Annotated in this window: 148 protein-coding genes, 4 tRNA genes and 1 other RNA gene; 47 read left to right on the top strand and 106 right to left on the bottom strand. The window is 55.2% G+C overall.

The features are described 5' to 3' along the window. Window positions 1-456: 456 nt before the first annotated feature. From VN577_05125 to VN577_05095, 7 genes are all read right to left on the bottom strand, one after another. On the bottom strand, window positions 457-1,488 hold the full coding sequence (locus tag VN577_05125) for a glycosyltransferase (GenBank protein ID HWR14185.1): 1,032 nt from the start codon (window positions 1,486-1,488) through the stop codon (window positions 457-459). 56 nt (window positions 1,489-1,544) lie between these two features. Continuing rightward, window positions 1,545-2,654, bottom strand: coding sequence for a glycosyltransferase family 4 protein (locus VN577_05120; GenBank protein ID HWR14184.1), 1,110 nt, complete (start codon window positions 2,652-2,654; stop codon window positions 1,545-1,547). A 16-nt stretch (window positions 2,655-2,670) separates the two neighbouring features. Continuing rightward, window positions 2,671-3,855, bottom strand: coding sequence for an O-antigen polymerase (locus VN577_05115; GenBank protein HWR14183.1), 1,185 nt, complete (start codon window positions 3,853-3,855; stop codon window positions 2,671-2,673). Window positions 3,856-4,069: 214 nt separating this feature from the next. Continuing rightward, complete coding sequence (locus VN577_05110; GenBank protein HWR14182.1) at window positions 4,070-5,353, bottom strand: MATE family efflux transporter; 1,284 nt, start codon at window positions 5,351-5,353, stop codon at window positions 4,070-4,072. Between the two features lie 63 nt (window positions 5,354-5,416). Further along, the gene (locus VN577_05105) at window positions 5,417-6,607 is read right to left on the bottom strand and encodes a Wzz/FepE/Etk N-terminal domain-containing protein (GenBank protein ID HWR14181.1); all 1,191 of its coding nucleotides are present in this window, start codon (window positions 6,605-6,607) and stop codon (window positions 5,417-5,419) included. A 130-nt stretch (window positions 6,608-6,737) separates the two neighbouring features. After that, on the bottom strand, window positions 6,738-8,786 hold the full coding sequence (locus tag VN577_05100; GenBank protein ID HWR14180.1) for an SLBB domain-containing protein: 2,049 nt from the start codon (window positions 8,784-8,786) through the stop codon (window positions 6,738-6,740). A 518-nt stretch (window positions 8,787-9,304) separates the two neighbouring features. Beyond that, window positions 9,305-11,470 carry a capsule assembly Wzi family protein gene (locus tag VN577_05095; protein ID HWR14179.1) on the bottom strand — a complete coding sequence of 722 codons (2,166 nt, stop codon included), beginning with the start codon at window positions 11,468-11,470 and terminating at the stop codon, window positions 9,305-9,307. A gap of 589 nt (window positions 11,471-12,059) precedes the next feature. On the opposite strand from VN577_05095, the gene VN577_05090 reads away from it, so the two are divergent. Beyond that, window positions 12,060-13,367 (top strand): hypothetical protein, encoded by a 1,308-nt coding sequence (locus VN577_05090; protein HWR14178.1) that lies wholly within the window; start codon window positions 12,060-12,062, stop codon window positions 13,365-13,367. Between the two features lie 14 nt (window positions 13,368-13,381). On the opposite strand, the gene VN577_05085 is transcribed toward VN577_05090, so the two are convergent. The 12 genes from VN577_05085 to VN577_05030 all read right to left on the bottom strand — a co-directional run bounded on the left by VN577_05085 (window position 13,382) and on the right by VN577_05030 (window position 26,432). Continuing rightward, window positions 13,382-14,143, bottom strand: coding sequence for a hypothetical protein (locus VN577_05085; protein ID HWR14177.1), 762 nt, complete (start codon window positions 14,141-14,143; stop codon window positions 13,382-13,384). Window positions 14,144-14,239: 96 nt separating this feature from the next. Then, entirely contained in the window at window positions 14,240-15,394 is a 1,155-nt protein-coding gene (locus tag VN577_05080; GenBank protein ID HWR14176.1) for a DegT/DnrJ/EryC1/StrS family aminotransferase, read from the bottom strand. A gap of 60 nt (window positions 15,395-15,454) precedes the next feature. Further along, window positions 15,455-15,838, bottom strand: a complete 384-nt coding sequence (locus VN577_05075; GenBank protein ID HWR14175.1) for an acyltransferase — start codon at window positions 15,836-15,838, stop codon at window positions 15,455-15,457. Window positions 15,839-15,951: 113 nt separating this feature from the next. Then, window positions 15,952-16,953: a Gfo/Idh/MocA family oxidoreductase gene (locus VN577_05070; protein ID HWR14174.1), complete on the bottom strand. Its 1,002-nt coding sequence runs from the start codon at window positions 16,951-16,953 to the stop codon at window positions 15,952-15,954. Window positions 16,954-17,149: 196 nt separating this feature from the next. Further along, window positions 17,150-17,929 carry a class I SAM-dependent methyltransferase gene (locus tag VN577_05065; GenBank protein HWR14173.1) on the bottom strand — a complete coding sequence of 260 codons (780 nt, stop codon included), beginning with the start codon at window positions 17,927-17,929 and terminating at the stop codon, window positions 17,150-17,152. A 25-nt stretch (window positions 17,930-17,954) separates the two neighbouring features. Further along, on the bottom strand, window positions 17,955-19,724 hold the full coding sequence (locus tag VN577_05060) for a nucleoside-diphosphate sugar epimerase/dehydratase (GenBank protein HWR14172.1): 1,770 nt from the start codon (window positions 19,722-19,724) through the stop codon (window positions 17,955-17,957). 289 nt (window positions 19,725-20,013) lie between these two features. Next, window positions 20,014-20,685 carry a sugar transferase gene (locus tag VN577_05055; protein HWR14171.1) on the bottom strand — a complete coding sequence of 224 codons (672 nt, stop codon included), beginning with the start codon at window positions 20,683-20,685 and terminating at the stop codon, window positions 20,014-20,016. Further along, window positions 20,682-21,854 (bottom strand): DegT/DnrJ/EryC1/StrS family aminotransferase, encoded by a 1,173-nt coding sequence (locus VN577_05050; protein HWR14170.1) that lies wholly within the window; start codon window positions 21,852-21,854, stop codon window positions 20,682-20,684. Before VN577_05050 ends, VN577_05055 begins: the two co-directional genes overlap by 4 nt. A 1,980-nt stretch (window positions 21,855-23,834) precedes the next feature. Next, window positions 23,835-24,038 carry a hypothetical protein gene (locus VN577_05045; GenBank protein HWR14169.1) on the bottom strand — a complete coding sequence of 68 codons (204 nt, stop codon included), beginning with the start codon at window positions 24,036-24,038 and terminating at the stop codon, window positions 23,835-23,837. Between the two features lie 149 nt (window positions 24,039-24,187). Then, complete coding sequence (locus VN577_05040) at window positions 24,188-25,255, bottom strand: XRE family transcriptional regulator (protein HWR14168.1); 1,068 nt, start codon at window positions 25,253-25,255, stop codon at window positions 24,188-24,190. A 24-nt stretch (window positions 25,256-25,279) separates the two neighbouring features. Continuing rightward, entirely contained in the window at window positions 25,280-25,966 is a 687-nt protein-coding gene (locus VN577_05035) for a hypothetical protein (GenBank protein ID HWR14167.1), read from the bottom strand. Window positions 25,967-26,189: 223 nt separating this feature from the next. Further along, window positions 26,190-26,432 carry a hypothetical protein gene (locus VN577_05030; GenBank protein HWR14166.1) on the bottom strand — a complete coding sequence of 81 codons (243 nt, stop codon included), beginning with the start codon at window positions 26,430-26,432 and terminating at the stop codon, window positions 26,190-26,192. Window positions 26,433-26,483: 51 nt separating this feature from the next. Here VN577_05030 and VN577_05025 point away from each other — a divergent pair, with 51 nt between their 5' ends. The 4 genes from VN577_05025 (at window position 26,484) to VN577_05010 (ending at window position 29,208) form a co-directional block, all read left to right on the top strand. Beyond that, on the top strand, window positions 26,484-27,233 hold the full coding sequence (locus tag VN577_05025) for a hypothetical protein (GenBank protein HWR14165.1): 750 nt from the start codon (window positions 26,484-26,486) through the stop codon (window positions 27,231-27,233). A gap of 77 nt (window positions 27,234-27,310) precedes the next feature. Further along, window positions 27,311-27,835 carry a hypothetical protein gene (locus VN577_05020; protein ID HWR14164.1) on the top strand — a complete coding sequence of 175 codons (525 nt, stop codon included), beginning with the start codon at window positions 27,311-27,313 and terminating at the stop codon, window positions 27,833-27,835. Further along, the gene (locus VN577_05015) at window positions 27,832-28,644 is read left to right on the top strand and encodes a hypothetical protein (GenBank protein ID HWR14163.1); all 813 of its coding nucleotides are present in this window, start codon (window positions 27,832-27,834) and stop codon (window positions 28,642-28,644) included. Before VN577_05020 ends, VN577_05015 begins: the two co-directional genes overlap by 4 nt. Window positions 28,645-28,647: 3 nt before the next feature. After that, window positions 28,648-29,208 carry a hypothetical protein gene (locus VN577_05010; GenBank protein ID HWR14162.1) on the top strand — a complete coding sequence of 187 codons (561 nt, stop codon included), beginning with the start codon at window positions 28,648-28,650 and terminating at the stop codon, window positions 29,206-29,208. 44 nt (window positions 29,209-29,252) lie between these two features. Here VN577_05010 and VN577_05005 read toward each other — a convergent pair whose 3' ends face one another. From VN577_05005 to VN577_04985, 5 genes are read right to left on the bottom strand one after another with little or no spacing between them, the layout of a single operon-like run. Further along, a complete protein-coding gene (locus VN577_05005; GenBank protein HWR14161.1) occupies window positions 29,253-29,765 on the bottom strand; it encodes an FHA domain-containing protein in 513 nt (170 codons plus the stop codon). Continuing rightward, window positions 29,762-30,802: a serine/threonine-protein kinase gene (locus VN577_05000; GenBank protein ID HWR14160.1), complete on the bottom strand. Its 1,041-nt coding sequence runs from the start codon at window positions 30,800-30,802 to the stop codon at window positions 29,762-29,764. The genes VN577_05005 and VN577_05000 overlap by 4 nt, the downstream gene beginning before the upstream one ends. Further along, a complete protein-coding gene (locus VN577_04995; protein ID HWR14159.1) occupies window positions 30,792-33,248 on the bottom strand; it encodes an Hsp70 family protein in 2,457 nt (818 codons plus the stop codon). Before VN577_04995 ends, VN577_05000 begins: the two co-directional genes overlap by 11 nt. Continuing rightward, the gene (locus VN577_04990) at window positions 33,245-33,631 is read right to left on the bottom strand and encodes a hypothetical protein (protein ID HWR14158.1); all 387 of its coding nucleotides are present in this window, start codon (window positions 33,629-33,631) and stop codon (window positions 33,245-33,247) included. The genes VN577_04995 and VN577_04990 overlap by 4 nt, the downstream gene beginning before the upstream one ends. Window positions 33,632-33,654: 23 nt before the next feature. Further along, a complete protein-coding gene (locus tag VN577_04985) occupies window positions 33,655-35,652 on the bottom strand; it encodes a hypothetical protein (GenBank protein ID HWR14157.1) in 1,998 nt (665 codons plus the stop codon). A gap of 487 nt (window positions 35,653-36,139) precedes the next feature. On the opposite strand from VN577_04985, the gene VN577_04980 reads away from it, so the two are divergent. From VN577_04980 to VN577_04965, 4 genes are all read left to right on the top strand, one after another. Then, a complete protein-coding gene (locus VN577_04980) occupies window positions 36,140-36,709 on the top strand; it encodes a hypothetical protein (protein HWR14156.1) in 570 nt (189 codons plus the stop codon). Window positions 36,710-36,990: 281 nt separating this feature from the next. Beyond that, a complete protein-coding gene (locus tag VN577_04975; GenBank protein ID HWR14155.1) occupies window positions 36,991-37,692 on the top strand; it encodes a hypothetical protein in 702 nt (233 codons plus the stop codon). Next, window positions 37,685-38,608 (top strand): DUF5131 family protein, encoded by a 924-nt coding sequence (locus VN577_04970; protein ID HWR14154.1) that lies wholly within the window; start codon window positions 37,685-37,687, stop codon window positions 38,606-38,608. Before VN577_04975 ends, VN577_04970 begins: the two co-directional genes overlap by 8 nt. A gap of 227 nt (window positions 38,609-38,835) precedes the next feature. Continuing rightward, on the top strand, window positions 38,836-39,849 hold the full coding sequence (locus tag VN577_04965; protein ID HWR14153.1) for a hypothetical protein: 1,014 nt from the start codon (window positions 38,836-38,838) through the stop codon (window positions 39,847-39,849). Between the two features lie 505 nt (window positions 39,850-40,354). Here VN577_04965 and VN577_04960 read toward each other — a convergent pair. From VN577_04960 to VN577_04940, 5 genes are all read right to left on the bottom strand, one after another. Then, complete coding sequence (locus VN577_04960) at window positions 40,355-41,173, bottom strand: RNase H family protein (GenBank protein ID HWR14152.1); 819 nt, start codon at window positions 41,171-41,173, stop codon at window positions 40,355-40,357. A 92-nt stretch (window positions 41,174-41,265) separates the two neighbouring features. After that, the gene (locus VN577_04955; GenBank protein ID HWR14151.1) at window positions 41,266-41,424 is read right to left on the bottom strand and encodes a hypothetical protein; all 159 of its coding nucleotides are present in this window, start codon (window positions 41,422-41,424) and stop codon (window positions 41,266-41,268) included. A 480-nt stretch (window positions 41,425-41,904) separates the two neighbouring features. Beyond that, on the bottom strand, window positions 41,905-43,632 hold the full coding sequence (locus VN577_04950; GenBank protein ID HWR14150.1) for a restriction endonuclease subunit S: 1,728 nt from the start codon (window positions 43,630-43,632) through the stop codon (window positions 41,905-41,907). Next, window positions 43,629-45,068: a class I SAM-dependent DNA methyltransferase gene (locus VN577_04945; protein HWR14149.1), complete on the bottom strand. Its 1,440-nt coding sequence runs from the start codon at window positions 45,066-45,068 to the stop codon at window positions 43,629-43,631. Before VN577_04945 ends, VN577_04950 begins: the two co-directional genes overlap by 4 nt. Before the next feature lie 3 nt (window positions 45,069-45,071). Further along, the gene (locus tag VN577_04940; GenBank protein HWR14148.1) at window positions 45,072-47,519 is read right to left on the bottom strand and encodes a DEAD/DEAH box helicase family protein; all 2,448 of its coding nucleotides are present in this window, start codon (window positions 47,517-47,519) and stop codon (window positions 45,072-45,074) included. A gap of 827 nt (window positions 47,520-48,346) precedes the next feature. On the opposite strand from VN577_04940, the gene VN577_04935 reads away from it, so the two are divergent. From VN577_04935 to VN577_04905, 7 genes are all read left to right on the top strand, one after another. Beyond that, window positions 48,347-49,315, top strand: a complete 969-nt coding sequence (locus tag VN577_04935) for a PD-(D/E)XK nuclease family protein (protein HWR14147.1) — start codon at window positions 48,347-48,349, stop codon at window positions 49,313-49,315. Between the two features lie 102 nt (window positions 49,316-49,417). Beyond that, entirely contained in the window at window positions 49,418-49,675 is a 258-nt protein-coding gene (locus VN577_04930; protein ID HWR14146.1) for a helix-turn-helix domain-containing protein, read from the top strand. A gap of 1,003 nt (window positions 49,676-50,678) precedes the next feature. Then, window positions 50,679-51,575 (top strand): hypothetical protein, encoded by an 897-nt coding sequence (locus VN577_04925; protein HWR14145.1) that lies wholly within the window; start codon window positions 50,679-50,681, stop codon window positions 51,573-51,575. A 1,197-nt stretch (window positions 51,576-52,772) separates the two neighbouring features. Beyond that, complete coding sequence (locus VN577_04920) at window positions 52,773-53,921, top strand: tyrosine-type recombinase/integrase (protein ID HWR14144.1); 1,149 nt, start codon at window positions 52,773-52,775, stop codon at window positions 53,919-53,921. A 716-nt stretch (window positions 53,922-54,637) separates the two neighbouring features. After that, entirely contained in the window at window positions 54,638-60,376 is a 5,739-nt protein-coding gene (locus VN577_04915; GenBank protein ID HWR14143.1) for an RHS repeat-associated core domain-containing protein, read from the top strand. Beyond that, window positions 60,351-60,743: a hypothetical protein gene (locus VN577_04910; GenBank protein HWR14142.1), complete on the top strand. Its 393-nt coding sequence runs from the start codon at window positions 60,351-60,353 to the stop codon at window positions 60,741-60,743. The genes VN577_04915 and VN577_04910 overlap by 26 nt, the downstream gene beginning before the upstream one ends. A gap of 5 nt (window positions 60,744-60,748) precedes the next feature. Continuing rightward, the gene (locus VN577_04905) at window positions 60,749-60,922 is read left to right on the top strand and encodes a hypothetical protein (GenBank protein ID HWR14141.1); all 174 of its coding nucleotides are present in this window, start codon (window positions 60,749-60,751) and stop codon (window positions 60,920-60,922) included. A gap of 513 nt (window positions 60,923-61,435) precedes the next feature. On the opposite strand, the gene VN577_04900 is transcribed toward VN577_04905, so the two are convergent. The 13 genes from VN577_04900 to VN577_04840 form a co-directional block, all read right to left on the bottom strand. Further along, entirely contained in the window at window positions 61,436-62,158 is a 723-nt protein-coding gene (locus VN577_04900; protein ID HWR14140.1) for an FAD-dependent oxidoreductase, read from the bottom strand. 750 nt (window positions 62,159-62,908) lie between these two features. Continuing rightward, entirely contained in the window at window positions 62,909-64,036 is a 1,128-nt protein-coding gene (locus VN577_04895; protein HWR14139.1) for a hypothetical protein, read from the bottom strand. A 38-nt stretch (window positions 64,037-64,074) separates the two neighbouring features. After that, window positions 64,075-64,707: a cytochrome c gene (locus VN577_04890; GenBank protein HWR14138.1), complete on the bottom strand. Its 633-nt coding sequence runs from the start codon at window positions 64,705-64,707 to the stop codon at window positions 64,075-64,077. Then, window positions 64,704-65,237, bottom strand: coding sequence for a DUF3341 domain-containing protein (locus tag VN577_04885; GenBank protein HWR14137.1), 534 nt, complete (start codon window positions 65,235-65,237; stop codon window positions 64,704-64,706). Before VN577_04885 ends, VN577_04890 begins: the two co-directional genes overlap by 4 nt. Beyond that, window positions 65,230-66,663 (bottom strand): NrfD/PsrC family molybdoenzyme membrane anchor subunit, encoded by a 1,434-nt coding sequence (gene nrfD / locus VN577_04880; GenBank protein ID HWR14136.1) that lies wholly within the window; start codon window positions 66,661-66,663, stop codon window positions 65,230-65,232. The genes VN577_04885 and nrfD overlap by 8 nt, the downstream gene beginning before the upstream one ends. Then, the gene (locus VN577_04875; protein HWR14135.1) at window positions 66,656-69,667 is read right to left on the bottom strand and encodes a 4Fe-4S dicluster domain-containing protein; all 3,012 of its coding nucleotides are present in this window, start codon (window positions 69,665-69,667) and stop codon (window positions 66,656-66,658) included. The genes nrfD and VN577_04875 overlap by 8 nt, the downstream gene beginning before the upstream one ends. A gap of 8 nt (window positions 69,668-69,675) precedes the next feature. Further along, window positions 69,676-70,410, bottom strand: coding sequence for a cytochrome c3 family protein (locus VN577_04870; GenBank protein ID HWR14134.1), 735 nt, complete (start codon window positions 70,408-70,410; stop codon window positions 69,676-69,678). A gap of 3 nt (window positions 70,411-70,413) precedes the next feature. Continuing rightward, complete coding sequence (gene narI / locus VN577_04865) at window positions 70,414-71,169, bottom strand: respiratory nitrate reductase subunit gamma (protein HWR14133.1); 756 nt, start codon at window positions 71,167-71,169, stop codon at window positions 70,414-70,416. After that, window positions 71,166-71,726 (bottom strand): hypothetical protein, encoded by a 561-nt coding sequence (locus tag VN577_04860; protein ID HWR14132.1) that lies wholly within the window; start codon window positions 71,724-71,726, stop codon window positions 71,166-71,168. The genes narI and VN577_04860 overlap by 4 nt, the downstream gene beginning before the upstream one ends. Beyond that, window positions 71,726-73,216, bottom strand: a complete 1,491-nt coding sequence (gene narH, locus VN577_04855; GenBank protein ID HWR14131.1) for a nitrate reductase subunit beta — start codon at window positions 73,214-73,216, stop codon at window positions 71,726-71,728. The genes VN577_04860 and narH overlap by 1 nt, the downstream gene beginning before the upstream one ends. An 18-nt stretch (window positions 73,217-73,234) precedes the next feature. Next, window positions 73,235-76,879, bottom strand: coding sequence for a nitrate reductase subunit alpha (locus tag VN577_04850; GenBank protein ID HWR14130.1), 3,645 nt, complete (start codon window positions 76,877-76,879; stop codon window positions 73,235-73,237). Continuing rightward, on the bottom strand, window positions 76,876-77,757 hold the full coding sequence (locus VN577_04845) for a cytochrome c (GenBank protein ID HWR14129.1): 882 nt from the start codon (window positions 77,755-77,757) through the stop codon (window positions 76,876-76,878). The genes VN577_04850 and VN577_04845 overlap by 4 nt, the downstream gene beginning before the upstream one ends. A 245-nt stretch (window positions 77,758-78,002) precedes the next feature. Then, on the bottom strand, window positions 78,003-78,215 hold the full coding sequence (locus VN577_04840; protein ID HWR14128.1) for a hypothetical protein: 213 nt from the start codon (window positions 78,213-78,215) through the stop codon (window positions 78,003-78,005). A gap of 765 nt (window positions 78,216-78,980) precedes the next feature. Here VN577_04840 and VN577_04835 point away from each other — a divergent pair. Beyond that, window positions 78,981-79,655, top strand: a complete 675-nt coding sequence (locus tag VN577_04835; GenBank protein HWR14127.1) for a PEP-CTERM sorting domain-containing protein — start codon at window positions 78,981-78,983, stop codon at window positions 79,653-79,655. 190 nt (window positions 79,656-79,845) lie between these two features. Here the strand turns inward: VN577_04835 and VN577_04830 are convergent, their stop codons facing one another. Next, entirely contained in the window at window positions 79,846-80,391 is a 546-nt protein-coding gene (locus VN577_04830) for a DUF2231 domain-containing protein (GenBank protein HWR14126.1), read from the bottom strand. 101 nt (window positions 80,392-80,492) lie between these two features. On the opposite strand from VN577_04830, the gene VN577_04825 reads away from it, so the two are divergent. The 3 genes from VN577_04825 (at window position 80,493) to VN577_04815 (ending at window position 82,564) form a co-directional block, all read left to right on the top strand. Beyond that, window positions 80,493-81,047, top strand: a complete 555-nt coding sequence (locus VN577_04825; GenBank protein HWR14125.1) for a helix-turn-helix transcriptional regulator — start codon at window positions 80,493-80,495, stop codon at window positions 81,045-81,047. A 58-nt stretch (window positions 81,048-81,105) separates the two neighbouring features. Then, complete coding sequence (locus VN577_04820; protein HWR14124.1) at window positions 81,106-82,194, top strand: tellurite resistance/C4-dicarboxylate transporter family protein; 1,089 nt, start codon at window positions 81,106-81,108, stop codon at window positions 82,192-82,194. Window positions 82,195-82,333: 139 nt separating this feature from the next. Continuing rightward, on the top strand, window positions 82,334-82,564 hold the full coding sequence (locus VN577_04815; GenBank protein HWR14123.1) for a tyrosine-type recombinase/integrase: 231 nt from the start codon (window positions 82,334-82,336) through the stop codon (window positions 82,562-82,564). Window positions 82,565-83,750: 1,186 nt separating this feature from the next. On the opposite strand, the gene VN577_04810 is transcribed toward VN577_04815, so the two are convergent. Then, window positions 83,751-88,265 (bottom strand): RHS repeat-associated core domain-containing protein, encoded by a 4,515-nt coding sequence (locus VN577_04810; protein HWR14122.1) that lies wholly within the window; start codon window positions 88,263-88,265, stop codon window positions 83,751-83,753. 14 nt (window positions 88,266-88,279) lie between these two features. Further along, complete coding sequence (locus VN577_04805) at window positions 88,280-88,978, bottom strand: hypothetical protein (GenBank protein HWR14121.1); 699 nt, start codon at window positions 88,976-88,978, stop codon at window positions 88,280-88,282. Window positions 88,979-89,406: 428 nt separating this feature from the next. Between VN577_04805 and VN577_04800 the strand changes: the two genes are divergently transcribed. Then, the gene (locus VN577_04800; protein ID HWR14120.1) at window positions 89,407-90,315 is read left to right on the top strand and encodes a hypothetical protein; all 909 of its coding nucleotides are present in this window, start codon (window positions 89,407-89,409) and stop codon (window positions 90,313-90,315) included. Between the two features lie 198 nt (window positions 90,316-90,513). On the opposite strand, the gene VN577_04795 is transcribed toward VN577_04800, so the two are convergent. Further along, window positions 90,514-90,588 (bottom strand) — tRNA-Cys (locus tag VN577_04795). 108 nt (window positions 90,589-90,696) lie between these two features. Here VN577_04795 and larE point away from each other — a divergent pair. From larE to VN577_04780, 3 genes are all read left to right on the top strand, one after another. Then, a complete protein-coding gene (gene larE, locus VN577_04790; GenBank protein ID HWR14119.1) occupies window positions 90,697-91,524 on the top strand; it encodes an ATP-dependent sacrificial sulfur transferase LarE in 828 nt (275 codons plus the stop codon). A gap of 121 nt (window positions 91,525-91,645) precedes the next feature. Further along, window positions 91,646-92,437, top strand: coding sequence for a hypothetical protein (locus VN577_04785; protein ID HWR14118.1), 792 nt, complete (start codon window positions 91,646-91,648; stop codon window positions 92,435-92,437). A gap of 348 nt (window positions 92,438-92,785) precedes the next feature. Continuing rightward, window positions 92,786-93,178, top strand: coding sequence for a hypothetical protein (locus VN577_04780; protein HWR14117.1), 393 nt, complete (start codon window positions 92,786-92,788; stop codon window positions 93,176-93,178). 1 nt (window position 93,179) lies between these two features. On the opposite strand, the gene udk is transcribed toward VN577_04780, so the two are convergent. From udk to VN577_04735, 9 genes are all read right to left on the bottom strand, one after another. Beyond that, the gene (gene udk, locus VN577_04775) at window positions 93,180-93,806 is read right to left on the bottom strand and encodes a uridine kinase (GenBank protein ID HWR14116.1); all 627 of its coding nucleotides are present in this window, start codon (window positions 93,804-93,806) and stop codon (window positions 93,180-93,182) included. Next, window positions 93,799-94,671, bottom strand: a complete 873-nt coding sequence (locus tag VN577_04770; protein ID HWR14115.1) for a purine-nucleoside phosphorylase — start codon at window positions 94,669-94,671, stop codon at window positions 93,799-93,801. Before VN577_04770 ends, udk begins: the two co-directional genes overlap by 8 nt. Window positions 94,672-94,677: 6 nt before the next feature. After that, complete coding sequence (locus VN577_04765) at window positions 94,678-95,946, bottom strand: nucleoside transporter C-terminal domain-containing protein (GenBank protein HWR14114.1); 1,269 nt, start codon at window positions 95,944-95,946, stop codon at window positions 94,678-94,680. A 9-nt stretch (window positions 95,947-95,955) separates the two neighbouring features. Then, on the bottom strand, window positions 95,956-97,272 hold the full coding sequence (locus VN577_04760) for a thymidine phosphorylase (protein HWR14113.1): 1,317 nt from the start codon (window positions 97,270-97,272) through the stop codon (window positions 95,956-95,958). Next, window positions 97,272-97,691 (bottom strand): cytidine deaminase, encoded by a 420-nt coding sequence (locus VN577_04755; GenBank protein HWR14112.1) that lies wholly within the window; start codon window positions 97,689-97,691, stop codon window positions 97,272-97,274. The genes VN577_04760 and VN577_04755 overlap by 1 nt, the downstream gene beginning before the upstream one ends. A gap of 230 nt (window positions 97,692-97,921) precedes the next feature. Beyond that, the gene (locus tag VN577_04750; protein HWR14111.1) at window positions 97,922-98,302 is read right to left on the bottom strand and encodes a DUF302 domain-containing protein; all 381 of its coding nucleotides are present in this window, start codon (window positions 98,300-98,302) and stop codon (window positions 97,922-97,924) included. 520 nt (window positions 98,303-98,822) lie between these two features. After that, the gene (locus VN577_04745) at window positions 98,823-99,464 is read right to left on the bottom strand and encodes a PEP-CTERM sorting domain-containing protein (protein ID HWR14110.1); all 642 of its coding nucleotides are present in this window, start codon (window positions 99,462-99,464) and stop codon (window positions 98,823-98,825) included. A gap of 321 nt (window positions 99,465-99,785) precedes the next feature. After that, window positions 99,786-100,031: a hypothetical protein gene (locus VN577_04740; GenBank protein ID HWR14109.1), complete on the bottom strand. Its 246-nt coding sequence runs from the start codon at window positions 100,029-100,031 to the stop codon at window positions 99,786-99,788. A 189-nt stretch (window positions 100,032-100,220) separates the two neighbouring features. After that, complete coding sequence (locus VN577_04735) at window positions 100,221-102,698, bottom strand: hypothetical protein (protein ID HWR14108.1); 2,478 nt, start codon at window positions 102,696-102,698, stop codon at window positions 100,221-100,223. A gap of 327 nt (window positions 102,699-103,025) precedes the next feature. Between VN577_04735 and VN577_04730 the strand changes: the two genes are divergently transcribed. After that, on the top strand, window positions 103,026-105,959 hold the full coding sequence (locus VN577_04730; protein HWR14107.1) for a discoidin domain-containing protein: 2,934 nt from the start codon (window positions 103,026-103,028) through the stop codon (window positions 105,957-105,959). A 260-nt stretch (window positions 105,960-106,219) separates the two neighbouring features. On the opposite strand, the gene VN577_04725 is transcribed toward VN577_04730, so the two are convergent. The 11 genes from VN577_04725 to VN577_04675 form a co-directional block, all read right to left on the bottom strand. Continuing rightward, complete coding sequence (locus tag VN577_04725; protein ID HWR14106.1) at window positions 106,220-108,145, bottom strand: family 16 glycoside hydrolase; 1,926 nt, start codon at window positions 108,143-108,145, stop codon at window positions 106,220-106,222. Window positions 108,146-108,205: 60 nt separating this feature from the next. Continuing rightward, on the bottom strand, window positions 108,206-109,624 hold the full coding sequence (locus VN577_04720) for a sugar porter family MFS transporter (GenBank protein ID HWR14105.1): 1,419 nt from the start codon (window positions 109,622-109,624) through the stop codon (window positions 108,206-108,208). Window positions 109,625-109,658: 34 nt separating this feature from the next. After that, window positions 109,659-112,976, bottom strand: a complete 3,318-nt coding sequence (locus VN577_04715) for a DUF5107 domain-containing protein (protein ID HWR14104.1) — start codon at window positions 112,974-112,976, stop codon at window positions 109,659-109,661. Between the two features lie 88 nt (window positions 112,977-113,064). Next, entirely contained in the window at window positions 113,065-115,185 is a 2,121-nt protein-coding gene (locus VN577_04710) for a glycoside hydrolase family 2 TIM barrel-domain containing protein (GenBank protein HWR14103.1), read from the bottom strand. A 117-nt stretch (window positions 115,186-115,302) separates the two neighbouring features. After that, window positions 115,303-116,439: a LacI family DNA-binding transcriptional regulator gene (locus VN577_04705; protein ID HWR14102.1), complete on the bottom strand. Its 1,137-nt coding sequence runs from the start codon at window positions 116,437-116,439 to the stop codon at window positions 115,303-115,305. A gap of 58 nt (window positions 116,440-116,497) precedes the next feature. Next, window positions 116,498-118,024, bottom strand: coding sequence for a glycoside hydrolase (locus VN577_04700; GenBank protein ID HWR14101.1), 1,527 nt, complete (start codon window positions 118,022-118,024; stop codon window positions 116,498-116,500). A gap of 90 nt (window positions 118,025-118,114) precedes the next feature. Beyond that, a complete protein-coding gene (locus tag VN577_04695) occupies window positions 118,115-121,732 on the bottom strand; it encodes a TonB-dependent receptor (GenBank protein HWR14100.1) in 3,618 nt (1,205 codons plus the stop codon). A gap of 103 nt (window positions 121,733-121,835) precedes the next feature. Further along, window positions 121,836-123,059 (bottom strand): galactokinase, encoded by a 1,224-nt coding sequence (locus VN577_04690; protein ID HWR14099.1) that lies wholly within the window; start codon window positions 123,057-123,059, stop codon window positions 121,836-121,838. A gap of 155 nt (window positions 123,060-123,214) precedes the next feature. Then, a complete protein-coding gene (locus tag VN577_04685; GenBank protein ID HWR14098.1) occupies window positions 123,215-125,179 on the bottom strand; it encodes a family 16 glycoside hydrolase in 1,965 nt (654 codons plus the stop codon). 127 nt (window positions 125,180-125,306) lie between these two features. Continuing rightward, window positions 125,307-127,481 (bottom strand): polysaccharide lyase 8 family protein, encoded by a 2,175-nt coding sequence (locus VN577_04680; protein ID HWR14097.1) that lies wholly within the window; start codon window positions 127,479-127,481, stop codon window positions 125,307-125,309. Window positions 127,482-127,560: 79 nt separating this feature from the next. Further along, window positions 127,561-130,107 carry a DUF4861 family protein gene (locus tag VN577_04675; GenBank protein HWR14096.1) on the bottom strand — a complete coding sequence of 849 codons (2,547 nt, stop codon included), beginning with the start codon at window positions 130,105-130,107 and terminating at the stop codon, window positions 127,561-127,563. 389 nt (window positions 130,108-130,496) lie between these two features. Between VN577_04675 and VN577_04670 the strand changes: the two genes are divergently transcribed. Continuing rightward, window positions 130,497-130,583 (top strand) — tRNA-Leu (locus tag VN577_04670). A gap of 246 nt (window positions 130,584-130,829) precedes the next feature. Here VN577_04670 and VN577_04665 read toward each other — a convergent pair. From VN577_04665 to VN577_04640, 6 genes are all read right to left on the bottom strand, one after another. After that, on the bottom strand, window positions 130,830-131,360 hold the full coding sequence (locus VN577_04665; GenBank protein ID HWR14095.1) for a DUF1629 domain-containing protein: 531 nt from the start codon (window positions 131,358-131,360) through the stop codon (window positions 130,830-130,832). 74 nt (window positions 131,361-131,434) lie between these two features. After that, the gene (locus tag VN577_04660; protein HWR14094.1) at window positions 131,435-132,511 is read right to left on the bottom strand and encodes an alpha/beta fold hydrolase; all 1,077 of its coding nucleotides are present in this window, start codon (window positions 132,509-132,511) and stop codon (window positions 131,435-131,437) included. 31 nt (window positions 132,512-132,542) lie between these two features. Continuing rightward, window positions 132,543-133,196 carry a dihydrofolate reductase family protein gene (locus VN577_04655; protein ID HWR14093.1) on the bottom strand — a complete coding sequence of 218 codons (654 nt, stop codon included), beginning with the start codon at window positions 133,194-133,196 and terminating at the stop codon, window positions 132,543-132,545. Between the two features lie 98 nt (window positions 133,197-133,294). After that, complete coding sequence (locus VN577_04650) at window positions 133,295-134,377, bottom strand: DJ-1/PfpI family protein (protein HWR14092.1); 1,083 nt, start codon at window positions 134,375-134,377, stop codon at window positions 133,295-133,297. 85 nt (window positions 134,378-134,462) lie between these two features. Further along, entirely contained in the window at window positions 134,463-134,960 is a 498-nt protein-coding gene (locus VN577_04645) for a DUF2269 family protein (GenBank protein HWR14091.1), read from the bottom strand. 35 nt (window positions 134,961-134,995) lie between these two features. Beyond that, window positions 134,996-135,832, bottom strand: a complete 837-nt coding sequence (locus VN577_04640; GenBank protein HWR14090.1) for an alpha/beta hydrolase — start codon at window positions 135,830-135,832, stop codon at window positions 134,996-134,998. A 167-nt stretch (window positions 135,833-135,999) separates the two neighbouring features. Here VN577_04640 and VN577_04635 point away from each other — a divergent pair, with 167 nt between their 5' ends. After that, on the top strand, window positions 136,000-136,935 hold the full coding sequence (locus tag VN577_04635) for a GlxA family transcriptional regulator (protein HWR14089.1): 936 nt from the start codon (window positions 136,000-136,002) through the stop codon (window positions 136,933-136,935). Window positions 136,936-136,982: 47 nt separating this feature from the next. Here the strand turns inward: VN577_04635 and VN577_04630 are convergent, their stop codons facing one another. Continuing rightward, window positions 136,983-137,924 (bottom strand): amidohydrolase family protein, encoded by a 942-nt coding sequence (locus tag VN577_04630; GenBank protein HWR14088.1) that lies wholly within the window; start codon window positions 137,922-137,924, stop codon window positions 136,983-136,985. A 213-nt stretch (window positions 137,925-138,137) separates the two neighbouring features. Next, window positions 138,138-139,001, bottom strand: coding sequence for an AraC family transcriptional regulator (locus tag VN577_04625; GenBank protein ID HWR14087.1), 864 nt, complete (start codon window positions 138,999-139,001; stop codon window positions 138,138-138,140). Between the two features lie 335 nt (window positions 139,002-139,336). Here VN577_04625 and VN577_04620 point away from each other — a divergent pair, with 335 nt between their 5' ends. Then, the gene (locus tag VN577_04620; protein HWR14086.1) at window positions 139,337-139,711 is read left to right on the top strand and encodes an alpha/beta fold hydrolase; all 375 of its coding nucleotides are present in this window, start codon (window positions 139,337-139,339) and stop codon (window positions 139,709-139,711) included. A 143-nt stretch (window positions 139,712-139,854) separates the two neighbouring features. Here VN577_04620 and VN577_04615 read toward each other — a convergent pair whose 3' ends face one another. Next, window positions 139,855-142,458 carry a PKD domain-containing protein gene (locus VN577_04615; protein ID HWR14085.1) on the bottom strand — a complete coding sequence of 868 codons (2,604 nt, stop codon included), beginning with the start codon at window positions 142,456-142,458 and terminating at the stop codon, window positions 139,855-139,857. Between the two features lie 128 nt (window positions 142,459-142,586). Next, window positions 142,587-143,315, bottom strand: coding sequence for a PilZ domain-containing protein (locus VN577_04610; GenBank protein HWR14084.1), 729 nt, complete (start codon window positions 143,313-143,315; stop codon window positions 142,587-142,589). Window positions 143,316-143,543: 228 nt separating this feature from the next. Here VN577_04610 and glgP point away from each other — a divergent pair, with 228 nt between their 5' ends. Continuing rightward, window positions 143,544-145,304, top strand: a complete 1,761-nt coding sequence (gene glgP / locus VN577_04605) for an alpha-glucan family phosphorylase (protein ID HWR14083.1) — start codon at window positions 143,544-143,546, stop codon at window positions 145,302-145,304. Window positions 145,305-145,336: 32 nt separating this feature from the next. Here glgP and VN577_04600 read toward each other — a convergent pair whose 3' ends face one another. Then, on the bottom strand, window positions 145,337-145,879 hold the full coding sequence (locus VN577_04600; protein HWR14082.1) for an isoprenylcysteine carboxylmethyltransferase family protein: 543 nt from the start codon (window positions 145,877-145,879) through the stop codon (window positions 145,337-145,339). A gap of 180 nt (window positions 145,880-146,059) precedes the next feature. Between VN577_04600 and VN577_04595 the strand changes: the two genes are divergently transcribed. Further along, window positions 146,060-147,178: a BON domain-containing protein gene (locus VN577_04595; GenBank protein ID HWR14081.1), complete on the top strand. Its 1,119-nt coding sequence runs from the start codon at window positions 146,060-146,062 to the stop codon at window positions 147,176-147,178. 56 nt (window positions 147,179-147,234) lie between these two features. Here VN577_04595 and VN577_04590 read toward each other — a convergent pair whose 3' ends face one another. The 16 genes from VN577_04590 to VN577_04515 form a co-directional block, all read right to left on the bottom strand. Next, complete coding sequence (locus tag VN577_04590) at window positions 147,235-147,909, bottom strand: 1-(5-phosphoribosyl)-5-[(5-phosphoribosylamino)methylideneamino] imidazole-4-carboxamide isomerase (protein ID HWR14080.1); 675 nt, start codon at window positions 147,907-147,909, stop codon at window positions 147,235-147,237. Further along, window positions 147,910-148,686, bottom strand: a complete 777-nt coding sequence (hisF, locus tag VN577_04585) for an imidazole glycerol phosphate synthase subunit HisF (protein HWR14079.1) — start codon at window positions 148,684-148,686, stop codon at window positions 147,910-147,912. Further along, complete coding sequence (gene hisH / locus VN577_04580) at window positions 148,680-149,330, bottom strand: imidazole glycerol phosphate synthase subunit HisH (GenBank protein HWR14078.1); 651 nt, start codon at window positions 149,328-149,330, stop codon at window positions 148,680-148,682. Before hisH ends, hisF begins: the two co-directional genes overlap by 7 nt. Next, the gene (gene hisB / locus VN577_04575) at window positions 149,273-149,860 is read right to left on the bottom strand and encodes an imidazoleglycerol-phosphate dehydratase HisB (GenBank protein HWR14077.1); all 588 of its coding nucleotides are present in this window, start codon (window positions 149,858-149,860) and stop codon (window positions 149,273-149,275) included. The genes hisH and hisB overlap by 58 nt, the downstream gene beginning before the upstream one ends. Next, the gene (gene hisC / locus VN577_04570) at window positions 149,857-150,933 is read right to left on the bottom strand and encodes a histidinol-phosphate transaminase (GenBank protein ID HWR14076.1); all 1,077 of its coding nucleotides are present in this window, start codon (window positions 150,931-150,933) and stop codon (window positions 149,857-149,859) included. Before hisC ends, hisB begins: the two co-directional genes overlap by 4 nt. Continuing rightward, entirely contained in the window at window positions 150,926-152,170 is a 1,245-nt protein-coding gene (hisD, locus tag VN577_04565; protein HWR14075.1) for a histidinol dehydrogenase, read from the bottom strand. The genes hisC and hisD overlap by 8 nt, the downstream gene beginning before the upstream one ends. A 7-nt stretch (window positions 152,171-152,177) precedes the next feature. Further along, entirely contained in the window at window positions 152,178-153,080 is a 903-nt protein-coding gene (hisG, locus tag VN577_04560) for an ATP phosphoribosyltransferase (protein ID HWR14074.1), read from the bottom strand. Then, the gene (hisI, locus tag VN577_04555; protein HWR14073.1) at window positions 153,077-153,424 is read right to left on the bottom strand and encodes a phosphoribosyl-AMP cyclohydrolase; all 348 of its coding nucleotides are present in this window, start codon (window positions 153,422-153,424) and stop codon (window positions 153,077-153,079) included. The genes hisG and hisI overlap by 4 nt, the downstream gene beginning before the upstream one ends. Window positions 153,425-153,656: 232 nt before the next feature. Next, window positions 153,657-154,100 carry a metallophosphoesterase family protein gene (locus VN577_04550; GenBank protein HWR14072.1) on the bottom strand — a complete coding sequence of 148 codons (444 nt, stop codon included), beginning with the start codon at window positions 154,098-154,100 and terminating at the stop codon, window positions 153,657-153,659. A 328-nt stretch (window positions 154,101-154,428) separates the two neighbouring features. Further along, the gene (locus tag VN577_04545) at window positions 154,429-154,902 is read right to left on the bottom strand and encodes a hypothetical protein (protein HWR14071.1); all 474 of its coding nucleotides are present in this window, start codon (window positions 154,900-154,902) and stop codon (window positions 154,429-154,431) included. A gap of 94 nt (window positions 154,903-154,996) precedes the next feature. Beyond that, on the bottom strand, window positions 154,997-156,268 hold the full coding sequence (locus tag VN577_04540; GenBank protein HWR14070.1) for a carboxypeptidase-like regulatory domain-containing protein: 1,272 nt from the start codon (window positions 156,266-156,268) through the stop codon (window positions 154,997-154,999). After that, on the bottom strand, window positions 156,265-156,537 hold the full coding sequence (locus VN577_04535; GenBank protein ID HWR14069.1) for a hypothetical protein: 273 nt from the start codon (window positions 156,535-156,537) through the stop codon (window positions 156,265-156,267). The genes VN577_04540 and VN577_04535 overlap by 4 nt, the downstream gene beginning before the upstream one ends. Then, window positions 156,534-157,004 (bottom strand): cytochrome c-type biogenesis protein CcmH, encoded by a 471-nt coding sequence (locus VN577_04530; GenBank protein HWR14068.1) that lies wholly within the window; start codon window positions 157,002-157,004, stop codon window positions 156,534-156,536. Before VN577_04530 ends, VN577_04535 begins: the two co-directional genes overlap by 4 nt. Next, window positions 157,004-159,034 carry a heme lyase CcmF/NrfE family subunit gene (locus VN577_04525; protein HWR14067.1) on the bottom strand — a complete coding sequence of 677 codons (2,031 nt, stop codon included), beginning with the start codon at window positions 159,032-159,034 and terminating at the stop codon, window positions 157,004-157,006. Before VN577_04525 ends, VN577_04530 begins: the two co-directional genes overlap by 1 nt. A gap of 159 nt (window positions 159,035-159,193) precedes the next feature. Further along, a complete protein-coding gene (locus VN577_04520; protein HWR14066.1) occupies window positions 159,194-159,619 on the bottom strand; it encodes a hypothetical protein in 426 nt (141 codons plus the stop codon). A 125-nt stretch (window positions 159,620-159,744) separates the two neighbouring features. Further along, a complete protein-coding gene (locus tag VN577_04515; GenBank protein ID HWR14065.1) occupies window positions 159,745-160,731 on the bottom strand; it encodes a PilZ domain-containing protein in 987 nt (328 codons plus the stop codon). 156 nt (window positions 160,732-160,887) lie between these two features. Here VN577_04515 and VN577_04510 point away from each other — a divergent pair, with 156 nt between their 5' ends. Then, window positions 160,888-161,412, top strand: coding sequence for a lipocalin family protein (locus tag VN577_04510; protein ID HWR14064.1), 525 nt, complete (start codon window positions 160,888-160,890; stop codon window positions 161,410-161,412). Between the two features lie 147 nt (window positions 161,413-161,559). On the opposite strand, the gene hemA is transcribed toward VN577_04510, so the two are convergent. After that, the gene (hemA, locus tag VN577_04505) at window positions 161,560-162,855 is read right to left on the bottom strand and encodes a glutamyl-tRNA reductase (GenBank protein ID HWR14063.1); all 1,296 of its coding nucleotides are present in this window, start codon (window positions 162,853-162,855) and stop codon (window positions 161,560-161,562) included. A 324-nt stretch (window positions 162,856-163,179) separates the two neighbouring features. On the opposite strand from hemA, the gene VN577_04500 reads away from it, so the two are divergent. The 7 genes from VN577_04500 (at window position 163,180) to rnpB (ending at window position 169,321) form a co-directional block, all read left to right on the top strand. Then, a complete protein-coding gene (locus VN577_04500) occupies window positions 163,180-163,488 on the top strand; it encodes a cytochrome c (protein ID HWR14062.1) in 309 nt (102 codons plus the stop codon). Between the two features lie 183 nt (window positions 163,489-163,671). Continuing rightward, window positions 163,672-164,304 (top strand): 2Fe-2S iron-sulfur cluster-binding protein, encoded by a 633-nt coding sequence (locus VN577_04495; GenBank protein ID HWR14061.1) that lies wholly within the window; start codon window positions 163,672-163,674, stop codon window positions 164,302-164,304. 2 nt (window positions 164,305-164,306) lie between these two features. After that, window positions 164,307-166,673 (top strand): xanthine dehydrogenase family protein molybdopterin-binding subunit, encoded by a 2,367-nt coding sequence (locus VN577_04490; GenBank protein ID HWR14060.1) that lies wholly within the window; start codon window positions 164,307-164,309, stop codon window positions 166,671-166,673. Beyond that, window positions 166,673-167,662 carry a xanthine dehydrogenase family protein subunit M gene (locus tag VN577_04485; GenBank protein ID HWR14059.1) on the top strand — a complete coding sequence of 330 codons (990 nt, stop codon included), beginning with the start codon at window positions 166,673-166,675 and terminating at the stop codon, window positions 167,660-167,662. The genes VN577_04490 and VN577_04485 overlap by 1 nt, the downstream gene beginning before the upstream one ends. Then, window positions 167,659-167,895 (top strand): hypothetical protein, encoded by a 237-nt coding sequence (locus VN577_04480; GenBank protein ID HWR14058.1) that lies wholly within the window; start codon window positions 167,659-167,661, stop codon window positions 167,893-167,895. The genes VN577_04485 and VN577_04480 overlap by 4 nt, the downstream gene beginning before the upstream one ends. Before the next feature lie 114 nt (window positions 167,896-168,009). Then, window positions 168,010-168,762, top strand: coding sequence for a Bax inhibitor-1/YccA family protein (locus tag VN577_04475; GenBank protein HWR14057.1), 753 nt, complete (start codon window positions 168,010-168,012; stop codon window positions 168,760-168,762). Between the two features lie 140 nt (window positions 168,763-168,902). Next, an RNA gene (rnpB, locus tag VN577_04470) (RNase P RNA component class A) lies at window positions 168,903-169,321 on the top strand. A gap of 30 nt (window positions 169,322-169,351) precedes the next feature. Here the strand turns inward: rnpB and VN577_04465 are convergent. The 3 genes from VN577_04465 to VN577_04455 all read right to left on the bottom strand — a co-directional run bounded on the left by VN577_04465 (window position 169,352) and on the right by VN577_04455 (window position 172,976). Then, window positions 169,352-169,927, bottom strand: coding sequence for a hypothetical protein (locus VN577_04465; GenBank protein ID HWR14056.1), 576 nt, complete (start codon window positions 169,925-169,927; stop codon window positions 169,352-169,354). Between the two features lie 77 nt (window positions 169,928-170,004). Next, window positions 170,005-170,358: a hypothetical protein gene (locus tag VN577_04460; GenBank protein HWR14055.1), complete on the bottom strand. Its 354-nt coding sequence runs from the start codon at window positions 170,356-170,358 to the stop codon at window positions 170,005-170,007. A 59-nt stretch (window positions 170,359-170,417) separates the two neighbouring features. Further along, on the bottom strand, window positions 170,418-172,976 hold the full coding sequence (locus VN577_04455; GenBank protein HWR14054.1) for a protein kinase: 2,559 nt from the start codon (window positions 172,974-172,976) through the stop codon (window positions 170,418-170,420). A 243-nt stretch (window positions 172,977-173,219) separates the two neighbouring features. On the opposite strand from VN577_04455, the gene VN577_04450 reads away from it, so the two are divergent. Next, entirely contained in the window at window positions 173,220-175,490 is a 2,271-nt protein-coding gene (locus tag VN577_04450) for a fused MFS/spermidine synthase (protein HWR14053.1), read from the top strand. Here VN577_04450 and amrB read toward each other — a convergent pair whose 3' ends face one another. Continuing rightward, window positions 175,491-176,990, bottom strand: a complete 1,500-nt coding sequence (gene amrB, locus VN577_04445) for an AmmeMemoRadiSam system protein B (GenBank protein HWR14052.1) — start codon at window positions 176,988-176,990, stop codon at window positions 175,491-175,493. A gap of 15 nt (window positions 176,991-177,005) precedes the next feature. Next, window positions 177,006-178,190, bottom strand: a complete 1,185-nt coding sequence (gene amrS / locus VN577_04440; protein ID HWR14051.1) for an AmmeMemoRadiSam system radical SAM enzyme — start codon at window positions 178,188-178,190, stop codon at window positions 177,006-177,008. Window positions 178,191-178,350: 160 nt separating this feature from the next. Between amrS and VN577_04435 the strand changes: the two genes are divergently transcribed. Beyond that, a complete protein-coding gene (locus VN577_04435) occupies window positions 178,351-180,000 on the top strand; it encodes a trehalase family glycosidase (protein HWR14050.1) in 1,650 nt (549 codons plus the stop codon). Here VN577_04435 and VN577_04430 read toward each other — a convergent pair. Then, window positions 179,963-180,946, bottom strand: a complete 984-nt coding sequence (locus tag VN577_04430; GenBank protein HWR14049.1) for an SMP-30/gluconolactonase/LRE family protein — start codon at window positions 180,944-180,946, stop codon at window positions 179,963-179,965. The genes VN577_04435 and VN577_04430 overlap by 38 nt on opposite strands. A 19-nt stretch (window positions 180,947-180,965) precedes the next feature. Further along, window positions 180,966-183,668, bottom strand: a complete 2,703-nt coding sequence (locus VN577_04425) for a TonB-dependent receptor (protein ID HWR14048.1) — start codon at window positions 183,666-183,668, stop codon at window positions 180,966-180,968. Between the two features lie 115 nt (window positions 183,669-183,783). On the opposite strand from VN577_04425, the gene VN577_04420 reads away from it, so the two are divergent. From VN577_04420 to VN577_04400, 5 genes are all read left to right on the top strand, one after another. Beyond that, window positions 183,784-185,016 carry an ABC transporter permease gene (locus VN577_04420; GenBank protein HWR14047.1) on the top strand — a complete coding sequence of 411 codons (1,233 nt, stop codon included), beginning with the start codon at window positions 183,784-183,786 and terminating at the stop codon, window positions 185,014-185,016. Window positions 185,017-185,029: 13 nt separating this feature from the next. Next, on the top strand, window positions 185,030-186,289 hold the full coding sequence (locus VN577_04415; GenBank protein ID HWR14046.1) for an ABC transporter permease: 1,260 nt from the start codon (window positions 185,030-185,032) through the stop codon (window positions 186,287-186,289). A 47-nt stretch (window positions 186,290-186,336) separates the two neighbouring features. Then, entirely contained in the window at window positions 186,337-187,485 is a 1,149-nt protein-coding gene (gene hpnI, locus VN577_04410; protein ID HWR14045.1) for a bacteriohopanetetrol glucosamine biosynthesis glycosyltransferase HpnI, read from the top strand. Window positions 187,486-187,539: 54 nt separating this feature from the next. Beyond that, a tRNA-Gly gene (locus tag VN577_04405) sits at window positions 187,540-187,614 on the top strand. A gap of 105 nt (window positions 187,615-187,719) precedes the next feature. Then, a tRNA-Cys gene (locus VN577_04400) sits at window positions 187,720-187,793 on the top strand. Window positions 187,794-187,798: 5 nt separating this feature from the next. Here VN577_04400 and VN577_04395 read toward each other — a convergent pair. Then, window positions 187,799-188,722 (bottom strand): pyridoxamine 5'-phosphate oxidase family protein, encoded by a 924-nt coding sequence (locus tag VN577_04395; protein HWR14044.1) that lies wholly within the window; start codon window positions 188,720-188,722, stop codon window positions 187,799-187,801. A gap of 149 nt (window positions 188,723-188,871) precedes the next feature. On the opposite strand from VN577_04395, the gene tatA reads away from it, so the two are divergent. After that, window positions 188,872-189,039 carry a twin-arginine translocase TatA/TatE family subunit gene (tatA, locus tag VN577_04390; GenBank protein ID HWR14043.1) on the top strand — a complete coding sequence of 56 codons (168 nt, stop codon included), beginning with the start codon at window positions 188,872-188,874 and terminating at the stop codon, window positions 189,037-189,039. Between the two features lie 54 nt (window positions 189,040-189,093). Here the strand turns inward: tatA and VN577_04385 are convergent, their stop codons facing one another. Then, window positions 189,094-189,699: a thymidine kinase gene (locus tag VN577_04385; GenBank protein HWR14042.1), complete on the bottom strand. Its 606-nt coding sequence runs from the start codon at window positions 189,697-189,699 to the stop codon at window positions 189,094-189,096. Window positions 189,700-189,816: 117 nt separating this feature from the next. After that, window positions 189,817-190,308, bottom strand: coding sequence for a hypothetical protein (locus VN577_04380; GenBank protein ID HWR14041.1), 492 nt, complete (start codon window positions 190,306-190,308; stop codon window positions 189,817-189,819). Window positions 190,309-190,488: 180 nt separating this feature from the next. On the opposite strand from VN577_04380, the gene VN577_04375 reads away from it, so the two are divergent. Continuing rightward, on the top strand, window positions 190,489-190,896 hold the full coding sequence (locus tag VN577_04375) for a VOC family protein (GenBank protein ID HWR14040.1): 408 nt from the start codon (window positions 190,489-190,491) through the stop codon (window positions 190,894-190,896). A 67-nt stretch (window positions 190,897-190,963) separates the two neighbouring features. Here the strand turns inward: VN577_04375 and VN577_04370 are convergent, their stop codons facing one another. Continuing rightward, window positions 190,964-191,977: a GWxTD domain-containing protein gene (locus tag VN577_04370; protein HWR14039.1), complete on the bottom strand. Its 1,014-nt coding sequence runs from the start codon at window positions 191,975-191,977 to the stop codon at window positions 190,964-190,966. 147 nt (window positions 191,978-192,124) lie between these two features. Next, entirely contained in the window at window positions 192,125-192,562 is a 438-nt protein-coding gene (gene tnpA / locus VN577_04365) for an IS200/IS605 family transposase (GenBank protein HWR14038.1), read from the bottom strand. Window positions 192,563-193,165: the final 603 nt, after the last annotated feature.

The following is a 193,165-nucleotide window of genomic DNA, read 5'->3' as shown; positions in this document are numbered from 1 at the left end:
GGAGAAGAGGATGAGGTTCCGCCACAACCCACCATGATGAGAAGTAACAACGCTAGAACAACGAAAGCTACATGGGCCTTAAGAAAACTGCTATTCCGCATTACAATCCTCCCACTCCGCTGGAGCGAAGGCTCTCGTCTGGTTCTCCACAATTAAGAACCTAACGACCGAGATTACTTTAGTCTGTAAGGGAGAATGGCCGCTAGATTACAAACGATACTGGACATTCGAACACCCGGCGGCTAACAACGATGTTCTAGACCTGATTGTTACTTAATATCCTAAAACGCCGGAACGCTAACGACTGTGCAAGTATGCGTGGAAACTCGCTCGTCTCTGGCATCCGAATCTTGACAAGTAGCTCTTGATTCTAGAAAAGTGCAGGCAACATACACATCTAAAGCGCGAAAAAAGCGCCATTCGGCGTCTGATACGAAAGAATCTATTCTTTGCGTACTAGTGGTGTACCTCCGGGGATTGTGCATGATTCACAATGGACCAAAGCGTTCCCGTTCCGTAGGAAATATGAAATGCAAGAAACACCAATGGCAAAAGCGCCGTCCGGAACGTTCTGCAACGAAGACCCACTAGTAAAGACGACACAGTCCCCGCAAGCAGATGGGAGCCCATGATGAAAAAGAATGGGAGTGCAATCCACCTTGGCAGATGCAAGATTGGCACCAAAGCAGCCAACACTGCCGAAGCTATTAAACCCACCACGAATGCCAGTGGCACAAAGTGTCTGATTTTCATAGTGGCTCGATCAGTGCGGAAGCCAATGAAGTTCCAAAAACCATTTCGAAATCCATAGCGACACAATTCACTGACGTTCTTCTTGGCACGATAGTTACACGTTGTCTTCCAGGTACACCTCAGTTCAAATCCAGCCGCTAACAATCTTCTACTCATGTCATTGTCTTCGTTTCGGTACAATCGCTCATCATAACCACCGATCTCGACTAATGCTTTCCTGAGAAATACTGGGAAAGCCGGACTGTCGACCTTGCCCTCCCGTTGAGTTCTAAACGACTTGCCCGATGACCCAAACGGGTGAGACATCGCCCATGCCGCCAATTTGCTCGAGAGAGTGTCGTCGGCTGCGATGGTTATCACACGACCCGAGCAGCCAGCAACGTTTGACTGAGTTTGGAGTTCACGAATACACTCGGAAATGTAGTTGGACTCATATACGTTGTGCGCTCCAAAGATGCAGACGTACTTGGCGGTCGAATGTGATAGGCCCAGGTTCCAAGCAAACGGAATTTCTCGTTTATGGTTGATTTCTAATTGGATCCGAGGATCTTCTTTGATTTGTGCGGCGACAATGTCACGAGTCTTGTCTGTTGATCCCCCATCAACAACCAATATCTGAAGCATAAAGCCGGGAAGAACCTGTTGCCGCAGAGAAGTAAGACACCGGGCAATCATGTTCTCTTCATTGTAGGTAGCGAGAATAACCGTTATGGATTCTTGTGCAACGTCGTGCAAGTCCGACTTCCTTAGCCGAGAGAGTCTCCTTCGATCACCTGAAAACTGAGCTTGAGTCAATTTAGTATCCTGCCATAGAGGTTCAAGAGAGAACGTGCTTCGTTGTCCCAATTAAAGATCCGGTGAACGGCTTCGCGTCCTCTATTACCCATAGCTTCAGCTTCGATTGGGTGGTTGAGTATCCAGCAAATTGCTTCCGCTATTTCGTCCGGCTTTAAGGGATTCACGAGTAGTCCACATCCGACTTGATCGACCAGTTTCCTCCATAAAGGAAAATCGGAAGCTACTATAGGAATGCCAGCACAGAGATACTCGAATAGCTTCACGGGTTGAGCATCTATGAGATTCGGAACCGGATGAAGCAAGACGAGGCCCATTCGCGCTTTTCCCAATAGCGTTGGCAATTCGGTGCGAGAACAAAATCCGACGTATGTAACGCGCTCCCATCCACACTCATTTTGCAGATCTCGTTCGAGTTGCTGAGGGTAAATGTTCCCAGCCATGAGCAGGGTAGGATCGTAAGACAACGAAATAGCAGCCATCGCCCGGACCATCTCGACTGCTCCGCGAATTCCAGTTATGTCGCCCACATATATCGCTACGTTACCCCGGCTCTGATAGTCCTGATTGCTAGGGGGTAACTCCTCGACCCGCGGGAAGTTCTGAACGATTGCCGTCTTTTGGCTGGGGAATAGTTTTGCCACAGGGGCAGTTGCTGCAATAACAGCGTCAAACATCCGGACTGCCAACGTTTGGACCGTCGCGGCGACTTTCGATGCGGCATATCGAAGGCGGGGGTGAAGCCATTCCTTCGTTAACAAGTCACCCGGAAGATTCTCATGGGAATCGTAAATGACACACTTCCCATGAAGTTTAAGTAGCAAACCAACCGGGATCAGCTCAGGATCATGAAAATGATATACGTCTGCATTCAGTTTGAGAGCAGTGCTGAAGATCTGGCGACTCGTGACTAGCATGCGATGTAGTCGACTACTCGGCACGGGTACACCCGTTATTTTGACTCCTGAAACAACGTTATCTCCCGAACAAGGGGCAATCAACGTAACGTCGTACCCCGTGTCTGCCAAAGTTCGGCACTCCTTATGAAGGATGCGAACGTCATTGGGAGAGTGAACGGAGGTTAAGTGAACGACTTTTTTCTTCATCCTTGATTCAATCTTGTCAAAAGCCCTGGTAGCGGACCGGGGCCGAGGATTCTTTTCCGCGAGTGCGGGATAGTAAGACTGTCAATATGATTATCAAGGCCACGCCGTTGGACGCAATTACCACTGCTAAAGAAATCGAATGCAAGAACCAGAAGGCATACATCATAAAGGCGTATGCCGCAATTGTAATAATGGTCTTTCTTCGTCGAATCACCCATATTCCAACTGATTGCATTACAAACCCTGCTAATATTCCTCCCAACAAAACGCCAGCCACACCAAAATCCGCATAAAGATATGCGATGAAAGCGCCATTTGCCGAAACGGTATCTTGATATTGAGGGTAAGCATACGTCCCGACATGATTTTCTATCGGGAACGGGGCTTCGCCTAACGCTCGAGCTAGTTTGTCGATCGATCGGCCGTGCAGGAAATTTGTTTGTTGTGGAAAGACCTCAAAATAATAATAGACAACTTCTGCTGGCATATAAAACACCCGTGACGCTAGTGCCAGGGTTGCCATTTGCACTGTAACTGAATCGGTAGATATTCCAAGAACGACAAAGAATGGGAATAGCAGGACCAGAACTAAAATAGTAATCACCAGTTTCTTGCCCAACTTCCCTCGCCTATAGAGGTACGTAAACAGCCCGATGACCGCGAAGATAATGGAGACGGGAGCTTTTGCTAATGACAACGATGCAAAGAATAAACCCATGAAAGTCGTCACAGAGAATAGAACAAACCACAACCGCTCCCGAGTCCTCAAATAACACCCCAGAGTTACGAGTATCAGAAACGGATACAATACCGATCTAAGAATGAAATAAATGTATGTGAATCGGGAATCGAGGAGTTTAAATGATTCCTCTCGCAATGTTACTAGTTCAAGATAATCACCAGGGTTTCGCAGCAGGTAGAACAATGGAACTGTGTTGACCTCGTAGATGTAGTAAGCAGTAAATACGAGCGCACCGAGTACCAGGCACAGGATCGGCCGCTTGAGGTTTTCATAATCTAGATCGTCAATGGGAAGAAAATAGAAACATTCAACCTCTTGCGCGGAGGAGCGAAAACACGCGTTGGCCAAAAGCCATCCCAGAGGCACAGTAACAAGTGTTACTGTTACCGAGAAAAGGAAAGTGCTTCGGTACGGCCCTTCCTGTTGGCTGTAGACATACAGAGAGGGCAAGAAGATCATAGGAAGATAGCTTAAGTACCAAAATCCGCCGATAGTGAGCCGAGAGAGATCAAGCACGCGAGTCGAAAACTCGCATATCAGCAAAGACACTACAAAGCATGCGGCAACACTCGATCCGAGGGCGAGCCCCAGAATCTCAACAGCGTAGAGAAACACGAAGGCAGTAAGTGAGAATGCTAACAAGAGCTTGTATGTGGTCCGTGTGAGTTGGTGATTAATTCCGGACAATTGCCAAGATCCTGTACAAGGTCAACACACACAAAACATAGAGACTCGAAACCACAGCAATAGCAATAAGTTCACTCGACTGAGATTGAATCGCAAAGCATGTGACGAGGCAAAAAACAAGAAACGAGAGGAAGAGATTCCAACTATTAACTCCTGAGACATAGTAGGCATCGATCACTCCGCGCAGAACGCAATAAAGCGCGTACGGAACGGACGCCAAAGCGAGTATCTTCAAGTACGCTGCGACATCTTCGTATCCCGTTCCTAAATATGATGTTACAATTTGGTCACTAAACGACTCAACTGCAATCGTCAGCAACAATGCAACAGTTATTGTGATCACGAATGCGCTCCGAACATGGGAGCGAAGTTCATTGTGTCGGCCACAAGCTAACATGCGACTTGCTTTTGGCAACAGAACAATGCTTGCCGGGCCAAATACAGCTCCAAACATAGTCAAAAAGGACATTCCGAATGCCATTGCGCCAGCATGCTCGATCCCGGCCACATGGGCAAGCACCACAGCCGGCAGAGTCATCAAAGCCATAACGAGGAAGTCTCCACCAACTCTCTGAATTCCATAGACGAACAATTGTTTGATTTCAAATCGGTGGAAGCCGACCGCACACAGAGGGGTTCTGATACCAAAAGCCACAGCAACAACAATCCAGCAAACACCTGTCCAGACGAGAACCGCAGATATGCTACTCCGAACAAAACAATACACGATAACCGGGATTACTCCTAAATTTATGAACTGGAGCAAGTTTGCGTAAGTCATGTTAAGCGTTCCCCGGAAGAAAGCATACACAACGCTATGCGCAACGATCCCAACTACCATCGTTGTTAATGAAACCAACAAGGTTGAGTAACTTGAGGCACCAAAGATCGCCAAAGCCAACGGTCTATTGAAAAGGGCAGTCGCTGCAAGTGCCAACGAGCACGTTACCGCGACCATTAAAAGCGTAGCCCCGTATAGCCTGGTTGCTCTGGGGTGATCTTTGTCTGCGACTGCAAACGACAGATGTCTGGGCAGGGCTACTGACAAGCCTAGGAGCAGGACTGGCTGCAATAGGGTAATGGATCTTCTTGCGAGCGCGAACTCATCGAATGCCTGTTTTCCGAATCCGTTTGCAATCCATCGGTACAGGATCATTTGAGACAGGAAGATCGAAATCTCAGCACCGAATGTAAGGATGTAGTCGCGATGGTCGTTAAAGACGGAAAGCGCACTGATCCGGGCATTAATGGGCTCAGAGGCGGTACTCATCGGGCATCCGGTTCTTCACAGAGGCTCAAAATGTTAGTCCTAAGAGTGCGAAGATGTTTGGTCTCATGGAACCTTAGGTGTGTTCACCTGGTTCTGATATTCACGATAACCGACAGCACCGCAAACTAGGATGAAAACGCTGACACAGACCAGCAACACTGTCCTTAGTCGACTGGGGCCGACTTTCCGGTCAGGTGTAATGGCATAATCAATCACCTGGATAAGTGCCCCTTCTTTAGCTTCATCGATTTTTGCGGCCTCAAATTGCTTGGCGAGTACCTCGAACAGCATCTCATGATACTTCACTTCTCGGAGGCTGCGCACATACATCAAGCCGGCCTCGGGCACCTTGCCTGTCGGAATTCCGATTTCGCGCACGCCGTCAACCGTACTTCGCTCCATCTTCGTTAATTGGCTTCGTAACCCAAGCAGTTGCTGTTGAAGTCGTACGTAGTCGGGGTTCTCTGGCGTGGCGAACGATCCAATCGCTTGCAACTCTACTTCTTTTGTGGCTATTTGAGAGCGGACCCGAGCAACACTCTCGATAATAGCCTTTGCTTGACTGTCGAGTTGTATTAAACCGGTTGCCTCCTGAGTTTTTCGCAAATTGTTCTCGGCCGAAGCTAGCGCTCTCTTCTCCTCTTGAACTTCTCTCTCAAAGAAGACCCTCCTGCGTGCGGCTTCTGTGACTGCCAAGCGGGAGGTAAGCTGACGGAGTTCTTCGACATACGCATTTGCAATCAATGCGGCAGTACGGGGATCCTCGTCAACGACCGCGATCGTAATCACCCCGCTCTTACGATCCTCAGAGACTTCTGTGCGTGACCTGAGTTCTTTTCGCACGTCCGACCAACGTTTTAATCGATAGCGCTTTACCAGCTCGAACTTTGTTATTAGAGAGTCTTGGATCGTTCGTGATTTGAGAATGGAAATGTAAACTGCTGCCGGGTTCGCCAGGCCGAGATCCTTGCCAGCGAGTGAGGCAAGTGGCGCCAATTGTCCCAAGAGCGCCGTAGATGCTGATTGCACCTGTTGTGGAGGCATTATCGTGGTGTTCGCCTCATACATGCCGGGGATGAGGAAGCTCACAAGGAGTGCCACCAGCAAAGCCAATCCCGTTGTGTAGATGATGATTGCTTTCTGGCGAGCCAAGGCGGAAACCAACGGCCACACTTGGATTCCCTGACGAACATTACGATCGCCACCGATGTCCGACTGAATTGTATTGAGTGTTTCGATTTCAGTGCCCCTCACACCAGCCTAACGTTGCAGCAAGACTCTTTTTCGTTCGAAACTTTAATCGACTGCTAAGTCGCGCTTGATGCCTGTTCTGCTGATGGCTGCATTTCTTCTGTATGGAAACTTCCTAAACGTATGAACTGCTCTACTCCCGAATAACCTTGATCGCGGCTGCGCCGAGAGCAAATTGGGCGAACACTTGAGACCAGTCGCGAAGTTCACGCAACAAGCTGGTGGTCCGGATTCGTGATGGTACAACCAGCGTATCGCCCGCCAACAACTGTAGGTTGTCGAAGCCTGCAGACCAGATGCCACGGTGCCGTTGCTTGCTAACCACTGACCCATCGGCTCGGATCACGAATATGCGACCGGTGTCCGCATCCCTGGTAGCGCCGCCCGCTTTATCGAGGTAGTGCTTAACGTTCATACCCGACTGGAACAAGAACGCGCTCTGGTTATAGACCGAGCCAACGACTTCCACCGTCGCCGGCATCGCTGGCACAATCAAGGTGTCGCCGTCTTCCAAATCAATTGCCGGAAGTGCCGAAATATCATTATCTTTCGGTCGCAGGTCGAGCACGATCCGTCCGGTTGCCTTGGCAGTCCTAAACCTTTGCAAAGCTTGGCGGTCGGCTTCAAGTTGCTGCAGAGCTGCGACGCGATCTTCGGGATTCGAGAGCTTTGCAACCTCCGCCGATTTCGCGCGGAGATCGTGTTCGATTTGATCGGCCGCAGCTTCTAGTTTCTTTTGTTGCTCCTCACGCGTGGATTCCCGCCGAAAATCGGAAGCAAACACGAATGCTTTTGGAGTGAAGCCGCCCGCCCGCGACACCAGGTCGCGAAGTGTTTCTCCCGGTTCGGCTCGATAGATCCCCGATGCCTTTACTTCGCCTTCAATCTTGACGAACTTAGTGCGTTGTTCGACAGGAACCGTAATATCAGCTTGAGAGAAGATCGTGATCACATCGCCGGGCTGAAGTCCGATGTTGTCCTCGGACTTTGAGTCGGCAATCGCTTTGCTGAGATTGAACGGGATCAATCGTGAGGTGAGATCTTCAGGATTGAGTCTTTGGACCACGGCGTAGTCCCAGTTAATCTCCGCGGGATTACGTCGAAGGACCGCGCGTTCCTCTTTCAACCGGCGCACTTTTGCGATTCCTTGATCTTCGTCCTGCTTGGCATCCGGTTCGTCGAGATCGTCATTTTTGGGGATCGAGCCATCTGCTTGTGATTTGTTGTCTCGTTGGTAGCGATGATCCTCTTGGCGTTTGCGCTCAAGTGTTCGATCGATCCATTCGGTCTTGTTTTGACCTAACTCATTCTGCCGAGCCCAGTAATCTGCAGTAACAATTGCATTTCTGGAAGGAATCAGGTCGTGAAGTCGCATGCCTTCGCGCCATGGGTAGCGCCCCGGACGAGCGACATTTCCGCGCAAGGTAACTGCATTGTCGAAACGCGGAGAGATTGGGAAAACCCGAATTACATCGCCATCTTGAAGTGATCGCCCGAGACCGATTGTATCCAAGGTGAACTCTTCCACATTACGCACGGTTCTGTTCTCGATGCGTTCGAGGATTACACGACTTCCGTCCGCGGTCGTACTCAGCCCACCAGCCGTTTCCAGTTGATCCTGCAGTTTTGTGACGTCCCGCAGCTCATAAATTCCAGGCAGATTCACGCTTCCCGTGATCGCTACCTGAGGTCCGACCGGCGGTATGTAAATAACGTCTCCGGACTGCAGGAATATGTCTTTGGATTTGTCGCCTTTGACGAGAAGGTCGTACAGATCGAAATCAACTACCGCTCCTGACTGTCGCCGAACTTGAATGTGCCGCATCGAACCATTCGCGTCCGGACCTCCCGAAGCGAATAAAGCGTTTACCAGTGTGCTGAGTGAACCCACCGTATAAACGCCAGGTTTACGAGCGCGACCCACAACATAAACTTGAATCGAGCGCAGGCGCCCCAAGTTTACATTAAGGTCGAAATTCTTGAAGAGTCTGCCAACATTAGCTTTCAAGTACGCCTGCAACTCGGTGTACTTCAAGCCGGTAACAGTCAGTGTTCCCACCTTGGGCAGGTAGATTTGTCCGTTGCGGTCGATAACGACTCTCGCGTTGAAATCGATTTGTCCCCACACACGGATCAACAACTCATCGTTCGGCCCCAAAATGTAGTCTGCTGGGACGGGCACGTGATCCACCGGTGCAAACGTGCTGGGTACCTGTCGAAACAGATTTCGGCCGTAAATAGGGAGCCTTAGCCCCGTAGCACTAAAGACGAAGTTCTGAAACTCCGTTGGCTTTTCAGGCTCCATTCGGACGTTGCTAGGCTGACTGGATGGACGCCGCCGCTGGCGTATCCGGTCTAGTTCGTCTTGTGAAAGATCCTGGGTCGAAGGGTTTCGATTAATGTCTGAAAACCCCGGCTCTGAGCCATCCTCGCCCTGGCGATTTCTCGGCTCCATCTGGGAGGGAATGGGTCCGTAAGAGGCACCATCCATCTGATCCGACTGTAGTTCTTCATCCCGACTCTCCGCGCAGTCGGGAGTTTGGCATACAGGCATATCCGTTCCTTGCCTGCTTGGCAGTTGAGCCTGCGCCACACTGATGCCGCAGATCAGTATCGCGATGGAAGTCAGAAGTTTGGGCAACATTCGTTTTGTAGAATAGTGGCTGGTCACAATATTTTCGAGATAATTTAGGCGATACATCATCGGCGATGTAGCACGAACTGTTTAGGCCAGTAGGTTATCTGTAGCGATCCCGTCCAGTTTCTTTGGAGTCCCGGCGACAAGATGGGAGCGAGCCACTGTTCGTACTGAACAGAAGCTGCCACCTGAAGTTGAGGAGCAATGCGGATGGTTGATCGCAAGCTAAAATCGTTCACTGTCTCGCCACCGGGGACAAAATCCTTCGCAATCTTCGCATTGCGGTAACCAGCTTGGATCGTGTTGACCGGACTGATCCAATACGTGCTCCAAGCCTGAATACCTTTGCCTTCGCGGCCAATCCAGTGCCCTAGAAGGCGACTCTTGTTGAGATACAGGTCGCGATAAACGCTTTCCCAGTAGAAGAACTTGCCTCCGAGGCTGTTAACGATGGGAGGATCCGTGTTGACCGCCTCGACCCGGAGATCAAGCTTTGACAAACCTGGGAACCTGGTGAGATAAATGCCCGGATTAATGGCTGCCCGTCGTGGAGCGGCAATGGGTGAAACATCATCGTGAACAAGGGAGTCGCTGTATAGGGTCAGCCATTTCCGAAGGCCCGGTATCCGGTAGGAGAAATCGAATTGGCCGTGCCTCGCGCCAGGGCTGATGCGAGGATCTGCGCCTGGAGTGGTGCTGCTGACCGCACTAGTAAGACTCTTCCAAAGCACTCCGAAGGTTAAGGGAGAAACTCCTTCGCCGGCGAATACTGCCGTTCGCGAGAATCCGAGTTCGAGGTTCTCCGTTGGTTTAAAGCTGAACTTCTCGCCGTGCATGAATGGACGGCGAGGGAAGCTGTGTTCTGCCAGTGCGCCGAAGTATCCGTCGTAACGAACTGGTCCTAGATACTTTAAGATCCAGGGTAGCTTCAGGGGAATCGCACGATCGATTCTCACGAGATAGAACGGTTCGGCATTGTTGCTTAGGATCATAGCACCGCCTTTGCCGGGCCCCCACCACATTCCCTGCTTTCCAACGGATACGACATGTCCAGCTATCGTCATAGAGGCATAGGCGTCGATCAGCGCAAATCGATTTGTTTGAGGAACGATTGTTGCGGGAGCCACTTCTGTGCCGTCCATGTCTGCGATAACTTCTCGGACTGAAAGTGGGTACGCCTGCCCAGAGGGTGCATGCTGATATTCTCCGCGGACGAAGTACGAAAAGCGACCTTGCTCTGCGCGGGCGGTGAATCCGATAATCTGATTGAACCCACGCTGAAATAGCCGACCAAAATCGTTGGTGATCGTCTGACCAAAATGGTAACTGTCGTTGAGCGGAGGGCCAGCGATGACGGCCGAACGGCTATAGACCGACTCAAGGCGAATTGCAGTATTGTCAAAGCTGGAGCCAAGCTTCGACTCATCCGCAAATTCCTTTCTTAACGAATCCAACAAAGAAATTGCTTCGGAGGAGGGCGCATTATCCGCATCGATCCTGGATTGTGCTTCGGCTACCATTTCGGCACAAGCGGTTCGCGTCCACGGTTTCAGCCCTAAGAACTGGTACCGAACGTAGCCGAGCGAGATCAGTTTCTCGAACACGGGGTACGTCCAGCTATCAAGCGGAACATAGGATGTTCCCGCATTTCCCGAATTCCACTCTGGATGCACATTCACGAAAGTGCCGAATGAGTCGTCGACCTCAGGATTGTGCCGGCGACGGTACACATCTCTGCCGATCAGGTATCCACTCACCGCTCCAACAAAGACATCTGACGGAAAGTGCTCCTTCGCTTTCAAGCGGGAAAGGCTTACGCCGCTCGCAACACCATAGGCCAGTGCCTTACTGAGCCAACCGGGATATTCCTGTGCTATGACAGACGCGAAGCTCCATGCCACGGTCGAATGTCCCGAGTAGAAAGAAGTGGCTACAGGCCGAAAGAAGCGGCCGGCGCCGCCCCCTTCCAGCGGTCGCTCTCTGGAAAAACCGTAACTAAGCGCGGTATGTACCACGAGGCTGTTAATGCCGGCTTCGGCAGCCAAGATTCCGGTCTCTTTTGCTTTCGATGAACTCGTTCGTCCGTAAAGATAAAGCAAAGCTACTCCGCCGCTGTAGGCGATCAGTCCTGCGTCGGATATTTGGCTTGCTCTTTTCAGGTTGCCGCTTCCGATACCAGCGACCGCGTCGCGGTCCGTCAGCAGAAGACCAGTTGCAATCCCGGCCATAGGAACGAGCCATTGCGCGTCTGCCGCCTTGGCACGAAAAGGGCTGAGCCAGATACTCCGCTGGTCTTGAACGATATGCGACCAAAATGTCTTGCCCCCCAGCTCATTATCGGAGTTCGACAACCGCTGACTGGTTGAGGCAGAGTCTGTCGCTTGCCCCAGCGCCTTGCAGCCGGGCAATAACAAACAGGCTATGACGAAAGCCAAGTAGAAGGTATACCGGACGTAATTAGCATTGGGTGAAAGAGACACTACAGAACCAGTTCCTCTCTTTTGCCGATTTCGGCGCTATATGCTCACAGATATTTCGATCAATCGGTGCGACTCGATCTCGTTTTTCAACGGAACCGGCACTGAATTGTTACCAACGACTCTCCCCTCAAAAGTTCCTCCAATTGAGTAGGCATGAGATATCTCCAACAAACCTGTGAAGCGTCGGGCTGCGTTATGCTGTTGCAAACAGTGGGGCATCGTGTGCTCAGCCTAAGCGATCCTCGTTGAGTTCTTCACTCGCACCAGTCTGGTATAGAGCCTCAGCCCATTATTCGGAGTATCGGACAGACCAATGAGCGTTCTTGCTAGATCCATAATGTTCATCGGTTGGAGACAGAGAAGCGATAAACTCTCTTTCGTGATGATGATGAAGCTTGCACTCACGCGGACATGGAGCAGTATCACAGCGATAAAATTTTTGCTTACTGTCTGGATAGTGGCGGTTTTCTTCATGTCGGGATGTGGACAGTCCGAAGCACCTGCCGTAAGTTCTCCAACGATGGTACAGAGCGCGCATGGTCGATCCGCCAGTTCCGAATATCTGCAACTCCTGTCGCGCTTTTCCGTGGAATCGCCTGGCTTTGGCCCGGATGCCTTCTTCGAAGACATAAGTGACCAGCCCATGGCCGTTGGATTGCTGCTGCAGGCTGAAGATCTCCGGTATCGTGCAACTTACACTGACGATTCCAAGACACGCATCAGGGCTGCTGTCCGGTGGCTGTTCACGCATGCGGATGATGACCACGATGGCACACCTGGGTGGGGCTTGCCGGAGCCGTGGGATGCGTTTAGCGACGGATCGTCGAATCCTGCTAATCAGCCCTATACGATCACGACAGCTTTAGCTCTGGAAGGCTTGTTGGACGCCGCTGCCAGTCCAGAGCTTTGGAACAGTCAAGACCGGGCGGCAATTCAGGAATTAGTGAAACAAGTTGTCATGACATGGTGTGAGAAGGCCTGGTCGACACGTGAAAGTGGCGGTTTTTTCTGGTACAGCACCTCAGTGTTGGATGCCAAATTTGTTCCCAACGTCTCAGCTATGATGTCGGGGGTTGGCGCCAGACTGCTCCGTGAGCATCCAAATTGGCTATCAGTCGAAGACAGGAAGCTGTTGCGCACGAGAATCGATGATAGTGTTCGATCTATTATCAACACGGCGACGATCAGAGACCAAGCTCCATTCTGGACCTACAATGTACCAGTTGATCATCCTGACCCCAATGATCTGGTACATCATGTTTACATCCTCTGGGGATTGGAGGTCTATCGAGCCGGTGGCGGTACTGTGCCAATCCCATGGATGCGCGCAGATGCACTCCGATCCATACGGATGTTCTGGCGCGACGGGACTTTGCATCAGATGCCTGCCGACGTAACTTACGGCAATGTGTACGACAGTTTAGGTGCCGAGGCCTGGGGCGCCGGAATGGCATTGGCGTTTACTGCTCGTTGGGGTAGCGCCGACGACGCATCTGCTATTCGGCACTACATTCTAACGGAGTACGGCGAGTACCCGGATATTCGGCGCTACCCTGGATCACAGGATACAAATTTCTATCGAAGGTGGGCCGCACACATGTTGTGGGGAATTGCGGTTCACGATCTAGCTCTTGGTGCTAGATAATTCATTCGCGATATCTACCTAACTGTCGCACATTGTGCTTTCGAATTTTGTTTTTCCAGCTCTCGGGCAATCTTCAACGCATTCGAAGCTTGTATAGCCTGAAGGAGTTGTGAGTCAAATGACTCGTTTAGGATGCTTATGTTCGGCATAACGCAATGCCCGCCAATTACACCAGGAAAGTATTTGACCGGAGGGTAAAACTTGATTTCGTCATAGATTGACACGACCTCATCGTAGCTGACCCCCACCTGATCACAGTAACGCTCCACTTCCTGAGCCCACGCTATCAGCACACCCAAATAAGTGGTCTCGGTCAACTTGGAGAGTTCACTTGCTTCCGGTGAAGACAGAATTCTGGTCGCCAATCCAACGGATTGGAAGTGATCCGCGGCGAGCTGCGCGTCGTGCGGCGACACTGCGCCGATGAACTTCTCATAGCGTTTCATGTCTTGGAGCATGCGAGCGTGTTTGCCCCGCACGGGGCTGTTCACTACCTTACAACCGGATCGGTTAGCGACAGTACGTGTTGTACCCACAGAAACAGTACTGTTGATGATGGTCAGATTTGGACTAAACTTTTCGATGTAACGAACGCACTCACCCGTGAAGTCTTTTATCGCAAACGGAAAGCAGATGTGCAGCACGTCAACCTTACCAACTGCCTCGGTCGACGGCTGGATATCAACACCAATGACGCGATGGTACTCGGCCATCAATTGAAACAAAGGTTTCCCCACTTCACCGAGACCGACTACCACCACATTTTGATTTCGCATATTTGTCTAATCCTTTGTGTTCCTCTTAGTGTTCACCGCCCAAATTGGCAGCTGACGAGTGGCGTTCACTTAACTTCAAAACTGATTTGATTCGTCTTAAGATATGGTGGCAGCGACAGCTACCGAAGTCGGAGCGATTGCGCTTCTCACAGCATCCACGACACGCTCCAACTGTTCGTCGGCCATCTGCGGGAACATCGGCAAGGATAATATTCGCGAAGCGAGTGCCTCAACCGCCGGGAAATCGCCTGTTTTGTAGCCCAGGCTTGCATAGGCTCTTTGCTGGTGGAGAGGAATCGGATAATGGATACCGGTTCCGATGCCGGCTGCGGAAAGACGTTTTTGTAGGCCATCACGGTCCTCGACCTGAATCACATACAAATGGTACACAGCGCGTGACCATTCTGGCTCAAACGGTGTTACGACTTTCGCGCCGGACTCAGCAAATGCGTCGTTATATTTCTTCGCTAAGCCGCGTCGGCTTGTATTCCAGGATTCGAGGTACTTCAGTTTGACGCTAAGCAGACCCGCTTGAATTGCATCCAGTCGACCGTTGTACCCTTCTGTATCATGGTAATACTTCTTAGCTTGGCCGTGATCGCGGATCATCTTTATAGTCTTCGCGACCTCTTCGTTGCACGTTGTCACCGCACCCGCTTCACCGCATGCTCCTAGGTTCTTTCCCGGATAAAAGCTAAATGCCGCGGCGTATCCGGATGCCCCGGCGCGAACCCACCCATTCTTCCGTTTGGAAAAATACTCTGCACCATGAGCCTGACACGCATCCTCAATGACAATCAGCCCAAACTCATCAGCAGTGGCCACAATCTGATCCATGTCAGCCATTTGCCCGTACAGATGCACTGGAACCACGGCCTTCACCTTCAGACCAAAGTCTTTCGTGATCAGTTGACCGGCCGAGTTGCGCGAACACTTATTGGCCAGAAAATCACGAAGTTTTATAGGATCCATGTTGTAGGTCTTTGAATCCACGTCCACAAAATACGGGCGAGCGCCAGTTTGCGAAATCGCCTCGGAGGTAGCAATAAACGTGTGGGCAGCGGTGACAATTGCATCACCCGGACCAATATGTGCGGCCATAAAAGCAAATCGTAGCGCATCGGTGCCACTGCCGACTCCGACACAGTGATCTGCCTGGGAGAACTCCGCAAATTGCTTTTCAAAAGCCTCTACCGCAGGACCACCAATGAACGCTCCCGAATTCAGAGCGGCTTTGAAAATTGCCACCAACTCCTGCTCAAGTTGCTTATGTGGCGTAACTAGATCGAGAAAAGGTATATTCGTAGACACTTATTTGCTCCTAGCCGGGGATGTACCCTTGATATAACGCAGAATCTTGGCGGGATTTCCCGCAACGATCGCATTCGCAGGCACGTCTTTAGTAACGATACTGCCCGCGCCGACAATAGCGTTTTCGCCGATCGTAACTTTGGAGAGGATAGTCGAACCGGACCCGATAGACGCGCCTGCTTTCACAACCGTTTTTTCGATGCTCCAGTCTGCTTCAGTCTGCAGATCACCGCCGATGTTTACAGCGCGAGGATACGAATCATTAACGAATGTCACGCTATGACCAATGAAAACATTATCTTCGATCGTGACCCCCTCGCAGATGAACGTGTGGCTCGAAATCTTGCACCGATTACCGACAAACGCGTTCTTCTGAACTTCCACAAACGCGCCTATCTTCGTTTCGTCTCCGATCTCGCAACCGTATAGATTTATAAATTTCGATAGCTTTACGTCTCTCCCGAGCTTTACGCTCGGTGCAATGCAAAGATAATCACTCACAGGTAGACCAGCTTTCCACGGTTTTTCACCGATTTCTCTGCCGCTTCTAAAACTTGCACCACTCGTAGTCCGGAGTGGCCATCACTCACGGGAGTTTCGTTCTTCTCAATGCAGTCAACGAAATGCTCCAACTCCGACTTCAGTGCCTCCGCTTGTGCAATTCGTGGAGCCCACATATCACCCGATCGATAGCTCACAAGTAAGTTGTAAACTCCTTCGCGGCTCTTAATATCTACGCCTTTATCGTAGATTTTGATCTTCTCGTCGGCTTCAAGGTCGTTCCACACTAGCATCTTCTTCTCGCCGCCGATTAGCGTAGTTCGAACCTTCACGGGTGAAAGCCAGTTCACGGTCACGTGCCCAATCACATTCTTGGGAAAGTAAATGGTGATGTAGGCGACGTCCTCGTAGCCGTTCAAGTGCGACTGTCCTGTGGCGACAACCGCTTCAGCATCATCGGGAATCAGAAAGTTCATGATTGACAGATCATGCGGAGCTAGATCCCAGATCACATTTACATCGTGCTGGAACAGACCTAAATTTACGCGGGTAGAATCGTAATAGTAGAGATCACCGATAGTCCCATCATCGATCAACTGACGGATCTTACGCACCGCGCCCGTAAACAAGAAGGTATGATCCACCATCAATTTCAAACCCTTCTTGTCTGCAAGTTCTATTAACTCTTGGGCCTGCGCAACATTCGACGTGAATGGTTTCTCGACGAAAACGTGCTTGCCGTTTTCGAGTGCACGCCTTGCCAGTTCATAGTGGGTCCAGACCGGAGTGACAATCGCTACCGCATCTATATCTTTCGATTTCAAAACGTCGCACGCGTCATTGGTGGTTGTTATTGAAGGATAAGCTTGGTTGGCTCTCTTCAACATGTCTATGCTGCTATCACAAATAACTGAAACGAGTGATCGATCTGGATGATGAAAATTGCGAACTATATTCGGGCCCCAATATCCGTACCCAATTACACCTATTTTGAGCATGTCATTTCTTCCTTCTATACGTGCAGCGTCGCTTGACTAAAATGGAGGGTGGCACTGAGAAAATCGATACCTCAGTCAGAAGTTTCTTCGGTCTTACTGGTGGGTGAGCCTGATTGTAAGAGGTCATTAGCCGCCTGCTCTTGTTGACGGTCAACGAGAGGTCTCGCAAGGCACAGCAGAAGAGTTTCTTCAGTTGTCATTTTCGTATTAGACCCACGTAATGACTGCAAAGAATTCGCGTCCTCGATAGAAGTTGGTAAAAAAGGGGAGACGGAGCTATAAGGCGAGCGACTGGCGGGGCAATCGTAACCCGTTCCAGATCGATGTCCTTGCCACCAAAAAGGTCCGTGATCTCCTTCCGCGATACTCCCCGAACATCGCGATTCGCGGGGTTATTTACGTGGAAGTCGTACCAAATGATATATCCCCCTGGACGCAAAATTCGGAGCATTTCCTTCGCGATCGCACCCTTCAGACTGCTACTGAGGATGGACGTAAAAACCGTAAATTGTGCGACGAAATCAAAACTGTTACTGTCGAAGTTAAGTTCGGATGCGCTTCTGCATTCAAAGTGCATTGCTGCAGGCGACAAGGCGCGAGCCTCATCAATGAGGTCGCCCTGAAGATCTACGCCGTAAAGATTTTTCGGCTGAGCTCCTAAACGCAGGAAATTTCGCAGCCAGTACCCTGAGCCGCACCCGATCTCCAATAACTTAGCATCTACGAGATCACGATACCCACGCTCGTAAAGCATCCGAACAAGCCAATATTCCACCTGCTGTAGAGACAACAAGTGCGACTGCTCAAAAAGAGAATAGCGACTAGGTTCGAGTCGCGATCTTCGCAGGTCATAGACTCTACGAATTCGGGTTTCCTCATCGAGAAAATTGCTCACGCGGTGTTCACCTGCTAAAGGCAGTTCATTAAGCACGCTTGCACACTTATATCCAATTCCAAAGTGACGGGCATTTTTCATTTTCTAAATCTGAACAGATGAACGGCTAGTCGGTTGCTGACGCGCCAGCGTACCTGTCGTGCGCCTTCCGAAGCGGAACTGCCGCAGATCCTACGTCGTTCGTGAGGTCTCCGAACGTGTACTCGGGAACGATGACTTTGACCATCGCCCTAATTTCATACTCCGTTCCTTTTACTTTTACGGCTCTGAGAGCATCCAGCGTTGCCCTCATATCTTTCCATGGCAACGTGGCTGTCTGTGCTCGCTTTATCTTGCTGCATTCGGTGTTTAGTACAGTCTCGTAATCGTAAAAGAGTTCCTCGTATAGCTTCTCGCCGGGTCGAAGTCCGGTATAAACAATCTCGACGTCATCTTCAGACTTACCGGACAAACGTATGAGAGTTCGGGCAAGATCGGTGATCCGAATCGGCTCTCCCATATCGAGGACAAGAATGTCCCGGTGTACGCCTATAGCCGATGCTTGCAGTACCAGCGAAACAGCTTCACTGATGGTCATAAAATATCGAGTGATGTCCGGATGAGTGACCGTAATGCGTCTCTGCTCAGCCAGTTGTTTCTGAAAGACCGGGATCACGCTTCCTTGAGATCCCAGTACATTGCCAAAACGGACCGACACGCATCTCATTCCGGAGGTCGGCTTTGAACAAAGCAACAATTCACCAATACGCTTCGTCGCACCCATCAAGCTTGAGGGATTCACAGCTTTATCGCTGGAGATCATCACGAACGAGCGGCACTGCGCGCGGTCTGCAACCTGGATAAACCTATCCAATCCAATCACGTTATTTTGGATCGCTTCGTTAGGATTATCCTCCATCAAAGGCACATGTTTATAAGCTGCCGCATGGAAGATGATCTGAACTGCCTGACGAGAGAGCAGGTTCTCCATGTACTCTGCGTTGGTGTAGTCTGCCACCCAAAAGCTAGCGATGGCAGAATTAAGTTCAAACTGAAGATAGAACAGCCCGGTCTCATTCTGATCGAGGCAAAGTAATCTAGCAGGGTTGTAACGCAAAATCTGGCGGCAGAGTTCGGAACCGATGGAGCCAGCTGCTCCAGTCACCATCACCGTCTGTCCTTCAAGAACAGATCGAACCGATTCCATGTCGATCTTCACTGGGTCGCGTCCAAGCAAATCGTTAACGTCGACGGGACGAATGTCCTGAATCCTCGCCCTTCCGGCGATAAGGTCTTGCAGAGAAGGGACGGTGGCGAACTTCAGACGTGCCTTTTGACAGGCTTCAACGAAGCGGCGCATCTGAGCGCCGGAGGCCGAAGGAACGGCAATCAACACTTCATCAATCCTGTGCGCGGCAGCAAGCTCTGGAAGGTTATCAACGGTCCCAAGCACCGGTTTCCCGATGATCTTGGTTCCACGCTTCTTAGGGTCATCATCCAAACATCCGACAATCCAATATCCGCTGGCAGTCCCCGTCAGTTCACGAACAATCATCTGGGCGGCAAATCCTGCTCCGATGATGACTACTTGCTTTCGCGGGCTTGTTGCGGGCATCCGCAGTGAGGCTTCCGCAAGAATACGGAATCCGAGCCGTACCGAGGCCAACAGGAATGCAAAGAAAACACCTTCGATGACGTACACCGAAATCGGAAACGCCTGCACACCGAGACCGAAGCGAATGATTACGAGGAACGCAAGACTCCCAACAGCTGAAGCTTTAACGATGTCGCTGGCATCATCGACACCAGTGAAGCGCCAATATCCGTGGAGTAGATTGAAGCGCCACATTGCAATAAGCCGAAACAAAACAAGAATCGGCGCTGCACTGATGAGCACGGCAGGCTCTCGTAAGTTGAACTCAAATCGCACCAGCCAAGCCGCAAGCAACGATACGGTGATTAAACAAACATGAAGGATAAGAATCAGTGCTTTATGTTGTCTTAGTACAAAATCCGCAATTCGTGTTAGCCTTCGCGTCATCGCAGTGCGCCACCTATCGGCCGAGTGAATGGTTGTAACGACATAGCTTAGCGTGAAAAGTCTAAACCCTAACTGAAATGTTGAGTTTGTTCCGGATATGGAACAGCCGGTATTTCAGGCTCGGTGCCCCTGATAAGCGCGCGATCTAAACGCTTCCTTCGGCGGACTTACGACCAGGAGGAACGATTGAAAGCGTTTGTAGAATCAGTTTCAAATCCGTCCTCAAAGAAGCATTCGAAACGTACAACAATCCCAGGTCAACCTTATGAGGCATGACGACTTCCTCGTAGAAGCGTTGCGGGTCCTCGGAAGATGCGAGCAGTTCTTCTTCATTCCTGTACAGGATCGATGCGTAGTCTGTTATGCCCGGTCGGACGCTTAGAACCGATTTTTGTCGGTCATTGTACTTAGCCACGTACGACGGTATCTCTGGTCGTGGCCCGACGAGGCTCATATCACCCTTGAGCACATTCCATAGTTGCAGGATCTCGTCGAGTTTAGTCCGACGAAGATGCCTTCCAATCGCTGTGACTCTGGGGTCCCCGGAAACAGTTATCCCCACTCCATTCCGGTCCGTGTACATCGATCGAAACTTGTACAGCTTAAATGTTTGTCTATTAAGCCCGACACGTGTTTGGGAAAACACCACTGGCCCAGGCGAACTCATTTTTACCAGTAGGGCGCATGAGGCTATAACCGGTGAAAGAACAAGCAAACCAGCCGCTGACAGTAGGACATCGAAGACTCTCTTTCCGAATCGCAAGTACAACGATCTACCGCCATGAACGTTTTGGCTATCGCTAATAGCCGAGTTCACCGCCGGTACTCTTTCACGGTGGCCAGCACCGTATCAATGACGTAATCCACTTCCTCGTCCTTCATATCCGGGAAGATCGGTAAAGAAAAGTAGCGCTCGTATTCCCTTTCTGCATTTGGAAGGTCACCCGGTTTGTATCCATATGTCTTACTGTAGTAAGGGTGTAAGTGCAGTGGAATGAAATGCACGCTGATCCCGATGCCTGCTTTCCTCAACTTTTCAACGAACCCGTTACGTGTTACGGAAAGACGATCCAGGTTGAGACGTAACACATAAAGGTGCCACGCAGTTTCGCGTCCGGGGAGAACCGCCGGCGACTCCAGTGCTTCATCGGCAGAGAATGCTTCGGAGTAGCGATTAGCGATCCGCATCCTCTTCTGGTACATGTCATCGCAGCGCCGCAACTGGACGAGTCCGAGTGCCGCGGCCAGATCGGTCAGGTTGTACTTAAATCCTGCGTCGAGCACTTCGTAGTACCACGAGCCTTCCGCACTGTACCTCTTCCACGCGTCGCGGCCGATGCCATGCAATCTCATGATCCGCATCCGCTGCGCCAGAGCATCGTTGTCCGTGCTGATCATGCCGCCTTCGCCCGTGGTAAGGGTCTTTGTGGCGTAGAAGCTAAAGGCTGTCAGCTCACTGATAGCTCCCACCTTCTTGCCCAGGTACGTCGCCGGCAACGCGTGCGCCGCGTCTTCGATCACCCGCAGCCCTCGACGTTGCGCCAGCTCCGCTATTTCCTGCATATCGCAAGGCTGTCCGGCTATGTGAACCGGAACTATGGCCTTGGTCTTCGACGTGATCTTGCGCTCGGCGTCGTTAACATCCATGTTCATCGACACGGGGTCGATGTCTACCAATACAGGCTGCGCATTCATGTATGCCACGGTCTCGCCCGTCGCGGTGAAAGTGTTTGTGGGAACCAGCACCTCATCGCCCGCCTGGATTCTCACCGCCTCGAGCGCCAGATGCAGAGCGGCGGTACATGAATTGACCGCGATGCAGTGCTTCACGCCAATGTACTCGGCAAAGTGCTGCTCAAAAGCTATCGTCTTCGGACCCATCGTCAGCCATCCAGAACGGACGACTTCTGCGACAGCCTGCGCCTCTTCTTCACCGACGCTCGCGCGATGAAAAGGAATCGAAGCACTATTCACCTGTATTTTCATGTTTACCTAATAACAACGACAGAATCAGTCTCCAAGGGCTCGATTCGCCTAGACCGGAACCGGCACTGCAGCCAAACAGGTAGAACCAACATCACAATTATGAGCAGCGATAAGAGTCGCAAGAAATTCCTGAACTATTCATTGGCCGAGAGAGTGCCAGAGTTCGATTCCTTCATTCGATTTCTTCAATGGATACGCTCTAAGTCTTCTTCGGCTATCTCGACCGTGAAAGATTGCCGAATCAATTCCACTGAAATGACAACCCGAAAGCCATTCTTTCGCCGGACAAGCACCCCCGTCATTCCTGCGAAGGGACCGTGCAGAATTCGTACTTTGCAGCCTCTAACCAGGTATTCACAGGGTGCTGCTCGGTGCGCCATTAACCCCAATTTAAGCGAGGCGATTTGAGCTTCAGGTACTGCTTCGGGACGCATCGGCGTACCGACGATCCTAACTACTCGCGGAACCTGCAGGATACGCAACCGCTCCGTCAACGCGATATGTACGAAAAGGTACCCAGGAAACAGCGGCAGGTCCAAAACTACTCGCCGATCTGTCCGTCGACGAACAGTTCTATACAGTGGAAGGTAGTGTTCCAAACCTTGCTGTGCAAGCCTTTGAGCGACGATCTTCTCTTGGTTCACCCGAGTATAGACAGCATACCAATTCGGCTGCGCCAGCGCCGCGGGTACCGGTGACATCGAAACGTCCACTAAGCTTGTACACATAGCTTCGCCCCATCGGTTCCATATGGAACTTTGGGATAACACCTTTAACTTCAAATACTTAGACAGTGAAAAACTGGGTTCGGCCTATGCTTTAGGGCCGATCAGGCCAAAAGGCAGTTGAAGCTGCCCGCTATCAAGTTGCTCAAGTAACCTATCCACCGCGAATCGAACAACCGTAGATTTGGAAACTTGCCGCTCGCGTGAAATGTTCGCCAGGGCAGCTGACTGCTCACGAGTGAAGTACATCGTGAACGGAACACCTGTTCTGACAGTCTCCTGTGTCGCTTTGGTTTTTCCCAACGGCATAGTGAATAGAGTTGTTTACGTGTATTTACAGGTACTCTGCATCGATGTCAATTTGAAATACTGTGAAAAACGTCCCCTGCGGTTCTAAACTAGGAAGAAATTACAGCGCTAATCAGGATAGTTAAAAAGCGTGGCCCTCTGCGTGAGCTTCGTCACGGAAACACGTGATTGACTGGCCCGATCACTGCCTAGCCTACCCAGTAGGGTAGGTGATTTCTAATCGCAGCTCTGTCGGGTAATCGGCTTAAGATATCCGTTAATGGATACTGAGACATTGAACTCCACGTGCCGAGGCGATCCCTTCACCCGTCCGTGAAACCAGAAATTTGGCGATCCCAGCTACTCTCAAATGCAGACGTTGTTGATCATCGGCGAGTTCGCGACGCACCCAATGAGCTCTTACACCGGCGGGATTGAGAACGAAAACGCCAAAATCCCACATTCGAAGGGTTCGCAGCCAAACGGCAGCCAGTAATCATCGCTGGATCATGTAAGTGATTGAAAAGATTGGAGGCGCGGGCCGGAATCGAACCGGCGAATAAAGGTTTTGCAGACCCTTAAAACAGACCGCTAAATAGCTGCGTTTGCAACGGGAACATATCAGACGTGCCCATCCGGTCCACTATTTGTCCGCCTTCGCAATGTGTGACCGTACGCCCACGGCGGCGTGGAGGTCGCTGCGAATGCAGCGGTTGCATCAAGTCGCGATCGACAGATTATGAGTGCTTCGTGGATAGCAAAGAGAATCAACAACTTAGCACGGCAAAATCCGGCGAAGTTCAGCAGAACACGCAAACAGGACGCAAACGCTAGGTTCGGCTTACTGCAGATGCGGGGCGACTCGTTGCTGTGTTGGTCGTTGCCATACCATCAGCTGGCCAGTACAGCCGCTCCCCGAGCATCTTGACCCCCGCTGGTCGTCGATTACCGAAAGAATCAAGACCAACTAGCAGCAGCATTTGTTCCTGTCGGCACCGCAGAGCCTGCATTTACCCCTGAATACGCCTTCGGTATCGGCATCGCCGATATTCTTCCACAAATCGCTGATTGCTTCGTTGTGTGTCCCGCCGAGGCCGTAGTATCTCTTTCCGGCGACGATCTTCTCTATCGTGTACTGGTTCCCGTTTCGAGTGACTTTGATGGTTGCCATGGAGTCTCCGAATCGGAATGGCAAACGGCATTCTCTATAAAGTTCCATCGCTTGAGCGCAGGGCGGGAGGACCGAACTTCTTGCCGGTCAAAGTATCTGTCATCCATAAGACCAGCCTTCGGACCAGCGAGACGCCCTCCGTCATAGCCTCAACTCACTACGAACATTCCCTTCCTACCTGACCCATCTTTCTTGTCCAGCGTAGTGGTGCCCTGTGGAAAGTATGTGCTAACGGCGTCGTTCACGTGCATGTGCAGTAGTTTGGCGATCTCCTTCGGCCCGAACTTGAGTTTGTCGCAATGAACGTGCACAAGTTTATAAATCAGCGTCGGCTCTTCCACCGGAAGTTCCACCGGCTCATGCTTCCGGTATCCCTTGGAACCCATCTGCATCCACAGATATGAACGAGTTCGCTCTGTGATCGTTCCCAGATCACCTGCGCGTTTCAGAAGAGCGTTCATCGAAACGCGCCAGTAAGCTTTCAAACTCGCCAACTTCGGCAGGTTGATATATCCGAGATGAGGCTTTACTTCCTTCTCTGGAAGCAGAAACTCAGCAGCGAATTGGTCTGCCTCTTTTTCCATGGATTCGGTCGGAAAACGGTGCATCACGATATGACCGATCTCGTGTACCAGCGTGAACCTCAGCCGGTCGGTGGGGATCATCTGGTTCACCAAAAATAACGGCGGCATACCTGGAAGCCATTGGCTGATCGCATCCACCTTGTCTGTGCCGAAGTCGCACCGCATGACAACGCCACCAGCATCCTCGATTGTTCGTACAACGTTCTGCACCGGGCCCGGCGGCAGCTTCCATATGTCACGAAGAGCGCGTGCAACCTTTGAGGCGTCACCGCCGAAATCTTCAACGTCGAGATGTTCAAAACGAAAGGTTGATTTCATTTCCGCCGCCATCAACAGTTGTCGGAGATGAATGCGGCGGATATTTACAAGGGCAAGCAGGTACTTCAGGCGAGACTCAGTGGCGCTCTGACGTTTCCGGTGGTACACGCAGCCGGAGCCAAACGCCCGCATCGATTCAGATTGATAAAAGAATTCGACCGGAACGCGCAGCTTCGTCGCTAGCGAGGTTGCTTGTTCAGGTGTGGGAATCTTGAAACCCGTCTCGTACTTGGAAATCTCAGCCTGGGAAATAGCCATCTCCGTCGCGAGTTCCATTTGCGTCATGCACTGGAACTCGCGAGCAAGAATCAACATTTCGCGATTGAACTCCACTTGAAGCTATTCCTTTCCGTGTTCTTTCGCTTTGGTCTCCACATAGGCATCCTGAGCAACTTCCTTGCGGATGTCCACAGAGGTTTCTGGAGTGGTCGTTGCTGGCGGCGCTGACATCGGCACCACGTTGATGGCTTCGCTTCCGGAGCCGATAGTAAGTGTCCAGAGCACCCGATTTTGAAGCTGACAGACTACCATCTTGCGAGCGATGTCGATTTGGAGGTCATCGAGTGTGTATCCAGCGCTGACCAAGGTTCCCGAAGGAAATAGCTCGGCCTGAGCTTGGAAGAGGGCCTGCTGCTTCGTTGCAATGTTGCTGCAACGGCCTTGCTTGTCCATTTTCTTAAAGCGAAGAATGATCTCTTCGCCAATGTAAAGTAGAAAGGCGTTCTTCTTGACCCGGAATACAACGTCGGGGTCACCGGCAAACTCTGAGATGGCGGCGAACTTTATTTCGTCAAATACGATTGCCGCTCTGGCTCTGTTTCCAAGAACATGGAAGCGATGCGAATAGTGGGCTTTCCATGCATCCCATCCGGCCTGAATACAGAAGTTCAATTTATCAAGATACGGTTCAAGTAATTCCTCAGCACGTTCTACAGTGAGGAGGTGGTCTGCTTCCGGCAAGGGAGGTTTCGTCATAGGTAAGTAGAAGATAGACCGATTTGTAAAATCGTGCAAGAAATATTCCATTTTCTATTCCCGCCCCTATCCCCGACCGCCCCCGACAGATTCGCGGATGCCAAGAAGTTCGGGAGAACGGCGCACTGGAATGCACCGCTTTATTTGCCTCCAACTGCGGTGATTACGTCCGGCGAAGGCTATGGCGTCTGCTTGCTCCCATGATGGTTCCCGCAGGTAAGGCGATGCTGGCATTCAACTTCTCTTCGGTAACAGAGTCGAAGTGTGACTCATCTCACAGGTGCGTTATCGACCATGTGGTAAGAAGGATGTAGTGATTGACGGACTCGAAGTTCAAGTACCCTACCGGTTCCACATTCGCACCGGAATTCTGCGGCACAGCCGCCGAAGCAGGCCCCCTGCATCTTCGCCGTTCGACGTCATTCTCCATGACGAGGTCGAGGTGAACGTTGATCACAACGGACACGCTCTCAACACGCCACGCCGAATCCAGAATGCTCTCATACATACCGGACATGGAAACAGGCGCCTACCCTCACCCAGGGGGCACAAGCTCGAGTTCAAGCGGGTGCGCCATCTGACGGCGACGGATATCGAAGCGGTCGTCAGCAAGTACTTCGATATCCCTTCTGAAGTCGTATCGACAGTCAAAGTGATACGTGTGGATTTCGCCGTTGATGTCGGTATTCCCGTGAGCTGGTTTCGGACACACGCAGAGGTCATGTACAAGCAGAACTCGGAAATGTTTCCCGGCTGGAACGAGCAGCGAAAGCGTGGCGTTCTAACCCTCCAGTTCGGTAGCCATGGCGATCTGTACCGCATCTACGACAAAACTGCTCAGCGAATTGACCGTAAGGAGCCTCTGGTGTACGCCAACATGGGCACGAAACCCCGTCCGCCCATCGTTACACGCATCGAGCGACAGTGCATCGGACGCACCGTGCCGAAGGAGGTGCAGACGTTGGGAGGCCTGCTATCCCGTGCAGTGGAATTGAATCCATTTGTAAGGCTGGTACTGCATTCCGAACATGCAGAGCCGATGAACGAGGACTGGGACGCCCAGAAGTGGATCTGCTGCTTGGGGCTTCGCGCAGCAGTTGAATTACTCGGTGGAGTACCCGCTGTCCGGAAAAAGCTGAACGACTTAGGCAACGGGAAAGCGGCAAGGTACTTTAGGAATTACTCAGACTTCCTGAAGAAAGAACCCGGCGTAACGTCATCGCAGGTCGGGCTTTTGTACAAGCGATCGACTCTTCGACAGCTATTCCCCTTTGTTGCATACGACCTCGGTCCATCCGCTCGCGTCTGGACTTTGTAACACCATGCAAGTCGCGCCATTTTGGCGAGAAAGTCGTCACATTGCGTGGGATCACAGGTAATCGAGGAATATAGAGCATGAAGCAGGATGCGGGAGTATCGAGTGCCAACACGTTCGCAGTTAGCGACGAAGAACGCTGGTGGACTTTTCGGTACGAATACATTGAGACGGGCTGGTTTGATTACGACCGTTACAAAACAATCCAGGCAATGCAGAAACTGTGCTATCGGGTTCCCGATGATGTTCTAGATGATTTGCCAAACCTGACGGTGTTCGCACCATCCACGGCAATTCTCGGGCATGTCATGCCTTCAGGAGCTGGCAACTGTGTTTTCCTTTATCTAGCCCCTAGTCTGGAGAGAAAATCTCAGGCCGAGGTGGATTTCACTGTAGCTCACGAGTTTGCGCATGTCGTTCTCGGCCACTACAAGCCTGGTGCGACTACGCTTCCGGCTGAATGTATGGTGAGCTATCACGGGGATGCGCCGTCGGAACGCGCGGCTGACTCCTTAGCTGAATCATGGGGATTCCCTCGTCCTCGTCTCAAAGCAAAGGACCGTGCAATCAAGAGTGGTATTCAGTCTGATCGAGTCAATGAATGATGGAGTCCCCCACCAATGTCGCGGCTGAACTGATCAAGGCGTGGGCGAAGCACGCGCCCGTGAGATCTCGATGTGGCTTGGATTGGGGTTGCGTGCGCGAATTTCTGCAGGCAGCGATTAGGGAATCTGAGTCGCGGCGGGCGGAACTCGTTGGGTTGTTAGATCGGTCAGACGCCGTGTTTGCTCCCCTGCAAGACCCCTTGCGAGCCGATGCCGGACTTAATAGGTGGCTCCGCCAAGAAAGGGAGGAGGCATACTCAGATTGGCTGGCGTGGATCCTGCAGCAACTAGAACCCGCCGATATCATCTATGTTCTCCGCCTTGAGGACTCATACCTTGCGGATGTCTGCCGAGGAATCAACCCGACGGTAGAACGTGAGCGCATGATCCCGGACGGCAGACTTGACCTTGCTCTTTGGTTCGGGGATCTTGGGCTGATCGTTGTAGAAGTAAAGGTGACCTCGGCCGAGGAGGCCGAGATCGACAAGCAAGCTGGATACTCGGACTGGATACGACAACAGAATGTCGCATGTACTCCGGAGAGCGTGCTTCTTATTGTCGATTCTTCAGCCGAGGTGTACGAAGGGTTCAAACCCCTGCGGTGGAGCGAAATTTGTCTTCGACTACGCCAAACGGCAGTCCGTCGGATGCCATCGCTCGGCCTAGTGAAGGCCGCCATGTGCATTGCGTTCGTGGGTGCCGTGGAAACGAATCTGCTGTCGATGTCATTGCCTACTGGCTTGACGGGAGGCCAGGCGCTTACTTATGGGCGGACGGCAGACCACCTCAGACAATTCTTGGAGACATGACAAATGCCTGAAGAACAGAGATCAGACCAGACCTTGCTGCTGGAGGGCGCAAGGTCTTACCCTCAGGTGCTCGGCGCGCTGCGGGAATTTGGAAGGCAAGTGGACGCCGTCTGTCGCAGCGCCGTTGGCGACGTAAAGTTCTTGTCGCACGCGATGGGGGTCACCCTTCCTGAACAAGACATCAAGCTCTACCTCAGGCCGGTGAATCTCGCTGCTGAACGGATGGACGGGAGATGGGCTAACGTCGGTATCACGCTGCACACTGAGGATGCTTGGTGGGCATTAGTGTACTTGGAGTGGAAGGAAGACAAGCTCTGGGCTGTCGCCTCGATGTGGTTCAAAGATTCGACGAAGGTTTCTGCTGCCCGCAGCGCCTTAGAGCGCGAGCACCCTAAATATCAGATAGGTATGGAATCCGGCGAGGTCTATCTTGCTCGGGAAATGGTTCCCGAGGAAATGAATAACCTGAAATCGATTCTTGAGGATATCCTGCAAGAATGGGCGCGTCTTTGGGAGCAGGTCGGGGGCCTCAGCAAGGTTCTAGCGAAGGCGGCACATCCCTGAGCCCGCTGGTTGCGTATGATTTATGACGACGGCAGCCTCCGATTTCAGAGTAATGCGAACACATACGTATTGATGTGCGACGGCCCCAGCGAAATAACGTCTCCATGAGACAGTTCCGTCGTTCCGACATTTTCTCCTTCGTTGACGAGCCGTTCTCCATTTACGTAAGTTCCGCATGTGCTGCCTAAATCTCGGATGAAATACCGCATGTGAGCATCCCCAAGCCTGAAGATCATGGCGTGGTTTCTGGACACCTCGCGAGGAGTCAAACACGTCACATCTTGGCAAAAAATGTCCACCGGTTTGTCCAATGGCTGTTCGAGCGGCGTCGCAAGACGACCGAGCACTACTTCCTCGACCATGATCGAATACACCCCTTGTGTGTAAGGCCCCGATCCAATCAGGTAAGTACCTGCTCCGAGTGCATCGATTACCGCAGCCAAGCGACTTACCCGTTCTAATTCCGACTGTGTGAGCAGCAGCGAAAGATCTTGCGCTCTTGCAGTCCGGGCGAGCCTGTCGATCTTGTTCGCGAGTGTGACGACATTTTCGTTCAAAGGACGATTCCTCTCTTCCAGAGCGAAAGCATGTCTGCGTATTTATGACGAACCCTCGGGTCGAACGAACAGGCCTGTTCCAGCAACTCTATTGCTTCACCTAACGTGTCGGCCTGTTCTGCCAGCCTCCTGGCTTCGCTGACCATTTGCGCCGAATCTGCCGGACGTGAATTGCTGTTAGATCTTGAAATTTGGTGTTGAAACGCTTGAAGGAGATCGTGCGCGTTCGCCGGTCTTTCGCGGTAATCGTGGCAGAGTGCGTGCTCGAAAAATCGATCCCAATCTATACTGAAATCGTCGCAGGTCTCCGAAACCTTTGGGATACTTTGGCCTCTCGATTCACGTACAACGGCAGCTATCTCGGCTGACGTAGCCGACGGGCTCAGCGCCAGCCTGAAGGGATGGCATCCGGTAAACAACTCGAAAAGCACGATTGCCGCAGAGTAGACGTCGGAACTCGTGGAATGAGTTCCTAGGAAGCTTTCTGGCGCCATGTACACATACTTGCCAGCAGCACTCGCAACTAGGGACTCTGCATCGACGTGTTTGGCGAGACCGAAGTCGCTTATTTTCGCTCTGCAAGTGAAACTCGTTTGTTCGACAAGTATGTTGCTAGGGCTTATATCTCGATGGATTACAGGGGGCGTCTGCGAATGTGCGAACGCTAAGCCCTCCAGTATGTCTTGTGCGAGTCGAAGGCGGGTCTGAAGTTCGAGTTCCAATTCAAACAACTCAAGCAGAGTGCCGCCCTCGACGTACTCCATACTGAAATAGCCCAGACGAGAGTCGGAATGCTCGAACTCGTTAGCCTCGAACATTCGCACAATGTTGGGGTGGCTTAGCTTCCCGAGCAGATAGGCTTCTTCGAGTGCATCCGTACCGTCCTCGCGCGGGAACACCTTCAGGGCTTGAAGTCCCATGTACCGATGCCTGGCGAGGTAAACGTCGCCGAATGCGCCACTACCGAGATAGCGCACGATGCTGTACGTCTCACGAATTAGTTCTCCAGGTTGTAACCTGGTGATATCAAGCGCCATGTCCTCTCGCGTGACGGAGCCCCGCATCTTTGAATCGATCGTCGAGCTTGCCTTGCTGCCAGGTCGGCAGGAGGTGACAGAGGTCCAAAACAATCGTCCGCAAAGAATCCATGTCCCCCCTCTTCAGGGCTCGGAAACCTTCTTCCTTCAGCCTCTCAGCTTTCAGTGGATCAACAAAATCTTCCTGCTCGCTCATGCGAGCAAACTGGCCTTTCCACACGTCATCCTGCGATAGTGCGAGCGGCCAGTAGATGTCGCGGAGTCGCGTAACACACTCTCGCAGTGAACCCAAATCGTGCTCGGCGATCGCGCGCTCAGAAGCGGTTACCGCCTCCTTGTACCGCCTGATTTCATCCGCGCTTCCAACGCTCTCAACATACGGAATGTCTTCTTTGTACGTAGGTAGCTCCAGCAGCAGCAGCTCCCATTCAGAAGACTTCTCCAATTTATCTAACGTTTGCTTTAACTCAATCAATTGTTGCGCGGCTTTCTGGGCTGCGTCATGATCAGAATCCGACGCATCTTGTTCCTTTTCAACTTTCACTATCTGTTCGTTCAGCTGCGGATTTATCCTTTCTGGAACTGCCCTCTCAAGTTTTGCGATCCTTCCCCGTTCCTTCTTCACTTCGATCTCGATCTCCTCGGATCGCAACTGCGGTCTTTCTGGCTTATATTCCATCTGTCGAGCTTCTCGCAGCGATGGGAAAACTGCTTCAGCAGATAGAGTCTTCGACTCGTCGAGTCGATATGTGACTTCCACACTTTCCCCGACAGGCAGCGACCGACGGAGTTCATCACCGTTCAGAACAATTTCGCCAATCTTGATGTTTCTGTCAGCACGAGGATTGTCGCCTTCTAATACGTAAATCTTCAGAGAGCTTTTTCGGTTACCAGCGATTACCTCATGTGCCGTTGCAAATTTCTGTGTTCCCTTCGCTGGTAGCGGTGCTCCGTTCGGAATGATAATTTTTACCTCGTTATTCTCGAGTGCAACACCAAACGCCCTCGAAGTCGTCGCTTGGGCTACGGCGAGTCCATGCGTTATGGAAAAAGCTGTCACTCCACCAGGGATTCGCCCCCCTGTTCTATCCAATACTTGGACCTCAAATGCATTGACCTTTTTTGCTCTCAACACAACGGTAGTGTGAATCTTTCCGTTGCTGGGCAAGGGGATCGCTCCGCTGGTCCATCCTCCATCGGTCCGAGAAATGGTGACGGTCGCGCCGGACGCTGGCGGATCGACCGCCACCGCAATATCTGAATCCAGCTCGCTCGACACGGGACTGTAGGCAGCTTTCACTTCAATGCTTGAGCCTTGACCGGTTTTCGGATATTTCGATGAAGGTATTCTTTGTGTTGACGCGAATAGTGCCGCACCGGCTGCAACAACGGTCAACGGATCAAATCGAAAATCGGCCTTGCCATAGTGCTCTGACACCCTGACACGAACAGAAGTACTTTGCGTCTGGCCACCCACCAAAAGAACCGCCGTTAAATCATCTCGCGAGAGCCGTACTTTATCGAGAAGACGATCGGCAATCGATACGCACGCCTTCGTTAGGTGTTCGGTTGCTTTTTCAAAGTCGGAGCGGGTCAACTGCACCACGGTATCTACTTCGTCGAGTCCGTCTCCGAGTTGGTTAATCTCCACGTTTGCAGTCGGTAGCTGCGATAGCGTCTTCTTTGCGTCTTCGGCGAGGTACTTGAGCTTGGCCATTGCGCGGCCTCTCGCGCCACCGCGCTTCAGCCCAAGTGGTCCAAATTCCGCTTCAAGTCTGTTAATTAGCACTTCCACGATTGCCCAGTCATAGTCTTTACCCCCGAGTTTGTCGTCTCCATCATGGCCGACAACCACTAATCTTCCTTCCTTGGCCGCTACGATCGTTGTGTCGAATGTGCCACCTCCCAAATCAAAGACGAGAAGGTTGCCCGTCAACGTCTGCGCTTTGTAACCGTAGGCCATAGCCGCAGCGACGGGCTCCTGCAACAGTGGGCAAGTCTCAATGCCGGCGAGTTTAGCGGCGGTCTTTGTATCTTCGCATGCTGGAATAAGAAACATCGCCGGAACAGTAATGACTGCAGCGTTGACCTGCTCTCCTCCGAATCTCGACGCGGCGCTGACCTTCAATATCTTCAATACCTCTGCAGACAATTCTGCTGCTGTCATTCGCTTATCGGAACGCTTGAAGCGGAACCAATCGTGTCCTGCATTCCCCATCCACCTTTTAAATTCCCCAACGGTGTTCTCAGGGTCATATTCCAGGGCGTTGTAAGCGGCTTGCCCCACAACAATGGTGCCTTTCGCATCGACCTTCACTACTGATGGCGTTATTTCACTCCCTGTAATCGTGTTTTTCACGACGACAAGTTCGCCGCGATCCATACAAGCGATCTCGCTGTTAGACGTCCCGAGGTCGATCCCGAAATCAATTGTGGCTCGGCTCATTCGCTAGTTCCTCTCCCAACCGAAATGATCACTTTTGCTGGCTGAACAACTTTGTTGTGAACATAGATTGTTGGCGCGAGTGTCTCAGCAATGACTTTCGAGCCGGCCGTAAGAGCATCAGTGTCCGAAACGGTGACTACTTCCAAGGTCATTCCGTCCCGATAAATCAATCCCTCAGGATCCTCTATTTCGATACCGTTCCCGCGCATGGCTTCAATCATCTTTTCAATGCTGCTGCTCAATACGAGACACTTCTTGTTGTCTTTGAAATCCGGCAGCAGCTTCTGAATCCGCCAGCACTCGAGTGCGAAAACTTTCGCAGAATCTGAAAGGGTTGCCGTCTGTCCGCCCTGTGTTGTGGCTGCGGCAAGCGTCTTTTTCATTAGTTTTTTCTTTAGTCGCTTCTTCATCTGTTTGCGTTGTAGCGGTCCACACGTCGGTTGAAATCCGCAATCCTCCCTCTGTACTGCCGAAGATCGGTGTTGTATTCGTCAACCGCGCTGTTATGTTCGGCGAGCTTGGAGTTGTACTCTCGGACTGTTTGGTTGTACTTCTGCCGTATGTATTCCGGAACAGTGTCCTCGGTATAGTTCGACCTCACTGAGGTCATGTAGGACTGCATTACTTGCAGTTCGGCCGAGTCGTTATCGAGACGCTGTTTCCGAAGATCAATTGACTCGCCCAACTGCTGCAGTTCTTGTCGTTCGGATTCGATTGCAGCTTTCTCCGCTTGACGTGTTGCGAATGAGCTACCTCCAACGACTGGCGGTCTGTTATTCCGCTGATCGAAATCTTCGTTAGACGTTATCGGCGTCTCATCCCCGGCAAGTCGCGACACCCCAGAGCCAGATTTAGGGGAGCTGGTACGTGGCGGTGTATACACGTATGGATTTGAAGACGAGGGGTAGGAACTTGAGTCGTTGTTGCTGACCATGACGAATATGGCGAAGAGAACAATTGCAGCAACTACACACCACCGATACTTTCTGAGAAAGGGGGTAAGCGGCACGCGACCATAGATCCTGTACAGATCCGCACCTATGTCCGTAACGCGGTATGAAGCTAATGGGATGATGGGGAGGAAAAGCAGTACGAGCCAGTGAACGGTGATGTACGAGTTCGTCTTAGCGTCGTAATCTCTTTTGCCATAGAACTTCGTTCCTATTCCGTTGTACGTGGAAAGAGAGGGATTGTGGTTGGTTGTGTCCACATCGGCGAAAATGCGTTGCCTGTGAACGGTCTCTTGCATCTCTTCTATTTCAGCCTTCTGTTCTTCCGTCGAGAGTTTTAGAGCCGTAGCGAGTTTGTCCTGGGCCGCGACAAAGTTCTTCTGCTTCAGTAGTGCAATTGCTTCCGAACAACAGAGGGCACGTTGAACATGCCTCCAGCCATCCGCCAGCGTCTCTTTGATTTCGAGATCTTGAGCGAATGCCTGCGCTTCGACGACTAGGCGGAGGGCCTCTTCTTCGTCTCCTACAACGTTGAAGTAGAGAATAGATAACTTCTGCAGCGCCAAGGCGCGTGCGTCCCGGAACGTGCGCCTTGCTTTCTTGTCGCTGAACGCGGCGAAAGCCGCGTCGCAATCCTGTGCGATGCGCCTAAGGTCGGCTTCCGCAGTGAGTAATTGCTTTCGAGCAATCTGCTTGTCAGTGTCCTCCTTGATGCCGGCCAAACGGTCCATAACGCTTCCGATCCTGCCTAAACCATCATTCGCGAGTCGCTCACCAACATCGGACATGAAGTCCTCATATCCAAAGACCTGGGTGTGTTCCCGAATGATTGCGGCCAGACCAGCCGCGGCTTTGTAGTCTCGGGTGTCAATCGTGGCCCAAACTTCGTTCATGAGCACTCGTCGAAGGACGTCCTTAGCCGCTGTTCGGAGATCTTGGTGGTTTCCATTCCGACCGTCATTGAGTGTTTCCGCACGGTCCTGCATGAACTGCCAGAAGATGTTGTTGTCGAGTGTTTTGTTCCAATACCGGAGTGCATCGCTCCAATACTCGATTCGCCGAGTACCTGCGACGTTCAATGCAAGGTAAGACTGGATGACCGCGAGATTGTGCTGGGCGACTGCAGATTTCGTCGTGTTCTGTCCAATGTTGTAACGGAGGGTCGCCAGAATACGATCAGCCGTTCCAGATTGGAACTCGAACTTCCCCTCAAGATCGTGAACCCAGAATAGTTCCTCGAGTTCACGCTGTTTCTCAATTCGATGGACTGCATCAAGTATCGTTTCTTGGCTGAGGGGGATGGCGGGAACGAACGAGAAACCATCTACCCAGTCGTGGTCCCCGATCTCCAGAGCGTTCTCGATGCGCCGCTGCTGCTTGTACACCTCCTTCGGAGGAGCGTCAGCGGGTAAGCAGAGAATCCGAAATGCATTCTGCTCGAGCGAGTATTCCATTTACTCATGACCTACCAAGCCAGGCAAGCACATTCAGGGGGAGTTAATCTCGTGCCTTGGACGGCGAAGAACTGACGAACGGAGGATATTACAACGAACAGTTTCTGGAGTGAATGAGATTTCGTAATGATAGCCGGTGTAAGGCGTAACTTTCGTGACTCGCTGCGGTCACGCTTGCGATACACGCCGTGGGAACACTTAACGCCGGTTTGGGTAATTCCCAATTTGGGCCGCGGCTTCGGGATTCGTTTCTGAGCGGTTCGCAGAATACTCCAGATAGGACAGTGGACAAGGGTGTCCTATGCGGCCGAAAGAAATCGCGGCACTCTTGCTGCGGAATGTTTGGTAAGCCTATGTACACGATACAAAATGGCGCCAGATTGTCCATTGGCGGTTGCGACCTTGAAAGAGGGGTGGAGAACCGGCTCTCGCCATCACAGACCGAGCCATTGGGCTTGGAAGGACCAAAGGGTAAATGGAGGATGTAATGATGTTAACGGATGTGCTCCCGGTTCAACGGAACAGAGAAAACGCGGCGGGACTCGGTAAGTATCTTGAGACGATGAGATGGCAGTTTTTCACCACGCTGACGTTCCCATACGAGGTGTCTCAGAACGGTGCGACAGCCAAGTTGGCGATGTTCATCGACAACTTGGAACGTAGTCTTGGAGGATCAGTTGCTTATGCAGGTGGTCTGGACACGAGAGACTACTCCGGATCCGGAATGACGGCAGTCAGGCCGCATTTCCATTTGATAATGTCGCTGGAAACCAAAGTCGATCCGTCGTTCATCCGGAAGGCTTGGACTGGTTACGTGGGAAATGGGCAGAACCGCTCCGCGCTCGGAGGGCCGGTACAGGACAGTGCCGATGTACGGCCATTCGAGTATGGTCGCGGTGGAGCCGCATACTGCGTAAAGGTCGTGGATGACGAAGGCGACTGGATCCAACGGAACCTTGAGTTAGTAAGTCCCCAGACCTGTGCTGGTGAGCGAATCGGCCGACGGGTTCGCAGGTCTTTGAGACGCTGCGCTGATCACCGCCGTAATCGAGCGTAACGGCAGAGGATTGTGGAGGTTGATCCGTGTGGCAAGAGGAGCACGGACTACAACCCCAGGGCGGAGCAGATCGGGTATTGTCGGGCGGGTTGCTGAGATCACGTGTGAAGGGCCTCGGGCTGCTGCCGAGGCCTTCTTCTGGACTGTGCGTGTACGAAGTTGCTTGGTGTAGTGCCGTCCCTCGCACAATGTCACTGTGTCGGACATCACATCCGTCGAGTATCAGAAACGTTACAGTCTCATGGTTGTGTAAACTCTGCCGTTTTCGGCCCGGGGCTCATTTGGAAAACGTCGTTGCTATCTCCTCCCGCAATTCGGTCAAATTGACCGAAAGTTACAACCTCGACCTTGATCGGTTCATCGATCTTGCTTCCCAGCTCAGCGACGAAGATCGTCAGTGCGAAGCGAAACTGCGGCAAGATCTGATCCAGATCATCGGGCATTTTGTCCGCGACCGGTACGAGCTAGGTCGAGTCCTTCACGGTTACCGTGCCATATACAAAGCCGAACGGACGTGGACCGCTTTCTGTGCGGCTGCGAATATTAAGATCCGTACTGCTCACCGTTTGATAACAGCATACGAGGCTGCCAGCCAGGTCGATCCCGAGATCCGCCGCGTTGCCACGGAACGCGGCTTGAGTCTGGTAGCCGCAAAGAATCGCCCAATTCTGGACAAGATCATCGAGATGACTCCTGAAGGTCCGATTGTTTCTGAGTCGGAGGCGACCGCATTCATCGAACGGGCTGTTTCATCTGTGACCCAAGGCCCCGCCACTAAGGCAGCGAAGTCCAAAACTCATGGACTGGATCGTGTTTACGACTACGTGAAGAAACACTTTGAGAACATTGAAGCGGGCGCAAGGGAAGCAGAACTCCGACAGTTGTACCGCCAACTGAACTCCTACTTCGGCATTGGAGAGATGGTTGTACCGTTCGGCGCCGCGCCGGTATTGGTCACCAGCGAGGAGAGTCAGCGTGGCTGATGGATCGAAGATTGTCTGGACCGAATACACGCTCAATGCGATCGTCGGCTGTAGTAAGAAGTCGGAGGGTTGCCGAAACTGCTATGCCATCGGAGAAGCATGGCGGATGAAGAACAACCATGTGTTGGGAACCGGCGAAAACAATCCATATTCGTCGATTGTCAACAGGATGGACCAGAACTCCTCCGCGATTGGGTGGACAGGGAAAATTCATTTCATTCCCGAGCGGTTGGCTTCGATAGTCAACAAACGTGATTCACGACTCGTCTTTGTCAATAGCCTGTCCGATCTGTTTCATGAGTCACTGGCTGACGACGTGATATTCCAACACTTCTTCGCGTTTTCATCGGCTCCGCAGCACCAGTTTCAGATACTCACGAAGCGTTCAGCGCGCTTGCTGAAAATGTCCTCAAGAATCGACTGGCCAGATAACGTGTGGCAAGGCGTGACAGTGGAGCATCCGAGTCAAGAACATCGCATCCGGGATCTTGCCAGCACAGGAGCCAGGATAAAGTGGGTGTCCTTCGAGCCGCTTTTGAGCGGCCCCAAACCACTCCACGACATCTGGCCAAACCTCCGCAACCTTATCGCTGAGGCAGGGATACATTGGGTTGTCGTTGGGGGTGAATCGAGCAAGTCGAAGGATGTAGCGCGGTACATGCGTCTGGAAGACGCACGATACGTGTTAGAAGAATGTGCTGCCGCCGGCGCCAAAACCCTTCTGAAGCAGTTGGGAACACGGTGGGCGGTCGCGTCGGGAACCTACGCCACGCGAATCAACGGCAAGATCGCGAAAGAGGTTCGCGTCGGTGCTTTGCGCGAGCTATGGCCAAATGACCTTCGCCAACCCGCCTTCTTTGCTTATCCGGACGTCAAATGGAAATCGATGAGCCGAGTACGGCACCAACTTCAGTAAAGATGAAGCATCCACGAATGTCCGCGGGCCAGTGTGGCGATGATGCCCAGAGTGTCCGTGCCTGCGGCAATAAAGGCTTGGGGATCCCCAAGCCTTCGTCTATTGACCTGCTGAGACTGTTCATCTGATGTTATATTCGCCGGTTCGCCCGTACATCGGAATCCTCTTGAACGTGGTCATGTAGTTGAGGGCACTGACGTGGGGGCGGCTCTTGCAGGATTACCGATGTGGCAGGTGCAATTATGATTCTGGGCGACATCATCACTGCCTCTGACAAGATGTTTGTCAAGTCCGAATGGGCTCCCGTTTCGGACCGCTGGCCGGCGCTGTCGTTCACGCGCCAGAGTATCGGCCGGAAGCTGCGGGCTTTGATGAATCCTGCGCGGGACGTCGTCATCTACGTTGGCACGAGCGACGAGCGATTTACGAGGGATGCTGCTCACCGCCGTCGTTTGCTTTCGGTTCTTCGGGTCGAGCCTCATCACATACGTGCTACAGAGGACTTGGTTCCGGCCGAGAGTTGGGACGAAGCTCGAACGAATTATCCCGGCCGCTTCCTGTACTCTTTCCCGGTTCTTCAGGCGTGGGATTTCGACCCGTACCCGCTGGCACCCGAAGTGGCGCCCTTGGCATACCGCAGCCTCGGCTGGCCGAACCAGGGCGACGTCGTTGAGGTCGGCCCAGAGGAAAAGGCATCACTGTTGCAACTGCCAATCCGCGAACTGACACTCCAGCTTCAGGATGCGGCTAGACGGGTATCCGAGCTGACGGCTGTCCGGAACCTCACGGCAGAGGAGAAGAAAGAGATCGGGCGGATGGAGCGGTTCATTACCGATCCGGAAGACCCGATCAATGGCGAAATCGCGCGAATGGCCGCCTTGATTGATGGGCGGGTGTCTCGGTCGGGAGCACTCGGCAGTCATTTTCACCCATATCGCGCGGCGCCGCCGATCAACACGCCATTGATTCTGCTACTGACGAAGAAGTGGTTCGAGCAGAACAAACGATGCGCTCTTTGTATGGCACCAATTCGGCTAGACAGGTCAAACCCGCTGTTGCAGCCCTCGCCGGACCGAATCGAAAGCTGCAATCCGAATTACGACGAGGGGAACCTTTCGATAACGCATCTCGCGTGCAATCTGGCGAAAAATAAGCACTCTGTAACGCAGTTCGAGGAATGGCTGTCACTCATCAGGGGTCTCGCAACCAAAGACGAGTCTGATGTGAAATCGGCAAATTAAAGCGACGGGAATCGGCGTTAATAGACCATAACTCTCATCTTTGGCGCATCATCCCGCACAGGGTTCCCGATTCGGAACAGAAGTACAAAGTCAATTCCCCGTCACATAATTGCACGGCTAAAGCGAGGTAAACTCCAGCGGTATGACAGCTTTGTCTTGGCCACCCGCATTACCAGGTGGTCCGACAGACAGCGGCGGAGGAACTGAATGATCGGGGAGTTATTCAAACGGCTAGTTGGAAACAGGCAAACGAAGGAAAACAAACCCAGTAGGGAAGTACCGGTTACATGCTCCTGCGGAGGCATACTCAACCAGGACTGGACTTGCATAGCGGACTACCACACAGGAAAATCCGCGGGCGCCATCGTTGTGCTAACTTGTCCGAGGTGTAACTTTACCCAACAAATAGATCTCCGCCATTAGCAGGACACTTCGGGAGTGCCTGAGCAATGGAGACCAAGTCGCTTTGTTGCACAGAAACGTAAGTCGCTAACAACGCAAGCCATCACGCGCCAACGGCGCTCCGGAGAACATAATCGCGCTCCAGAATCGCCTCGATCTGCGGGTGGTTGAGGCCGTTATTAAACCTCACACGATACGTGTGCCCTCTGTGGAGATCGGCGGCGATCTCTGGCGGGCAATAGGCCCGGTACTTGCCGATGTACCCGGCTGCGGCCTCGGAGTACAGGTCGAAGAACACTCGGAACCCACTGCGACCGACCAAGCCACTCCGGTAAACATGCACGATCGCGTCCTGTCCGGTCGCCGGAAATAGTTGGGAGGCGCCAGCGCCGGGCAACTTGCTTCGTCCGACCTTTCCTTCTCGGAAGCCACGATCTATCTTCCAAGGCTGCTTCCCGGCGTCTTTCGCCGCGCGATCGATCGCCTTGAGCAGCGGCGATTTCTTGCCCTTTCTCCAGATCACCTCGGTGCGAACCTTCACCTTCGATTGAAGGGACAGCAGTTCTTTCCAGAGGTCTTCGTTATCGACTGGTCTGCCGCTCCGCGTTTTCCATCTATTAGCTTTCCAGAATCTGGCATATCGGAGATTGTCGTTAACGTACTGGGAGTCGGTAACGATTTGCACTCGTTGAACGCCGAGTGCCGGTCCATGTTCGCGAACGTACTCGTATGCACGAATGCAGGCACTCAACTCCATTCGGTTGTTCGTTGTCTGCTGGAATCCCAGTTGAAAGATGATCTCAGGATCACGGTTCCAGTCGTCCGGATACACCGCAATGCCAGCGAAGCCGCCGGGACCACCAGGGTTCTTGTAGGAGTTACCGTCGATGTAGATTTTGAGAGCGTGCGGATCGTCGATCACCGAGAGCCTCCCAGAATCGCGCTCAGAATATCTCAAGAGCGACACACGCAGAAGACCGAGGTCAGCTCATGCTCACCAGCCGCCAAATCTTCCTACGCGTTCACCCACCGAATATCGTTGGGGGCCGTCCCGCGCAGTAGTTGGAGGTACGCATCGAAACTGGACTTTGTCGCGTCCGCGAATAGTTCCGGTTTAGCCTCCGCGCGCTGGCGTCCCAAAGGGGTGCGCTCGATGCCGTCGTCAGCGTCCATCCGGCCTTGGTTTGTGCCTGATGAAGAACACCGTTGCGGATGCAGTGATAGAAAGTCTTGCCATCCACGCCCGGAAAGATCGGCGCGAATAGGTTGTTCTGAAAGAAGTCCGTGAACACTACCTCGTTCGTCTGTGGCCATTCGGGTTTGGCGACGGCATATTCAGGCGGAGGTTCATAATCTCCGAGTCGTCTTAGCTCCGATTTGCTATTGCTCGGCAACCCATTCCAAAAAGATTGCAACGTCTCAATCAACAAGCAACAGAGTGCCGTAATCGAAAAGCCATAGCCGGGCGCTTTCCCTCGAGCCCCCTTCAGTGCCTCGATGGGTACAAAGAACGTTCTGTGTAGCGAGCTTCTAGGAATTCCAGAAGAGCGTCCGAATTGCTCGTGTCTGTTGCATGAAGCACTCTGCTGCAAGGTCAACCGTCCGCGAGCTTGGAGTTCCGACAGCCTAGGATCGGCCCGGATCCCATCAATGTCATGCGTGGGCTCTTTCAAGTCGCGAAGCTGAAAGAGCGTCGTGCAGGGCCGCTTCCAGCAGGGATGAACGAATGCGCGATGTGTTCCCGATCTGAGCCTCTAGTTCCGCACAGACCTTCATTAGTTCTTTCACTTTATTCACGATTCGGTTCTGCTCCTCGAAAGGAGGGAACGGAATCATCATAGTCTTCAACTTCGTGCCGTTGACATTAGCTTGTCCGCATTGCTGCTTGAGGTGCGGAACGATTTGGGTGGGGCGGAAATACGGCGCGTTCATCGCAATGTTGATGTAGGCCGGATTCACAAGATCAAGCGCGAATCTCATTCGTATGAGGTAAGAAGCAAATGTGTATTGGTCGTCTTCGCCCAGAAAAATCCCAGTTTTACCAACGAGTTCCGCGCTGTTCGTCCGGTTATACAGAAGGTCGTAACGCTTCAGGTATAGAGCTGGCAGGTCTTCAATGTCATCCGGCACCTTCTTCTCAGTATTCAGATCAACGCTGCCATCTTTGATGTGTCCCATTGCGAGCACGGGGACCCCATCCTCCAAAACCTCCGATTTGTGTGAAGTCCCATAACATACGCTCAGTGCGATCTCACCCAGGCTAACCCACGACCAAGTCGAAGGAATCGTGAACAAAAACTCTGGCTGTTTGCTCAAGTCGGTCTTTGTTTGACTAGGGCTCGAGCCCAACTTTTCCAGCCGCGCTGAGATCTTCCTCAGAGTGTTCTTCACGGGTTCGTCAGTTGCACATTGGGGTACTAAACGTCCCCGAGCAGCAAGATCGAGCACGGTGGAGCGAAGCTTAACTACGTGATCGACGCGAAGAACGAGACGCGGGAGGTGGCTGAAGTAGAACCGGGCGGAATCCTGAAGCGACGTTGCAGACCTATCCTCTGATTGTCCGTCGGTCAGCGCGTGCAGACTTGCCGCAACCAGACGATCTCGTCGCTGTTCCCGCTCCTTCTGAGAGTCCGCCAGACGACTGCACATCTCAAACAGGAGGCTGACCTTCGCTACAATCCTTTGTTGCTCCTCCAAAGGCGGCAAAGGCAGAGGGAGCGTTGCCAGCTGCGATTGATTGATGGTGGCTTGACCACAAGCCTGCTTCGCATAGTCGCGGATGATTGCCCGGTACAATGACGACCGAAACAGCAGATTAACGAAGAAGGGCAGCGTCTCCGTTTCTACAAGCCTCACCCGGATATTCTTGCTTTCAAAGATCAAGGGCTCAGAATGAATTGGTATAACAGCGGCCTTTCCAACCAATTCTTTGCTGTTGACTCGATTGACAAGAATGTCCCCCCGTCGTAACTCGTAACTTTCTCTTTCTTCGACAGTTGTTCTAATCCGCTTTGGTTTGTCGAAGTTTATCTGGCCGTCTTTGATGTTGTACATTCGCAGGCAGAGAACGCCGTCGTCTGCATAAAAGCCTTCTGGTTTGTAAATCCCATTGGCCATGCCTTCGACAACTTGACAAAAAGGTATCCATGCCCAATTCTTCGGGATCTGATAGGGCATTTCGTTGAATTGCTCCAGATGCTCATTGGGCCTTTTATCGCGAAGCACATCTGCTAACCACTGCGATGCGGATATCTGAGTGAAATCTTGCTCTACGATCCGACCTCGGATGGCGAGATCAACGATGAACGCTTTGAGGCGTGAAACTGCTTCAGGTGCCTCGATCATCTCCTCAAAGCGGCTTAGGACTTCAGCGTGGGTCATCGAAGCAATGCCTCTTGAAGAATATTCTTCAGCGCATCGCGCAACTTGCCCGTTTCCTGCTCACTGTGTTCCAGTTTTAACAGCAGTTCGGCGGGGTCACCATGATCCTCCTCGGTAACGTGCGGGTTCTTGAAATCGAGGTTGTAGCCCTTTGCTTTTACGTCTTCTATGGAAAGCTTCCATGCGACTTCGCTCTCATCCCGTTTTTCCCACCAGGCGAGACACGGATCGAAGTGCTCGAATCGGATTGGTTTCGTCATCGAGTATGACTTCTGACCATCCGGAATCTGGTGCTCGTAGTACCAGATCTCTTTCGTCGGCAATCCCTTCTCGAAGAACAGCAGATTGGTTCCGATGCTGGCGTACGGCTTGAAGACACTGTTTGGCAACCGCACAATTGTATGGAGGTTGCATTCCTCCAGCAGGTGTTCCTTCAAGCGAGTCTTCACACCTTCGCCAAACAACGTGCCATCGGGGAGAACCACTGCCGCTCGACCGCCCGGTCTCAAGAGCCGGACGATAAGGGCCAAGAAAAGGTCCGCGGTCTCTTTCGTCTGGAACTGCTTGGGGAAGTTGCTTTCAATTCCGTCTTCTTCGCGACCCCCGAATGGTGGGTTTGTCAGAACGATGTCCACCCGGTCAGCTTGGCTGTAACTGATGTACGGTCTTGCGAGGGTATTGTCGTGGCGAACGAAAGACGGATCGTCGATCCCGTGCAGTAACATATTCGTGGTGCAGAGCATGTGCGGTAATTGCTTCTTCTCGACGGCCCGCAGCGCCTGCTGCATCTTCTGCTCGTCTTTCGGCTTCTTCACGTACTTCTTACGCATGTGATTGATTGCGCAGGTAAGAAAGCCTCCAGTGCCGCACGCGGGATCCAACAGTATCTCGCCTGGTTTGGGATCAATGCGGTCAGCCATGAAAGCCGTGACTGCGCGCGGCGTGTAATATTCGCCGGCATTGCCGGCGCTCTGGAGATCGTTCAGGATCTGTTCGTAGATGTCGCCGAAGTGCTGCCGCTCCGCCAGATTGTTGAAGTCGATGCCGTTGATCTTGTTGATCACTTGCCGCATCAACTGTCCCGACTTCATATAGTTGTAGGCGTCCTCGAATACGTCGCGAACGACTCGCGCTCGGCCGCCCTTGCCCGCCAAACTCAAGTCCTTCAATGAGGAGAACAGTTCGTCGTTCACGAACGCGAGCAGCTTGTCGCCGGTGATTCCTTCTGGGTCGGCCGCCCATGCTCGCCATTGATACTTCTTCGGGATCGGCGAGCGATAACCATCCTGCATGACCTCAAGTTCCTGGTCCTGATCGTCGATGATTTTCAGGAAGAACATCCAACACAGTTGGGATATCCGCTGTGCGTCGCCATCCACGCCAACGTCCTGGCGCATGATGTCCTGAATGGATTTAACAAGATTGCGAACAGACATAGATTAGGCCGCTACTTCGTACAGCAAGGATTGAATTTCATGGACTGCAGCCCCGAAGGCGTCGCGTCCACCAAAACTTTTCAAAAGCTCCAATGGCGTTCCCATGGTATCGAACGGGGAGACCTTCAGGATACGGGGATCGTCGAGTTCGGTTACACCTTGATCCTGGTACTTCTGGAGCAACGCCTCCAGCACCGCCCGCGCCTGCGGGCCATGCTTGCTGAACACGTCCTTCTTCCGGACATTCTCCGCGCGCTGGCGCCGAGTGAGCGGCGGCTGGTCGAACGCCACATGGCAAATGAGATCGAACGGATCCAGATCCTTCCCAACTTCATCCGCTAGAGGCGCAAGCAATAGACCCTCGTTAGCCAATTCGTCGATGATGGCTTGCTTCCGGTCCGCCGCTTTCCAATTGGAGAGGAAGTCATCCAGGCTCGCGAATTTGCTTCGTAGCGTCCGCTTCGAGAAATCACGCAAGCTCTCAGTTACGAGCTTGCCGTGTTCATCCAAATACTCGACCCGCTCTGCGAGGATGGACACCTGCTTACCATTCTTCAGGTAATACTTCTTCGGCGGCCCATCTGGTTCATCGGTGTTCGGAGGCAACACATCAATGATGACCCGCTCGTCTTCCTTCGTTTCCTGGTCGGTGTCCTGCTCGTCGGGGCCGAAGTCCTCAGGTGCCTCCATCGGTCCGTCTGGCTTGGGTTGATAAACCTGAACGGGATCACCATCGAAGTCAGGATCCGCGAAGTGATTTGTAGCCTTACGGAAGTCGATCAGAGTGAAAAAGTACTTCTTCGTATCTTCGTGGACTCGAGTTCCGCGGCCGAGGATCTGCTTAAATTCAGTCATTGATCCGACTTCGCGATCTAAAGCGATGACTCGGCACGTCTGCACATCGACGCCCGTCGAAAGCAGGCGCGACGTCGTTACGATTACTGGGTAAGGAGTTTCAGGATCGATGAAGTTGTCGAGCTGCTCCGTTCCCTCCGTGTCGTCGCCGGTTAACCTCATCACGTACCGGCTGTTCTGCTGAACGAGTTCCTGGTTCTCATTGATCAACGCCTGCCGCATACGTGCGGCATGTTCCGTGTCCACACAGAAGACGATTGTCTTCTGGTAGGGGTCACCGCTCTCGGCCAGGAATTCTGTGATCCTCTTCGCGACGAGTTTCGTACGTTCGTCAATGACGAGCTTACGATCGAAGTCCTTTTGGTTGTACAGACGGTCTTCAACCAGTTGCTCATACTTGTCCGTCTCTCCGGGTGTTGGACGGTAGCCTTCGATGTCCTTGTCGATGTGGACTTTGATCACCTTGTACGGAGCGAGGAAGCCGTCGCTGATGCCCTGTTTGAGAGAGTAAATATAGATCGGATCCCCGAAGTACTCGATATTCGAGGCGTATTCGGTTTCCTTAGGTGTAGCGGTCATGCCGATCTGTGTTGCCGATGAGAAATACTCCAGGATCTCTCGCCATGCGGAATCTTCCGCCGCACTGCCGCGATGGCACTCATCGACGACGATCAAATCAAAGAAATCTCTAGAAAGTTCCTTGTACAGCTTTTGGCTTTCGTCAGGGCCGGTGATAGCTTGATAGAGCGCGAGGTATATCTCGTACGAGGTATCGATCCGGCGCTGCTTCTTGTCCACTGCCGTCTTCAGTTGGATCTTGCTTCCGTCGTCGCGCTCGATCGTCTTTGAGTTCGTACTGAGCTTTGCCATGGCCGCGCCGAACGGACGGAAATCATTGACCATGGTCTGATCGACAAGCACGTTCCGATCCGCGAGGAATAGGATCCGCTTCTTCTTGTCAGCCTTCCATAGACGCCAGATGATCTGGAACGCTGTGTACGTCTTTCCCGTGCCAGTAGCCATTACCAACAGAATGCGGTTTTGCCCCTTTGAGATCGCTTCGATGACGCGATTGATTGCAACTCGCTGGTAATAACGCGGTTCCTTTCCGCTGCCGTCATCGAAGTAGTTCTGCAGGACGACCTGTTCGTCATTTGAGGTCAACTCTTTCCAGGCTCGATACTTGGACCAGAGGGTCTGTGGTGAAGGGAAGGCGTCGAGGGCGATTTCCGACTCTTTCGGAGTCGTTATTCCGGTGCGATCGTGGAAGATAAAGCCGTCGCCGTTCGACGAGAAAACGAAGGGAACGTCGAGGATCTCGGCATATCCGAGACCCTGCTGCATACCTCCAGCTAGGGGGTGGTTGTTGTCCTTCGCCTCGATCAGCGCGATGGGAACGTTCGGCCTATAATACAGCAGGTAATCAGCGAAGTTCCGCTTCCCACGGCTGACCATCTTGCCACGGACGATGATTCGACCCTTCGTGAAATACACCTGCTCGCGGACTTGAGACTGAAGATCCCATCCCGCATTCACAACGGCTGGGGTTATGAACTGCGTGCAGATGTCCCGTTCTGTGAGGAACTTCTTGTTCAAGAGCCTTCTCCCACAGCGTCAGCCGCGGGGGTCGGCATAGTCGAACAATATGTGATCGCTGTTCGCAAAGTGAATGACCTGTTAGGTACGTGTCGGGCAAATGATACAAGGGATTCGATCAAACTGGTCAAAACAATAGAGTTATTACGAATTTGGAACACGTTGCGGTTCTCTGCCTCGCTGCGTCTTTAGTATAGGATCTTCGATTTTCCTCAAGAAAATGTGCCATTCAGCAGCAGAGTGCATGGGAGTTCCTATACTAACCATACTCGGAGCAGCAAGGTCACCTCTCCGGGTCGCCAATCCATCACTGCTCCCACGTGAGGACAGCAGTGAAGCAATACCCAACTCTCCCCTCGGATGATGACATTCGTCGGCTTCTTGCCAGGGCCAGAACTAATCCCGACCCTCGAGCATCGGCTGTCGTAACTCTGATGCTCTACCTGACTGTCCGGCTGAGCGATCTCCGGCACTTAAAGTGGGAGGCATTCGACAGTAAGGCCGGCGCGCTTTACTTCGGCGAGAATGACTCAGCCGTTACGCTAACTGAGTTGATAATTCACCAACTACTTCGAGTCAAAGCCACTACGGGCTCAAAGACAATTTTCGGAAAGCCAACACAGGATTCTCCGACGATCGACTTGTTGCTGAGGACCGTGCTCGATGATGCAGGCCTTAATCAACTCGGGCCAGACAGTCTGACCCGGTGGTCAGCCTGTCGCAATCCTTCTGTGCGGCGCTCCGTTGCTAAGGTCTAGTCGCTCCGTCAGTCTCTCCGATCTGATCTTGAAGTAAACCCGCAATACCACTTCACCCCGAGGCCCTCCATGACCTATTCGACTCTCCCACCTCGTACGCCAGCGTACTGGCGCGCTCTGTATGACTCGCTACCCGATGAACCAACCCGCATCAGCGTCAGCAATGTCGCGATCATGGCGAATCCTGAAGCCTGCCCGAACTGCTTCATCACGGCTGCCAAGCATAAGTGGAAACGTCCCTATCAGTTTCCCGCGCCCGCGGTAATGCAGTATCACGACAAAACGCAGAAGTGGCTTTATACCGAACTACTCCGGCGTGACCAGTCTCTTCCTCGTTGTTTCGAGTTCCTGCGCGACTCTATTGCCGTTGCACCTATTGGCAGACTGGAGTGTACGGATCTCGACTCCCACATGTTTGTCTATGGCTACCCTGACGTTGTTCTGGAGAACGATCGGGGCACCGTGTATCTGGTGGACAACAAGACCGCGCAGGTGAAGACAGAAGACTGCCCGCAGTTTTATCAATTCCGGGCACAGCTCAACCTGTACGCATGGATGCTCCAGCACGGCCCCCACAGGCGCCGAGTGGAACGGACGGCTCTTGTGCATTTCGTCGGCACTGGCTCGACGGAGAAGGAACACATCCTCGAGCACTGGAAGGACGGATCGCAGAAACTCTGTGCTCCGCTGACTCCTGTGGTTGTCGAGGTGGAATTGAACTTCGACGAGTTCGTTCGTCCCTTGCTCGATCGAGTATCCTCGCTGCTCACGGGACGGACGAAACCCCGTCGCAACCCTGAATGTCCGGACTGCCTGCTGCTTGAATCCTTCCTGAAGGCTCAGCAGGGGCAATCGTTCACTGACGAGATGCGCTGGGCTGACTCGCGAACCAGGCAGCGGCTGGAAGCGCGTAAACGCTACCTCACGAATCAGGACGGGATTCAGGAACCCGAGACTGATCAAGAGTTCCTGGTGTGTCCTGGCATCCTTCCGTACGGCGTCCTCAGTCTGTGGAACTTCGACGACGACGTTAATTAGGCGCGCACCCGTGGGCTCCGGCCGTCAAGGAACGGGGCCCGCATCTTCTCTCTCATACTCCCGGTCTTCAATGCCGCCATCCCTACGCGAAAGGACCTCAAAATGGCAACCGACTCCGCCAAAGCCACCAGGTTTCCCCTGCTCGAAACCCTCCTTGTCCACAAAGGAATTGCTATGAACGGGACCTTTACCGTGCGTCAGGTAGCCGACCTGTTCGGAGTATCTGTGCGCGCGATTCAGGATCGTGTGAAGCGCGGTCAGCTAACGCCTCGCAATCTTCCCGGTCATGCGAAGTTTCTCCCTGTTGACCTCGAGACCTATCTCGCCAATAGCAGTATCCGACGCTCGCCAAGTTCCTGAACTTCGCTGTATCACCTCACAGATACGTCCGTCGGCGCCGCTTGTGAACCTGATTCGCCAGTCAACGCATTCCTGCACGTTTTATATGCACTTTGATCGCTGGTCTTACAGCGACTTCATTAGGGAGAAAAGATATATGTCTGCACAATGCTGCGTAGTTGGCACATCAAGTGCTCTAGTTCAGCAGGTGTCTTCCCACGGGAGTGGAATATCCGCCCCCAACACGATCAACACCGTTAAGGATGTGCTCGATGCAGTTCCCATGTCGAAGCACGCTGAGCTGTTGCCGATGCTTAGGACCGCGGCCACACGGCTGTCTGAGTTCATGAACATGCCTCTCCATGAACTGCCTATCGACTCTCTTGTGGAGGTGGCTCCGACGTTTTCTGTTTACTTGAAGGAGAGGCGATACTCGCGGAACTCCGTCCGGACGTACTGCCATTCTGCCCTGAAGCTCTTCCGGATCGCTGAGGAACTGGGATGGTCATCAGAAAACCAACCAGTCACCGAGGGGTGGCAGCCGTTCATGACTGCGTTGAAGGCTATCCGCTGTTCCACCAAGAGCATCATCAGGTTTGCCATCCGAAAGGGTAGGACGCCGAACGAACTGTCCCACAGCGACCTTGATGAATGGAAGAGGTGGATGCTCTTGAGCGGCCGATCGTTCTCAACCGTACGGAAAACCCTGTCTCAGTTTCGACGCGCGGTTCACAAAGCCGGCCTGTGCGCATCTCTTCCGCAACTTTCTTGGAGTACCGATCCAGATGAGAAACGATATCGCATTCCGTCGTCGCAAATGCCAGAACCGTTGCGGTCACAGGTGAGTGCTCTCCTCAAATGGAAACAGGATCGGTTTGCAAGAGGTCGGCCCCGTAAAGGAAGGCATAGGCCCGTTAGTGCGCGGCTGCTGGAGAAGTGGATCAGCGGTCTGTATGGCTTCGCCAGGGATATTGATGGACGTGCAAAAGTCCAATCGCTGCAGGAGCTTGTTACGGAGGACATCGTGAGCGCCTTCGTCGATTGGGCGCTTAACGTCAGGAACATGCGGTCTAACTCCGTGTCCAAGCTGTCAATGCTGTACGCAGCCGTGCGGCATTATCCAGCCTTAAAGGGCATCGACTTCAAGTGGTTTTCGGTACTGCTGAGAGAGCTGCCGCCTGACGAGAAAGATGGCAGAAAAGAACGACGGGCAGCAAGACTCGTGCCCTATGACGTTCTTGCGGGTGTTCCTAAGCAGATCAGACAGTTAAGAGATCGTGGTTGCAGCGATGCGCGGCAACTGTCGTGGCTTTGCCACGACGAATTACTTATCGCGCTCTTGGTGACGCTTGCCTGGCGGCAGCGCAATATACGCGAATGCCGCATTGGCGATCCCGAGACCTCCAATATCTTCTACGCCAGTCTCCCTCCGCTCGTTCACCTCGCCAAGGCGACGTGGGTGGAAGAAGCCTTGGCACAAAACCCACATCAACCGTTTTGGCAATTCCACTTCCGTGAGGCGGAGACGAAGACTGGACACGAGGTTCGCGGAATCCTCCCGCTTAACCTCGTTCATATCCTGGAAGAATACCTGCGAGACCATCGTCCGAATCTCATCGGCTCTATTGACCCAGGAACTCTGTTCCTGAATCGTCGGGGAGGCGCGCTCGATTTGGCCAAGACGACCAACTTGGTCGCACAGCGTTTCTACCAGTTTACTGGTCATCGCGTCACCCCGCACCTTGTGCGCGACATTCTTGCCTACGCTTGGCTCGACCAGCATTCGGAAGACTACCTGACAGTCAGCAAGGTCCTCTGGCACCAAGACATCAACACAACCCTTAGGATTTACGGCCGGGACTTCGACGAAAGTAACGGTGTGTGCCGCATCGACGAGTGGCTCTTATCAAGGCCACTCTGACGCAGTTGGATCGCACAAGCCTCCAGCGAACTCAGGCACCTATTCTCCATCAACTCTCTTCTGGCTAAACAGTCCCCCGCGAAAACACAAACTGAAAGGAAATTCCTATGTGTAAACCGCAACCGAAGCGGTGCAAGCACTGCACCAAGACCACGTGCCCAATGACGGATCAAGCTCGCAGACTAATGAGGCGGTTGGGCACTCCAGACTTCTTTTCCCTGATGGAACACGTCGTCACGAAGTCATCGGCCACTACCTACCGTGGGAGTAGAAATGAATTTTGACATTCTTCATGTGCTAGCAATGTTCTTTGTATTGGAGTACCTGGCTCGATGGTGGAACCTGCTGATCAGTGACCGCAAATGCGGGCCGTTGGAGACGAAGGCTAACAGTGCTCCTCCTCGAAGAGCCGAAGCGACGAGGTCGTCAGGACCTGAGCACTATTAGGATCGTTTTGACAACCTCCTTCCAAGGTCCCGACCAGCGAGGGCGCCTTGCTAAATTGGGGATCTCAAGCTGTGCCGTCAATCGCGAGATCGCTCTTGCTCACAATGGACTCCTGAGATGACAGGAGTCCATCGGACCATCGGCATCGCCGTGTCGACAAGCAATCGTTTGAAAGGAACCTGTATCTGTGCCACTATGAATGTGCTGCATCACGAGGGTTAAGACTTGAGATGCAGTACATTTCGCGTCGTGACCTTCCTCAGGCATGACATGGCCAATGACTGGCGCGTCGGACGCAGGCGCAACGGTCAGCGGCAGACCGGAGCCTAAAAGCTCCCCGGGGATCCGATCCCCCGGCGTACTGGCGGTTGTTAGTCCGAAGGGTGGCAGCCATCCCGGATTCCGACAGGTTCCCACTCTCAACTCCTACCGATGTGCGCGCGGCAGTAAGCAGTCGGAGTGCGCTGCGGTGAACAAGTATCGACGCAAGGCCCCAGTCCGGGTCTTCGCATTCGCTTACGCCGTCGCGGTGCGCGCGACGGCTGCTCGAGGTTCCTGTGGAATTTGGTGAACGTGATCTGGTAAGCCCGGAGAATCTGGCAGTCGCTCTTGGCGTCGCTGTAGCAACGCTAGCGGACTGGAGATCCCAGCGCCGGGGTCCAGCCTTCGTGAAGGTGGGCAAGAAAGTTTGGTATCCGCGCGAGCGCGTATCAAGGTGGCTCGATTCGCAGTTGAAGGAAACGGAGGTTGATGATGGCTTTAAGGAACAGGGGTGGCGTGTGGCATTACCGATTCAAAGTGGACGGGCGAGAATACAGCGGAAGCACCGACTTGGTCGCCACGAAACAAAACACGACTCGTGCATCGGGAATCGAGCTGGATCACAGACGGGCGCTCATCGAGGGTCGCAGGCCAACGCGAAAGCTGACAGTCCGACAGTTCAGTGATGCGGTCGACGAATTCCTTGGATGGGCCGAGGTAGAGTACCGCGCTCATCCGAACAGCTACAAACGTATTCGGACAAGCTTTACCAGCCTGAAGGAGTTCTTCGGTAGCGCGCCAACAAGCCTTGTGGATGACGCAATGATCGAGCAGTTCAAGACATGGCGTTTCAAAGAGCACGACGTCCGGGACGTTACCGTACGTCATGACCTTCACGCTTTGTCGGTCTTCTTCCGCTACGCAATTAAGCAGAACTGGGCACGGGAGAATCCCGTTCGAGATGTTGACATCCCAAGCGATGCCGACGCCGTCCGCATGCATGTAATTACGCCGGCAGAAGAAAAGGAGTACTTCGCGAGGGCAGCGAAAAATCGAAATCTCTGGGATCTGGCTCGTCTCATGCGAAATCAAGGAATGCGCCCTGAGGAAGTTGTCGAACTTATGAAAGTTGACGTAGATCTCGAGCGTGGCACTCTTTTTGTACGCAGTGGCAAGACGCCGGCAGCACGACGGACGCTTGACTTGACTTCCGAAAGCAGGTCGATCCTCGCCCGCCGCATCTCTCCCACCGTTCCACCAAAAGCAACTAAGAAGGTGAGGCAGCGCATACAGCGTGCCCTGTCGTCGCAGTGGGTATTCCCCTCCGCAAAGTGCCCAGGCAAACACCTCCAACGTCTCAATCGAGCGCACGATGCCGTTTGTGCAGGCAACGATCATCGCGCACCGTTGTCGTTCGTCTTGTACGACTGGCGCCATTCGTTCTCGACCCGCTTAGCGGAGTCAGGTGTGGACCTTGCGACGATCGCTGCCATTCTCGGTCACAACTCGCTGCGGGTCGTGCAGAAATATCTGCATCCCACTGCAACTCACAAGAAGGCCGCAATGAAACGTTACGAGGTCGTGCTCGCGGAGGTTGAGAAGCAGCAGTCTACGTCTAAGGAGGAAAGGCCGAACTGACGTTCAATGCACCTTGCCTGCGGCTGATCTCCTTCACCCGCTAGCTGACCTGTAGCACGGCTCGACGGTGATGCACATTGTGCGCAACATGCCGTGCAGCACGGAGCGGCCTGATGCTCCCGCAAGATCTGTGGCGGTGCTGCTGCAAAGGCAAGTGGCGTTAAGCCGAGCGACGCAGGCGGCGATCACTCGGATACGTAACCGCTAGGCCGCCCATGACCTATAAACCTACCAATGTCCGTTTCATGATCACTGGCACATCGGGCATCACGGGCCAGGACTGCCAAAGAAGTACTAATCTCCCCAATAACAAGTAGTGCCCCAGCACACCTTCCATTTTGTTGAATCGACCGCATCGACATCAGCCGTTCCCAACTTTATGAAACTCTTCTTTGGTAAAAAGGATGTCTATATTGCCGGAATCGGGTTGGCTGCCCCCATACGACCGCAAGACGATCGCTTGAGATGAGCACAAGGGGGTATGAACAAGTATAGATCTCCGGCCCGACTGAAAGTTTTGGTATCGCAACCAGTCAGCAATCGAGCAGGAGTACGTCAGGTAGTGAATTCAAAGAAGTAGGACGGGGATATTGATGAGTATGCGCGTTTCCCATTTCGGTCCAAACTCTTGTTCCAAATCTGTAACAAGAGTTAAAAGACCCCTGTTCTAGAGCTTCTTTCTGTGATAATGCCGCCGTTAACTTACGGCACACTACATGACCAAATTTCTCGTCTTCTTCTCACTCCTGCTCACGAGTTCAGTTTTCGCTCAACTTTCCAATGTTAGCGCGTCAAACGCCACACCGATTCCTGGCGTAGGTCACGACTACATTCAGGGATTGCAGGAGATCGTGAATCCTGCCACGGGTTCGGTGAGCCTGCGCATCGACCTCGGCGCACCCGCAGGTGGACGCAGCATTAACATGCCGGTGGTGCTGATGTACGACAGCAGTGGCATTCACCAGATTCACCAAAATTATCAAATGCTGGTGAATAGCTGGGGAGCCGATCGTGATCTCGGTTGGTCATTTTCCCTTCCGACGCTCTCCTCCGTGTCGTCAGACCAACGTTGGATTCAACCCACTGGCGACGGTTTCCCCTTGGAATATGGATGCTTGTCAGACAGTAGTTATGTATTTCAGGACGTCTCGGGTACTCGACATCTGATGCCCATCTCGGTGGCATATGACTTTTCCGGCAGCGGAATTGTTGCCTGCGACCTTCTCGGTGTTCCTGATAATCACGACGGCGGTGATCCATTCTATTCCGCACATGTTGAAGAAGAAGTGTATCCGGGTCATTCACCTGTCAAGATCGTCGGAATCGATGGAACGGTCTACCATTTCTCTTCGAGCATACCTGTCCCAACTATGGGTGCCTATCCCGACTGGATAGAGGATCGCAACGGCAACAGGATCACTTTCTCCGGCGGCTACACTGACACAGTGGGCCGAAGTATGCCCTTAACTTACGACTCCACGCAAATCAGCGTCCCCGGCTTTTCTAACCCGTATTCAATCGTTCGCGGCACGGTAAATACTTCCTATTCATTGGGCTACGTGTGGGCCGATCCGATTCCGAATGCCTGGTGTTCGCTGGGAGGCGGCGGAGGGCAGGTTTCGGTGATTTATTCCCTCACTCTGCCCAATGGCAAGCAATACCAGTTCGAGTACGACCCCACATATGGCCTTCTGAAGAAGATCACATATCCCACCGGCGGATATGTGCGGTACGAATGGGGCGAAAGCCCGCTCTCAGCAGCCACCAAAGGAGTGGGAGCTTACAACGGTACTGGCCAGACATTCGCTTGTACGCTTCGTCACGGCACCCCGGCCGTAATGCACCGCTACGTTAGTTTCGACGGCATAACCATTGCCCAGCAACAGGACTTCTCTTACGCGTCGACTCAGTGGCGACAAACAGACCCTCTCGGTGCCCTCGGTGCATGGATCTCAAAGCAAACGACCGTCACCACCAGGGATCTGATCCGCAATCAAAGTTACGATACCGTTTACAACTATGTCCCAGTGACGATCCCCGATCCACCAGGGCTTAACGGCTGGCCGATTGTCAGCCAGGCGGCTGTCGAGAGCTCCACCATTTACAAGAACTTCGATGGGACCACCGCTCGCACCGTTAACAAAGGCTGGCTCGACCAATACCGGCTGGGATGTGAAACGCAAACACTCGAGAACGGGCAAACCTCTGGCACCTGGTACCAATACCTTGGCTACGTTCTGGTTACGGACAAGAAGGAGTACGACTTTGCGTCGTCTGGCATTTCGTGCAACCAGACAACCGCCGGCACTTCTCCCGCAGCAGCGCCAATGCGTGAGACTGTTACCGACTATTATCCCCTCGCTGACACCGCGATTGGCGGCAGGATCGTGAACATGGTCTCCAGCGTAAAAGTGTATGCAGGATCGGCCACGGGGATTCCGATTTCTCAGGCCGACTACGTTTACGATGGGACGACCATCCAATCCGTCCCGATCCCGACTCAGCACGACTCATCGAATTTTGGACCAAGCAACCAAGGTCCCCGCGGCAACCTAACGTCCGTCACGGCAAAATGTTTCTCGAACTGTTCTTCCGACCTAACGACGACGTTCACCTACGATCAGACGGGGCAACTGTTCAGCAAGACCGACCCGAGGGGTTATGTGACCAGGTATCACTACACCGACGCCTTCGCCTCCGGTACGGGAACTCCGCCGGCAGGGGTAAGCACCAATGCCTACCTTACGATGCTGGAGTACCCCAAGACGGCAAGCGGCACCGTTGCTCACGAACAACGTTTCACCTATGGCTACAACGACGGACAGCTTCGCTCGTCACAGGACCAGAACGGTCAAATAACCACCTACACCTATGCTGACCAGCTTCTGCGTCCGACACAAATCAACCTACCGGATGGCGGTCAGACCACGATCTCCTATAACGACAACGGCCCTTACCCATCCATTACGCAAACTAAACTCGTCACCAACGGATCGCCCGTTGTGAACGTCATCACCAGAACAACTAGGGACGGTTTCGGCCACGTCACCAAAGCCGAACTTCTCAGCGACCCCGATTGCCAGCCGTCCGGCACCGCGACACAAACAACCTACGACGGCTTGGGACTTATGAAGTCACAGTCGAACCCATATTGCGGCTCACCCAACGCTTGGACATACACAGATTACGACGCACTCGGCCGCGTCACCCTGGTCACGAAACAGGACGGCGGAACGGTGCAAAGCAACTATGGGACAAGCACAGCGGGCGTCACAACGACTGTCACCGACGAGGCTGGCAATCAGCGCCGGTCCTATACCGACGGGCTCGGCAGGCTCATCCAGGTTGACGAACCTGGATCCCAGGCCACGACCGTTCCTCCTGCCGCAGGAACGGCTTCCGTCACCATCAACGGTTCTCTTCAAAGCGGTCAGACTCAGACCCAGCCGGCGGCACCGGGATCGGGTTCCACCGGCATTTCGGGATCGAACTCGAGCACATGGGGATGCCTGCCCGAAGGCGGCTGCATGTATTTCGACGATTACGGCTATATCACCCTTAGGGTGAACGGTTACGCCGTAACCGCCAACTATAACCAGAGCAGTACGCCACAGTCGCTGGCAGGAGCTCTCGCACAGGCGATGAATGCTTCCGGTCCCGCCTATGCCACTGCTAACGGAGTCAGCATCACGTTGACTGCGAAAACCGCCGGGGCCGCAACGAACTATTCGTATTCGGTGTCCTGCACATCTACGTTCCCATCCTACCAATACCCTTATTACGATGTGGGCTTATACTGCGGCTTCGGCGGCGGGTCTGGCAACCTGAGCGGCGGGCATGATGCGGTGTATTCCACCACCTACGATTCCGGCACGACCAACATTACCATCAACGGCCAGCAGGTCTCCTACGCCTGGTCGGGCTCTGGCACGACTCCGGCTTCCGTCGCTTCCGGATTGTCTTCTGCAGTGAACACCACCTCCACTTATGCCACTGCGACTGTCAATGGCGGCACCGTGTATCTCACTGCACGCACCACAGGCGCGGCCACAAATTATTCGTTGTCAAGCTCCATTTCGCAGCAGTACGGATCCTTCTCCAGTTCGCCTTCGGGAAGCGCCTTCATCGGCGGGACTGACGGAAGTGTGCCTGTCTATTCCTTGAGTACTCCTTGGGTCACAAACTATCAGTACGACGTTCTCGGAAACCTGCTCCGCGTCGATCAGAAGGGCACGGCACCGTCCGACAGCAACCAATGGCGTACGCGATGGTTCACCTACGACTCGTTGTCACGCTTGATTGTGGCCTCCAATCCCGAATCCGGAAACATCGGCTACGCTTACGACGCAAACGGCAACGTTGCAACCAAGAGCGACGCCCGCGGGATCGTAACCACGTACACGTATGATGAACTGAATCGCCTGAAGAGCAAAACCTACAGCGACTCCACGCCCGCAGCCCGCTTCGGCTACGACGGCATAGCCATTAGCGGGTGTACAACTTCTCCCCCGCCTGTCGCCGATACGTACCCCAAGCCCTACCGCACCGCCATGTGCGACGGCTCCGGGGCCACGTCTTGGAGCCACGACAAGATGGGCCGTGAGCTCTCTGAGAAGCGAACTATCGGCACGGTCACCGCTGCCATATCAAACGTTTACAATAAGGACGGTTCGTTATTTTCGGTTACCTATCCGAGCAATCGCACCGTCACTTATGCCCCTGGTGGCGCAGGACGCTCCCTTGACGCAAGAGACTTGACGAACGGCATCAATTACGCCACCGCCGCCCACTACACGCCTAGTGGCGCATTGGCGTCCCTCACCAACGGTGCTAGCCTCAAGAGCACCTTCCTCTTCAACTCCCGTTTGCAGCCGTGCTGGATTTACGCCACCACGGGCACGCCGCTGAACTGGCAGGCCACCCCATGCACGGCGACTGCAACGGTCGGCAACCTCCTCGACCTGAAGTACAACTTTAGCTTGGGCAATGGTAACAACGGCAACGTCCGGCAGATCACGAACAACAGGGACGGCAACCGCACCCAGAACTTCGCCTACGACCCGCTCAACCGCATCGTCAGCGCCTACACCACCAGTTCCCTGTGGGGCGAGACGTTCGACATCGATGCATGGGGCAATCTCAAGAACCGCACCGTATATCCGGGGAAGCCAAATCCCGAGCCGTGGACATTCGGTACTGCCACAGCCCAGAACCGTCTGTCCACTCTTACCTACGATGCCGCCGGTAATACTACTAACGACACCGTTCGGAGCTACGGTTACGATGCCGAGAACCGAATTGTCTCCGTCGGCGGCAGCCCGGCCTACGTGTACGACGGCGACGGCAACCGCGTGAAGAAGAACGCGGGCGTGCTCTATTGGGGCGCGGCGCCGCTTGCCGAAAGCGACCTCGCCGGTACCATCACCTCCGAGTACATCTTCTTCGACGGCAAGCGTATAGCTCGGGTTGACCCCAGCTGCTGCGGAGGGCAACCCGCGTACCGCTACTACTTCTCCGACCAACTCGGCTCCGCTAGCGTCATTACCAACGAAACTGGCGTGATTCAAGACGAATCCGAGTATTACCCCTATGGCGGCGAAAAAGTCATCGTTAACAACGACCCCAACCATTTCAAGTTCACCGGCAAAGAACACGATACCGAAACCGGGTTGGACTACTTCGGAGCCAGATACTACGGAAACAATATGGGACGGTTTCTTTCGGTCGATCCCGACAACGCTGGCGCTGAATTGCAAGACCCTCAGAGCTGGAATGCATACAGCTATGTTGGCAACAATCCTCTGACGTTCACCGATCCTGACGGCTTGGCTAAGAGCGTCTGCCGGACAGACTCGAACGGTAATGATGCGTGTTACTGGGAAGGTGAATACAACGGCGAATACGATAAAAACCAAAAGTTGTACTGGAATGCCGGGACAGGGGAATGGCAGAAGGACAATCCAGTGCCTATCAACGAGAATTTCCTGGCGAGCGGGGCTACCAATCCGGGCTTCCTAGGGCCTGCTGACGTTTTCTTTGTCCGAGTGCCAAACCTTGGGATCATGAGCAGATTAGGCAAGATGCTCGGGCTCGGGGAGAAGGCTGCGGCTGGAGCTACACAAGGCGCAGCTGCAGGTGGGAGAGGGCTTCTCACAGCTACTGAAGGTGTAATAGTCAGCAACGGTACCAAACAGGCCGCAAAACAAGCTATCGAGCAGATGGCCGCAGGAGCACAAAAGGCATCTCTAAAACGAGCTATCGATGCAGCGGGAAGTCAGGCAAAAATTACTGTTCAGCAGCTATCAGACGGCTCTGTGCGAGTGATGGTTAACAGAGCAGGAGTCAATGGCGGGCAGACAATGATCAAGACGGTCGCCACTGACGGCACATCTAAGACAGTACAAGTCGCAGTTGATGGAGCAGGCAACCTTGTCCATTATCATCCCAAAAACTGAGCCACCGCCGTTGACGGCGGAACAGAGAAGAGCACTGGAGCAATACGCATCGTTCGAGGTTGGGCTAGATGAGGTACGACACACTTTGCGTGCCGTGATGGAATTCAACTTCGAAGCCGAAAAACGCTGGCTAAATACGCACTTCCTCGTGCCAGAACCTGGCATCCCAATCACGCGTGAGCACATCGCGTGCGCCCTATCCAAGAAGCGTGAAGGCTTAATCACGGAGAAAGACCTTGTGTACTGGGCCACCATGCTTCTAATGAACGAGGCCTACGAGTTCGACCAGAAGGACGTGGACTTCATCGCCGACTGGCTAAACGACATTAGTTACGATCTCGATCCCACAGACGACGGTACGAGTTGAACCCCGTGTACGACGAGCCCTCCTACAGCTACGACGCGCCAGCCTTCATGTACGACTCGGATGCCCCTGCGTACGGCGGTGCAGAGTACGGTGCCTTTACCGCCCACGTCTGGTCAATCGACAAGTTCACCGGCAAAGAACGCGATACCGAGACCGGCCTCGACCACTTCGGGGGCTAGATCCTACGGCAGCAACCTGGGACTGTTCATAGACCAGATGATCCCTTCGCCTATCAGCATCCGGTATATCCGCAGAGTCGGAGGCTGTACAGCTCTGTCCGGAAACCAACTCAGCAACACTGACCGCAAGCACTCGACCATTCCCCTAAAAATGAATCTTGCGGAACTTGCAAAGGGAGTTTGCGGCGTCGTTGAGACAGGCAGATTTGTCCGCTTTTTGTCCGCTTTGTCCCCCAAATATGCCCTATTTCCGCCCATTAAGGACGAAAGAGCACTAAAGTCCTCAAAATGTAAGTGATTGATTAATCAGCTAAATACGAGAGAATTTGGAGGCGCGGGCCGGAATCGAACCGGCGAATAAAGGTTTTGCAGTTAAGGTTGTCAAATCTAAACAGTTGATTTTATTGGGTTTTTCCGTCGGAGGATCACCCATAAGTCGTTGATATTGGCTGCCATTTTCCCCTTATTGGCAGCCAAATGGCAGCCAGATAAGTATATGCCTAACAATTACGCTTAATATCCGGCGAAGTCTTCGGTACGGATATCGTCCTCGTCAACGGCTGCTTCAATCAGCATCGTGCGCATGGCCGCCACCATCGACGGCGGACCCGCGATGTAATAAATCGGGCCCTGGAGCACTGAAAGATGTTGCTGGAGTTTTTCGGCAGTTAGATACCCTGTGTCGCCACTCCAATTCAATTGCGACTTGTCCGTCTTCGTCATCGTCGCCACCAGGTGAAAGTGCGGATTTGTTCTCTGTAGCTGCTGAAGCTCCTGAAGAAAGGCAGCGTCCACCGGCCGACGATTTGAATAGAACAGGAAGATCTCGTGAGGAAGCTTCTGAGACGCAGCATCGCGTGCCATGCTGCGAAACGGCGTGATCCCAATGCCGCCAGCCAGAAAGACGGCCGATTTGTTCGAATTCTTGTGAAGCGTAAGTGATCCAGTGGGGCCGTCGAGCTTGACTTTCAGACCTGGCCCAGCGACTTTGAGCACTCGCTTGAACGCGCTGTTGCGCATGCGCGTGGCAATAACCAGGTCGGGGTCGGACGGGGCACTAGCGATGGAAAACGCGCGTGTGTTTCCCTCGGCATCGGTCTCAGGCGGATCAATCAGCGTAACATCGATTGCCTGCCCAGCACGAAATTGGAATCCGTCAGGTTTTCGGAAATGAAATGCCATCGTGCCAGCCGCAACATCCTCCTTATGCTTAAACTCCGTCAGATATTCGGGCATGTTGCTCCTTTAATGCCAATAACTTACGCGCAATATATGTGGCAATTACATCGACTACTCACGCAAGCCGAAAATTACTCCACTCTTAATGGAGGGCAAATCGGCGAAAAACGTTTCGCGATATTTGCAGAAAGAGACACAGCGATTCCGTCGGCCGAGGCACGGTCCTATCGTTTTTCGACGTTGCTTGCGGCCCTTCTATCCTTGATTTCCGAGATGTGCCGGATCGGTGACGGTACGTTTCTGCTTCGTGACCGTTTCCACTAACTCGAACGACTCGCTGAGCGCCTCGGGACGAGATTCTGCTACACCTTATACACGGTCAATTTCCGAAGTACTGAGACTTCGCTCGCTAGCATTTCTAGGATCTTGAATCCCAAAGCAGGTTTGTCGACCAAGAGTCTGCGAAACCGCTTGGTTGATATAAAGCTCAGCTTGGTGTGAGTAACTATCTCGGCCGTCAAGCTGTACGGGCGACCGCTTACCGTGGCTGGGAGACCCAACAGGCAGCCTTTATCCGCGACTCGCACGATGCGCGTTGGATCCTCTCCCGACGATAGTACAGCTCTCCCACTCAATACAACGTAAAGACCTTTGCTGACCTGTCCGCGTCTGAACAGGATCGATCCAGTTCGTGCTTCACACTTCCTTCCAATACCCTCGAGTTCCCTCGCAACCTCAGGGGCCGCGCGAAACGCCTTGACTGATTCAACCTTCTGTTGTCCACGCATGTTACATCGTCGTTCTTGCCTAGGCGTGATACTCGACGCTTTCGGCCAAGTACGGGTCACCGGTTGGCACAACCGGGACACGTTTGAAAGCCGAGAAGAACGAGAGTCCGAAGACGCCCACCACTGTCGCGGCACAGCCGATTTCCCAAACGCCGAGTCGAGGCTGCGAGCCGATAATCGGCGGAGCTATCAAAAGGTAGAGATCCAGCCAGTGACCCACCACCAGGGCGATGGAAACGCGCAGAAGCACGTCTGGATTCTGCTTATTTCTTTTCGGCAGTAGCACGAAAAATGGAACAACCCAGTTCAGTGCCAAGTTCAGCAAGAACAGAGGTTGCCAGAAGCCATGCAATCGGTGAACGTAATACCCTGTCTCTTCTGGAAGATTGGCGTACCAGATGAGCATGTACTGGCTGAACCACAGATACATCCAGAATGTGCTGAACGCGAAAATGAGCTTGCCGCAATCGTGCAGATGATGATGCGTGATGATTGAATTCATCGGCTTACGCCGTTGAAGCCAAACCGATAACAAGGTGATGGAAGCCAGTCCACTGACAAAAAGGCCGGCAAAGGTGTACATGCCGAAAATTGTGCTTGCCCAGTCTGGCTCCAGTGACATTATCCAATCCACGCTCGCCAGCCAAAAAGTGATAGCAAACACAACAATGAACATGGCAGATATTCGAATATTGGCCCGAGTGTGCGAGAACCGCGCATCGCTGTCCTGCCGGCGAGAGCGGCGCAACAGCATAAAAGCGAACGCTATCCATAGCAGGATGTAAGCGATTGCACGGAGCCGAACGAAGCCAAGACCGAGCCATAACTGCTTGAATGCGGGCAGGTTGTTGTGAACTTCCGCGTTCGCCCAGGGATATATCTCAGGATAGAAAAACAGAACGGCAAGGATCCCAACTCCGCCCAGCGGAATAGCGGCCGTCATCGCTTCAGGAATTCGTCGCAGCGCCACCCCCCAACTGGCGCCGCTCACGTACTGCAAAGCGATAAACACGATGGCCGCAAGACCGAGTGAGACCAGGTAGTAACTGCCGAGGAGAATGCCACTCCAACCTCTGGGAGGTGCGACAAAGATGGCCGCGATGAGAATGGTTGCGCCTGCCGCGAGGAACAAACGAAGCTTGTTCAAAAGTGCTCTTGGTGCACTGAAAGAAAAATCCGAAGTAGTCATTGCGCTTCTCCCTTCGGCACAGCCGGAGGTGTCTGTGCAGCGCTCATTTTCAAGGAAGCGTTCTGCATGGAACGCACGTGAGTGATGACGTTCCATCGATCCTCTTCTGTCAGTTGGCTGGCATAAGCCGGCATGTTGTTCTGTCCGTAAGTAAGGACATGGAACATCTGGCCGTCTCTCATCTGCACAGCATGAGGCAACAAGAGAGAGGGGGGCGGGGGAAAGCCTCGCTGTGCAACGGGTCCCATTCCAGCACCGTCAGAGCCATGGCAAACGACGCAGTAGTTACCGAACACCTTGGCACCCCGCTGGAGTGAATTGTTCGTGCCAGGGCCGTATGGATTGCTCAGCTCTGCGCCGGCACGCAATGCGTCTGCCTGGGCCGAGGTGTAATGAAGAACCTGATGTTCTCGCGGGATGGTTCCTGTTGGCGGTGCCTGCAAGGTTTGCCCATCCGAGAAATTGGGGTTACTAGAATACGCGGCAAATCGGGGCGAATGCGCCATATCGGGCAGAAATTCGTAATTCGTGTTGGAAACCGAACTTCGTAGGAACCAGCTCGTGCTTGCCACTGCGACCAGCAACAGGAGTAAGAAAACATTCACAAAAGCGCGCTTGCGTACATTCATGCAGGCACCTCCTCCGCCAGTTGTTCGCGCACAGCGACAGCGCCGAGGGTAAACAACAATCTCGCCACGACCGCTACATCGAAACGAGAGTCGGTTTGCTCCAGCACCAGGGCGAATCGGTCATCTGTAATTCCTTCCACTGGCACCTGCGTCTTTTTTCCCGGAAACAGGCGACACACAATAAAGAATGAAATGACGGCCGACACCGCTGCAAACAGGACCATCACTTCGAAAGTAACGGGCACGAAAGCGGGTAAAGAGTTGAAAGGTTTGCCGCCGACGTTGAGCGGCCAGTCCTGTGCGGTGGTCCAGAACTCAAACCAAACTTTGAGCCCAGCGCCCAACAGTCCTATGGCAAACACTACCCACGGAATACGAGAAGGAGAGAGCGCCATCGCCCGCTCGATCTCGTGACTGCCATGCGGACCGAAGACATCCACAACTTTGTAACCGCGTTGACGGGACGCTTCGATTGCCTGAATGGTTTTTTCTTCATTCTCAAAGACTCCGATCAATCTACGGCTAGACATGCTGGACCTCCACCGGGTTTCCATCCCGGTCGCCAACCTGTGAGTGCGGCCAGGTGTGCTTAAGTACACCCTTCACTTCCGCAACCGCGATTACGGGCAAAAACCTACAGAACAACAGGAAACAGGTGAAAAACAGGCCGAAACTGCCGAGCAACGTGGCCACTTCGATCCGCGTTGGCGCGTAGCTTGACCAGTTTGAAGGCAGAAAATCGCGATGCAGTGATGTAACGATGATGACGAATCGTTCGAACCACATACCGACGTTCACGAATAGCGAGATGGCAAAGATCGCGCCCACCCTCGTGCGGATGTGAGGAAACCACAGTAGCTGCGGGATAATCACGTTGCAGGCGACCATGACCCAGTACGCCCAGGCGAATGGCCCGAGCGCTCGATTCGCAAATACGAACTGCTCGTACTGGTTCCCGCTGTACATAGCGGTGAAGAATTCCGTCGCATATGCCAGCCCAACAATGCCGCTGGTTGCGATTACCAACTTGCACATGGCACCGAGATGCCGCAGCGTGATGTAGTTTTCCAGACGCATCAACTTGCGGGCGATGATCATTAGGGTCAAGACCATGGCCATGCCGCTGAAGATGGCGCCCGCAACGAAGTACGGCGGAAAGATAGTTGCGTGCCATCCTGGCATCACGGCGGTAGCGAAATCCCAACTGACGATGGTGTGGACGGAGATAACCAGCGGTGTGCCCAGGCCAGCGAGCATCAGGTACACAACCTCGTATCTCTGCCATGTTCGGTATGAACCCGTCCAACCGAGCGAGAGAAAGCCGGCGATCTTTCGCCGCCACCAGGACGCCGACTTGTCGCGAATGGTCGCAAAGTCCGGGAGCAACCCGATGTACCAGAACATTGCGGAAACTGTGAAGTAAGTGGAAATGGCAAAGAAATCCCACACGAGAGGGGAGCGGAAGTTTACCCACAGGGGTCCGCGGAAGTTTGGATACGGCATCATCCAGTAAGCGAACCAAGGGCGTCCGGTGTGAATGATCGGGAAAATTCCGGCGCACATGACGGCGAAAATCGTCATTGCTTCGGCAGCGCGGTTCACCGATGTACGCCACCGCTGTCGAAGCAGGAAAAGGATGGCCGAGATCAATGTGCCCGCATGGCCGATGCCGATCCAGAAAACGAAGTTGGTAATGTCGAAGGCCCATCCGACCGTTCGGTTTAAACCCCATGTACCGATGCCAGTCGCAATTTCGTAGGTCACGGCGGTTGCGCCCAAGCCGAGCAGTGTTACCGAGGCTGCCAACGCCACAAACCAGAGCGCCGTCGGGCGTCCCTCCATCGGTGCAAGGACATCACGCGTGACCTGGGAGAGTGACCTACGTCCCTCTATTAACGGCCGCGGAGCTGAATCGAGAGTGGATGCGGCTACCGGGGAGATGGCGATATCAGCCATGATGTTCGCCTCCTTTGTTCTCATCACGATTGCGAACGATCGTGAGATAGCCGACCGCCGGCCTGAGATTCAGTTCCGAAAGCACGCGATACCGCCGCGGATCCCGCATCTTCTTAGCTACCTCGCTTTTCGGATCATTGATATCTCCGAAATAGATTGCCTTTGCGGGGCACGATTGTTGACATGCAGTCTGAATATCGCCATCCGCGATATCCCTACCCTGGCATTTGGCGTCGATCCTGGCAGCTTCAATGCGCTGCACACAAAAACTGCACTTCTCCATGACGCCGCGTGACCGAACAGTCACATCGGGATTGAGCACCAGGTTCTGAAGTTTGTCGTCGCGTGAGTAGTTGAACCAGTTGAAGCGCCGCCCCTTGTAGGGACAGTTGTTTGCACAGTAACGCGTGCCGACGCAGCGGTTGTAAACCTGCTGCGAAAGCCCTTCCTCACTATGCACCGTCGCAAGTACGGGGCACACCGTCTCGCAGGGTGCATTCTCGCATTGCTGACACATAACGGGCTGGAAAGCGACATCCACGCGGCCGTCAGGACGATTGGAGTAGTACCGGTCTATACGCATCCAATGCATCTCGCGGTTGCGGCGGATTTCGTCCTTACCGACCACGGGAATGTTGTTCTCGGCCTGGCAGGCGATCACACATGCAGAACAACCGCTGCATGCCTCGAGATCTACGACCATAGCCCAACGATGTCCTTTGTATGGATGGTCAGCCGGCCAAAGATCCTCGCGTTCCTCGTGCTCATGTACTCCCGCATTTGGATTTTGCTTGTAGGCCGCCAACGTGGTTTCCTGGATTATTGGGCGTGGCTCGGGATTAAGCTTCGCCAAGGTCTCCGGAACGGAAAGCTCGTGATGCAATTGCGTGGAAGCGAGAATCTGACGGCTACCGGTTTTTTGGATCCGAACAGGCAATTCGAAACGACGCGTGCCGGCGAACACCACGAATCCAGCCGCGTTCTTTCCGACGCAGCCATCAGTTCCAACGCTGGGGAGTGCGTCGATCCAGTGCGGTCCGATATTTGCGAAGCGCTTGCTGAGGACGCTGCCGTAACCAAGTGGCACCGCGACTACGTCATTGTGCTGCCCCGGTTGGATATACGTTGGAAGTTCGAGCGAAAGTTGTCCGGAAGAGATCCTGACAACATCGCCCTCGGCTAATCCCATCTTCGTGGCGGTAGCCGGCGACACGCAGGCGTAGTTGTCCCAGGTCACCTTTGTGATCGGGTCAGGCAATTCATGCAGCCAGGAATTGTATGCTTCCGAACCACCGCGCATCGCCATCGTCGGATAGAGGACGAGCGAGTAAGCACCTGATTCGCGCGACGCGGCCTTCTGCTCAACTCCCACGGGTGTTGCGTGAAACGCAGCAACATTCCGCAGCGCCGGTGCGAGTTCGAAGAAGCCATCTTGGATGCTCCGATCCCAAAATGCATCGAAACTCGCCGCGTACTTCTGACGCGGGAAATACGCCATCTTCCAATACTGCCGCATTATTTCTTGATCGCTTGCGGAAGTACCCATCCATTTCGACAGCGTTTTCGCTAACGTTCGCGTTTGTCCGAATTGTTGCACCATCGGCTGGCTCGACGTAATGATGCCAGCAACAGGTTCAGCATCACTCCAGGTCTCGAGAAAGTGAGGTCCGGGGGCGACGTACTTCGCGAGAAGCGAGGTTTCATCCATCCGCTGCGCGAAGCTGATAACCAGCGGCACATGCTTGATGGCGTCGATTGCGAATGGCAGATCGAATACCGGATTAACTCCCGCCACGAGTAATGCGTCGACTTTCCCCTGCTGCAATTCGTCAAACAGAGCGGACAACGCCTGATCGCTCCCGACGGCCTGATAGGAGGGAGAGGTTAGGTCAACGGTAGTCCCATAATTCCCAAGCAGGTGGTTCAGGCGGTTGATGACTAGCTGTTCGTCGACATCGTTGGAGCCGCTGACAACAATCGAACGTCCGCGGGTTTCCCATAGCTTCCTGGCTACTTTCTCGATGGCACTTGGCGGAACCGACAACTGTCGTGCTGGCAAACCTGTTCGGCCGTTGGCGAGCGACTCGATGCGATCCGCAATCTGCCGCAGTAGTTCGCTGCGCTCTGCGGGGCCAATCGTGTAACGTTCGTCGGCTTTGCTGCCGGTAAGTGACATACGTGATTCGAACTGCACGTGCCACGAACAGCTAGACCTTGCGCCATTCAGTTTTCGGCCTTCACGGTAGGCGGCCGTGTATTCGACGGGGGAAAGCCACGTGCCGAGGAAATCGGCGTCGACTGCCACAATCACTGCAGCCCGGTCAAAATGGAAGTGCGGGACCGCACGAATGTTGTGCGTTCTCTCATGCGCATCGAGAATCGCCGAATACGAGACCGCATCGTACTGAACGTGTTTTGCGTTCGGAAACGTATTGAGGAACTGGTCAACGACAGATCGCGTTGTGGGACTTGTAATGGAACCCGTCAGCAAGCGAAGCGATCCGCCCTTCGCCCGCAGATCCGAAAACGCGCTGGTTACCTCGGTATCAAGCGCCTCCCATGCGACCTCCTTGCCATCGCGAAGTGGTGACTTCAGTCGTTGCGAATCATAGAGTCCAAGTAAAGATGCTTGTCCGACTGCACACAGCCCTCCACGGGAAAGCGGATGCTGTGGGTTACCTTCCAGCTTGATCGGCCTGCCATCGCGCACCTTGGCAAGCACGCCACAACCTGCTGAACAGCCGCCGCACGTGGTTGCGTAGTGCAGCGAAGTACCTGGAACCAGTTGCTCCGGCTGTACCAGCATCGGAATCGCGTTCTGCACGGGGGCACGGCTGCAACCCGTGGTTGCAGCCACGGCTGCCGCAAACCCGGCGACATGCAGGAAGTCGCGACGCTTGAGCATGAACGTGCCACGCGGGAGTTCCTCGGCGAATTCGCCATCACCAGGCACAGTCGATTTATCTGGGCCCTTCCAGTAGCGAGATCTATCGTTTCCGTTCACAGCACCCCTCAGTAATGACAGGTTGAGCAGTCCGTTGAAGCGTATACGCGGCGAGTGACCGGCTTTGCACCCGTGAAGGCCGGCGCAGGCGCGGTAGTGAAGTTCCCTTTCCCGTCGAGACCTGCGCCGTTCACACCGCGGTGGCAGTTAACGCACCAGCCCATACTCAGATCGCCTGACTGGCGCACGCGTTCCATAGTTTCTACCGACCCGTGACAGGACTGGCACGTCACGCCGGCGTTCACGTGCGGTCGATGATCGAAGTACACAAAGTCGGGCAGGTTATAGACCTTCGTCCAACGGATGGGTTGGAGCGGGCGGGTGTAATCGCGCTGGAGCTTTTCGTCAAGTGCAAGAGCGTCGTACAGCTTCTTCAGTTCCGGAGAGACGATGCGTCTGGGAGAGCGTTTCTCCTGCTGGGCGAGCTCATCTTCGGCCCTAACCGCGCCTCGTGTCGCCGTAACAAAGCGGTGGCAATTCATGCAGGTACTGGCTGCCGGGATACCTGCGTGTCGGCTGCGTTCTGCACCCGAGTGACAATACAGGCACTGCACTTGCAGCTCGCCCGCATGGAGGCGATGCGAGAATGCAATCGGCTGCGCGGGCTCGTAGCCTTGCTGATTCCCCGGAAGGTGGACCATCGCAAGATTCGGTGCCGCTGTAAGCAACGCAAACACCAATCCAACGACGAGCAGTATCGTCGCCACCCGACTGCCTGCCGCATTAAGTAACCCATTCAGCATCGCCTACCCCTTCGTTACCGAAGCCGCCTTTGCCACTGCGCCGGTTTGGAGATTGCGTTTCCATAGTGGTGCGATTCGCCGAATTCCATACCACCGGACTAACTCCGGCTTGCGCCACAGGTACGGGAACGGCGCCACGATTACGTGGACTAGGCGCGTAAACGGGAATAGGGCGATAATCAGCCAAGCATTGGTGATGTGCTGTTTGACCGTCCAAGGCAGAGTCGTAAGGTAAGTGGTATCTGGGTTGAACTTGAAGATGGAGAAGATGTACGGAGAGGCCGACGCGGCGAACCACGACGAACCCCACGGGTGAAACACCGAGATGTAAATTCCCAGTGCGGCTTGAAATACGAGTAGGCCCAGAACCACCCAATCGGCAACGCTGGTCACAATACGCGCTTTGCTCGTGAACACGCGCCGGTGGATAGCACTGCACAACCCGATCAGCGTCATTAGTCCAAACACCAGAGCGCTGATCTCGAGCACGTAAAGGCGGGCAGGACGATTGTTCCACCACAGCACTTGCCTCGGCAGCAGGAACCCGATCAGATGCCCGACGAACAGGGCGAGAATGCCATAGTGGAAGCTAACGAGACCCCAGAAATGCTGCCCGTTTTCCAAAAACTGCGACGATAAGCTGGAATAAGTAAATGGTGCCTTACGGTATCGCTCTATCGTGACTAGCAGAAACGTGAAAATCGCCACATACGGCAGAACAGCAAACGAAAACATATCGAGCAGGGCGGTGGTAGTCATAGCGCGACCTCCTCCGGCAGGACAGGAAGTTCAATCTTCGTTTCCGGAAGTGAAATCTCCGGAAAGTCGTTACGCAGCATCACGGCGACGCACGTCAGTAGGTCCTCGTAGACATTGTTCTTTCCCTGGAGAGCCTGGATCATCTTCACCAGCGCAGGTAAAACGATGGCACCGGCGAAATCGGCAGCGCGCCCCGCCTCCATCGTCGGCAAAAGACGAAGGGTATAAGTGAGGTGATCGGGCAATTCCCCTTCTTCCCTGATCTCGGCAGCACGCAATTCTTCACGTAAACGAACGAGGAGAAGCCCGCGCTCGTAGTTTTCCCCGAACAGATGCCAGCCCACCTCAAGCGAGCACACCGGATTGAGGTCGAACGTCTGGGTGAAGAGTTCCTGCTGTGCTTCGACCGAAAGTGTCTCCATCACTTCGCGGAAGGATGCAATGCGCAGATGGCAATCACCCGGCAGTGCTGCGATGATGCTCTCGAAATCAGGCATTTCCTTTGTCAGTGGATAGCTGAGCAATGCCGCAAAGCAACCGTATGCACGCTTCTGCATCACATTCCCCTCTGCGGCGCACCCACAAATCCGAAGCCTGTGCTGGCCTTGTGTTCGTAGGGGTCCTTCATCATTTCCAGCGCTTCTTCACGGTGCATGGGCGGAATTACGAAACGGTCGTCGAATGTGCAGAGCGATGTTAGTTTGTAGATTGCTTCTGCTTCGCAAGGCGAGCAGTCGGCCTCCGCCAGCATGCGCTGCGCGGTTTCCATACTTATGTCGCCGACAGTAACCGCTCGCCTGTACCACCGCACCGCCTTCTGCTTGCGCAATGCATAGCGCACCTTGCTTTCCTGATTGCAGCCCATCAACCTGGCCAGGTAAGCGATCGGCACACGAGAACTTTCAATGTCGTGGAAGAACTCAGTCGTGTTGTTGTCGATAACGTCGTTCTGCTTATTCGCCATCACCGGCGACATTGGAGGAACATAGAACAACATCGGAAGCGTGCGATATTCCAGGTGCGGAGGAAGCGCCATCTTCCACACCTTGACGAACTGATACACCGGCGACTTTTGCGCCGATTCGACAACCGAATCGTGGACTCCGCTGGTGCGGGCGGCTGCGATCACCTCCGGATCGAATGGATCCAGAATGAGCGAGCGCTGTCCCTCAATCAGTTGATCATCGGGAAGCTTCGCGACTTCCTCGATGCGGTCCGCGTCGTAAAGCAAGACGCCCAGATAGCGAATGCGGCCGACGCACGAATGGAAACACGCAGGAGCCTGGCCGGTTTCCAGGCGTGGAAAACAGAGGATGCACTTCTCCGATTTGCCTGTGGCCCAGTTGAAGTAAGTCTTCTTGTAGGGACAAGCCGCTACGCATGCACGCCATCCGCGGCAGCGCTTCTGGTCTATCAGAACGATTCCGTCTTCCCCGCGCTTATATAAGGCACCCGACGGACACGCCGCGACACAGGCCGGATTCAAACAGTGATTACATATACGCGGGAAGTAGAAGAACACCAGTCGCTCGGTAGCGAACAATTGTTCGCGCTGTTCGGGTGTCAACGCCTCCAGGTTCGGGTCATTCTCGGCGTAAACAGGGGAGCCGCCGAGGTCATCATCCCAGTTCGGTCCAGCCTCGATATTGATGTACTCGCCCGTAACCATCGAGATAGGCCGAGCCGTGGGCTGATCCGCACCTTCCGGAGCGTTGAAGAGGTGCTGATAATCGTAGGTCCACGGCTCGTAATAGTCGTCCATGGTGGGCTGGTTCGGGTTATGAAAGATCTTAAAAAGTGCGTCGCCTTTGTTTTGCGACTTGAGGCCGATCTCGTCGCCTTTCTTTTCCCATCCGCCTTTGTACTTGCCTTGATCTTCCCATGCTGTTGGATAGCCTGTTCCGGGCTTTGTTTCCACGTTGTTCCACCACATGTATTCCGTCCCGCGACGGTCCGTCCAAATATTTTTGCAAGCGATGGAACAGGTGTGGCACCCGATGCACTTGTCCAGATGGAACACCATCGAAACCTGCGAACGCACATTCATCGTCATCTCCCCTTCGGCCTACCACTTCAATTCCGGAAGTTTGCGCACGAGCACGTGCGTATCACGGTTGCAGCCGATCGGTCCCCAATAGTTAAAGTGGAACGTGAACTGGCCGTAGCCGCCGCACATCAGGTTTGGCTTTAACCGGGTACGTGTGAGGCTGTTGTGTCCACCCGCGCGCTTGTGTCCTCGTAACGGCGACGTCGGGACCGAATACGTGCGCTCCGGCGAGTGGTACTGAATGCAAATCCCCCTGGGGATTCGCGCACTCACGGCGGCACGCGTCACTACCACGCCGTTATCGTTATGCACCTCGACCCAATCGTTGTCCTCGATGTTGATCTCCGCCGCGTCCTTGTCGTTCATCCAGAACGGTTCCACGCCGCGCGAAAGTGTCGTCATGCGCTGGTTGTCGCCGTAGGTAGAGTGAATGTGCCACTTGCCGTGCGGCGTCAGGTAATTCAGCATCTTCGTGGCGTTGTCCGGCAGGCTGTACCAAATATCGTTGTACTTCACCGGCAACGGCTTCGGTTTGTAAGTCGGAAGGTGCTCGCCGAAGTCGATGTACATCTGGTGATCGAGGTAAAGGTGTTGGCGGCCGGTGAGCGTGCGCCATGGCACCATGCACTCCACGTTGTAGGTGAACGGCGAATACGCCCGCCCGTTCTCGATCAGGCCTGACCACATCGGGCTGTTGATGAATCGCCTTGGCTGTGACTGCAGGTCTTTGTAGCTGACGCGCATGCCACGATTGCGCTCAGCGAGATGAGCCAGTGGCACCCCTGCCTTTTCTTCGATGTTTTTATATGACCTATAGGAAAGCTCGCCGTTCGTAACGGTCGCGAATCGCAGGATGAGGTTGCACGCATGCTCATCTTCCTTCAACGAAGGGAAGCGCTTCCCTTCCCATTCCACTGATGGACACTCACCTAGCGCAGCCTCGTACTCGTCCTTCACGTCGTAGTGCGTGCCATGCGCACCCAGTCCACTCGCCGGAACTTGAGGCCCGAACGAAATAAACTGGTTGTACAAATTGCGGTAGTCGCGCTCGACTATTTTCAGCCCCGGCATCGTCTTGCCTGGGATCGCCTCGCACTCCCCTTTGCTCCAATCTCGGATCGCAGCTTGAGCGATTTCGGCTGCCGTGTCGTGCGCTAGCGGCATAGCAACGATGTCGCGCACCGGCTCCGGAAAATGCTTTGGCGCCAGTTCCGAAACCTTTTTTGCAATGGCTCGAAAGATCTGCCAGTCACTCTTCGACTCCCACGACGGAGGCACAGCGGGCGACAGTGGATGAATGAAGCTGTGCATGTCTGTTGAGTTCAGGTCTGCCTTCTCGTAGAAAGTGGCAGCCGGAAGCACGATGTCCGAGTACAGCGCGGACGTATCCATACGGAAGTTCAGATCGATGATGAGGTCCATCTTCCCTTCCGGGGCTTCCCTCGTGTACTCGACTTCCTCAACGCTGTCGCCTGCGATGTCTTTCGAAATCAGGTTCGAGTGCGTGCCCAGATAATGTTTCAGGAAGTATTCGTGACCTTTCGCGCTGGCCATCAACGCATTACCGCGCCAGATGAACCACACGCGCGGCCAGTTCTCCGGAGCATCTGGATCTTCAACCGCGAATTTCAAGTTCTTGTTCTTGAGCTGCTGTACGGTGTAGTCAACGATTTCTTCGTTCGTATGCCGACCGGCTGCTTCCGCCTCGCGCACTAGATCCAGTGAGTTCTTGTTGAACTGCGGATAGAACGGCAGCCAGCCGCTCCTGACCGCACGTACCTGGAGATCGATCGTGTGCCCTTTTGCGAGCGAACCGTTGCCGTTCGCCTGCGGAACGGTGTGATAGTCCGTGAACGATCGCTCATACCGCCACTGATCCGTGTTGACGTAATGCCAGCTCGGAGCATTCTGTAGACGCGATGCCGGGATCCAATCCTTTCCAAAGGCAATTGCCCCCCAAGACTCGCCCGGAGCAAGCTTTTCCTGACCCACGTAGTGCGCCAAGCCACCGCCGTTGACTCCGATGCAACCGCAGAAGATGAGTGCATGGATCGCGGAACGATACATCAGATTGCCGTGATACCAGTGGTTGATCCCGGCACCGATGATCACCGTACATTTGCCATTGGTCGCCGCTGCTGTGTTGCCCCATTCACGCGCGAACCGAATCAGCGTGTCGCGCCCCATACCGGTGTACTTTTCCGACCATGCCGGAGTGTACGGCTGTGTCGGATCGTCATAGTTCGTGGGATACTCTCCGGCCATCCCTCGCGACACTCCATATTGCGCAAACAGCAAGTCGTAAACCGTCGCAACCGTTACGGTGTTTCCGTCGGAAGTGGTCACTCTGCGCACTGGGACGCAACGCTTTACGCGACGACCTTCGCCAAAGTCATCGAATGCGACGCACGCAACGTCATCGCGATCGTCCAGAAACGACAACACTGGATCGATCTCGCTACCGTCAACTCCGTCCTTCAGCAGCAGGTTCCACTTGCCTTTTTCTTTTCCCCACCGAAACCCAGAACTGCCCATCGGCATCTTCGGGCGGTTCTCTTTGGCGTCCCACATCAAGAACTTCCAGTCGCCGTTCTCGATGTTTTCGTAACCGCGCAAACGGTTGGCCCGAAGCATCTGTCCCGCATGGAACTCGCCTTCCGCTTCCTGTAACTCAACTAGGTATGGCGCATCGCTATACTTCTTCGCATATTCGAGGAAGTACGGCGTTGGTTTTTCGTAATGAAATTCCTTTAACAGAACGTGATTGACGGCCATCCACCAGGCGCCATCCTGTCCTGCGTTGATCGCTACCCATTCATCCGCGTATTTCGATACCTGCGCAAAATCGGGCGTGAACACCCACATCTTGGAGCCGTTGTGGCGGGCCTCGGCCGCAAAGTGGCAGTCTGGAGTACGCGTCATGTTCAGGTTCGAACCCATCACCGCGAGCAGCTTTGCGTTGTACCAGTCGGCCGACTCCTGAACGTCCGTCTGTTCCCCCCACGTTTCGGGTGAAGCTGGAGGAAGATCGCAGTACCAGTCGTAGAATGAGAGAGATACTCCGCCCATCAACTGCAACATCCGGGCACCGCCGGCGTAGCTGATCATGGACATCGCCGGGATCGGCGAGAATCCCGCAATGCGATCGGGGCCGTATTTCTTGATCGTGTAGATCTGCGCAGCGGCCATCAACTCCAGGACGGTGTCCCAGTCGGCCCGGCGGAATCCACCTTTGCCGCGTGCTCGTTGCCAACGTCTCCTCGACTCCGGATTTTCCACCAGCGATTTCCAGGCATCGACCGGATCGTCGAATTGAGTCCGAGCTTCCTTCCACAGGTCAAGCAGTGCTCCGCGCGTGTACGGATATTTCACACGCAACGGGCTGTACAAATACCAGGAATAGGAAATGCCGCGCTGGCATCCGCGAGGTTCGTACGGCGGAAGACCGGTCTCCAGCAACGGGTAATCCAACCCCTGCATCTCCCACGTCACGATCCCGTCCTTAACGTGAATCTGCCAGGAACATCCGCCAGTGCAGTTAACCCCATGTGTGGAACGCACTATCTTGTCGTGCTGCCAACGGTTCCGGTAGAACTCTTCCCAACTCCTCAGTCGTGGATCGACTTCGTCCTTAATCCAGGAAATCGCGTCGCGCGTCTTCACTTGTCACCTCTTGAGTTGTTGACCAATTGGCGGCGCACGCCGCGAAATCGTTTCTTCCATACCCCATCAAGGACGACCAATCCGATCACAGTGGCTCCCATTCCGATCAGCAGAAAGTTCAGACGCGCGGTCGTGTCGTCGCTGCCGCCGTTCTTTGCAGTGGATTCGAAATAGGCCAGCAGTGGAAGAATGTCATCGCCGTGCAGCGGAGTTTTCTTGAAGGTCGGAGTCATCGTCGGACTTGCCGGGTTCGTCATCCATGCACCCAATCCCTTCCGTCCTTGCAGGCGCTCGTAAACCAACGTCAAGTCAGGCCCCAGCCTTCCACCACTTAGGCCGCCAAGACCACGGACGGTGTGGCAGGAAATGCAGGCGGGCCCGCCGTTGCGCAGCGCTTGGGTCCCGGTGAAAATGGCTCGGCCAGTTTCAATGTCACGTGACGTAAACGGACGATCACTGATCTGCGTTCCGGCAAATTGTGATTTTGGCAGCTTCGACTCCGCTTCAATCAGGGCAAGCAGCGCTTGTACTCGAGCAGCGTCAAGGCCCAACGTGGGCATCACGACGCCTTGAGCGTCCTTTTGAAGTTGCACCGCATACGGGTCGCCCGAATCGATTACCGCCTTAGGTCCTTGCACGAACTGTGTCAGCCATGCGCGGTCTTTCCGTTGAGTGACGTTCTTGAGATCGGGACCGACCAGGCGGCCGCCGCCAATCGTGTGGCAACTGGCACAGCTTTGACGGAAGGAATCGGCGGGTGATTGCGCGGGCGCGGCAGCACAAAGAGCAAGGACAACGAGCTGCACGCAAATGATGATTGATCGAACGTTCGTTCTACTCTGCCGATCCAGTAATTCAGTGCGGAATTCAGGGTTCACCCGAACCTCCCGTGTCTCTATATCGCGATACGATATTCCATGTGCGAATGAGGCCCGGCCAGTGTGGAATAGCATTTATCAATTTCTTGGGGCCTTTGCATATGACAAATGTCACGATCAGATTTTTCTGAATGCAGGATGGACAACAAAGCTTCGGTCAGGTGGTGGACCGGAAAATACGATGACCTGTCGGGCCTTATAGTCTTGCCTGCTCTGACACAACGGGCACACCACATGAAATGGTTTTACGGCTGGCAGCGCCCAGCCAGCGATGTGCGGACCGGATTCCAATTCCAGAAGAGGAATTCTTTCACCGCAGCGTCGACATACCACGCCGAAGTACACAGACGCATCGTCCATTTCTGCCCTCCGCATTCGCAGAGCCACTTACCTCCGCGTGTTACGAAGAATGAAGACCAGATGCGAGGTGCCGAAATGTCCGAACGCGTCACTTTCATTCTAGGATTCGGGTGATATGACTTATGTCACGGTCGGCAGGCGTGTCTTTGATAAACTTCCGCGCTGCGTATTGCTTATCCTCTCGAGAGGTGCCTAATGCCAAAGCCTACGGAACACAACGAGGAATTCCGCCGCAGTTATCCCAAAGTGTGGACCGCGTTCAGCCAATTGGCCGATCAATGTCACACAGGCGGACCACTGGATGAGAAAACACGAAGGCTGGTTAAGGTCGCGCTTGCGATCGGTGCTGGGCTGGAAGGTGCGACCCATTCTGCGGTCCGGCATGCAGTGGAAGGTGGAGTCACCAGAGAAGAGCTAGAACACGTCTCGTTGCTAGCGATCACGACCTTAGGATTTCCCTCCGCAATGAGAGCATTGTCTTGGCTCGACGATGTGCAATAGCAAGCGCTACCGATACGTCCGCGCAAGGCTTCTCGCCAAATTGGGGGCGGGAAGCGGAGAAAATTCCCTAGGTTGACGGCTGCCGGAGAGATCAGCGCTTCCGTTCAAGAAGAAGCTGCGGAAAGTAATCGCGAATCAGGAACATTCCGCGCCACGTCGATTCAGCACGTCTAATAGATCGATTCGGAGCGGCAGCGTTTGATTGACCATAGCGCTTCCGTTCTCCTGCGCAAAAGTTTGCAGCATCATCCAATCCGATTTTGTTTTCGCCCACGCTAAATCCTTGAAAGATAAGAGTCGTAACAAGAATGCACGTGGGCCAAAACGTGCTCATTTAATCCAACCAGTTCCGTGGAGGTAGCATGGCAGGATTCCGAGCGCTCCATTTCCTGAAACAGGCCAGCCTTGTCGTGGCCCTCCTAGCCCTAACCTTCGGTCTTGCGCTTCCAGCGTTTGCCGATATTGTCGTGGTCTCCGGTGTCAACAACCAGGGGACGGATAACGTTCTCCTGAACCCGGCCACCAACGTTCTGACGGTGACCGGCACCGTTGGCGCTAACAATCTTCTCGTCAATTTCACCTCGACGAGCGGCAGTCAATTGCTCAATGCCAACCCTTCGGGGCAAGCAACGGTCTCCGGCGGCACGGGTAACGATCCGTTCTACCAGATCATGTTTGGTCTTGCGGGGGGAAGTACTTTCACCCGTTCCGTTTTCAACATCAACGCCGGGACAAGCGGGAGCGCCGTTATTCACGTCGAGGGCATCAATATCAGTGGTGGCTTTTTCGAGGACGATTTCACCGTCGACGCGAATGGTGAGAACTTCTTCACTGTCACCGCGATAAACGGCCAGCTAATTTCATCGATCGCGCTCACCGCGATCAACGGTGCCACATTCGACGATCTGCGGCAGGTTCGACTCGGCGGCGGAGACATCGCTCCTCCTAGACTTCCTGAACCGGCGTCAATGTCGTTATTCGGCACCGGCTTGGCTGGTCTCGCAGCTATTGCTTTACGGAGACGAAAACTGCAGTGAGCGAAGTAGTGGAAGAGCTTTAGTACGTAAAGCGCGGATTGGGAGTGAACCCCACGACAGCAGGGGGCTCACTCCTTTCTGTTTTAGTTCATACGTTTGGCTCTTCTGAGGTGGAGTTCGGATCGGTTGGTGTAAACATTCACTCATGCACTAAGCAGTCGAGGCCGCACCTCCGGTTGTATAACGTAAATCAATCATCATCATGATGTTCGGCAGACGCATTCATGTGCGACATTTGCGTTGAGCGCGGATCCATTAGAGTGTCTTTATTCCCGGCGTTTGCGCCGTAGGCAGCACCGGCGTTGTACGTATACACAAGCTGTCCGCCGGCATGGCCAACGCGCAGGGCTGCACCTGCGACGAGAAAGCTGCCGATCACTGCTGCCGCCGTTGCCGCCTTCAGCACACTGGGGCGGCGGGACACTGCGGCACCCAACATGACGGCCAGGGTTATGCCGCTCAACCAGACGAACTGAGTTGCGAAGGATTCATGTTCTTTTAGCGCCTGCTTCGGGACGGTAGACTCCACCCGATCCTCCTCTCGCTCACCGGTGTTCACCGCCAGGATGCCGCCTCCAACCAGCACCACCTGAAGCAGAACTACAAGCAACCAACCTCGGGCACGGATGCGTTCAGTCCAAATCGCCCAAGCGAAGCCGATGGCCAGTAGCGGGATTATGAAGGCTAAGCCGAGAGGCAGGTGTACAAGCGCTGGATGCAAAGGTGTTGACGTCACGGTGTTTTCCTCCACTTTGGCGCATAATGAAAACGCGCATGGTGAAGATAGCCACGGGACGTTAACGTTGTCATCGCACGAACGTAAGTGAGGTGTAAGTCGTGGAAGACGATAGAGTTGAATTGCCTCTTCGAACGAATGTTGGATCGTTGCCGACATCATTAGCCATGGCGCTGTTTGCGGTCATTGCCGTGCTCATCGGCATTGACATTGCAATAGATTACCGCTCCGGTACCATGCCGTCCCATGTGCTAGCCGAGGGATTCGTCATGGCGCTCGCCGTTATCGGAATGGCACTCATGTGGCGCCGATTCAATCTCGTTCAGCGGGAGGCCAAGCTTTTACGCGTAGACCTTGAGGCCGCCAAACGAGAGGCTCAACGGTTCCGCGAGGAAGCGCACGAAGCCCTTCGGGGTCTCGGAGAAGCAATTGATCGCCAGTTTGAGCGCTGGACGCTTACTCCAGCCGAGCGAGAAGTCGGACTCCTATTACTGAAGGGACTTACGCATAAAGAAATTGCATCGATCAGATCGACCGGTGAGACGACCATTCGACAGCAGGCGCTCGCCGTATATCGCAAGTCTGGGCTACGGAGCCGAACAGAACTCTCAGCATTCTTCCTGGAAGACCTATTGTTACCAATCTCCCAGCGATAGTCGCCGGACCAACGCCAACTCAGGGTATGCTTGGCATTCGGCAATATCGGGTTCTTCGATGCCAATGCCTCATCTGATGGCGAACACAACGGCTGCACCTCGATGGCGGAGTCTCGCACGTGCTGTTGAGACTCTCCATCCTGCATACTTCGCGATGGTCATGGCGACCGGCATCGTGGCAATCGCTTGCGAGCTAACGGGAAAACCACTTTTGGCGACTGCGCTTACCGTCGTCAATGTCGTTGTGTTCTGCACGCTTTGGCTTCTCACGTTGGCGCGACTCGTCCTTTATCCGAAGGCTCTGTTCCGCGATCTGACCGACCATCAGCGAGGGCCCGGTTTCTTCACCATCGTCGCGGGCACGAGTGTATTGGGACGTCAGTTAATCCTGATCTTCGAGGCATTCCGCCCAGCGACTGCGCTCTTCTGGCTTACGCTACCGCTCTGGGCTGGGTTCATGTACGCCATCTTCACGGGCCTAACAGTCAAGGAGGACAAACCGTCTCTGGCAGACGGAATACACGGTGGTTGGTTGATAGCTGTAGTCGCGACACAAGCGGTATCCAGTCTGGGCACACTACTTTCACCTCGATTTCCGACGCACACAGAGGAATTGTTGTTCCTATCATTGTCACTCTGGCTGTGCGGCGGCATGCTCTACATCTGGGTAATCTCGCTAATTTTTTATCGCTATACCTTCTTCCGCTTCCTGCCCTCCGATCTGATGCCTCCGTACTGGATCAACATGGGTGCAATGGCAATATCGACTCTGGCCGGAGCGGGTCTTATCAAGAACGCTGGTCATGCGGCATTTCTGTCGGAGATGCTGCCATTCCTTAAAGGATTCAGTGTGTTCTTTTGGGCCACCGCCACATGGTGGTTGCCGATGCTGGTGATTCTTGCGATTTGGCGGCACCTGTACAAGAGGTTCCCGTTAACGTACGACCCGCTTTATTGGGGAGCGGTGTTCCCGCTGGGGATGTACACGGTAGCAACCTGGCAGATTGCTGATGCTATGAATCTCCAGTTCTTGCTGGGAATCCCGCGGGTGTTTGTATATGTAGCAATCGCTGCCTGGCTGGGCGCATTTGCAGGTTTCGCCCTCTCGCTGCTACGCGGCCGCCATGATGCAGTGGTTCGCGATTAATACCGCAGATGATTGCCCCTTGCCATCACGGCTTGCTTACTTCGGGTTGTAGGAACCCGAGATTGCGCGAAAAGCTGATTTCCAACGTCTCAACCGAGCACATGACGCCGTCTGTGCAGGCAACGATCACCGCGTACCGTTGTCGTTTGTTTTGTACGATTGGCGCCATACCTTCGCAACACGCTTAGGAGAGTCAGGTGTGGATCTTGCGACCATCGCTGCCATTCTCGGCCACAACTCGCTGCGGGTCGTGCAAAAGTACCTGCATCCCACTGCCACCCATAAGAAAGCCGCAATGGAGCGTTACGAAGTCGTACTCGCGGATGTAGAGAAGCAGCACTCTACGTGTAAAGCGGAAAGGCCGAACTGACGATCATGCGCCAACCCCGCGAGACGTCTGATCTTCTTCAGAGGCTACATGATCTACAGTACATCTCGAGGACGAGGTACATTCTGCGCCAACACGCCGTGCAGCACGGAGCCGCCTGATGCCCTTGCAAGGTCTCTGGCGGAGTGCTGCAAAGGTAAGAAGCGTTACGGATCGGTCGAAGCGGCCGAGGCGGCGATCACTCGGGTACGTGACCGCCAGGCCGCACGTGACCTACAAACCTGCAAGTGTCCGTTTTGATCAGTGGCACATCGGGCTTCACAGGCCAAGACCGCCGAAGAAGCTCTAATCTCACCGATAACAATAAAAGGGGCGGCCCCCAACGGCCCCTTCCATCTTGTCGAATCCTAGGGCATCGAGATCAGCCGTTTCCGCCGATACGAACCTTTTCGTTTAGAACTGTGCTGTACTCGCAACATGTTGTACTTGCTGCCGTTGAGAGGGGGCTTGGGAGAGGCTGTACACGTCAAAGACGCTCTGGCCGGCCTAGGACGTGCTCTTGGGGCGTCCTGCATGCAGTGGAGGCGCCATCGCGGCATTCCGGTCGTCGGTCCGCGTGGGGGATGCGGCGGAAGAGCGGAAGCAGCGTCCGCCAATATCCACGCCCTTGACAACGACAGGGTTTCGAGATCCGGCGGATGTCGTGTCTTCGCCACCTACATAGCTTCAGGAAAGCAATCCAGTGAACGCGAACGTTTGGTGTCGTTGATCCACGCCCCTGCGGGATGGGAGTGCGGTGGCCTCCCACCTTCACGTCCTAAAAGGTGGACGTGAAGATGGGGAACGGAAGCTGTATAACTAACGCGTCAGTTGGTCCACCAGCCCTTCCTTCTATTGACGGGGGCACGCACCAGTCCTAAGCAGAACCTTGTGTTCTCCCAACTTTTCCCGGTCGAACCCGTTCCATGTAGTACCACAAGAACGCGAATGGGATAAGAAAAGCAAGAAGTAACATTGGGAAGGGATTTTTCTCGTACCGTATGGACATATACATCATCCAGAATGCTCCCAGAGGCGCAATGCCGAACAGGATGACTAAAAGGAACAAAATAGCAGGGTGGCTCTCAGGTGCGGGAGCTCGTGTGAGCAGAAGAGCTCCCGCAACTAAAACGACAAAGCCGAGTCCAACATAGATTAGTAACTTCACAATAGAAACCCTCCCCTCATATTAATCATGATCGTAATAACCGCAGGCGCGATTTCGGTTGATAGTCTCAACGGACGCCGAAGACGGATCGACATACCTACAATCCGTTGGCCTCTTAACGGGATCAACATTCCAGAGTTCGAGCAAGCCTGGCGGCAGTGATGCAAAGTAGTCTACAACGTTTATAAGTTTGAACGGTTCAGAATCTTCAGAGTTTCCACACCAGACCTGCCCGTCTCTTTCAAAACAGCGTGCACCCCCGAAGGTCTCAGGATACGCAGCTCCAGAGACGATTAGGTCGAATGCCTGACCGCAGGCTGCGGGGTGATCGTCAATGTAACAGGCATAGCCGTCACCGCCTCCCGACCATCTAAAGCGGGCCCGCCGAAGCCCCAGCGGATCCACGAATGTTATCGGATTATTCCCTGCGTACGCGTATCGATTCCAGCTCTGCGGATTCGCTGCATCAACAGCGCTCATTCCCGCAGGATCGGGACTCATCCACCTGCCCTGCACCGACGCGTACTGCCGGAACATGAAGTGATCGAGGCCGGTTTCGGTGTCTCGATCCTGGTCGGTGAAGTGAACCGGAGTGTAGCCGACTTGGCCGTCGCAGGCGCTGCCACCGTTCTGGTCCAGGCAGTCGCCGAACGGCAGGTTGTTGTAGGTGCTGACTACCGCACCCGAGGCGTCGGTACGGACGCGAACGTTACCCAGCCAGTCGGCGTGATTGAAATGCGTGTTGCTCCAGGTATAGGTCGCGATCCGCCAGCCACCGGCGAAGATCTCGCCACGGTCGAAGACACGAGGACTGGAGCGCATCATGGCTACCATGCGGTTTTGGGCGTCGTAAAGGAACTCGCGGGCGACACCTGCGACAGTAGTCTGAATACGGTTACCCAATGCATCGTATTGATACGTTGCCGTCGCGCCGTTATCAACGGAGATCAGGCGGTTCTCGGCATCGTAGGCGTAGGTGTGATTGCCGTCGTTCGTGATGTTGCCGGCGGCGTCGTAGGAGATGCTGCTTCCTGAAATCCGGTTGTTGATGAAGACGTAGCTTGGACTCGATGTTCCGTTCACGTTCTGGTGCCAGCGGTTTCCGTAGCGATCGTAGTCGTAGGTGAAGTTGTCGCCTCCGCCCTTCGACGCCGAAGCAAGCCGGTTGAATTCGTCGTAGCCATAGGTCCACGATCCGTTGCTAGAATCGATAACTTGCCTGATATTGCTGTTTGGGTAGTACGTCACGGTGTTGTTAGGCGCTGGACCGCCGATCGAATAAACAGAACCGTCCGTGAGCGTGCGCAAGCGTCCCAGGTTGTCGAAGCTTCGCGCCAAGGTAATCCCGTTCCCGTATGTTGCGGAAATCATCTGGCCAAGAGGATTGTAGGAAATGTTTGACACGAGAGTACCTGGATGCGTGCTATCAGCTAAAGTACTAGTTACCGCAGTCAACTGCTGGGACGCGTTGTAGGCGTAGCCAAGAGTGTATCCACCCAGCGGACTCGCATTTGAGAGCATGTTTCCGGCCAGATCATAGCTGTACTGGCCGATGTAAGTATTCGATCCACCCGAGCAAGTAGTAGGAGTACACGATGCGCTTGCGCTCACCCTGCCGACTGCGTCGTAGCGAAAAACGGTGTCGGAGAACACGGTTCCTGACGAAGTCGAAGAAGCGTCGGTAAGCCTGCCCTTGCCGAGCAGGTTGGATAGCCCCTTGGCTGAAGTCTGATCGTAGGTGTATGTCCGACTCGGAGTGCCATCGGAATAGCCGATCCCAGTTAGCCGATGTAAAACGTCGTAGGTATAAGTGGTGGTAACAGTGGCGGTGCCGTCCTGATTTGGAGCACGCCGAACCCGCTGATAGAGGTCGCCTCTCGAATTGTAGCTGTAACTGACATTCCCCGCGATCTCGGGATTTGACTCGGTTGTCAAACGGCCAAGCATATCGTAAGCATAAGCCCGAACTGGCAGGGTGCCTTGGATGACCGAAGTTAAGTTACCCAGCGGGTTGTATTCATAAGTAGTGGTAAAACCTGTAGCGGTGAGGTCCATTCCGCACGGGGCCGCGCTATCCTGATTCCATGCGATGCCAAGCGTGATCTCGCACACAGACTTCAACCGACCAGCCGCATCATACTGCATGGTTCTGCTCACCTTTCCACCAGAGCTGTTGTACCCTTCGTCAGCTACCGTAACGGCGGAGCCGCCATAAGCGAGCGTCTTGGTCGTTCCATCGGGGTTGGTGATAGTCGTTTGTCGGCCCAAAGCATCGTAGGCGTACTGCGTTAGTCCGTAGGTCGGGTCCGACGTACTCATGTAGGGGTTCGAGACAGTGGCTACGCGACTGAAGGCGTCGTATGTTGTGTCGGTAAAGATCGGAGCGGAACCGCCCGAATCAGTCTTGATGGTTTGCTTCACTCGCCCGAATTCATCGATATTGGATTGGAGGTACGTTGATTTTGTTGCGTCGAGCTTCTGTGTTTGAATAATGTGCTTCGGACTGCTTGCAAGATTGTACTGAGTTGTGACCTGGCCGCCGTCGGGCGTGTCAATTCGGGTAGCAATCCAACGATTGCCATCTCCATACGTATATGTGGTCTGCTGATTATTTTCGTCAGTGGAACTCATCATCACGCCACCATCGCAATTCCAGGCACTTGATGTGCCGAGCGACAACGGTAGACTTACCTGTGTAGCAAAAGCGCCTTCACAGGCACCATACGTATAGGTTGTGGTCGGGTCTGTATCAGGCGTTAGTCCATTAGTAACGGACTTGAGATTGCCGGTATCGAAATACCTATAGGTGGTCGTGAGGGTTCCCGTTCCAGTCGAGCGGCTCACACTCGTGAGATTTCCACGTGAACCTGAAACAGTATCGTGTTGGACAGTGATGTTGCTAGCATCCGGAGGAACCCCGTCGTACGCATACGTTGTTTCTGCTTTGAGGATATCGTTGGCGTCGAACACCCTGACCGTTGCTGGTTTACCGGTGATGCCATTGGTGAAAGTAGCGTAGCCAATTTCCGTCTTGCTTAGACGAGTGCCAGCGGTTCCTGAACCGGCGGTTCCGAAATCGTACACACGGATATCTGTCGGAGCACCTGTAGAGGGATCGAAGGCAGCGGTACGCAGCGAAGTCTTCCCAGTTGAGTTTGGCAGCCTGGTGAACGACGAAACACTTGAAACGGGGAGGCTGACCATTGTTGCCGTGCAATCGGGAGTGCTGTTGTTGTAGCAGGTTTCATTCGTTTGCAGGACGACAGCGGGATTTGCCGTGGAATACCCCGAATACACGACCCGCTTGGTTTCTAAGTAGGTACTGCCTTCGCTTGCGGCTACCTTTTGGAAGTTGACAAGGGTCTGGTTCGAGGCGGGGTCCGTGACGGTGGTGAGCCATTTCGTTCCCGACACGAGATTGCGCTGATAAGTCCATGTTCCTCCAGGCGAAGTAGTTCTTACAAGACCAGACGTGCTGCCGTCCGCACAAACGATACCCGCATTCGGTCCGGAGTAGTTGTAGGTGATCACTCCTCCTGTCGGCAATGTTATAGAAGCGATTCGCCCCGTCTTTGCATTTGGATAGCTGGGATCGGGGCTAGCCTCGTAGGCAATTGAGTAAGCGGTGCCGTCAGGCAACTGTATGCTCGTTGGCAAGTCATAGTTAATCGGCCCGTACTCCCCAACTCCTGAACATTGGAAATAAGTTCTTATGGGAATTGAGGAGTAGTAGACCTTAACGCTGGATTGGGTCGTCGGACCACCATTGGGATTTGAAATGATATCCGGGTCCGTATAGGTGTACAGTACCGGGTTCGTGCCGGAGATGCTTAACGCCGTCTTGCCCAAAGTATCGATAAAATTAGCGCCGTCAGGAGTTGTTATCTTGTTTCCATTGTCATCCTTGCGCAGTATCGCGGCTGCCGGCGCGGGTATTTGCAGAGGGCTCACAACGGGTACAGTAAGGATGTGCCCTTCGGGCGTGGTCACCACGGCTGTAGGCCATCCTCCTGTGGCGGAAATGCGAAGTGCGGGGCTGTCGAGACTCGATGCCTGGCCCCAATCTGGATACGGACTACATTCGTTATCAAAGTCGGTATCCAGCACAAGATTAAAAGGGTGGCTGACTCCAGATCTGTCGACATATGCTGACAACGTGTATTCGTTGTAGTAGTACCAACCTCCTCCGTCTGGCGTGCATTTCTTCTGTGCAGATTTGGAAAGGATGTAGCCCTCGGGCAGCGGCTTTATGGCGGACCAACCCATCCATTTAGTGGTCGGTTGCCAAGACACGGAGGTCCCGACAGCAACCTTCTTCCACATCGAACTGTTGTAGGTCACTGAATACACGAACGGAATGCCTCGTCCAGCCTTGTTGATCACAGGAATGTCGAAATACACATTTAGACTTCCAAGGTTCACACTGTCGAAGACGTTTGATTGTTGGCTGGTGGACGGAGCAGGCCCGGTAACCGTCTGGCCAAACGCAGAGACAGCGAGAAAAGCGATGATCGAGATGATTGCACAGGTTTTCATTTTCGTGTTCTCCGTTATCGAACCGCGAAAGCCGAATCGGATGTCCCCGGATTTATTGTTACCGACGAAATGGTGATGTCCAGTTCAAGGCTTCCACTAAGAAGCCGCTGGATGCGAAATGGAACTTTCACGCCGTTAACGTCGCGGTAGTCGGAAAGCCTGACTTCAACCGGGATGTTGGTTCCGAAATCATCGTCGGGGTGGATGTTGTAGCGGATGACAACGGGGAGTCCGGACTGATCGAGAATATATTCCGTCGCACTGAGTTTTTTGATTAGCTCGATTTGGGCTGGCTTCTGGTTCGTAACATTTAGGAACGTGCGCAGCGTTCCGCTAGTCGATGATACGACTGTGGCAGAACGCTCTTGCGGGGCAACAAGGGTGGAAAGCGCCGGGAAGAACCAATTGGCCTCGGTCCAGGCATTGTGGGCGGGAGATTCATACCATTGACTGTCGGTTCGGAAGAAGGCTTGGGGGGCGGAGGCGCTGTTGGAGCGTATCTCTCCGCGTGTGCCGAGATCAATTCGGCTTTTGCCATCGCGTCGCGCTATGAGCGTGATGGACGTGGATTCAGATTCCGATCCTGTAATGACGCTGGCAGTCCCAGTGAGCTGAGCGTCGTTAAGGGAGTAAGTGGTCCCGAGTGCGGACGCTAACTGTTGGGTAAAGGCGGGTACGGAAAGGAGAAGGACAACAACACCCCATCGAAACATGCAAGCCTCCGACTTCTGCGGAAATCGGTGCGCATTATCACACAGAGTAGCTGCTTCACAAGAAAGTTGTGGCCTTTGTTACGAAAATGGAACAAGCGAGTTCTTTGCTTTTAGTCGATAATCCTTCCCATCGAGAGCGACACTCCAAAGCTGGTGTTCCTCTGTCACAGGTCTGATGAGGTGCGACTTTAGCGCAAGAACAGGCTCTTAAGATAATTTAGATTCTGTCAAGAGGCTCAGGCGGCGTGACTAACGAGCTGCTTACGGGAAATCTCCGTCAGTGGACATGATCCAAGAGGCGCATTCTGGAAACGGTCGCAGTAACGACTTCCTCGACACAAGAAAGCGAGCCCCACTCGTTACACTAGTCTGAGCAGGGCCTCTTGGTACAAAATGTCTTGTCCTAAACGGTAGTTAGAACTTTTCTGATGGCTACTGAAACAGTCACGGCGACTTCGGGTGGCTTTGTTGGCGGAACGGAGCTTTACCACGAACGGGCTCGTCAAATTTTGCCAATCTTAGTGCGACAAGCGAGGGCTGCACAACCTATCTACTACTCCGAACTGGCGCGGGAAATCGGAGTTTCAAATGCGCGGACACTAAATTACCCACTCGGCGCAATCGGCGGCGAACTGCGCAATCTTTCAACGAAGTGGAACCTCGAGATTCCTAAGCTTCAGTCCCTAGTCATTAACAAATCGACAAATATGCCCGGCGAAGGCTTCGATTTGTTTTTGAAAAATCCAGACGCCTACCGTCGCTGCAATCCAGCCCAACGGCGAAAGATTCTCGACATGATGCTGACGGAGGTTTACACGTTCCCAGATTGGGACCGCGTACTGACCGAATTCGGGCTACCCCCAGCGAAAGCTGCCCTCGCTAAACTTCCGTCACCCTTGTCAGCACGAGTAAGGAGCCACACCGGCGCGTATGGGACGGGTGAAGGTGAAGAACACCGAAGGTTGAAGGAGTATGTTGCAGCGAACCCTGAAACTGTGGGGCTCGGTGCTCACTTCCACGTTCTGGTTGAGCACGAGTTCGCTTCGGCTGACATTATCGACGTGCTGTTTAAAAGCAGGACGCAATGGGTCGGCATAGAAGTCAAGGGCGTTAGGTCGGACGAAACCGACATTGCCCGGGGAATGTTTCAGTGTGTGAAGTACCAAGCACTGATTGAAGCAGAGCAAAAGACATTACTGCTTCCAGTGAACGCGAAAGTGCTGCTGGTGTTGGGCGGACAGCTACCGTCCTCGCTGATAGCTCTCCAGAACGTTCTCGGAATTGAAATCGTGACTGGAGTGACGGCTCCGCTTGCCTGCGGTGCTGCAACAAGCTGACGTAACTGGCCGGGTCCTCCGGTGCACAACTCACCGGGGAAGATGCATTACCGCCTAGGCGAATCTTGTCCCAACGCTTGTCCGCTTTTTGTCCGCTTTGTCTCCCAAATATGCCCTATTCCCGCCCATTAAGGGCGAAGGAGCACTAAAGTACTCAAAATGTAAGTGATTGATTTATCAGCTAAATGCGAGAAAAAATGGAGGCGCGGGCCGGAATCGAACCGGCGAATAAAGGTTTTGCAGACCTCTGCCTTACCACTTGGCTACCGCGCCACTTGAGCTTCTCGCCGCTGGAATGCTCATAGGGTAGCCTCTTCGGCTACAAAAACCAAATCTCCGCGAAACGGCCCCATTTTACTTTTCACTTGTTAACATTAGACAGTGAAACTTGCTGCCAAACACGAACTGCTTCGCAATTCTTTGAGTCAACATCGGCCTCTTCTTATTGCCTATTCCGGTGGCATTGATTCCGCCTATTTGGCTTTCGAAGCGCACCGTGTCTTGGGCAACGAGATGCTCGCAGTCATTGCCGACTCGCCTTCCCTGGCTCGCGAACACCTTCGTGCGGCAATCGCCTTTGCGGGCGAACACCGCATTCCCCTTGAAGTAGTAAGCACCTCCGAGATGCAGAACCCCGACTACGTCCGGAATGATCCCCAGCGCTGTTTCCACTGCAAGGACGAGTTATTCAGCGTTATGGAAACCTACCAGACTGAAAAGGGATTCGCTGCCATTGCTTATGGCGTGAATGCCGACGATCAATCCGACTTCCGTCCTGGCCAGAACGCTGCCCGAAAGCACGGCGTAATCGCTCCACTGCTCGAAGCCGGACTCACCAAGGCGGAAATCCGGCAACTTGCCCGCGAAGCCAACCTCGCTATTTGGGACAAACCGGCCTCTGCGTGTCTGTCGTCCCGTATCGAGTATGGGCGTCCTGTCACCAAGGAGGCGCTGGCGCAGGTTGAGGCCGGCGAAGAAGCCCTTCGATCCATCGGATTCCGTCAATTTCGCGTTCGCCATCACGGTGCCATCTGTCGTATCGAGATCGCCCGCGAAGAACTGCCCCGAGCTCTGGATATCGACATGGCTGCCAAACTAGTCAGGATCTTCAAGGGACTGGGTTTTGACTATGTGACCCTCGATCTTCAGGGGTTTCGTTCGGGATCCATGAATTCTGTCCTGCCCATTTCCGAGTTGCGGAAAGCCTAAAGCTACCCTGATCAGACACATAGGCCTTAGTACTACCCACCTTTTTGCTTAATCTTGGGCTGCCTCAAGCCGCAGATTCTGCTTCTAAGTGACAAGACGCGAACTTGCGTCGGGAGTAGATGTGCGAGCCAAGTTGGGCAAAATCCGTTGGAGCGCATGGTTGTGGCTATTTATCTTTCAGCCATACCTTTACGCCCAAACTGGTTCCATGCCGCTCGACGAAATCGTCGCTCACATGGAAGCTGCCCGGCTGGAATCAAAAGGCAGCGTTCCATTCCTGGTTACGCGCGAGTACCGCATGTACCACGGCGATGAGCAGAAACCTACCTCTGAGGTAACAGCGCAAATCAACGTCGTTCCGCCCCACGAACGTGAATACAAGATCTTAGAATCGAAGGGCAACGATCGCGGGGAAAAGGTGGTTCGCAAGATCCTGGATCACGAATCTGCAGCAGAAAGACTATCCACTCCACCCACCGCCATTGTTCGGGATAACTATGATTTCTCCTACGTAGGAGAAGACATAGTCGAGGGCGTAAAGTGCCACGTTCTTGAGATCAAACCCAAGAGAAAGGAACCCGGTCTCATCGACGGCCGTGCTTGGGTCGACCCACATAGTTTTCTGATTCGTAAAATTCAAGGGCAACTCGCAAAGTCTCCTTCCTGGTGGGTACGCGGTGTGGAAGTCGTCGTCCTCTTTAATCTTATGGACGGCATTTGGACCCAGACGTACAGCAACGCCGTTGCCGACGTAAAGGTCTTGGGCCGCTACACGGTACGCGCGCAAGCCACCAGTTTGCATAAATCGGATGAAGTTGCCTCAAAGCGCCGCAATCCAGTGAGACTACCTCACGCCTATCGCCGTAGCCTTCCCGGATCTATCTACCCCCCGGGAGTAATGATCCCTCGCTGACGCAGCCGTAACTGTGGCAATCAGAATGCGTCGTTCCCATTGTGGAATCCGAAAGATAGCTTCTATAGCTCGTTTTCGTGCTTCTTAACGTAAGCGACGATTTACCATTATCCGGTGCTTCGATTTTTCCTACTTCCTCTTGCTCTCACGGCCCTGCTGGTAACTGGTTCGCTTTCTCAGACGATGCGCCGCCCTGTTGGCACGATCCACGCAACCTCAGATACCACCCTTAATGGCGAACATTTCTCAAGCGGTGCCGCAGTTGTAGATGGCGACAGTGTCAGGACCTTGTCGGAACATTTCACCGATATACTCGCAAGTGACGGCACTTCGTTTCGATTGCTCGGAATGAGCCAGACACAGATGCACGACGGGTGGGCTGCATTGGATTACGGGAAAGCTTCCGTCAGTACCAGCACACAATTTCAGGTGAAGTCGAAATGTTACGCGGTGCACCCGGTCCAGAAAACAGACTCTCGTTACTCGGTGATTCCCTTCCGCGAGCGGATATACATCTCGTCCCAGCAGGGGGAACTATTGGTAATCGCACGGAAAGTCCATCGCGTAAAACCAGGAACAACCCTGGTCATTACCGCCTGTGGGGATCCAAAGGAAGCTGTAGCGTGGGCAGGCAACGATGCCCTACCGAAACAAATATTCGCTGCCGCGGGCATTGGCGGGATACTGGCAGTACCTCGCGACTCAATCAGCAGTGAAACGCCGGATTCGGCGAATCAATAGCTTAATCGGCTGTAGCGAATTCAGACTTACTCACCTTAGCTGTCTGCAACACCTGCGCGGCGCAGTGCTCCAGCGAGTCAGTACCAGAAACAACCAGTTGCGCCAGTTTCCTCGTCGGCCACACGTACTTCGCCGCCATCGGGCGCACCGTCTGCTCATATTGGCGAACCACTGACTCAACGCTGCGGCCACGTTCGCGAACGTCACGGTACTTCCGTCGTTCCAGGCAAAGTTCATCCGGAGCGTCAACATACACCGTCGTATCGCAGAGATTCCTCACGTCATCCCACCAGAGAACAAACAGGCCCTCGAGAATAAGGAACGCGCCGGGCTCGATGGTTTCGATCTGCGGCGAACGCGAATGTGCCACGAAGTCGTACACCGGTGCGTGGACCGTCTTGCCGCCAGCGGCTTCGGCAAGTTGTTGGATAAGCAACTCGTGATCAAGGGCCGCAGGCTCGTCGAAGTTAAACTTCGTACGTTCTTCGAAGGAAAGATGATCAAGCGGCCGGTAGTAGCTGTCTAGGCTCAGAATAGGGGCATTCAGCTTGCGCGCGACCACCTTCGATGTTTCGGTTTTCCCGGCACACGATGGACCTGCGATTGCGATGATGTGAGTCTTAGTCATTTTTCTTCAGGTCGGCTGCCATTCGTGGAATCACAGCCTGTAGCAAAGACATAAAAGCACCCTTTACACGATCGCCCGTTTCGAGTACTTCCTGGTGGCTCAGCGGTTGGTCCAGAATTCCGGCAGCCATATTCGTAACGCACGATATCGCCAGCACTCGAATACCCATATGCGATGCCGCGATGACTTCTGACACCGTGGACATACCGACCACGTCAGCACCCCATGTTCGAAACATGCGGATTTCCGCTGGCGTTTCATAACTCGGTCCGGTAACCGCGAGGTACACGCCTTCGGCAACACTGATGCCAAGACGCTTTCCCTCTTCCAGGGCCGCTTGGCGATATGGCTTCCAATAGACGCGGGTCATGTCCGGGAAGCGGGGACCGAATCTTTCGTCGTTTTGCCCAATGAGCGGATTCGACCCTTGCAGGTTGATGTGGTCGCTTAGAACCACCAGGGCCCCCTGCTGATAACTAGTGTTGATCCCCCCTGCGGCGTTCGTGATGATGGCAGCTTTCACGCCAAGGCGCCCGAAAACACGCATCGGGAAGATCACCTCGCGTAACGGGAGTCCCTCGTAATAGTGGACTCTACCCTGCATAGCCGCAACCGGCACGTCACCGACTTTGCCGATGACTAGCTTGCCAGCGTGCCCCTGCGCACTTGGACGCGGAAAGTTTGGGATATCCGAATAAGAGATGCGTACGGCATCAACCATTTGGTCCGCAAAAGGTCCCAAGCCAGACCCGAGCACAAGCGCGATCTGCGGTTTCAGCGAAGTTCGCGAACGGATGTACTCCGCGGCCTGCTCCGCTTTCGCAAACTCGTCGGGCTGCCGAATCACTTCCACCGCAGTGTTCATTTCAACCTAGCCAATCAGAATGCCAACAATCGATGCGGACATCAGGTTCGCCATGGTGCCGGCAATCATCGCACGGAAACCGAGCTTTGCCAGATCGCTACGCCGATTCGGCGCCAGCGCTGAAATGCCGCCAATCTGGATTCCGATAGAACTGAAATTGGCGAAACCGCAAAGAGCAAATGTGGCGATCGTAAACGAACGCGGATCAAGCACGGCCTGCTGCGCACCCATCATCGAGTACGCCACCAGTTCATTCACCACCATGCGTGTACCTAGCAGGTTGCCAATCGCCAGGCAGTCCTTCCAGGGGATTCCTATCACCCACGCGATGGGCGCAAATATCACCCCGAACACACTCTCGAGACTCGCAGGAAACCAGGCCAGATGGCTGTGTGTCCAGCCCATGATGCCGTTTACGAGCGCGATCAGCGCAATAAAAGCGATCAGCATCGCCGCCACATTCAATGCGAGATGCAGTCCATCGGATGTTCCCTTCGCGATCGCGCCCAGCACGTTGGCTTCGCGCTTCTCTTCCATCTCGCCGTTCTCGAGCTTCACTTCGGCGGCAGCCGCCTGGGCTCCTGGCACTTCCCTCCCGCCTGTAAGAGGAGTTTCGGTTTCGGGTACAAGGATCTTCGCCATCAGGAGGGTGCCCGGTGCGGTCATAATCACCGCGCTCAACAGGTGTTCGGCCTTTACGCCGAAAGCAATATAGGCCGCCATGATGCTGCCCGAAACGTGCGCCATACCCGCAGTCATTACCGTCATCAACTCGGAACGGGTAAGCGAGGGCAAGAATGGACGGATCGTCAGCGGGGCTTCGGTTTGACCCATGAAAATGGATGCCGCTACGTCAAGCGATTCCGCACCGCTCGCCCCCATCACTCGCTTCATCACCCACGCAAAGACCTTGATGATGATCTGCATGATGCCGAAGTGATACATCACCGCGAAGAATGCCGACACAAAGATGATCGTCGGCAGAATGTAGAAGGCGAAGGCAAATCCCAGGTTGCCGGCGGAGCCCTTTCCGAGTTCGCCGAACACGAAAGATGATCCAGCAACCGAGAAGCCCAGAAACTTTTCGACACCGTGTCCGGCCTTAGCGAACAGGGTCCGCCCGACTTCCACCTTCAGGACGAACAGAGCAAACACAAACTGAAGGCCTAAACCCCAAGCCACAGTCTTCAGCCGAATAGCACGCCGGTTAGTCGACATAAGCCAGCCGAGCGCGAGTAAGGTAATGATCCCGAGGATTCCAACGAAGCGGCCCATATATCTCCTTTAAGCCGTTCTCTCAATAATTTGGTGTATCAATGTCCGCGGCGTCTCCGGGGCAACTGGCGCAATGTGATATCCCGCACGCAGCATTCCCACAGCTTCTTGCAGCCGTGCATCGCTGTTGTAGTACATCGTGCACAGCGGTTCGCCTGCCCCCACCTCTTCGCCCACTTTCTTGTGCAGCACGAGTCCCACCGCAGGATCTACGGCATCTTCTTTCTTTTCGCGGCCGCCGCCCAAAACCACCGATGCAGTCCCAATCCGTTCGCAATCCATCGACGCCACGAATCCCACCTGCGCCGAAGTGAAATCTATTTTGTGGCGAGCCTGCGGCAGTCTCTCGGGATAATCGATCACTCGCTCGTCGCCACCCTGAAGCCGGATGATCTCCCGGAACTTCTCCTTCGCCTTGCCAGACACGATCGTCTTCTCGGCCAGTTTGTATCCTTCCGCAACAGATCCCGTACGCCCGCCCAGGTAAAACATCCACGCCGACAACTGCAGGCTCAGCTCTCTCAGGTCCTCGGCCCCGCCGCCGTTCAGCACATCAATACACTCTGCGATCTCCAGCGCGTTTCCGACCATCTTCCCCAGTGGTTGGTCCATGTCCGTAATCAGCGCCACCATTTTCTTGCCCATGCGCACGCCGGTCTCGACCATCAACTCCGCAAGGAAAACGGCGTCTTCCTTCTTTTTCATGAAGGCGCCTGATCCGGTTTTCACGTCGAGCACCAGTGCGTCTACACCTTCGGCAAGTTTCTTGCTCATGATTGACGCGCAGATCAGAAACGGACTTTCCACTGTGCCGGTCACGTCACGCAAGGCGTACAGTTTCTTGTCTGCGGGTGCAATCTCAGCTGTCTGCCCAATCAGGCCGCAGTTGGACGTCGTCAAAACGCGGCGAAAATCCGGAAGCGACAAGTTCACGTTGAATCCAGGAATGGACTCAAGCTTATCCAGCGTTCCGCCCGTGTGACCGAGTCCTCGACCGCTGATCATCGGCACGTAAAGACCTTCACACGCCACGATCGGAGCGAGAATCAACGAAGTCTTGTCCCCGACTCCTCCCGTGGAATGCTTATCTACCTTCGCTGCCGGAAGATGGCTGAAATCCAGGACCTGCCCCGAGTGCAACATCGCCTCGGTGAGTGCTGCGAGTTCTGCTCTTGTGAGCTTCCGCAGCACGATCGCCATCAGAAGCGCGGAAATCTGGTAATCGGGAATAGCACCTTTTGTGTATTCAGCGATGATTGCCGAAATTTCTTCCCGCGACAGTTCTCCACCGTCTCGCTTTCGCCGGATGAGATCGACCACTCGCATCAGAAATGGAATCCTGCGGGAAGGAGTTGGCTTGCTGTAGCCTCGGCGAGTCCGCCATTGCCCTGGTAGACTACCAGCACGTTCGCGCCAAATTCGAAAATCACCTGCCGGCAGGCGCCGCACGGCGAACACGCCATGTTCTGGCTGTTGAGAACCACCACCGCTCGCAGCTTCATCTTGGGACCTTCGGCGGCTATCGCGCTGAAGATCGCTGCCCTTTCGGCGCAGATGGTTAGTCCATACGAAGCATTCTCAACGTTGCAGCCGGTATAAACATTCCCGGCCTCCGTAACGATGGCCGCTCCCACTCGAAACTTGGAATATGGAGCATATGCTCGATCGAGCATCGCTACCGCTTTGTCGACAAGACGCTGCTTTTCCTCGGCGGACAAAACCGCTTTTGCAGGAGTGCCGTCCATGAGTCTCCGGGTCCCGGCTGAATTCTGGTTAGGCGGGAATGTAATAGCTCATTAAACGGCTACACTCCAGCATCGTCAAGGACTTAGACCCCACCCGGGCGGAAAATTACCATGGATAAGCCTTTCGCCCGACTCCGCCATGTCGGCTCTTGCAGCCTTATTATTGTTGCCTGCAAAACAAGAATAGGTCGCAGGCAGCGACCTATCCCTTTGTGAAGAAGCGTATTGACTCAAACTGTTTCGTCTATGATGGCCACAATCTCGCGTTCGACTTCCGCCGCGAGTTCCTCTACGCCGTTGATCCCGGTTGCTTTCAGCAGGTCGGTCGGGTGCACGGTCGCGACCACGCTGCCCTTGCCGTCACTGAAAATCGAGATTCTGCAGGGCAGGACTGTAGAGGCTGCCATCTCCGAGTTCAGCGCCTTCACCGCCGCCTGTGGATTGCAAACGTCATAAACTCGGCATTCCCGCCCGAGATCGAAACCCTTCGACTGAAGCGTAGCCTTCAGATCATGCACATGAAGTACGCCGAACTTGTGCCGCTGCGCGGCTTGGCGCAAACGCTGGTCTAGCTCCTCAGGCGAGTAGGAAGATTTCTTCCTGTATGTCATGGCTCTTCCTCCTTACTTCCGCTCACACGATGATTGAGATGGCTCGTCCTTGGCCGACCCGCGGCCATTCGTGGGAGAAGCTCATGTTGGAACACCTAGTTTGGGCAAGATCCAGCGGTTCAGAGCCAGCCAGACCAGAAATATCAAGGCTATGGTGATTACGTCTCGCATGGGTTGTCATCCGAATAAATGCAGATAAGCGTGGATCGTTACAGAACGAAATCTTTTTCAGCGCCCACGTCAGCTGTTCTTCGCGCGTGCCTGTTCATCCGAAATGGCTCGCTGATACGCTTTCCATCCCGGACACCACCCGGTGTGCCATCTCCAGATTCTGGCCAGAAGTGAATTTGGCTTCCGTTCCGCCCGCCGTCTCAAACCACAGCTTTCACATCCAAATGACTTGCTATCCATATGTCACCCGAGCGGCAGTGTACACATCTGGCTATTCCGTTTCAGTGATGCGAGAGAGAAACAAAAAGGGCCGCTCGTGCGGCCCACGAGGGAAGCTAACGACAAACTGCTACTTCGACCGTTTCTTCAGCAACAGAGCGAACGCGCCACCCCCAAGCAGAAGCACAGTGGAAGGTTCCGGCACCGTTCCCGGAGTACCAACCCGGTACGTCAGGTTGTCGAATTCTCCGTAAACGGCGGGCCCACTACTGTGCTGGCTGGAGAAGATTACGTACGCAATATTGTCGGCGCCGGTTTCAAGACTCAGGGTTTGGTAGGTTCCGTAACCCGCATCACCGTATGCGAACGGGTAATAGACACTGCCGAGGATATTGTCGCTCGAATCGTAGAACTGTATCCAGGGATGATTCGTGGGTGTTCCCATGTACTCCGGAGGAAGCACCGCTTTGGCATCGATGCTGACGTAGCGTTGCGCTGTGTCAAACGCAGCTTTGATTCCGCCCCATCGCGCATCAAAGAACGGTAGCCCGGTGCTGAACACGGAAATTACATTGTTCGTACCATCACCCCTGGCATACACGTCCGGCCCAGATCCCGATCCGCAAGAAACACACGAAAAAGTAACACCCGTGTAGTAAGTATTGAGCACGGTTGCGTCGGGCACATTGTTGAAATTAAGAACATCGGCAATGGCAGACGAAGCCGCAAAGACAAATAGCAACACTACGAGCAGTAGAGACCGACTCCTCATCGACCCTCCTGAAAATTAATTTGAGTGTGGGGACCGGCCTGCTTTGGGCATTCTGCAGCAGACACTCAGGAGTTAATGCAACTTTGATTCCGCAATTGGCCCTTCAAAATTAGCCGTAGATAGGTATTCCCTTTTTGGAACTAACGCGTGTGAAGATAATTGCGCACATTGTGCGGGAATCATGCCACTTTGCGCGAACAACAACCCGGAGAGTTAATCTGACGGAACCAACGAAGAAGTTCGATTGAGATATCTAACCGGGGCGCGGAAGTTGTACCCGTGCTAGATAGTCCGCAATAGGAATACACGGCAGCGCTGAAACTACTCCCTCGAAGCTCGATTGAAATCAGGCTTCGCTGGCGTGCATGCGGCGTCAAGCCATCGGCTGATGTAAACCTGAGCATGCGCCTCTCCGCAGTAATGGCGCGCACCCTTGGCCAGGGCAGCCTCCATACTCCATTTCATCAGCTTGAGTTCCTCGCTCCCGCACTGGATCACAAACCAGTGAGTCGGATTCGCGCTTACCGTGCCGCAAACCTCACACCTGAACTCTTTGATGGATGACATGGGTTTCGCTCGAAACGCCCATTACCTGGAATTCCGACCCTTATTGTCGCACGCCTGTATCTCCAATGCGTGCGTCAAATTTAGACAGAGCTCCATGTGTCATGCGAAGCAATCGCCCGGTAAGTGGAGAATTTGCTCCAATTCTTCACTCGGTAGCGGGCTTGTATCTACCCACTGGCTGGCCGCCCTCTAAACCTCGACAATAACCTGTCCCCTGGTCGTTTGGCGTACTCCATTCACGGTTACGGACGTCAAGCCCGGCACTGGTGGGGCATGCAGTACCACTCTCGGCGGCTTTTCCCTCCACTTGCCTTTGAAAGAAACAACCAGCTCTTTCCGTCCCTTCGATAGTTTGAAAGAAAGATCGACGACGCCATAAAGGGTCGGCATATTCTCAAACTTGGTCTCACGGTCGGTAGTGATCCAGGCAAGCGGGCAAATCCGCAGCACGTGCAGTTCTCCCTCTCGAAATTCATCATCAAGGACTGACAACCGAGCAAGGGCAAAAGCTACATACGGAACACATTGCGTGGCCTGAATTCCGTGACGGTGTTCACAGCCGATATAAGTTTGGTTGGAGAGCGCCCCGGCAAGGAGACTGTACAAACCTTGAAGAAATTGCTGCCGTTCACCAAGCTGCCACGAATGAAAGATGTTCCAGCTATAGCACGGCTCGCAACTCGAGATCTCACGAATCAATACCGGACGAGCAAGAGGATTCGACCGGTAGCCATAAAGTTTAGTGTTTGGACCTTCCCGGAAGAATTGCACGCACGATCGCATTAGTTCGTCGTCAGCATTTAGCAATCCCGCCCACACCAACACCATCGGGCCACCATCCAAATAAAACGCATCGCTGAAGGGGTGCGAGGGCATTGGCGTGACCGACAGTGTGGTCGGAGGTTTACGGCGTTTCCGGCCGGCCGCATCTGTCCACATCGGTGCTGACGCCGAGCGCTCGCGATAGGCAGCAACAAAAGTGCTCCTTAAGCGGTTCGCAAACTCTTCGAATTCCCCAGCCCGGCTGTGACGCATTCGTTTCAGCAAACGTACTGCCGTACAGAGTCCCTTGTAATGCCACGCCAGACTCCAGATTGCCTGGGTTGGAATAATCTCATCCGTTGCAACCGCAGGAGGAAGAAGTCCTTTGATGCCGTCGTGATTCGTCTTCGCGCATGAATCCTTGATGAAATCGCACGCTTTTAAGATGGAATCGCTCCATCCCTCAATGAATCCTGCGTCATCAGAAAGCAGCGCATGCGTGCACACCTGATGCAGAATAGCGCCATGATCGGTCAGCCAGTCGAATGCGGTCAACGTTCTTGGCGTACTGTAGTACCCAGGATGAAGGTCATAGGCTGGGCCAGGTGGTTTTACGGACCCTTGATACTTTCGAAACAGTGCAATATGGCGTGCAACACAGTCGTGGTAGCCGAGCAGGCTAAGGAACATGTGGCTCGTCATGGAGGTTGGTGTGCTCCACAGATTGTCGTATCCCCAGGAGCCGGTTAGAAACGTGTAATCGCCGTTCTCGTAATCCCTTTCCGCGATGATTTCAGCAAATTTGATACTACGGTCGATTACGCGGCTCACGTACTCCTCTGCAACGTCGACCCGCGCGGCAGTGGCTGGTCTTTTGGACCAGTAACGATCGCACTCTGCGAGTGCTCCTTCGAAACCAAGTTTGCGCTCGCTGTCCACATTCTCCCGGCTTTCGGGCAGCATAGGTACTAGGAGGTCGACATAGGCTCCGACCCTACTGCTGAGGGTGACCTTTAGCCCATAGATGCCTTGCGCTGTATCGGCGAAGGCAATGCTCGCCCCAGGCTGGGGCAGCGATATTAATCTCACACGACCGTCGGGCTCCACTAGCCGCAGGCCCGCTTCTCCGTTCACGTTAAGAGTTTCGGAGGTCAAAGCAATCGGGTAGGGAGCGGCCGCGGGATCAACATCGATGGTAATTCCGTCTTCCCACCGATAGCGCTCCACATGCTTGTAGTAGACCCGACTCAACTGAATGACGAAATGGATTTCCTTGTCAGATCGCAACTCGTCCACATGAGTCACCCCGAGACGAATCCAGGCGTAGTGTGGCTCGACACCGGTGACTACTTCACCGCCCCCCTGGATGTGAGAAAAGATCGTCTGTCGCACAACCGCGCCTTCTTGCAAGCGCCATTCCGTCCAAAGTAACGGGGTTTCATGCGTATGATCCCAGCCCTGTAAGCCACTACCACCATCAATTCGCCACAACTGAGTCTGCTCTTTTGGGAGCGATGGAAGGATCCCGTCTTTAGTAGGTGTGAAGGTGAGTTGAAAACTCTTGTCTTTCCAGCGCTTAGCATGAGGACGAACAGGTGCAAAGTGTGGACAGGGTTCGCAGATCACCGTGCCGTTATAAACAATGTTGAACCGAAAATAGTGATCTTTCCAACCAATCGGCGTCCATACGTTGCGCTGAGGCGGCCACCATTGTTTTGCGATCTCGACGTTTGGTTCTTGCCCCGCATCTCTCTCGGCCTCACAGAACTCCACCTGCTGTGTTCCATCAGTTAAGTCCGCCTCGGCTCCCGTCCCCTCCGCGACGGACGAGAGCGCCTGCTTGGCTGAAAAAACACAGCCCACGGCCAGAGCACCAGCACCTTGCAACAAGTCTCTACGTTTCATATTCGCTTCTGGATCTGTCCTGACGGTGGTCACTTCCTGTCGGACCCGGATGCGATGACCATCGGGTCGGCGACCACGATTGTTTCTGGGGTACCACGCCGAACTTAACCGAACCGATGTTCGGTATATGGGCCCGGTTAATCAAGGACTTTGAACGGAACGTCCACGGTTGTGAACAAAAGTGAACTTGAGACCGAACGGGTTAGGTGTGCTTGGTACTCTTCACCCACAAACGAGTGTTCCGAGAATCGCACCCTTTAATTTTTTGCCGTGGTTGCGGTAACGTACCCGCAGCGCATGCAAACACATCATCCCAGCGTCCCTTGCGTGTTCTTGGTTCTCCTGGCCCTCGTCGGCGCCTCTCGCCTAACGCATGCCACTCCCCCAGCATCTGAGACAACCATCGTCATTGATGGGCGTAGCGTTGGACGTGTTTTTGATGGTGTCGGCGGAATCAGTTCTAGTTCCTCCCGCTTGTTGTACGACTATCCGGAGCCCCAGCGCAGTCAGATCCTCGATTATCTTTTCAAGCCAAAGTACGGCGCTTCTCTGCACATGCTCAAAATCGAGATTGGCAGCGACAGCAACTCGACCGTCGCCTCCGAGCCAAGCCACATGCGCACTCCCGAAAAGTGCAACTGCGGCCGTGGAATCGAATGGTGGTTGATGAAAGAGGCACAGCGCCGCAATCCCAACATCAAGTTCTACGGTTTGACTTGGGGAGCTCCGGGATGGCTGAAGAACGGGCTGTGGTCGGAGGATCATGTCCGGTTTGTAATGTCATGGCTGGACTGTGCCCGCAAGAATGGCTTCCGCATTGATTACGTCGGCGGCGCAAACGAGAGCTATCAACCCAGACCTAAGCCAGAGTTCTTCGTCCGCCTTCGCAAGGCGCTCAATGCGAAGTTCCCTTCCATCAAGATCGTCGCGACAGATAGTCATACTCCTCCCGACTACTGGGCTTTCATCTCCGAAATCAAAGCAGAAGCCTCGGACCGAGACGCCATTGACATTTACGGCGAGCACGATATCTGCCACTGGCGCACGACTTACCAACATTGCGATGCGAGTCGCGACGCGCTTGCTTCCGGCAAGCCTCTGTGGAACAGCGAGCAAAGTAGCCAGGACGCGGCCGCGGGCGCTGCTCCGCTAGCTCGCGCCATGAACCGCAACTACATTGATGCGCGTGTCACCGGAAACCTTAATTGGGCCATGATTGCCGCTTTCTATGGCAATACTGATACTGGCGGCACTGGGCTCATGCTGGCGGAGACTCCCTGGACCGGCCATTACACGGTGAACAAGAGCATATGGGTAGACGCCCACACCACGCAGTTTGCCCAGCCCGGTTGGCAATATCTGGACGGCGCTTGCGGATATCTCAAGAGCGGAGCCAGCTCCGTAACATTGCGTTCGCCCAACAGCGACGATTACACCATCATCATCGAGACAACAGACACGGCAGTCGCAGAGACCGTAAGCTTTCTTCCTTCAGAAGGACTCTCTAAGCGTCCTCTGAGCCTGTGGGTGACAGACCTTTCCTCCGAGGACCCAGCCGACTGGTTTGTGGACGATGGCTTGGTTAAGCCGACTGACTCTGGAACCAAAATCACTCTGAAGCCAAATCACCTATATACCCTCAGCACGACGCGCGGACAACGAAAAGGTTCCATCGCGTCACATGGAAACCAGTATGAGGAATCGTGGCTACCTTTGCCATACCGAGAGGACTTCGAACACATTGCAGCCACCGGGTTGGCACAGTATTTCCAAGATGCTGCGGGCGCATTCGAAGCCCGGCCTTGCGAGGCTGGCCGCGTCGGGGGTTGCTACGAACAGGTAATCACACAAAGACCCTACTTGTGGCACGAGGGCGGAAAATTACCAGCAACGATCATGGGCGACCCAAGCTGGTGGGGCGACTATGAAGTCAGTGTCGACATGTTGCCAAAAGACGCCGGGGCAGCGGTGGAGTTGCTCGGGCGGCTCGAAAAGTACAACCCTGACGTGCTGGCCGGCTATCACTTGCAGGTTAATGACGCAGGCAAGTGGAAGCTATACTCGCAGGATGTTAAAGGTACTGAGCTAGTTCTGGCTTCCGGGTCTGTTTCGTTTAGCGCTCAGCAGTGGCATCGAATCGGCTTACGTTTCGAAGGCCCACGCATAACCGCCTCCATTGATGGTCATGCGATCGCAAATGTCACGGACGAACAGCATCGCACGGGTCAGATTGGCTTTGCACTGAACGGTTGGCAGCGAGCACAGTTTGACAATCTCAGCATCGTGAAGACTACAACATGGCCGCGCTTCGTCCCCCAATCAAAAATGAAAGCCAGCGCCACGAGCGCTCAGCCCGGTGTGTTCCAGCACCACAAATATACTGCCGATCGGGCAATTGATGGCCGGCATGTGACCCGGTGGATCGCGCAGTTTGATCCTCCGTTGCCGTTGCCCCAGGCGATCACGCTCGATCTGGGTCGCCCTTACACGATCTACGGCCTCACTTATCAGCCGCCTCTCGATATGCGCCGCAAAGCCACGATCACCCGATACGTCATCTCGATCAGCAATGACGGCAAGCAGTTCCGCGAGATCAGCCGAGGCCGATGGAACGATGGCATTGCGACGAAGATTGCGGCTTGGTCAAGTCACGTGGACGGGCGCTTCGTACGCCTTGAAGCAACAGAGATAGTGGCGATACCGCGGGAGCAGCGGAGATCCGCGTTGCACTCACTCCGCTCCGCTAACCATCGACTATCGCTGACTTTACGGAGTAACGAAGTACTTCATAATTTCGTCGGCAACCAATTCGTGGCCACGGCGATTCGGGTGATTCGATTGTGCCAGAAGATCAGTCAAGCGTCCGCCATCGGCAACGTACTTCTGGAACGTCCTCAAGCTATCCACGAGCCCCGTCCCATATTGTTTCGCCAGTTCACGGATCTGTTGCGCGTGCAGGCAGAGCGGGTCGTTGGGGTCCATGATGTTTGCCGAGGAATCCGCTGTTGGAGTCAACAGGATCACTTTTACCCCACGCTTTTGTGCCTGCTCAATCATGCTCACCCAGGCAGCCTTTGCGGCAGGAAGACCGATAGCACGGTCATTAAGTGCATAGTCAATGAACACAACGTCGGGATGGTGAGTCAGAACCTCACGTTTAAATCGCTTCGCGCCGTCGACGGAGTTCTCGCCTCCGATCGCAGTAACAATCACGTTGATCACAGCGTAGCGATAGCACTCTTTCAGGGCCCTGAGGACTAGATGAGGATAGCTATCGAGCGTATCCACTATTGGGGTTTTGAAGTACCCCGCAGGAACCGAATGACCGTGAAATACCAGGTTGATGGTACGGTTCTTCGGCCATTCCTTTTTCAGTGCGTCAATCGTTTCGGACAAGTATGGATGGTGAGCAGAAGGTACTTGTGCAAACGCCTTGCCTCCACCGGCGAGGAAAGCCATGCACAGAATTCCGGCAATTACGATGTGGTTTGTGTTTGCTGGCATGCCATTGCCTTGCTTTTTCAGCGCACCGAAAAGTTGTCGAACTGTACGTGATTCCAGCCACTGCCTACACCCGCCATTCCGCGGCTATGAGAGGAATCGGTGATTGTGGAGAGAACGGTGCCATCAACAACAGCTTGAATCGTTGTTCCTTTGAATACCAGGCGCATTGTGTGCCATTTGGCTGTATCGAACGCAATCTTCCCGGAAGCCAGCTTCACAGTATCTCGCTTGTATTTCGCTGAATTAAGTTCCCATTCGCCGGCGTTGTTTACGGTGAGTATGTAGGCGCTGGGCCAATGTGCTTTGTTCCCCTGAAAAACGTCGCCGGACTCAATCCGACCGAGCAGCGAAGCTTCACCTTGGTGCAGCAGCAGTACATTCGTGCTGACTTCGTAGTCGCTCCACTCGATGTTCCCGGCATAGGTGTACGGATCCGGAGTCATGCCCCAGGAAATAGGCTTGCTCACAATTTGCTGTTCCAAGCACTTTCCGTCCCGCTCTTTACAGGCGACTACCTCGAATACGCCATCCTGGTCGCAAAGATACTTTGGCGTCGCGCCGATCTTGTACCGACTGAAGTCCTCCGCGTAGGGAAAAGGAAAGGGAGATGGCGCTGGAGCAACTGCTGCCCCTTTTGCCTGACCTGTTGTGGTACTCAACGAGTAGATCGAATTGGGCTCGATTGTGATTGTGAAGGAACCACGTTGGGGAACTATGTCCGCCAGTTTCTGAAAAGAACTCTCCGAATTAGTCCGCCAAACATGGATGCGGCCAGTGGATAGCCCACCCGCGATCTGAAACGTCATTTGCTGCGGCTTCGATGCCTCAGCGCTTTCGATGATCACGCTGTAGTCTTTGGAATTGGGAGCCTTGAGACTTGCGAATGTTCCCTTCTCGGGCAGATATCCGCAGGCATGATCCAGGTATTGCCAGCCGGGTTGAGCAAACTGGGTTGTGTGCGCGGTTGCCCAGATGGAAGCCTGTACCTCGTAATGCCCGGACCACGGTGAATTGGCTTTCATCAAACCGGAACCAGGTGCCGCAAGGTTGTCGTAATAGGACGTGATCGGACTCCAGATTTCCGTCTTCGTCATCCGCCCACGAATGTAGTTGCGGTTGTATCGGTGCGCTGGGTTCGACTTCTGGGAATCCTCGCTCGACCAGAGCCGGTATCCAGATTCCAAGCCCCACTCGGGAGCTCTCGTTTCGTCATCTCCAAACGGATAGTGAAATCCAATGGCGTAAACCGCGGCCTTAAGCTCTGGATCTTCGTTCAGCACCTTGATGAAATCCCACTGTTTTTCCTTGAGGCTGGCATGTCCGTCTGGCGCGACAATCTTTGTCTTCACGCCATGTGCGTCTAGAGTCTTGCGCAGCAGTTTGATCCACTCATGTTCCTTCGGATCACCTTTCCAGACTTCGTTCCAGGTCCCAGTGAAATCGATTTCTAGGCCGTGCTTGTCCTTCGCTCCCTTAATCCACTGGGTCACATAGTCCGCCATATCCTGCGACCAATACCCGCCGTTGCCAATCCAACCTGGCGCACCCCATGCAAGCGAATCGAGTACGATTCGTGGGTTGCGCTTTTTGGCTTCCTTCATCAGCCACCATTCATAACCACGATCGAAATTCAGATCGTCCCGTCTCCGCATGTGGCTTGGCTCGGAACCGTCCGTCGAATTGGTGTCACCGCCGATCTCAACTTTCAGATGCTGAAGAGAAGCTCCGTAATTTGGCTTGAACAGGTAGTCGAGAATCTGGCTGCGGTACGGCTCCGGATAGTCAGTTAACAGGCGGGATGAAGCACCAGCGCTAATCGCTCCGATCCCTTCGAAAGTTCGGCCCGTATCTCGTCCATCCAGTTTCACCGTAGTAGTAATCTGCGCATTGATTCCCAACGAACAGAAGAACGCCATAAGTACTGCCATAACGAGCTTCTTCATTTTTGCCTTTCTACCCTACTCAAGTTCTGCACAACCATTCGAAGCAGTCGAAGGTCTGGTTTAGTTCCACAAACTCTCGATCTCTTCCAGCGTTTTCCCTTTGGTTTCCGGTAGGCGGGCTTTAATGAACAGGAACCCTATCACGCAAATGGCAGCGTAGATCCAGAATGTCCACGCCGCTCCCAACCCACGATTCAAGAGCGGGAAGGTGTAGGTCAAAATGAAACACGCAATCCACAAGGCAGTCACTGCCACCGACATCGCAGCGCCTCGAATTCTATTTGGGAATATTTCTGAAATGACTACCCAAGTTACCGGAGCCAATGACATCGCGTAGCAGCCAATCGCGGCGACCACCAGCGCCAGCATGTGTATTCCCTGGCTGTGAACGTAGTAGAAAGCGCCGAGCAGAATATAGATCACGGCTAGACCAGCGGAGCCGCTCAGCATGAGGATGCGCCGGCCGCTTTTGTCCACCGTTCCCAGGGCAACGAAAGTAAAGATGACGTTCACCGCACCAGTAACAACGATGTTGAAGAGGATGTCGGAAATGTTGTAGCCGGCAGACGAAAACACCTCTTCGGCATAATTAAAGATGACATTGATACCGCACCACTGCTGTAGTACAGCAAGCGAAATGCCCAGCAACAGCACTTTGGCCATTTTCGGGTCCAGCAGTGCCTTGGCATCAGTCTTCGCAGATTCGCCTGTAAGACTCGCTTCGATGTTCGCAAGTGCTTCCTGCCCATACCTCTCGCCGCCGATGCGAGTCAGCACCTTGCGCGCTTTCTCGCGAGCACCCGCCTTAGCCAGCCATCTTGGGCTCTCGGGAACGAAGAACATGCATAGGAAAAACAACGCTGACGGAACAGCCGTGACGCCAAACATCCAGCGCCATCCAATCTGGCCATTCCACGATTGAAGAATCTGCTCTGCCGTTGCATCTGCCGGAACGTAATCCGCAATCAGCCAGTTAACGATTTGGGCAAGCAGAATGCCGAAGACAATCGTCAGTTGGTTTAGCGAAACCAATTTCCCACGAAGCTTTGCTGGCGCGATTTCAGCGATGTACATCGGCGAGAGGCTCGACGCTAATCCAATCGCCAAACCACCCAGCATTCGCCAGATAACAAAACTGACAAAAGTATTCGCGAGACCTGTACCTACGGAAGAAGCCGCAAAGACGAACGCCGCGACGATTAAGAGCCTCTTACGCCCGAATTTGTCGCTCATTCCGCCGGACAGAACTGCGCCAAACAAACATCCAACCAGAGCGCAGCTCATGGCCCAGCCTTGCTGTGACGCGCTGGTCAATTGGAAGAACTTTTCATAGAAAGGCTTTGCGCCGCCGATGACCACCCAGTCATATCCGAACAGCAGACCGCCTAGGGCTCCAACCAGGGAAATAGTCCAAACGTAGGTCGTATTGAACTGAGCTTCCATCGAGAGCGCATTCTCTGTCTTGCTCGCGGTAATCATATGTTTGCGGAATAGTTCCCGTGGTTAGGTCCAATCAATGTCGAGCAGTTTTGGTCGAGGCAACGGCCGAATCCAGATACTGCAATTCTGTCTGTGCTGCCAGGTGGTTACCGTCGAGTGCAAGCACGTCGCGCATCTCTGCTGCCGCTTGTTCCTGCTTGTTCGCTGCAAGATCAGCCAGCGCTAGCATGAACAAGCAATCCACGCGGTTCCTCTTATGTAAATCGTCCTCAAACAACAGGAAGTTGGGCAACGATGTGGCGAAGTAGTCAATTTTCACTTCTGCGTCCGCTTGCTTTTGTGCGAACGTACGCAGTTGCTCGATGACGGCATGAGATTCCTCACGACGTCCAAGCGCGGCTAGTGCCATTGCCTGGTAGTACGTCATTGCGGAAATGCTGCTGCCGTCCTCTGCTGCGCGGGTCCACGCCTTGCGCGCTTCTTCAGTGCGGCCTTGTTGCTGGAGCGCAAGGCCGCTGAAGTAATCCAAGTGCTTCTCAGAAGTCAGCAGATGCTTGCCCTCGCCGAGATTGTGTGGATAGTTCCGGGCCGCTTCGAAATGTTCCAGAGCCTTTTGCGCTTCGCCTCTTTCCAGCAGAGAACGGCCCAGCAACAAGTGAGCCCACACATACTGGCCCGAAACCAACCCCTCGCCGCCTTCCCACGGATTAAACCTGCGTTCGCGCAACATTTCGAGCGCTTTCTCTGGACGCCCAACCTGATTGTAGAGAGTGATGATCTCGACATTGAGGTCGTCCCTGCGCGCGACTAGTGCCGGGTGCTTTTCAAGCATGCTGAGCCGTTTTGCGGCCGGCACACCGGTTCGCTTGTAAAGTTGATCCAGTTCGTAGAGCAACCTGGCGTCATCGGAATTTACCTCAAACGCCTTCTCATACGCGACTTTGGCAAGATCCTCGTCCTTGCGAATGTTGACGTAAGCAATGCCAAGGTTCCGCCACGGAATCGAGAATGAAGCATTCCGTTCGACACTGGCTTCCCATGCTCCAATTGCTTCTTCGTAACGCTTCTTGTCGTAGTAAAGATTGCCGAGATAGTAGTGTGCCTTCGAGTCCTTGGGATTGGAAGAAACCGCGCTTTCCAACAGCAACATCTCTTCAATCCGCGCTGGGAAGCAATAGTCGGGCGAAATGCCAGCTGCCTTATGTCGATACTCCGAAGCCTTTGTCGTGTCGCCCACCTTCTCGGCAAAGCTGCCTAAGGCGTAGTAAAGCATCGGCGAGACGGTAACCGATCTTTTCAACAACCGCTGAATGAACTCAGACGCTTCCGAAAACAATCCCACCGCGGCATAGTCGAACGCGATATCCAAATAAAGCTGCGGATCACCATGCATCAGCGACGCAAGAAGGTCTCGCTCGGCATCAGCTTTGGCCTTCTCGTCTGAAAGCAACAGCAACTCACTGCGCGCCCAGAGGTCAAGCGGATCGACGGCAACAGTCTCTTGCGCATAAGCTTCCGCTTCAGCCTTGCGGCCCAACGTCCTCAAGATAGCTGTCTTTACATTGCGCGCTTTTAGATGGTTTGCGCTGGTCAGCAACGCACGATCGATATGTTCCAGCGCAGCGTGCCAGTTCCGGCGAATGCACTCGATTTCCGCAATCCGATAATAGGCAGCCGATTGCCACGAGTAGTTCCAGGCGGCTTTGTAATACGCACCATAAGCCTCATCCATGCGCCCCTGATATTGAAGCGTAACGCCAAGGTAGTAGTAGGCTTCCCCTTCGGCTGGATTGGGGTTTCGGCGGGTGAGTCGCTCGATAGCTTTACGTAGATGTTGTTCCGCTTCTGCAAACTGGCCTCGCCGAAGCTTTAGCAGCCCCATTTGCGTGTTGCAACGGCTGTCGAGTGGATCGCGGCGCAGAGCCTCTTCCCAGTACGGCTCGGGATAACGCGTCGCATGGCGATACTGTTCGAGATGTAATCCCGTTACGTACAACTCATCCGCAGACTCGATCTCACCAGGCGGTAACGGTTCGGTCGCGGGATCCGGCAGGCGTGTAGCCTCTTTACGTTCAGGAGGCGAGTAGCGGATTAACTCATTCCCTTTACTATCCAGGACTCGGAGAAAAAGCTGCTGATCATCTTTCAGCGGGTGCTCGTGGACGAACGGCCTGCCCGGAGCAAGATCCACCTTTTTCTCGAATATTGTCCCTTGTTTCGAAGAGAGCACAACCACCAGATTAGTCAATGCCTCGGTGACACAGACGCCTGCTTTCACGCGGCCCCCACTCTGCTCCAGGTTGACTGCCATCTGACGGTTCGCGTTTTTGGCCGGGCCGATCTCCTGAATCGGATACCAGAACTGGCTCCAGGTGCGGGTCTCATATGGATGAATCCACGAAAAGTCCGGCTGATTATCCGTAAAGACTCCAGCCATCAATTCGATATAAGGTCCATCTTCGTCTGTCAGGTTGCGATCCCATGCATAGCCGAAGTCCGCATTGCCCCAGGTCCAAAGCTTCTTGCCCGGAGCGATATGACGGTTCGCGAAGTGCACGACACCAGCCTTCTTCGTATGGTCGTAACCGCCAAAGAAATCGTATTGCGATTCCGTCACCATGTACGACGTCGGCACCGGAATGTTCTTGTACCAGGAGATGTCAACGCCCTTGCGGTAGTCCACACCGTAATAGAAGTTGCGTGCTATCGGATACGACGACACCGCACGCTTGGCATGATCCGCTACATAAGTCACATCGGGCGGGAAGAATGCTTGGTATTCGTCGTGTACGCGAATTCCGACATTCGCCCACCATAGGAAGGTCTGCACAAATGGCGTGCGATTGTACAGTCGGACCTTGGCCTCGATATAAGACTTACCTGGATGTATGCAGATGCCGACCATGCCCTTTGTGCGCTGCATCGGTTCGTGCTCGCTGAGCCACACGGTCGCGCTACCATCGTCGGAATATTCAATCGTGTACTGGACCGGCATATAGGTGGATGGCCTGTGATGTTGCGGCCAGTTGAATTCCACTCCGCCCGATATCCAGGGACCGAGCAGGCCAACTAACGCTGGCTTAATCACGTTCTGCCGGTAAAACAAATCGTATCCGTTGGTCTTGTCCTGTCCTACATGAATACGTCCACCAATTTCCGGCAGGATCATGAGCCGTAGGAACTCGTTCTCAAGAAACACCGCGCGGTACGACTTATCCGATTTCTCGTTGCTCACCCGGTCAACGAACGGATTCGGATACACCTTTCCCGTACTGCCTTGATATACACGTTTCTCCAGAAACATCGGATTCATGTCGGCAGCCGGAACCGGATACGTTGGAATTACGACGGACTCTTCCCACGCCTTGACTTTGCAAGCAGAACGATTCAAACCAAGTCCCCTGGATAGCGCTCAATTAACCACTGCGAACAGCGGTAAGGTGTAACAGCTCCCGCGAATGCGCGAATTGAACCGCTCATTATGGTTTCCAAACGTGCGTGCGTGCTGAAAAGCCGGTCGGGCGTAAGACATCAAACTGAACCCGCATTGCACCCTTTTCACCGAACATAATCGGTATGGAGACATCCTGACCCGAAGCCATATCAGGAAGCGCTACTTCACGACGCTCTAATGGAATCTCGCCGGGGCCGTAAAGAATTGCCCGTAACTTGTAGCCGATTAATGCGTATGCAGGGACAGAGTTGCGATTTCTAATGCTGACCGTAAATGAGCCGGGATGCCCCTTCACCCGGATGCTTTCGACGGGGCTCGATTCGTGACGCAGGACTTCGTACGACTCCTTGCGTGCTCCAAACAGATCCACCACACCGTGAACACGTTGTTTCATAACACCAACGCCTTTGTCTCCGACGTGGGTGCGATAGTCGTTGTAGCAAAAGAAGATCAGGCCACCAACAGCAGCCGATTCGCGAAATACACGATCGTGATCGTTAAGGATCTCGATGCGACGCTGGTCTCCCTCGGGCCGGTCTACCGTGCACGCGCAGTACCCATACTCTGAGATAACGATCGGCTTACCCGGAAATGTCTTTGCGATCTCCGCAAGGTTCTTCCGCACGCTGTCCGGAGTCCCTGGATACCACGTCTCGTAATACTCGTTCCACTCAATGAAATCCATCAGAGCGGATACGTCTTTGTCAGGTGTGGACTGCAGAGAGTTCGATGCATAGGAGCACAGCCGGCGCGGATCCAGCTTTTTAGCCTCCTCCAACATCCGCTTGGCAAAGTTGTAGGCCGGTGGGTTCTGCCCCCCGATTTCATTGCACAGACCCCACGAGAAGATGCTCGGATGATTGCGGTCGTGCGCAACCATCTCGCGCAGTTGCTCCAAGCCATTCTCCATGATTTCCGGGGATGGCTTATCTCGCATGTCCTTGAAGGTGTTTGGCCCCCATGTCGGCACCTCCGTTTGAATGAGGATGCCGTGGCGATCGCAGTAGTCGAGAACACGCTTGTCTTGCGGCCAATGAACGCGTGTGAAGATGCAATTCAGCTCCTTCATGTCGTCGTGGTCGTGAACGATCCATGAGGTTGGTTCCGCCATGCCGAATTCCGGATTACTGCCCGCCATACGCTCAACGCCCATCAAGCGCACGCGCTCACCGTTCAGATAGAAGGCTCCTTCTTTTACCTCGATGCTGCGAACACCAAAGGTCGTCGTTAACTGATGCTCCGGATTGTCCTTTCCTGCAATCTCCGCCGTCAACGCGTACAGGTTCGGATGGTCGAAGTGCCATAGCTTGACATCCCGAATCACGCCCTTAGGCAGCGCGATCGTAGCCGACTCGCCGGGCTTGACTGTCGTCAAAACTGCTTGGCTCTTCTCGACAGCTGTTTTGACCGCATCTTCCTCAACCCGATAAGCGACCGTCCCCCTCCAGGGCTTTGTGCCTCCGTTATGAATCACGGCGGAAATGCTGAGCTCAGCCGTCTTTGCGTTCAGGTTAGGAACGGAGTCGACGATTACCCGTTCTATATAGACTTTGGGCGTCACCAGCAGACTTACCGGACGGTACATGCCACCGTCGTGTGTCCAATCGCTGGACCGGCCTCGCGGCAACATCGCTTCGTCAAATAGGTTGTTGGCCTGCACTACAACCACGTTGGGGGCGTCATAACGTAGTAGTGGAGTGATATCGAAAGCGAAAGCCGTGTAGCCTTTGCGCAGGTGCTCGCCAGCCTTGCGCCCATTCACCCACACGGTCGCCGAGTGGAATACCGCTTCAAACTCGATTCGTACGATTTTTCCTGCCCACTCCGGACTCGCTTCGAACTCTCGCCGGTACCAGGCATTACCGTAATAGTCGGCGGAATCTTGGTTGATTTGCCACGTGTGCGGCACCATTACGCTGTTCCAGGCCGAGGTATCGGCATCACTCTCCTGGAGCTTCCTTGTAACGCCGCTCGAATCCGGATCTAGCTGGAACCGCCAGGTTCCATTGAGGTCAATTCTTTCAGTACAGGTACCGCTTGCCTCAGCAATTCCAAAATCAGTTGTCGCAAGCGCAGCTACTGGTAACGAGGTGACTGCCAGCATGCCGGAAAATCCGGCCAGGAACTCTCTTCGAGAATTCATCATTCGTCCGCTTAGCTCCTAGCGTGTACGTTACCGCAACACAATTAAGCCACACCGCTCTATAGGTGTCAACCATGATCTAAACCGAAGAAAGAGTTATTTACACCTTTTGATTGGACTTCATGACACCTGTTCTTGGCCCGTCCACTCGGATTCCCATGGTCTTCTCTCCAGGAACAGATCGAGGTTGCTACGCATCACTATATGGGGGTTCAACCGGATGCGAGGCGGCGGACATTTACCTTCCGCCAGGTATTGGAACAGTGCCTCGAGGGCCATCCTCCCTTGCGTTTTGGGACGCTGGTGGATGGTGGCAAGTATCCGCTCGGACTTTAAGGGTGCAATGAGCTCCGGAAATAGGTCAGTGGTAACGAGCGCTACCTTACGTTGTGGATCCACTTCCTCCGCAGCGCGGATTACTCCTACGGAGTTTGCTGTGCTGACGTAGATCGCCCGCAGTTTCCGGTCACCCAGCAACAACTTCTTTGTACGGTGATACGCTTCGTTCTCATCGTCGTGCGCCTCGATTACTGCGCAAACGGTAAGTCGCCGGTTCGTCGCAAAGAGACTGCTTTCCAGGCCGCGCAACTTCTCCGAGTGATCGAATGTTGACAGATCTCCGGTCACAACACCGATTCCACCCTTATCCGGAACCATCCGTCCAAACAACTCGCCCACAATAGCACCGCTTGTGAACGGGTCTGCCGACACCGCGGTGAGCCGGTCAGTTCCGGGTGCATCGGTTGCGACACACACGACTGGAGTCTTTTTCTGTGCAGCCTTGCGAATCCAGGGTTTGAGTTCTGCCGGATGGCCGGGAGCGATGATGACCCCCTTGCTCCCATCTTCCAGAGCCTGCGCAAACAGGGCTGCATCTCCCTCGCCAAGCTTGGGATGCGTCCGAAAACACAAGTCAATGGCCGAATCGAATGGCGCTGCTGCTTCACGGATTCCCTCGCGAAGGGCATCAAAGAAAGACGCAATTTGCGCAGGAAGATGAACGGAAATGCGAAGTTGACGAGGCGATTTCAGGTACCGGGCCGCAAGATTGGGTCGGTAACCCAACGTTTGCGCCATCTTAAGCACGCGATCACGGGTAATCGGGTTGATGCGTCCGCGTCCGTGCAATGCACGATCTACTGTGCCGATTGACACGCCCAGCGCCAGAGCAATGTCTTTGATGCCAACAGGCTTTTGGACCGAGCTCTTGGCTTGCGGTTCCTTCTGACCTTTTGCCAGATTTTCGCGTGTCTTCACAAGAATCGACGTTTAATGCCCCGAATATAGCACCTTTAAAGCGGGAACGTAACCGCTTTCACCGCCGGGCCTCGAACACAAACGTGTAAATACTGTTCGGATGCAACACAGAACGGAGCATCTTCCCTGTCGGATCGACGGATAGCGTACTCGAGTGCTGCAGCCAATCCGGAACCCCATTTCCGGGCGCCGTCGTGGTTGCGACTTGTTGAACGATCCGGCCGATCTTGCGAAATGCCGACAGGTCGAAATTTACGGTCCGCTCCTTGCCGGAATTGACCGTAACAACGACAAGCCGGTTTGACTTCGAGTCATACGCCGCAATCGAATGTTCGTCTCGGATTGGAATTATTTGGTAACCCGGACGAATGAACCGTGTGAATTGACCATACACAAAGAATTTGCGATTTATGCGCACCAGCGGCGTTGTGGCATTGGCGTTTGGCTTGTCGCTTGTGTCAACGTAGTTCGCGTTCATCATGCCCCAACCATAGGCTTCGACGTCTGGCTCCACTGGTTGCCAGTACACCCAGGCGCTTGGGCTGAGACCGCGAATATCTTGCACGATGCTTTCCGACATTGTGAGCCCCGACGCGTCTGGTTCGCCATACTCGGACACCCATACCCTCTTGTTTCCAACTGCACGCCTTAGAGCAACGCGGCCTTTGCCGCGGTATGGCTCCGCACCTCGGTAGTAGCCATGCACGTTGACCTTGCCGACTGTCCTGCGTGTTGAAGCCGTGTATTCGTTCCACGTCCCCAGGGCGGCTTCCATGTCGTTCTCGTCGGCGGCCGCGATCACTACTTCGTTTAACCCGACATCATCCAGGGCCTTGCGCAACATGGGAATGATGACTTGCTGTGTATTCCTCTCGAAATGACAACCCTCCTGCCGAACCGGATATTTCCACCAATCGGCTGACGGCTCATTGAAAGGTTCTACCGAACTGAACTTAATGCCCCAATGATCGGCGGCATAGCGCGCAACAGTGGCAAGATACGTTGCAAAGTCGCTCCGTTTTGAAACCTCCAGGCAGTCTCGTCCATCCACACTGCCGGCGGTGCTGCGATTGCTATTCATCCACCACATTGGCGAGTCGGAAAATAGCTCAAAGACATTGGCGCCGCGGTCTCGCGCCATGAGCATCATCGCCCGTTGATTCGAATCGAGAGACCAATTCCAACCATTGGAGTTTGGGTCAGAAGTTCTTCCGTCGACCCAGTAGCCGGAGATGTCCATCTGCCATTCAAGCTTTGGCCCCTTGTTTTCTCCAGGCTGCCCCACCCCGCCACCTCCGAGGTTGTAGCGAACAATGTTTAGTCCTAGCCCTGGATAGCCCTTCGTCGACTTCAGCGAATAGATCAAATCCGCGTAGAAATCGCTGTTCTCAGTGCCGCCGATAGCGCGTGCCCACCATGAAAGAGAACTGCCCCACCCCTCCCAGGTGCTTAAAGTACGGGACGGATCGACAGCAACCACAGACTCGGTCCGCCGTGATTCTTGTAGCTTGTCTGAATTCGCTCCCGCACTGCTGTTGAACAAAATGGTCATCGCAAACGCGAGAGCAAGAAGTCTTGTCTTCATGAGTTCATTCCTTGCTGCAAGATATGCGAACAGAAAAAAAAGGCAGTCCTGTTTTAAACCGGACTGCCCGTTGGAGGAGTGGGACAAAATCTACCAATAGAACTTCAGCGCCAACTGGACTTGCCGGCCGGTTCCGCGAGTACCCGTAATCTGGCCGAATGTCGCAGTGTTGCGGAAATCAAGTGTTCTGAAACTATTCCCGAAGTTCGGATGGTTGAGGAAGTTGTAGAACTCTCCACGGAATTCCAGGTTTGTCGTTTCCGAAGTCTGGAATTTCTTGAACATGGAGAAGTCCAGGTTCTGGAAGCCGGGTCCATGCGCCTGAGTCGGCGGCCCTCCCAGCGGCGAAAAGTCGCTCTGACCGATCGTCGTAGCCGTCGGAGGATTCTGAAACGCTGCAGGATTCAGGAACTGAGTGATTCCGTGAGGTCCCTGATTCAGATAAAGATCCTGCCCGGGAACCACCAATGCATAACATCCGAACGCGGCATTCGTGCCCGGATTGCACCCGATGGAGAACGGGAATCCGTCCTGCAGTGTGTAGATCCACTGTGCGCTCCAGCCGCCGATAAACGCATCGAGAATACCCGAAGCGTCTCCGGCAACCGGTTTGCCTTTGCCGATCGGAAGTTCCCAAACTCCGCTCGCGTGGAAGATGTTAGGAGAATCGCTGCCACAGTATGCATAAGCCTTGTCTAATCCCCATCCGGGCAGCATATAGGCTTGGGCAAAAACTGCTTCCCCAATATTGAGAATGTTGCGGTTGTTGCTCTTACAGACAGAGCGCGTGTAGTTGGCCAGCAGATTCAATCCCTTGCTGGACCTGCGCTCAAAGCTTACCTGGAGCGCGTGGTAATAGGCAGACCCGTTGGTCGTCAGGAAATTGAGGTTGCGGGCCAGATCCGGGAACTGAAGGTACGGCTTCATGTCTGTTCCCGGAGGAAGTATCTGGGTTGGCTGATTAATCTGGGCGCCGTTCAGCATGTGGTGAGTGTTGTTGCCGACATAAGCGGCAGTCATCGTCTGGTTCGGCGTCAGCAGATACTGAACAGACGCGTTCCACTGCTGTGTATACGCGGTCCGCCAGTCTTTCTGGAACGCGATCAGGCTCAAGCCTTGCGGCCTGAAATTGGGACTCGCCGGGTCCGGATTTGCTGAAGTCAGACCAACTTCAAGCGTTCCCCGATTGCCATCGGCATAAGTCATCGGTGTAACCGAGTTGGGTGCAATGAATGAGAGGTTCACGGCAAAGGGGTAGTTCGAACTCGGGTCTGGCGCTCCACCCAGATTCTCGAACCCGCCATAGAACATTCCGTAGCTTGCCCGTCCGACAATCTTCGGAGTCACCTGATAAGACAAGCCGATGCGAGGCGCGAAATTTGTAAGAGGTGTGTCGAGAATGCTTGATCCATCCACGTACCTGAGGGGGATGTTATTGCTCGCCAGCAACGATGTGAAGGCGGGAGAAAGTGGGACGTCTTTTTGCTCTGACGAAATCACATACTCAGCCGTCAGTCCATCTGTGGACATCAAGCCCGCTTGTCTTCCGTTCGCTTCCTGAAGGCTGCCAAAGTACTCCCAGCGCAAACCCATGTTGAGGGTCAGACTCGGGGTGACTCTCCAGTCGTCCTGAAAGTATGCTCCGAAGTAGTGGCGAAGATCGTCAGGCTCGTAAACGCTCGAAACCGAGAGAGCACTCGCGCCTCCCACGAAATCCACGCCATTGGGAACGGTAGCTGCGATCGGATTCAACAGAAGATCCGCCATGCCAACCCCGTTCGTCAGATTTGGAATCCCGGTGTAGCCATTGAACGTGAACCATCCCGCAGGATACGGCGGGGCACTCCACGGAAAACTCATTCGCTGATACTCGACTCCGGTCTTAAAAGTATGCGCTCCCGTGAGTTTGGTCAGATTCTCGGTTAATTGGAGTGTGTCACTGGTGCGCCGGTTCGGGTACTCATAGCCCTGCAGTCCGAGCGGAGTAAGAGCAGCGCTCGGCCCCCTTACGTAGATGGATGGCAAGCCGCCGTTGTCCACCCCCGGGATACCGTATTTGTCCGCGAGACCCTTCGCCGTATTCTCGCTGGGGGGCTCAATGGAGGTGAATAGGTGACTGAAACCGAACCGCAACTCATTGATCATCGTGGGCGAAAAAGTATGCGTCTCGCTCACCGCGATATTCAACGATCTGTCATGCACGTTTCCGGTACCGAAGGAGTAGCTGGCTCCATCACCGTCAAAAGGAGGGGGTATCAACCCTGACCTTCTGCTGTAACTAACGCGCCCAAACATCTGGTCGTTGTTGCTGAAATGCTGATCCACGCGCACATCGAAGTGATTGTTGTCATCCAGTTGCGTGCGCGTAACCTGGTAGTTGTTCAGGACACCAGGCGCGTTTGCCGCAGGATATAGTTGCAGTAACCTGACTGCGTTCGCGTTCAGCCGACTGGCTGGGAGTTGATTCAGGTACTGCGTCAGTGCCGTGAAATCGGTAATCCCGGCAACGCTTCCGTTCGTATAGAACGGATCACGCACATAACCGTTGGCGGTAGCAGTCAATCCGGTAACCGGATCAACCTGACCTGCCGTAACTGTACGCGTTGTTGCTGGATCAAGAATCGTCGCCACATTGAACGTCCGCCCCAACAGGTCTCTCGCCGTCGCGGTGATGGGCGCGAACTGATCGCGAAAATCAGTGAACCCGCTTGTTGCTTCCTGAACCGTAGGAATCGTCGCCCTGTAGGCGGCGCCGGTGCGGATTCTCGTTCCTTCGTAATCTCCAAAAATGAAGGTTTTGTTTTTCCGGATAGGTCCACCAGCCGAAACTCCGAACTGGTTCCTCTTTAGATTGCCTTTCCTCTTATTTGCCGGAGCAATAAAGTACTGGTCGAGACCCGTTGCGTCCAACTTGTCATTACGAATGAACTCCCACGCGCTGCCGTGGAACTGGTTCGTCCCCGACTTGATGGCCGCATTAATGACGGCACCGCCCGCTCGCCCGAACTCGGCACTGAAGTTGCTCGTCTGAAGTTTGAACTCCTGGATTGCATCCGGCGGAGGCAGATTCACATAGGCTGCGCCGTTCAGGAAGTCGACTGTGTCATTGTTGTTGTCGATTCCGTCCAGGATGTAGTTGTTATGGACGCTGCTCAGACCGTTGGCAACGAAACTGCCACTCTTTTCAAGATTTCGTGACGCGACCTGACTCGTAACACCGGCATTCAATTGCGCAAGGAAGGTGTAATTGCGTCCGTTCAGCGGAAGATTGTTGATTTGAACCTGCGTAGCAACCGCACCGACCGAAGCGTCCTGAGTTTGCAGCAGAGGGGCTTCGGCAGTCACGTCCATCACTTCATCGGCGCCGCCAACTGCCATCGTGAAATCAACCAGGCGCTGCTGCTGGATACTCAACTCTATATCAACACTGCGCGCCTTCTTGTAGCCTTTCTGCTCAACCTCGACACGATACTTACCAATCGGCAAGGGTGTGAAGATGTAAGTACCATCGTCACGGCTCACCGCCGTTCGAGTAACCGATTTGTTGATTTCTGTAAGTGTGACTTGTGCGCCGGGGATCACGGCGCCAGTCGCATCCTTGACGGTGCCCTGAATAGATCCCATATCAACCTGGGCCCAAGCCCCTGATACCGTGAGAGAAAAGAGCACCAGCAATCCTGCGAAGTACAGCTTAAGGGGGTGTTTCATCTAGCCGACTCCTTGTGTCGTTCTACATCGCCCAGATCTGTGAATTTAGGGCCGTCGCGTTAACGTTACCGCAACAGCTTGTATCATCGTTCCAAGGACCATGTCAATGGATTTTTGCTCGCGATTGGAAATATGACGCGGGCTCGCCTGGCCTCGCCATCTCCAGCTTCTCTGCACCATTCCCGCCAGCAAAGACATATATCTCGGGCGTGACACCAGTCGCAGCCCGGTACTGCTTTTCCACTTTCGCTTTGAAATCGCTTACCGTTTCCGCTCGCACCAGGTTGACTGTACAACCGCCAAATCCTCCTCCGGTCATGCGGGCGCCATAGACGCCTTCAATACCGGCTGCGATCTCCACCAGAACGTCAAGTTCCCTGCAACTCACCTCGTAGTCGTCGCGAAGACTCTTGTGTGATTCCCACATGAGTTCGCCAAACCGTTTCATGTCGCCGAGTTGCGCAGCGTGAGCTGCAACTTGCACGCGAACGTTCTCCGTGATCACGTGCCGTGATCGCCGGAACTCTTGATCGGATAGTGCTCTTCCGTAGCGCTCAAGATCTCCCAGCCGAACATCGCGAAGACTCTTAATTTGCGGTAGCCACTCCTGCAGGCGATGCACGCTGTTCTCGCAATCAGCCCGACGCAGGTTGTACTGTCCGGATGCAAGCTCGTGCTTGACCTTGGTGTTGCAGACGACAATCCGCATCTGGCGGTCGATTCCGAGCAATTGGTAGGAGAAGTCGCGGCAATCAAGCATGACAGCGTGATTCGCTCTGCCAAAGCAGGAAACAAACTGATCCATAATCCCACAGCGCGTTCCTGTGTACTCGTTCTCCGCGCGCTGGCAGAGTTTCGCGATCTCCAGGCGCTCCCGCCGCAAGCCGGAACAGAAGAGCAGTGCGAGCGCAGCGGCTACCTCTAGAGCGGCGGATGAACTCAGTCCCGATCCTATTGGCACTTGGCTGCTAACCACCAGGTTCGCACCCCTGAGGCGATGCTGCGCTTCGAGCAAAGCGGTAACTCCGCAGATGTAGTCACTCCAGTGACCGCTCCGCCCACCAGGAAGTGCATCGAGATTCCAGACTCTTGCTTCGTCGAAATTTGCCGAGTACACACAAAGCTTGCGATCTTTTCTGGGACCGATGGCGGCGTAGGTATAGAGATCGATTGCTACCGGCATCACAAACCCGTCGTTGTAGTCAGTGTGTTCGCCGATCAGGTTCACTCGGCCCGGAGCACGAAAGACTTCCGGAGTTGAGCTGAATCGTTCCCGAAAGGTCCGAGTGATTTCTTGTGCCGAAGCTTTTTTCGCTTGTTTGTTCATACTCTGATTTCCCACGGCCCTTGTGGAAGCGTGTACGTTACCGCTAACCGGCAAACAACGTCAATAGGAATCTCCGCTCTACTCCTGTTTTGGTGTGTCTAGCCGACGGCTTAGGTCAAAGTTGTCAATGAATCGCTGAAAGGTATCCCTAGGTCTTACCGAATCGCTATGTTGTCGAACTGCACCACATTCCAGCCGGTACCGATACCGGCCATCCCAGACTTGTGAGAAGAATCGTTAGCGGCACCTACGGTAACTCCGTCTACCACTGCCCGAATCATTGTCCCTTTGAGGATTAGTCGTATCGTATGCCATGTGTGCGGATTCCATTCGACCTTTCCGGCTGCCAGTTTCACTGAGGGCTTCTTGTACTGCGCAGAATGGAGCTTCCACATGCCGCTCTGATCGATTGAGAAAACATAAGCGCTTGGCCAGCGCGGCTTGCCGTCCATATCCTGAAACACATCTCCCGAGTCAATCCTGCCCAGGAGTGTAGCTTCACCTGTGCCTTCGAGGAGAACGTCGGAACTCACTTCATAGTCACGCCCCTGGGCATCACCCACGATGGTGTAGGGATCAGGCTCAATTCCCCACCATACGATCGGCTTTTTATCAATCACCTGACGCAGGCACTGTCCCTTGCGCTGGCCGCAACGAGCAACTTCAAAAGTACCGTTCAGATCGGAAAGATACTTCGGAGTTCCCCCTACCCGGTACTTCTCGAAATCATCGGCGTAGGGAAACGGGAAAGCTGAGGGCACCGGAGGGACAGCAGTCCCCTTCGACTGACCATCGGTCGTCGTGAACGAATACATCGAATCGGGTTCTAGGCGGATTTCTGCGATGCCGTTCTGCGGCAGAACGTCGGCCAGTTTTACAAAAGCGCCGCTCGCATTCGAGCGCCACACGTGGACTTTGCCCGCCGGCAGCCGATCATCAAGATTCAATTTCAGAACTTGCGTCGTAACGGCGCCGCCTGTTTCCAGGACCACGCTATAGTGCCGTTCGTTGGAATCAACCAATGTGACGAAGCTACCCTTCCCCTTTAAATAGCCGCAGGCGTTATCCAGATACTTCCAGCCTGGCTGGGCAAATTGAGTCATGTGCGCGGTCGCCCAGATCGAAGGCTGCACCTCGTAGTGACCGGACCACGGCGTGTTGGCTTTCATCAAGCCGGAATTGGGCGCCGCGAGGATATCGTAGTAACAGCTGACTGGACTCCATATCTCGGTCTTCGTCATTCGCCCCTCAATGTAGGCGAAGTTGTATTTGCGTACTAGCGCGACAGCACCCTTCCAATCACCGCTATTTCGTGAGTCTTCGCTTGCCCAGAGCCGGTACCCGCTCTCACGCGCCCAGGACGGCTGCCCCTTTTCAGGCACCGCGAACGGATAATGAATACCAACCGCGTACACCGCAGACGCAAGTGCCGGGTCTGCCTGCAAGTACTTGATAAAATTCCACATCTTTTCTCGCAAACTTGCATGTGGATCAGGCGCGACAATCTTCGTACTTAGGCCCCTTGCATCCAATGTCTTTCGCAGCAACTTGATCCAGTCGTGCTCTTTGGAATCCTGTGTCCAGGTTTCATTCCATGTTCCCGTGTAGTCAATATGGAGGCCGTACTTGGACTTCGCTCCTTCGATCCACTTCGCTACGTAGTCGGCCATGTCCTGTGACCAGTATTCCCCGTTGCCGATCCATCCCGGTGCACCCCATGCGAGTGAATCCAGCATGATCTTCGGGTTTCTCTTCTTTGCTTCGGCCATCAGCCACCACTCATATCCGCGTTCGAAGTTCAGGTCATCGCGAGTATGCATGTGGCTCGGCTCCGAACCATCCGTGGAATTCGTATCGCCGCCGATCTCCACCTTCAGGTGCTGCAACGACGCACCGTAATTCGGCTTAAAGAGATAGTCGAGGATCTGGCTTCGATACGGCTCCGGATAGTCAATCAGCAACCGCGACGACGCCCCAGCGCTGATCGCTCCAATGCCTTCGTAAGTTCGCCCATTCGCCTTGGCGTCGATCTCGATCGTCGTAACCGGTGTTTGTGCGTATGCGGCTGCAGAGAGAAGCGCGATGACCGCCGAGCTGAGAATTCGATTGAGGTATTGCATGTATCAATTCACCCGATAACCGTAAGAACTTGAGCCCAAACGACGTAGTGTCATCATTCGCCATTCCGAAGTGACTTCACCCAGGAAGTAAACGATGCGAGAAATCGAGACTTGTTGGCATACAGATTTAGTTCCTCCGCAGTAATGCGGTGACGCTTGATCCAGCGAGATCTCCGTCCGGTAACTCTATTGTTCGCACGGTACTGTCGATCTGGACTTTGACCATCAGCCGCTTATTCTCCGGATTCGCTGCCGTAATGCTCCAACCTTCCGCAGTGTTCCTAACCATCAGCAGACAGGCCTGGTCGACACTGATTTGTCCAATCGGTGTCAGCAGAGTGCCTGGTTCATAAAACGCCAGCATCGCCAGCCTGGTACTGTCGTTCCAGGCGCCTTGAATTTGTCGGTTGTTCGAAAGCACATGGATAGCAGGCTTCTGGGCAAGTGCCGCAGTCTGTCTGACTGATGCTCCAGGAAGCACAATGTACTGATAAGCGCCGTCTTCGGGTGCGTAGCCGTGATCGATCCAAAGGTTGAACACAGGCAAAGTGATCGGCCGCTCCGACCCGCTGCCAATATCTGACCACTGACCCGTTTGCGAGCCGATGGACAACGACACTCGGCTTCCCTTACCAAACACGTAGCCGACATCGTCGTGGTGGACCCAATCAACTTCACTGGTGCCATACGAGTGGATTCCTGCTGGCACGGCATGTTCCGACTCGCTCGTGAGCACATCGCCTGCAAGACGAGTTTGATTTACGTCAGTTGCAACACTATGCTCAGCGTCACCCTCCAGCCTGATCGCGGTGCCTAGACACAGAAAGCCGTCATCGAAGAAGAACCACGATTTCTTCCACGTCAATTTGCCCCGTCCGAATTCCATGGCGGCCATACCGTAACTGCCGTCGGAGACGCCACCAACGAACGCATACTTACCGCGCGTGCTAATGGCGCTTTCTTCACCGGTCTCCAGCGTGCCCTGAATTGCCGTGGTTCCGGGGAGCTTGGTCCAATCCCACACTGGGAAGATGTCTTTGTATTCATGTCCGGAGCGGTACAGAAAATTGACTCCATCGGATAAATGCTGAGACCTCTTTCCTTCTCCGTTGACCAGTTCTCCATTCTGCATTCGAGACGAAAGCATTTTCACGGAGGTATAGAACGCCGTCCTCCGATGCGTCATGAAGTCAGAGGACCAGAATTGCTTGTTGCCATGAAATTCTGGTGCAGCGGCTTGGCTCCGGATGCGAGCGGCAAAAGACTGGAACTCGCTCTGCCGTGGTGTCGGCTGCGCTCCCATCAGAAGCAGAACGTTCTCCAGGCCATAAGCCGCACCAACCGGTGAGATCGGACCCCTTGTCCAATCAGCCGATGCAACTACCTTTCCTTGCCGCGTAATCTCTCGGCCGACTGTGCTGTAATCGATGATGTTGCCCCGCACCATCCACTGAATGCCATCAAGGACGTAGGCACTGTAGATGGCCATTTTTTCCGCAGAGATCTGGAACGGTGTCCCCCACGCGAACGCGATGAAGCGGCCGACCTCATTTGCATACGCCAGGCCGTACCCTCCGCTGTACAGTTGCGCACCATGCTGGTGAAACGAGTAGTCCGGTTGAATGCCCTCTTCCGCAGGGCTGACCACCTTGATCTCCTCGTACATTCGCCGGTAAGCTTCGGCTACTATCTTCGGATCATCTTCAATACAGCCGCGAACAGTCTGTATTCCGACACCCCAGGTAAGGTTTGCTCCCGTCCACGTTCTCCAGTTGCTGCGCTTCATAATCGCAACCACCTTCGACGCCTGCTCAGGAGGTAGTTGGGGCAACATCAGCAATGCGACTTCCCCGGCCAACTGCGGCACGCCGATGTCGTTCCACCACCAATTGGGATTACGGTAATCGTGATCGGTCCAATGCTGGAGACTCTGGATTACCTTCGCTTCCAGCGCGACATCAGGCCGCCCTGCATTGCGGTATACCCGTGCCGCCTTCGCCATCACCAGAGCGCGGTTAAGATGATCCGCAACGCTCCATCCCGATCGTTCAGCCTTTCCATAATCAATGTCGGACCAACTGCCGTTTACACGAAGTGCTCCCGCATACCGTGCACTCAGCCTCTTCAGTGCCTCTATCTGGTCAGGCTCAGCGGGTAGTACGGAATTGACATACCGCTTGCGGAGAAGCGTGAGTGCCGACCCTGAAAGATCGGGCAATGCCGCAGCAGTCGTTGTGGCCGGGACGAAGAATGAAACGAAGCACAGGCACTGCGTCAGTAACAGCGAAATGAGCTTCTTCATCTCAATCCTTACAGTTCGTTGCACTCGTTCCAGCAGGAAAGGATGTTTTGCCTCTCGGAAGCCGGTTGCGCAAATAGCTTTACTTCCGCGATGCGCCTTGTTGCTTCGCCTGCTCGGAATCCAGTTCCAGCAGTGCCTCCAACAGGTAATAATCGCCGTAGATGAGCATGCCATCATTTGGACGCCACGCGGATCCATGTCGCAGAACTCCCGGCGGTGTCGAGTCATGACTTCCGACCGGCGTCAGATAGCGGTCGATTATCGATTGCGTGATGCGCTCGCATTCCTTTCGATACCGCACAGCACGAGTTTCATCGGGTTCGACTCTGGACAGACGCAACAGACCTCCAGCGATTAAGGCTGCTGCACTGGTATCCCTCGTTCGGAAGTGAACACCCTCGTCCATGAAGTCGTACCAGGGAACGCCGTCTTCGGGAAGTCGCGATAGAATGAAGTCTGCAATTCTTTCCGCCGTTGCTCTCAGTTCAGGATCCTTCGTCTCTTCATACGCAACCGAGAAACCATAGAGTCCCCATGCTGTGCCGCGACTCCATGATGTATCGGCAGAAAAGCCTTGATGGGTGTGTTTAAAGCTAATCTGCCCAGGCGAAACCACGAGCGGCTTTCCGTTGACGATGGCGTCTTTGATTTCGATATCGCGGTCGGTGGGATTGTAGTGGACTGACTGAACAATCGAACCATCAGGCCGAACCATCCAGCGAGCGGTTTTGCGAGCGTGTTTCAGGCCTAGATCACGCCAACTTGAATCGCCCGTCTCCCTCGCCGCCCACCAAAAGAGCTGGATGTTCATCATCGTGTCGATGATGCTGTCATCTCCGCCCACTTCCCAGGCAGCAACCAGTTCGGTTCTTGGATTGTAGAGTTGCTTCAGACGCTCAGCCGCCTTCAAACCGCCTTCCCTGTACTTTAGGTTTTTCGTGATCTTGTATCCGAAAATCGAACTGTAATAGTTGAGGAATCCTACATCGTGCTGCTCAGTCAACTCGGGGCCCAGAAATGCGGCACCCCACTTTTCAGCCCAGCGGCGATATTTTTCGTCTCTCGTTCGCTCGTACAGCTTCCATAGCTCACCTGTCCAAAAACCGGCCGTCCAGTTGAGTCCTTTCGAAGCTGTGGGAGCCCATTCACCCGTGTTGCCATCGCCCAGTTCAAAGAACCCCGTACCTTCTCCAAACTGCTTGAATGGAGTCTGAGAAAGAGTCGGTTCAAACTTCATCGCGTTGCGATCAACCGCAGTGCGCATGAGATTGATTGCCTGCGACCAGGTTTTATGTTCGGAAGGAACAAGTGTGTCCGGTGGTGCTGATTGGACAGCGGCAGAACTCGTGAGGAGGTCCACCTTCGTTGGTTTAGCGATCACGTCGGCAACGGCTTCCGCATAAGACTGAAAGGCAGTCAGCGACGCAATCTGCATGCCGGGAAGCACACGTGTGCCATTTCCGTACTTGTCAGCGGGCTTCGTCGCGGTCACCAAAATCGGCTCGGAGTTCTCGTGATCCCAAGCCGCAGCGACATACCATCGGGCAACGCCCTGCTGAAGTTTTAGGGGAACGAGATGATCATCGGCAGTGGTATCAGCCGCGCCACCACGCTCAGATTCGAGCGCAATCAACAAGCCAAGATTCTGGCCCGGCAGAGCTTCTGTTGCAGTTGCACCCGGACGCAGAACCTGAGTTCCCCAAGTCGCCAGCATTCGGACGCTCGGCTGCGATTTCAGTTCAGTGAGTTGCGCCTCAGGCTTTCTTGGTAGTCCGGTCACCAGTTCCAGGCCGTCGGCATTCTTTGCGACGATTTCATGTTCAAAGCCGCGTTCACCCGCCCAGATCGTAACCTTGCTCGTTAGATCAACCGTGCGGCCCGCGACTCGCCAACCCGTGTAAGTCATTTCCGCAATCGCGCGCACCGGACCATCCGCCACTATTCTCCAGTTGCGGGCCTTCACGTCCGCCACTTTGACGATCTTTCCGTTTACCTGCGCCCCGACAGAGCCAATCCCCAGGGAATTCCCAATCTTATAAATGTCGCGCCCGGCTTTTGCCTCGCTGTGGTAGTCATATCCATCCGTCGAGAACTGGTCCAGCACTAGTCCGCTCCGATACTTTCCGAAGAGGTCTATCGCGTTGCGCGGATCGAAATAAAGCCGCCATCCAACGAGGTCCGACTCCCAGCCCAGCCCCTCATAATGTCGCGAGAATTTTGTATGCGCTCGCGCGGAGTACGCGGACTTAATCAGGCTGAATGCGTATGGGTTACCGTAGGCAATACTGACGATTCGCGTCTGCCCCGGCTGAAGCGGAATCTGGAAGGCGATTTCATCTGCTCGATCGTCACCATCTAGATCGTCCGCCTGCGATGGAACTTCCGTTGCTACCGGAGCCTTCGCATCCTCAATCAGAGTCGAAGCGTCCGACACGGTCACGATGAACGCACCCAGATTGAAATCTGTCGCAACCTTACGCAGATCCTGCACTCTGACCACTACGTTCGCTGCCGGACGGGCCACGGCACCCGGATTCGATACCGCGAGCTTAATGACCTTGGTGTGGTCCTCAGCCCAGGAAACGTGACAAACCAGAAGCATCCATATGCCCAAAGCTGTCTTCACATGCCTCGAAAGAACGTTCTGATAGAAACCGCTGGATAGATATTCTCGTCTCACTTGTACCCACCACCACATCTTTGCGTGTACGTTACCGCCGCATCGACCTGTTATGTCTAACATGGGAGTTTAAGCAGTGTCAAACCTCAGATCATTCTGCCGGCAGAACTACCCACGCGCATTCCGGTTCTGCTCAGTTTCATGCTCGGCACGGTCTTGGTTTCCCCGAGTTGATTCAGAGCGCCGACTGTATGCCCTGTTTTTGCCTTGTTATGGTTGGAGAATTCGCCTTGAGTTCAACGGCAGATAATGAAAGCGCCGATGCACGAAGTTTGACAGCAGCAATACAGCTAGTAGAATTAATGTTTGGGCTGCCGGTTGGCATCCCGCTTAGTGCCGAAGTGGCGGAACTGGCAGACGCGCATGGTTCAGGTCCATGTGACCGCAAGGTCGTGGGGGTTCGAGTCCCTTCTTCGGCACCAAAATTTTAGAATCAAGGGTTTACGTTAGTTTCCTAACGAATCGCCAATATAAGCCCAGAGCAGAACTTCGGCACCAATGGCGACCCAATCCCCTCTACTCAACCTCACCCAAGACGAAGTAGGGCAGCAGTGTGCGAATAGCGTGGAGGCCGGGTTAGCTCCATATCCGCTCTTCCGCGGCGCAGCCCGTGGGTAGGCGACTGGGTTAGACAATGTACTCATGAACGCCGCGATGGCCAGCGTCGCTTATTCGGTTCCGGATGTCCACAATGGGTTGAACGAGACGCCACGGAGCCCTGCGCTTCGAACACGCTCAACGAAAATATTGGTTACGTAAACGGACGACGACCTCAGCGGAAGCTTGAAAATCTCCGTCGTTCCTATCCTGTCTCGCTTGAAAACGTGGCTCTCGATCTCAAGGATGTCCCCATTGGCGTAGTATGCGATCTCGGACTGTCCGTAATCGAGCGCATCGAGAACCGTCGTTGCGTTAAATAGCCAAACCTCTTCCCCTCGTAACGGTAGAAGCTGTCCATATTTTCTTAAGACCGGACCTAATGCTTCGATAGCGGGTTTGCGCAACACTGGCGCGTACTCGCCCAGCCACGGGAAATCAGAATACGTCCTCTCCAATCTATCCGACTTCATGACTGGCGGAATCCAGTCTGGGATAGTACTCCCGTCCATCGCAAAGAAAACCTGGAAATAACTTTCGTCGACCGGATAGATCCACTCTTGGCCCTCAACTACTTGGAATTTATGGACCGTAACTGTCATGGCTTGATCGTTACCATCGACGGCACTTCGCCTATTCATCGCCGGAAAAATATCCGGCCACTTACGGCTCTTAATCAGTGCAAGAACTTCTCTACTTCATCGAGGAACCGGGTTCTGCCCCGATTCGGACGATCTAGGAACAAGTAATGCGTGCCACCGGGAATGGTCACTGTGGTTACTCCTCGAGCATTGGCAAGATCTCTGCGGAGTGCATCTAGATCTGCAGAGCGTGACCAGAAATCCAGTTCTCCTCGAATCCCCAAGGTGGGCACGCGAATGCGAGCGGCATTAAATAGTGATCGGCCAAGCGATAGATCGAAGGCGTCGTGCAGGTATCCAATCGGAATTCGCACGCTAGGAGGGTTCCGGCGCGATGAGGTCGGATCAGATTCTAAAGTCAGCCGAACATAGGCTTCAGCGACAGACGGCTCGCGCCATATCGTTTTATCCGGTCCGGGAATCGATGCATCCCATCGTCGCAATAGAGAATTTCGATCTGCGAGCCGATAGCTGCCGGCATGGCGATCAAACTGCTCCGGATCGTTCTTGTCTTGCAAAGAACTGCGCAAGTCCCATGGCGCAGAATCAGCATAAAGACTATTCAGCAGGATGAGGTGGCTCAGATCTTTCGGCTCGCGGCTCGCATATGCGCAAGCCCAATGCCCGCCGCTCGCCCACCCCATGACTGCGACCTTTCGATGAGTACGGCTGAAGATCCAGGCCACGACCGTGGCGATGTCGTCTGCAGCTTCTTTTGTAGAAACCAACGGAACACCGCGCTCTGCCGGCAGATCCATTTCGGGGGGCCGGCTGGAACTGCCCCAGCCGCGGACGTCCATAACGAAAACTCGGTAACCTTTGCGAGCAAGATCCTCGGCAAGCGAATAGCCGGGAGCCGGTTGATCGAAAGAAGGAATACCACCTGGCCCGCCGCCGTGCACAAGGAGGATATTTCTGATGCCCTTCGCTTCGGCATTGCGAACTTCTCGTATATGTAACTGCCCTGCTCCGCCTGTAATGGCAAAATCCTTCCGCTTAATTTCAGCGGCAAGAGAGGGAGCAAGAATCGACACAACCATCAGGAAGCAAAACACCGATCTGCGGATGACGGTGAGTTTGGATTGGTTTTCACCTTGCCCTCGTAGCAACAAATTGCCTCCGTCGAGATTCGATAGGATCTGGTCAGCGCTTCATGGTACGTGAAAGAACGACGTGCTGTGCCGCGTCCGTCGCAACATGCCCGGAGAGCTTATATCCGAGAGCAAGAAGGTCAAGTCCACATAGCAAATGCTCGCCCGAGCCGAGCAAAACGGGCGACAGTGCCAGGTGCATCTCGTCCACAAGCCTTGCGCGAAGATACTGGCGAATGGTCTCCACGCCACCTCCCAGGCGAACGTCCTTTGATCCCGCCGCGTCCTTCGCGCGATTTAGCGCTTCTTCAATACCCTCGGTCACGAAGTGGAACGTCGTTCCGCCTTCCATCTCAATTGGGTTTCGGGCGTGATGCGTCAGAACGAAAACCGGCACGTGGTATGGCGGGTTCTTCCCCCACCAACCTTTCCAGGCATCATCAGGCCAGGGACCACGGACCGGCCCGAACATGTTGCGGCCCAGGATCCAAGCACCGATATTCTCAAAGCCTCGTCGCACGTAGTCGTCGTCGACGCCGGTGGTGCCTCCTTCCTGGCGACACATCGATTTGAACGTGCGCGTCGGAATCATCCAATTGTGGAGATCTTCGCCTCCGACGCCGAGAGGAATATCTCGGGTCTGGTTGGGACCTGCACCGTATCCGTCAATGGAGATCGAAAAGCAGTGAACACGCAGCTTGCTCATTGAAATTTACCTTTCTGAAATTTTTGTCAGCGCTCTGCGCAGAACATCGAACACCTGATCTATCCGAATCACATCGATGTAGCTCCACAGGATCGCAATCATCGCGCATCCTGTTGCGGGTATTCGAGCTGCATTGCCACGATGCCTGACGTCCGCTCACCATAACGATCCCGGATCGCTGCCAACGCTTCTTTCAACACCTCGGCTGGCTTTTGCGTTCCAATATCTTGAGGCAGGCGATTGGTAGGCTGGCTGCTTGAGACCTGATCGGGAATGATGCGGAAACCATTACGGGTCTCGACAGCGGCCGTAGTGTCGGCGAATGTCACGACGCGTGACCGATACGTTCGTGACCACGCGTCGGCAACGAGCACAAGCGACACCTCGTCAATATCCGGCGATAGCTCGATTTCCAATCCCTCGCGATTCCAGAAGGTGAAGCCGTTCTCCAAGACGGTCAGAACAAACGGGCGAGTAAGTCTGAACGCGCCGCTAGCATGGCTCGCGTCCCAATGCGTTACCCCGAGATCCTGCGCAACAGCCTGAGCCCGCTGCCGTCCGGCGATCGCTTCGATGAGTGTGAGAGACATTGGGATCGAGGCAGTAATACCTGTCGTCGTCACTACGTTGCGGTCAACGACGAATCGGCGGTTCGGAACGTAAACAGCCTTCGGATTGTTCCGGCGAAGCTCGCGAAGGTAGTACCAGTGTGTGGTGGCGTGCTTGTCGTCGAGCAACCCGGCGGCGCCAACAACTTTGGCCCCGGCACAGACACCGATGACGATCGCGCCCTTGGCTGCTTGGCTCTTTATCCAACTTAGTGCCGTTGGATCGTCGTCACGGCTCATTGCTGGCACGATAACGTAATCTGCGCCGTCCCCATATTTCTCGTCGAACTCAGCAACCGTTGCATCCGGTTGGACTTTGAGCGCCGGGTAGAGGTTTACCGCACCAGGATTCGTGGCTACGGTAATCACCTCCGCGACATCGGCGCGCCGCAGGATGCCAGCGGGCATGAGAAAGTCGGTAGTCTCAGTAGCGTCATTGATTCCGATAACCGCAATCAAAGGTCGCTCGCGTTTTCTCGGTCGGAGCGCCGATAACGACTCACGGGTTTCGCTCTCGGGCACAGGCTCGGGAGCAATTGGCGAGGTCGATGACGGAAGTGAAAGGATCCACATTGCGAAACTCCCAGCTGCAACAAGGACGAAGGCCGAAGCGCCCAACCAAAGGCGCGCGACAGTTCGATTGCTGAAACCAAGCACCTTAGACATGCTCCTTATCGGACCGGAACCTGCGTCCGGGCTTGAAGACAGACAACGCTGTCGCAGTCGTGAGAGCGGCCAGGTCATAGGCTGCAGCTGCCATCAGGTGCGTTGCACCTTGGCCTCCGTGGCGCATCGTGTCGAGAGCAGGTCCGATCACGAAACCGCCCGCTACCATGACCGAAATGATCAGCAACTGTTTCGCAACGACCCACGGATAGCGAAACACACCCCATTTCGACATCACGCCAAGAATCAGGCCGGTCACGATCGCAGCGAAACTGAGCGGGATACCGAAGACCATTGCAAACGTGTTCAACACCTGAACCAACTCGTTAATGGCGCGAGGCTCCGTCGTGCGCGATAAACGAAAAGCCACCGCTAGAAACCCCGCCGTATCACCTAACAAGCCGACGGAAACAACAATATGAATAGTCAGTATCGTCTGCCTCACACCGCGCGGGAACACTCGAGTTTTTTCCTGACCCTTTGCCGACATACTAGTCCAGAGGTGCGCGTCAGCCCCGCGCGTTTTTAGTAAGTGCTCCCGGCTTCGTGAGCAGTGCCGTTTAGGAAGGGCAGAACGGTTTCCGCAAGTTTTGGCGCCGCGCCGATTTCGTAGTGGGTGACTTCGGGTAGTATCGCAAGCCGGTTCCGCGACATGTGCTCGCGCTGCCAGCCCGCATCCTTCAATCCGCCACCGAGTAGCTGATAAAACTTCACTTCGTGTTCGGGCCGAAACATATCACTGTCTCCATAAATGAGCATCACAGGCATAGTCAGCTTCTTAACATCCGCAGACCAGTCGTATGACTTGCGCATGTACGCTCCCATTTTGTCGAGCAGCTTCGGAAAGTCCTCCGGGTGCGGAGCCACTGCCAGGTACGATTTGTACATCGGCGTCTCCTTCAACTGCTCCGCCATCGACGCGCCCAATGCCGCTTGCATCGGCAGCATCTCAGGGTAGAAGCCGTCCTGCGAAAACGGCGTGGAAACCATCACTAGGCGGCGAATCATTCCTGGATGCTGGACTGCGAATTGAAACGCGACTCCACCGCCCAGAGAGTATCCGAGCACATCGACCTTGCTATAGCCGAGCTTCTGCAGCACACCAGCCATGTCGTTGCCCATGTCGACAAGACTGATTGCACGATCACCCAACTCAGTACGGCCGTGGCCTTGCAGATCCACGCCGATCACCTGCCGGCCCTCCGCCAGTTTGACCAGATTAGTACCGAACATTTCGATCTGCCCCATACCACCGTGAAGCAGCAACAAGGGCTCACCCTTGCCGTATATCGCATAGTAATAATTCAGTCCATTGACGGTGACATGGCCGCTCTTGTCGGGTTCGGGAATACGTTCTTGCATGGTCGACTTATCCTCCGCTCCTTGAACCATTCTTGGAGTCACCAAGGTAGCGACAACCACTGCAAACACTGCGACCAAATTTATGACCATCCTCGTCTGGCTCCTTGACGGCCATCCTACGGCGGAGTCATGCTGTCTGAAATGACAAAATTCAGGCAAAAACTGCCATGAAGCGTATTGCCGTCGTCCTTCACCCAGGGTTTCAGTTGTTGGATGTCGCAGGGCCGACTACTGCCTTCGAGATTGCTGAGCGCCTTCGGCCGGGCAGCTACGATCTCAGGCTGCTAGCGCCCGGTGGTGGGCAGGTGGAGAGCTCTTCAGGAATCGCTCTCGCGACTCGCCCTCTCCGGCATGGTTCCTTTGACACGATTGTTATCTCCGGCGGGGAAATCGTTCGTTCGCCCGTCGCAGCTGAAAAGATCATTGCGTGGCTCAAGCGAGCTAAGGCGCGCCGTCTCACCAGCGTCTGCTCCGGCGCTTTCCTTCTAGCGGAAGCCGGGCGCCTCGATGGTCGTCGTGCTACCACGCATTGGGACAGTACGGACCATTTCCGGCGAAGGTATCCAAAAGTGACGCTCGATTCGGATCGTATCTTTATTCACGACGGCGACGTGTGGACGTCAGCCGGGATCACAGCTGGTATCGATCTCGCACTCGCACTGATCGAAGATGACCTTGGCAATGAAGTAGCACACCAGACTGCGCAGCAACTCGTCGTTCACCAGCGTCGCCCGGGCGGCCAGTCGCAGTTCTCCGGCCTTGTAGACTTGGGCGGCCGGACGGGCAGGTTCTCGAAGCTGATCGAATGGGTGCGCGATCACGTGTCTGAATCACTGACCGTCGAGCGCCTCGCTGAACGTGTCGCCATGAGCCCGCGGCATTTTGCACGCGCGTTCACTGCGGAAACGGGGACGACCCCGGCAAAAGCTGTGGAGCGCTTCAGGCTGGAAACCGCGAGGATCGCAGTCGAAAACAGCGACGCCTCGTTCGAACAGATTGCCGAGTCCGCAGGTTTTGGCGATACGGGGCGAATGCGCCGCGCCTTCCTGCGCACCTTTCGCCTCCCGCCTCAGGCGCTACGTCGCTCGGCGCGCGCCTCGTAGCGCCTCAGCCACGGTATGCTAAGAAGTTCTGAGCAAGTCCTGCAAAGTCAGTGTGCTTCAGGCTTGCTCAATTCCTTCAGTTTGAAGAACCGGACTGCATTTCCAAAGAAGATGTTCTTCTTTTCGGTCTCACTCAAAAATGACGCCGCTTCAACAGCTTCCACCGCCATCCCTATGGCTTCGGGCCAGAACATTTGGTCCGAGCCAAACATCACGCGGTCCCCAAACCCAGCCCTGACAATCGAGCTAAGGTACGCATGGAACTCAGCACGAGGCGGCAACCAGGAGATTGCCCCAACATCCACATAGACCTGCGGATAAACCAGTAGTAGAGCAATCGTCTCCTGAAGATACGGCCATCCAGCGTGCATAAGATTGACGCGGAGCTTCGGATGACGATTGAGTGCGTCCTCAATCAGCGCCGGGTTTCCGAGGCTCACGCGAAATGCCCTGCAGCACGGATCAAACGAAATTCCTGGCGGGCCTGTTCCGGTATGCAAGCTGACCGGTATGTCTAATTCCTCAGCCAGCGAGAGGTAGGGGGCGTACTTTGTATCACTGAGTGTGAGGCCAGCGTACTCGGCGGTTACCTCGCCAAGCACTCGCAACCGGCCGCTTTGAAAGGCTTCTCGGAGTACATTTAATGAAGGCAGTGGCGCATCTTCGGAGCCGCGAACTCCGGCTCCTCCAATAATGCGTTCCGGATCTGCTTCACGCCAATGTGTTGCAGCCGCGAGTCGATCGCCGGTTCCCCCGCTCACGATTCCTCTCACGATGTTCAGCCGTTTCATTTCCGCCAGGCAAGCACGGAGATGTTCCTCCCCGTTCTTAATCTGCGGCGGCTTGCCAGTGATGGGGTTCAGGAGAGATTTATCGATTGTCGTGTCCGCCGGGTAGGCGTGCATGTGGACGTCAATTTTCGGAAATTTGTCAGGTAAGTTGTCATCGCTTGTGAAGCCGATCACTTTGCCAAACGGCAAAGCTGCCAAGCATGCCCACCCCGAGTGAGCCCGCTCCAAGCTGGAGAAAACGTCTCCGGTCGATTGCCACCCTCTCTCCTCCTGCGAGCGCGCCAATTTTCTTGCGCCGCAATTCGAGCGACCCTTCACGGGCTTCGCTCTACCCACAGCACGAGCGTACCGGATTGTTAACCCAAGCGCTGTTCCAAAACTGCGATTTTGTAAATTGGCGGCGGGCTACGCTCACATGACGATGAAAGATCTATTGCTGCGACGGATCATCTGCGGAACGACGCCAAATTCACGGCGGAAACGTGCGGTGAAGTGGCTGGGCGAGCTGAATCCGACTTCAAGCGCTACATCCACCGTTGGTAGAGACGTGCCTTCCAAGAGCTCCCATGCACGCGCCAGTCGACGAGTCATGACGAAGCGGAATGGAGTCATGCCGATTGTCGCTGCGAATGCCCGTGCAAAATGAGCAGGGCTCAAGTTGGCGACTTCGGCCAGAGATCTAACGTCGAGATCGATCGCCAGGCTCTGTTCAATGAATTCGCAAACCCGACGAAGTGTGTGGGGCGCTAATTGTTCTCGGCTCCGACGTGGAGAGCGCCTTGGAAAAGAATTCGTACGTCGTGCGAGCGTTTCTATTACAGAGAGCACCACCTCATCCGAATGCAACCGGGTGCCCGGCTGATGTTCCTTAAGGGCATGCCAAAGCTTTGCGAGCTGTAACGTCAGCGCCGGATCTCGAAAAACCTCTTCTCTGCAAAGATCGATTCGCAAATCCGTCTCTTGTGCAAACTCCGCTACATCTTCCTTCGGGATCACAACGCAGAGGCACTTCCCGGGAGCCTCGCCGATGAACTCGCAATCAGTATCGGGCGGGGTAAACATTAGCGACCCTGGCGAGACAGCAAGCCAACGAGGCCGACGATTGAATCCAAGACGAAACAGAGGGGCAGTTCGGAGAAGCAAAATGAGAGCGTACTCAGGCGTTGCCGGGTCTATTGTCGTTCCACCATTCCCTGAGGAGGTCATGACTTTTGCCGAACCAGTATCGATGACGCAATCGTCATGCAGCCCGATGCCCCGAAGAGGAGTTGGCATCGTGGTTAGTGCTTCACGTAACGCGTAAGTTCCGGAATTTGTGGTCCGGGGCATACGAGAGTATGCCGACTCGACTGCGCAAACGGCAAGCTGGAAACGGAGAAAACCCATGAAAGAAAGCTGATTCCGATTCGGCATTGCCACGGTGAGTACTTTCCACGCTATCGGGTCCTGCTCCCGCTCTGTCCCTTGTCACTTGGTCCGGTCAGTATATCCAACCGGGTTCCGCTGCATGCCGTCGAAACGTAGTGGTTCTGTATATCTCGTACTTGCCTTCTAACTAAACTGAATTCGATGGTGCTTCAAGGTGTGCGGTGAACAACAATTTGGAGTGCATGGAGAGCCGAATAGTCCGTCTTGGCAGTGACTTCGTCTTTCTGCGCCACGGCGGAATGGGATCTGCCGCGTTGCTGCTACACGGTTTTCCAGAAACACACCTGATGTGGCGCGATGTGGCGCCGCTGCTCATGCGCAATTTCACTGTCGTCGTAGCGGATCTGCCCGGCTATGGACAGAGTGCCTGCCCGCGCGATACTGGCGACCACTCCAATATGTCAAAACGAGCCATGGCGGCAACACTGGTTGATGCAATGCGCCGACTTGGCCACGATAGGTTCGCCGTCGTTGGCCATGACCGGGGTGGACGGGTTGCGTATCGAATGGCTCATCGTTTCTTGCACCGGGAAGTCTCGGTTCCTGCGGACTACTGAAAGCGTCAGGCGAGTTCCTTCTTCGGCGCCAAAATTTATCGCCTTTGGAAGCAATAACTTCCAAAGGCGATTTGCTTTAGCACGACTGTAGTACGGTGAAGTTTTGGCCAAATCGCGCAGATGACATCCGACGCAGCTTGCTTTTACTTCACCGTGATCGTAACCGAGGACTTGTATACCTTTCCGCTCGAATCCCAGGCCTGCACCACCACATAGCGAGTGCCCGATGCCATTGGAACCCAAACATCCACGGATGCTGCATTCGCCGAATACTTCAACGAATTGTCGACGTAGATTTGCATCGCCGTGATCGGACTCCATCCCACCGCTCTCGCAGTGATCCGCGCTGGAGACCCGCTGGTCGCGCCCGCCGTTGGCTGTGAAATCGTCACTCCGGGGCTCACCGTAACCGTAGCTTCTGCCGTCGCGGACACTCCGCTATTATCCGTCACCTTTGCGGTTATCGTGTACGTGCCTGGCACCGAGAAGACCTTCAGACCCGAGCCTAAAGACACCGAACTGCCATCACCGAAGTTGATCGAGGTCGATGTAATTGTGCCATCCGGGTCGTACGAACCGTTCGTACTCGCCGACACCGTCAGTGGCGCAATCCCTGAACTCGGGGACGCCGTCAGTTTCGCTACTGGCGGCAAGTTCGTCACCGTAACGTTTAACGGAGCCTTCGCGATTTCACCTCCCGCATTCCAGGCCTGCAGCACAACATAATGTGAGCCCTGTGCCAGCGTCAGAGTCGTATCGAGCGACGAGCCGTATACGACATACACGCTGACGCTATCCACGTACACGCGGATCGCCGTGACTTCACTGCTGGACGTCGTCGTAGCCGTAAACCTTACCGCTCCGGTGACTGTCGAATTATTCGTCGGAGACAATGCGTTCACCGTGAATGGCACAGGGGCCGTCACGCTCACCGATGTCGTCGCGCCCGCCGTCAGTCCGCCGTTATCCTTGACCGTAGCTTTCACCGTGTAGGTGCCGGCCGTGTTGTAGACGTGCGAGGCCGTCGGGCCGCTCGCAACATAACCATCCCCGAAGTCAATCGTCGAAGTCACAATCGTTCCATCGGGATCACTTGAGTTCGCAGTCGAGGCCGTCACCGTCATCGGTGCCGTACCGCTTGCCGGAGTAACCGAAACAGCCGCCTGCGGCGCCTGGTTGGCTTTCACCGTGACCGTCGCCGTCGCGGTCGAGGTCTTCCCGTTGTTGTCCGTCACGGTAGCCGTAACGGTATACACTCCCGGCTCCGAAAAAGTTGTGCTTGCGTCAGAAGAAACCACTGAATAGCCGTCGCCGAAGTCGATCCTCGATGACGTGATGACCCCGTCGGCATCCGAAGAGCCCGCCGTCGTGGCCGTCACTGCTACCGGCGCAGTACCCGAAGTCGGGGTCACATTAAGCACCGCAAGCGGCGGCAGGTCGTCGATGGTCATCGGAATCGCCGCCGACATCTTGTTCACCATCGAGGCCCTCCCTACGGCCTTCACATACAGGCTGTAGTTGCCGGGTGCAAATCCGAAATCCGCCAGCCCCAATAGTCTTGCTCCTGCCGGCAGATCGCGTAACGGCATCAGGTTCTGCCCATCTTGCGAGATGAAGACCGTGTAGTGGTCAATCGTGTTCTCTTGCCCAACGATGTTCCAGGACAAATCCGTTCCACTCACTGCGCCCGAAACTGCCACGCAATTATCGATTCCCGTCTCGATCTCCGTTCCCTCTTCGTAATCGTTCCACGTCACGACCTGCACGCCCGGGGCCTGAAGCGAAGTTGAGAAGTTCGCGTTCATTTCATTGAACGTGGCCAGCCAAACCTGACCGCAGTTCTGATTCACGACTCGGTTCTGCCCCCACGCTGCCGCCGTATCGTTGAAGCCTTTCCACGTCCCCGCCAGCACCATCTTGTAGGGATAGCTTCGGCTCGTTTGGTAGAAGTTGCTCAGATACCACTGTCCCCAGTCATTGGGATCCGACTTGTTAATCGGCTCCCATGCGTAACTGCCTGACGAATAGAATTTCGAGAATCCCTGATTGTTGTGCAGAATGATCTTCGGATTGCCCTGCACGTTCGCCAACACCCGGTTCCAGTCGATGTTCGGCAAGCTCTCCACGTCAAACGTAAAGATCACCGGACGCCCGTCAACCTTCATGTACGCCGGCGATGACGCAAACGTGCTATTGATGTAATTGAAGTCATCGATCAACTTCTGTGTGACGTCGCAACCAGAGGTGTACGCGCAGGTTCGAATTGCCCCTTGGTCTTCCATGATCGCGAACACAAACTTCCCGCCGCGTGCCTCGGCTTCGTTCTTCACGTACACCGATGTCTGGTTGATTCGCGTATTCGAAGGCCCATACCAGTCAATGATCATGCCGTCGATGCCGCGGCTCATCATGTCGTCGACCTGCTTGCGTACCTGCGTCGTGCTTGCCGACTCATAACCCACGTTCAGGTGATTCGATCCCCCAAACCATCCCATGAAGTGCGCGTATATCTTTGTCGTCGAACCTGGATAAAGAAGTTTCCTCAGGCTCTCTTTACTGACGTTGCCCGCTCCAGCATTGCCGTTTGTGCTTGTCTGGAACGTAGCCGCAGCACTCGTGTTGTTGGCGGTTTCAGCCGTGAGGGTTGTGGACGGTGTAATGGAAGTTCCTGCAGATGCTGTCGATATAAGAGCAGAAACAATGAAAACAAGCAGAAAGACGAGCCTATGCGGCGCCGACTTCAGCATCGGTCCCCCAAGATGATGGTGATCTCTGGATTGCTGCCGAAGTGTAGGCCGCTGAGTTTCTAAGAGGATTAAGATTGATTACTTAGTACCTGAATCGTTTCGCCCTAACGACCAAGGTACCGTCTACGTCAGCGTCCCAATCCCGCCATGGTTCCGGTACGCTCCCGAAAGTCCGCGTACACCCGAGCGAGTTGTAGTTTCTCCTCGATCCATTGGCGCAGCACTTTTGCCGTTGGCTCCGTAATGTCCGCGAAACGGAGTCCTGCGGTTCCGTCCGGCCGGATCCAGACTACCTGCGCCGAGACGCACAGTAACTCATCCGTTCCGGGTAGCCCGAAACGTGCCAGCACCAACTGCTGAACCCGCAGAGGCTGCGGGCACCGAATGCTCATCCCCCCTTGGCTCAGATTCAGGATTCCCGATTGCACATTCTTGACGAGGCCCAGGTTAAGGTAGGCGGTACCGTTCACGGTTTCGCGATGCCACCGTGATCGCGACCTGACCAGTAGTCCGTACGCCGCCTTGAACGTAGTAATCACACTCTCCTGCGTAATTGGCGGGCTGATAAAGAAATTCGCACGTACCCGAAACGCCGTGTGCTGTGCCTCCGGAGAACTGAGCAGGAACACAACCGAGTCGCGATTACACACTCCGCTCCGCAAGCGCTGCACAACGCCCGCCGCGGCATCCGTTCCGTCATAGAACAGCACGACAGCTTCGTACCTGCCCCTCAGAATCCGGTCTCCCGCCGATGAATAGGGAGCCGCCTCGATTTGCATTCCCATCGATCCCAATGCGTTGCGCAAAGGACGATCATTGAACTGCTCAAGCCCGACAAGCAAACAGCGAAGTTGCATAGCCTTTGTATTGTCGTTTTCCGCGATAGGAACGGAAAGTTACGTAGGTCATGGAACAGCCGCGTGCATCCGCTTTTGGCATAAACCCGCCGTTTTCAGCAAGATCGCGCCATCCACAAACGACAGCTCTGGACATAGTAAAATCACTGCAGAAGCGGCTCTCGTGGGACCTCGCTGCAAACCTCGACATTATCCTTCCTGCCAGTCCGCTTATTTTCTGGAGTATTGATGAAAAGTCGTCCGAACCTTCCTTCCATCGCCTATTTCTCGATGGAAATCGCGCTCGATCCTGCAATCCCGACCTATAGCGGCGGCCTCGGCGTGCTCGCCGGTGACACCCTTCGTTCCATGGCCGACCTTGGTATTCCCGTCGTTGCCGTCACCCTCGCGCACCGCAAGGGATACTTCCGCCAGCATCTGGACATTCACGGCAACCAGACCGAGGAACCCCAGTTTTGGAATCCCGAGCATTCACTGGAAGAAATGCCCGGCCGTGTGTCCGTCCAGATTGAAAACCGTCAGGTCACCATTCGTGCCTGGAAGTACGTTGTAAAGGGCGTCACCGGGGAGAAGGTTCCCGTTTACCTCCTGGACACCGACCTGCCCGAGAACTCCGCCTGGGATCGCCGCCTCACCGACCACCTTTATGGCGGCGACGAGTTCTACCGTCTTTGCCAGGAGGTCATCCTCGGCTATGGCGGCATGAAGCTCCTCTTCAAGATCGGCCACTCTGACATCCAGGGCTATCACATGAATGAAGGTCACTCTGCCCTCTTGGCCCTTGGACTCCTGGAACGGCGCCTCGACCAGAGCTTCGCCGGACGCGTCAAGAAGATCGACGTCGACGGCGTTCGTCGCATGTGCATCTTCACCACCCACACCCCTGTTCCTGCCGGACACGATCATTTCCCACGCGCCATGGCGGAACAGATTCTCGGTCAGGAACGCAGCCAGTTACTCACCGAAACCGAAGCATGGCACGGCGAAGAGCTCAACATGACGTACCTCGCCCTTCGGTTCTCCGGATACGTCAACGGAGTGGCCATGCGCCACGGCGAGGTTTCGCGCGGTATGTTCCCCAGCTACGCCATCAGCGCCATTACCAACGGCGTGCATGCCGTCACCTGGACCTCGGAGCCCTTCCGCAAACTGTTCGATCGTCATCTTTTCGGATGGCGTACCGACAACAACTATCTCCGTTACGCCATCAGCATCCCGCTCGAAGAAGTTAAGCAAACTCACCAGCAGGCGAAGAAGAACCTCTTCGACGAAATCCTTCGCCGCACCGGACAACAACTCGATCCCGACGTCTTCACCATCGGCTTCGCTCGCCGTGCCTCCACTTACAAGCGCGCCAACCTCCTCTTCTCGAACCCGGAACGTTTACGTTCAATCGCTCGCAACGTCGGACCTATCCAGTTGGTTTACGGAGGAAAAGCTCACCCGCGCGACGATGGGGGAAAGAACCTCATCCGCAGCGTGTTCGGCGGAGCTTCCTCCGTCAGCGACTCCATCCGAACCGTTTATGTCGAGAACTACGACCTGCAGTGGGGTGGGCTCATCAGCAGCGGCGTCGACGTATGGTTGAACACCCCGATGCGTCCGCAGGAAGCCTCCGGCACCAGCGGCATGAAGGCTGCCATGAATGGCGTTCCCAGCTTCAGCGTTCTCGACGGATGGTGGGTGGAAGGCCACATTGAAGGCATCACCGGATGGTCGATCGGCGACAATGAATCTACCGGCGATGCTGCGGTGGAAGTGCGCGAGCTATACGACAAGCTCGAGCACGAGATCGTCCCTCTTTATTATGGGCGCCGTCAGCGCTATGTCGAGATCATGCGCTCCGCTATCGCCCTTAACGGTTCCTTCTTCAACACTCAGCGCATGGTGCTGCAATATGTCTCCAACGCATACATGTTGAGGAACACCGCCAAGTATCCGCTCGCTCCTGAGCCGGAAGCGGTTCCCGTAGCGGCCGAAGGCAAATAAGAAGCCGACACGCAATCGACCAAGCGCGGTGTTCAGCCCTGGCTGGACGCCGCGCTTTTGCTTTTGGGAGCCCACGGCTCAAGTCTTGGAACAAACCGCGGTACGTTCTTTCGGTACTCGTCGTACTCTGCTCCGAACTTTCGGGTCAGCGTAGGTTCTTCGTAGAGCACCACAAACCCACTGACGGCGATGATCACGGCTGCTAAGTAGATCGCAAAGCCGCGCAGGTTCGTTCCCCAGAGGAGCCATTCGCCAAACAGGAAGAGCACCACTCCCGTGTACATCGGGTTTCGTGCGTGCCGGTATAGCCCGGCCACCACCAGGTGACGCGGAGGATCAAGCGGCAGCGGCGTCCCCAACCCACTCCACGCAAATGAGAACGCGCACCGCAATGCAATATAGCCGCCCAACAGCAGCGGTAGTATGCCGATTCCACGAGCATCGGCGATATGCATGTCATCGCCGAGGAAGCCTAAAAAATAAGGCAGGTAGATCCCCACAGTACCCATCACGACGATGGCGAAAATCGTCGTACGCACTAACGCCAACAACCGCCGAACGGTGTGCGAGTGCATAAAGTACTCCTTTTCGGCACATCTTACGCCTTAGCACCTTCCACTGCACGCCGGAACTCTGCATTCGAGCTCTCCTCGGTCAACCCCAGCCTCCCAGCCGCATCCAACCCGGGAAACGCCATAACTCTTTGTCCTCGCCACTCGTCTGTCACACCGATTTTCAATCAGGAGATCACGACTATGAACCGTTACTTAGTTACCGCAGGCTTGTTGCTTGCCATGACTGGCATGAGCGCCAGTGCCCAGACCACCAGTACAGATCCAAACCAGTCCGGATCCACGCCACAAACCAGTGCCCCGGCAACTCCTCCTACGTTCCCTAGCGACCAGCAGCAGAGCCCCGACATTGATCGTGGCACCAATCGCGGCGACGTAGATTCCGATCACCGTATGTCGGGCAGCTCGCATGACCAGCAGAGCCAGGCATCATCGACTAGCTCCGACCAGAGCCAGTCCGCTTCCAAGGCTCAAGCCGATATCGAGAAGGCTCTCCGGGATGACGCTCAGCTTTCCGGCAGCAACGTCAGTGTCCAGGTCAACAGCAATAACGAAGTAGTTCTGTCCGGGTCGGTTCAGAGCGAAACCGAGAAGAACCACGCAGAACAGCTCGCACGTCAGACGGCGGGCAATGTGACCATCATCAACCAGATCAACACCCTGAATTCCTCGGCGAGTTCGTCCAGTTCCACCGCCACGCCGGATCAGTCCGGAACCTCGGGCGCGATCGGTAGCTCAACACCTTCCGACCAGTCCACCACCGGCGCAACCTCTGGCTCGATGAGCGGCAGCACCAGCTCGCAAACCAGCAGCACCGAGTCCCAGAGCACCAGCAGTTCCTCGGCCAGCACTCCTGATCAGACTGGCTCCTCCAACTCCGTCGGTAGCGGCAGCGGATCGCAGAGCACCACGGGGACCAGCAGCACGTCCGATCAGACCGGATCCTCTAGCGGATCGCAGTACCCCAGCACGTCGGGCAGCACGAGCGGCCAGACCGGAGCACAGGGCAGCACGAGCGGTTCTTCCTCCGACATGTCCGGCTCCACCAGCGGCACCTCCGGTTCCATGACGGGGACCGCCAGCGGCAGCAGCAGCGACATGCAGACGCAGATTCAGTCCGCCCTTCAGCAGGAAGGTCTTACTGGCGTGAACGTGAACGTCACGGACACCGAAATCAATCTGTCTGGAACGGTTGAGACGGGCAAGGAAAAGCAGACCGCAAAGCGTACGGCGAAATCCTACGCGAATGGCCGTAAGGTGAACGACAACCTCACCGTCACCGGTAAGGGCCAGAACAAGTAAACGAACCCTGAACAATAAGGCGGGCTTCGGCCCGCCTTTTCTTATGCTCGCACTTCTTATGCTTCGATCTTTCCCGTATAGATTGCCATCCCTACAATCGCGTCCACATCCATCGCTTCCAACCGCTCAACTTCATCCATGCTGCTGACTCCTCCCGCAACGATCAGCTTTCGATTGGTCGCCTTTTGCAGCTCAGGAACTATCTCTGTCGGGAATCCCTTCAACATGCCTTCCGTATCGATGTGTGTATAGAGAAAAGCCCCGCACCACTCACTGAGCTCACGCATGGCCTGTGCCGCCGTGAATTCCGTGAGTGTGCGCCAGCCGTGAATGGCCACTCGCCCCTGTTTCGCATCCACCGCAAACGTCAACTTCTCCGCGGCAATCTGATCCGCCAACCTTCTCGCCAATTCCTTCTGGATTACACCATCTCTAAACAATGCCGACCCAATAATCACCCGCCGAGCGCCCATTTCCACCATCTCGCGCGCCCTCTCGATGTCACGAATTCCACCACCTACCTGGCAAGGTAGTCTCTCAATGAACTGTGCCAGCATGTGCCGGTTGTCTCCCGTACCGATAGCCGCGTCCAAGTCGATCAACTGCACCAGCGGGTATTTCGAAAACCGTTTGATCCAGTACTCGAAATCATCGAAGTCCAGGGCCTTCTTCTCGCCCTGCACCAGTTGGACAATCTCGCCGCCCATAAGGTCAATCGAAGGAATCAGCATTTAAATAGGCCACCGCATCGGAATTCCTGCCGCCTGTAATCTTTGTTTGAGGTCGCCGATCGACTCGATTCCGAAATGGAAGATCGACGCCGCCAGCGCTGCGTCTGCCTTTCCTTCCGTGAATACTTCGGCGAAGTGCTCCACTGACCCTGCACCGCCCGACGCAATCACCGGAATCGAAACCGCACCGGCAATTGTTGCGGTCAATCCAAGGTCGAAACCTGATCGCGTGCCATCACGATCCATTGACGTCAGCATGATCTCGCCCGCTCCGCGCCGTTCCGCTTCCTTTGCCCACGCCATCGCGTCGCGACCAGTCTGCTTTCGTCCACCCGAGACATAAACCTCCGCCGCTAGCTTGCCGCATGATCTCGGCAGTCTCTTTGCATCGATCGCCAGCACCACGGCCTGCGACCCAAAGCGATTCGCGATGTCCGTGATTACCTCCGGACGTGCCACCGCCGCCGAATTAATCGTGATCTTGTCCGCTCCTGCATCAAAGATTTCGCCTGCGTCCTCTAGCGACTTGATTCCGCCTCCCACCGTGAATGGCACAAATAACTCTCGTGCCGTTCGACGCACCGTCTCCACCAGCGTCTTGCGCTCTTCGTGTGTAGCGGTGATATCGAGCAGCACGATCTCATCCGCGCCATTCGCCGAATGCAAGCACGCCAGTTCCGCGGGATCCCCAGCATCCCTGATGTTCACGAAGTTCACACCCTTCACCACGCGTCCGGCATGGCAATCGAGACATGCGATGATCCGCTTCGTCAGCACGCCAGCCTCGCGAAGTTTTCCAGCATCTTCAATCCCGCCGCGCCCGACTTCTCCGGATGAAATTGGATTCCAAACAGATTTCCCTTCTCAACTACTCCGCTGAACTCCGTGCCGTACTCGCTTACCCCCACCGTTTCCGGCACCAGCGGCGCACGGTAGGAATGCGTGTAGTACACAAACGATGGCGACTCCACTCCGTTCAGAATCCTCGACTCACCCCGACACTCCACCTGGTTCCACCCCACGTGTGGAACCTTCGCTCCCGCCGGAAACTTTTCGATCATCCCCCGCAGAACACCCAAGCCTCGGACCTCCGGCGACTCCGCGCTCCCCTCGAACATCCACTGCATGCCCACGCAGATTCCCAGGAAATTTGCACCCTGCCCGATGGCTTCCTTAATCGCATCCCTCAACCCTGCATGCGTCAACTGCTCCGTTGCTGCAAAGTGCCCCACTCCCGGGACCACCAGATGTTTCGCCCGGCGCACTGCCTCCGGATCTTCCGTGATCTGCACCTCGCATCCAAGATGCTCAAACGCTTTCCGCACCGATGCCAGGTTCCCCGCTCGATAATCCACCAGCGTGATCACAACAACCCCTTCGTACTCGGCAGCATTTCCGCCAACCGCTTGTCTTTCGCGCACGCCACTCGTAAAGCCCGCGCGAACGCTTTGAACAACGACTCGATCTTGTGATGGTTAGAACGCCCATACATCGTCTTCAAATGCACATTCGCCCGCGCCCCCCTCGCAAATCCTTCGAAGAAATCGAACACCAACTCTGACTGAAGATCCCCGACGAGCCTGGTCTTCACTTTTGTTTCGATCACCGCCGAAGTCCTGCCGCCGAAATCTACTGCCGCAATCCCCAGCGTTTCATCCATCGGCATCAGGAAATATCCGGCGCGGTTGATTCCCTTCTTATCTCCAAGTGCTTTCTCGAATGCCTCACCCAATGCGATCCCCACGTCCTCAACCGTGTGATGCTGATCCACATCCAGGTCGCCCTTACAAGCCAGTTGCAGATCGAATCCACCGTGCCGGGCAAACAGCTCCAGCATATGATCCAGGAACCGAATCCCAGTAGAGACCTTGTACGTCCCGCGTCCATCCAGAGTCAGCGCCAATTCAATCTGCGTTTCGTTCGTATGCCGCTTGATCTTCGCTTTCCTCATCGTGCCACCTGCCTTCCGGCTCCGATCTCCGCGACCGACTCCCTCACCGCCTTGAACATCATCTCGTTCTGCTCCGAGTTCCCCAGCGTAATGCGCACGCACCCCTCACATCCCGGATCGGAATTCCGGTCCCTCACCAGGATTCCTCTATGCTGCATGGCTTCGATGAACTTCCGGTACTCCGGCCCAATCCTTGCCAGCACAAAATTTGCGTGACTCGGCCAATACTGGAAGCCCATTTCTCCAAACAACGCCTGCAACTTCAGCCGTCCATCGAACACTTGCCGCAGATAATCCGCCACATACTGTTGATCTGAGAGCGCGACAGGTAGGCAAGCCAGTGCCGACGCATTCACGTTGTACGGTGAACTCACCCTCCGCACCATCTCCATCTGGTTACTGCTTCCGACCAGCACTCCCAGTCGTAGTCCGGCCAATCCGTATGCCTTTGAAAACGTTCGCGCCACAAACAGGTTGTCGTACTTCGGAAGTGCGCCCAGCACACTCTGTCCGTAGAACTCGAAATATGCCTCGTCGATCAGCACCGCTGCGTTTGGCGCACTCTCCACAATCCGCAACAATTCGTTCGGCTCTGCCGCCGTCCCACTTGGATTGTTCGGATTCGCCAGCGCGATCATCCGCGTCTTCGGCGTCACGGCCGCAATGATCTCCTCGATCGGAAACTCGAAGTTCTCTCGCATCGTCACGGTAACGATCTTCGCTCCCGTCGCCTGGATGTAGATCGCGTACATGCCGAACGTCGGCACCACCAGGATGGCTTCATCCTCTTCGCGCAGGTATGCCTCGCAAATCAGATGGATTCCTTCATCTACCCCATTCGTGAGCACCACCTGATCCGCGCTCACACCCAGGAATCGCGCCGTTATCGCCTCACAGTGCTCTCGATGCGGATACCTCGACACCTCCAGCGCCGTCATCGACGACAGCTTCCGAAACACTCGCGGCGAACACCCCGCTGTGTTTTCGTTCATATTCATGTTCAGGCCCGTCAGTCCCGCCGAAGGCGACCTATACGCCTTCATCGTCTGCACCGGTTTGCGTGCCTCAAGCATTGCCGTACCTCACTCGCACTGACTCCGCGTGCGCCTTCAATCCCTCCGCCTCGGCGAGGTTCTCCACAGTTGGCCCGATACTCCGCAACCCTTCTCGCGAAACTTCTTGTACCGTAATCACCTTCAGGAAATCCATCACGCTCAGCCCGCCTCGGAACCTCGCTACTCCTCCTGTCGGCAGCGTGTGATTGGGCCCCGACACATAGTCCCCCAACGACTGCGCCGAATACTCGCCGACAAAGATCGACCCCGCCGACGTAATCTCACCCAGGTAGTCTCGCGGAATCGTAATGTGCTCCGACGCGATCGCATTCGCTACCTCCACCGACTGCTCCCGCGACCCCGTCACAAACATCACCGCATTCTTCAGCGACTCCTTGGCCACCGGATTATCCTTCGCCCCCGCCTTCAACTCTGCGCCTACTCTCTCCGCCAGCTTTCGCGATGTCGTCACCAGCACAACCGACGCATCCGGATCATGTTCCGCCTGCGCCAGCAAGTCAGCCGCGATGAACTTCGGATCGCCATCATCACTCACCACCAGCGCCTCCGTCGGCCCCGCCAGAAAATCGATCCCGCAATCGAATGCCACCAACTTCTTCGCCGTCGTCACAAACTTGTTCCCCGGACCAACAATCTTGTTCACCGACTTCACCGACTCCGTCCCATATGCCAGTGCTGCCACCGCCTGTGCGCCGCCAATTCGGTAGAACGTCTCAACTCCAACCAGCGCCGCTGCCGCAAGCGTCTCCTTTGCCGGACGCGGCGACGCCACCGCTATGTCCTTTACCCCCGCCACCTGCGCCGGAAGCACCGTCATCAGCAGCGTTGATGGCAGCGGATATCTCCCGCCTGGCACATAGCACCCCACCGACTCCAGCGGACGCACCACCTGTCCCACCATCACTCCCGGTTGCATTTCCCGCATGAACTCCACCGGCTTCTGCCACTGCGCAAACTGCCGGATGTTCTTCGCCGCCTTCTCCAGTGCAGTCCGAAACTCCGGCGTCACCGACTCCAAAGCCGACGTCATCTCCTCCGGCGACACTGCAATCGCCTGCTTCCGCTCAAGGCCGTCAAACTTCTCCGCATATCTCCGCAGCGCCCGTTCACCGTTCTTGCGAACGTCTGCCACGATTTTCGAGACCAGCCTCTCCGTCTCTGCCGAAAACAGGATGCGCCGGTTCACCTGCTTCTCCAGCTCTGCTGCGATCTTCTTCCCGGAAACTATCTTCATCGCCATCTCACACCACGATCTTGTTCAGCGGATACTCCACAATGCCCTGTGCCTTCGCTGCCTTCAACTTCGGAATAATGTCCCTCGCCGTCGTCTCCTCGATGATCGTGTTGACGGCCACCCACAGCTCGCCGTTGTTCGCCGCCAGTTCCGAGATGGTCGGGCGCTTCAATGCCGGCAGCACCTTCAGCACCTGCTCCAGGTCTTCTTTCTTGACGTTCAGCATCAATCCCACGCGACCCTGCGCCGCGATCGCCCCCGTCAACATCAACGCCAGGTTCGAGATCTTCTCTCTCTTCCACTCGTTTTGCATCGCCGCCTTGTTTGCGATCACCTGCGTGTACGACTCCATCACCGTATCGATGATTCGCAATCGGTTCGCCCTCAGCGACGACCCGGTCTCCGTCACCTCGACGATCGCATCTGCCAGCACCGGCGGCTTCACCTCCGTCGCACCCCACGAGAACTCGACACGAACATTCACACCCTTGTTCGCGAAGTACTGCTTCGTCACGTTCACCAGCTCGGTCGCGATCACGCAACCTTCCAGGTCTTCCGCCTTTTGGAACCTCGAATCCTCCGGCACCGCCAGCACCCAGCGCACCTTGCCGCGACTCTGTTTCGCGTACACCAGGTCTGCGATGGCCTCCACCTCCAGGCCATTCTCGCGGACCCAATCGATTCCCGTCAGTCCGACGTCCAGCACGCCCTGCTCCACGTACCGCGCCATCTCCTGTGCGCGGATCAGCATGCACTCGATCTCCGGATCGTCAATCGCCGGAAAATACGAACGCCCGCTAACGTATATCTTCCATCCCGCCTGACTGAATAACGCCACCGTTGCGTCCTGCAGGCTTCCTTTCGGAACTCCCAGCCGAATCTTGTTGGAAACAGGTTTCGTCGGCGTCATTGCACTTTCTCCGACGCGCTCACCATCGGCACCATGCGCGTAAAGCAGGACCGCGTTCCTTCGTGGCACACCAGCCCATCGCCTTCCACTTCCACCTGGAACAGCAATGTGTCGTTGTCGCAATCCGTTTGCGCCGACACCACCTTCAAGCGGTTGCCGCTCGTTTCTCCCTTGGTCCATAGCTTCTGTCGCGTACGGCTGTAGAAAGTCACGTAACCGGTCGCAAATGTCTTCTCGAACGATTCGCGGTTCATGAACCCGAGCATCAACACTTCGCCCGTGTCCTTGTCCTGCACAATCGCAGGTGTCAGTCCATCCATCTTTTCGAAATCGATTTCCGTCATCGTTGTCCCCTGAAAACACAAAACCCGCTAACGCCTGTCGCGTCAGCGGGTCTGAAATCCTTGGTCTCTGGTCTTACTTTATTCGCAGAGCCCCGCCGACACGTTCGCCACGTGATGATGATGATGATGGCGATGGGTCAGCGAGTTCATATCGAAGTCACAGGATACGGTGATAAGCCCTCTCACGTCAAAGGCATTCTCCACTCATATGGCATGGGAGCTCTGGCCTTACTCACTTTTCGTCCAAAATGATGATCTCCGGCATGAGCCGACCTTCCTCAATCCGCATCCGCCCAACGCAGATCGGCAGCCGAAATCGTCGGGGCCCTGCGCTTCCCGGATTGAAGTAGATAACACCATCGGTGCTCTCGATCAGCGGCTTGTGCGAATGTCCGAATATCACCGCGCCCGCTCCCTCTGGAACTCGTTTCAACTCGCCGCGATTATGAATCAGGAAGAACTTCACTCCGCCCAGTTCGACCGTCAAGGTCAACGGCAGCTTCTTGGCCCAGGGCTTTACATCCACGTTCCCGCGGATCGCATGCACCGGTGCAATTTTTTTCAGCGCATCCAGCACTTCCACCGAACCCACGTCGCCAGCGTGCAGGATCGCATCCGCTCCGCGGAGCGCCTCAACCGCTTCATCGCGGAGCAATCCGTGAGTGTCAGAAATCACGCCGATTTTCATGGCAAAGGGCTGTAGATGATCTTCCCCGCAAATGAAGAAGCGCCCTGAGCTTATTCAGCATCAGGACGCTACGGCAGCCCTCCCCCAGAACTGCCTTACAACGTCCGGATTTTATGGCGGATGTGCGAGGTTGTAAATAGCACACACGTAACTATTTGTGGGGATTCAAAGGTAACCGCAAAGTAATGCACAAACGAGGGAAAGTACTTTCACATTTGGCGCAAAACTCTTCCCCAAAGCCTCATTTCTACTGCACCAAAATAGTGCAGCCATCGCGCTTGAGTACGATGGCTGCCCCTTGTCTCTGAAGTCAAAATCACGCTGTCCGGCGCATCTCCGTTCGCCCCTGGTAACGGCGCCGGTACGGCGATGCATCAAAATCGGTCAATGCACCAACCGTGGTGATATTCAGCCCCATCATCCGGAACCATTTCGCCTCCGGTTCGTCACTGAACCCCATGAAATTCGGCAACGCGCTGCACGTCGCCGCCAGGCCCATATCGATCTTTCCGTGCGTGCGAAAACTGATCGAATCCGTCACTCCTCCCGGAAAATCGGTCAGCATCGTATTCGTTGCCTCGACTCCCGCACATACCAGAGACGCAATCGCCGCCCGTTTATTCCGCCGCCAGAACATCGCCGTCATCAGCACCAGTCCACCCAATGTGATGTAGTCCGCAATCGCGTGCTGTTTCGGCGACAGCACCTTTGGCATCCGATCCGAAAGCGCAGCCACTCCCTTTTGCATGATGGGCATATCGACAAAATCCTCCTTCGTGGAAGATGCCATGGCCATCACCCAAGTTGGGTCGAAATCCAGCGGCAATTCCTAGACAAAAAGAAAAGGGCAGCGCCATCACGCTGCCCCGCAACAACTTACTTCCTTAAGATCCAGATTTCCTCGCCAGTGCCCTGCTCAGCGTCTGATCCAGTGCAGCCCTCGATTTCTCGTACTCCTCCTGAGAAATCTTCCCTTGTTGCCTCTCTACTTCAAGTTGGAACAACTCGTCCTTCAGTGCTTCCAGCAGCAAGGTCGACCGATCCTTCACCGCGGGCGTGGCAGTTGGCACAACCGCCGGTGCCGCAGCAGCCTGCACCGGAGCCGATTGCGCCCCTCCGCCATGCTGATTGGCTCGGCTGACTACGAAAACGCCGCCCGACACCAGCACAATCGCCAGGCCGCCCAGGATGTACCACCGGATACTGTGCAGCGGATCCGGAGCGTCTGTCGGCGGTCCTAATCCTCCGCCCGGACGCGAATCTCCACCCATCGCTCCACCGCCCTGCGCCTGTTCGGCGCCGCCTCGCTGTTCGTCCTGTAATACACCGGTGCCGGACACCCGGAATGCCAAGTCCGTTCCTGGAGTCACTCCCGTCGCCACTTGCACGGTCGCACTTGGGTCCTCATTCATCGGGGAGAATCGTGACGCATTCTTCGCCTCGAAGTTCATCGACTTCGGCATCATCACCACAAAATGCTGGATGTTGTCCGTAATCTTCGGCGCGAATGTCGCCTCGCCCGCGTACGGCAGGTGATACGCAATCTCGAACCTTGTCTCGCCCGGTTTCAGCGCATACGTAAAGTAGTGTTTCCCCGAGTTGCCATCCGGGGTTGCCGTCGTATTCACCGGCATCCCGCCGGGACCTTGCACGATTGCCTGGTCCACATGTGCGCCTGCTGGCAGGTAGAACTCAAACGTCCTCTCTCCCGCCAGCGTCCGCGGAGGCTTGGAGTCGTTCTTTACCGCGATCAACTCCAGCACCTGCAAAGTGTCCTTCTCTGCCTGCAGGCGCATGACGTTCACATTGGTCGCAACTCCGTCCAATTTCTTTGCCGAATCGTAGACGTTCACCTCAACCGTGGTCGCCCCCGGACGCACCGGCCCGCCCTGCGGAAAATAGCTCGCGCCACCATGCGTCACTCTTACCAGGTGCGGTGTGCTCTGGTCATCGATGTTGAATGAGAACTTTCCGTTCGCATCCGACTTCGTCTGCGCCAACACGTTCATGCCCTGCGACATCCCGAGCAGAGCGACATCATCTCCCGCCGAGGGCTTCCCCGTCGTCGCGTTCGTCACCGTGCCCGTCAACGTCGCTGCCGTGGCAGAGATCGCCAACAATCCCAGCAACACCAAAACTGCACTACGTCGAATCATCGGCTCTCCACCGCTTCCAACTGTTCGATTTCCGCAAGAATCGCAGCCGCTTCGCTCTCCAGCGAATTGCGGAGGCTTTCATAATCGGCGTCCGACAACTTGCCTGCCTTGTACTCGAAATTCAGGTCGCGCAGGTTCTCGTAGACGGCGTCTTTGCGTTCACGCAGGTAGGAAACTCGTGTCTTCTCTTCACCCACAAACACCCGCGCCGGAGAAAACACGAACAACAGAAGTCCGGCAGTCAGTAACAGCCCAGCTACTCCGATCATACTTCCGTCTCCTCGCGTGCCTTGCGCCGGAACTCGTCCAGTGTTTCCTGCGGTAGATTCTGCACTCCCACCGGTGCCGTCCGGAACTTCCACTTCCTCACGATCACCGTTACCAGCGTCAATCCTGCAACCAGCGCAAAGAAAGGCATGATCCACGCCACCACGTTGAAGCCCTGTGTCGTCGGGGCCGCCAGCACCGTGGACCCGTACTGCTGCACAAAGGATTGCAGCACCAGGCTGTCGCTATCGCCCTTTTGCAGGGCGGCCATCAACTCGTCGCGCATCTTCGTGGAATACGAGCAGCCCACGTGATTGCATTCCAGAAGGATCTGGTTGCACCCGCACTTGCACATCAGTTTGTGGCCAAGATCGTTGAACCGTGCGTCGATGGACGGGTTCGCTCCCATCAACCCCATGCACACCACCGCCAGCAACAAGCCTTGTACGATGTATTTCGCTCGGAGCATTAGTCGTTAGCTCCCACTGGCTGTCGTTCCTCCACCAGCACTGTCTTTCTTATCGGCACCTTCGATGTCGCCAGGCTCGGCACCATCGCCAGGATTGTCCCCAGCAACAAGATGTGCGCCCCCGTCCAAATCCACTTCACCAGCGGGTTCAGGTGTGCCTTGATGATAGGATTCCCGCTGTCCTGGTTCTCGCCGCTATAGACCAGATAAAGGTCCTCACGCATCGTCGAGAGAACCGCCGGCATGGTTGAAGCCTGCTGGCTAGCTTTGAAGAACCGCCGCTCGGGATACATCACGTCGACCGGCTTCCCGTCCTTCGAGATATCCATAATCGCCCAGACGCTGCTGTAGTTCGGATTGTCGTCCTGCGTGTGCGTCCGGCACGTGATCGTGTAGCTGCCGATCTGCATCGACTCGCCATTCTTCAACTCGCGCTCGATGTCCTGGTTGAATGCCGCGCCCGCGAATCCAATCAGCACCACCGCAAACCCAAAGTGGGCGATGTAGCCGCCATAGCGCCGCGTGTTTCTCCTCGTCAGCACGTAGAGAGACGACGCGATATTGCGGCCCGTCTGCTTCGCGATCACCATTCCACCGCGATAGAACTCCGACAGCACTGTCGACAGCACCAGCGTCGCCAGCACCAATGTCATCCACGAATAGAAATCAGCCTGCGCTGTCCACGGCCGTATCCATCCGAAAACGATGACCACCACGCCCACGGCAACGGAGAACATCGTCGGCAGGAGCAAATTCCTGCGAATGCTGTCCGGCGATGTCTTCCTCCACGACAGCAGCGGCCCCACTGCCGTCAGCAGTGTCAGTAGCAATGCCACCGGGATCATCACCTTATTAAAGAACGGGGGGCCCACCGTCACCTTCGTGCCCTGCACCCACTCCGAGAGCACCGGGAACAGCGTTCCCCACAACACCGTGAAGCACGCCACCAGCAGGATCAGGTTGTTGAACAGGAAACTCGACTCACGCGAAACTAGCGACTCAAGCCGGTTCTCGCTCCGCAAATGCGCACGATTCTGGATGAAGAAGTACGTGCACGCCGCCAGCGTGATCGCCAGGAACGTCACGAACCACGGACCGATTCCCGACTGCGCAAACGCGTGAACCGAACTTACAATCCCGCTACGAGTGAGGAAAGTCCCGAAGATCGACAACAGGAATGTGCTGAAGATGAGCCACATGTTCCAGATCTTCAGCATGCCGCGCTTCTCCTGCATCATCACCGAATGCAGGAATGCCGTCCCCGTCAGCCACGGCAGGAATGATGCATTCTCCACCGGATCCCACGCCCAGTATCCGCCCCAGCCGAGCACGTAGTAGGCCCAGTGCGCACCCAGGAAAATTCCGACTCCCAGGAATGCCCACGTCACCATCGTCCAGCGGCGCGTGATGTGGATCCACTTCTCGCCCGGGTACTTCATGATCAGCGCCGCCAGCGCGAACGCAAACGGAACCGTAAATCCCACGTATCCCAGGTACAGCATCGGCGGATGGATCACCATCTCCGGGTACTGCAACAGAGGATTCAATCCGTTGCCGTCCGGCGGGATCGTGCCCTGCACCATCGCAAACGGATTCGCCGCGAAGTTATTCAGCAACAGGAAGAACACCTGCACGGCGCTGATAATCACCGACGCATACGCCACTAATTGCGCGTCCACCTTGTGACGCAACCGAAGCACTAGCCCGTAGCCCGCCAGCAGGAAAGACCAGAACAGCAGTGATCCCTCCTGACCTGACCATAACGCCGCAAATTTGTAGGGTGCCGGCAGATCGATGTTGCTGTGGTGCAGGATGTAGGCAATGCTGAAGTTGTTCTGGAAAGTGGCGACCACCAACACCACGGAAGAGACCAGCACCGCACCGAATACCGCGATGCCGGCACGTCGTGCCGTTTCACCCAGGACATCTGAGCCGGCCCGCTTTCGAACTAATGCCAGGATCCCGGCTATGAATGCGTAGACGCTGAGGGCGAGTGCAAGAAGGAGCGAGTAACTACCTAATTCTGCCATGAAGTGCGGTCACCACCACGAATGCAGATATTGTTTCAAAATCTGCTCGCACCCGCAACTCGCGGCCATCCAAAAATGCCTTTTATTCCAATGGGTTAAGGCCGATGCGCGGAGACTCCGCAGCCATCGTCTAATTTCGCCGGCGGCACGATAGGTGCGTCATTTCTTGAACAGGTTCTCGAATGCCGCTCGCGCGTCGTTGGCCCGAACTCCCCCCGAAGTCGTCTCTCGTTCTACCGACTGCTTGATCGCGAACATCGTGCACGTGTTGTGGGTGTCTTTTGGCGAAATTCTGGCCAGCACTGGCTGACGGCATTCAAACCGGCTCCCCGGATCGAAGTGGTTGCACATCTTGCAGGAATGCAGGTCCAGTCCGCACTTCGGACATTTCGCCATATCGTCCGACATCGGTGGCAGGATCGTCCCGCACATGGCGCACCGCGAAACCGTTCTCGCGCCCGGCATATTAAGAGGACGCGGCCCAAACGTCATGTCTTGTGGTTTCGGCTTCGGCGTCGATGAAAACTGCGGCTTATTCTCTCCAGAGTCCTGGTACCCGCGTTGACGGTATTTTCTGTCTGACATGGCTTCTCCTTGCCCGAAGCAATCCCTTGTGTCGGGCTTTGAAGGACGAGGGGGAATTCTCAAAGGCGAGCGGGAAATATCGTTGTACCCCTCTCGATACGAAAGCGCAAGGGGATTCGCTGATGCTAACCTGCCTGGCGGGAACTCGCCATCGACAACAGGCTCTGCATCGTTCGAGTCCCTGGAAACCTCACATCAAGCGTGTGAAACAGGCTCGCATAGAGCGCGCTCACGATCAGGAACGCCACTCCAAACGCATACGACATCGGCCAGTTCGTCGCATTCTGCCAAAGCAGGAGGTACACCACCGTGCAGAACAATGATGCCGCCACGAGCACGTACATTGCATCGATCAGCCTCGCCAGTGGCCTCATCCATTGGCTCAGCACCCGGATCGAGTTCGCCGCTGTCGCACCACTACCCGGGACGTCTTCTGGTGAGTTCTTCAACCTCTGGACAACCCAACTCTTCAATTGCGCTCGAGACGATTCAGGAATGCCGTCAAATTCCAGCCCAATGCGCCCGGTTGAATCTGTCCACACTACATGCGCACCCGTCGTGATGTGCGTCTGTGTTCCCGGCAGAAAGAAACCAACGTCGATTGCCTGCCCCGTCTCCATGGGAGCGAGTGACTGCATCGCCATCCCGCCTTCACTCAGGTCAAGAATGAAAGCCGGATCCTTCATCCCAGCCACGTCCACATGCGAAAGATGATGTACCGCGACGCGCAGAAAGCGCCGCACCATGCGGCTCACCATCCCTCGTGTGAACCGCAGGATTCGTCCGGCATCTTCCACCGAAATCGGCTTCGCCAACACGAAGTTCGCGCCGGTCGCCAGCGCCGCCTTCATCGCCTCCGGATCGTCCACCACCCCAACGGTAATTGTGTTCTGATTCGGAGTGTCCTGCCTGATCTCTTGCAGCACATCAAGTCCCGTGCCGTCCGACCCGCATTCCACGATCACCGCATCGAAGCGACGCTTGCGCAGCATACGGCTGGCACCGTTCGTGCCAAGACAGATCTCTACCCCCATATCCATCTCGAATAGCAGTGGACACAAGGTCCGTAGAACGTCTGGGTCCCGGCAAAGAACGAGCGATTGCGCGGCCATAGCCCATATCGTAGGCCACGGCGGTGACAACGGGAGTACCAGCCAAGGTTCCCGTTGTTTCCTGACCGTCCAATCCCCGACATGCTTTTGACCACCATGCAACCAACTTCGCGTTAACTCGCAGCCGAATTCCCCCGCCTGCATCTATCGAAATACATGCTCTTACGACAGCTAGCCATCATCCTCGGCGTGGCGTCCGCCGCTTTCGCCGCCGACACAGCCGCTCCACTCCAAACCGTCGATCGTGTCGATCTCAACCGCTACGTTGGTAAGTGGTACGAAATTGCGCGTTATCCCAACCGCTTCGAAAAGGACTGCGTCTCCGACGTAACCGCCAATTACACGCTTCGTCCGGATGGCAAAATCGAAGTCGTCAACTCCTGCCGCAAGCAGGACGGCAAGATGAAATCATCGAAGGGCGCCGCCAAGGTCGCCGACAAGCAGACGAACGCCAAGCTGCGCGTCACCTTCTTTTGGCCTTTCTACGGTGACTACTGGGTCATCGGTCTCGATCCCGAATACCGTTACGCGATTGTTAGCGAGCCCAAGCGGAAATATCTCTGGATCCTCAGCCGCACTTCCACCATGGATCCCGAGCTCTACGAGCGAGCTCTTCAGACCATCCGCGAAAAAGGCCTCGACCCGTCGAGAATGATTAAGCCGTCGCACACCGGGGGCTAACTTTGCTGGTTGTCTTTTGAAAATGGAAACCGGAGGAAGCGAGTGGGATCGTGAGGGGTGCTTCCTCCGGCGGCGTCATTCCCGGTCCCAAGGACCACGTATCTTAGCCTCCGACTACGCGATCAACCGGGTGCGCCTGATGTCCAACTAATTGGTGCCGGCAACAGTCGTTGACGGCTGCGGAAGGTGAAACAGCTTCTGGACCGCCAATGTGAGTTCGTCCTGGTCCACCTTCACTGAAATCTCTTTGAGTTCCCGGGCCAGCGAACCCGCGATGCGCGAACTGATTCGCTTCGCGAGTATCTGTAAAGCCTCTTCCTGTTCGACAGTGAATGGCCCGGCATCATGGCGGAACGACTCCAGTTCCTGTCGGCATAGCTCATCCAGCCGCTCTCGTAATGCGACCACGGTTGGCACCGTCCGGTCGCTCGCCAGCTTTCGACTGAAGAACTTCGCTTCGGCGACCACGATCTGGTTCGCCTTCTCTGCCGAAGCCGCATGCTCGCCGCTCGACCTTTGCACCACATGCTCAAGGTCGTCGATGTCATAAAGGAAGATCCCGTGGATGTTCCTTACCTGCGGATCCACGTCCCTGGGAATCGCGATATCGATCATCAGCAGCGGACGCCCATGCCGCTCCTGCTTCACGTATTCGCCTTCTTCACGCGTGAAGATCACGTGCGGACACGCCGACGACGTCACGATAATGTCGGCCTCAATCAAATGCTTCCAGCGCTCCTCGTACGGTGCCGCCACACCGTTCAGGCGCTCGGCTACTTCCTGCGCGCGTTCCACCGTCCGGTTCACTACGCGCACATCCGTCACGCCATTCTTCACCAGGTAGTCCGCCGAGACCTCGCCCATCTGCCCAGCGCCAAGCAAAACTACCTTCCGTCCTTCTAGAGATCCGAACAACTGCCGCGCCAGTTCCACTGCCGCATACGGAACCGACACCGCCGCCTCTCCGATCGACGTCTCCGTCCTTACTCTTTCCGATACTGCAAACGCCTTCTGGAACACCGAATCCAGGTATTGCCCCGTCGTTCCCACCTTCTGCGCGAGGAGCCATGCTTCTTTCATCTGCTCCACGATCTCTGGTTCGCCCAGGATGATCGAGTCCAGGCTGCTCGTAACCTTGAACATATGCACCAGCGCGGCTTCACCGATCAGCCGGTAGAAGTGCTTCCACTCCCCGAGCTTCAATCCATATTCACTTGTCAGGAAATTCAAAACCGAGTTCGCAGCCGCCGACGCATCCCGCGTCCAGAGGATGAATTCCGTGCGATTGCAGGTCGCTAATACGGCTACTTCCTCGATCGCCTCCGATCTCACCAGCCGTACCAGAGCCTCATACCGCCGGCTCTCGCTGATCCAGAAGCGCTCGCGCACCTCGACCGGAGCCGACCGGTAGTTCACACCGATAATCACCAAAGTGGGTTCCAAAACACACACTCCACGCCCGAAGGAGTTCACCCTCACTTAGGCATCTCCAATTCCAAATTCCAGAGGCACTGTTAATTTCCGTAACTCGTTGCAAGAAAGCAGCTTAGGGTGCCTCTGGCTAATCCCGTCAAACGCCCCGCGAATCCTCCCGTGGGTTAATACGCGCCTCCATTGGGGCATTTCCCGTAACCCGCTGTCCTCTACGTCCTCTTCACCAGTTGTTCACCCGTCACAATCACAAAAACCTGTGACGGCGTACAATCCTTCCCATCGCAATCCGTACTGGGGCAGGATTGCGATGAATGAGGTAAAAGGAGAGTACGCATGAAGAAGTTGTTGGCTGTTCTCTTGTTTGTGGGAGTCACTTCTCTCGTATCGTTCGCCGACGCTGGCGCCGATACTTACAAAGGCAAGTGCCAGATGTGCCACGGCCCGAACGGCACACCCAGCGCCGCCATGGCAAAAAGCATGAACCTGAAAGACCTCGGTTCGGAAGATGTTCAGAAAATGTCCGACGCCGATCTCAAGACCGTCGTCGAAAAGGGCAAGGGCAAGATGACCGGTTTCGCCGGTAAGCTCACACCCGCCCAGATCGACGAAGTCGTAAAGTACATCCGCACCTTGAAGAAGTAACTTTCATCTCGGAGGCTGGCCCGCCCAGCCTCCTCTTCATATCGTCCCTCCCATTCGCGTCGACCGTCCCTCGCTTGTATACTTAGTCGCTTTCTGTCTTAGGCGTTGTTGCGCTCGTCTACCGTTCATCCATTTCGTTCAACTCCCGGACTTTCTGTCCGTGGCTACTGCAGTGGAGGCTAGATGAAGAAGCATGATGAGGAGCGACCTCCTCTTCCCGAACAGCCAGACTCTTCCGGGGTTTCCCGTCGCGACTTCCTGAAAATCTCCAGCATCTCTGTCGCGGTTCCGATGGTCGTCGGTCCCACCGTCGTCAACGTCGCCGGCGAGGAAGTTCCCGTATACGGTCCCGGTCCCGTGCCCGTCACCCTTAACGTAAACGGCAAACTTCTCAAGGCTCAACTCGAACCCCGCGTCACTCTCCTCGACGCTCTTCGCGATCAGTTCGAACTTACTGGCGCCAAGCGCGTCTGCGATCGTGCCGAATGTGGTGCCTGCACCGTGCTTCTCGACGGCAAGCCCGTCTACGCCTGCTCCGTGCTCGCCGTAGACGCACAGAATCGCAAGATTGAAACCATCGAGAGTCTCACCGGTCCCGGCAACACCCTTCACCCCATTCAGCAGGCGTTCATCCAGAATGACGCCCAGCAATGCGGTTTCTGCACGCCCGGATTCGTGGTTGCCTCCAAGGCTCTGCTCGATAAATACCCCAAGCCCACGCCGGAGCAGATTCACCATGAACTCGCCGGCAACTACTGCCGTTGCGGCACCTATGCTGGCATTCGCGCCGCCCTCGGCGGAAAGAAGGAGGCCTGAGCATGGCGGAATATAAATGGCCCGACACACAACATCGCTCCTGGATCGGCAAGCGCGTTTCTCGCGTTGACGGACCCGAAAAGGTCTCCGGTCGCGCCAAGTACTCCTATGACGCCACCGGCAAGAACATGCTGTTCGGCACCATGGTGCGCTGCCCCTATCCACACGCCAAAATCACCGCGATCGATACCTCTGCCGCCGAGAAGATGCCCGGCGTAAAGGCAGTCATGGTGATTCAGAAGGCTGGTTCGGAAATCCATTGGGCTGGCGACGAAATCGTCGGCATCGCAGCCACCTCCGAAGGCGCTGCTTCCGACGCCGCCCGTTCCGTGAAAATCACTTGGGAACAACTTCCCTTTATGGTCGACGACGCCACCGAGCCTCACGGTCAGATTGCGTCCGACACCGGCCCCTACGATGCAGACGCCATCTGGGACATGCTCGATAACCAGATGCCCGCTGCTCAGATGATCCAGCGCATTCAGTCCGGCGGGCTTACCTTCAAGCCCACCGAAGCCAATCTCAAGGAGTTCGCCGCTAACGGTGCCGCTCCCAACGTCATCGACGCTCTAAGCAAAGCCGAGGTGAAACAGAGCGAGGGCCCGAAAGTAAAGTCGCCCTACAAGCGTGCTGCTCTACAAAGTCAGGGCGAACCCGACACCGCCTTCAAGGAAGCCGAGGTCGTCAGCGAAGGGTTCTACGGTGCGACCGTTATGACTCACTGCTGTCTCGAGTCGCACGGTGCAGTCGTGGCCTGGGATCCTAAGACGAACCACGTCGAAGCGCAGATCTCCACTCAGAACATCTCCGGCATGGCTGCCCAGATGGCCGAGCCTCTCGGAGTTCCCGCTTCCAACATCCACCACCGCATGCAGTACATCGGCGGAGGTTTCGGCAGCAAGTTCTCACCCGATCGCTGGTCCATCGTTGCGGCACAACTCTCCAAGCAGGCTGGCGGAGCTCCCGTAAAGATGTTCCTCGATCGTCGTGCCGAACTCGAAGTCGCCGGTGCGCGTCCTTCCGGTTTCGGCAAGGTTCGCGTCGGCCTGAAGCGCGATGGAACCATTACCGCCTGGGAATCCAACACTTGGGGTACCGGCGGCCCCGGAGGTGGTGGCGCCTACCCGGTACCATACGTCTTCGATATCCCGCACCAGCGCAAGCAGCACACGGCCATCGTCACCAACATCGGTCCTGCTCGCGCATGGCGCGCGCCCAATCACCCGCAGGCTGCTGTAATCACCATGTGTGCTCTCGAGGATGCCGCCGCCAAAATCGGCATGGATCCATACGATCTCTTCCTCAAGAACATCGATTACACCGGCCCTCGCGCCAAAAACTACTCCGAAGAATTCGCGATTGCCGACCGGCTCATGGAGTGGAAGAAGCGGTGGCATCCGCGCGGTGACAAAACATCCGGCCCGATCAAGCGCGGACTCGGCCTCTCCATCCACACGTGGGGCGGACGCGGTCATGCCAGCAACTGCGACCTCACCATCCACCCCGACAGCTCTGTCGAGATCAAGATGGGCACGCAGGATCTTGGCACCGGAACTCGTACCGCGATACTCATGGTTGCCGCCGACTCCCTCGGCATTCCGATGAACCAGATCAAGCTGCTCGTCGGCGACAGCAACTATCCCGTTTCCGGAGGCTCCGGAGGTAGCACCACCATCGGCGGCGTCTCTTCTTCCACCCGCCGCGCCGCAATCACGGCTCTCAACATGCTGTACTCGAAGGTCGCTCCGGCACTGGACGCGAAGCCGGAACAACTCGAAGCTCGGGATGGCAAGATTTTTGTCAGTTCTGCACCCACTCGCAGCATGACTTGGAAACAGGCCTGCGCGAAGCTCGGGGCGATGCCGATCACCGCGACCGGCAAAAACCCCGACCGCGAGCATCCACCCGATCTCACCAACAGCGGTGTCGCTGGCGTGCAGATGGCCGACGTATCCGTCGATACCGACACCGGTATCGTGACCGTCAACAAGATGATCGCCGTTCAGGACTGCGGTCTTATCATCAGCATGAAGACCGCGGAAAGCCAGGTCTACGGCGCTCTCATCATGGGCATCAGCTACGCCCTGTATGAAGAGAAGATCATGGACCCGGTCTCCGGGCGCATGCTCAACCCGAACATGCAGTTCTACCGTCTCGCCGGACTCGGCGATATCCCGGAACTGGTCATCCATATGATGACCGGCCCCGGCTACGACGAGCGTGGCGTCATCGGACTCGGTGAACCTCCGGTCATCTCACCCGGAGCCGCCATCTCCAATGCCGTCGCCAATGCCATCGGCGTTCGCGTTCCGGAGATTCCTCTCACACCCGATAGAGTGCTCGCCGCTCTCGCGAAAGGAGGCGCATAATGCGACAGTTCGAATACACCGTCCCTAAGTCAACTCAGCAGGCCGTCGGATTATTGGGACAGAACTGGTCTCAGGCGCAGATCCTTGCCGGCGGGACTGACATCCTCGCCCTTATGAAAGACGACGTGCTCCAACCTAAGCGCCTCGTCAACATTAAGGACATCCCCGGGCTCTCCGGCATTCAGTTCAACGCCACCGGATGGCATCGTTTCGGCGCTCTCACCAAGCTTTCCGAAATCGCCGACAACGCGGACGTACGCCGCAGCCTTCCGATGCTGGCTTGGGCTGTGGACGAAGCCGCCAGCCCGCAGATCCGCTATATGGCTACCCTGGGCGGAAACCTCTGCCAGCGTCCGCGCTGCTGGTACTTCCGCAACGGCTCTGGCCTGATACCGGAGCAGCAGGGCAAGTCGCTCGTCGTCGATGGTGACAACCGCTACCACGCCATCATCGCCAACGACGGCCCCGCCAAATTCGTTACCCCATCCACCATCGCTCCAGCGTTGATCGCTTACGAGGCCAAAGTTCGCATCGTCGGTCCTCGTGGAGACCGCGAAGTGGAACTCTCGAAGTTCTACCGCATTCCCAAGACCACCGACGAACGCGAGCACGACCTTCAACCCAACGACGTCGTCACCGAAATCATCGTGCCGCCCGGCCAGAACGTGAAGGCCGCTCAGTACGAGGTTCGCCAGCGCAACGCCTTTGACTGGCCGCTCTCGCTGGCTTCCGTCGCGCTCTGGATGAATGGCAACACCATTCAAAAGGCGAATGTAGTGCTCGGTGCGGTCGCTCCGGTTCCGTGGATTTCGCAGGAAGCCGCACAAGCGCTGGTCGGAAAGCAACTGAACGAGCAGACCGCCGACGCTGCCGCTCAGGCGGCAGTCTCGATCGCGAAACCACTCAGCCGCAACGCTTACAAAGTCCAACTCACGCGGGTGGCAGTCAAACGCGCACTGTTGCAGGCCGCGAAGGGAGGTCAGCAATGATTCATCGCCGTGAAGCACGTTTCGACATCAACCATCCCAACCTCTGCTCCGGGCTGCGCTGGAAAGGTCAGTTCATCGCCGCCGCGCACGACGAAACCGTCCAGCCTTGCAATGACGGCCTCTTCTGGTGCATGTACACCCAGACCTGCATCGGACCCGACGGCGAACTCGCCGAGCCCGGCAACTGCACATCAACCGACCGCTGCTGCCACGGTTGCGGGAAGAGTGGGTAGTTGTTGGAAGTTACCGGTACTGAACTTACATTAGTGCCCCACTCAACTTCCTTGGTTGAGTGGGGTTTTTACTTTTCTAATTAAACCCGCTAACCTCAAATCGGAGGACGATCCATGGCATTGATGCGCACTTCGAATCCGGCCCTGAACGACAAAAGTTTCCGCGAAGCCGGAGTCGCTTTCGGACAGGAAGCGATGACCATCTCCGGCACCGTCAATAAGACCGGCATTCTGCTGCTCTGCACCATCGCCACTGCCGCGTGGACCTGGACTCGCTTCATGCAGGCCGAATCCGCTCAGGCCGTTGCGCCCGCCGCCGTTATCGGCGCCATCGGCGGATTCATCGTCGCCATTGTCACCGTCTTCAAGAAGAACTGGGCGCCCATCACAGCGCCACTCTACGCCCTTCTCGAAGGACTCGTCCTCGGAGCCATCTCCGCCATCTTCGAAGTCCGCTGGCCCGGCCTCCCCATCCAGGCCGTCAGCCTCACCTTCGGTGTCCTGATCGTCCTTCTGCTCGCCTACCGCTCCGGACTGATCCCCGTCACCGACAACCTCCGCCTCGGCATCGTCGCCGCGACCGGAGGCGTTGCGCTGTTCTATCTCGCGCAGTTCGTCCTCGGCTTCTTCGGGATTCACTTCACCAGCATCAACAGTTCCAGCCCGATCGGCATCGGCTTCAGCGTCGTTGTCGTCATCATCGCGTCGCTCAACCTCGTACTCGACTTCGACTTCATCGAGCGCGGCGCCCGCGCCGGAGCCCCCAAGTACATGGAGTGGTACGGTGCCTTCGGCCTGATGGTCACGCTGATCTGGCTCTACCTGGAAATGCTGCGGCTCCTCGCCAAGATCCGCGACCGCCGCTAACGTAGTCCGGGATTTCATATCCCGGATCTTGAGGTTTTCCCATACCGAAACAGAGCTCCACTCAACCTTCTTCTGGTTGAGTGGAGCTCTGTTACCTAAACCTTGCCTCTTTCCCCAAACATCTATAATAGATAGGTTGACAGCCGGACCGGACGGTCGCTCTCGCGCAAGCGAGGGAGGAAAGTCCGAACTCCGCAGAGCAGTGTGCCGGATAACGTCCGGGGCGTCGGATTCAAATCCGCCGTACGGCCAGTGCCACAGAAAACATACCGCCTCGCGCAAGCGGGGTAAGGGTGAAAAGGTGCGGTAAGAGCGCACCGCCCGCCCAGTAATGGTCGGGGCATGGTAAACCCCACACGGAGCAAGACCAAATAGGGGACAACATCGCGGTAACGCGATGGCGTGCCGGCTCGGCGCGCCAACCCAGTTGGGCATCCCGCAAGGGATGAAAGTCCCGGGTAGGTCGCTAGAGCGTCGCGGTAACGCGTCGCCCAGAGGAATGACCGTCATGCCGGTGCAAACCGGCATACAAAATTCGGCTTACAGGTCCGGCTGTCACTGATTTCCCACCCAGACTCATCGTCCTTAATTACATTCGAACCGGATGACCTAGCCTCACCCTCTCCGTCGCCCTCTCTACGTAGCTCGTAAACAGAGAAGCCAACTTATGTAGGCCATCAGCCCCGCCTGCCAGAAGCGCGCCGGTCAGCACTACATCGACGATCCTGAACAATGTGGCTTGCGTTCCCCTCAAGCCGTTGAGCACGACGGGATCGGCAAGGAATTGCAGCGCCCTCATCCCGATAATCGCGACCAGGAGCCCGAGGCCGAGCGAAATTGAAAACGCGATCTTCTGCGTATCGCTTCGCCAACCAACGTATGGGTTTATGTACGGAAGAACCGACTCAATATCCGAGGCCCTTTCGCTCTGAATTGCCAGCGCAAGGCGACGCCTCTCAGTCTCCTCCGACCGGAGCGGCGAAATCAGCACCTCAACCGCCCGCTCGATGATAAGCGCGATCGCAATCAACTGCGTTAACACCCTAAGAAAGTCATCACGACCAAAATTCCAGAGCTGTACGAATTCTGGTTTCCAAACACCGGCAACAACAGCAAATGCGACGGTGATCGCCATTGCCACAATCACAAACCATCGTTTCCGCATCTCTCCTCCTTACACCGCTGGTTGGGAGCACACCTGCGCATGCTCCCATTGCCCATCTTCGGCCAACGGTGTCAACCTTACGGAAACTCGATCTCGGGAGCCGGGCGACTTTCTTTCTCTAACTTCCCTAAAAACTGGGTCCATTCCGTTTCGGAAGCTTTGCTGTCGTACATAGCTAGCAGTTGCATGATCAACTTCGCCGGCCGGATCGTGTATTTGTGAGTGCCATCCGGGGGCTTGGGGTCCGCTACCGCAATGCTCCGCGGAACGCCTCTTTTCAGCAAAACAGGGTTCTCCTGAAAGTCTGGATGCTGATCGAAAACTAGCCAGCCGTCATCATCTATGGCTTTGAAGATGACGTGATCGCTTTTATTAACTTTATAGTGTGGCGGAACGGCTTCTTGTTCCTTTACTTTAATGTCGATAATCATTTTCTCTTCTCCTCCATTCAGTCTTAGGTAGCTGGGCCTTCGGACCTGAGTTTTGAGCATTATTGAGCCGACCTGTATCCTTTTCCGGAACTTGCCTTCAGCGCCCGCCGCACATTCTTATCCGCCATGAAGCTGCGCAGGTCCGGATTAGTCTCTCCATCCTGGATCGTCCAACCCCTCTGCTGTGCTTTCTTCATATAAATCAGGGCCTTCGTTCGGTCTCCCAGGGTTTCGTAAACTTCGCCTGCTGAAGCAAGTACTTGTCTATCGTCGGGTGCAAGCGCGAGCGCTGACTGGATCTGCGCCAGCGCTCTGTCTCGATGCTGTTGCCTCGCATACAGCACCCCTAAATCCGCGTGCGCGGTATGCTCGCGAGAGTTGGCTTTAACAAACGGTTCCAGCAACGTGAGTTCTCTGGCATAGGCCGCCTGCGCCTTCTCATGCTCGCCGATCCACTCGTAAGCAATCGCCAACGTCAGCCACGTCCGGTAATCTGTGTCATTCAGTTTTAACGCCGCCTCGGTCATCTCGACCGATTCCGTGAAGCGTCGCTGGTAGAAGTAAAACACCGCGAGGTTGTTGTACGCGTGATACGTCGGATCCAGTTCAAGCGCGCGCTTCAGTTCCGCCTCCGCTTCTTTCTCCTGTCCTAACCCACGCAGCGCTAACGCCAGGTTCGTGTGTACGCCGGCATTATCCGGAACAACCTCCAACGCGGCGCGTAACTGCTGGGCCGACTCATTGTTCCTGCCCTGCCTCCGATAGAAAGTCCCAAGTTCATTGTGCGCGATCCAGTAGTCCGGTCGAAGGTCAGTGGCTTTCCTCAATTCCGCCTCAGCGTCTGCCGCACGACCCTGTTTCTCGTACACGCTGCCCAATCCGATATGCGCGTCCGCATCGAGCGGATCCATTCTCAGCGCTTGCCCAAACTCGTTCTGCGCCAGTTGCTGATCTCCCTTTGCCCAGTAATTCCTCCCCAGCGTCACATGGACAGCCGCCAGGCCCCCGTTCAACTCCAGCGCCTGCTTCGCATTCACAAGCCCCTGCTCAATCCACTTCGGATCCTTTCCCAGCCTATACTTGATCCAGTACGCGTCACCCAGCCCCGCATACGCCAGCGCAAACTTGGGATCGCTCTTCACCGCCGCTTCGAACGATGAAGTCGCCTTCTCCACGTTTCCTTTCTTGTCATAACGATGGAGATACTCGCGGCCTTTCTGATACGCATCGAGCGCCGTCGAGCTTTCGCTATACACCGTCTGTGACTGCATAGGACGTATCCGTCGCGCCATGTACGATCCGGCAGCACCTACCGATACCGCGAGCACAACCAGCGCCGCCCACCGCCACAGCTTCGCCGGAACTCTCCACCTCACGGAAGCCTTTTCCTTCAACGCCTCCAGCACCTCCCGCGCACTCTGGAAGCGCCTGTCCGGCAGCTTCTCCAAACAACGTCGCAGCACTGCCTGCAAGGTTGTCGGAATCGCCGATTTACCTGAATGCAGCTCTTCCGGCTCGCTGTTCAGAATCGAGCTAAGCGTATCGACTGCCGTCGTCCCGGCAAACGCCCGCTTTCCCGTCAACATCTCGTAGAACACCGTGCCGAAGCCGAACAGGTCGGAACGCAAGTCCACTGCCTCGCCCCTCACCTGCTCCGGCGCCATATACCCCACCGTCCCCAGCATTACCCCCGGAGACGTACACTCCGTCGAACCCGTCAGCGCTTCCGGCCCTTCCTGGCTGACTGCACTATGTTTTGCCAGTCCGAAGTCGAGGATCTTCACGCAATCGTCTTTGGTAATGACGATGTTCTCTGGCTTCAGGTCCCGATGAACAATGCCCGCTTCGTGCGCCGTCGCAAGTCCTCGCAGTATCTGGATCGCATACTCCGTCGCTGTTTCATGCGACAAGTGCTCCTGCTCCATACGCTCCCGCAGCGTCTTGCCTTGCAGCAATTCCGTAACGATGTACGGAACCCCATCCGCCTCTCCCACGTCGTACACGGCAACGATGTTCGGATGGTTCAACGCGATCGTCGCCAGCGTCTCATGTCTGAACCTCCGGAGCGCCTGCGGTTCCGACGAGTGCAATGAAAGCAGCACCTTCACCGCGACTTCGCGCCCAAGCCTCCGGTCTCGAGCTCGATACACCACTCCTGTCGCCCCCGCCCCAATCTTGCCTATCACGTCATAGTGATCGAACCTTTCCGGCTCCAGCGTCCACGCCGGCTCGGATGTTGATTCGCTCGTTGCAAGAGCAGACACTTCGGCACCGCCCGTCTCCTTCACAGGTGCGATAAACCGGTAGCCTCTTCGCGGAACTGTCTCTATGAATTTCGGGTGTCCGGCGGAATCTCCCAGCGCCTCTCTCAGCCTCATCACCGCCGCGTTTACCCCGTGGTCAAATTCAACAACCGTGCCGTTGGGCCAGAGTCGGGCGCGCAAGTCTTCACGCGTAACCACCTCACCCGGATGGGCAAGCAGCATTTTCAAGATTTGAAGGCATTGTTCCTGCAGATGGCTCGGTACGCCGTTCTTGCGCAACTGTCCCCTGCGAACGTCTAGTTCGAAGTCGCTGAAGCGAATCGGGTCGGGACGAATTTGCGGAGCCGGAGGCATGGAGCAGCCTCCCTGGCCGAGCGATTACATTCGCTTAATTCTAGGCTGATCCAATTTCCGGCGACTTGAAAATAAACGCCTTACTCTCCGTTTTCCCGAATTGAAACTACCGGTTAGCGCCACTCGGAATCACCTGCTTTAAGGTCTCACCTGAGATCCACTACCGCTCCCGTCACAGAACTGCGCGGATAAAGTCGTTACTATGGCACTGTTGTTGAACGCAGCGGCCCATCTGATTTCGTCATGGCCTCGCCTGCACAACCCGCAACTGCGCAACCGCCACTCCACCTCCGCATTGCTCTCGTCACCGTCGGATTCTCAGCTGTCATCGGGCAGATCATTCTCATGCGCGAACTCCTGGTCGCCTCTTACGGCAACGAACTCTCGCTCGGGATCATGCTTGCCGCCTGGCTTGCATTCACCGCCGTCGGCAGCAACCTCTTCGGCCGGTTGTTTCGCAGGAAGCTCCCGAGCCGTGTGCTCGCCGCCCTTCTTACCGCCAGCGCGCTCGCCATTTATTTCGCCATCTTTCTTGTCCGCAGCAGTCGCGCCTACTGGAATGCGTCTCCCGGCGAAGCACTCGGGCCCGTTCCGATTATCGTCACCACCCTCTTTACGCTGGCCATCTACTGCCCACTTTCCGGATGGCTCTTCACTGCCGGAAGCCGCTGCTACGCCGAGCACATGCCGGAAATCTCCTATGCCACCAGTTCCATGTATCTGCTGGAAGCTATCGGCTCCGCCGTCGGAGGTCTGCTCGCCAGTCTTCTCTTGCTCCGACTCTTCGACTCGCTTCAGATCGCCACGATCATCGCCCTCGTGAACGTCCTGGTCGCCATCTTCCTCACTGCCTCCAGCAAGCTCGCGCGCACCGCACTGACGTTAATCGTCCTCATCGCGGGCGCGACCATGATCGTCATTTCCAGCCGCCTTGAACTCCAGACCGTCGCACGCTCATGGCCCGGATTTCACGTCGTCGCCGCACGCATCTCGCCCTATGGCGCCCTCGCGGTTGTCGAGACCGAGGGAAATCGCAGTGTCATCCAGAACGGCACCATCCTGTTCACCGTCCCCGATCTGGCCGCTGCCGAAGAAGCCGTGCATTTTCCCCTTCTCCAGCACCCTTCTCCGCGTACCGTCCTTCTTATCGGTGGTGGACTCAACGGCAGTATCGCCGAAATCCTGAAGTATCCCACCGTCGAGCGCGTCGACTACGTCGAACTCGACCCGGCCGTCATACGCATCTCGCGCGACCATTTCCCGCAGCTCTGGGCTTCCCTCATCGCCGACCGCCGCATTCACATTCACGAACTCGACGGACGCCTCTTCCTGAATTCCACTCCACTGCGCTTTGACGTCGTCATCCTGAGCCTTCCCGAGCCACAAACTGCGCAGATCAACCGCTTCTACACCGAAGAGTCCTTCCAGGAAGTCTCGGCGCACCTCAACCCCGGCGGCGTTTTCGGATTCCAGATGCACGCATCCGAGGAATACCTCAATCCGCAGATGAAGGCCTTCCTTCGCTGCCTCAACGCAACCCTCCAGCGCGCCTTCGCCCACACCATCACCATTCCCGGCGAGGTTGTGCACTTCATTGCCACCGCACAGCCGGCCCTGCTCACCACCGACCCACAACTCCTGCTCACCCGACTCGACCAGAGGGGCGTACGCACCACCTTCTTCCGCGACTACTATCTTCCATTCCGCATCACGCCCGAGCGTGTGACATCTCTGGCCGAGAGTCTCAAGCCCACAGAGACAACCCGCATCAACCGCGACTTTGTTCCGATCGCTTACTTTTTCAATATCGAGTTGTGGAGCACGCAGTTCAACTCCCGCTACCGCGACGCATTCAACACCATAGCCAAAATACCGTTCGCTGCTGTTATCTGGGCGATATTCGCTCTGCTGCTTATCTCCGCCGTCACAAACTCCAGTCGGCGCGTCGCCGCAGGCTACTCCGTCGCCATGATGGGACTCACTCTCATGGTTCTTGAAATTCTCTTGCTGCTCGGATTCCAGGCCGTTTACGGATACGTCTTTAATGAACTCGCACTCATCATCGCCGGGTTCATGATCGGAATGGCCACCGGCAGTTGGCTCGCTCTGCGGCACACGGAGAATCGAAACTCGATCCGCCTGCTATGGCTCACCCAAGTCGCCGCCGTTGTCGTGCTGCTCGCCGTAACCCCGCTTATAGTCGGCATGGGAAAGCTCACCGCGTTCGGTCTCCCAACCATCTTCTTGCACGCGGTTTTTCTCGTGTTCGCCGTCCTTTGCGGAATAGTTGGCGGCTTCCAGTTTCCGATCGGAATGCGTATCTTCTCGCACGTACGCCAACCCGCCTCTCCCGGCACGCTCTACGGCCTCGACCTCTTTGGCGCGTGCGTTGGCGCGCTCGTCATCAGTATGTGGTTGATACCAGTCTTTGGCTTTTATAAGACTGCCGGGATCGTCGCGCTCGCCAACCTCGGCCCCATCCTTCTGGCCGCACGAACGCCGCGGAATTCGTAATCAGTTCTTCAACTTCTCGTGATCTGAAAACACCACCGCTGAAAATGTGAACAGGTCGGTATCGGCGTCTCTCCACGCGTCCTTCTCCAGCCCGGCCTTGATTCCAATCTCTTCCAAAAACGTATCGCGGTTCCAGTGTTCCTCCACCGGAACCTGCGGCAACAGATATCCCTCCAGCGATCCCTTCCGCGCGATCAATCCGTCTCGCCCAACCTGGATGTTCTTCACATCCAACACATGCACGAACGGCGACAGAACGGATATCTCATACTCCAGATCCTTCAGCTCTTCAGGTTTCACCGGTGAAAACCGCGTATCACGGACCGCTGCCAGCGCGGCTACATCGCGCACCACCATATACAGCGGCATCACAGCCGAGGGATATCCCACGCATCCTCTCAGTTCACCTTTTCTCGTAAGTGTTACGAACGCACCCCTCTCCAGTTGAAGCTCCGTCAGCTTTGGCGGTGGCGGCTCATACATCTTGTGCTCCCGCACGGCGGTTTCCACCGAAAGCCGTGCTATCTTCAACAGCTCCGCTCGCCCCTCATCCGCGATGGCAGCTTTGGTCTCTACCGCCTCGTCCGCACCTTTAACCAACGCCATCGCCGAATACCCAACAACCCGTCCCTTATCGCCCGTCACATCACCGGAATTCGCGTACTTCAACACTCTCGGCGACGATGCACCCAGGTGTTGTGCCGCAATCATCACCGTCACAATCGGACCGCCGCCACACGCCTCCCATATCCCGCTTTCCAGGTTGTGGGACATAGAAAGAAAATCATTGTGCGTCACTGCATCGAGAAAGTTGTGGTCTCGTCTGGCTGCATCTTCATATGGGTGATAGTGCGACAAATCTGAACTGGCTACCATCAAGGTATCGGGATCATCCTTCAGCAGCTTTGCCAGCCCCATCCCAAGTTCCCGCATCGCTCCATACGATTGGTCGCCCATAACGATCGGAACTATCTTGAAATCGCCCAGCGTGCGTTGAAGAAATGGCAGTTGCACTTCCAGGCTGTGCTCCGACTGCTGACCTACTGCGTGCCCCGCACCCGACAGCCGAATGGACCTGCCTTGCGATGCCAACTTCTTCGCAAATTCCCGATCCACCAGAACTTTTCCCAACGGCGTCGTATAGGCGTCGCCGTTATACACCGAGCTGAATCCGATCTCTTCGAAATGCGACGGGCCGATCAGCACAACCCGCTTGAACTTCTTACCCTTCAACTGCGCATAAGAGTACGCCGCCACCGGCCCCGAATACGGATACCCTGCATGGGGTACGACCAGGCCGATCAAAGTACCACCTACCTGCAGCACACCCGCCTTGGCCAATTCGCCGTCAACGAACGCCGCGAGTTGCGTCGGGTCCGCAGGGTAGAACGTGCCCGCCACCGCCGCCGCACGGTCCTTCGGTTGCTCTGCTCCGCGACACGACACAATCGCCAGCAGCACCGCGATTGCATACACGCCTGCTATGAACGATTTCCTCATCACGGCCTCCTGCGATCAGGCCCACACGCCCGGAATCACCTGCGCACACTTGTTGCACTTACCCGCTTTCACGTTCATCGTGGCGACAGAAAACCCGGTTCGCTCGATCAGCAGTTGCCGGCACTTCGGACAATACGTGTTCTCCGCTTTGTGGCCCGGCACATTCCCGATGTACACGTAATGCAGCCCTTCGGAATCCGCAATTGCCTTGGCGCGCTCCAGCGTCTCCACCGGTGTCGGCGGAAGATTCTTCAGAAGATAGAGTGGATAAAACCGCGTGAAGTGCACCGGCACGTCCGGCCCCAACTCTGTCTTCACCCAGCGTGCCATATTGCGGAACTCGGCATCGCTGTCGTTCATGGTCGGCACCGTCAGGTACACGATCTCCAGCCATTTCCCATGCCGGCGAACCGTGCTGATACTGTTCAACACCGGCTTCAGTTCGCCTCGCACCACGTCGCGATAGTACGTCTCCGAAAACGACTTCAAATCAATCTTGATCGCATCCAGCCGCTCGCACAGGCTCCTCAGCGGTTGCTCCTGGATGAACCCGTTGCTCACCATCACGCTGCGGACGTCCTCTTTATGTCCCGCCTCAGCCGCATCCATCACGTAGTCCCAAAAGACAATCGGCTCGCTATAGGTGTAAGCGACCGACGCACAACGGTTCACTCGGGCGCCCGACGCAATCCCCTTCGGCGGAAGATACTGTGCTTCGAGTTCCTCCGGACGCGCCTGCGAAATCTGCCAGTTCTGGCAAAACTTGCAGTTCACGTTACAACCGCCGCTCGCCACCGAAAACGCCCGCGTCCCCGGCAGGAAGTGAAAGAACGGCTTCTTCTCAATCGGATCGATATGCGCCGCCACTACGCGCGAGTACACCAGCGTGTAATACGTTCCCCCGCGGTTCTCACGTACACGGCAGAAGCCTCGCTGTCCATCGGGGACCACGCACTCCCGCGGACACAGCTTGCACTGCACCAGCTTGTTCTGGAGTTTCTGGTAGAAAGCAGCTTCTTTTAAATAGCGGGAATTGTCCTCAGCCGCGGCGAGTGGCGTCAGCCCAAACGAATGTGCTGCGCCGAAGCACAAACACGCCGCTCCAACTTGCAGGAATGTGCGACGATCCGCGGGAACATTGCTGAACGGCAGGCTGTCCGTCAGCGACAAATCAGGGGAGCGTTTCGGACTGCTTTGCATCGTGCGCCTCCAACGCAAAACTCAGCCGCCTTGGCGGCCTCCGAACACTCCGCTACGTTTAGCACTTTCCATCCTGCGATTCAGTGACGTGCGGCATAACCTACACGTGCAGTCCGCAACCGCCCCACATGATCCCGCATCTCTTCTAAAATCTTTGCCTATGTCGCGCGCACGTCTCCTGTCGCTCGCTCTCCTCGTCCTCTCGTTCGCCTCCACCGCGCCCGCCCAGTCCGCCGATATCCGCTCTTACATCCAGAACGCATGGACCACCCTTCGCCGCTCCACCGACGACTGCAAGACCATCACCGACGAGCGTCATCCCGACCGCAAGCAGGTCATCTACTTCCCTGCCGATCAGCCTCTTCCCGCCGTCGCCGCCGATCTCGCCCGCCGCTGTAACGTCGACACTCGGCAACTTCCGAAGCCCATCACCGCACCCGGCACCTTCGATGCCGACCACTTCTCCCCTCACGGCCTGCTCTATCTGCCGCATCCCTACATCGTCCCCGGCGGTTTCTTCAACGAAATGTACGGCTGGGACAGCTACTTCATCATCCGCGGACTCCTGCTCGACAATCATCTCGACCTCGCTCGCGGCATGGTTGAAAACTTCTTCTATGAGATCGAGCACTACGGTTCCATCCTGAACGCGAACCGAACCTACTTCCTCACTCGCTCGCAACCGCCATTCCTCAGCGCCATGGTGATGGCCATCTACGACGCCAAGCCCGACCACGACTGGCTCATTCGCGCCTATCCCTACATCGAGCGCGACTACCACATGTGGACCTCTGGCAAGCATCTAGCCGGAATCACCGGCCTCTCCCGCTACTACGACTACGGCCAGGGACCCACCCCTGATATCGCCGCCGTGGGCGACCCTTACTACGCCGAGGTCATTTCCGCTCTCGCCACCAGCGGTATCGCCAGCAACTATCAGTCACTCTCCAGCACCATCGGCCCGCGCTATACCGTCACTGCATGTGTCACCGGTGCTGCCTGCGCTGCCCCGGCACAGACTGCCCTCACCGCCGACTACTACCAGGGCGATCGCGCCATGCGTGAATCCGGCTTCGACGTCTCCAATCGTTTCGGCCCCTATAGCGGCAAGACGCACCACTTCGCACCCGTCTGTCTTAACAGCCTGCTCTATCAAACGGAGAAGAACCTCCAGCGCATCGCGGAAATCTTGAACCGCCCCGCCGACGCGAAACGCTGGGCCGAACGCGCCCGAACGCGCCAGCAGCTCATGGAAAAGTATTTCTGGGATCCTCAGAAAAAGATGTACTTCGACTGGAATTTCACCGACTCAGCGCGCTCCACCTACGAGTACGCCACCACGTTCTACCCGCTGTGGGTCGGACTCGCCTCACCCGATCGCGCCCGCGACCTCATCTCTAACCTTGCGAAGTTTGAGCAGCCCGGTGGCATCGTCATGAGTACCTACGACACCCGCCTTCAATGGGATTTCCCCTACGGATGGGCGCCCATCAACCTCATCACCATCGAAGGACTCCGCCACTATCATGCCGACGAAGCCGCCAACCGTCTCTCACGAAAGTTCATCACCATGGTCGCCGAGAACTTCCAGCGCGACGGGACCATTCGCGAGAAATACAACGTCGTCACCCGCACCACGGAACAGAACGTCACCGCCGGATATCACGTCAACGTTATCGGCTTCGGCTGGACCAACGCCACTTTCCTCGCGCTCTGGAACGCATTGCCTAACTCGCAGAAGCCCGCCCTCAGTACCGCACCGAAACCCGCCTCTACCAGCCAGCGCCCTTCGTCTTCGTCTTTACCCTGAACACGTTGTGGTTCGCCGTGATAAAGAATGTCGATCCGTCTTCTCCCCACGCGCAGTTCGATGTCGGCACGCCGGTATCAATCCGCCCCAGCACTTTCCCCTGTGGCGAAATCACGTAGATACCGCCCGGTCCGCTCGCCCACAAGTTCCCGTGTACGTCGACTTTCAATCCGTCCGGCGATCCCTTCTTTTCCTTCGCAAATTCCGCGGCATCCAGTAACACGCGCCCTTTACCCAGCGTGCCGTCACTCTTCACCTCGAAGGCCATCCATAACTTCGATCCGGAATCCGACACATACAGCGTCTTCTCATCCGGAGAGAACGCAATCCCGTTCGGCGCCTTCATGTCCTTCACCAGCAGCGTCACTTTTCCGTCGCGGCCTAACCGGTACACGCCGTTAAGCCCAATCTCTCGCTGCGGATCTTCGAACGTCTTCGGCAAACCATAAGGAGGGTCGGTGAAATACAAATCGCCATTCTTCTTGAATATCAGGTCGTTCGGGCTGTTGAACCGCTTTCCCTCATAGCGGTCCGCCAGCGTCTTGAATGACCGATCCGCCTGCAACTGCGCCACTCGCCTGTCACCATGTTGACAAAGCGTCAGCGTCCCCTTGGCATCGAACGTCAGCCCATTCGACCCCGGCTCTCTCCCCGTGAACGGCTCCTTACCCGTGTACCCGCTCGGTTTCAGAAACTCCTTGGTCCCCTGTCCCGGCTTCCACTGGAACACCGTATTACGAATCACGTCGGAGAACAGCAGGTACCCGCCCTTGCGGTCCCACACCGGGCCTTCCGACCACTCCATGCCTTCGGCAATCTGTTCGAACTTCGCATCCGCCGCAAGCAGTTGATCGAATTGCGGATCCAGTTTCACCACCGTCGGAGTTTGCGCACTCGCCATAACCGCCATACCCAGCACCACAAGAAATCCCGCCAGCACCCGCATCCGAACACCTCCGCTCGATCTAGAAAGTCACGGTATATCGTGCCGTAAAGCTGCGCCCCGGAGCATCCACACCCCAACTGATCCCGCGATAATTGCGGTCCCCGATGTTCTCGAACTCCGCAATCACCGAATGCCTCTCGCCCACCCGGAATCCGCCGCGCAGGTTAAACGTCACGTAACCAGGGACATGATCATACAACGCGCCAGACGTCGCACCGCCCAATACTCGCGTCTGGATTTGTGCCAGTGTCTCTCCCGTCGCGATCAGCACATCGTCCGCGTTTCCGAATGTCCCATTCGGCCCCGGCGACACATACCCACGCACCGTTGCGCCGCGCCGGAAGAAGTTCTGAATCGAACTCAACGACCTCGTCGCGCCCGTTCTCCGATCCTCAATGTCCAGCGACGACAATCGCTCCTGCCTGTCCGCTGCATGGATGTAAGGCTCAACCCACCAGCGCCCATTCGTCGCCGTGTAGCGGATCTTCAGATATCCATCCGGAGCCGGAGTCCCGCCCTCAAAGTTCGGCGCCTGCCCTGTCCGTTCATCAGCCGCATGGATGTACGTGAACACCGTCCCGATGGTCCAGTTCGAAGTAACCCGCACGTCCGATCTCTGCTCCAGTCCCCAGATCCGCGCATCATCCCAGTTCGCGCGCACCAGCACCGGAGACGAGCTCGCCGCCACAAACACCGTTCCGGTCGGGTCCTGCGCCGTAATCGGCGTTCCGCCAAGCGTCTGGCCCACCGCACCCTGCGGAAGAATCAGCGCTTGCTTCGTAATGCTGTCGTTAATGTCGTTGATGAACCCCGAGAAGCTCATCGTGAAGTACTTGCTCCTCGTCCTTACGCCGAAGTCATAGCTCTGGCTGAACTCCGGCAGCAGTTGCACCACCGGCAAGCCGGAACTCGTCGCCGTCCGCGACGCCGAACTCCCGATCGTCGCTCCCATTCCCGCCACATCCGCAGCCGCTACCTCGAATCCTGATCCCGTCAGACCAAGCGTGCCCAGGTCTGTGATGTGTGGCGCGCGGAATCCCCGTCCGACATTCGCGAACAGAGCTACCGGCTCGATCGGCGCATACATCGCTCCCACCCGATAGGTCCATCCACCAACATCCAGCGAATCGTTCGGCCACAGCGGATTGCCATTCACCAGTGGACTGTCACTCTGCCGCGATTCATACGACGCTCGGCTGTACCTCAGCGATCCCGAAAGGGTCACCTGCTTGACTGGCGAATACACATCTTGCAGGTAAACGCCGCCGCTGCGGTACATCGCCTTGTCCGGCACGCGACCGCGCCGAATCGTGTACACGTGCGTCACCGGATCCTCCGCCCATGACGGCGCAGCGATCCTCTCGTTGTAATACTCACCGCCGAACAGCACATCGTGTCCGCCCACGATCTTGTCCACAAAACCCTGGAGCCCATGTACGCGCATGCGCTCCGGCTCGTGTGTGATCGCCGCCAGCGGATTCCCGTTCCCTCCCTGGTTCACTCGTTCTTCGCGTTGCGCGTTGTAGGAATACGTCACCGTCGCGCGGTCGATGGCTCCCAGCCGGAATCTGTCCAGCCGCGCGTAGAACACATCGGTCATCATGTTGCGTAAATCGGCGATCAGGTTTCCGTCGCCGCCCAACAACTGGTCGTAACGTCGGCCTCCATCCTGCTGCGACCGGCTGTAATTCGTGGAGAGGTGCGTGTGCTCTTGTGGGGTCCAAACCGCCCGGAAACTGCCTCCGTATTGCGTAAACGCCGTGTCCGGCAGCCTCGAATCGATGAACATGTCTGACGGCAGCCCAAAAAACCGCGTGAAAGCCGAGTGAGAATCCACCCCTCCGCCCGGACGTAACCGGTTCACCTTCAGTCCATCCAGGTTCAGCACCGCGCCGAACTTCTTACGGCCATAATTCAGCAGCAGGTTCGATCCCGCACTCGCATCTGCGCTCGTTCCGATCAGGCTGTATTTGCCGCTCCACATCGGCGTATCCGAAAACGCAGGCGGTGTGCTCACCAGGTGGACCGTCCCTCCAATCCCATCGCTTCCGTACTGCGCGCTCGAAGCTCCGCGGATCAGTTCCACCGCGTCCAGTCCGCTCGCCTGGTTCACATTGAAGAACGTGTTGATCCCGCCGCGCTGAGCCGAATTCGAATACCTCACTCCGTCCACGAACACGTTGACGCGGTTGCCCGTCAGCCCGCGTATATAAATCCCGGAAACCGTGGGACTCGTCCTTTGCAGTGCGACGCCCTCTTCCTCTTGCGCCGCTTGCGCCAGCACAGCCTTAGACCGGATCGCCAACTCCTGCGCGCTGATCACATTCACCTGCTGCGTCGCCGTGTACGTCTCCTCAACCGAACCGCGCTCACCCGTCACCGTAATCTCCGACGGCTTCGTGGCTATATCCATATCCACCATCAGCGGTTTAGCCGACGATCCAACTTCCACAGCCAGCCGAACATCCGTAAAGCCGGCCGCCTGCACCCGCAGTTCGTAACTGCCCGGCGCAATTGGTCCCAGGTCGAATTCACCCGCCGCGTTTGTCTTTGTCGATCCAATGGTCGTCTGCGGCGCCGCAATCAGAGTCACCAAGGCATTCGGAACCGCCGCTCGTCCGTGTGCCTTAACTTCGCCGGAAAGGTGCGTGGTCTGGCCCGAAAGGGATATCGCTGGAGCCAGGAGAAGAAATATGACTGCGAACACTCGTACACCGTGCATGGATCACTTTGCTCCAGAGAGGAATCGTGGAGTATAGCTGTGCATCAATATCTACTAGAAGCCATAGTAGTGGCCACAATCGCCTTTGTTAGACTAGTTAGGATCGAAGCTGTACATGAATATCGCCGAAGCAATTCGGATTGCCCTGCTTTCTTTGTGGGCCAACAAGCTGCGCTCCGTACTTACCCTCCTCGGCGTAGTCATTGGCGTTGCCGCCGTCATCGCCGTCGTCACCTTCGTCAATGGTATTAACGGTTACGTGGCCGAGCGAATCTTCCGCCTCGGTGCCGACGTGTTCATCATCGGCAAGCAATCAGCCGTCATCACCAACGTGGACGAGTTCCTTGAAGGGCAGAAACGAAAAAATCTGACCCTTGAAGACTTTCACGCGGTCGCTGCAAGTTGCCACACGTGTACGTTTGTTGGCGCCAGCATCACCAATTTTGGTGGCCGCGTCAATTACGAGAATCAGTCCAGCACTGACACTCTCATCCGTGGCTTCGATCCCAACATGCAGACGATCTACGACCTCGAGCTCGTCGGTGGACGCGCGCTCAATTCCGGGGACCTCAACAACTCCTCGCGCGTGGCCATTATTGGGCAGGACATCAGTGACAAGCTGATGTCCGGAATCGATCCGATCGGCAAGGAAATCCGCGTCGATGGCGAGATATTTCGTGTGATCGGTCTCGGCAAGCGCGAAGGCAAAACGCTCGGCCAGAGCCGCGATAACTACGTGATGATGCCGATTACCACCTATCTGAAAAAGTACGGATCGCATAACACCAGCATCCGCATTTCAGGAAAGGCCGCGTCCGTCGGCGCCCCGCTTGAAGCGGCGATGGACGAAGCACGTTCCATTCTGCGCGCCCGGCGCCACGATCATCCCGGCCAGCCGGACAGCTTCGCCATCGAAACCAACGCGAGCTTTCTTGGTATTTGGTCCAGCATCAGCGGCAGTTTCTTTATTGCCATGATCGCCATCGCCGCCATTTCACTGGTCGTCGGCGGCATCGTCATCATGAACATCATGCTGGTTTCGGTCACCGAACGCACTCGCGAGATCGGCATCCGCAAGGCCATGGGTGCGCGCCAGCGCGATGTTCTGCGACAGTTCCTCATCGAATCCAGTACGCTCGCCATGGTTGGTGGTTTTTTCGGTATCGTTTTCGGAATCCTGATTGCCAAAGGCGTAACCTTAGCCATAGGGATGCCTTCGGCGATCAAGCTATGGGCAGTCCTCGCGGCAGTTGCCGTTGCCGCGAGCGTCGGGATTTTCTTCGGAGCCTATCCGGCCAATCGCGCCGCAAAGTTGGATCCGATCGTCGCACTCCGCTCGGAAACCTAAATAACTCTTACAGATGCTACGTCGCGACCATACCGAAACCGTCAACATGGCGCTGAGCACCATCATCAAGAACAAGATGCGCTCAGCCCTGACGATCCTTGGTGTCGTCATCGGCGTTGCCGTCGTGATCGCCATCTCCTCCGTTGTCCGCGGCCTGAACGCCAACGTAACCGGCGCCATTCAGGATATGGGCTCCAACATCGTCATGGCTTTTCATTTGAACGTCTTCACCTTCGGCCACATGACCGAGGAAATGCGAACCCGCAAGGAACTCACCTTCGAAGACGCCGAAGCCATGAAGGATTTGCCGCACGTGAAGTACGTCACCGCCGGCATCCGCTATTTTGAGCCCATGTTCGGCACCGGCACTTACGTCGTCAAATATGGCGGACGCAAGGTCAAGAACACCATCCTCGAAGGTGACACCGCCACCGCGCGTTACGTGTATGACTTACCCGTCAAGGAAGGCCGCTGGTTCGACGAAGTCGACGATGAGCGCCGCGCCAACGTCATCGTTCTCGGCTACGACACCGCGGAAGAACTTTTTGCGAACGAGTCCCCGCTGGGCAAGGAAATCAATATCGAAGGCCAACTCTTCACCGTGATCGGCGTCATGGACAAAACCAAGAGCGCCTTCGCGGGAGGCAAGAATCCCGACGACAACATGGTCCGCTTCCCGCTCAGCACGTTCCGGCGCCTTCATCCCGAACTCAAGCAGCACTGGATCTCCGTCAAGGCCACCTCGCATGAAGACATGCCAAAAGCCATCGACGAGATGCGCGAACTCCTGCGCCGCCGCCGCAAAGTCGCGCCCAGCGCACCCGATAACTTCGAGATCATGACCCAGGATTCCCTCACCGACGTCTGGAATCAGGTCACCGGAGCTGTCTTCATTTTCATGTTCGCCGTCTCCAGTGTCGGCCTGATCGTCGGCGGCGTCGGCGTCATGAACATCATGCTCGTCTCCGTCACCGAAAGGACCCGTGAGATCGGCGTCCGCAAAGCCATCGGTGCGCGCAAACGAGACATCCTTCTCCAGTTCACGCTCGAAGCCGTCACCCTCACCGCCGTCGGAGGCGTCGTGGGCATCCTCGTTGGCGGTTTTCTCACCTGGTTGGTTCGCCTCATCTGGGCATCCATGCCGGCCACCATGTCGCTCTTCTGGAGCCTCACTAGCTTTGCCATCGCCAGTTCCATCGGCCTGATCTTCGGCATTTATCCCGCCTGGAAAGCCGCCAACCTCGACCCCATCGAGGCCCTCCGCTACGAATAGCGCTGAGTACTGGAAACTGCGAACTCGATACTGGATACTACCTTCGAATGTTTGCCGCCCTCGCCATTCTGTTCGCGCTGTTAACGCTCGCCGGACTCGCCTACTACATCATCTCCATCTTCAGTGCCCGCTCCTTCCTGCACGACGCCGCCCTTCGTCAGCGCACCTCGTACACTCCGCCCGTCAGTTTCCTCAAGCCGCTGAAAGGCATTGACCCTGGCATCTATGAAGCGTTCCGCTCTCACTGCCTTCAGGACTATCCCGAATTCGAAATCGTCTTCGGCGTCAGCGATCCCAATGACGCCGCTATTCCGCTTGTTCAGCAACTCCAGCGCGAGTTCCCGTCGGTCGCCATCAAGCTCGTCATAGCCGAGCGCGCCCTCGGAGCCAACGGCAAAGTCAGCACCCTCGCGCAGATGCTGCCGCACGCGCGCTACGACCACCTCATCGTCAACGACAGCGACATCACCATCACCACCGATTACCTCAGTCGCGTGATGTCGCCGTTCGCCGACTCCAAAGTCGGAATGGTCACCTGTTTGTATCGTGGAATCGCCGCCAACACTCTCGGCTCAAAACTTGAATCGCTCGGAATCGCCACCGACTTCATCCCCGGTGTTCTCACCGCGCGCACACTGCAAGGCGTGAAGTTCGGACTGGGCTCCACCCTCGCCTTTCGCCGGTCGTCGCTTCAGCGCATCGGCGGATTCGAATCCCTCGTCGACCACCTCGCCGACGACTACGAGCTCGGCGCCCGTATCGCCGCCCTCGGCGAGAAGGTCATCGTCTCCGAGATGATCGTTGGCCACCATCTTCCCGCTTACACCTTCGGCGACTTCTTCGATCACCAGCTCCGTTGGGCGCGCGCCGTCCGCGACTCCCGCCGTGCCGGCTACCTCGGACTCGCCATCACTCACGCGCTACCTTGGGCACTGCTTGCCGTTCTCTTCGCCAAAGCTGCTCCGTGGTCGCTGGCCCTGCTGCTCGTGACCTTCCTCGTCCGCCTCACCATGGCCATCACCGTGGGACACCACGTCCTCCGCGACCCGCAACTCGCCCGTCACCTCTGGCTGTTGCCGCTCCGCGACGTCCTCGGTCTCGTCCTCTGGTTCGCCAGCTTCGCCGGACACACCATCGTTTGGCGCGGCGATCGATTCACGCTCAAGGATGGCAAGCTCCACCCCGCAAAGTCCTGAAAACAGGGCAGGTTTGACCCTGTCGCTTGAGCTCCGATATAATCAATTCACCGCGCGGGAGTAACTCAGTGGTAGAGTGCGACCTTGCCAAGGTCGAAGTCGCGGGTTCAAATCCCGTCTCCCGCTCCATGAGTTTTGGAACCCCTCGCTTGCGAGGGGTTTTCGCTCTCCGCCAGCATTTGTGACCAATAACCTTGGTCTCCAAAATGCCCGACGGTTATCCTTCTCATGTACGGCGCGGTCGCCAAGTGGTAAGGCCGAGGTCTGCAAAACCTCTATCGCCGGTTCGATTCCGGCCCGCGCCTCCAATCATTCATTCCTGCGTCAAAAACGGCGAATACGCCTCGAACCGGTAGCGCAAACTTGTCGCCTCGGGCGTCTCCTTCACCGCTTCCACTTCAACGTCAATCACCCGCCTCGCGCCTTTGAACTGCTTCACCCGTTCCGACTCCCAATCCACCGTCGCCCGCCCGCTCAGTTGCAGCGTCGTTCCTGTCTCGAAATCGAAAAACGCCAGCCCAACCGACGGATTCACCGCCACATTTCCCAGCGTGTTGAACATGTTGTTCCCCGAGTAATCCGGAAAAATCACCCGCGTCTCCGACTCCACTTTCACGAATCCCGGCAGTCCTCCGCGATGCGACGCATCCGCTCCGCTCTCCGGATGCGCGCTCGCGATGAAGAACGTATCTGCCTTGGCGATCATCGCCACCTGCTCTGTCCCCAGCTTCGCCGAAAGGCGCGCTTCACCTCCGCCGCCACCCGCCTCGCGAACCACCGTCCTCCGCTGGATGTACTGCGAGCAGTTCCCGTACGTCTGATCGATCCCAATCACCACCGACCCATCCGGTTCCACGCCGGCGCGTCCGTTGATCCGCACCCGAATCCGCCGCCCTAAATCGATCACCAGCATCCCGGCCTGCGGATTCCCCTTCACGTCCTCCACCGGAAGCCGCGTCTCAACCAACTTGGCGTCCAACCGGATCACCCGCAGATCCGGCACCTGGATCATCCCCGGCGCTCCCGCCACCACCGAAGCCCACACCCTGCCCTGCGCGTCTTTCGTCGCGAGCACCGCAAACCGCTGTTGCGCGAGGAATCCGACCATCCCCGGCTGAACGTACCGCTGATACATTCCGGTCAGCTCTTCCGCTGCTTCGCGCACCCCCGCCCGCGTCTGGACCTCCACTTCGCCCTCGTGCCAGGGTCCTTTCAGCTTTGTGCCCGGATCGCTCATGCCTATTCGATTGCCAACCCTGTCCTTTGATTCACTCGAATCTTTGACTCCCCTCAGCCACTGGCCTAGAATTTACCCAGCTATTCCGTATCGAGATGATATCCTCAGGCCCGCTTTGGCTCCGAGGAGCACCTCTCTGGAGACCGCTCATGTTTGGAAAAATTGGACTGCCTGAGATCCTTATCATCCTCGCCATCGCCCTGCTCATTTTCGGACCCCGTCGCCTCGGCGAACTCGGCAAGGGACTCGGCGAAGGCATCAAGAACTTCAAGTCGTCCGTCAAAGACGGCGAAAAAGAAGCCGAAGAAAAGAAGTAGCCGCCAAAAGCAAACGCCCGACCTCTCGGCCGGGCGCCACATCCTTCCTGAAAACTAAGCTGTTACCGCCGCCTTCTCTTCCTTCTCGTGCATCACCTTGGCCAGATTCGGTTCAAAGCACCGGCGGCACCGCGCTTCGTACATTCCCGTCGCGCCGACCACGATCAAATCGTCCACCGCAACCAGCCGCTGCGTATGTTTCGCCGGATTCCCACACTGCATACAGATCGCCAGCGTCTTCTGAATCTCGTCGGCGACGGCCAGCAACTCCGGCATCGGATGAAACGGCCTGCCCAGATAGTCCGTGTCCAGTCCGGCGATGATGATCCGCTTGCTCATGTCTGCCAGCCGCACCACCACATCCACCAACTCCGCGCCCAGGAACTGTCCCTCGTCGATGCCGATCACTTCCGTCCGCAGGTCCAGTTTCTCCTGCAACTCGGCCGCGGTCTTTACCGGAGTGGACCGTATCTTCAACGCCGAGTGCGACACAATGTGGTCGTCCGAATATCGCTGGTCGATCATCGGCTTGAAGATCTGCACCCTCTGTCGCGCGATCTCCGCCCTGCGCAAGCGGCGAATCAGCTCTTCGCTCTTGCCGCTGAACATCGGCCCGCAAACTACTTCAATCCACCCCAAACTACCCTTGGCAAAATTCATTGTTGTTTTCATTCCGAGCGGCGCGAGGAATCTCTCCTCACCTCTGCTCTTCCTTTTGTCATTCTGAGCGGCCGCAGGCCGCGAAGAATCCCTACCTGACCACCGGACTTCCTTTTGTCATTCCTTCCTTCTCGCCGAACCCGCAGGTTCAACCACGTACTTCGCCGCCAGAAACTCTTTCAACTCGTCGAACCCGCCGAACACTTCCGTCGCGCAACCGAGGATCCATCCGCTGACATTCCCGAGAGGCATTCCCAGCACCACGTACACGGGCATTCCACGCGAGTATGCCATCGTCAGTTCGCCCTGTGTGCCCGCGCCGCGCCCTGCTGCCTCGTCCCAGTGGCAGATCACGTAGTCCGACTTCTTCTCGATCCACTCCAGGTCCCAATCAATAATCTTCCGGATCGTCTTCTGGAATCGCGGCAGGTCCGTCGTCTTCCATTTGCGGAAGACCTTCACCTCGTCGTCGTCCAGGTTCTTCTTTTCGTCCAGCGCGGGGTCATAAACATCATGGCCCATTTCGCGGAGAAAAGGGGTGATCTCCGCTCGCCACGACTTCCCGTAATCCGCTGAATATTCGATGGAACCCGAAAGATACGCCAGCATGGAAACTGTGATTCTCTGTGTTTACGAGGGCAGCCGCAACACCTTTATTTCCACAGCCCCACACAGGATTTCCGCGCTGGGGTTGGAGTGCTATTTGTGGAGCTCTCTCGCCCCGGAACGACCGGTTTGTGGCCAAGCGAATGTGGAAACGCGTACGCCGGTCTCGTACAATCCCTCCCCATGCCTCCGAAAGCTGCCTACTCCACTCCGCTCCTCCACGTAGCGGACATCGAGCGCTCCATCCGCTTTTACGAAACGCTCGGCTTCACCATCGTCGACACCGACCGCTGCCAACCCCTCGGATGGGCGCGCCTTCACTGCGAAGGTGGAGCACTCATGTTCCTCCGCGCCGAACACACGATTGATCCGTCCCAACAAGGACTCATCCTCTACATGTACACACCTGACCTTCCCGCGCTTCGCCAGCACCTGCTCGCCAGCGGCCTTCAGTGTCCGGAAATCCGCTATCCGGAATACATGCTCAGCGGTGAAATTGTCATGAAAGATCCCGACGGCTACGTCGTCATGGTCGGGCACTGGGGAGAGAAGGAAAATCAGGAATGGCTGAAACGCATCGGGAAAGCATAAGTTCCGGGAATTCATGAAGAAGCATGGGATTGAGACGGCGTCGCGGCGGGAGATGGACTGAGAGCGGTTACTTATTTCGAGTTTCGCAAGCGTTCAATAACGGAATTTTCAGTCCTTGACTAACGGTGCTGATGCGCCCCGAATTGATGTCTTCAACGGCAAGATCGATTCGGTACCATCCAGACCGCAAGTAGAGGGGAATCTCGACGTTGAAATTGTTCTGAGCCGCAACCGACGCCAGATCGAATCTCACTTCTCGTTCGATCACCATCGCGATACTCCCTGTGAGCGTGACAAACGATGCATAGATATGCATAACGTCAGCTTTGTCTTGTGCGTCTTGTGATTGGGAAATTCGTGCGGCAGGTATGTTGAGTTTTAGAAGCACTTCTACTGTTCGATCTGTTGCCTTGTTGAAATCGGTTGAAAGCTGGAGTGCGAGCTCATTCAGAAAGGGACCTTTACTCGCTCGCTGCTCAAGACTTGTGTACTTGCTTCGAATCTTCTTGGGTGTGTTTAGGAAAGATTTTGGATCGCGGAGCAGCATTTTCTCTGCCGAAAGCTCACTTTTGGGAACATTCAACAAAGCGTCCGCCAGATTTCTGCTCACTTGTGACTGAAGGTCGCCACAATGGCAGACGTCGATCCAATTCACTGTGACGTTCTTCGCATCGAGTTCGGGAATGTACGCGTAACTCCAGACTTCACCGTCTTTGGTTCGTTCTATTTTGTCGGGTTTGCCATAGCGAATATAGAAATGGCCCCTTTCAGTCTTCCAGCCATCGGTCTTACCGAAGGAAAATAAGCGATTCGCCTCAATGACTCGGCGATAGTACTCATCGCGAAATTCGTTCTCGTATGTTTCCGGAGTCGGATCGCGACGATACCAGAAAAGGTCGATGAAGAGGTCTCGCTCCTCGTCGTTCTTAAGCGAATAGAAGAACTGCCGTTCTTGTGGCGTGATAATCGGATCGAATTCGTCTTTGGGCGGGTCGTAACAGTCTCGCGAGCCAAATGCCTGAACAGTTGGCGAGATCAGCAAGGCGATCAAGCACAAAGACAGGGCTAGTTTTCGGGCCATGAAGCGATATCGTACCTCGGATCGGCTCATCTTTGTGCCACTCGAAGCGAGCGACCTCCATAACCCCGCAGTCGAGAACCAGGCATTCGCAGATTCAAAGCAAAAGGCGCCGACAGGAATGCAATCGTGATTCGACCAAGGTCAGACTCACTCCATCTCCCGCCCCGACGCCGTCTCAATCCCGTGCTTCTTCAGGAATTCCCGGAACTCCTCCGCATACGACCGCTTCCGATGATGCTCTTCCTGTCTTGCGATGTACTGCTCAACAGCTTTCAAATTAGAAACCGACACGCTGAACGCACGATATCCCTGTTGCCACGCAAACAGATGATCCTCCTCGTTCATCCATTTGGAAGAGTCCGCCTTCAATGTGCGCACGATATTTGCCACCGCCATTCGGGGTGGCACCCACATCAACAGATGTACGTGATCTCCGGTCCCACCAATCGCCCTCACCTCGACACCCATCTCCCTCGCGATCGCGGCCAGGCAGGCATGCATCCGTTCCCTCTGCCGAATCCATGGCCTGCATTCCTTCGTTCCAAATATCAGGTGCACATAATTACGCGCATACGCGTGAGACATTCCTGAATTGTCGCGCTGTCGTTAAGGCGTTCCCACGAAATTGAGCTGCCCCCTGACTAAATTCTCGAATGCCGATCTTCCGTTTTGGGAATGGTGCATCTTGATGTCCATATGTCGAATGAACCCAAACCTCGCCGCAGGCGAGGTGACACAAGGGGGAGCCCAAGGCATAAGCCTTGGGTTGCAACCCACCACAATTCTTCCTACGAACCTCGCCGACAGGCGAGGTGACACATTGTGTGAGCCCAACGCGTAAGCGTTGGGTTATCGCCGCACAAGGCCTGTCCGGTGGCGGTGCGCAGCACCGCTGGCTCAATGCCCTAATTCCCACTCCGGAAGAATTGTTGTCAAGGGGGTCCACGCCCCCGTTTTCCCGTAAGCTCCTGATTTAACGGCAAATATATATTTCGGAATGTTGGCATGATGCCCCCGCCCAAATTGCTATTCTGAAAATGTAGGTGGTGAAGGCGTGTGTGGGGCGGACACTCCTGTCCGCCGCAGTTGCTTTTGCACTGCGGTGAAGATGCCAGTTCCGTCTCAGGACTTTCGTTGTCGGAGAACACAATCTTGTGCCTCGCAGCTAAGTCCTTTGTTATCAAATTG

This window comes from Terriglobales bacterium (genome assembly GCA_035561515.1).
Classification (GTDB): Bacteria; Acidobacteriota; Terriglobia; order Terriglobales; family Acidobacteriaceae; genus DATMXP01.
Note: the sequence above shows the minus strand (reverse complement) of the source record. Positions and strands in the feature narration are given on the sequence as shown.

Excerpts from the sequence above, each read along its gene's own strand:
- VN577_04490 (HWR14060.1), top strand. The coding sequence starts at position 164,307 with ATGGCGGAATATAAATGGCCCGACACACAACATCGCTCCTGGATCGGC.
- VN577_04725 (HWR14106.1), bottom strand. The coding sequence starts at position 108,145 with ATGAAGAAGCTCGTTATGGCAGTACTTATGGCGTTCTTCTGTTCGTTG.
- VN577_04595 (HWR14081.1), top strand. The coding sequence starts at position 146,060 with ATGAACCGTTACTTAGTTACCGCAGGCTTGTTGCTTGCCATGACTGGC.
- VN577_04420 (HWR14047.1), top strand. The coding sequence starts at position 183,784 with ATGAATATCGCCGAAGCAATTCGGATTGCCCTGCTTTCTTTGTGGGCC.
- VN577_04500 (HWR14062.1), top strand. The coding sequence starts at position 163,180 with ATGAAGAAGTTGTTGGCTGTTCTCTTGTTTGTGGGAGTCACTTCTCTC.
- VN577_04950 (HWR14150.1), bottom strand. The coding sequence starts at position 43,632 with ATGACCCACGCTGAAGTCCTAAGCCGCTTTGAGGAGATGATCGAGGCA.
- VN577_05120 (HWR14184.1), bottom strand. The coding sequence starts at position 2,654 with ATGAAGAAAAAAGTCGTTCACTTAACCTCCGTTCACTCTCCCAATGAC.
- VN577_04935 (HWR14147.1), top strand. The coding sequence starts at position 48,347 with ATGACCTATTCGACTCTCCCACCTCGTACGCCAGCGTACTGGCGCGCT.
- VN577_04395 (HWR14044.1), bottom strand. The coding sequence starts at position 188,722 with ATGAGCGATCCGGGCACAAAGCTGAAAGGACCCTGGCACGAGGGCGAA.
- VN577_04515 (HWR14065.1), bottom strand. The coding sequence starts at position 160,731 with ATGGCCGCGCAATCGCTCGTTCTTTGCCGGGACCCAGACGTTCTACGG.
- VN577_04720 (HWR14105.1), bottom strand. The coding sequence starts at position 109,624 with ATGATTACCGCGAGCAAGACAGAGAATGCGCTCTCGATGGAAGCTCAG.
- VN577_04485 (HWR14059.1), top strand. The coding sequence starts at position 166,673 with ATGCGACAGTTCGAATACACCGTCCCTAAGTCAACTCAGCAGGCCGTC.
- VN577_04820 (HWR14124.1), top strand. The coding sequence starts at position 81,106 with ATGCCAATGCCTCATCTGATGGCGAACACAACGGCTGCACCTCGATGG.
- tatA (HWR14043.1), top strand. The coding sequence starts at position 188,872 with ATGTTTGGAAAAATTGGACTGCCTGAGATCCTTATCATCCTCGCCATC.
- VN577_04755 (HWR14112.1), bottom strand. The coding sequence starts at position 97,691 with ATGGACGGCACTCCTGCAAAAGCGGTTTTGTCCGCCGAGGAAAAGCAG.
- VN577_05110 (HWR14182.1), bottom strand. The coding sequence starts at position 5,353 with ATGAGTACCGCCTCTGAGCCCATTAATGCCCGGATCAGTGCGCTTTCC.
- VN577_05065 (HWR14173.1), bottom strand. The coding sequence starts at position 17,929 with ATGAAAAATGCCCGTCACTTTGGAATTGGATATAAGTGTGCAAGCGTG.
- VN577_05030 (HWR14166.1), bottom strand. The coding sequence starts at position 26,432 with ATGTCCGGTATGTATGAGAGCATTCTGGATTCGGCGTGGCGTGTTGAG.
- VN577_05015 (HWR14163.1), top strand. The coding sequence starts at position 27,832 with ATGATGGAGTCCCCCACCAATGTCGCGGCTGAACTGATCAAGGCGTGG.
- VN577_04435 (HWR14050.1), top strand. The coding sequence starts at position 178,351 with ATGTCGCGCGCACGTCTCCTGTCGCTCGCTCTCCTCGTCCTCTCGTTC.
- VN577_04655 (HWR14093.1), bottom strand. The coding sequence starts at position 133,196 with ATGAGCAAGCTGCGTGTTCACTGCTTTTCGATCTCCATTGACGGATAC.
- VN577_04610 (HWR14084.1), bottom strand. The coding sequence starts at position 143,315 with ATGCAACTTCGCTGTTTGCTTGTCGGGCTTGAGCAGTTCAATGATCGT.
- VN577_04625 (HWR14087.1), bottom strand. The coding sequence starts at position 139,001 with ATGCCAACTCCTCTTCGGGGCATCGGGCTGCATGACGATTGCGTCATC.
- VN577_04525 (HWR14067.1), bottom strand. The coding sequence starts at position 159,034 with ATGGCAGAATTAGGTAGTTACTCGCTCCTTCTTGCACTCGCCCTCAGC.
- VN577_04805 (HWR14121.1), bottom strand. The coding sequence starts at position 88,978 with ATGTTTCGATGGGGTGTTGTTGTCCTTCTCCTTTCCGTACCCGCCTTT.
- narH (HWR14131.1), bottom strand. The coding sequence starts at position 73,216 with ATGAATGTGCGTTCGCAGGTTTCGATGGTGTTCCATCTGGACAAGTGC.
- VN577_04520 (HWR14066.1), bottom strand. The coding sequence starts at position 159,619 with ATGTCAGACAGAAAATACCGTCAACGCGGGTACCAGGACTCTGGAGAG.
- VN577_04765 (HWR14114.1), bottom strand. The coding sequence starts at position 95,946 with ATGGGCCGCTTCGTTGGAATCCTCGGGATCATTACCTTACTCGCGCTC.
- VN577_04995 (HWR14159.1), bottom strand. The coding sequence starts at position 33,248 with ATGAGCCGAGCCACAATTGATTTCGGGATCGACCTCGGGACGTCTAAC.
- VN577_05040 (HWR14168.1), bottom strand. The coding sequence starts at position 25,255 with ATGTTGATTCTTGCTCGCGAGTTCCAGTGCATGACGCAAATGGAACTC.
- VN577_04600 (HWR14082.1), bottom strand. The coding sequence starts at position 145,879 with ATGCACTCGCACACCGTTCGGCGGTTGTTGGCGTTAGTGCGTACGACG.
- VN577_04985 (HWR14157.1), bottom strand. The coding sequence starts at position 35,652 with ATGGAATACTCGCTCGAGCAGAATGCATTTCGGATTCTCTGCTTACCC.
- VN577_05070 (HWR14174.1), bottom strand. The coding sequence starts at position 16,953 with ATGCTCAAAATAGGTGTAATTGGGTACGGATATTGGGGCCCGAATATA.
- VN577_04650 (HWR14092.1), bottom strand. The coding sequence starts at position 134,377 with ATGTGGATCCTTTCACTTCCGTCATCGACCTCGCCAATTGCTCCCGAG.
- VN577_05010 (HWR14162.1), top strand. The coding sequence starts at position 28,648 with ATGCCTGAAGAACAGAGATCAGACCAGACCTTGCTGCTGGAGGGCGCA.
- VN577_04800 (HWR14120.1), top strand. The coding sequence starts at position 89,407 with ATGGCTACTGAAACAGTCACGGCGACTTCGGGTGGCTTTGTTGGCGGA.
- VN577_04780 (HWR14117.1), top strand. The coding sequence starts at position 92,786 with ATGAGCCAGACACAGATGCACGACGGGTGGGCTGCATTGGATTACGGG.
- VN577_04760 (HWR14113.1), bottom strand. The coding sequence starts at position 97,272 with ATGCGAGTGGTCGATCTCATCCGGCGAAAGCGAGACGGTGGAGAACTG.
- VN577_04835 (HWR14127.1), top strand. The coding sequence starts at position 78,981 with ATGGCAGGATTCCGAGCGCTCCATTTCCTGAAACAGGCCAGCCTTGTC.
- VN577_04920 (HWR14144.1), top strand. The coding sequence starts at position 52,773 with ATGATGGCTTTAAGGAACAGGGGTGGCGTGTGGCATTACCGATTCAAA.
- VN577_04495 (HWR14061.1), top strand. The coding sequence starts at position 163,672 with ATGAAGAAGCATGATGAGGAGCGACCTCCTCTTCCCGAACAGCCAGAC.
- VN577_05050 (HWR14170.1), bottom strand. The coding sequence starts at position 21,854 with ATGAAAATACAGGTGAATAGTGCTTCGATTCCTTTTCATCGCGCGAGC.
- VN577_04770 (HWR14115.1), bottom strand. The coding sequence starts at position 94,671 with ATGAACACTGCGGTGGAAGTGATTCGGCAGCCCGACGAGTTTGCGAAA.
- VN577_04860 (HWR14132.1), bottom strand. The coding sequence starts at position 71,726 with ATGCAGAAGCGTGCATACGGTTGCTTTGCGGCATTGCTCAGCTATCCA.
- VN577_04745 (HWR14110.1), bottom strand. The coding sequence starts at position 99,464 with ATGAGGAGTCGGTCTCTACTGCTCGTAGTGTTGCTATTTGTCTTTGCG.
- VN577_04915 (HWR14143.1), top strand. The coding sequence starts at position 54,638 with ATGACCAAATTTCTCGTCTTCTTCTCACTCCTGCTCACGAGTTCAGTT.
- VN577_05000 (HWR14160.1), bottom strand. The coding sequence starts at position 30,802 with ATGGCGCTTGATATCACCAGGTTACAACCTGGAGAACTAATTCGTGAG.
- narI (HWR14133.1), bottom strand. The coding sequence starts at position 71,169 with ATGACTACCACCGCCCTGCTCGATATGTTTTCGTTTGCTGTTCTGCCG.
- VN577_05090 (HWR14178.1), top strand. The coding sequence starts at position 12,060 with ATGTTCATCGGTTGGAGACAGAGAAGCGATAAACTCTCTTTCGTGATG.
- VN577_05035 (HWR14167.1), bottom strand. The coding sequence starts at position 25,966 with ATGGAATATTTCTTGCACGATTTTACAAATCGGTCTATCTTCTACTTA.
- VN577_04425 (HWR14048.1), bottom strand. The coding sequence starts at position 183,668 with ATGCACGGTGTACGAGTGTTCGCAGTCATATTTCTTCTCCTGGCTCCA.
- VN577_04900 (HWR14140.1), bottom strand. The coding sequence starts at position 62,158 with ATGCCCGAATATCTGACGGAGTTTAAGCATAAGGAGGATGTTGCGGCT.
- VN577_04465 (HWR14056.1), bottom strand. The coding sequence starts at position 169,927 with ATGCGGAAACGATGGTTTGTGATTGTGGCAATGGCGATCACCGTCGCA.
- VN577_04540 (HWR14070.1), bottom strand. The coding sequence starts at position 156,268 with ATGATTCGACGTAGTGCAGTTTTGGTGTTGCTGGGATTGTTGGCGATC.
- VN577_04750 (HWR14111.1), bottom strand. The coding sequence starts at position 98,302 with ATGACATACAGGAAGAAATCTTCCTACTCGCCTGAGGAGCTAGACCAG.
- VN577_05045 (HWR14169.1), bottom strand. The coding sequence starts at position 24,038 with ATGGCAACCATCAAAGTCACTCGAAACGGGAACCAGTACACGATAGAG.
- VN577_04375 (HWR14040.1), top strand. The coding sequence starts at position 190,489 with ATGCCTCCGAAAGCTGCCTACTCCACTCCGCTCCTCCACGTAGCGGAC.
- VN577_04840 (HWR14128.1), bottom strand. The coding sequence starts at position 78,215 with ATGAAAGTGACGCGTTCGGACATTTCGGCACCTCGCATCTGGTCTTCA.
- VN577_04460 (HWR14055.1), bottom strand. The coding sequence starts at position 170,358 with ATGATTATCGACATTAAAGTAAAGGAACAAGAAGCCGTTCCGCCACAC.
- hisD (HWR14075.1), bottom strand. The coding sequence starts at position 152,170 with ATGAAGATAGTTTCCGGGAAGAAGATCGCAGCAGAGCTGGAGAAGCAG.
- hisB (HWR14077.1), bottom strand. The coding sequence starts at position 149,860 with ATGAGGAAAGCGAAGATCAAGCGGCATACGAACGAAACGCAGATTGAA.
- VN577_04640 (HWR14090.1), bottom strand. The coding sequence starts at position 135,832 with ATGCAAGAACGTATTCCCGAACCCGACAAGAGCGGCCATGTCACCGTC.
- VN577_04680 (HWR14097.1), bottom strand. The coding sequence starts at position 127,481 with ATGAAGAAGCTCATTTCGCTGTTACTGACGCAGTGCCTGTGCTTCGTT.
- nrfD (HWR14136.1), bottom strand. The coding sequence starts at position 66,663 with ATGGCTGATATCGCCATCTCCCCGGTAGCCGCATCCACTCTCGATTCA.
- VN577_04945 (HWR14149.1), bottom strand. The coding sequence starts at position 45,068 with ATGTCTGTTCGCAATCTTGTTAAATCCATTCAGGACATCATGCGCCAG.
- VN577_04695 (HWR14100.1), bottom strand. The coding sequence starts at position 121,732 with ATGAAACACCCCCTTAAGCTGTACTTCGCAGGATTGCTGGTGCTCTTT.
- VN577_04480 (HWR14058.1), top strand. The coding sequence starts at position 167,659 with ATGATTCATCGCCGTGAAGCACGTTTCGACATCAACCATCCCAACCTC.
- VN577_04530 (HWR14068.1), bottom strand. The coding sequence starts at position 157,004 with ATGCTCCGAGCGAAATACATCGTACAAGGCTTGTTGCTGGCGGTGGTG.
- VN577_04510 (HWR14064.1), top strand. The coding sequence starts at position 160,888 with ATGCTCTTACGACAGCTAGCCATCATCCTCGGCGTGGCGTCCGCCGCT.
- VN577_04735 (HWR14108.1), bottom strand. The coding sequence starts at position 102,698 with ATGAAACGTAGAGACTTGTTGCAAGGTGCTGGTGCTCTGGCCGTGGGC.
- VN577_04810 (HWR14122.1), bottom strand. The coding sequence starts at position 88,265 with ATGAAAACCTGTGCAATCATCTCGATCATCGCTTTTCTCGCTGTCTCT.
- amrS (HWR14051.1), bottom strand. The coding sequence starts at position 178,190 with ATGCAAAGCAGTCCGAAACGCTCCCCTGATTTGTCGCTGACGGACAGC.
- VN577_04885 (HWR14137.1), bottom strand. The coding sequence starts at position 65,237 with ATGTCTAGCCGTAGATTGATCGGAGTCTTTGAGAATGAAGAAAAAACC.
- hisC (HWR14076.1), bottom strand. The coding sequence starts at position 150,933 with ATGCTTGAGGCACGCAAACCGGTGCAGACGATGAAGGCGTATAGGTCG.
- VN577_05115 (HWR14183.1), bottom strand. The coding sequence starts at position 3,855 with ATGATCTTCTTGCCCTCTCTGTATGTCTACAGCCAACAGGAAGGGCCG.
- VN577_04635 (HWR14089.1), top strand. The coding sequence starts at position 136,000 with ATGAAGCGTATTGCCGTCGTCCTTCACCCAGGGTTTCAGTTGTTGGAT.
- VN577_04685 (HWR14098.1), bottom strand. The coding sequence starts at position 125,179 with ATGCAATACCTCAATCGAATTCTCAGCTCGGCGGTCATCGCGCTTCTC.
- VN577_04615 (HWR14085.1), bottom strand. The coding sequence starts at position 142,458 with ATGCTGAAGTCGGCGCCGCATAGGCTCGTCTTTCTGCTTGTTTTCATT.
- VN577_05020 (HWR14164.1), top strand. The coding sequence starts at position 27,311 with ATGAAGCAGGATGCGGGAGTATCGAGTGCCAACACGTTCGCAGTTAGC.
- VN577_05085 (HWR14177.1), bottom strand. The coding sequence starts at position 14,143 with ATGCGAAATCAAAATGTGGTGGTAGTCGGTCTCGGTGAAGTGGGGAAA.
- VN577_04870 (HWR14134.1), bottom strand. The coding sequence starts at position 70,410 with ATGCTGAATGGGTTACTTAATGCGGCAGGCAGTCGGGTGGCGACGATA.
- VN577_04385 (HWR14042.1), bottom strand. The coding sequence starts at position 189,699 with ATGAATTTTGCCAAGGGTAGTTTGGGGTGGATTGAAGTAGTTTGCGGG.
- VN577_04930 (HWR14146.1), top strand. The coding sequence starts at position 49,418 with ATGGCAACCGACTCCGCCAAAGCCACCAGGTTTCCCCTGCTCGAAACC.
- VN577_04590 (HWR14080.1), bottom strand. The coding sequence starts at position 147,909 with ATGCTGATTCCTTCGATTGACCTTATGGGCGGCGAGATTGTCCAACTG.
- VN577_04700 (HWR14101.1), bottom strand. The coding sequence starts at position 118,024 with ATGAAGACAAGACTTCTTGCTCTCGCGTTTGCGATGACCATTTTGTTC.
- VN577_05095 (HWR14179.1), bottom strand. The coding sequence starts at position 11,470 with ATGGCCGGGATTGCAACTGGTCTTCTGCTGACGGACCGCGACGCGGTC.
- VN577_04620 (HWR14086.1), top strand. The coding sequence starts at position 139,337 with ATGGAGAGCCGAATAGTCCGTCTTGGCAGTGACTTCGTCTTTCTGCGC.
- VN577_04450 (HWR14053.1), top strand. The coding sequence starts at position 173,220 with ATGGCCTCGCCTGCACAACCCGCAACTGCGCAACCGCCACTCCACCTC.
- VN577_04990 (HWR14158.1), bottom strand. The coding sequence starts at position 33,631 with ATGAAAAAGACGCTTGCCGCAGCCACAACACAGGGCGGACAGACGGCA.
- VN577_04455 (HWR14054.1), bottom strand. The coding sequence starts at position 172,976 with ATGCCTCCGGCTCCGCAAATTCGTCCCGACCCGATTCGCTTCAGCGAC.
- VN577_04380 (HWR14041.1), bottom strand. The coding sequence starts at position 190,308 with ATGCTGGCGTATCTTTCGGGTTCCATCGAATATTCAGCGGATTACGGG.
- VN577_04890 (HWR14138.1), bottom strand. The coding sequence starts at position 64,707 with ATGAATGTACGCAAGCGCGCTTTTGTGAATGTTTTCTTACTCCTGTTG.
- hisG (HWR14074.1), bottom strand. The coding sequence starts at position 153,080 with ATGACGCCGACGAAACCTGTTTCCAACAAGATTCGGCTGGGAGTTCCG.
- VN577_04955 (HWR14151.1), bottom strand. The coding sequence starts at position 41,424 with ATGGACGCTGACGACGGCATCGAGCGCACCCCTTTGGGACGCCAGCGC.
- tnpA (HWR14038.1), bottom strand. The coding sequence starts at position 192,562 with ATGTCTCACGCGTATGCGCGTAATTATGTGCACCTGATATTTGGAACG.
- VN577_04415 (HWR14046.1), top strand. The coding sequence starts at position 185,030 with ATGCTACGTCGCGACCATACCGAAACCGTCAACATGGCGCTGAGCACC.
- VN577_04665 (HWR14095.1), bottom strand. The coding sequence starts at position 131,360 with ATGACAGTTACGGTCCATAAATTCCAAGTAGTTGAGGGCCAAGAGTGG.
- udk (HWR14116.1), bottom strand. The coding sequence starts at position 93,806 with ATGACTAAGACTCACATCATCGCAATCGCAGGTCCATCGTGTGCCGGG.
- VN577_04430 (HWR14049.1), bottom strand. The coding sequence starts at position 180,946 with ATGCGGGTGCTGGCGGGATTTCTTGTGGTGCTGGGTATGGCGGTTATG.
- VN577_04980 (HWR14156.1), top strand. The coding sequence starts at position 36,140 with ATGATGTTAACGGATGTGCTCCCGGTTCAACGGAACAGAGAAAACGCG.
- VN577_04545 (HWR14071.1), bottom strand. The coding sequence starts at position 154,902 with ATGGCATCTTCCACGAAGGAGGATTTTGTCGATATGCCCATCATGCAA.
- VN577_04740 (HWR14109.1), bottom strand. The coding sequence starts at position 100,031 with ATGTCATCCATCAAAGAGTTCAGGTGTGAGGTTTGCGGCACGGTAAGC.
- VN577_04710 (HWR14103.1), bottom strand. The coding sequence starts at position 115,185 with ATGATGAATTCTCGAAGAGAGTTCCTGGCCGGATTTTCCGGCATGCTG.
- VN577_04370 (HWR14039.1), bottom strand. The coding sequence starts at position 191,977 with ATGGCCCGAAAACTAGCCCTGTCTTTGTGCTTGATCGCCTTGCTGATC.
- VN577_04645 (HWR14091.1), bottom strand. The coding sequence starts at position 134,960 with ATGTCGGCAAAGGGTCAGGAAAAAACTCGAGTGTTCCCGCGCGGTGTG.
- hisI (HWR14073.1), bottom strand. The coding sequence starts at position 153,424 with ATGACGGAAATCGATTTCGAAAAGATGGATGGACTGACACCTGCGATT.
- glgP (HWR14083.1), top strand. The coding sequence starts at position 143,544 with ATGAAAAGTCGTCCGAACCTTCCTTCCATCGCCTATTTCTCGATGGAA.
- hpnI (HWR14045.1), top strand. The coding sequence starts at position 186,337 with ATGTTTGCCGCCCTCGCCATTCTGTTCGCGCTGTTAACGCTCGCCGGA.
- amrB (HWR14052.1), bottom strand. The coding sequence starts at position 176,990 with ATGAGGAAATCGTTCATAGCAGGCGTGTATGCAATCGCGGTGCTGCTG.
- VN577_04475 (HWR14057.1), top strand. The coding sequence starts at position 168,010 with ATGGCATTGATGCGCACTTCGAATCCGGCCCTGAACGACAAAAGTTTC.
- VN577_04535 (HWR14069.1), bottom strand. The coding sequence starts at position 156,537 with ATGATCGGAGTAGCTGGGCTGTTACTGACTGCCGGACTTCTGTTGTTC.
- VN577_04690 (HWR14099.1), bottom strand. The coding sequence starts at position 123,059 with ATGAACAAACAAGCGAAAAAAGCTTCGGCACAAGAAATCACTCGGACC.